Origin of the sequence: Spongiivirga citrea (assembly GCF_010671565.1) — a bacterium.
Classification (GTDB): Bacteria; Bacteroidota; Bacteroidia; order Flavobacteriales; family Flavobacteriaceae; genus Spongiivirga; species Spongiivirga citrea.
Genome location: NZ_JAABOQ010000005.1, coordinates 1 through 230,686, shown reverse-complemented (window position 1 = coordinate 230,686; position 230,686 = coordinate 1). Strand labels below are relative to the sequence as shown.

Genomic DNA, 230,686 nt, shown 5'->3' with positions numbered 1-230,686 from the left:
GAACCCGGTGATAAGCCAAATCCCACAGCTATTCCATCTCCCCCAGTAGATTTGTACCGTATTTTTATTTGAAAGACATTCTTTGCAGCTGCATCTAATGCATCGGCCTTTGTACTTTCATACATTTCTCGATATACATAACGAGATTGGTTCGGGTTATAAGTAGCCTCAACTTCATAATCCTCTAAAGGATTTGCCGTCCTCGATTCAGATAATTTATTAAATAAGGCCTCTCCAAATGGTTCTACTGATGGGAATATAATACTACCATTTCGAGTGTCGACAGTATAGCCATCTACAAAATCAAAAAAGCCATCTCCGCCATTTTGTGGATCATTATAAATGTTAAGTCTATCCAGTCCAAACAAATTAATCAAGATAGTTTCTTCCAGCTCGGCTTTTTCCTCGGTATTCGGAAAACTACCAGCGTTACCCTCACTTACTTCGATAAAGTTGATTGGCGAAGGATTGGAATATAAAATATTCAATCTAAAATCTTCTGGACTTAATTGAAAAGCGCCTGTTGAATAAATGTTTTTCATCATCAAGTCCCAAACAGGCTCATCAACACTTGTTAAACTACTTTTAAGCATTTTAACAACGAGGTTGTTGTTATTAATGACTTCTATATTTGAGTTTGGCAGTGTCCCAATTGTTGTCGCATCAACTCCGTCATTTGCGAACTCACCTACTTGAAAAACCTGACCACCAACAGTATATTGGTAAGCTACAGCCAATACCTCATCATTACTCAAACGTTGATTTAATGAGATATATCCCAATTGTGCGTTTAAGCGATATTCATTAGGTTGTAATTTTCTCGCATTTTCCAAAATGGCATAATCGAAGCCTTCATTCGCGTTTCTACCTCCAAAGCCCGACTGTACTGTAGCGATGTCTCTTATAGCTTCTGTTAAATCGGAATTTGCAGGATTTCCTATTTCAGATGGGTCAAATTTGTTGTTACTATTATCAGGAAAAGCGCCGGGTAAAACTCCTGCATTTAGGAAATTAGCCTGATTATCAATCCCAATTTTTGTAAGATCAGATTCAGCAATATCCTGTAATGCAATTAAGTTTCTTACATTTTGTGTTCGTTGTCCTCGGTTTGTTACCCATACTTCAATTCTGGTTACTTGAACCTGAGTATTCGGGTATGGATAGGTCTTTGCTGCTTCGTCATAGGTATCTCTAAAGTATTGAGATAAAAAGAAGTGACGATCTTCCTCATAATCTAACGCAAAAAGCTTAACATCTTCCAATGTTCCATTTCCCTGAGCGATAACCGTCTTGGTTTGTGAACGCTGTTCAGAAAAAACCGCTGTTACTGTGGTTTTACCAAATTGAAGCTCGGTCTTGACACCAAATAAGCTTTGGGCACCGGTAATAAGTGAGCTATTTAATGGCATTGCCACATTACCGACCTCAATCTTTCTAATAATGTCATCTTCCGTAGGTGTGTATTCTAATTTTATGAGATTTTGAAAATCGAAAGTAGTTTGGGTATTATAGTTAGCCGCAATTTGAAGTCGCTCTCCTACTTTACCGAGTAAACTCAATTCTATACGCTGTTGAAAGTCGAAGCTTAGATTTCGTCTATTTCGTGGTGATAATGATGGATTGTCATTTTTTTGAAATCGAATACCGAGATCCATCCCAACGGAACCCTGGGGCACAACGCTAATTACATCACCACCAAAAATGGATTGAAAGAGGTCCGATTTTACATAAAAATCGGGAAGTAAATTTTTCTGTGCATCCTCACTTCCTTCCTTCTTTCCTGATACGGCATCTAGTTTTTCTTTAAAGTATGCCTTCATACTTTCTTTTAAAATAAGATCTTGATATTGCTTTGGCGTTAATATTTTTGGATATGAAATATTAAAATCGCCCACACTCTCAGTATAAATATATCGATCGGTTTTAGGATCGTACTTATATTTTGAGATAATACTTTGCGGATTTTTTAGTAATAAAGTTCCTGCACTATAACCGACGGCAGTAGAGTCTTGTGCCTGTATTTTTACTGAAGAAACCACCAATACAAAAAAAGTAAAGATGGCAATTACGACATTTTTGGGAGCGTAAAATTTCAACTCAATCATAGATTTTTTAGCGCAAGTTTTATCAGCTGCTCAACATTTAAATCTGGTGTCCTTTTTAATAGCCCGTCAACTACTTTTTCAGACGCTCTTCTGGTAAAACCTAAAACTTCTAAAGCTGATAACGCTTCATCTTTAACAGTATTGCTTTGAACAAGGGAAACTTCATCAATATCGTACACTTTTAGTACTTTATCTTTTAAATCAAGAATAACGCGCTGAGCGGTTTTAGCACCGATTCCTTTTACGGATTGAATAGTCGGCACATCACCCGATGCAATTGCATCCCGAACTTGCGTCGGATCTAAGGAAGACAGCATCGTTCTCGCAGTACTCGCTCCGATACCCGAAACGGAGATTAACAGCCGAAAAATTTCGCGCTCTACCGAAGAGATAAATCCGAACAATGTATGACTATCTTCTTTAACTTGAAGATGCGTCAATAGCTTTATAGCCTCAGAATTTGGGAGGTTAGAATAAGTAAAAAGTGAGATATTAACTTCGTACCCAACGCCATTGCAATCGATCACAACATGCGTAGGGTTTTTTTCGACAAGTTTTCCTTGTAGTTGGGTGATCATTTAAATACCGGTTAGGCGGTAAATGTAATGAAATTATTGGACGTTGGGTGTTAATATTATCGAGCGCATTATCCTAAATATCTAGAAAGCTTTTTCGAGTTTCTTTCAATTCAAAATCTCCCATTATTTAGCCTGCTGTTTTTCTCTTTTTTCCTTCTCCTGTGCATCTACAACAGCAACAGCTGTCATATTAACCATCTCCTCGACGCTTGCTCCTAGCTGTAATATATGAACAGGTTTTCGCATACCCAGCATAATTGGTCCTACAGACTGCGTATTGTTCAATTCCTTCATCAATTTATAAGTAATATTGGCCGCATCTAAATTTGGAAAAATAAGGGTGTTTACTTTCTTGCCGTTTAACTTAGAAAATGGAAACTTACTATTACGCAGTTCAGGATCTAAAGCAAAGTCCGCTTGTAGTGCTCCGTCGACCGCAATATAATCGAATTCCTTATGCAAAATCTGAACAGCTTGCCTAACTTTTTCTGCCTTTTCGTTACTTGAAGAACCGAAATTAGAATATGACAACATTGCCATATTTGCTTCTACTCCAAACATTTTTACCATATGAGCTGTCATACGAGCAATTTTCACTAAATCACGACTAGTTGGATCTATATTAATCGAAGTATCGGATAAAAACATCGGGCCACGCTCTGTTAGCATGAGGTTACACGTCGCAATCCTATCGGTTCCAGGATACGTACCTATAAGCTCCAACATAGGTTTCAAGGTTGATGGGTAGCTTCTAGAATAACCGGTAATTAAGGCATCCGCATCACCTTCGTTAACCATCATTGCGGCAAAGTAGTTTCGCTCTCGCAGCTTCTTTTCCGCATCATAAATAGTTACTCCTCGACGCTTGCGTTCTTCGTAATAGGTTTGAGCATACTTATTTTTCTGACCGCAATATTCGTCACTTTTAGGATCAATTATTTCTAGGTCGGCCTCAAAATCAATTTCTTTTTTTAATTCTTCAATGACATCTTTTCGCCCTAATAAAATAGGAATTGCTACACCCTCTTCGTAAACGATTTGTGCAGCTTTCAATACATCAAGATGATCAGCCTCGGAGAAGACAACACGTTTAGGATTGCGTCTTGCTCGATCTAATAATAATCGCAAAATTTTATTGTCAGAACCTAAGCGTTCGTATAATTCATCTTCATAGGCTGTCCAATTCGTTATTTTTTCAGTCGCTACACCTGACTCAATTGCCGCTTTTGCAACTGCAGGGGGTATTTTTGTAATTAAACGAGGATCGAATGGTTTTGGGATGATATAATCTTTTCCAAATGTAAGCCGGGTTTCTCCGTAGGCAATATTTACTTGTTCTGGCACTGGATCTTTAGCAAGATCAGCTAAAGCTTTTACCGCAGCCATTTTCATGGCTTCATTAATCTTAGTAGCGCGAACATCTAATGCGCCTCTAAAAATAAAAGGGAATCCCAATACATTGTTAACCTGATTAGGATGATCGGAACGACCAGTAGCCATAATAATATCATCTCGTGTTTTACAAGCAAGGTCATATGGAATTTCCGGGTCTGGATTTGCCATTGCAAACACAATCGGATTTGGAGCCATACTCTTAAGCATATCCGGATTTACGATATTACCCATCGACAATCCGATAAAAACATCAGCATCAACAAATGCATCTTCTAATGTATTTATATCTCTTCCCGTAGCGAATTCTGCTTTTTGGGAAGTAAGATTTTCTCGGTCCTTGCGAATGACTCCTTTACTATCAGTCATTACTATATTTTCTGATTTTGCTCCAAATGCTTTATACAACCTAGTACATGAAACTGCAGCAGCACCAGCTCCACTGACCACGATTTTCACATCTCCCATTTTTTTGCCAGCGATCTCCGTTGCATTCAACAAAGCCGCAGCCGATATAATTGCCGTACCATGCTGGTCATCGTGCATTACCGGAATATCCAGTTCTTCCTTTAAACGTTGTTCAATTTCAAACGCTTCAGGAGCCTTAATATCTTCTAAATTGATCCCGCCAAAAGTGGGCGCAATATTCTTAACCGTTTCAATAAAAGCATCAACATTTTTTGCATCAACTTCAATATCAAAAACATCGATGTCAGCAAAAATTTTGAATAGTAGACCTTTCCCTTCCATTACAGGTTTTGAGGCTTCAGGGCCAATATCACCAAGGCCCAAAACAGCTGTTCCGTTAGAAATTACTGCGACCAAATTACCTTTATTCGTATAACGATATACATCCGATTTTCGCTTTTCAATCTCAAGGCATGGCTCTGCCACTCCAGGTGAATATGCCAAACTTAAATCACGCTGACTAGAGTAACTTTTTGTAGGAACAGTTTTTATTTTTCCCGGCTTAGGAAATTCGTGATAATCGAGTGCTTCTTGCTTTTTGGTCTTTTCGCTCATAGAAGAGTTACATTTAGTTAACTACTCTGCTTTTTGTTAAAATTAAAGGTACTATAATTACTATCGTCAAGGCCTATTCAATGCTTAATAATTCTGACAAAACATCAACATTTTCTGGAAGCCGACCAACGTTTTGAAGCTTTAAAGCAGCTAACTTTAAGGCGGTTTTTAGACAATGCTCAAGTGAATTTTCCTTCAAATAGGCGAAGAGAAATCCGGACCAAAATGCATCACCCGCTCCAGTCGCATCCATTATTTTTTCAATCTTGATAGCAGGCAAAGTGATTGTCCCTTCTTTTTTATGAGAAGCTTTTACTCCTTTACTACCTAAAGTAAGGCATATAACCTCGACACCTAAATCATGAAAAAATGAAAAGATCTCCTCATGGCTAAGTTGTTTTTTGAAAAGGCGCTCCATGTCGTCTTCACTAATCTTGATCAATGGATTTAAGCTGCAATATTGTTTTATACATTGAATGGCTTCAGCCCGTTCAGGCCATATTTTTTCCGAGTAATTAATGTCTATACTCAATTTAACACCGCAGCTATGCGCACGTTTTGCGGCCTCTAGAATAGTTTGCCGTGCCGGCTCCTTGCTCAATGCAAAACAAGTTGTGTGAAAGATTTTACTTTCCTGTAAAAGTGAGTCTGGTAGTTGCTCTTTTGATATCATTACGTCCGCCTGGCGGTACGGGATGAAGTCGGGAGTATCAGTCGTTCTAGAAACAAAAATAACGGTGGTTGGGATATCATTTAATGACTGGATATTTGACGTATCAATACCTGCCGTATTCAATTTATCTAATACATAATTACCAAAACCATCATCACCTATACTAGCAACTAGGGATGTGCTAACGCCTAGTCGAGCCATATTCATTGCAACATTGGTAGGCGACCCTCCTAAATAGCGATGGTAATCTTTTGTTTCTGAAAGGCTCGGTGCTGTTTGATGCCCGATATAATCAATAAGCGCCTCGCCAACGCACAGTATGTCGATTGATTTATTCATTAATCTTTATAAGGTTAGGATAGTAATTTTTTACCTTGAATCACCTGACTCAATATTATTGATCCTGCGGCGCTCCAAGAACATTTGGGCACTCCAGTTGGACTGCAAGTCTCTGTATTGAAGTTTTCATAAAACCCCCAATCTTCTTTTTCGTTTAGTTGATCAATATGTTTAAGAATTTGTTTTGCTTCATCCATCCGGTTATTAGCTACAAGACCAAGGCCGTAAAAACCATTTACCATTTGCCAAGTACCTGCGTTATGAAACTCATAAGGCTCGTTTCTAAATTCATACTTTCGATTATTCTCTAACATACTCCATTCGGGATCGCCTTCTTTAATTGGTGGCCAAAAAGCTGGAAGTAGTTTTAATGGCAGCGAATTGCGCAACTCTTCTGAATAGGTAATCAATTCATTTTCGAAACCTTCGGAATCGATATTCAAAAAAAGTGCCAATGCATTGGCAAATGCATCATATTGTTTTTGATAGCCGGACGGATTAAATGACGCCACCCAATAATTCTTTGCTCTCAAGCTTTTGAATGCTTTTGGATGATAAGGATCGTTTTTAATTTTATGCTTACGATAATTCTCAACAATTTTTTGTTGAATGCGATTGGCTTTTCTGCTTACCACTTCATTAGGAAACAAGCTGTCGAAACAACGTAACGCCCACAGGCGTAACAGTTGATCATATAAAATATAGCCTTCGGTAATATACTCATCAGCCCAATTTCCGGATCGCGGCACATACATTAGGTGGTTGTGATTAAACTCCCATGCTTCCATAAGTTTTAGCCCGCGATTAATGTGCTCTAAATGCGCTTTTGCAAAATCGATATCACCAGTAATGTGTGCATAATTACACATCCCAATTACAAACCAAGGAATCGTATCAACTCGGCCTGCCAATCCTCCAAAACTCAACAAAGTTTTAGGCTCGTCATAAAATACGTTTGATGGTATATTACCTAAATAATGCTGATGATCGGCTAGTGTTTGAAGGGTTGCTTTAAAAGCTGACACTAATTTTTCGTTGCCATCCAACAAAGCCGCAAGTCCGCAAATCACTCCATCGCGAGCCCAAATTCTGCGGTAATTACTAATGTCGTTTGCACTGGCAAGAAAACCTTTATCAGTAGATACGGTATGCAGTAATTGTATGGCACGCTGGTAGGAATTCATTAAAAATCAAGCTTGGTTAGCAATTTTTACTCAACTATATAAGTAAAGATAAGTCATAATTATATGCTGTTTTTATAAAATCAAAACAGTTTATCAGGATCTTTTAAACGATCTAATTCATCTCTTAATCCATTCGATAAAAGTGATAATCCGTATTGATAGGATGCATTCATCCAACCAAAACCGCTGGTTGTTATATACTCAAATTCGGTCCCAACGTTTCCATACTCCGCATACACTTTGTGTGTGCAGTTAACCACATCGTATTTTTCTGGAATGGTGCCATTATAATCCACCGCATTTCTAGTAATCATCCACAACCAACGATAAACTAATTCTTGTAATTCTTTTGTGTAACCATGCTGTTTTAGTCCTCGCCAAATCAGCATTTGGTGCGGAGCCCAGCCATTAGGATAATCCCATTGTCGCTGATGTTTTCCTGCCGCAATTGTCTCATCCATTTTTTTTGAAGTTCCTGCTACACCTCCTTTTTCTTTTAGGTTATTCATCAAACTACGAACCAGGACTGTGGCTTGCTGCCCATCACATAACCCAGCCCACAAGGGAAAATAATTGGATGCGGATTCGAATTGCGTTTGTCGCTTAGTTTTGAAATTATAATCGTAGAAAACACCATCATCTTCATTCCACAAGAGCTTAATCACTAAGAATTTTCTTCGATTTGCTTTTTCATTCCAATATGCCGAATTGTATTCGCCCAAACGATCATTGAAATAGGTTTTTATAAGATATTCGAAGTCCTTTTCGTATTTATATAGTAATGAGTTTAGGTCGACCGTATTAAGATCGGCACACACATTATCAAGGCGCCATGTAGTATCATGACCATTCTCGCGAACGCTACGGTCATGAACAAAATATTCATCAAGCTTTTCATTTACTAACTCTCGATTTGCATATTTTGATTCGAATTCTTTTAGCGAAAGACCATGCTTTTTAGCATATTCACTTAAAACCTCATCAAAATGACCAGCTTCTGTTTCAGGCGGAATTCCAATTCCCTCTGCTAGATATCGATTGAGTCCGTTATCACATAAACGCTTGCCATCCTCCATCCAGACGGTTTCATACTCCTTAATAGCAACCAACAACGTTTCTTTTAACCAATCTAATCCAACGGATTGATCAGCTTCATATACTTCACGTATGAATGAGCTTAAAAAAGGTGGCTGTGTTCGTGTTAAATAATAGGTGCGGTTGGCATTTAATATTTTACCGTAATGAGTTATTTGATAACAGAAATTATCGACCATGGCTTTTGCAAGATCGATGCGATTATCCAGTAATAGACCGACTCCTTCAAAATAAGAATCCCAGCCATACATTTCATTAAAGCGGCCACCAGGAACTACAAACGGAACTCCTTTCCCATTTTCTAATTTAAGTGAAAGAATTCCAGGTTTTGTATTGATTGATCGAACATATTCGGGTGTGATTGGACTTGGTAAAGTGACTACTTCTAACTGTTTATTTTCTAATTGAAGCTTGTTATAATATGTTATAGCGGCCTCATCAGTTGATGGAACGTATATACGTTGTGTTTGATCTTCTGACTTTTCATCACCAACGATCTTTGCGAGCCCATTTTTATCAATTTTTCTGGTCAGATCATCCCAAAAGTAATCTTTAATCATTCGTGAGATTCTTTGAGAAGGCGGCTCTTCGATATGAGATATTAAAATGTTAGCTTCTTCTTTCCCTTCCCGTTGTTGAATGACCAATTCTTGCATTAAATTAGAAAGAAAATAAGTTCCTTTTACATCATAGCTTTTCCCATTTTCATCTTGAATAGAAAATGACTTTGGCCCTTTATCCTCCTTAGTGATTTTTTTATCACCGTCTGTATCTTCTTGAGCGAGAAGTTTGGAAAGTGTTTCCTTTATGCTAAGCTTAAATCTCATTTTGCTATCGCTTCCGAATCTGAATTACTGGTCATCTTATTAATGACAAAAAAGATTATAAACATCAACCCAAATGGGATAATAGAAAGATAAAACACCTTATCTCCACCTAAAGAATCAAATAAATTTCCAATTAGTAATGAGCCTGCTGTTCCGCCAACCGCAGAAAAAAATGTAAGAATACCAGCAAGTGAGCTGTGGATTCCTTTATCAACACTACTTAAAACAGTCGAATTTATCAATGGATATAGTGGCGCTAAAAATAGCCCTATCAGTGGAAATAGATAGGATACTACGGGAAGGTCAGTAATCGACTTTATCTCTTTAGCTTCAATATTTTCTGCAAGTGGTAAAACCAACAATACTAGCACGATTGCCAAAACAGCTGAAATTGCCGAAATATAAATCCATTTTATTTTCTTAGAAAGAATACCGGCTATGAATCGGCCTAAAGCTATTGAAACCATTAAAAGAACAGCCATTTGCGATCCTAGCTTCGGAGATAGTTTAAGCGTATCTTTATTAAAAGTTGGCAACCATGTCATAATACCTTGTTCCGTCATTACATATAAGAAGGCAAATGCAGCAAATATCCATATAAGTGGCTTTTTGAAAAGGGCGAACATTTTAGAAAAATCATCCTTGACTCCATTAGATTTTTCTGGTTCAACATCAAATTTGGAAAACATAATGATAAAGAATGCAACAGCAATTAAACCCGCCATCAATAAATATCCATTAAGCCATGCATTCGGATCGTTGTCATCATAAAATAAAGGGAAAATAACATACATGAAAATGATTCCTATCATGAAGACAGTTTCAATCAAATTCATAAGAGAACTATGTTCTTTCTTCCCATCGGTTATATATCCAATTAGCGCATAAACAGCAACTTTAACTACGGCAAAGGATAATCCTACACATAAAAATAAGAGCTTTACCGCCAAAAATGAATTGCCAAAAAACATTCCGATACAACCAAAAAATACGACTGCTAAACTTATAAGCATTCCTTTTTTAAAACCAAGTCTTGGCAAAAAAGAACCAACAACAAACGCCATTATTGCAATGGAAATATCTTTGAATGGCTCCAAAATTGCTGCATCTGGTTTAGCAATGCCATAAACCTCTTGTGCTCGTTCCACCAAAATCCCAACACTATTTAATAAGGCTGCGAAAACAAAGTAGATTAGAAAAAGTGAGATCTTTATTCCTGAGTTTTTCATAGAAGACAGTTTTAAAACAAAAAAGCGAATTGCTACAACATTAAAGATATATCAATTCGCTTTTTGCTAAATATTTTAGTTTGCTACCAGAACCATCCGACTAATAATGCAGTCAGTATTAATAGTAAAATTGATAGTATTCGATAGTTCTTATACCAAGGCAAGGCCTTGAGTTCTTCAGACTCCTCTGTAAACAATTCTTTTCTGTATGTATAGTCCTGAATACTTTCTGGTGAAGGCGCTGGAGTAACCAAGCTTACAACAACATGCAACACAACACTTATAACAAATAAGATATTTGCCTTCATTAAGAAGTGCATTTCATTTAATTCTGGTGAAATTTCAAACACCATGGAAAGCACCATAAACAAGGCAACCGCCCCACCTACTAACAAGCTAATAAATGCTCCTGAAGAGGTTGCTCTTTTCCAGAACATACCAAGCAAAAATGCCGACACTACTGGTGGACATGTAAATGCAATTACTGCCTGCAAGTAACCCCATAGAGAATCACTTACCTTTTCAATAAAAGGCACCCATAAAGAAGCTAATACTACAAGAACTAAAGTAGCAATTTGACCCGCTCTTACCAGCTGCTTACTTGTCATTTCTGGTCGTAATTGTTTTACAAAATCCATTGTAATTAAAGTCGATGCTGAATTAAAGGTTGCCGATACCGATGACATCATCGCTGCCAGTAAACCAGCAACAACTAGGCCCAATACTCCTGTTGGTAATAATTGGAATAGTAAGACGGGATATGTTAAGTTTGGACAGTCTGATAAATTTTGGCACATCTCACCATTAGGAAGTGGATAATTTAATCCAGATATATCTAATGTATTGAACAATATTAATGCTAAAACCCCTGGTACGATCATAATGAAAATTACAGGTAATTTTAATAATCCAGCGAATAACGCACCCCACCGACCATGATTTAGGTCTTTTGCTCCTAACACACGTTGCACCATAAATTGGTTATTTGCCCAGAAATAAAAACCTAGTAAAGGAACGCCTGTTAGCAGTCCCCACCAAGGCATGAATTCATCATTTATAGGTCGCACTAGACTGAAAACCTCATCAGAATTTGCTGGAATGTATTTACCATTAGCAGCTCGATCTTTAAAATTGACATCGCCATTATCGAGCATTACATTCAATTTATCCATCATCGCTTCCCAGCCGCCTCCAAGCTCCTGAAATGCGAAATAGGTTAACAAACAAGATCCTATAATAAGCAGCACTGCCTGTATTACCTCTGTTTGAATTACTGAGTTTAATCCCCCAGGAATAGTATATGCAGCTGCGGCAATGGCAAGACCTATAATAATAACTGTAGAGCTTGTTTCAGGAAATAACAATTTCAAAACAATACTACCCACATATAAACTTGCTGCAGTATCTACCATTACATTACCAATGATGGTTACAAATGAGAAATAGTAACGTGATCTGCGGTCATAACGGCGCTCTAAAAACTCAGGCATAGTATATACCTTCGATTTTAAATAAAATGGTAAAAAGAAAATAGAAAAGAAAATGAGTACAACTACGGCAAACCACTCATAGTTAAATACGTTTACGTTGGTTTGAAATCCGTCAGAAGCCAGTCCGACCAGTGTTGAACTCGAAATATTTGCTGAGAACAATGCAATTCCCACAATGGGCCATGTCATGGTTCGACCGCCTAAAAAATAATCCTCAGAGCTGCCTCTTTTTGATTTTGAAATACCGTAAATAACGATACCGATTAGGTAAAATGCAATTACCACTAAATCGATCGTAGATAATCCTCCCATTTGCTAGTTTAGTTTTTGGTTACAGCCGATTATAAGGTAAAAACCTCATAAACAACTATTTAAAAAAATGACCTTGTTGGCTTTAAAAACGCATGCCAAATACATCATTTTTAAGAAAAATGTAAATAATTAGGTTTGAATTTGCCGAATATACATTTTTATGTCTTTAAATGTAATATCCTTTTTTAAATACTCGACATATTCAGAACGAAAACGTTTTGGGAAGTTGGATCTCCTTAATCACAACCCATCATATTTTTATGTGAAGTATTTGTTATTTCTATATAAATACCCGTATTTAGACCTCGGAATGGCACAAGTAACGTTAAAAGAAATAGCAGACATTTTAGGGATTTCGGTGACGACAGTTTCCAAAGCTTTAAAAGACTATAAAGATGTAAGCGAAGAAACCAAGAAAAAGGTTCGTGAGCTTGCAAAGGAACTTGATTACCAACCAAATGCCATGGCTTTGAGTTTGCGAAATCAAGAATCGCGAACTATCGGACTTATAATTCCAGAAATAGCACATCACTTTTTTGCCAATATTATCAATGGAATAATTTTAGAGGCTGAAAAGCATGGCTATTTAGTCATAATTCTTCAATCGAACGAATCTTTTGATCTCGAAACAAAACAAATCGACCTTTTACTAAACAAGAGGGTTGATGGTATTTTAATGTCATTGTCCAACGAGACCGATTCTCTTGATGCTATTAGAAAAATCATTAGCAACGGTACTCCATTGGTTCTTTTTGATAAGATCTCGAAAATGGTGAATTGCAGTAAGGTTATTATCGATGACCAAAAAGCAGCCTACGAAGCAACAGAGCACCTTATTAAATCTGGTTGCAAGAAAATAGCGCATTTTAGAGGACCTTTAAATCCACAAGGATCAATCGATCGATTTTTAGGGTACAAACGTGCCTTAGAAGACCATAAAATAACCTATGACCCTTCCTTGGTATATATATGTAATCGCATCTCATCACAGGAAGGTTTTGATTATGCACAACAAGTTCTAAAAGACCACCCTGATGTAGATGGTATTTTTTGTATTACCGATTTGGTGGCTGCAGGTGCTATGTCATACTTTAATAAAAATGGAATTTTTGTGCCTGATCAAATTTCAATAATAGGCTTTAGCAACTGGCCAATTTCATCATTACTAACTCCTTCGCTGTCTACAGTTGATCAGCCTGGCACACGAATGGGTAAAGAAGCACTTGGAATTTTAGTTGAAGAAATTAATGCTAAAAAGAAGAAAGAGCCTATTGAGTATCATTTGATTCAACTGCCTACCAAGCTAATTGCTCGGAATTCTTCGAAGAAAAGTTAGTTTAACTTCAAAAGATTTAAAGGTTATACCCCTCTAAATCTCTCCTCAAGAGGAGATTCCTATTTCAAGAACTTGATATTTCTGGTCAAACCATCAAACTTAGTTCGCTTTACAGCCGACTTTTTAAAGACTTTTCTAAAAACATCTTCAGTGATTTCTTCCCAATCCTTTTTAGACATAGACAACAATTCAGGATTAGGATTAAACAATGGTTCGTTATGTGATTTTGAAAATCGATTCCAGGGGCATACATCTTGGCATACATCACAACCAAACATCCAGTCATCAAATTGCCCTTTTACTGAGGTTGGAATCTCATTTTTTAATTCGATCGTGAAGTAGGAAATGCATTTACTTCCATCAACAACATACGGTTCTACAATCGCTTGAGTTGGGCATGCATCGATACATGCTGTGCAAGTACCGCAATGATCGGTTACTGCATGATCATATTCCAAATCTAAATCGATAATTAGCTCAGCAATAAAATAAAAAGAACCTACTTTTTGGGTAAGCACATTACTGTGTTTTCCCATCCAACCAAGTCCACTTTTAACTGCCCATGCTTTGTCAAGCACCGGAGCAGAATCAACAAAAGCGCGACCACTCACCTCACCTATTTCATCTTGAATAAATTCATAAAGTTGCCGCAATTTTGATTTAATGACATGATGATAATCCTGACCGTATGCATACTTACTTATTTTGTAAGCTTCTTCATTTTGTGTTTCCTCTGGATAATAATTCAATAGTAAAGACACAACACTTTTAGCATCATCGACCAGCTTGGTCGGGTCTAGTCGTTTATCGAAATGGTTTTCCATATAACTCATTTCGCCATGCATATTGTTATTGAGCCATTTTTCTAGTCGGGGCGCTTCTTCTTCTAAAAACCCAGCTTTGCTAATGCCGCATGACAAAAAACCGAGGCGTTTTGCTTCTTGTTTTATTAGGGCGGTATGTTTCGCTTTAATACTCAAATGTCACACTGAGCGCAGTCGAAGCGCTTTACTCGTTAGGCTTATAAATATGGTGGGTTGCATTCCTACATTCCGCCAAAATTTGTAGCATATCAAAATCTCCTTCTATTAATGCCCGTTTCTTAGCACGTGTCCAGCCTTTAATTTTCTTTTCAAAATATATTGCTTGCAATACATCACTGAACTCTTGATGAAAAACTAAAGATACAGGTCTTCTTGAAAATGTATAAGAATCTTTTTTATATCCAGCATTATGTTGTTTAAACCGCAATGACAAATTATTGGTAATTCCCGCATAAAAAGAGTTATCTGAGCATTTTAAGATGTAGACGTAAATTGATACATCGGTTTGTTTTAACGACTTCGACTGCGCTCAGTCTGACATTCCACTTAACTAAGCAAACAGTTGAATTTATAAAAAATCAAACTCTAATGTAACAAATTCTATTTTTGCTACACTAACACCCTGAACAAACTAAACTACATGATACAAGTTCAAAACTTAACAAAGTCCTTTACTAGTAAAATAAAGAAGGGTATGAAAACCGAAACCACTACTGTCAACGCAGTAAATGATGTTTCATTTGAATGCAAACCGGGTCGAATTTTCTCATTATTAGGTCCAAACGGTGCAGGAAAAACTACTACACTTCGAATGATCGCAGGGATTATCAATCCAACTTCTGGCACCGCGGTGGTCGATGGTGTCGATCTAGGAAAAAGTGGAGATGCTGTAAAAAGCCGCATCGGATTTTTAACAGGTTCGACAGGACTGTACGAACGATTAAATGCCGATGAAACCCTTGATTTTTTCGGAAAAGTCTACAAACTAGAAAGTGGCGCCGCTCAAGAGCGAAAGGAATATCTATTTGAAAAACTAGGTATTAATGAGTTTCGAAAAAAACGCATTGGCCAAATGAGTACTGGTATGAAGCAAAAAGTGTCTATTGCAAGAACATTGCTTCATGATCCTGAGGTCCTGATTTTTGATGAGCCTACTAGCGGGCTTGATGTAATTACCGCGGATAGTATTATCGACTTAATTCGGGAATCAAAACAAAACAATAAAACCGTGATATTTTCATCACATATTATGAGTGAGGTAGATTTACTTTGCGATGATCTTGCTATCATCGACAAAGGCTCCATTATTTTCAACGATTCGTTTGACACGTTCAAAAAAGAAATGAAGGCGGATACCTTAACACAAGAATTTATTAATCGCGTTAAAAACTCGTAATCATGAAAGAAATTATCTTAATAATCAAAAAAGAACTGACTGAGTTATTTCGTGATAAGAAAACGATTATAAATTCTATCATACTACCCGTACTAATTACTCCAATTTTAATAGTTGTAGTATCTAAAGTTATGGAGTTTGTCAATAAAAAGGACGCTGCCAAAACCATTAAGATTGGTTTAATGAATGCGCCAGCTGATTTTAATCAGCTAGTGGCAAATGATACATTAAACAAGGTGACTACGTTTACAGAAGCCGCTGATTTTAAAACATTGATTAATGATGGCACCGTGCAAACAGTATTAGTTTTTCCAGAAAACTGGAAAACCGATATGGACAGTTTGCGTACTGGTGAAATTCAAATTTATCGCAACGAAGCGAAGCGAAATGTGAACACTCGTGTTGGTAGAATAGTAACAAATTATACCGAAGGTATTAAGAATGCTAGAATTGCTTCACTACAAATACCAATGGAAAAACTAACACCTGTTAAAAGGAGTTATGTTGAAGTAGGCGAAAAGAAAGAAGCAATAGGAAAAGCAATTGGTGGCTTTATACCGTACATTTTTATTTTAGGAATGTGGGGAGGATGTTTACTTGCCGCTATCGATTTGGTGACTGGTGAGAAAGAAAGAAAAACAGTGGAAACCACCTTATCGTTGCCATTATCAAAATTCAATGTATTGATAGGTAAGGCAATTGTTGCGGCGATATTGGGCTTACTGCCAGCAGTTTTTAACATCATTGGTTTGGTAGTAGGTTTACAATTTATCGATTTACCCCCCGCTTTTGATAGTTTTATAAGCGAACTAGTCACATTTGAATCGCTTAGTTTAATTCTGTTACTACTAGTTCCTTTCTCGATATTTTTATCAGGATTGCTTATTGCTATTATTGCTGGTGCAACTACATTTAAAGAAGCACAAAGTAAAGCGACACCAGTTATCATGTTTATAATACTTCCTTTAGTAATGGCATTGTTACCAGGAATAGAATTGACATGGGCAACTGTTTTTGTTCCTGTTTTGAATATAGGTCTAGCAGTAAAAGAAATTACTGCTGGTACCATGGACATGCTGCAATATGTAGTTATCCTAATCTCATTATTATTATTCTCAGTAGGTGCGATATACTTAAGTTACCGTAAATTCTCAGATGAAAATGCTATTTTAAAATAGCGACTTACTATAGTTAAGACACAATTTTGTTAGTTGGTCACGAAAAGCGATGTACTTTTTAAAAAGTAGGTCGCTTTTCAATTTTATAAGTACCTTTCTAGTCCAAAAAATAAATCGCTCTATGAAAAACCTATGTCTATTTATATTGTCTTCAATTTTATTAATTGGCTGCTCAGAAAATAAGTCAGTTGATTACGCTTTATTTTCTGGTAATGTAACTGGCGATGGGGTAAAAGAAGTGGTCGTAAAAGGACCCCATTTTGAAAAGAGCATCCCTCTAAATAGTGACGGCACTTTTGCCGACACTTTAAAGATTGATTCCAAAGGATATTATGAATATTACATAGGACAAGAACGATCTGAAATATATTTTGACAAAGGGGATGACATTAGACTTACCATTGACCTTAACGAATTCGACGAATCAATAAAATACAGTGGTGAGGGATCGGAAAGAAATAATTTTTTAGCAGAAAAATATATGTTAAATGAAAGATCAAAGGGAGATGAAGCTTCTCTTTTTTCACTTCAACCTGAAGCTTATAAGTCGAAAATAGGAAAAATTAATGATGATATTCTTGCACTATTAAACACCAAAAAAGTAAGTCCTGATTTTAAAGCCTTAGAGAAAGAGAACATACGATTTTCAGGCCTTTCTTCATTGGTTGAGTATGGACCCGCCCACAACTATTTCACAAAGGGCGAGGGAGCAGCTATTCCTGAAAATTTTTTAGCAGATGTTAATGCCCTAGATCTTTACAATGATGATAATTATAGAAACTTTTCAAGTTATAGAAATATAGTCGCTCTTAGTTTATCTAATAAAATGGGCGAAATAGCCGAAACCAATGGCGGAAACTACAATGCCGCTTTCATGCAAGTAGCTAATGATATACCTAAAGGATATGTCAAAGATGAATATTTGAATCTTTTGGCATTTGCTATGCTAAGCCCTTCTTCTGAGTTAGACGAAATGTACAAGATGTTCATGGAGAATACTTCCAATCAAACCTATAAAGATGAATACAAGACAAAGTATGAAAAACTAACAGCATTGTCTTCAGGAAGGCCTTCACCAACTTTTGATTATGAAAACCATAAAGGTGGAAAAACAGCTTTAACCGATCTTAAAGGAAAATATGTTTATATCGATGTTTGGGCTACTTGGTGTGCCCCCTGCATAGCAGAAATTCCTTCATTAAAAAAATTAGAGGCTCAATATCACAACAAGAATATTGAGTTTGTCAGTATTTCTGTTGATCGCAAGAACGCTTATGACAAATGGAAACAAATGGTCATTGACAAAGATCTTGGTGGCATACAATTATATGCTGATAATGCTTTTCAATCTGAATTTATAACTGGGTATAGTATTGATGCAATTCCTCGTTTTATATTGATAGATCCGGAAGGTAAAATCGTTAATGCTGATGCGCCTAGACCATCGAGTCCATCATTGACTACTTTGTTTGACGAGTTAAAAATTTAAATACTTCAAAAATGACAAATATAAAAGGGTCATATTTTCAATATGACTCTTTTATATATTTTGATTTATTCAATTAAGCTACGCTAACAGTACTTTCCTGGTTTTCCTTAGCCCATTCAATAGCTCCTTCTAAACAATTAAAGGTTTTTAATCGGCTATTCACGAATAACTTTTCAAAAATCACTTTTTTAACTCCCTTTCTACGTGCATTTACTACTGCATACCCTTTTAAGCTAAAGCCGCTGTTATAAAACTTTAACCAATCGGCTGGTTTAATAGAATACGACTCAACACGATTAGAAATGTAAGTTAGATTCTTGCCATTGCATCCATATAAATCGCTCAATTCGGCAACGACCTGTTTTGCGTGCATATCCCAACTAAAAACAGTGTCCTCCTTTACTTCGCCTACGATAAACCCATCACATAGGTAAAAAGTACCAAAAGGATAATTTAGCACTTGTATAGCTTCTTTATAATATATAGTATCTCTAAAAAGTTGCATCTTTCCAATTTCGTGTATCAAGAAAACAATAAGAGTTCGATTTACCCTAACTGAATTAATCACTTATCGCCCAATTACTCAAAAAAGTGGATTAATCGCGTTTTTTAAATAGCAAAGTAGATTGTTCGGGCTTTAAAGTAATCATTGGTTTAATCTCAATGGATTGAAGTGATGTGCTTATTTCATATTTTTCGATTATAGCTTTTAGAACTAATACCATTTCGTAGATAGCAAAGCCATTACCAATACACAATCGCGGACCTGCGCCAAATGGGAAATAGTGACCACTATTATTCTTTTTGTTTTCTGGATGAAAACGATCAGGATTGAATTCTTCTGGCTCGTCCCAAAACTCTGGAGCACGATGTATTTCGTAAAATGAAATTAGAATTTCCGACTCTTTCCTGATCTTAAGGTCATTAAACTCATCGGCCTCAAAATTAATACGATCGGTAAAATACGCTGGTGGATACAATCGCATTGTCTCTTCTAAGCATTGCTTGATAAATGGCAATTGCTTTATTTTTTCCATGTGGTCGAGTCCAGATTCAAGCGCATTGATTTCAGCTAAAACCCGTTCTTGAATATCGGGATGTTTTGCCAGCAATAATAATGCAAAACTTAAAGCATTTGCAGTCGTTTCATGGCCTGCTGTAAACAATACTAAAATCTCATCTGTTAGCTGGTCGTTGCTCATATGGCCACCATCTTCGTACTCCGCTTTTATGAGCATATCTAAGAGGTCGTCATACTCAGTTTCCGAAGCTCTTCTAGTCTCGATCATTTGCTCTAAAATAGATCGTACTTCGTTGGTATTTTTATTGGCTCTTTTGAAGTCACCTTTTAGGTGAAACCACCACTTTTTAAAAGGTTGTCTAAGCTCCTTTACCAACATTTCTTGATTGGAGTCTGTAATACGCTTTATCGAGGCAATTTTACCATCTTTATCATAGTAACTAAACAATGACCTAGCGACAACATTAAATGCCAAATCACCCATTAAAGGCCATGCTTCTATTTCTTGCTCAACAGCAATGTTAGTTAGTTGTTCTTCAATGGTTTTATTAATAATATCGAGTAAGCCCTCTATCTTCTTTTTGTGAAAAGCTGGTTGAATCAACCGGCGTTGTCTAAGCCAATGTTCTTTATTGATTGTAAGCAGGCCTTTTCCCAAATACTTGGCAAGCTCCTCTGTTTGAAGACGAGATTTGCCATAATTACGATGGTTTTTCTGCAGCATATATTGCACAAAAGCAGCGTCTCTTGTAAAGATGACATCTCCTTTTCGAGGAAGGTCAACCATAAATGAATCGCCAAACTTTGCGAAATTTTCCCTATGAAATGGTAGTGGGTTACTTAGTATTTGATTGGTTTTGAGAACAACCTTGTAGAATGGGACTTTTGGGAGTTTTTTGTTATCCATTTATGTGGATTTGAACGGTGGGTTTCAGTCCTACAAAGATACGCACTAATAGAAGAAAACTGTTTGATTTTTGTTTCAATTGAAGGGTTCTCGATACAATCCCGATAGCTATCGGGATCACTCGAACTGACACATCGGCGAGATACTCTAAAACAACCCTCCTTGGGTGCCGCCTTTTATTCTACCCAGGTGTTTGTATGCGGCTTCGGTTACTTCTCGGCCTCTTGGTGTTCGAATAATAAACCCTTGTTGAATTAAGAATGGTTCATATACTTCTTCGATAGTTTCGCTGCTTTCAGAAACAGCAGTAGCTAAAGTCGTAATCCCGACGGGGCCGCCTTTAAATTTATCAATAAGGGTAGCTAATATTCTGTTATCCATTTCATCCAAGCCATGTGCATCGACATTAAGGGCTTCTAAGGCGAATTTTGCAATCTTGATATCAATATTACCATCGCCCTTTATTTGGGCAAAATCACGCACTCTACGCAGTAATGCGTTAGCAATACGCGGGGTACCTCTACTTCGTCCAGCAATTTCTATTGCCGCCTCCATACTAATCGGCACATCCAAAATGCCCGAACTACGTTGCACAATGGTCGTGAGTAATTCTGTATTATAGTACTGTAGTCTACTACTAATCCCAAAACGAGCACGCATGGGTGAGGTTAGTAAACCAGATCTAGTCGTGGCACCAACCAATGTAAATGGATTCAAATTAATCTGTACCGTTCGAGCATTGGGTCCCGTTTCGATCATGATATCGATCTTATAATCCTCCATTGCGGAATACAAGTACTCTTCCACAATAGGACTTAATCGATGTATTTCATCAATAAACAAAACATCACGTTCGCTTAAGTTGGTCAACAAACCAGCTAAATCTCCAGGCTTATCTAATACGGGACCAGAAGTAACTTTTACATCAACATCTAGCTCATTGGCTAGAATATGAGCCAAGGTTGTTTTCCCTAAACCTGGTGGGCCATGTAGTAAGGTATGGTCCAGTGCTTCGCCGCGTAAATTAGCTGCTTTTACAAATATTTGAAGGTTTTCTAATACGTTTTCCTGTCCTGCAAAATCATCAAAGGATAGGGGGCGCAATTTGCGCTCGACATCCATTTCTTCAGGAGAAAAATGTTCGCTTGTTGGATCTAAGTTTTCGTTCATCTTCTTTCACAAATATAAGGCAAAAGGCAATGGAAACCTCCTTGGTTAAACTCCCAAAGTAAAAGCAAAAAAGGTCTGCTGAAAATTCAACAGACCTCTTTCTATAATTAGGTTTTGGAATATGCTAATGTTGTAACTCTTCTTCTCCGTCTTTAAGCGGAATATTTTGAGGAACAAAATCTTGGTCATGCCCTGGCTTACTATAATCATACGCCCAACGATAAACATGAGGGATTGCTCCAGGCCAGTTCCCATGCATATGCTCTATTGGGGCCGTCCATTCTAAAGTATTCGATCTCCAAGGATTTTGTACAGTTCTCTTTCCGTAGAAAATACTGTGAACGAAATTGAATAAGAATACTAATTGGAAAAGACCACCAAAGATTGCGAACATGGTAATAATGACGTTCACATCCTGTAAATCATCAAACAATGGGAATGCTGTATTTTCGTAATAACGTCTTGGTAGACCAGCCATACCAATAAAGTGCATTGGGAAGAAAACCCCGTATGCAGCTATAGCTGTCGTCCAGAAATGCACATATCCCATATTCTTGTTCATCATACGACCGAACATTTTTGGAAACCAATGATACACACCAGCAAATAAACCATATAAAGCAGATATACCCATTACCAAATGGAAGTGAGCAACTACGAAATACGTATCGTGAACGTTAATATCTAATGCAGAATCTCCTAGAATAATACCTGTTAAACCACCTGTGATAAATGTTGATACCAATCCGATAGAAAACAACATACCAGGATTCATCTGTAAGTTACCTTTCCAGAGTGTCGTGATATAGTTAAATGCTTTAACTGCAGATGGAATTGCAATTAATAGGGTTGTAAATGTAAATACAGATCCTAAGAACGGATTCATACCTGAAATAAACATATGGTGACCCCATACAATCGTTGATAAGAATGCAATTGCCAATATAGATGCTACCATCGCGCGATATCCAAAAATAGGTTTACGTGAATTGGTAGAAATAATTTCTGATGTGATACCCAATGCTGGTAATAATACAATGTATACTTCTGGGTGTCCTAAGAACCAAAAAAGGTGCTCGAATAATACAGGTGAACCTCCTTGATAATGCAATACTTCACCTTTTAAGAATATATCTGAAAGGAAGAATGAAGTACCGAAGCTTCTATCCATGATCAACAACAATGCTGCTGATAATAATACTGGGAAGGAAACCACACCGATTATTGCAGTTACAAAGAATGCCCAAATAGTCAATGGCAGACGAGTCATTGACATTCCTTTAGTACGTAAGTTTAATACGGTAACAATGTAGTTAAGTGATCCTAGTAGTGATGATGCAATGAATATTGCCATTGATACCAACCATAGTGTCATACCTAATCCAGAACCTCCTTGCGCTTCTTCTAAAGCCGAGAGTGGCGGGTAGACCGTCCAACCTGCAGCAGCGGGTCCTTTAGCCACGAAGAATGAAGCAACCATAATCACCGATGACGTAAAGAATAACCAGTACGATATCATGTTTAAGAAACCAGAAGCCATATCACGTGCACCAATTTGCAACGGAATAAGCAGGTTACTAAACGTACCACTAAGCCCAGCAGTTAAAACAAAGAATACCATGATAGTACCATGTATGGTAACCAAAGCCAAATAGATATTAGGATCCATTATTCCATCCTCAGCCCATCGGCCCAAGAAAAACTCCATGATAGCACTTGGTTCTCCCGGATATGCTATTTGTAAACGCATTAATAGCGACATACCAATACCGATAATACCCATGATAATACCAGTAATAAGATATTGCTTAGCAATCATCTTATGGTCTTGACTAAAAATGTATTTAGTTATAAACGTTTCTTTGTGATGATGTCCGTGATCATCATGATCATGATCGTGCATATTGTTTGCGTGTTCTGACATAATCTTATAAGGTCTTTAAATTCTTTTTTCTTTCTTTTGCAATTATTGAATTACCTGTGCAAATGTTTGCTGTTCTGTCAGCCATTTGTTGAAATCCTCTTCCTCCTCTACAACTATTTTAAGTTGCATATTGTAATGAGACGTTCCACAAATTTTATTACATAATAACAAGTAATCAAAAGTATAAGGCTCTAGCTGCTCATCCGCTGCTAGTGTTTTATTTTTCTCACGTCTGATCTCGTTGATAACATCAACTTTTTTAGAGATCTTATCAGTTTCTCTCATCTCTTCTGTCGTTTTACTTGGTGTAAACGAAAACTGAGTGATCATGCCAGGAACACAGTTCATTTGCGCTCTAAAGTGAGGCATATAAGCTGAGTGCAATACATCCTGAGAACGCATTTTAAATAATACTTTTCTCCCCTTTGGCAAACGAAGCTCAGTAGTCGAAACCACATCATCCATTCCACTTGGGTCTGAATCGTCTATACCAGTTACGTTCTTTCCTTCATAGTCATTTAAGAAACGTACGTTGGCGTCTCCTAAGGTATTATCTGCACCAGCATAGCGCACTTTCCAGTTAAACTGCTGTGCATATAATTCAATTACAATAGGGTCACCATCTTCTGAATCAACATCCATGATCTCCGTCCAAGTGAATAATCCGTAAAGAATTAATCCAGCAAGTGTGATCACAGGAATAATCGTCCAAATAAACTCTAAACGATCATTGTCTGCATAGAATAAGGCTTTTTTACCTTTTTCTCCTCTGTATTTAAAAGCGAAATAATACAGTAATGCCTGTGTGATAATTTGAACCACAAATATCAAAGCCATTGAAATTTGCATCAATACATCGAGTCCAGTACCGTGTTCTGAAGCCGCATTACCAATTAATGGCATATGTCCATATTTAGCAAAACAAACTATGGTAATTACATAAATGAATACCAAAAAGCCAAACATTAAATAGCCATTAATCTTGTTATCCTTGTCGTTTGCAATCTGAGAGTTATCAGCGCCTACTTGAGATAATTCAAATATTTTAGTGATTTGCCATACGGCAATAAACACTAAAACCAATACCATAAAAATTAAGAAGTTACTCATCCTGTTTTCTCCTGTTTCTTTTCTCGATAATCGAGATTTAAATAGTCCGAGGTTTGCCTCGAAATCAAAATGTTTTTTCCAATTTACACCTTGAGGACTAACCCCAAGGTAATTTACTTTCTAATTAATAGTGAAAGTGTCTACTTTCTTCAATTAATGGGTTTCGTTTTGCTATAAGCGGATGTTTAGCTATTGAGCTAAAGACCACCAATATGAATATTCCTAAGAACAATAATACCGCACCGATCTCAGCTGCGCCAATAAACCAACGGTCACCTACGGTTGCTGGCATTACCATATTAAAAATATCAATATAATGTCCTGCTAATATTACTACACCTGCCATGATAACGAACCAGTTCATACGTTTGTAATCACTATTCATTAATATTAATAATGGGAAGATGAAGTTCATTGCTAACATACCAAAGAATGGTAATTTATAATCTTCAATTCTTGTAATGAAATAGGTTACTTCTTCTGGAATATTTGAATACCAAATCAACATGAATTGAGAGAACCATAAATAGGTCCAGAAAATACTAATACCAAACATGAACTTAGCAAGGTCGTGAATATGGCTATCGTTTACTTCCTGTAATAACCCTTTAGACTTTAAGTAGATTGTTACCAAAGCAATTACAGTAATTGCAGATACAAACATACTTGCAAACACATACCAACCGAATAATGTACTAAACCAGTGTGGATCGAATGACATAATCCAGTCCCAAGACATCATTGATTCTGTATAAATGAATACCACTAAAAATCCAGCTGATATTCTAAAGTTCTTTTTGAAGTATCTGTTATCTTCTGCTGTGTCTTGTGCTAATGAGAATTTACGCATGAAATATCTGAAGATATTCCAAGCTGCTATAAACACAACTGCACGAATAATAAATCCGGTTGAATTTAAGAAACCTGACTTACCCGCAATCAATTTATCATAATTATCACTTGCAGGATCAGTTAAGCCATCATGCATCCAATGGAAAATACCATTTACGTGAAAAACAGATAATAATAACAGTACTAGCATTATTAATGTACCAGGTAATAAATACCCAGTAATTCCTTCCATTACTCTAAATAATAATGGAGACCATCCCGCTTGCGCAGCACGTTGTATTGCATAAAATGCCAACGTACCTAAAGCAATCATCATAAAAAAGAATGCAGCTACATATAATGCAGACCAAGGTTTATTTGATAGTTGACTAAACACATGTTCAGCATGCTCATCAGGATCGCCATGTCCAGCTTCTTCACCATGTCCAGCAGTTTCTCCATGCTCTTGTGTCATATCATAGCTACCGCCACCTTCACCGTGGTTTGCATCTTCACCATGACCACCACCGTGATGCGATGCTTCTTCAGCAAGCATTGTTTTAACCTCGTCGACATCACTGGGAGCTGATGCAAATCCCCATCCCCATAACAACGCTCCGATAACAGAGGTTATGATGGCAAACATTTTAAGTCTATTAGAAAACGTATACATATTTACTGTCTCTCTTTAATCTTATTTGGTTAATTCAGCTCTAAGCGCTTGCACATGCATTGTTACTTGCCAACGCTCTGTTTGGTTCAATTGTGATGCGTATGATCCCATTGAGTTAATACCGTGTTCCATTACGTGGTAAATACTACCTTCAGTAATTTCTCTTGCAGCATAACTAGGCACACCTAATATTTTTTCGCGCTTCATCAAGATTCCTTGACCATCACCTTTTGTACCGTGACATACCGCACAATATATATTGTAAAGCTCTTTGCCAGTCTTCAAATTATCTTCTATTGCCAACGTATCAGCTGCCATAGGATTCAATAATTCAGCTTTCGCCAAAGCATAACCTTCGTTAGAGTTTGCGTACTCATAAGGCACATATCCTCTTTTAATTGATCCTTTTGCAGGAATCATAGCTTCTTGTCCACCTGGAAAAACATCGTACTCACCATAAGCTTCATAGCCTACTGGCTCATACATATTAGGCATATATTGGTAGTTTGGCTTTGCATTATCTTGGCAAGAAACCATTACTAATAGTGCACTTATAATTAATGATATATTAAATACTTTCTTCATAGTGTATTAATGATCTGAATCAACAATATTTACTTCAACTGCTCCTGTTGATTGCAATAATGCAACAACCTCTGCTTCATTACCATGTGTAGGCACTTCCATTAAAAAGTGATCATCTGTCGTGCGAACATCTGGATTTTCAGCTTTTTTAAATGGCCATAGTTTACTTCTCATATAAAAAGTAATAACCATTAAATGCGCTGCAAAAAATACAGTAAGCTCGAACATAATTGGTACGAAAGCTGGCATGTTTTCTATATAACTAAAGCTTGGCTTACCCCCGATATCTTGTGGCCAGTCTTCTATCATGATATAATTCATCATTACAATAGCCACTGTCAAACCAACACAACCATACATGAATGATGTAATAGCGATACGTGTCCCTTCTAATCCCATTGCCTTGTCTAGACCGTGCACTGGAAATGGGCAGTATATCTCTTCTATATGGTGCTTTTCAGCTTTTACCTTTTTAACGGCGTTCATAAGTACGTCGTCATCATTGTATAATGCTTGAACTACTTTATCACTCATAATTATCCGTTATTTTGATTTAATTGTTTTGCTTGACCAGCCCAATCGTCACGTTGTGCTCTTCCTGGGAATGATCCAGTAATTGAGTCTAACAAATCATATTCTTTCTCGGTCATTTTACTCACCTGAGCAAATGTAAAAATCCCGATTTGATTCAATGTTTTCTCCATTTGAGGGCCAATACCTTTTACCTTTTTAAGATCATCGGCTGTTTGTGTAGCAGCATCAAATGTCCCAAGGCTTTCTAAAAGACTATTGGTTTTTGCATCAGTATCTCCCGAATCTGCTTCTACTTCAGGTTCTGGTTCTTTCAATTCTGCAACTGGAGCTGCTACATGTGCACTACCCGCTGAAGTACGATCATCAGCACCAGTACCCACTAAGCTTTGTCCAGAATCACGAAGTGACTTGTATTTATCTCCTGACGATTTTAAAATCGTTTTCACCTCTGCTTGTGCAATTACTGGGAATGTTCTTGAGTACAATAAGAATAGTACAAAGAAGAAACCAATCGTTCCGATGAAAATACCGATATCTACAAATGTAGGTTGGAACATCGTCCAAGAAGATGGGAGGTAATCACGGTGCAATGAAGTCACGATAATTACGAAACGCTCAAACCACATCCCGATATTTACTACAATCGAAATTGCAAATGAGAACATGATACTTGTACGTAATTTCTTGAACCACATAAACTGCGGAGAGAATACGTTACAGGTCATCATTGCCCAATATGCCCACCAGTAAGGTCCGGTAGCTCTGTTTAAGAATGCATATTGCTCATATTCCACTCCTGAATACCAGGCTACGAATAACTCAGTAATATAAGCCACACCAACAATAGAACCCGTAATCATAATTACAATGTTCATTAATTCGATGTGTTGTACGGTGATATAATCTTCTAAGTGACATACCTTTCTCATTATAATAAGAAGGGTATTTACCATTGCGAAGCCTGAAAAGATAGCTCCCGCAACGAAGTACGGAGGGAAGATCGTTGTATGCCATCCTGGAATTACCGAGGTAGCAAAGTCAAACGATACAATAGTATGCACAGAAAGTACAAGTGGCGTCGCAAGACCTGCAAGTACCAATGATACTTCTTCAAAACGTTGCCAGTCTTTAGCACGACCTGACCAACCGAATGATAAAATGCTGTATACTCTTTTTTGGAACGGCTTAATCGCACGATCACGAATCATTGCAAAATCAGGTAATAAACCAGTCCACCAGAAAACCAATGATACCGATAAATACGTAGAGATCGCAAATACATCCCAAAGTAGTGGCGAATTAAAGTTTACCCAAAGCGAACCAAATTGGTTAGGAATTGGTAATACCCAATATGCTAACCATGGTCGACCCATGTGAATAATTGGAAATAAACCTGCTTGTACTACCGAGAAAATGGTCATTGCTTCCGCAGAACGGTTAATAGCCATACGCCATTTTTGACGGAATAATAATAGTACTGCTGAGATTAGTGTACCCGCGTGACCGATACCTACCCACCAAACGAAATTGGTAATATCCCAAGCCCAGTTAACGGTTGGGTTTAATCCCCAAACACCTATACCAGTAGAAATTGTGTAAACAATACACCCTATTCCCCAAGCAAATGCCAGAAAAGCGATTGAAAACACAATCCACCATTGACGGTTAGCACGGCCTTCAACAGGAGCAGCGATATCGACTGTTACGTCATGATATGACTTACCACCGGTTACTAATGGCCTTCTAATAGGAGCTTCGTAATGCGACGCCATATATAGTTAATTAGATTTTTTTAATCAGTTTGTTTGTTTATGCTTCTTTGTCTGTATTTCTCACTTTTACATGATAGAATACATTCGGTTCAGTACCAACACTTTCTAATAAGTGATACATACGATCACTCTTTTTTAGATGTGCTACTTCACTTTCTTTATCGTTGATGTCACCAAATACCAATGCATTACTACTACATGCAGCAGAACATGCTGTTTGGAATTCGCTGTCTTTGACCGTACGACCATCTCTCTTAGCATCTAGAATACTCTTTTGTGTCATTTGAATACACATTGAACATTTTTCCATTACTCCACGAGAACGAACTACTACATCTGGATTTAATACCATACGACCTAAGTCATCATTCATATGGTAATCGAACTCGTCATTACCATTGTACAAGAACCAGTTAAAACGACGTACTTTATACGGACAGTTGTTTGCACAGTAACGTGTACCTACACAACGGTTATATGCCATATGGTTTTGACCTTGACGACCGTGTGCTGTTGCAGCAACTGGGCAAACCGTTTCACACGGTGCGTGGTTACAGTGCTGACACATTACAGGCTGGAATGCTACTTGAGGATTCTCAGATGGATCTTCCATTGAAATCAAGACATCCTTCACACCATTGTCACCAAATAGTCCGCTAGCATTTTCCTTCTTCTGGTTATCACCATCAAAAGTTTCTTCAGATGAGTAGTAACGGTCAATACGCAACCAGTGCATATTACGACTCTTACGTACTTCTTCTTTACCTACAACTGGCACATTATTTTCAGCATGACATGCCACTACACATGCACCACAACCGGTACATGCATTTAAGTCGATAGATAGGTTGAAATGATGTCCTACTGAACGATCAAAAGAATCCCATAAATCAGCATCCGGAGATGTTACTGGAATTTCTTGGTGATCTTTAGACACCATTGGTATTTCATTGTATGCATGCTTATCGCCTGCACCAAATATATCTAATGTAGTTTCCCGGATAATGTCTCCACGACCCATTAATGTATTTTGCAATTGAATACATGCAAACTCATGCCATCCATTTGCTGGAGCAGACACCGATTTTGCCGTTTGAACATTGTCAAAATCGTTATACAAACTAAATGCGTTTACACCCGTTTGTAATTCATCTTTAACACCAGCTGTACGACCGTACCCTAATGCCAAACCAACAGTTCCTTTTGCCTGACCCGGTTGAATAATCACAGGTAATGTAAGCTCAGTATCTCCAACTTTTACAGTTGAATAATGCCCATTTAACGCTCCATTTGCAACATTTTCATTTTCGATTCCTAGTGCCGCTGCATCAGAAGCATTCATGGTAATGTAGTTATCCCATGCAGCACGTGTTATTGGATCAGGGAATTCTTGCAACCAAGGGTTGTTGGCTTGTTGCCCATCCCCCATTCCGGTTTTCGTATACAAAATAACCTGCGTTTCAGCAACATCTTTTGCATTACGCGCAAGACTACTTGCCATATTGTAAGCAGATGCTGATGTGCTTTCTTCTAACTCATCTGCAGCAGCTGCAACAACAACTTCTTCTTGTGCGATTGCTGGAGCCTGAAATACACCATCGTGTAAAGCTTGATTCCAAGATGAATCAACTAATACACTTTCAGTCCAGTTATCCTTTATATAATCGTAGTAATTCTTATTGCTAAGCATTAACTGCAATAAGCCTTCTTGAAATTGTCTTGTATCAAATAACGGACGAATCGTTGGTTGCGTTAAACTATAATGTCCTTTCTTAATCTGAACATCACCCCAAGATTCTAAGTAATGAGGAGCTGCCGCAACAAACTCACATGCATTTGCAGTCTCATCAGCTTTCATTGAATAGGTCATTCTGAAACCTACTTTAGAAAGTGCATCTTCAAAACCAAGTTTAGCCGGCATTGAGTATACAGGATTTACTCCCGCCATAATCACACCACCTACTTGTCCTGAGCGCATTTCAGCAACAAGACTTTCGACAGCTTTGTTAGATGATGAACGAACCATTTTAGGCGCATCAGTATCTATAGCAACGCTACCTAACATTTCGTTAATCTCTAACACCAATGCTTGTGCAGTAGCATCTTGAATACCACTAACAACAACCGTTTTATTTTTTCCTGCTTTTTTAGCTCTTGCCACCGCAGTTTTAATTGCACTTTCAGCCGCTGCAGGAAGCTCTCCAGAAATAGAAGGTCCACCAGCAAGTGCAGCATATAATTTAGCTAATACTCTTTTTTGTTGTACAGGATTTAATGGTACACGTTTATCGGCATTTGCGCCAGAAAGTGTCATGTTCGATTCAAACTGAACGTGGTAGGACATTTTACCTTTACCATGATCTGCATGAGGTACTCTACCTTTTGCATATCCTGCATCGAAACCACCACCTTGCCAGTCGCCAAGAATATCAGCACCAACAGAGATAATTACATCAGCTTTCGAAAAATCGTAATCAGCTAATGCACGAACTCCATATTTATTTTGAAAAGCATCTAAGGCAGCCGATTCAGAAACAGCATCGTACGATACATGCTCGACGTTACCAAAGCTCTCTTTAAATTCATTGATCAATTTTGTAGTAGAAGGACTAGCAAACGTTTGTGTGAATAACACTAGTTTTTTACCTGAAGCTTTAATCTCTACTAACTTTTTAGCAACTGCATTGTCAAAAGCATTCCAAGTTACTGCCTCACCACCTACGGTTGGCCCTTGTAAACGACCGCTATCATACAAGTCTAAAACCGATGCAATAACACGACCATTAGCACTTGCATTTGTTGCCGCTTTATCGTGATTTTTCACGAAAATTGGTCGACCCTCACGCGTTTTAACTAACACGCTTGCAAAATCAAATCCGTTTGCGATGGTAGTCGCATAGTGGTTTGCTACACCAGGAACAATTGTATCTGGCTGCACCACATAAGGGATCGATTTTATAACTGGACCTTCACATGCTGCAAGAGATGCTGCAGCAGTACTAAAACCAACATACTTTAAAAAGTCTCTACGAGATGTTGATGACGATTCTAAAACTTCTTTATCACCAAGAAATTCATCCGTAGGAATTTCTTCGATAAATTCATTTTGTTTTAAAGCCTCAACAAGGGTGCTGTTTGTATCCAGCTCCTCAACACTTTTCCAGTATTTTTTGTTTGATGCCATATTTGTTATTTACGATTTTAGATTTCTAGGCTTTTACACCTGTCTTGCTAAAATTTTTACTCTTTAATTAATATTCAATTTGATGTTTCACTAGTCACTTACCGCACTTTCTCGGGTTTTCCGCATTCGCGGAAAAGACATTAAGCTTCGCTTAGTAGTGACATTTACCGCATTCTAATCCCCCCATTTGAGCTGCAGTTAGTTTATCAACACCATATTTTTTAGATAATTCTTCGTGAATTTTTGTGTAATACTCATTGCCTTCAGTCTTCACATTCGTTTCGCGGTGACAATTAATACACCATCCCATTGTAAGCGGTGAGTGCTGCGCCATGATTTCCATTTCTTCAACTGGACCGTGACAAGTTTGGCATTCCACTCCAGCAACCTCTACGTGCTGTGAGTGATTAAAGTATACGAAATCAGGTAAATTATGAATACGAACCCAATCAACAGGCTCCGTCTCACCAGTGTAACGCTGGTTCTCAGAATCCCAACCTACAGCTGTATATAATTTTTCGATTTCTTTATTGTAGTCTATACCGTATTCGCTTTTACCCTCCGCCAATGTTTCTGCTGCCACTTCATAAATACTCTTGTGACAGTTCATACATACGTTAAGTGATGGAATACCCGAATGCTTACTAACACGTGCAGATGAGTGACAGTATTTACATTCTATTTCGTTTGCTCCTGCGTGAATTCTATGTGAATAATGAATAGGTTGCTTTGGAGCGTAACCTTGATCAATACCAACCTGCATCATCCAACCATAAGCGAAGTACGCACTACCCAACAATAAGAAGATAGCAGTCACTAAAACCAAAAATTGATTTTGCGCAAACGCTTTCCAAATCGGGGTTCTTTTTTCTTCTTCAACCACAACACCATTTGCAGCAGCAATTTTTCTTAGGGTCGAATTAACAAGCACTAGCATAATTACTAATACCGCAAGTACTAATCCTAAAATTCCTAGAATAATGTTGTTTGAAATTCCGCTATCTGCGGGTGCGGCAGCTACTGCAGTAGTATCTGCAACAACAGGTGCAGGCGGTGGCGCCATTGTATAGGCGATAATATTGTCAATATCTGTATTTGTCAATAATGGGAATGAGGTCATTACTGACTCATTGTACTCTGCGTAAATAGCAACTGCCTGCTCGTCACCAGACTTCACCATTGCCGAACTATTCTTAATCCAGCTGTACAACCACTCACGTTCATACTTGTCACCAACCCCAGCCAAGGCAGGACCAGTCATCTTTCTGTTTAACGCATGACATGCAGCACAATTTGCTTTGAAAAGTTTTTCACCTGCCACAGGATCACCGTCTTGGGCTTGTAAGGAAAATGATGAAAAAGCAACTAATAAAGAAAAAGCGAATCCGAAGAATCGCATACTAGCATTTTGGTAAGAAACCTTCTTCATAATGAAATAAGAATTTTGGGTTTTGTTTGGCACGATTTTTCCTAATATATTGATGCACACGCATTCAAATCTAGCCTCCGCAAATTCGACCACAAAAGTACGACATAGAGACGATTTGCGAAATGTTAGAAAAGCGTTAATAACTAATTTATAATTATTCTAAATAATAAATATCCGACTGTTTAAGTTATTATAATTTACTTTTGCACGTATATATGAGAAAAATGAGTTTGAATAGCACCTATAAACTAAAGCTTTCTTTAGCATTGTCGCTGATAATTAGCACGTTAAGTTTTGCTCAAGAAACAGCAGAAAGTGTAAAACAAAACACGGAAACCGCTTTTAATCAAAAAGGAACAGTAAACATTAATCAAGACGAAAAACTGGTTAAAGTTCTCGAACTTAAAAAGGAAATAAACCGTACTCAAGGCTCTGGAAACATATACCGAATCCAGATTTATAGTGGGTCTTTAAACGGAGCTCAAAACGCCATTAAGAGTTTTAGAAAAGACTTTCCGAATATCTCTCATATTTCAGATTGGGATTACCCAAATTACAAAGTATATGTTGGCAGTTTCCGAACATCGATACAAGCCGATAAAATGCTAATCGAGATACGAAAGAAATACCCAATTGCATTTAAGTTTAAGCCGAAGGGTTAGCTATTAGTCTGCAGTATTCAGTAGGCTGTAATAATTAAGTTCTTGCTTTAAAAAATAAAAAACACCCTTAACTAAATTTAGTTAAGGGTGTTTGCTTTTAATGGGTCGTCCTAAATGACCTAGACATTCCGCGCATAGGTACTCATCGTACAATTGTATTCGTCTACAAAAAAGTCGTCTAACTCGTCTGCTTTTAATGCAAGTGCTTTGATCTTATTCTTGATATCGGCTTTCGTATCATCATCTTTAAAAATGTCGGTCATATGAATGCGATAACTCACAAAAATGGTGTTCTTATACACTCCCAAATTAAATTCACCTTGATCACTACTGATCAAATATTTGTACAACTCCTCTAAGTTTTGCTTAGGTAAATTATTAATCGGTGAGGTGAGATATAGATAGTTTCTATCCATTACAAAAACACGAATTAATGAACTCCCTTGATGAAATTCCCAAAACTCATGGCCCGCTCTTGTCAATACTGGATTGACGTCTAATTCCGCTAATGAGTCTTCAATAAACTGCGAAAATTCAGTTAAGGCAAGAACATCGAACACATCCTTTTGCAAAGTAGCACCGCAATTGTCACAAAACTCCTTAACCTCATAGCTTAAATTTCCGCATGAAGGACATTGCAACGAAAATTTATCTTCTTCATTCTTTTTTACACTGTCTATCGCCTCTTTTACCGCCTTTGTTGGTATTGCAAAACCAACATTATCGGCATTATTAAACTTAGAAGAATTTATCCCAACCAACTTACCATCTTGAGTAACCAATGGCCCACCACTATTTCCAGGATTGATTGCCGCATCGGTCTGCACAAAATGCTTTCCGTTCATATGCTGTTCGGGATTCGAAACTATTCCTTCAGTAATTGTAAATGGCATTCCAAAAGGATATCCCAAAGCAAAAACCTTTTGTTGTCTTGAAGGTATTAGCGTATCGTCAATACTTATACCATGCTCAACTTCTAGCTTTTTTGCCAAACGCAGAATAGCTATATCCATATCTGGATTGGTTAATATTACTCGGCCTAGTATTCTATTTTTATCATCATCTTCAACTGCAACTTCCTGAAATCCTTCAACAACATGATGGTTGGTTAGTATTAAGTTTTCCTCTTTTAAATAAAATCCACTTCCCGTTCCACGAGCAGTTAAAATTTTGAAGGTTGCATCTTTTAATATTTCTAATGTTTGCATCTTTTTTCGTTTAAATTTTAACCAAATAGTTTAGAGAAAAATCCTTTTTTACCCGATGACCCTCTTACTGGTCTGTTTTCTAAAATAGCAGTCATCCCGTTGTACAATGTCGTAGCTGCGACATGCCAATCTTGTCCGCTTGCATTACCTAAAACAGCAACAACCTTATCGTTAATATCATCGGGTACATTGTTATAGTAATACATATCGTAAAAACCAACCAACAATGTAAGCACTGCACCTGTGTATTGCTTATCCTGAATTTCCTTAGCTGCACTTTCGTAAGGGCGCTTCCAATTTTGTTTTAAGGCATCATGTTCTAACCTTGATTTAATAGAAATAAAAGACTCTGCCTCATAAATATCTTCTAAGTATTCTTCTTTAGATTTTGCTTTCAACCTAGCTAAAAAGGATTTCCCACGCTGAATTCGGTCTTGCATATGATCTTTGCTATACAAATCACCAATCTGCTTTTCAAGGTCAGTACGCAACTTGCCATTTGGCATGATCAAATATTCAATTTTTTTAAAGGTGATATTTAGAATATCCCAATTGAAATATTCCATTCTGTTTTGATCGAAATACTGCATATACGATTCCGCTTCTTTGATAATATCATTATACTTAGTCCAAGCAGTATCTAAAGTTGCAGCATCATAATTTGTTATTTGAGGTTCATGAAGCGGACTTACATCAAATAAACTAATGAACTCATCATCAAAATTATCTGCATTATGGCAAATTTCCTGAAGCACATAATAAATTTTATAAGGCTCGCACAAATGCCAAGGACAGCTGTAATGAAAGTTGAGTTGCTCATCTTCTAACTTTATTTGTGCCAAATTTAAAGGCGCAAAATTCACCTCGGTCACCTTCCTAAATAATGGAACACGTTTATCTGTACCTACTTTTAAAAAGGGTGCTTTTACTTTGAAATGAGAGTCAGTAAATTCTACCTCAACGACCACACTACCATGTGGCACCTTAAAATAAGTTTCATTATCGTTTGCATATTTTTTTCGAATATCGAGGTTGACATAATCAAAGAGTTCTAAAATTGCCTCTTTGTACTTGTTTTCGTCATACCTGTCTTTCGCATCGTACCATTTAGATACGGTTACCTTAGTGTTTAAAGAAGACATTAAGGTTTTGTCAAAACTTAGAGCTTGCCTCATGCGTTGGTTTTTAGTTGCACCTTTGTGCTGTTTTGTTTGAAACTAAATAGAGATCTAAAAGAACATAAATTGATTAAGATTATCAAATTTATTCTTTGTTATCTATTGTTACACAAATGTATGACGCTCGTGGTAATGATCTCATCCCCAGAAACCGTGAAATGTGGGTAGCGGGATATGGGAATGATTGGCTGGTTAGAACCGCAAAATTTAGTTTGGGCTTTACACCCATCCCCAACCCTTCCCTCGAGGGAAGGGAGTTAGAAAATCTATATATAAGACAAAAAAGCCTTGGATTTCTCCAAGGCTTTCATTCTTATATTGAATAAACTATTATTTCAGTTTCTTCTTCACAGCTACTTCTTGGTAAGCTTCTACTACATCACCTTCTTTAATATCGTTGTAGCCTTTAATTTGAAGTCCACAATCGTATCCTTTTGAAACTTCTTTGACGTCATCTTTAAAACGCTTAAGCGATGTTAATTCACCTGTGTAAATAACTACACCTTCGCGAATTAAACGAATACTTGAATTTCTGAAGATCTTACCGTCAGTTACCATACAACCAGCGATTGTTCCGATTTTAGATATTTTGAAAGTCTCGCGGATTTCAGCATTACCTGTAATCTCCTCTTTCATCTCCGGTGACAACATACCTTCCATTGCATCTTTCAGGTCGTTAATTGCATCGTAGATAATCGAGTAATTTCTGATATCGATTTCTTCCTTATCAGCTAACTGTCTGGCATTACCCATTGGTCGTACGTTAAATCCGATTACGATGGCATCAGAAGCCGAAGCTAATAATACATCACTTTCAGTAATCGCACCAACCCCTTTATGGATAATATTTACCTGAATTTCTTCAGTTGATAGTTTCTGGAATGAATCGACTAAGGCTTCTACCGAACCATCCACATCACCTTTAAGGATAATGTTCAATTCTTTAAAGTCACCTAATGCAATACGACGTCCGATTTCGTCAAGTGTAATATGACGTTGCGTACGTACTGACTGCTCACGTTGTAATTGAGTACGCTTGGCCGCAATTTGCTTCGCCTCACGCTCATCCTCAAATACATTAAACTTATCACCAGCTTGCGGCGCACCATCTAAACCTAATATAGATACTGGTGTTGATGGTCCTGCTTCTTCCACTTCTTGACCACGTTCGTCATGCATTGCTTTTACCTTACCACTATGCTTACCAGCTAATACGTAATCACCTACGCGAAGTGTACCTGCCTGTACCATAATAGTAGCTACATAACCACGACCCTTATCAAGGAAAGCCTCGACAATTGTCCCGTTTGCTAGTCTATCTGGGTTTGCCTTTAGCTCTAATAATTCAGCTTCAAGCAATACTTTTTCTAATAATTCCTTAACTCCTAGACCTGTTTTTGCAGAAATATCATGAGATTGAATTTTACCACCCCAATCTTCCACCAACAGGTTCATACCTGCAAGTTTCTCCTTGATTTTCTCTGGATTTGCAGTCGGCTTATCAACCTTATTTATTGCAAATACAATAGGTACTGATGCTGCTTGTGCGTGACTAATCGCCTCTTTTGTTTGAGGCATGATATCATCATCCGCCGCAATTACAATAATTGCTAAATCGGTTACCTGTGCACCACGAGCACGCATTGCCGTAAAGGCTTCGTGACCCGGAGTATCTAAGAATGCTATTTTTTGCCCGCCTTCTAGCTGCACCCCATAAGCACCAATATGCTGTGTGATACCACCAGATTCACCGGCAATTACATTTTCTTCTCGAATATAATCTAGTAGCGATGTTTTACCATGATCTACGTGACCCATCACCGTAACGATTGGTGCACGTGCTACAAGATCTTCTTCTTTATCTTCTATAACCTGAACTTGCTCTTCAATATCGGCGGTTACAAACTCGACTTCATAACCGAATTCTTCAGCAACAATACTTAAAGTCTCAGCATCCAAACGTTGGTTTTGAGTTACCATCATTCCTAAGCTCATACAAGCCGAAATAATTTCGGTAATACCAACATCCATCATGGTTGCAACTTCACCTGCCGTAACAAACTCGGTTACTTTTAGGATTTTGCTTTCCGCTTCTTGTGCTGCAAGTTCATCAGCCGTTTTTTGACGGTGAATATCTCGTTTCTCACGACGGTATTTAGCACCCTTTCCTTTAGAGGATTTCCCTTGAAGCTTTTCAAGAGTTTCGCGTACTTGTTTTTGTACTTCTTCTTCTGTAGGCTCTACTTTTGCTACTGGAGCATTACGTCGACCTCCACCTTTTTGGTTTCGTCCTCCGGCGCCACCTCTATTATCAAAACGTCTTTGACCACCTCCTTGTTGGTTGTTACCACCACCAGGTGTTTCTTTGCTAATACGTTTTCTTTTCTTTTTGCGATCGGCTGTATCACTAGCTTTCGCTTCTTCTTTCTTCTTTTTCGGTTTTTCGAATTTAGAAAGGTCAATTTTCTTGCCGACCATTTTAGGACCGGAAAGCTTTTTATATTGTGTAGTAAGTGTTTCTTCTTTTGGCTCTTCAGCAGCCTCTTCGCTTTTCACTTCTTCTTCTGGAGCTTCTTTAGATACAGCAGGTTTCTCTTCCTTTTTAGCTACAGGCTCTTTCTTTGCAACTGGTTCTTTTTTAGGCGCTGCCTTAACCTCTTCTTTGGCTTTTGGCTTTGCTTTTTCTTCAACCTTCGGCTCTTCTTTTACAGGAGCTACTTCCTCCTCTTTTTTCTCACTGTCAAGATCGATTTTACCAACTGTCTTAGGGCCTTCTAAATTAGCTTTGGCTCTAACAACTTCTCTCTTTTCTCTAGCAATTCGTTTTTCCTCAAGCTCCTGCTCCATTTGAAGACGTAGTGCTTCCTTCTCTTTGCGCTTTTCTTCGCCAACTTCTTTGGATGCTACCTTCTTCTTTCTGTCAACCTGAAACTCATCTAAAAGCACCTCGTACACCTCACTAGAAATCTTTGCAGTCGGGCGCGCTTCAATCTCATGTCCTTTTGATTGAAGATGCTCTACCGCACGATCTAACGAAATGTTTAGTTCGCGGAGTACTTTGTTAAGTCTCATTACTTTGTTTTCAGCCATACTTTGTTTAAAAAATTTACGCTGTGAAAAAAGCTCTTGCCGTTTTCAAATTACAACAAAAATACAATTGCTGCGCTTTTAAGCTAATTATTGTTCAAATTCTTCTTTAAGAATTCGTCTTACCTCATTAATTGTCTCCTCTTCAAGGTCTGTACGCTTAACAAGATCATCAACATCTTGCTCTAACACACTCTTAGCAGTATCAAGTCCTGCCTTGCTAAATTCTTCGATTACCCAAGCATCGATTTCATCAGCAAATTCAGTTAATTCTACATCTTCTTCAACACCTTCACGGAAAACATCAATTTCATATCCTGTAAGCTGACCTGCAAGTCGGATATTGAATCCGCCTTTACCAATCGCTTTAGAAACCTCTTCTGGTTTTAAGAACACCTCTACGTGCTTGCGCTCATCATCAATTTTAAGTGATGTGATACGCGCAGGACTCAATGCCCTTGTGATAAATAACTGTGTATTATCAGTATAATTAATTACATCAATATTCTCATTTCCTAATTCACGAACAATTCCGTGAATACGAGATCCCTTCATACCAACACAAGCTCCAACTGGATCGATACGATCATCGTAAGAATCTACGGCTACCTTCGCTTTTTCACCAGGAACACGTACTACTTTCTTTACGTTGATTAAGCCGTCAAAGACTTCAGGAATTTCTTGTTCGAACAATTTTTCCAAGAATTCTGGTGCCGTACGCGACATGATAATGCTTGGCTTGTTTCCTTTAAGGTCTACATTCTCGATAATACCTCTTACGTTTTCTCCTTTTCTAAAGAAGTCAGAAGGTATTTGTTTGTCCTTAGGTAATATGATTTCGTTACCCTCATCATCTAATAAAATGACCGCACGGTGACGAATATGGTGTACCTCGGCAGTATAAATCTCACCAATAAGATCCTTAAACTGCTTATATATATTGGTATTATCATGCTCGTGAATTTTTGCGATCAAATTTTGACGTAATGCCAAAATAGAGCGACGACCTAAGTCGATAAGTTTCACTTCTTCCGATACATCTTCACCTATCTCAAAATCAGGTTCGATTTTTTGTGCTTCCGTTAATGTGATTTCTTCGTTCTCATCTTCCACCTCACCATCGGCTACCACAATACGGTTTCGCCATATCTCTAAATCACCTTTATCTGGGTTGATAATGATATCGAAATTTTCATCACTACCAAATCGCTTTTTAAGTGCATTTCTAAAAACCTCCTCTAAAATCGCCATTAGCGTTACACGATCTATGAGTTTATCGTCTTTAAACTCTGAAAATGATTCGATCAATGCAATATTTTCCATGTCAACGTTTAATTAAAATGTTATCATCACTTTTGCTTCAACAATATCTGTATACAGGATTTCCTGTTGTTTTTGAACGGTTACCTTGCCTTTACCAATTGGTTTAGGCTCTCTGGTTTTCCATTTAAGTTCTATTTTCTGGTCGTCGGCAGATACTAATTCACCTTCGACCTCATCGTCAGCCAACTTTACATTTAATTTTCGACCGACATTTTTTTTGTACTGCCTTGGTATTTTCAAGGGAGTCGTTGCACCTGCACTAGTTACTTCTAGTCCAAAATCAATTTCCTCTCTATCCAAGTTATGTTCTATGCCTCGACTTACATTCATACAATCTTGTAAGGTCACTCCACGATCACCATCTATAACGACAAATATCTTGTTATCACTACTAATTGTGCAGTCGATTAAAAACAACTTAGGCTGCTTATCTAGCGCATCTTGTAGTAATTGTCTGACCTCTTTCTCGAACATAATTTTATAAAAAGAGGGGACTTTAGGTCCCCTCGTATTCGTTTTTCTCTTACAGCGGTGCAAATATACAACTTTTTATGAGTAATATAAGCATGAAACCGGCAAATATTGACTGATATTAATCAAGGAAATATAATTTCTAAAAAAGACATACTGCATACCTGAAAACCACAGAAAATCTAAGCTCCTTCAAAATTCTTAATCAAACCTAAATCATCTTCATATTTCTTAAGACGTTTATCGTAATACCCATAAATCATTTTTGTGAAAATTATAAGCACTAGCAAAACAATTCCGAATATAATAAATGGCTGTGTCGTATTTTCTTGTAAATGAAAGACATCAAAACCGATAAGAAACTTTACGAACGCTAGTCCGGTGGCTACAAGCCAAATTACAACAATCGATAAATCGTAAATTCCTGTTCTAGCAGTATGCATTCTAAATTTGATTATTTCTTTTTGTAAATCTATTAGACTCAATTTCCCATAATCAACTTTTTTTAAGACGCGATGTTGAAAATACGAAAATACCATTGCTCCGGAAGCGACAAGTAGCATCAACATATACGGCAAAGAATCTGTTACTAAAAATATCATTATTAATGAAATAATTGCATACATGATAGCCATATTTTTACCTGCAATTGAAATTTTTAAAAGCTCATCAAAACCAGTTTTTGCCTTATTAAACTCTAGAGTTTTAATTTTCTCTTCGTTCAACTTCACTCTTTTCTCAAGGATTTCCATATCCTTTTTCCAAATACTCTTTATTTCATCTATATTCATAATACTATTGTTTTTGTTGTGAAAGTTGTTGCTTCCACTTGTTTTTAATTCGACTTATTTTCGTCGCTACATTGGTCTTTGTAATTCCCAAAACATCAGCTATAACTTCGTAATCCTTATCTTCTAAGTAAAGAAACATCAAGGCTTTGTCGAACTTATTAAGCTCATTTAATAATCGATAAAGTACGTCTTGCTGATAGCTTCTTTCGTTTACGTCTGAATTTGAAGTAAACTCAAGCAAATCGCCGTTTATTCTTGTTGTATTGCTTTTCTTTTTGAATGTCTTACGATGATTTGAAATAGCAACATTCATTGAAATTCTGTACAACCAAGTTGTCAATGCATAATTATCGTCATAGGTATCTAATGACTTCCAAATTTGAATTAGAATATCCTGCTCTAAATCCTTTCTATCATTATAATCGGCACAATACATCGTGATCACTTTATATAATATGCCTTTGTGCTTTTTAACAATATCAATAAATTCTTTCTGCTTATTCAACTCAACTTCTATTTTGGTTACACTCAATTATTCGCATCAATTTTAAAAAAATCACACTTTGATTAAAAAAAAATTAAAATAAGAAACAATTAGGTGTCGCACTATAAAGCTAACTGTAACATACCACACACGCTAGCTACCAATAAGTAGTATTAGTTAGCATATGATGATCGGCGGCTTTGGCATAGGTGTGACAACGAAATTACGAGACAATAAAAAATTGCTTCGTAAAAAACGTTTGTTCAAAAAAGAGCGGACTTTTCTTGGTATTCAACCCGCCTACAAAGACAATAAAAAGTTAATACCTAATCTTATTGTTGATGTTGCTGCCATTCGAAATGAACGGCTAAAGGTTAAAAGAAGTGATAGGCAAAAAATGACTCTTACTGTTCTTGCGATAACGCTTACCTGTGCAAGCGCCGTTTTCCTTATTCATTTTATGGCTTCACTAACGGTAAAACCATTACAACTAAATACTCCAGTTGATCAAAACAAATTGATTGTTCAAGACACATACATCCAATTTTTAACAACTGGAATAAACTTCAGGCAATCAAAAGACTACCATTTGGCTTCGTTGGAGTTTAAAAAAGCCTTGCTAATGAATAACCAATTAGTAGATGCACATTTAGAATTATTAAAGATGTATCTCGAACAATGCTCAACCAAAGGGATAAATTGTGATCTAGTCAAAGAGAAAAGGGAATTTGTTATACAAGAATATCCTGATATTGGATTTATAGACTACCATTAAAAGCTATCAAAAATCCGTTAGAAAAATATGTAACAAAATGTATTTTATCGACACTAGTAAGATGCATAAAATTCGTGCCTTATGAAAGAAATTACTGCTACTCAAAGAGGAATTTTCGCAGTTGGCATTCCTATTGCCTTACAATTGTCCTTAGTCATTCTTGTAAGATCCGCTTGGTTTACAAACCTTTCAAACGACTTGGCATTAGCTATTAGCATCGATTTTTTAATCACAATGCCCTTTATCTATTGGCTCCTAGTTCGAAAAACTAAGATTCCAACTACCACCGTTATACCCTTTTTTATAGCCAGTACAATTTTAGCTTCTTTCTTAATTCCCTTAGAACATCAATCATTCATAAATACAGTTAAAACTTGGGCAATTCCTGTTTTGGAAATAGGAGTGTTGTCTTATGTTGGAAGTCGCATCTACCTTACAAGAAAAAACTACAAAAAAAATATTCTTGACCAACCAGATATTGCAAACGCCATTCAAGACAGTTGTGAAGAGATTCTTCCAAAAAGCATCGCAAGCTTCTTAGCCAACGAAATCTCAGTTTTTTATTATGCATTTTTTAAATGGAAAAAACATACGCCAGTAAAAAACGAATTCACTTATCACAAAAAAAGTGGATCAATAACCGTGTTTGCCGCACTGCTATTTGTTGTTGCTATAGAAACAGTAGCACTGCATTTAATTTTAAATAAATGGAGCCCTTTAGCTGCATGGATTGCAACCGGAGTCAGTATCTATTCTGCCATCTTTCTTATCGGCATTATTAAGTCCATTCCTCGACGACTTATTAAGGTCAAAGAAAAGGAGTTGTTTATTCCTTATGGTATTTTTGGCTTTACTAGGATTGAATATAAAAACATTAAGAGCATTAATACAGGAAAGATTAGTGTTTTAAATAATGAAAAGTTGATTGGTGTTTCTCCGTTTTTGGAAAATGAGTCGCCGAATGTTAGTATTGAAACCGATAGACCTATTACGGTGAATGGATTGTATGGTATGAAAAAGAAGACTACTAAAGTTGTATTTACGGTAGACGAACTATCATGGTTTAACGCTCTTCTTCGGAAGAAAAATTCTTTGGAAGAATCCACAGAAAGTAGATAAGCAGTAAAAATCAACTAATTTGTTTGCCCAACTAAAACTTTGTTTTAAATTTGCACTCGCAATTCTCAAAAGGAATTTGAGGATGGCCCATGGTGTAACTGGCAACACGTCTGGTTTTGGTCCAGAAGAGTCTAGGTTCGAGCCCTAGTGGGCCAACAAAAACCCAACCTTAACAGGTTGGGTTTTTTAGTTTACAGTATTCAGTTGGCAGTCCACAGTTTTTGTTAGCCCACTAGCGTGGGTGCGAGGTGAGGAAAATGATTAAATTTTCTTAATCATTTTAACGAACCGAGCGCTCCCCATTATTCCCCATGACCTTAACAGGTTGGGTTTTTTAGTTTTCAGTATCCAGTTGGCAGTCCACAGTTTTTGTTAGCCCACTAGTGTGGGTGCGCAGTGAGACAAAATGATTAATTTTTTCTAATCATTTTGACGAACGAAGTGCTCCTCATATCTCTCCCAATCTAACGATCAGGATTTTTTAGTTTACAGTGTTCAGTTGGGAGTCCACAGCATTTTTATTACCCCAATTGTGTCGGTGCTTGGTGAGAGAAATTGATTATTTTCTTAATTATTTCGCAGAATAAAATGCACTCCCCTATTTCTCAAGCACTTTTTAGCCGGGTTTTTTCAGTTTTCAGTCCGTAATCATTGTTTTTATAGTTTCCATTTTCTCGTACTCACCTATAAATTAAGATCTAAGAAAAAAATTAAACTTTTTCAAAAAAAATGGTAGGGTCTTTTAGCCGATAGTTGTTTTATATATGTAAATCGATAATAACGAAACAACAGTTGAAAATGCCCCTTTCAACAAAACGTTTCAAAAAAATATAAATACCGATTTTAGTGATGTTTGATCGGTTATTGAACAATTTACATTAGGTTTTTGGTTGGGAAAAAAGGTCGTGTTTCTTAGGAGACACGGCCTTTTTCATTTCACTGAGCCTGTAATTGCAAAACCGAAGCGCATTGCAATGACTAGAGCGAAGTGATCCTGATCGAGGGACGAGCATCGGGATCTATCACGAACGGGAAACAACCAAAATCTTGAAAAACCTTTCCAATTTTTCGCAGTCGTTTCATTGTTAGACTCAGACATAATTACCCCTCACCCTAACCCTCCCCCCAAGGAGAGGGAATAAGTTTATTAATTAAATACTGTCATTTTCTTTGATTTTGATTCTTGCTCCTTCCATCCAATTTCTCATATCTCACATCTAAATACTCACATCTCTCATGTTAACATTTCACAAAAAAAGATTGTCAAGCCTTGGTTAATTATTAAATTCGCCCAAATGCTTCTAAAAACCTTTTGATGAGCGAGCAACAATATAAAAAGTGGAACATTATAATGGGCTGGATCGCTTTTGCGGTAGCCTTAATTACCTATATGTCAACCGTCGAGCCTACAGCCAGTTTCTGGGATGCGGGTGAATATATTTCAACAAGTGCTAAACTTCAGGTAGGCCACCCTCCAGGGGCACCGCTTTTTCAAATGATCGGCGCATTTTTTGCCTGGTTTGCTATGGAGCCTTCACAAGTGGCTTTAATGGTGAATCAAATGTCAGTTTTCGCAAGTGCTTTTACCATTCTTTTTATGTTTTGGACCATTACACAATTCGTGAAAAAATTCGTAATTAATGAAGGTGAATTAACCTCTGCCAAAGCTCAGGCTATTTTAGGTAGTGGACTTGTAGGAGCGCTCGCTTTTACATTTACTGATAGTTTTTGGTTTAATGCTGTGGAAACCGAAGTGTATGCAATGGCCAGTTTTATGATGGCATTGCTATTGTATTTAGGCCTCCGTTGGGAACAAGACATGCATACCCCAAGAGGAAATAAGTGGCTTATTTTAATCGCATTTTTAATTGGCTGTACTTTCGGAATCCAGTTTATGGGGATGCTCGCAATCCCATCTATCGGACTTATTTATTTCTTTAAAAACTATAAGCAATACGATCTAAAAATGTTCTTGATCGCCAATGCTGCAGTTGTTCTTGTTCTAGTCATTGTATACCGATTTATGTTAACCACTATCCTATCTATTTTTAGTGGCTTTGAAGTGTTTTTTGTCAACAGTATTGGTATGCCGTTTAATTCGGGAACCATTATTGCAGGACTCTTTTTCATCGTACTCTTTTATTTTGGACTAAAATATACTCGTGACAAAAAATGGGTACATCTTAACACAGCAGTGCTTTGCTTTTTGTTTATGTGTGTTGGTTTTTCATCTTGGTTAATGATTCCTATCCGTGCAAATGCGCAGGTAGTTATTAATGAGAATAACCCTGCTAGTGCGCGTGAATTATTGGCTTATTACAATCGTGAGCAGTACCCAAGTGTTGGTATTGTTTATGGGCCTATGTATACCGAGTTATATGCACTGGTTGATGAAGACAATCAGTATATTGACGATAAACCAAAATACGAACAAGACAAGAAACTAGGTAAGTATGTGGTAGTAAATGATTGGAAAGATGCTCGGCAAAATTATGATGATCGTCATAAAGGATTCTTACCGCGAATGTGGAGTTCCGAACATTCCACCAATTACATGGCGCATGCTGGAGTTCCAGAATTTCAATTAAAACCTGAATACCGTTTTGACACCAATGCCCGCAAGGCTGTTGATCAATTTTTTGCCGCCTATGATGCAGGTAAGGTTGATTACGACGAATACCACAACTTCCTGAGACAAATGGAACGTTATATCGATATTGAAAAACCTGGCTTTTTCCAGAACATGAAATTCATGTTTCAATATCAGTTAGGCTATATGTATTGGCGTTATTTTATGTGGAATTTCGCTGGAAGACAAAACGATATTCAAGGAAAATACGATATGCAAAATGGGAATTGGCTTAGCGGTATTCCTATAATTGATGAAAATATATCCAACGTTCAACCACAGGATAATTTACCAAGTGATGTACTAAATAATAAAGGTCGAAACACCTATTTTATGCTTCCGCTTTTATTAGGGGTTATTGGTTTGGTATTCCATTTCAAAAAATCAAAAACTGATTGGTGGGTGCTATTGGTCTTTTTCCTCTTTACGGGAATTGCAATTCAGATTTATACCAATATCAGACCCTATGAACCACGAGAAAGGGATTACTCTTTAGTCGGGTCCTTCTACATATTTGCCATATGGATTGGTATTGGAGTGTATGCCTTATTCGATCAATTAAAAAATATTGTTCCTCAAAAAATATTGGCTCCTTTGCTCACCGCCGCCTTATTAGGAATTCCTGCGCTTATGGCATCTCAAAATTGGGATGATCACGATCGTTCAGGTCGTTATACAGCACAATCAATGCCTAAATCGTATCTAGATTCTTTAGAAGAAGATGCCATTATATTTACGATAGGTGACAATGACACCTTTGCACTCTGGTACGCTCAAGAAATTGAGGGCTATCGTACCGATGTGCGTGTCATAAATACCAGTTTACTGTACACTGATTGGTATATCGATCAGATGAAAAGAGCTGCTTATGAGAGTAAGCCTATTCCATCTCAATTAACGCATGAGCAATACCGATATGGTAGTCGTGATCAAATATTACATCAGCCTTTGACTGAGGAAGCTTGGAGCATTCAACGTTTTATGGACTGGGTTCAAGATGACGACCCGCGTAAACAATACGGAGAGATTTTAAAGCTACAAGCAAACTCTGGAGAATACGATATCGATCTTGATGCTATTCCGTCGGCTCAAAAAAGCATGGTGTACTATCCTACAAGAAATATTTACATTCCTGTTGACAAAGAAGCCGCTTTAAGAAATGGTGCCGTTCAAGCTGAAGATGCAGACCAGATTGTCGATACCATTCGACTTAGATTGCCAGGATCGATCACTAAAAATCAGTTATTAATGCTCGACATAGTAGCAAATAATAATTGGGAACGTCCTATTTATTTTTCTGGCGGTAGTTTTGATGAAAAGGAATATATCTGGATGAAAGATTACTTACAGTTGGATGGAATGGCCTATAAACTGGTTCCGATTAGAACTCCAGTTGACAGCAATAATCCATTTGAAATGGGTCGCGTAAATTCTGATGTTATTTATAAGAATATCAAAAAATGGACCTGGGGTAATTCAGAGAGCGAGGATATTTACCACGATCCGGAAACCAGAAGAAATAGTATTACATATAGGAGTAATATGGCAAGGGCTATGGAGAAATTATTGGAAGAAGGCAAAACCCAAGAAGCCAAAGAAGTCATTGATCTGGCTATTGATAAAATGCCAGTGGAATATTTTGGTTATTATGTGTTTGTTGAGCCATTTGCTGATGGATACTACAAAGTAGGTGAGAAAGAAAAGGCACGGAATTTATTAACCAAAATCATCAAAAAATATCAAGAGAATTTGCTGTATTACAGTGGACTTGAAACCTCAGACCAAATAGCTTTTGGAGAAGATATATTCTCGGACATTGAATACTACCGCCGTCTCGTTTTGGTAATGGTGGAAAATGGTGATGACGAAGTTGCAGAAAGGGCCTTGTTAGAATTCCAGGAATTCGCTAAGTTGTTTTATCCTGATGAAGAAGCTCCACAAATTCCGCCAGTAAGTTCGCAAATGCCAGAAGATACTCCAGTAGAAATTAACGATTCTGTGATGGAGGATACTGCAAATTAGTTTTAATGTCAGTTCGAGTGTTTTAATTGAACATGAGTAAAATTAAAAAGTATCGAGAACAGGGATTTTTAAAAAAATAATCTTGCAACTTGAACACTCAATAAATGAAGTTCATCCCAGTCAAAACACCATATCTAGTGCAACGCTTGTTGCCCAACTACATATGGCACATGCCTCGGACTGAAAAAACAATCTATCTAACATTTGATGATGGTCCAATTCCCGAAGTCACGGAATGGGCTTTAGGTACTTTGGCGACATACAATGCCAAAGCAACTTTTTTTTGCATTGGCGACAATGTTCGTAAACATCCAAAGATTTTCAATAAGCTTTTAGAAGAAGGACATACCGCCGCGAATCATACCTTTCATCATATAAAAGGCTGGAAAACCAGTACTCCCGATTATCTAGAAAATATTGCTTTGGCTGAAGCTGAAATGGCCAAGCACTCCTTATACCTAAAACAGCCAACAAAACTATTCCGCCCACCTTATGGCGAGATCACCATCCCTAAAGGAAGAGCACTACTTAAAATGGGATATAAAATTATCATGTGGGAGTCTTTAGCTATCGATTGGAAACCAGAAATTCCAGTTGAAAAAAGCGCATCTTATATTATCAACAATACTCAAGAAGGTAGTATTGCTGTGTTTCATGATAGTCTAAAGGCAGAGCGAAACATGAAATATGCTCTTGAAAAAACCTTAGACCATTTTTCTGAATTAGGGTTTGAATTTAAGGCACTGGAATAAACTTTTAGACGCTTCAAATCTGATTTTACTATTTAGATTGACTTAAAAAAATAGTTGCGAATTGTAACAATATGCTAGTTAGCAAGTATATCTGTTATAAATCAGCACTATGAAACTTGAACACTTACTAATATCTTTTTTCTCATTTTTTGTGCTTACAGCTTGTCAGAAAAAGAACGATAGCACTATTCAGAATAATAACACTATAATTAATTCCATATCCGATTCACTATTGCTTGATAAAGAAATAAAAGCAGTCTCAATAGGGGTTATTAAAAACGGAAAAACGTATCAATTTCATAAAGGTCAACTGCTAACCGGAAAAGCGCCAGATGAGAACACGCTTTACGAAATTGCTTCTCTGACCAAAACATTTACTGGAACCTTGCTCGCACAGGCAATTTTAGATGAGAAATTAGATATTGATGATGATATTAGAGATTATCTACCTGATAGTTTTCCAAATCTAGCGTTTAATGAAGCACCGATTATGTTTCGACATCTAGTTACACATACAAGCGGTTTGCCAAGAATGTTTCCTGACAAAGGCTTATTTAAAAATCCGGATTGGGATAATCTTCCCGAAAAAATTAATAAGCTGCAAGAAGGTTTTAAAAAACACCAGTTTTTAGAGGAGCTAGGTAAAGTGGAGTTAGATACCATTCCAGGGCATAAATTCAATTATTCAAATGCTGGGGCAAATCTGCTTGGATACTGTTTAGAAAACGTTTTTGACAAATCTTACGAAGAGCTGTTGAGCCAATATATTCTTGACCCACTAGAAATGAACAAGACTAAGATTACAATTTCGGAAACAGATTCTAAACTACTAGCAATAGGATTAAACCATAAAGGATTCGAGATGCCACCTAGAGCTGAAAAAGAAATGAAAGCTGAAGGAGGAATAATCTCTAATGTTAGCGATATGCTAAAATACATGGAGCTTCAGCTAAATGAAGAAAATCCTCTAGTTAAGATCTCACATCAGGAGTTATTGAATGGAAAATATGGTGATTTTGAAAATGGTTTGTTCTGGCAAATCTTCAAAAATGGTGAAAACCCAAAAGTTGTCTTTCAAAACGGTGGTGCTTATGGTACATCTAGCTGGTTAACCCTTATTCCTGAGTCAAAAACAGGGGTACTCATAATAACCAATGTTTCCAGTCCCCAAATACATCAGAAACTTAGTATTGCGGTAGATAAGATAATTGAGCAATTAAAATGAAGTCTAAAACACTAATCAAGTAATGTTGTAAATTTAAGCTGCGTTTCGCATTAAAAACAGCATTCATGGCAAAGAATAAAACCGTAGAGACAGAAGTTAAAGTTGATGACTTTATTAATGAGTATGTTGATAATGAGCAAAAGAAGGCTGATAGTTTTCAACTAATTAAACTTATGACCAAATGGTCAGGCTTCGAACCTAGAATGTGGGGACCTACCATAATCGGTTTCGGTAGTTATCATTATAAATATGAAAGTGGTCATGAAGGTAATGCCCCCATTCTTGGTTTTTCGCCGCGAAAGTCTGCCTTTTCACTATATGTATATTCCGCAACTGAAGAGAGTAAAAGGCTATTAGATGACTTAGGAAAGTTTAAAATGGGCAAAGCATGTATCTATGTCAAAAAACTCGCAGATATTGATACTATTACTTTGGAAAAATTGTCGCAAGCTACGATTGCCTATCTTAACGAGCATCACGAATGTGCTTGTAGAAATTAGAAAATATCAATAATACATTGGGTAATCTTTCTTCTAAAAATCAACATATTAGATTCGGAGAACACAAAAGTAGGTTTGGAAAAATATACATTGTAATAATAACGCAACTTTGACTTATAATTTAAAATAACAAGATTATGAGTCAAAAAACAGCAATTGTAACAGGAGGAAGCAGAGGTTTAGGAAGAGAAATGGCGCTTAGCCTTGCTAAAGACGGTGTAGACGTTATTATTTCTTACCACAGCAACAAAGAAAAAGCGAATGAGCTTGTTCGAGAAATAGAACTACTTGGCCAAGATGTCATTGCATTCCCATTCGATGCAAACGATCACACAACCGGACAAGAATTTATTGAAAAAGCAGCTGCATATTTAGAAAAGAAAAACGGCAGCCCGAATTTTGATTTTCTAATTAATAATGCCGGCACCGGAGCATACAACTTGGTCGCAGATACTACCGAAGAACAATTTGATGAAATGATGAATGTACATCTTAAAAGTGTTTACTTTTTAACCCAAGCCGCACTACCCTTTTTAAATGATTCTGGAAGAATAATCAACATATCTAGCGGACTGGCTCGCTTTAGCCTGCCAGGCATGTCGGCTTATGCCATGATGAAAGGTGGTATAGAGGTGTTTACACGTTACTTGGCAAAGGAGCTCGGCGAAAGAAAAATAACCGCCAATGTAGTTGCTCCGGGAGCCATTGCAACGGACTTTGCCGGAGGAACAAATCGTGATAACGAAGAAAAAAGGGCCCTTATTGCCAATATCACCACATTAGGGCGTGTTGGCGAAATTGATGATATAGACGGGGTGGTTGCATTTTTATGTTCGGATAAAGCAGGTTGGATAAACGGGCAACGAATTGAGGTTTCAGGAGGAATGTTATTATAGTCAAGTCATTTTCGTATAACTTTATCATTATGAGAACACTCCAGCGTTTTAGCAAGATTAGTGATTACCATAAATTCGCCAACTTACAAGCACCTGAACATCCTTTAATTAGTTTGGTTGATTATACTCAAATTCAATATCCACAGGATGTAGAGCAGTTAAAATGGATTCAGGATTACTTTACCATCGGACTAAAACGCAATGTTGCCTATAAGTTTTTCTACGGTCAAAAAGAGTATGATTTTGACGAGGGCTTAATGACTTTTATTGCGCCCAATCAGGTAATGAGTTTAACCGACAATCCAAATATCAATCGTAAACCTAGAGGTTGGCTTTTATTAATTCATCCTGATTTTTTATGGAACAGCACATTGGCCAATCGGGTTAAGGAATATGAATTTTTTGATTATTCTGTAAATGAGGCCCTATTCCTTTCTGAGAAAGAAGAACATTTAATGCTCGACATTTTAAAAAACATTCAACGAGAATATCAAGCAAACATTGACAAGTTTAGTCAAAAAATTATCATTTCGCAGTTGGAATTATTGCTTAATTATGCTGAGCGCTTTTATGAGCGACAATTCATAACTCGAAAAATTGTTAATCACGAGATTCTTACGCAATTAGAACTCGTGTTATCTGATTATTTTAAAGAGGAAAGCCTAATCGAAAAAGGTCTTCCTACAGTCCAATTTGTCGCAGATAAATTGCACCTTTCTCCTAATTATTTAAGCGGTGTTCTTAAATCACTCACAGGACAAAGTACACAACAACATATTCACAATAAACTAATCGAAAAAGCTAAGCAACAATTATCTACAACTAGGCTTTCAGTAAGCGAAATAGCATACAATATGGGATTTGAGCGACCTGCTTCATTTACAAAACTCTTCAAAAACAAAACCGAAATGTCACCGCTTGCTTTTAGGAAATCGTTCAATTAAGCAAAAAATCGTACTTTGAATTCAAAGTGTCATGTATGCGCATCTTCAAAAGAGTCATTTTATTCCTATTACTCATCCTTCTAGTTTTTGTGGGTAACATACTATTCTCAACAGGCTATTTCAGAACAATTGAACCCAAATTTAATGGGCAAATCCTGAAAAGAATCCCAATTAAAGGAGCCGAAGATATCACCGTAAGTCAACTTGATAGCTTTGCGCTTATATCAGCTACTGACCGATCTATATACCCCCCAACTTCCGAGGAAAAAGGTGGACTATATTTATTAGATCTAAAAACTGATAATTATATTCCAATTCCCTTAACCGATACTTTTGGTAAGTCCTTTGCGCCTCACGGAATCTCATTTTTTAAAAAAGATAGCAGCTATCAGGTAATGGCTATTAGCCATACGGCTCAAGGACATTCTATTGAGCTTTTTAGATTAGATAGTACAACATTATCTCATATAAAAACCATCAAGCATCCTACTATGGTAAGTCCTAATGATGTCGTGATGGTTGATGAAAATCGTTTTTACTTCACCAATGATCATAAATACACCGAAGGTATAGGAAGGTTTTTTGAAGAATATGGTGGTAGAGCAATTTCAAATGTCATTTATTTTGACGGAAACGACTATCGTGAAGTTGCTGATGGTATTGCCTATGCAAATGGGATTAATTATGACCGAGACCGCAAACTGATGTATGTAGCATCGCCTAGAGGCTTTTTAGTCAAAGTGTATTCAAGACAAGAAGATGGTTCACTGAACTTTATCGAAGATATTGATTGTAATACTGGCGTCGATAATATCGAGCTTGATGAAAATGGTAATTTATGGATAGGTGCACACCCTAATTTACTTCGATTTGGAGCCTACGCCAAAGGCAAAAAAGAGACAGCTCCTTCAGAAATAATCAAGATCTCTTATCGCAACAAGGGTGACTATGAAGTTGAAAAAATATATGTAGAAGATGGCAGTGAAATGTCGGCTTCGACAGTAGCTGCACCTTTTGGAAATCTCATTTTTACAGGCAATGTAAAAGATGATAAATTCTTGATCTTAGAACGTAATACTAAAACAAACTAAACCAACAACTTTATGGAAATTGCAATTAAAATTTTAATCGGATTAATCGCCTTTATTCACTGTTACATTCTGTGGTTTGAAATGTTTGCTTGGGAAACTCGAGGTAGGAAAGTATTTCGAAATTTTCCAAAAGAATTATTCGGTCAAACAAAAACAATGGCTGCCAATCAAGGGCTTTATAATGGCTTTTTAGCCGCTGGATTAATCTGGACGTTTTTTATTGAGAATATTGAATGGAACAAGAATGTTTCTCTTTTCTTTCTAGGATGTGTTGCTATAGCCGGAATTTATGGCGCACTAACTGCAGATAAAAAGATCTTCTTTGTACAGGCCTTACCGGCAATAATTACGATTCTTTTAATACTCCTTAGTTAAATAAACCACTATTTTTAGTAGTTGTTTATTCATAAGGTTATGAGAAGTCAAGTTTTAGTTATTGTTTTATTGTTAATTACCTCATGTCATTCGCAATCAAAGAAAAACGATAAAAAGACACTTGTTGGAGGGCCTTGCCAAGGATGCGAAGCTGTTTTTGAGTATGGAGATAAAGTATTAACCGATACGGACACGCTTCCCAATTTTTCAACAACTTCTCCTAAGCTAAAACTAACTGGCTCCGTTTATGAAAACGATGGAAAAACACCTGCCAAAAATGTTATTCTATATATCTATCAAACGAATAGGGAGGGAATCTACCCTAAAAAAAGTAATTCAAAAGGATGGGCGCAACGACATGGATATCTAAGAGGTTGGGTAAAAACAAATAATACTGGTAAGTACACTTTTTTCACCTATAGGCCTGCTGCATATCCTAATCTTAATACTCCTGAGCATATACATTTAACAGTTAAGGAACCAGATAAAAATGAATATTATCTAGAGGATTTTTTGTTCGATGATGATCCGCTTTTAACTCAAAGTAAAAGAAAGAGTCTAAGAAATAGAGGTGGATCAGGTATAGTAAATCCGTCACTAAAAAATGGGATTCTAACCGTCAACAGGGATATTGTTTTGGGCAAGAATATTCCAAACTATTGAAGCTTTTAATTCACTAAATATACTCTTGTAAAAGTCCAATAAGCGTATTGGCGTCTTGCTCACCGCTTTGGCGCCATTTCATTTCGCCATTTTTGTAGATCATTAATGTTGGAAGACCTTTTACGCGAAGTGCCTCAGCTAATTCTTGGTTTTTTTCAACATCAATTTTAATGACTTTGGCTTTATCGCCCATTGCTGCGGCGACATCCAGAAGTACTGGATGCATAGAAGTTGAAGGCTCACTCCATTCTGTAAAGAAGTCCAGTAATACCGGAGTGGCAGCATCAATTAATTGACCAAATTTTGACATAGCGCTACAATTTAGATAACTACTACAAAACGTTTGTTTAACAAATATAGTGTTTATTCCTAATTATGCTGGTTTTGAGCCTTTTTTGAGCTCTATTACGGTGATCTCTGGCCATATTCCCACTCGACCTGGATAACCGATAAAACCAAATCCGCGATTTACATTAATGTATTGACCTACCTCCTTATAAATACCCGCCCAATGGGTGTATCGCCATTTTACTGGGCTCCATTTTACCCATCCTGGAATTTCAATACCAAATTGCATTCCGTGTGTGTGACCACTAAGGGTTAAGTGGTAATGATAATCATCATTAATCACCTTCTGTTCCCAATGCGATGGATCATGACTCATCAATATTTTAAAATCGTCTTTATCAATTGCCTCACTAGCTTTTTTAAGATCTCCTTTCTTCTTAAAACCACCAGCTCCCCAATTCTCAACTCCGACTAATGCAATACGCTGACCGTCGCGTTCAAGATATCGGCTTTCATTTAGCAAAAGATCAAAGCCCATTTCTTTTTGAATACCTTTAAGCTTTTCTAAATTTTGGGCTTTTTCTTCCAAATTAGGCCACTCGACATAATCGCCATAATCATGATTCCCTAAAACAGAAAACACCCCATCTTTTGCTGTTAGTTTTCCAAAAAGATCCTGCCAAGGCAACATTTCATCCGCAACGTTATTTACCATATCTCCAGTAAACAAAATAGTATCCGATTGTTGTTCATTAATCAAGTTGACCGCATAATCTATCTTATCTCTGTTGTCAAAACTGCCACTATGTATATCACTTATTTGTGTAAGCCTATATCCGTCAAAGGCTTCAGGCAGATCCTCGAAGTGCAAGGTGTACTTTAATACCTTATAGTTATATCGCCCCTTAAAAACACCATATAACAATGAACTAAAGGGTACGGCTGCTAAACCTAAAGCTATTTGGCTTATAAATTTTCGTCGTGATTGTATGCTTAAGGCCTGATCGCCATTTGATGATACTTTTTTAATCAATCCTCCTGCAAGACGTATAACATCTTCTAACAATAATACCACTGCAACAAACATTCCTGCCACAAAAAGAGCAACAAACAAACCATTCCAAAAACTTCTTAATGGGGTAAATGCAGTTTTATACATTCCTGTAGAAAACTGATAGAAAAAACTAATAATTAATGCTGCCCAAAGAGCGAGGTAACCTATCGAAATCCATCTATTCCCAGTTCCCGCTTTTAAAGCGTGATAGGTATAAAAAGTAATTGCAAATATGAAAGTGCCAAATACTAGTAAGCGCATTGAATAAAAATTTCAACAAAAATAAGACCTTCAAAAGGAGGTTCTTGACTTTTAAGGAAGTATTAACGAAATGCGGAACTCATTGAATGAGTTCCACATCAATTAGACGAATTAGTAACTCAATATCACTTTTAAACGTGAGGTAGTTTTTTCTAAGTAGTTGCGTCGCTACCCCGAGATACTGAATTAAAATGTTTTCAAACTGTCTTGACCTTAGGAGGAATTTATTACTATAAGGCTCAGAATTATCGTTGACCTCTAAATACGCTTTGCTTAACCCAATCTTATCAAGAACTGTTTTTAAAGAACCATTAGTATTGACAAAATTTACTGCCTTGTCGAATGCTTCATTTACTGCATACTCCTGCAGTTTAACCGTTTCTATTTTCCTATTCCATGACCGCAATATGGTCTTAATACTATCATTTTTTATATCCTCCAAATTACCAGATGTTACAAAATTGTTGAAAGCTCCGTTTTCATAATCAATTTCGATTGATCGTGTCAGCGGTAAAAATAATAGCTCGGATAGGTGAACTTCTGTAACCTGATCTAAAGGTTGGTCCGAATTTTTCAAGTTGACTAAATCCTTAATGTTTGTTACTATATTATGCAGCTCTTTATTTTCTTTATCTAGGATTATCAAATTATTCTCTAGCTCTTCCTTTATTAAGACAAGATGATTTCGTTGCAGTTTTAATTGATCTGCCTCTTCTTTTTTATTATTAACATACAATGCAATCAGAATACCAATGACCACTAAAATGATTTCTCCTATGGCATACACAATATATTTACCAAAATTGCTTTTGGTTAACTCTTGAAATCTAATTTTTCTAAAAATTTTCATACGGTGTATTATAATGCTTGATGAAAATAAGGATTTTTCCCCGTTGAAAACCAGTTGATCCCTCTACCACGTAAATAATAATGGCACCAAATTTGCAAAAGGCTATTAAAAATTATTCATCATGATAACATCAATCATATTTAGAACCGCATTGGCGGCAAACAGTTTAGCAATTATTGTGCACTTACTTACTAATTGGATAGATAACGTGAGTCTTTTTATGCTTTTGGCATTTCAAACAGTAATTGTATCGGGTTATTATATCAATAAAATCGTAACTCAGGTAATTGCAAGTATCGATAAAGAATTAAATGATGTCGATATCATCATTAGAAAGAAACAAGCACTTTCTTAAACTCATTTTCGCAATACCGCAAGTACAGATCGAATTCGTTCGATATCGGAAATGGCTACATGCTCGTTTCGCAAAAGTTGTGGGCTATTCATGGATAGCTTTTCAGGGTGTTGATCATCCTGAATAAGCATCCCGGAAAAGTGAATTTGATCAAATATGTTTTCCTTGAACATTGATGCATTACTCGCATTTATCCCACCACCTGGTATTATGTTAATCCTATTTCCAGCTATTTCTTTTAATTCGATGAGATTCTCAATTCCCAATTCAGCGGAAGTCTTCTTTCCTGAAGTTAAAACACTATCAACTCCTAAACCAATCAATTTCTCAAGTGCAGTTTTTTGGTCAGACACCCAATCAAAAGCGCGATGAAAAGTAATATGCACTGGTCTTGCCAAAGCTACTAGTTGTCTAATTCTTTCAACATCAATTGTAAAATCCTTGTTCAGCATTCCGATAACCACTCCAGCACAACCTATTTCCTTGCAAAACTGAATATCCTTTTTTATTATTTCAAACTCCCCATCGCTGTAGAAAAAATCCCCGCTTCGAGGCCGAATCAAAACATGAACAGGAATGGCAATATCCTGCAATACCTGCTCGATCAAACCATGAGAAGGCGTAATACCACCAACAGCTAATTCTGCACATAATTCAATACGGTTAGCTCCAGCTAATTCAGCATTAATTGCAGACTGATAATTAGATGTGCATATTTCAACAATCATTTTTGGTATCTTAGGTGAGTAATATGACTTCAAGATAATTAGTATAAATGAAACGCAGAAACTTTGTAAAAAACGCCGCTTTAGGCAGCACGGGAATTTTAGTAGGAACATCAACCTTGAGTTGCGCTGAAAAATCTGAAAAACAACAAGAAAAAACGGTTTCAAAAATCAGTCTTCCAGTTGTGGTTGCAACGTGGAATGTCCCAAATGCAACCGCAAAAGCATGGGAAGTATTACAAAGTGGAAAATCGGCCTTAGATGCGGTTGAGCACGGTGTTATGATCGAGGAAGCCGACCCAAACAATCAATCGGTTGGTTATGCGGGCTTACCTGATCGTGATGGTCATGTGACCCTAGATGCCTGTATCATGAATAAAGATGGTGATTATGGTGCTGTACTTTATATGCAAGACATCAAGCATCCCATAGCTGTTGCAAGAAAGGTGATGGAAGATACTCCCCATGTAATTTTAGCTGGCGAAGGCGCCAAACAATTCGCCTTAGAAAGCGGATTTAAAGCAGAAGATCTACTCACTGAAAAGTCTAAAAAAGATTGGGAAGCTTGGAAGGTAAAATCGGAATATAAACCCATTATTAATATCGAAAATCACGACACCATTGGCATGTTGGCTATTGACAGTAATGGCGATATTGCAGGTGCTTGTACCACGAGCGGACTGGCATATAAAATGGCTGGGCGCGTTGGTGATTCCCCCATAATAGGATCTGGATTATTTATCGATAATGAAATTGGCGGAGCCGTTGCAACCGGACTTGGCGAGGAAGTATTAAAAACAGTTGGCAGCTTTCTTATCGTTGAGTTAATGCGTCAAGGAAGAAGTCCGCAAGAGGCTTGCGTAGAAGCGATCGGTCGTATTGTAAATAAAAAAGCAAGCAACTACAAAGACTTTCAGGTTGGATATATTGCCATTAATAAGCAAGGTGAGGTCGGTTATTACTCTATACACAGCGGTTTTAGCATGACGCAGTTTCAAGATGGGAAAAATGAGAATTTAGCAGCAGATTATTTTAATAAAACCTAACCAAATAGTTTTTTATAACATAAAGTTTACATGACCTAAAGCAACCTTCTATCCTTACTGGTATCTAAAGCGAAACAAACAACATGCGAAAAGCCATATTTCTTTTACTATTAAGTCCGCTTTTAATGGCCACCCAATGCGAAGACGATGAATGTATTTTTGAAGAAACTTCAGTTGATATCATGACCTTATCCCCTTTGCAAGAAACCTATACCAAGGGTGATACCATTACAATGACTATTAACTTACCAGCTTCAAACAACTTTTTCGGGAGTTCAAGAAATTTATTTAACGAAACAGCTGATCCTACAGCATTAGTCGTTTTATTATCTGATAACATATTTTTAGAGAACTCTTTAAATTTTGTTAGTGGAAGTCAGGGTCGTTTCTCAAATTGGTTCGTATTACCGTATAATTCAGAAACTGAAGCTTACGAACTAGAGGTTGAAGTTACTTTAAATCGGACGGGGACCTATTCACATTTTAATGGTGGAGACATCGAAATTGGACGATCAAACTGCCCTGATTTTTCATTGGAGAGTAAATTTTTAAATGTAGAAGATCAATTTATTGAATTTACTGTGGTGGAGTAAAAAAGTTCTTAAATTTCCAAAACATTCACATTGCGAAATGTCAGTTCGAGTGTTTTTTATAATGAAGATGGAATCGAAATTATGAAAAATGTACCCGCCTGACGGACGGGCAGGTCGAGAACCCTGCTTGTCAATATACTTTGTTATTATACGATCTTACGACTTCTCGATACAATCCCGATTGCCATCGGAATCACTCGAAGTGACACTACATTATTTAAAAACCTTCACCAACTCCTGTCCTATTTTATCGACATGAAGCGAGCTAGAATTATCCAAAATCACGAGACAATTCTTGAGTTCAAAGTTTCTAATAATCATTGTTCGAGCGCCTAACCAAGAGCCATTGTGCCAAACTGCATTTGGAGTGACAGTCCAGCCAAAACCATAGTCAGAGGTTGAGCCAGTAGTCAGCGTTGGTGTTTTAAAAGCTTCATTCATTGTTTCTTGGGAAAGGATATCATTTTTATACCAAAACTGATTCCAAATCTCAAAATCATCAAGGCTACTAAACACTGCTCCATCTCCCGAAACACCATCAAGCACTTCTGGCGACAAAGCTTCCTTTGAACCTCTAAAATTCATAAAACTGGCGGTTTTGTTTTCAAAGGTTTTATCTTCGGACAATAAATTCCAAACACGCGTATTTTTCATTCCTAATGGCTCAAACAATTCGGTTTTCATAAAATTTTCAAACGATTGTCCACTTACTTTTTCAATAGTTGCCGAAAGCAACACATAACCCAAATTAGAATATTCATAAGTTGAGTTAGGTTCATTTTTAAAAGGTGGATTGTCTTTAGCCAATAACTTTACTACCTTTTCATTAGTTAATAAATCCCCTACCTCATCTGAATATTTTTCAGGATAGTTCATATAGGCATCTGGTATTCCTAAAGTATGATTTAACAGCATTCTTAAAGTCACTTTATCATAGGATAATTCAGGAAAAAACTTTGTTATTGTATCATCAAAATCGAGTGAATCCTTTTCTTTAAGGATCATAATTCCTGTAGCCGTGAACTGCTTTGAAACCGAAGCTAACCGAAATGCAGATGCTGTGCTTAAGGGAGTGGTTTCTGTATGGTCAGTAAACCCGTAGGCCTTTTTCAGCAATACACTATCATTCTTTATAAGCAGCACTCCTCCATTAAACTTATTGTCTGATTGCATTTTTGCCAACCAAGCATCAGCTTTTTCTACCTTACTTATTTGGTTGTCATCAGCTGCAATTGCAAGTTCATCAACCTTGAGTTCAGTGTTGTAAAACCATATTCCAAATGCCAGTATGGCCAAAACGCCTAAACCAATTAATCCTAGTAAAATCTTCCAAAAAAGTTTCATGTTGCTGATGTTTTAATCTGTTAGTTGTGAAATCAGAGAATGTGTTACAGTATTTTTAAAATCTAATTGGGTTGCCTACATTTACCATTCATAATTCAGCACGACATGTCCGACCAAAAACGCCTTTTTTTACTCGATGCCTATGCCCTAATTTTTCGTGGTTACTATGCTTTCATTAAGAATCCGCGTATTACCAGTACAGGTATGGATGTCTCGGCGATCATGGGATTCACCAACTCGCTTTTCGATGTAATAAGACGTGAAAAACCGGATCATTTGGCAGTGGCTTTTGACAAAGGGGGAAGCTCTGCGAGAACAGAGCAATTTCCTGAGTACAAAGCAAATCGTGATGAAACCCCTGAGGCAATAAAAATTGCAGTGCCTTATATTCAGAAAATCTTAAATGCGATGCATATTCCTATTATCGAACAAGAAGGAATTGAAGCAGATGATTTAATTGGAACGCTTTCTAAACAAGCGGAAAAAGAAGGCTATAAAGTATACATGGTTACGCCTGATAAGGATTATGCTCAATTGGTAAGTGAAAACATCTTTATGTATCGCCCAGCTAGGATGGGAAATGGCATTGAAATATGGGGAATTCCTGAAGTACAAGCCAGATTTGAAGTCGAGCGCCCTGAGCAAGTAATCGACTATTTGGGAATGATGGGAGATGCGGTAGATAATATTCCAGGACTACCAGGAGTTGGAGACAAAACAGCTAAGAAATTTATTAAGCTATATGGCGGTTTAGAAGGCCTGTTGGCAAACACACATGAGCTAAAAGGCAAGATGAAGGAAAAAGTTGAGGCTAATGCCGAACTAGGAAGACTTTCTCGTGAACTGGCAACAATTATATTAGATTGCCCAGTGACATTTGATGCATCTGATTATGAGCTTTCCGAACCGGACAAAAATAAGGTTCAAGAAATTTTCCAGACATTGGAATTCCGACGCTTGACAGATCAATTTATCAAGTTGTTTTCAGGTGAAGCAGAAATTAACGCAACTGCTGAAGTCGCAGCAGAAAAACCAAAAGCTAAAGTTTCAACAGCTGGCGCTGGTCAGTTTTCATTGTTTGATGAAGGATCAGGAAGTGCTACTATTCAAACAGAAGTTTCGAGTACAACAGGTCGTAAAACAATTGGTACCACACAACATTTATATCAACTGGTAAATCCAGGACTGGCAATGAATCTCTTTATGGAGAAGTTGATGAAGCAAACAAGCGTTTGTTTTGATACCGAGACTACCGGAATTAATCCGATTACGGCCGAGTTGGTGGGCATTGCATTCTCATGGGATGTCGGAAAAGGATATTACATTCCATTTCCTCCAGAAAAAGAAAAAGCGCAGGAGATAATAGAGCAGCTACGCCCATTCTTCGAAGCAGAGAATATTCAAAAAATTGGTCAGAACCTTAAGTACGATATAAAAGTATTAGCTAAATATAATGTAGGTGTAAAAGGTGGCATTTTCGACACAATGTTAGCGCATTATTTGATTAACCCAGATATGCGTCATAATATGGACGTGCTGGCAGAGACCTATTTGAATTATACGCCTGTTTCAATTACTGAACTCATTGGGAAAAAAGGAAAAAACCAATTATCAATGCGCGATGTTCCTGTTGAAAAACAAACGGAATACGCTGTTGAAGATGCCGATATCACACTGCAATTAAAAGAGCACTTTGAAAAAGAATTAACCGAAGCACATACCAAAACCCTATTCAATGATATTGAAGTCCCTCTCGTTTCGGTTTTAGCCGATATGGAGTTGGAAGGCATCAATCTTGATAAAGACTTTTTAAATGGATTATCTTCAGAGTTGGATAGTGACATAGCGAGTCTTGAAAAATCGATCTACGAAGAAGCCGGTGAGGAATTCAATATTGCATCACCAAAACAATTGGGCGTTATTCTTTTTGAGAAATTGAAACTAGTAGATAAACCGAAGAAGACCAAAACAGGCCAGTACTCAACCGCTGAAGATGTGCTTTCGTATTTAGCGAAAGACCATCAAATTATTCAAAATGTATTGGACTATCGAGGTCTTAGTAAACTAAAAAGCACCTACGTAGATGCATTACCAGAACAAGTTGAAGAAAGTACTGGTCGTGTTCACACCGACTATATGCAGACCGTAGCTGCAACTGGAAGGTTGAGTTCGAACAACCCGAATCTTCAAAATATTCCTATTCGCACCGAACGTGGTCGTCAGGTTAGAAAGGCCTTTGTTCCTCGCGATGAAGACCATGTACTATTAGCAGCAGATTATTCTCAAATTGAATTACGTATCATCGCCGCCCTCAGCAAAGAAGATACGATGATTAATGCTTTTAAAAATGGGGAAGACATTCATGCATCTACTGCTGCAAGAGTTTTTAATGTCGACATAAATAATGTTACTAGAGAACAACGTGGCAATGCCAAAACCGTCAACTTTGGTATCATTTACGGAGTATCCGCATTCGGATTAAGTAACCAAACTGATCTTTCAAGAACTGAGGCTAAAGAGCTTATTGAGACCTATTATAAAACCTATCCAAAGCTTCGCAATTTCATGAGTGATCAAGTCGATTTTGCTCGTGAAAATGGATATGTACAGACAATATCTGGTCGACGTCGTTATCTAAAAGATATCAATTCTGGGAATGCTGTTGTTCGCGGTGCTGCTGAACGAAATGCCGTAAATGCACCTATACAAGGTAGTGCAGCCGATGTGATCAAGATCGCCATGATCAATATTCATAAAAAGCTTAAAGAAGGTAATTACAAGACCAAAATGCTTTTACAAGTTCATGATGAATTGGTTTTTGATGTTTACAAACCCGAGTTAGAGGAAATGAAAACCTTAATCAAAACCGAGATGGAAAACGCCTATAAAATGGATGTTCCGTTAGACGTTGATCTTGGACTTGGTCAGAATTGGTTGGAGGCACATTAAGTTTCCAAATAACCTCATTACTATAGGTATTGCCTGAAAACCATGTTAATTATATCTAAAATATTAGTAATTCATCCTTTTTCGAACATTCTTATATATATTTTCTACATATTTGCCGCAACTAAATCTAAACCCCCTTACCTATGAAAAGGAATCTACTCCTTCTATTCATGTTATGCACCTTTGTTGGTGTAAAAGCTCAAGAAATTTCGGAAAGTGATAAAAGTGCGCTAATAGCATTTTATAATGCCACTAACGGTCCGAATTGGACAAATACATGGGATCTTACCGACTCACCAACAAACTGGTTTGGCGTTGTGACGGCGGTTTATTTTCCAGGTGGCGGTGGACCAGCTGAGCGTCATGTTGACGAAATAAATCTCCCCAACAATAACTTGGTTGGCACGCTTCCAATAGAATTGGGCAATCTTAAGGATTTAAACACCCTTGATCTTTCTAATAATTCAATTACAGGTGCAATCCCTGGCGCATTAGGAGGTGCTGAAGATTTAAACTATTTATATCTTCAGAATAACGATCTAAGTGGTGATATCCCCATAGCGCTTTTTACTTCACCCGACCCTCATTTTGTTGAAATCGACCTAAGTTTTAACCAACTAACAGGTAAACTTCCCGAAGAAATAGGCAGTTCAATTCCAAATGTTGGAAGTGTATTTGTATCTAATAATCTACTTACTGATTTACCCGATTACACAAATATTAGCTTGTTTAGAATTAACACTCTAGACATTAGCAATAACAATATTTATTTTTCAGTTTTTGAAAGAGTATCATCTGGCTTTGACAATATTGCTGAAGTATTAGAAGGTAATGTTTCCAATCTAACTTATCAAACCCAAAATAAAATTAATACTGTTGATACCGTAAGTATTCTTGAGGGTGAAAACACAACTTTCGCTATTACAGGATTAATAAGTACAAATAACACCTATCAATGGTTTAAAAATAATAGCCCAATATCCGGAGCTACCAACTCGACTTATCAAGTAACTGCAGCTGACCTAACAGATGAAGGAGTTTACTACTGTGAGATAAAAAATACTGAAGTACCTAACCTAACCTTAGTTAGAAATGATATTACTTTAAATGTTACTGTTCCAGTAACCGATAGAAATTCGTTGATTGCTATTTATAATGCTGCCGATGGTCCAAACTGGACTAATCCTTGGGATTTATCCGCAGATATTTCAACTTGGGAAGGTGTAACTGTTGATGCTGTTAGTGGCCGAGTTACTGAATTAGTGCTTAATCAAAGAAAACTAAATGGTACTTTAGCTGATGAAATAGGAAACCTGACCGAATTAGTAAAACTTAGTTTTTTTGGCGGTCTAGAAAGTAATCTTACCGGAAGCATCCCTACATCTATATGCAATTTAACGAAGCTTGAAGATATCAGCATTAGCCAAGTTGAGTTCTCTGGAGCTATTCCGAGTTGTCTTTTTACGATTACATCGCTTAATCGAATTTTCATCAGCGGGTCATCGACACCAATTTTAACCTTAGATCTACCAGATGACTTATCTGCATTAACAAATTTAAGGACACTGTATTTACAACGTGTTGACCTTTCATCAGAAGGTGCATTCCCATTAAACGCACTTCAACTTATTAACTTGGAGGAGTTAACACTTGACATTAACAGACTTACTGGAACTATCCCTCCGGAGATAGCTGGCCTTTCTAATTTGACAATATTATCAATCTCAGGAAACAATATAACTGGCAGTATTCCAGATGAAATAGCACTTCTTACTAATTTAACACAACTGAGATTAAGTAACTTAAACCTAACAGGTGTATTACCAAGTTCAATTGGGAATCTAACAAATCTTACCCAACTCACAGTTTTTGGAACCGATATTGAGGGAGAAATACCTGCTTCCTATTCCAATTTAACATCATTGCTATTCCTAACCCTAGCTAGGAACAACTTAAGTGGTCAAATTCCTGATTTCATAAGCACATTTACTAATCTCGTAAGACTTGAATTGAGGGAAAATAAGAATTTATCTGGTCCAGTACCAAATCTAACCGGTTTGGCAAACCTTACAGAATTCACATTTCAGGATAATCAATTTGTTTTTGATGATTTTGAAAATGAATTTAGTTCATATCAGACTTCAATTACCACTAGGTTTACCTACCAGCCCCAAGCAGACATTGATTTAGAACAAACATTAACTGTAACTGAAGAGGACCCAGTTACCTTTACGGTTGAAGCGACTCAAAGCCCTAACAACATATACCAGTGGCGTAAAGACGGTATTAATATAGTTGGAGCTACAAACAGAACATATACCATTAACAATGTGGCAATAACAGATGCCGGAATCTACGATTGCCTTGTGACAAATACAATTATTACCGATCTCTCTTTACTTAAAAGGCAGACTACTTTGGCTGTAACTCCTCTTGATGGAGACAATGATGGGGTAAATGATGATGTCGATTTATGTTTAAATACTCCAAATGGAGAAACAGTAAATGCCAATGGATGTTCACAAAGTCAATTGGATGATGATAATGATGGAGTATTTAATAATCTTGACCTATGTCCAAATACGCCAGATGGAGAAACTGTAAATACCGATGGCTGTTCACAAAGTCAATTAGATGATGATAATGATGGAGTGTTTAATAGTCTTGACCTATGTCCAAATACGCCAGATGGAGAAACTGTAAATACCGATGGCTGTTCACAAAGTCAATTAGATGATGATAATGATGGGGTGTTTAATAGTCTTGACCTATGCGCCAATACACCAGATGGGGAAACTGTAAATGCAGATGGATGCTCAGAAAGTCAATTAGATGATGATAATGATGGAGTGTTTAATAATCTTGACCTATGTGACAATACACCAGATGGAGAAGCTGTAAATGCAGATGGATGCTCAGAAAGTCAACTGGATGATGACAATGATGGTGTTACTAACAATCTTGACCTATGCGCTAATACGCCGAATGGAGAAACCGTAAATGCTAACGGATGCTCAGAAAGCCAACTGGATGATGACAATGATGGTGTTACTAACAATCTTGATGAATGCCCGAATACAACTCCCGGAAGCATTGTGAATGCAACTGGTTGTTCAGACGAAGCATTACTTAATTTAAGTCAGAACGATATTCGTGTCGTTGCAACTAGCACATCTTGCGTTGAAACTGCAAACGGCGAACTACAAGTTTTATTGGAAAAAGATTTTACTTATACCATTACGGTTTCTAGTGCAACTTTTAATCAAACTTTTGATAATGTAAACAGTACGGCTGATTTATTTATAGATAGTCTAGCCGCTGGAACATATATTGTTTGTATTAAGATTCCTGAATTCCCAAATTTCGAACAGTGTTTTAATGCCATTGTACTCACCCCAGAAGATCTTGTTACGGGTAAAGCAACAGTAGATACTAAAACTAAAAAGGCTATAATTCCAGTATCAGGAAGTGCATATTACGAAGTAACTGTCAACAATAAAACAACCGAGTTTAATTTTGATAACACTGGATTGAATAAAATAGCATTATCACTTCAAGATGGTAAAAATGACATTACGATTAAAACGGATAAAGTTTGTCAAGGTATTTATGAAGAATCAATATTGATTAATGATATGCGTTTCTATCCGAACCCTGTTACTGACTTTGTTTACCTAGTTGGCATGAACAATTTCGAAACTGCTAATATTATCGTAACCGATCTTACTGGTAATGTCGTTTTAACAACAACTAAAAATCAACTTACAGATAACCAACTGCCGATGCGAAATTTAGCTGTCGGTGTTTACATCATAAGCGTTCAAACAGAAACCCAAATCTTGAATACTAAAATCTACAAAAAATGAAACTATTAAATTTAATTATAGCAGCGGCACTCTTATTTACAACTTCATGCGGCGGCGGTGGAGATGACTCACCTCCTCCTCCAACACCTCCAGCGGAATTGGAACTAGGAGCTTTTTCATTAGTATTTCCAGAAAATAATGAAGTTTGCACTGAAGGTGAAGATGTAGGAACCGACATGATTACTATTGTTTTTCGATGGGGGTCATCAAGCAACGCAACATCTTACAAAATAGAGGTTACCCAAGATACAGGGCAAAAATTCGAGGCGACTACTACTAGCACTTCAGCCCCTTTAACAGTCCCTAAGGGAACACAATTTACTTGGAATGTTTCTGCTATTAGAGAAGATAAGACAAAAGCGGGTAATACCGACTTCAATTTTTATTCTGAAGGAATTACAGAAAGTAATCACACTCCGTTTCCTGCAAGTATTACTTTAGAAGATAATATGGACGGAACCATTAATATCGTATGGGTTGGATCTGATATTGATAATGATATTGAAAATTATGATATCATGCTAGGGACCACTCCAGAACCAAGTGCAATTCTTGAAAATACCACTTCAACTAGAATAGATAATCAAGCTATTAACTACGATACCATTTATTATCTAAATGTGGTAACGAAAGACCAACATGGTAATTCATCCAACAGCAAAAAGCAATTCAATTTTAAAAATTAGAACTGAATTAACGAAAAAGATCAGCTAAAAACGATCTTACATAAAACAAGCTGAGATTATTAATCTCAGCTTGTTTATTTTTGGTTTTACCTAAATATTCTATTTTTAAACCTATAAACTACTTTACCAAATATGGACCAACTACTAACCGCCGATGCATTCTTTACCCTATTCATGCTTATTTTGCTTCAAGCAGTTCTGGGTTTTGACAACCTACTTTACATCTCATTAGAATCTAAAAAAGCCGATCCTTCACGTCAGAGTTTTGTTCGTAAAATGGGAGTTGGTCTTGCAATTATACTTCGTATTGTATTGCTATTTGTGTTGATGTCGCTAATTCAATACTTTCAAAATCCTTTTGCAAGCTTGCATCAAGAAGGCTTGCTCGAGTTTGAATTTAATGTACATAGTATAATTGTACTCATTGGTGGTGTTTTTATTATATATACCGCAATAAAAGAGATATGGCATATGATGCTTATGCACGAACATGAAGTCGAAGACAAATCAAAAAAGCGATCAGAAACGATGATCATTGTTTGGATCGTTATTATGAACTTAGTCTTCTCTTTTGATTCTATTTTAAGCGCGATGGCGTTAACTAGCCATATGGATTACACACCTCAACTTATACTAATGAGTATCGCTATTATTGCAGGAGGTGTATTAATGATTGTTTTAGCAGATAAAGTCGCCAACTTTTTACAGAAAAATAGAATGTATGAGGTTCTCGGGCTTTTCATTTTATTTATCGTTGGAATCATGTTATTATCGGAAGGCGGTCATTTAGCGCACATAAAAATCTTCGGAAACCCAATTGAACCAATGAGCAAAACTACCTTCTACTTTGTGATTATTGTCTTGGTAATTGTTGATATTGTTCAAGGTAGATATCAAAAGAATTTACTCGCTCAAAAAGCAAAAGAAGAAGCTATCTTAGAAAAGATAGAAAGCGATAACTAAAAAATCTCATTTTATGAAAAGCCAAAGCAGAAGAAAGTTTATACAATCACTAACTTCTGGTGCTGCGGCTTCAGTTGCGCTACCTAGTTTAGCATTTGCTTCGATCAACGAAAATTTTGAGACCTCATTCAAGCAAGTATTTGATACAACCTATACCGATGAAGAGGCATTTTGGAAGGCAATCAAAAAGCAGTTTAAATTTGCAGATGGCTTGTATTATTTTAATAATGCCTCATTAGGATCTTCTTCAATTCCTATTCAGCAAGCGACCAACACATTTCGCGAAACCTTGGATGGTTTTCCGTCCAAGTATATGTGGGGTGGCTGGAATGATGAAAAAGAGATCACTCGCAAGCAGGTAGCCGACTTGTTTTCAGTTTCTGAAGAAGAAATTGCGCTCACACATAATACAACTGAAGGCATGAACCTCATCGCACGGAGTTTTGATTTAAAAGCTGGTGACGAAGTGATTCTTGCAGATCACGAGCATGCAAGTGGGACCATTCCTTGGGAGGTATGGCAAGAAACTAAAGGCATCAAACTTATACGTCCTACCCTTCCAAGTCTTCCTAAAAGCATTGATGAAGTTGTAGCGGTTTTTAAGAAGGCCATTAGCCCGCGAACCAAGGTTATCTCCATGTGTCATATTGTAAATACCAATGGAATGATTCTTCCAGTAAAAGAAGTTTCAAAACTCGCTCATAAAAACGGTATTTTGGTAGCCGTAGACGGAGCCCAATCTGCAGGTATGTTCACAATCGATCTTCATGATCTAGGCTGTGATTTTTATACGGCTAGCGCACACAAATGGTTATTTGCACCTAAAGGAATTGGTGTTTTTTATGCAAAACAAGAAAGTCAACACCATCTAAAGCCTTTAATGGTAGCTCGAGGATATACCGATACGAGTATTAGACGACTTGAAAATTATAATACTCGAAATTTACCTGAACTTCTTGGCTTAGGGGCTTCGGTCAAGTTCCATAATGAAATTGGAGCTAAGAAAATAACAGAACGTTCATTTGAATTGAAATCATACTTCAGAAGCAAGGTGGAAAATAATACAAAATTCAAATTAAAAACTCCAGAACTCGATTCGCTTTCTTCTGCGATTCAGGTAGTAGAAGTGGTAGGTAAAAATGTGCGAGATGTTAAAAGGCGACTATTTGATGAATTTGGAATCGATTGCCGGCCGATGTCTGGTTTTGGACTAAATGCTTTGAGACTTTCCTTTGCTATGTATATCACTAAAAAAGATATTGATTATCTGGTTAATGCGCTCGAAAAGGTTGCTGAGTAATTTTTTTGAAACTGGTGTAACAATTTTTCAATTACTGCATCAAAGGGTAAATTTTAAATCATGAAAAACATAAAACTTACCTTTTTTCTCATTCTATTTACTGCATTTATTTATCCTCAAAATCCAGCAATCCATTCGGATGTAATTGGCAAGGGTGAAGTAATTTTATTTCTTCCTGGGTTTACTACACCAGGTTCAGTTTGGAATGAGACAGTAGAAAATTTGTCTAAAGATTACGAATCACATTTAATTTCTTATGCAGGGTTTAACGGATTAGCTCCAATTGAAATGCCTTGGTATAGCGCGGTAAAAGACGCTATCATTGGCTACATTAATAAGAATGAATTATCGAAGATTACCTTGATAGGCCATAGCATGGGTGGCAATCTTGCCGTTGATATCGCTGGTGCGCTTCCAGACAACATAAAAGGAGTCGTTTTGGTAGACTCCCTGCCCTGCATGAGAGAATTGATGATGCCCGGAGTTCCTGCCGAAAACTTGCAATACGATAGTCCGTACAACAATAATATGTTGACAATGGAGGATGCACAGTTTAAGCAAACGGCCTCATTTATGGCGCAAAATATGACTAATAAAAAAGAAAAGGTCGACACCTTAGTAAACTGGATATTGAAAGCGGACAGAAAAACCTATGTATACGGATATACCGATTTATTGAAACTAGACTTAAGAGAGGATTTAAAAAAAATAAAAGTTAAAACACTTATTCTAGGTGCATCATTCCCAAATCCTGAAATGACTAAGTCAACTTTTGAAAAACAATATACTAATCTCAATGATAAAGAAATTGAGATCGCAAATGATAGTAAGCACTTTATTATGTTTGATCAACCAGAATGGTTTTACAAAAAGCTCAACACTTTTTTAATAAATGAGTAAGCAAGACGCTCAACTTTTTGAATCGATCTATAAAGATCATTATCCTATGGTATACCAAATGTGCTTGGGTTATATGAAAGGAGATAGTGCTCAAGCTGGTGATCTTACGCAAGAAATATTCATCATCATCTGGAATAAATTATCCTCGTTTGAAGGAAAATCAACGCTGAAAACATGGATTTACCGAATTACTGTAAATAGTTGTCTTCAATATTTAAGAAAACAGAAACGAAAAAGAAGCATTCAGTTTGAAAAGATAGAGGGTGTTTTGAAGAATGAACCTACCGAAGAGGTAGATACTAAAAATCAATCCTTGTATGCCGCAATAGGGAAGTTGAATGAAATAGACCGCTTATTGATAATGATGATTTTAGATGGTGAAACCTATGATGGGGTTGCCGAGGTCATAGGAATATCGGTAGTTAATGTGCGCGTAAAAATTCACCGTATCAAACAACGACTTAAAAAAATATTAGAAAATGAATAATGATTTTAACGACATACAGCAATTATGGAATGCTGAAAAGGATTCATTAAGTGCGAATGAAACGTCTCAAGAAGTCCTAAAAAAAATAACCGAGAAGAAGAATGATAGCACAAAATTTCATTATGGAAATGTCTTTGTACTATTGCTAACACTTATTGTCATATGCACTTTTTTTATATTCATTGCTCCTGTTCAAGAAACGCTTAGTAGAATTGGAGCTGGCCTCATGATAGGCGTTTTAGTAATTAGAATAGTTGTGGAAATATATAGTGTCAAACAATCCCATAAACTAGACCCAACACACAATACAGTGGGCAACCTTTCAGCCTCAGTTCAATATTTAAAATTAAGAAGAAGGATACATGGTGTTTTTACCATTAGCCTACTAGTAATATACACTATTGGATTATTTATGATATTTCCCGAATTTCTGCTCTATTTGAGCTGGGTTCCCATGGTCGTTTTTTATGGAATGTACTTGGTTAGTGGTATAATAATTATTCTGACACTCAAAAAGAAAATACGACAGGAACTGGTTGATATTGAAGAAACAATTGAATTAAGAAAAGCACTGACCACTACTGAATAGCAAGCTTAACGCAAGTGAGAACAATAGTATTACAAATATTTTGTTTAACTTTATTAAATAATTTTTAAACAAAATAAGATTTTTGGCACAACCCTATTGTCAAAATGGTGTCTTATTGCTAAATAACAAAATCATGCTATTACGATATTTCTTTCTACTTACTATACTATTACTGACTGCTTGCAATTCTGATGATAGCTATAACGACGACGAACGAAGAGAAGCAGAACCACAGCGCACCTTGATTCCGGACAGCGCTTTTGAAAGAAGTCTAATTGAATTAAGTCTTGATGATGTAGAGGACGGCTCTGTTTTAACGAGTAACATCGAAAATAAAAAACAAATTTTTATAGATGATAAAGGAATAACAGATCTTACAGGAATTCAAGATTTTAGAATGTTATACGATTTTAGAGTGAATGATAATAATATTACTGAACTTGACCTCACTAAAAACACCAATCTAAAATTTCTATCTATAGATAACAATGGTTTGAAAAAATTAAAAGTAACAGGCTTACCAATATTAGAAAAAGTCTTCGCCAAGAATAATGATTTAAATGAGATTGATATTACATCTAACACAAATTTACAGCTACTAGACATAGCCGATAATCAGGTGGAGCGCATTGACGTTTCTCAAAACCCTGAGCTGTTTACATTTGGGAGTACAAACAACCCTTTTACCTGTATTCAGGTTAGTGGTCAACAATTACAGAATATTCCACCGAATTGGAGCATTGCAGATAACAATTTACTATCTACAAGCTGTTACTAGTTATAATACGAACCTATAAGTAGCTTTCACCAAAAATGTGTTTTCTGGTTTCTGACCAAGAATTTGATTGTCTAGACTACTCAATAGTGTTTCAGTAGGGTCACCAGATCCAGTTACGCCCTGTGACCACACTAAGAATATTTCGCTGCCAGGAATATATTCCCATCGCATTACTAGATTCGATCGGAATTGCACGAATGAGAAGTCGGGATTTCCGATTTGATAATCTATCGTTCCATTGGTATTTTCATCTACATTATAAGTATTTGTGGCTGCATCAAATGAGATTTGATTATCATTATATAAACTAATTCTCTCATTTAAATCTTCTGCTGTGGAATTATTCACAAAGTTAAAATCAGAATATCGACCTCTTGAAATAAAAGGCTGTCCGTAATATTGTATGGACAAATTTGGATTGATACTATAGTTAATTCTAATAGTAGATGAAAAAGTTTTCTGTTTGATATTTCCTAATATATACCGCGGAGCACCATCAAAGGAAGTCTCGGTTACGTACTGTGTTCTATTTGGATTATTTTCAAGTGAATTATTGATAGAAATATTCAATGCGTCAAATGGCTGATATTGAAAACGCAACACATAACGCCTAAATGAAAAGTTATTTTGTCTTGCTGCTGAATATACATGACCAATAACCGTTCTAAATTTCTTGGTATTATCAGTTCCAGCAAAAGCAAACACAAAATTCTCATCCGAAAAACGCCATCTAGGACCACCTCTTAAAAAAGTATTAGTGAAAATTCTAGGTTTATGCCCTACACCTACTTCAGTAAACCAATTGTTAATCCAGTTTAAATTGGTTTGCATTTCCCATTGAATACGGTTATAATTCCCATCAAAGTCGTACGAGGAGGTTTGCTCTGCCCCTACGCTTATATTTCTAAATGATTCCGTCGGCTTTAATGTTTGCCAACGCACTTCGGCAAATTGATTAATTTGATCTGCTTGCCGTAAGAAGCCAATATCATTTAACTCCAATTCTGGTGAACGCCAGATAAGGCCAGCATTATAGCGCCAGTTTCCTCCACCTTGCTTACCTCCTTCAATTTTACCACCTGTACCTGTAAGCGATGTCCTTGTAGGATCGACCTCAACATGACTAGCATCCACGCGTTGAAACAAGTGTGTTAATTCACGCTGAGTGCGCTCTATGGCTTCTTCGCTTCCCGTAACATGACTTGCAATTACATTACCTTGAATGAAGTATTTTCGATCATTCCAGTTATGTTGAAAATCCAAACCGCCGGAATATGCTGCTTTTCTAAGAAAATCTAAACCTTCCAAATTTCTATTAGTCGCTGTAAAAATTCCCCCAATAAAACTATTACGTTCGTTAAAATCCTTTTGAGCTCGGGCGACCAAGTAATTCGTTAACGGCTCAACCAATTCTTCTCTTCTGTCACCATTGTTGTCGACCTCCGCAAACATTTTTCCTGTAACGCTTTCTAGTAAACCAATAGACCAGCCATTTTTGGTTTTCCCACTAAATTTCGCTGCGCCAAGAATTGTACTACTAATCGGTTGATCCACAAATTCTCCAGCCACAGTTTGCGCGCTACCTTGTGGACTTCGCCCGATACGGCGACTATAAAAAACGTTGTCCTGTCCGTTGGCGAATCGAAAATCGAAGATGTTCTTATTCTCAACAAAAAATGGTCGTTGTTCACGAAAAAATAATTGAAAACCATCTAAGGCTATAGCACCAGGGTCGGCATCTACTTGGCCAAAATCTGGATTTACGGTAAGATCTAAAGTGAGGTCATTGGTAATACCAATCTTGGCATCAAGCCCTGCGTTTAGTTTAAAGTTATCCCCATCCCTAAAAGGGTTTCCGGCTTCTTCTGGGAAAGTATCATATTGCAATAAAGTAAAAGGTTGAATCTCCAACTGCTTCTGTTGCTCAATATCTATTAAACCATGTAGTTCACCAAATTCGCTAATAAAACCAGGAGCGTCAACAGGAATTCGTTGCCATACGGACCGCTCTTGCTCTCTAAAAATTAATCGGCTAAGTTGAAAACCCCATATTTGTTCTTTTGATTTCCCGAACTTAAGCTGACTAAAAGGTATTTTCATTTCGGCAGTCCAACCTTCAGCATCAGTATTGGTCGCCACATACCAGATGGGGTTCCAGCTTTCATCCCAATTATCTCCGTTCTGTGAAACAAATTCATCACCTTTAACGCCAGCGGCAGTAATTGTGAACGAAAATGCGGTTCGCTTATCATGGTAACTGTCAAATATTACAGTAATTCGATCTCCACTAAAACCATCTCTTCTCGTTAATCTTTTTTCAATTTTATCAGGTTCAGCATCATAACATCGTATGCCAACATAGATGAATTTATCGTCATGTGTTAATTTAAATTTTGATTGATATAGCGGTGGCGTATTCTCGTCAGGGTTTTGCTCGACAAAATCAGTTCCCCATTCTACAGTATCCCAGCTTTGATCATCTAAAATACCGTCGATTTCTGGAGCGGTCTCAGGCGCTAGTTTGTTAGTTGTATATATTTTTTTGGGTACAACTGTTTGTTGGGGTTCTTCCTGAGCTGATAAAAAAGAAAAGAAAAATACGCTGACTATAGCGGCAATTGCCCTTTGTTTCATGTTCGGTTAGATTGACTGCTGGCGAATTTAACATCCTCATAACAAAACCAAATATGGTTTAGTAAAACCTTAACAACAAACATTAATTCTTAACAAAAATTGGGATTTTATAACACCAGTCGATAGGTCGCTTTTAACAGAAAAATATTCTTGGGCTTTGCTCCGAAAACATTGTCCTCTAAATTTCCAAAAAGCCCATCGGCAGGATCACCTGACTGTGAGATGTCTTGAGACCATACTAAGAATACTTCGGATCCTGGAATATATTCCCATCTAAAAACCAGGTTAGAACGCCATTGCACGAAGGAAAAATCAGGGTTATTAAAGCTGTAATCCGTAATGCCATCAATATTTTCATCAATATTGTAGGCCTCATTGTCAAAACTAATCTGATTAGTATCAAACTGATCAAAACGATCATCAAAACTGCTTGCTACGGGATTAGTTATAAATTTAAAATCGCTGTAACGTCCTCGAGAAATAAACGGTTGACCCCAATACTGCAATGTCATATTCGGATTAATATTATAGTTAAGTCTAATAGACATACTCAAGGTTCGTTGGTCGATGCTTCCATTTAAATAGCGTACTTCATCACCAAAATCCTGATTGGTGATCCATTGCAATTTATCATCATTTATGCGGTACGAAGGATTGACTGATATTGTAAGTGCATCTAGAGGCTGGTAGCGTACAAAAAATCCAACTCTAAAAAAGCTATTCGAACGGTCTGTTGCCATAGCACCACCATTACTAAAACCAAAGCGTACTTCTTTTCTCCCATCGGAATTGATATTATTCCAATAGTTCAGCCTAGGCGAATTTCGTAAACGTGGTCCACCTCGTAAAGCAAAATTATTATATGCCAATGCCGTATAAGTAACACCGGCATTTGTGAACCAGTTATTCTGCCAATTTTGCCATGAGTTGGCATTAAATTGAAGCAAATTATGGTTGCCTTGAAAATCCCAGGCGCTCCAATGATTGTAATTAAATTGAACACGTCTAAAACTTTTGGTCGGTTTTAAAATTCGGTATGCTCCCCATGCGTAGTGTCTAATGTCATCTGCACGACGCTGAAATCCAAGATCATTAACCTCTAACTCAGGAGAGCGCCACGTTGCACCAGATTCAAATACAAAATTACCATCACCTGCTTTTCCCATTTTAAAGTTACCCCCAGTTCCGGTAAGTGATGTCTTGGTTTCGTCAACAGAAACATGATCAGCATCTACACGTTGAAATAAATGCGTTATTGAACGCTGCGTTCTTGTAATTGCTTCTGCATTACCACGAACATGACTCCCTATTACATTTCCTTCCATATACCAAGCTTGATTTGCCCATTGATGTTTAAAATCTAAGCCCCCGGAATAGGCCTGTTGGTGCAAAAAGTCAACATTTGAAGAAAGTTGATCACGATTAGTGGCAGTTAGGATTCCACCCACATAACTATCACCATCATTAAAATCTTTTTGAAGTCGACCAACAAAATAGTTAGTAAGTGGCTCCACTATTTGTTCGCTAAGCTCACCGTTAGTGTCGATCTGAGCATATTCCTTTGAGGTGATGCTTTCAAGAATACCAAATGACCAACCATCTTTGGTCTTACCGCTAAACTTTGCAGCTCCTAAAATAGTAGTATTCTCTGGCACATCGACATAGGCGCCATCATCAGTTTCAGGAAAACCTTGTGGATTTCGACCAATACGTCTTGAGTAAAATAAGTTATCTGAACCAAATGTGTCTCCTGCTTGAGATTGAGAAAGGTTAAAGCTAAATATGTTCGCATTCTCAACAAAAAATGGACGCTGTTCTCTAAAAAATATCTGAAAACCATCCAGCGCAATTGCTGATGGGTCTGCTTCTACCTGACCAAAATCAGGGTTGATGGTAAAGTCAACCGTCATATCATTTGTAATTCCGATTTTTCCATCAAGACCAAAGGTGATTTTCGAATCTCGCCCGTCTAGAAAAGGGTTTCCTGCTACTCGCTCAAATGTTTCAGCAGATGCAACTGTGTAGGGTTGTATTTCTCGTTGTTTTTGAGGTTCTAATTTTTTAAGTCCGCGTAATTCACCAAAATTACTTACCCAACCTGCGGCATCTATCGGTACGCGCTGCCATATCGAGCGTTCTTCTTTTCTGAACAGTCTTCGCGTAAATTGTATTCCCCAAACCTGATCATCACCTTTGTCAAAACGTAGTTGACTTAATGGTATTCTATATTCAGCTGTCCAGCCTTCCTCATCTACATTAGTAGCCACATACCAGATCGGATTCCAGCTACTATCCCAGTTATTTCCGTTATTACTTATAAACTCATCGCCTTTAACTCCGGATACTGATGCCGTAAATGAAAATGCCGTACGCATATCGTGATAACTGTCAATATTAACCTCTACCCAATCGCCTGCAAAACCATCGCGTCTTGATAATCGCTTAACAATACTATCTGGCGCTTTATCATACGCGCGAACTCCGATATATAAATTTTTTGCATCGTACAGAATCTTGAACCTAGTCTGTTCACTTGGTGGGGTATTCTCATCTGGTTGATTTTCGATAAAATCACCTCCCCATTCAACAGCATTCCAACTTTCATCATCTAAAACACCATCAATAGTTGGAGCACTTTCTTGCGAAACAGCCTTGGTGGTATATATTTTTTTAGGCACCTCCTTATTCTCCGAGCTCGCTTCAGTTTCAGTTTCTTGTCCAAAAATAAAAGTAGTGGTTAGTGCTAGTAAAAGCACAAATGAAATTCGGATTTTCATAACTGGTTAGTTTGATTTTTGATTGATGATTTGATAGAGAGACCCCGATATTTTTGGACTGTTACACGAACACCCGATTATTTAACATGTTTTAACAGAAGTTTAGCGATATTTGAAGCTAGTAAAGTTGACATCTAGGAGGCACCAACCTAAATGGACTTTCCGTTTTTTTTCAATTTTAAAAATCACTTTCATTGAAGAATCAACCGAATATTTTATTGATCTATACCGGAGGCACCATCGGTATGATCAAAGATTTTGAATCTGGAGCATTACGCGCTTTCAATTTTGATAAACTGCTAGATCGCATTCCAGAATTATCTCATTTAGATTGTAATATTGAAACCATCTCGTTTGACGATCCGATCGATTCGTCAAATATGAATACTGAATACTGGGTTCAAATCGCAGAGATTATTGAATCTAACTATCAAGAATTTGATGGATTCGTTGTCTTACATGGCTCGGACACCATGTCATACTCAGCTTCTGCTTTAAGTTTTATGTTGGAAAATTTAGCTAAGCCAGTCATTTTTACTGGATCACAACTCCCCATAGGTGATTTACGAACTGACGCAAAGGAGAATTTAATTACAGCCATTCAAATTGCATCATTAAAAGAAAAAGGAAAACCGGTTATCAAGGAGGTTGGGCTTTATTTTGAGTATAAACTTTATCGAGCTAATCGCACCACCAAAATAAATGCCGAACATTTTGAGGCCTTCAACTCTCTAAATTATCCTCCGCTAGTTGAATCAGGTGTGCACTTGAATATATATAAGGAGTACTTATATAAACCTAACTTAAAAAAGAAACTGATTGTTCATAAAAATTTAAATACCAATATTGGTCTAATAAAACTATTCCCTGGAATAACAGCCGCTTTTATTGAAGCTATTTTGAATGCCGAAGGATTAGAAGCTGTTATTTTAGAAACCTATGGCGCTGGTAATGCTCCGACCGAACCTTGGATCACAAAACTGATAAAAAATGCCATAAAAAAAGGCATACACATTATCAATGTAACCCAGTGTTCTGGTGGTAGTGTGATTATGGGACAATATGAAACAAGTTCGCACCTAAAAAAGCTAGGTCTTGTTAGTGGTAAAGACATTACGAGTGAAGCTGCGGTTACAAAACTGATGTACTTACTCGGTAAAAAAATCGAACGTGGAGTTTTCAAGTCTATTTATGAAACTTCATTGCGAGGTGAAATGAGTTAAAATTAACGGGTTTTATTTTCCATACTCGACTATTTTTTGTTATTTGCCCGCCTGTTCGGTCAAAATGACTATTTAGAGAGGTGGCCGAGTGGTCGAAGGCGCACGCCTGGAAAGTGTGTATACACCAAAAGTGTATCGAGGGTTCGAATCCCTTCCTCTCTGCAATTAGTATCGTATTTGTACTAACAATTTTTTTATATCTTTAACCCGATTAACTAACAAAATTTAATTTCAAAGTAATGAAAAGAGTATTCTCTATCCTGGCTATCGCCGGAGCTTCAATGTCAGCAAATGCTGCTGTAGTTTTACAATCTGGTGCAGAAGCACCTGCACCAAAAGGTTTCCACCAAGTACTTAAAGAGTACTTTATCGCTGGGGGTCCAGAATTCATGGGTATTGTATTATTGTGTTTGATATTAGGTCTTGCTATATGTATTGAAAGAATCATATACCTTAATATGGCAACAACCAATTCTAAAAAATTAATCGCCAGTGTAGAAGATGCTTTAGCGTCAGGTGGTGTTGAAGCTGCAAAAGAAGTATGCCGTAACACAAAAGGTCCTGTTGCTTCTATTTTCTATCAAGGTCTTGATCGTGCTGACGATGGTGTAGATGCTGCAGAAAAAGCGGTAGTAGCCTATGGTGGCGTTCAAATGGGACAATTAGAGAAGAACGTTTCTTGGATTTCGTTATTCATCGCGATCGCACCAATGCTTGGGTTCATGGGAACGGTAATTGGTATGATTCTTGCATTTAGAAAGATTAGTGCAGCTGGTGGATTAGATGCATCACTTATTGCATCAGATATTCAGGTAGCATTACTAACAACAGTATTTGGTCTTATTGTGGCTATTATACTTCAAATATTTTACAACTACATCATCGCAAAGATTGATAGTATTGTAAATGATATGGAAGATGCCTCAATTTCTTTAATTGACATCTTGGCTAGTAACAAGAAGTAAGACTAAAAACTGATTCGATCATGCAAAAAATATTAAAAATAGCAGTTATCGCACTATGCGTTATAGGACTTATCCTATTCGTAGTGTTGTTAACTTCAGATGACCAAAGTGGCATCATCGATATTATGATGAACTTGGTTTACGTTCTACTTGCTATTACTGCATTAGTTGCTTTGGCTTTTACCATTGTAAACATTGCAGGTGACGGTAAGAAATTAGTAAAAACAGGAATATCAATTGGTGTATTTGCTGTAGTCGCATTAGTGTCGTATGGCATTGCTGACGGAAGCGATAACACCATATATACTGGAGAAATAAGCGAAGGCGGTTCGCAAGCAGTTGGAATGGGTTTATACTTATTCTACTTCTTAGCTGCAATTGCAGTTGCTTTAATGTTGTTCTTCGGAGTAAAAAAAGTATTTAAATAAAACACTATGGCGAAGAGAGATATACCTGAAGTAAGTGCCGGTTCTATGGCCGACATTGCCTTCTTATTATTGATCTTCTTTCTGGTAACTACAACGGTCGAAACTGACTCGGGTATTAACCGACAGTTACCACCTAATGAGCCACCAGAAGAAGATGTAGTGATTAAGCAGAAAAACATCTTTACTGTAGAGGTAAACCGAAACAACCAATTATTGGTAGAAGAGCAACTTATGGAGTTGAAAGACTTAACAGAAGCTGCATATAAATTCTTAGATAATGGTGGCGGTACTGGCGATGAAGCATGTACTTTTTGTCAAGGCGCAAAAGACTCTGAGTCTTCTGATAACCCAACGAAAGCGATTATTTCGCTACGTAACGACAGACAAACTGATTATAAAACGTATATCGCCGTGCAAAACGAGTTAGTTCGTGCATACAATCAGTTTAGAAATCGTGAGTTTAAAAGAAAATTCCCAGGTGAGCGAATGGACTTTATACAGGCAACAGATATGTATAATGACCCTAAAACTTCACAATCTCGTAAAGATGAGCTGAAAGAAAAGTTAACTGAAATCAAAGGAATGATTCCTCAGAAACTTTCAGAAGCAGAACCACGTAAAAGCTAATTAGATATGTCTAAGTTTAAAAAGAAAAAAAGTGGCGATTTACCAGCTGTATCTACGGCTTCGTTACCTGACATCGTATTTATGCTGTTATTCTTTTTCATGACTGTAACGGTTATGAAAGACGATACATTAAAAGTACAGAATGTATTGCCAACGGCTACTGAGGTTGCTAAACTTGATAAGAAAAACCGTATAATGTATATTTATGCTGGTAAGCCTAGTCAACGTTATCAAGCCAAGTATGGTTCTACAGCGAGAATACAATTAAATGATAAATTTTCTTCAGTAGAAGAAGTTCGTCCATTTATTCTAGCTGAAATCGCAAGTAAGCCACAAGAAATACAAAATGTATTGACTACTGCTCTTAAAGTAGATGGTGAAACTAATATGGGATTAATATCAGATATTAAGCAAGAGCTTAGAAAAGCAAATGCACTTAAAATTAATTACACCACACGTAAGGGTGATGTAATGCAGAATTTACAGTAATAGAAATTAAATTTTTGTTTAAAAAAGGTATTTGTTTCGCAACAAATACCTTTTTTAGTTTACATACGTTATCGGTTTATTAGTGTTTAGTTGAAGCTCATTAAATGAAAAAAATCCTATTCTATTTGGCAATATGCTGTTTTCTTCCCAAGCTTTTCGCACAGGAAGAGGAGGTGAAAAACGAGCCTTTTTTTGAAACAGATTCGCTTTATGTTGAAGACCAATTTTATATTGGCGCTACTTACAATATCATGTTCAATAGACCAGATAATGTAAGTCAACGTAATTTATCAAATGGAATTTATGCAGGCTTTATAAAAGATCTTCCAGTAAATAAAAACCGTAACAAAGCCATAGGAATAGGACTCGGCTACTCTGTTAACACCTATTTTGATGAGATTAAAATTACACGGCAAGGAGATGATGTCGTATATGAAGTTATAGATTCGGAGATAAGCATCTCTAAAAACAAAATCATAACACACATTGTAGAGCTTCCAATTGAATTTCGCTGGCGAACATCAACTCCAGATAAATATCAGTTTTGGCGTATCTATCCCGGTTTTAAATTGGGTTATGTATTTAGTGATATTTATAAATTTGAAAGTGGAGCAGAAAGGTTGCGTTTCTCAAATCCTGATCTAAACAAATTGCAATACGGTGTTACAATTAGTGTTGGGTACAACACTTGGAATCTTAACGCTTATTACGGCTTAAATCAGATGTTCGACAATGCTTCTTTAAGTGATGGCACTGCGATAAACACTCGAGATTTTAAACTAGGTCTTATGTTTTACATCCTTTAAGGAAACAGCTACATCCAATAGTTAACCACCAAAATCTGAGGTATTAACCCAAGTAACGAGCCTAAGATAAGCTCTAACCCGTTATGAGACTTTGTCGAAAGTCTAGATGTCGCTACAAGTCCACAACCAATAATGAGTACCGATATCATTAGCAGCAAGTTTTTCTGATAATGCACACTCAAAATCATCACAAACATGGTGACACTGCAAATACCCATCATATGAATACTAGCTTTTATTTTAAAAAAAATAAGCATTAAGCAAGCTAAAGTTGTAGATAAAGCTGCCACAAAAAACCAATATAACTCTATAGCAAAGGAATCAGGAAGTACAATTTTTAATATCAATAATAATAGGATTGTATTAGCATATAATGGTATTTTTCGTTCGGTTATATGCTCTAAAAAAACGGATGAAACCACTCCTAAATTCTTAAGTAAATAATACAAAATTAACGGAATACAAACGGTAAGAATTGCAATCTTAATTAAGATAGTTCCTTGCATTTCAATTGGACTATAACGAGGACTCACCCAATAATACAAACCACTACCTAAAATTGGCATAAACAGCGGATGCAATAAATACGCAACAATCTTTAGAAATGTTTTCATGCTTTGGGATTTATAAGGCAATTAGCTTAAATCTTCTTACGAAGACGCGCTACTGGCAAATCTAATTGCTCACGATACTTGGCGACAGTACGTCTAGCAATTGGGTAGCCTTTTTCTTTTAAGATCGTAGCCAATTTCTCGTCAGTTAAAGGCTTTTTCTTATCCTCTTCGCTAATAACTGTCTCCAAAATTTTCTTGATCTCTCTTGTCGAAACATCTTCTCCTTCGGTATTTTTCATTGACTCAGAGAAAAACTCTTTAATCAATTTTGTTCCATAAGGCGTATCGACATACTTACTATTGGCTACTCTAGATACGGTAGAAACATCCATATCGATCATATCGGCAATATCTTTTAAGATCATAGGCTTAAGTTTTCGCTCATCTCCACTTAAAAAATATGCCTGTTGATAATGCATAATCGCGTTCATGGTCACAAACAAGGTTTGCTGTCTTTGTCTAACCGCCTCTATAAACCATTTAGCCGCATCTAGCTTTTGTTTTATAAACATAACCGCATCTTTCTGCGACTTTGTTTTCTCTTTAGAATCTTTATAGCCCTTAAGCATATTGCTGTACTCGCGCGACACATGAAGCTCTGGTGCGTTTCTTCCATTTAGGGTCAACTCTAATACTCCTTCAACGATGCGAATAGCAAAATCAGGCACTACATGTTCGATCATTTTAGTATTGCCAGAATATGAGCTTCCCGGTTTAGGATTTAAACGCTCAATTTCGAGTATCGCGTCTTTTAGCTGCTCCTCATTAACATCAAACTTATGCAATAGCTTCTTATAATGTTTTTTAGTAAACTGCTCAAAGCTCTTTTCTAATATCCTAATAGCTAATACAATTGGTATTGTAGGCTCTTTACGTTTTAACTGTAGTAGCAAACACTCTTGCAAACTAGTCGCCCCTACTCCTGCTGGATCCAGCTGTTGAACAATATCAAAAACCTCAGCTATCTTTTCTTCAGTGGTGTATACATTTTGGGTGAATGCCAAGTCATCTAAAATATCGGTAATTTCTCTTCTTATGTATCCGCTCTCGTCAACACTTCCTATTAAAAATTCGGCAATGCTGCGTTCCTCTTCACCTAGACTAAATGTATTTAGTTGGGTTTTTAAATGCTGATTAAATGAGGTTCCCGAAGCATAGGGAACGCTCTTCTCATCATCATCGCCGCTATAATTATTTGCCTGTGTACGGTAATTAGGGACTTCATCATCACTTAAATACTCATCGATATTTATATCCTCCGCATTTATTTGATCATTATCATAGTCATCAAACTCTTGATCTTGACTAGCAACATCAGCGTCGTACTCATCGGCATTATCCTTACCACTATCCATAGCAGGGTTTTCTTCTAACTCCTGTTTTAGTCGTTGTTCAAATGCTTGGGTAGGAAGTTGTATAAGCTTCATCAACTGTATTTGCTGAGGCGATAGCTTTTGTGATAATTTAAAGTTTAACTGCTGTTTTAGCATCGAAAAATTTAAGATTAAGTGGTATACCCAATATAACTCAAAAATAAATAATTAGAGGGTAGTTTAACTAGTTAATCAGGTTAAAAAGTGTAAAATTGAAAAGTCACTGATAACAGGCTGCGAAAAAGTAATATACTTTATTATAGTCACTAACTTCTAGTCCACCCACTCTATGCAAAGCTTTAATTAGTTGGCATCTCAGTGGATACAAATTTTAATAGGATAGTGTTTTCATAATTGAATGTTAATAATAAATTCTAACACTATATCTCATGCCCAAGTAGCACGCTGATTAAAACAAAATCTTATATTTGTTTACCACCAAACCACCTATATGGGATTAGTAACAGCCAAGGAAGTTTCTACAGCCATTAAAGCCGATAAATATGGCTTTTTAGGTACTTTTTTTGGATGGATACTCATGAAAGTCCTTAAAATTTCCACACTTAACAAAGTATACAACAAGCATAAACACCTTAACGACTTACCTTTTTTAAATGGGATTTTAGACGAGTTTCAAATAAAGTTTGAAATACCAGAAGAAGATTTAAAACGACTACCCAAAAACGGAGCCTATATTACCGTTTCTAACCATCCTCTTGGCGGGATTGATGGAATATTGCTACTTAAATTAATACTAGAGCAACGTTCAGATTATAAGATAATTGCCAACTTTTTGCTTCATCGAATTGAGCCGTTGGCCCCTTATATTATGCCGGTAAATCCATTTGAAGATCATAAAGACGTTAAGTCTAGTATTGCAGGGTTCAAACAATCTATACAGCATTTACGGGATGGACATCCGTTAGGTGTTTTTCCAGCTGGAGAAGTATCAACTTATAAAGATGAAAAACTAATTGTAGATAAGCCATGGGAAATGGCGGCAATTAAACTTATTAAAAAAGCCGAAGTTCCTATTGTGCCCATCTATTTTCACGCTAAAAATAGTCGTCTTTTTTATCGACTATCTAAAATTAGCGATACGTTTCGGACAGCCAAATTACCGTCGGAGCTATTATCGCAAAAACGCAGAACTATTAATGTTCGTATTGGTAAGCCCATTAATATAAAAGACCAAGCGCAACATGAAAACCTAGAGGAGTATGGTGATTTTATAAGGAAGAAAACTTATATGCTTTCTAACACTTTTGAAAAGCAGAGCCTATTAAAGAAAGTGCAGCCTTCATTAAAAATACCAAAGCCTCCACAAGAAATCATTACGCCTGTTGCGAGTAATACGATTGAAGAAGAAATTAACGTATTACGTGAAAAAGAACGTCGATTGCTGCAGAGCAAGAATTATGAGGTGTACTTGGCCCCTGCTGATGAAATGCCCAGTATTTTACGGGAAATCGGCCGACTGCGGGAAATAACATTTAGAGAAATAGGTGAAGGAACCAACCAATCAATTGACCTAGATAAATTCGATAGGTATTATCACCATATGTTTTTATGGGATACCGACAAAAAACTAATAGCCGGGGCATATCGAATGGGGCTAGGCGCACAGATTTTTGAAAAATATGGAATTGATGGTTTTTATCTTCAAGATCTGTTTCGATTTGAACCTGAACTGTATCAAATGATGAGCAAAAGTATCGAGATGGGTCGTGCGTTCATTATTTCTTCATACCAACAAAAACCCATGCCTTTGTTCTTATTATGGAAAGGTATTGTGCATACTACACTTCGTTTCCCTGAACATAAATATTTGATTGGCGGAGTGAGTATTAGCAACCAGTTTTCAAACTTTAGCAAGTCGTTAATGATCGAGTTTATGAAATCGCATTATTACGACCCCTATGTAGCGCAATATGTTCACCCTAAAAAAGAGTTTAAGGTGAAATTAAAAGATGCCGACAAGGATTTTATTTTTGATGACACGGCAGCGGACCTTAACAAATTCGACAAGCTTATTGACGAAGTTGAACCTGGTAGTTTACGTCTACCAGTACTAATCAAAAAATACATCAAACAGAATGCAAAAGTGGTAGCATTTAATGTTGACCCTCTTTTTAATGATGCTGTTGACGGATTGATGTATATACGTATTGCTGATCTTCCAGAAAGTACGGTAAAACCAGTGATGGAGGAGTTTCAAGCAGAATTAGAGCGAAAATTTGCTGAGAACAACGACCGATGAAGCTTTTTTTAGGCTTATTTCTCTTTTTAAATATTGGCATTGTCAGCTGTCAAACATTAATTTCAGGAACTATTTTTGATGAAAAAACTAACGAGCCCTTAGAAGGTGTTTCTGTTTATTTTGATGGCACCACAATTGGCGTTGTTACTAATTCCAAAGGGTTCTTTGAGCTGGAACTTGATAGGAAAATTAAGTCTGCGCTCGTAATTAGTTACCTTGGGTATTTTGACATTGTTACGCCCAATCCTTATGATAAGGAAGGCTGGAAAATTTATTTAAGAGAAAAAGCATTTGCCTTACAAGGGGTTACTTTAAAAGCCGATCCTTTTACAAGAGAAGAAAAACTAGAGGCATTTAAGGCTCAGTTTCTAGGCACAAATAAAAATGGTCAATCATGCAAAATTTTAAATGAAGATTATATTCATGTAGCTTATGATGTAACTACTAATCAATTGTTAGCCTCATCGGAAGTACCAATTATCGTTAATAATAAGCTTCTTGGGTATGAAAATAGATTTAGTCTAAATGATTTTTACATAAAATTTCGCAGAAAGACGCTTTCCACATTCGCCATTAAAGAAACTTATTATGAAGGAACCTCTTTTTTTATCGATAAACAAAAGAACAATCAAAAGTATTTGAAAAATAGAAACGATGCTTATGAAGGTTCTATATTACATTTAATGCGCACAATTCGAATTGAGAACTATGAAAACGAAAAGTTTTATTTTTTTAGAGGTAAAGCTCAGCTCCAACCAAATTCTCATATAGAAGTAGTCAAAAGAGGGGATTATGCGAAGGTCATTTTTCCAGATTTTATACTATCTATCTGGTTTGAGGGTCGCAGATCAGAAATAATAAAAAAAGCTAATCATTTGATTATAGATAAAAATGGTAATTTTTCTCCACCAACCGCCGTCCGATTTAATGGTGATCTTGGAAGACAACGTGTTGGAAACATGTTGCCATTTGACTTTCTTCCTAAAGAATAATATTTTTCTTAAAACAAATAAAGACTGTTTTTTGATTGAAAAAAGTTAAAATGAATAAACATAGAATATTAATGAAGCTGGTTACCAGCTTTTTGTTTGCACTACAAACAACTTTGTTAGTAAGCCAAACGACTATTTCAGGAACCGTTTTTGACGAAAAAACTAACGAACCCTTAGAAGGTGTTTCTGTTTATTTTGATGGTTCTACTTTTGGAGTGGTCACTAATCCCAAAGGTTACTTTGAATTGCCGGTTGATGAAAAGATCAACTCCGCTTTGGTTATCAGTTTTTTGGGGTATTCTGATCTGGTCGTACCAAATCCATACGATAAAGGGAATTGGAAGATTTACTTAAAAGAAAAAGCTATAGTTCTTGAAGGTGTTACGCTAAAAGCAGATCCGTTTACACGTGCTGAAAAACTAAGAGCATTTAAAGCTCAATTTCTGGGTAATAGTGCAAACGGGCGCTCCTGCAAAATTATTAATGAAGATGCTATTTGGTTATCTTATGATGTGACGAGCAATAAGTTATTGGCATTTTCGGATGAGCCAATAATTATTCGTAATAAACTTTTAGGCTATGAAAACAGATTTAAGCTCATAGATTTTTTTGTTGAATACAATAGACAAACACTTTCTTCACTTTCCACTAAAGAAACCTATTATGCCGGCACTTCATTCTTCATTGATAAACAAAAAGACAAGCGTTTATACCGCAAAAGACGAAATGCAACCTATCAAGGATCTGTATTGCATTTAATGCGAACAATTCGCGATGAAGATTTTGATAATCAGAAATTTCGATTTTTTAAAGGTGGCTTTAAGATCAAACCTGAATCATATATCAATGTGATTAAACAAGAAAATAATACCAAGGTTATCCTCCCCGATTTTAAAATGCCTATCTTATTTAAAAATAGAAGATCAGATCTTACTAAACGCGGCGATTATTTAATAATTGACGGTTATGGCAATTTTTCGCCGCCAAACAACTTATACTTTAATGGTGATATGGGAATGCAACGTATAGGTGATATGCTGCCATTAGACTTCAAACCAGAAAAATAAGCAATCAGCTAAGTCAAATTCTCGCGCACAAAAGTCTTGCAGTACGATTTAATCTCATTACGGGTCGCTTCAAAAGCTGCGTGAATTTCATCTTCAGTGCCTTTCAGTTTTGATGGATCACTGAAGTTATAATGAAAACGCTCGGCACTACCTGGAATATATGGACAGTTTTCCTGTGCATGATCGCAAACTGTAATGATAAAATCAAAATTCACATCGGCGTACTCATCTACATGATTAGATGTGTGTGCAGAAATATCAATACTATCTTCTTGCATAATCGCTACAGCATGCGGATTCAATCCATGCGTCTCGATACCAGCGCTGTAAACGTTTGCTTTCGTTTTTGCTAAATAATTTAAATACCCATGTGCCATCTGGCTTCGGCACGAATTTCCGGTACATAGTACCAATACATTACTTTTCATTAATCTATTTAATTCCTATTATCTTACTTCTTCTTTCTAACAAACAGTTATCATGCCACTTTCCATTTCGGCTGGCTACTTTTTCACGAAATCCAATCATTCGGAATCCCATTTTTTGATGCAAAGCAATACTAACCTTATTTTCTGAAAAAATCCCTGCTTGCAATGTCCAAAAACCAGCTTTTTCACTTTCACTTATCAATCGATACAACAACCGCTGTCCGACTTTCAAACCGCGCCCACTTGCCGCAATATAAATACTAACCTCAGCGACTCCTTTATACGCTTTCCTTCTAGAAACAGGTGATAAAGCGGCCCAGCCGCATATCATATTTTCCTTTTCAGCGACTAATCTGCAACTAGAAATATGCGCGACATCCCATTGTTCCCAACTCGGAATTTCAGTCTCGAAAGTCGCAACTTCCGTATCTAGTCCTTCCTTATAAATCGCTGCTACTGCAGACCAATCATCTTTTGTAAGCGCCCTTATTTTCATTAGCAACAACCACTTCCTGGAGCACAAGCTTCTGCAGTCTCCGTATTGGGAACTCCGCAAGTATCTTTTGCCTTACAGTCGGTTTTTGTAACAGCTAAATTAAAAATTAGTTGTCGATCATTTATTGCGAAATCGTTAACAAATAAATGAGCAGTATGAAATAAGGCGTTGCCATATTCAAACTTCACTTCTGCGTCCTGATCCATCGACTTCATCTTATCTACCTTCGTCAATATAGAAAGTGCTTTGTAAACGGTTAAATATTCGGTCTTTCCAATTTCTGTTGGACTTTCCCAAAGTTGAATAACAGTCTCTTTCCAGAAATCAGTATTTGCACCGCAATCAACTGCATCTACAGTTATGTTTTTTACTTCTGTAACGTGATAATTGGCTCCGACCAACATGCCAGGACTATATTCAAACAACAACGATTTATCCGTATGTTGTTTTAAGATCGATAAGAATTCTGATGTTTTCATTTGTTCTTTTTTTATTGTTTTTCATAGGTCAAATGTAATTCGCCATTGATAATCTCGGTAGATATCAAGATTTGTTATCGCTCATTTCATAATTCGCTATTTAGACGTTTATACTACTATTATTTTTAATTGAAATAATTTTATTTAATAATGCTTTAAAATGAGATTCATTGGTGAAGACATTCATAATAGTTACTCTCAAGTAGAATACTCCCTTTAAATAGGTCGACACAATATAAAACTCGCCATCTTCTAATAATTGCCTTCTTATTTGTTGGTTGATATTTCCTATTTCCTCTGAGTCTAAATCACCTTTAACACGGAAGCATAAAATATTGGTTTCGGGCTGCATCGCTAGTTCAAATTCTTCATTCGATTCTATGATGTCAGCAAAGGTTTTACCTAAATCATATAATGTGGTGACATAGTCATCAAAAAACTGAGTGCCATATGCATTTATGATGCTAAAAAATCGGATACTCATCATGCTCTTGGTACACTCAAAAGTTCGTTTTGCCAGGTTATACCATTCTAAATCATCATTTTTATCCCATAAATAATGGGCTTTTTGACTAAAGGTGGTATAAGTATCATTAGATCGTTTAAACAGCAAGGCTGTTGTTATGCTAGAAGTTGCCATCATTTTATGACCGTCAATTGCCACTGAATCTGCTTGCTCAATCCCATTCAGTAAGTACTTGTATTTTGACGAAAACACGGCTGCGCCCCCATGAGCTCCATCCACATGAAACCAAATATTTTTTTGTTGGGCAAACTCAGCTAAGGCTTCTAAATCATCGTGAACTCCAGAAGATGTTGACGGTGCACTACCTACAACAGCGATTACCTCGTAGCCATTATTCTTAGCATTATTATATGCGGTCTCTAATTGACTAGTATTAATCTTGAAATTCTCATTCACTGGAACTTTGATAATTCCACCATCACCCAATCCCATAATTCTTGCCGCACGATCTATGCAATAATGCGCCTCTTCTGAAACTAATACGGCTAATTTATTGGTATGACCATCATTCCAAACATCATCTTTCGCAACCGATTTTCTTGCCGCTATTAAAGCAGTCAAATTGGCTAGCGTTCCGCCGGAAGTCAGGAAGCCATCCGCATTATCATTGTAACCAATTGCTTTGGTAAACTCGTTAACGACTAGCTTTTCGATAGCGGTCGCCGCAGCACCCATTTCATAAACCGCCATCCCATTATTTAACATGGCACTAAGCAAGGTTGCCAAACCAGAAACAGGTACTGTTGGCGAGATCTGATGCCCAATGTATTTCGGATTATGAGTGGCTATAGATCGATTTAAGATCGTTTCAAAAAGATTCTTTGTACTATGCTTTTCCTTGGCAAATTGTTCCCAAAATTCATATTCATCATTGGGAGTTGACCATTCAATAACTTTATCTGTCTTTTCACCAATATGTGAACTAAGATGATCAGATAAGAGTTGAATTAATTCATTCCCTTCTTGCTTAAAAAGTTCATCACTATATGCTCGTTTTAAAAGTGGTGTACTCATGTTGGTTATTTTAAAAGACCTTTAAAGAATTGATCCATCACTACAGAAAATTGATCAAAATTAGATTTGCTCAGACAATAACAAACACTTTTCCCTTTCACATTTCCTTGTATTAAACCAGCATCACGAATCACCTGCAAATGTTGAGATACCGTTGCTTGCGAAAGTCCGACCTCTTCTGTAATATCATTGCAAATACAGCCTTCTTGTTCACTTATATACTTTAAAATAGCAACACGAGCAGGGTGTGCTAGCACTTTGGCTACCTGCGCGACTTCTATAGTATCTATACTGTGAATATCGGTTTTTGTTGTTCCCATTTTTCAAGAAAGATAAATTTATCATCGTAATATTGCAATATTACGATGATGATTTGAAAACAAAAAGGCAAATCGTGTTAAAATTTGCCTTTTTAGTATATTAATTTGTGATTTTTAGAACCAAGGTTTTTTACCAGCTTGATATGTATTGTAGAATTCCTCATCAGATTTAGTGAGATACATAATTCCTTCAATTAAGCCAATAATTCCAGCCGCCATTGATATAAATACACCAATACCTAAGCAAGAAGTTGCAATACCAATTAAGTTGATTGCCAAAAGTATTATTCCTTCCTTGTTATATCCTAAAATGAATTTATGGACACCGAACGAACCCAATACGATAGCCAAGATACCTGCAAGAATTTTCTTGTTTTCCGATCCTGTAACACTATCCAGTCCTTCTTTAAACTCACTAGCAGTTTCCTTTGCTTCCGCTGCAAATTCTTTTGTCTCTTCTTTTACTTTATCGGCTGCTTTTTTTGCCCCTTCTTTGGCATCCCCGATCATATCATTAAGATCGTCACCAAGACTTTTATTGTCGTCTGACATGGTTGTTTAATTTTTAAATGGTTAACAGGCTTAAATTTAGTGAAAAAAACTCAGCTACAAGAAGGCTTTATCAATTGGCTCCCAGAGTTCTAATTTATTTCCTTCGGGATCTAAAATCCAACCAAATTTTCCATATTCATATTCTTCTATTTCACCAACGACTGTTACTCCCTCTTCTTTTAACACCTTCAACAATTCAACCAAGTTCTCCACCCGAAAATTCATCATGAATTGTTTTTTACTCGGATTAAAATATTGAGTATCCTCTTTAAATGGTGACCATTGGGTTGAACAGTCATTTCCTTCTTTATCTTTCCACCAGAAAGTACAGCCATATTGATCAACTGGTAATCCAAGTCGATCTTTATACCATTGTTTTATTTCATCTGGATTTTCAGTTTTAAAGAAGAACCCACCTAAGCCTGTTACTCGATTTTTCATTTTGTAGTTTTAAAAGATTATCAATTCTTTACATTCTTTTCGTATAAAGCTATCCAATCGTCGGCAGTCATTTTTGTACACAGTTCACCAATTAAATCGTAAGGGATATTCTTCATATTCTTAAACCGGATGCAGCTTTTTCCCATATCCAATTTTGTCTTTACATACTTCGGATATTCGCCTACAAACCAATCGTACAATTCCCTCTTTGCATAAATACCAGAATGATATAGTGCTACAAAGTTTTTTTGTGAAGCAAGATTGATAAACGGCAATGGAATTTTAGGATCACAATGATAACCATCTGGGTATTTAGAATGCGGCACAAAATAAGCCATCATGCCATAACCCATTCCTTCTTGAAACCCGCTAGGCAGATTATCTTGAATTACTTTTCTGATTTTTATGATAACTTCCTTTCGCTCATCAGGAAGTTCACCAATGTATTCTTCCGGTGTGGTTGCTTTTGATGTCATTATAACTGGTTTATGGTTGTTTACGCTGTAGCACTAGGGATGAAAGTAATGAAATTATGAAACCAATTACAAATACGGTAACGGCCATTAACAAAAAGCTCATTACTGGATTACTAAACAATTCTTTTTGAATTTCTGCTGTCGCAACGGCCGCTTCTAATTCTTCAGCGGGTACTGTTTCTTCTAATTTTTTAATATAATCCGTATAGTACTCAGTTGCGAAATCAGGATTTACAAGTTGTGTATATAGTGTATCTAGTACACCAAAAGCTAAGGCCGTAAGTAGCGATATTAGTAATCCGATTTTTAGAGCTTGTTTAAAGGTAACAACCCCATTGTTTTCTTTATCTCTAAAATGTTTTATTCCGAAAAACACAAAGGACAGTGAAATGATCATCGATGAATACCCGATAATCTCTTGCGCAGAATAGTCTAACCCACTACCTAAGGAAAGTGCTAAAACGAATAACACACAAATCGTGATGGCTCCAAACAGCCCAAATCTTAATACAGTTTTTTTCATTTTTATCAGTTTAAAGTTGAAGCAAATGTAGGCTGAGGCGCCGCTCAAATACTCATACTAAAGTACCAAAACGCTCATACTTTCGTATGAAACCGCTCTACGAAGGTAATATTTGAAGGGCTTTTGCTTTTTGAATGGCCTGTGTTCTTCTTTTTGCGTCTAGTTTAACAAGAATATTAGACACATGTGTTTTGATGGTGCTTTCTGATAGAAATAAATGTTCGGCGATCTCTTTGTTTGAGAACCCCTTATGTATTTGAATTAGCACTTCGTATTCACGTTTACTAAGTCCTATGGCATCAATTTGACTTTGGTCAATCTCATTATCAGATGGTTTCTCGGAATGCAGACTTTTCTTATTAAGGTACACTCCCAAAATGAAGAAAATAACAGCTATGACAGCAATTACTATTTCAATTTTACTCTCTCCAGCCATGTATGAATACTTACTTAACTGAAAAAGGCTAAGCAAAGCAACAATTAGCGCAGTGAAAATGAGAACAATTTTTTTCAACTTTCCGAATTAAAAAAGTTAGCGGCTACTTTAGCGACAATCGTTTGTGCTAATTTTTCCTTGCTTTCTACCGTCCAACCTGCAACATGTGGACTCAAGATAACATTATTCACATCCATTAGATATTGGAATGCATCTGGCAAATTTCCGCCATCAAACATATTTTCAAACGAGGACTTTTCGTATTCTAAAACATCCAATCCCGCGCCGAGTATTTTTCTTGATTTTAAAGCGGCAACCAAATCGGCTGTTACTACACTTTTTCCTCGCGCGGTATTAATAAACCAAAATGGTTTTTGAAATTCATTAATAAAATCGGTATTGATCATACCCATCGTTTCTGGGGTTTGCGGTGTGTGTAAGCTAACGACATCAACCTTCTTTTGGAATTCTAAAATTCCTACCTGCCTTGCATTGTCGTCTCCAACGCCACCAACAATATCGTAACATAGCACCTCACAATCGAACCCTATTAGTTTTTTTGAAAATGCCTTTCCCATATTACCATATCCAATAACCCCAATGGTTTTTCCTTCTATCTCTAGACCGCGGTTGCCTTCACGGTCCCATTTCCCATTGCAAATTTCATTATGGCCTTTATTCAGTTTATTAAATAGGGACAATAACATTCCAAGGGCATGCTCTCCTACCGCATTGCGGTTTCCTTCGGGGGCATTCAATAATTGGATGTTATTTTTCTTTGCAAAATCAACATCGATATTTTCTAAACCTGCCCCTACACGACCAATAAATTTTAAATGTGTTGCCTTTGATAAGAAGTTTTCGTCAATGACAAAGCGGCTTCTTATGATCAAGCCATCAAACTCATGGACGATTTTTTCAATTACGTCTTTTGAATCGGTATAGTTAAAATGATTTTCGCAGCCTAAGGCCTCCAATCCGCTTGCAAGCAGCTCGTGGTTGGTATCTAAATGCAGTACTTTCATACTCGCAATTTAGTATTTTTTAAAATTTAGCTTCTATTTAACAATTCGAATAGGAGTAAATGATTAATTTTGGAACGTTCATTTCAAATTAATGGCAAATACAATTCAATATAACAAAGAAGAAGTGCTTTCGAAGGCGACTGCGGTATTTCACAAAAAGGGATACAATGGCACTGGTATGCAAGATCTTGTAGATGCAACAGGATTGAATAGATCTAGTATTTACAATTCTTTCGGGTCGAAAATGGATTTGTATTTAGCGACGCTTGATGTTTATAAAAACACCCACGATGATCTACATAAAGCATGTACAGCAAAAGCAAAAAATGGGTACACAGCCATTCAAAACGTTTTCAAACTATTCGTAACCACAATTATTAAAGATTTGGATAACAAGGGCTGTATGATTGTTAATTGTAAGAGTGAATTGGGCTCATCATCGTATAAAGAGGTCATTAATTGGCTAATTAGATCGGACGAGAAAGGAATAGCATTTTTTGAAAGCCTCATTAAAAAAGGGCAAGAAGACGGCAGTATCAACAAGCTTCAGTCCACTAAAAAATACGCTCTGTACATTACAACCTGCTTGCAGGGATTGCGCATGACTGGCATTATGAATAAAAACAGGAAAGATCTAGAAGCTTTAGCTTCTACCTTTATACAAGCATTAAAATAAATTAAAAAAATTTGTTTCTATTTTGAAACAATCATTTCAATTTAAATCTTATGAAAAAATTAGAAAACAAAGTCGCAGTAATTACCGGTGCGAATAGTGGTATTGGACTAGCAACTGCAAAATCGTATTTAAAAGAAGGTGCTAAGGTGGTTTTAGCTGGTCGCCGCCAAGAAGCGTTAGAAGATGTTGCCAAGGAACTCGAAGGTGACTTTATTACGGTAAGAGCAGACGTTGCCAATATTGAAGACAACCAAAACCTTATCAAACAAGCGGTTGACAAATATGGAAAGATCGATATCTTATTCCTAAATGCCGGTATTGCACCCCCAACACCAACAACTGATGTTAGTGAAGAACATTACAACGAGCTTTTTAATATCAACGTTAAAGGACCTGTTTTTACCGTAAAAGAAGCCTTACCCCATATTAACGATGGAGGTTCCATTTTGTTCAATAATTCTATCGCCACCCAAAAAGGTTTTGATGGATTAGGAGTCTACTCTGCCACTAAGGGGGCGCTACGTGCTTATCAACGTGTTTTAACCTCAGAAGTAAAGTCAAGAAAAATTCGTGTAAATGCTGTAGCACCAGGTCCAATAGCAACCCCCCTCTACGGAAAAATGGGGCTGCCGGAAGAAACAGTAACAGAAATGGGAAATAATTTTGCTCAATTAGTACCACTTGGGCGTTTTGGCACATCAGAAGAGGTTGCTAAAGCAGCATTATTCTTAGCATCTGAAGATGCATCATACATTAATGGTGTAGAACTTGAAGTTGATGGTGGCTTGAGTCAGATATAATCTAATTCATAGTGCGCGATCGAGATCCAATTTTGGTCGCGTTTTTTTATTTAATTAGAAGTGCTGTAAACCGATTTAAACCACACTTTTTGCCATTCTCGTTTTAAGATCATGAATAGTACTTGTCGCGATATTTCAATCGTATCGGCCTCCTCTAGGTTTTTTACATCCTTCTCTGGTACATCGACAATGTAAAGCAGGTTCAGGTACTCAGCGAATTTTTCTTGAATAAGTCTATAAATAATCTCGTGTAGTTCGGTTATTAACTGGGCGGGTTCAATTGTTTTGGGGAAAGACACATCTACTGCCGCATAATTAAAGTCCTTATTAAGTTGAAGAATTAAATTAGCATACAGCTTTTTAGCGGTAACATCTTCTAATAATTCAATAGTATTTTTATATGAAGTGATCATGCGGCAAATTAACCTATTAAAAAGAAACCGAGGTTAATTATCTATTATATTACTCGGGTTTTACATCGACCCGATACTACTTAAAACGCGATTCTCCTTTTCGGCTTCTTTATCTTTTGTCTGACCAATAAACATTCCCAAAATCATCCCAGCGATCATTCCTCCTGTCATACTTAATGATATGCCAATTAAAGACATAAAACTAATCCCTAAACTCATACCTAATGCCATTCCGAGAGACATTCCTAAACCTGTATAATAATTTTTGCCTACCAGCGAAAACTCGGTCTTCAAAAACGATTTGAACGTATTGAGCTGCTTTAGAAAATGGATAGATTTTTTCTTCGTTACACTATCAAATTCAATTTTTGCAAGTTGATCTTGAATCTTATTTAATTCAGTTTCAGTAAACGTTCTTGCATCCAATTCAGAAAGGATATTAATAAAAGATTGGTATGTTCTAATTTCTGACTTAACCTCAGTATTTGATTTTAGTCTTTCAAAATTTGATTGTGCTTCTTGAATGGTCATGCAAACTTTTTAATGTATCTATTGATTAGAGTATAAAAAGTTGGATATGTTACAGCAGAGGTATTTTATTTTCAAAGTTTAACTTCTGAGCCTGTTTTAGCCGATTTATAAATAGCTTCCACTAAAACGATATCTTTCATCCCCTCTTCACCAGGCACTAAAACATTTGTATTGTTTAGTATTGAAAGTGAATCGTCATCCATTTGCTTTGCTTGTTGATTACCCTTAAAAGGAAGTAGTTTTTCATCAGTACAGGTATATCCTCTTACACCGCTATATGATTGAAAAGGTTTTAAGATGTAAAACCCATCTTTAGTGGTTACTGTTAGCTCATTCATACTTTTACCGAAGCTGGTCCAGCCTCGACCAATAGCTCCTGAAGGGAATTCGAATTTAAAGAAGGTCGTTTCATCTACTTCTGAGAATAATTCAGGTCGTTCGGTACTATGGGATGCAGACAGCACTTTAATTGGTTCTTCGCCTGTACTATATCGTATACCATTAATACTATAAACTCCCATGTCATACAAGGCACCTCCACCCATCTCTTTTTTTAATTTCCAGTGGTTTTCTCTTGGATCGTAATACCCCGCTCTTGCCGAAACAGTTTGTATATCTCCATACGGCTTCGTTTTGGCCCATTTCATTATTTTTTGGGTATTAGGCTCATGCTGCATTCGATACCCGATCGATAATTTGACCTTGTTTTTCTTACACGCATCTATAATTGCTTGGCATTCTATCGCAGTTCGAGCCATTGGCTTTTCGCACCAAACATGTTTACCTGAATTGGCCGCTTTTATCGCATATTTTGCATGCAAGCCTGTTGGTAACACGATATAAATAACATCAATATCGGGGTTATTGGTAATTTCGTGCATATTGTCATAGTTATACACATTCTTGTCTTTAATGCCATATTGCTTTTGCCATTTTGGTATTTTATGTGGGCTACCAGTTACAATTCCTGTCAACCTACAATGTTTTGTCAATTTCAGGGCAGGTGCAAGCACATCAGTACTATAATATCCTAAACCTACTAAAGCGACGCCTAAGGTCTCTTTTGGCTTTAAAGCATATATATTGCTAAAAGGAACGGTACTTGCGGCTAATGCAAAGCTTGTTTTCTTAATGAAGTTCCTTCTATTGGTTTTCATGATTCTATATTTTTGGATAGGATGTTTTAGTCATTTCATGCTGCACATCGCCAGTATGAGCAGTAGTCAATTTTTCAAATAGTAACAGCTGTACTTCCTCATCCGGTTTTGTGCTTGGATTGTGCTCTACTCCTTTTGGTACAACGATGAATTCTCCTTCATTAACCACTTCGGTCCGATCCCGAAACTGCATATATAGCGTACCTTTGACTACTTGAAATAGTTCGTCTTCGTTTTCATGTGCATGCCATACAAATTCTCCCTGAATTTTAGCTAGTAATACTTGCATATCATCAACAACAGCAACTTGATGTGGGTGCCATTGTTTGGTGAACTCGGCATGTTTTTTTTGAATGTTTATGGGTTTCATTAATTGATTTTAGTCAACCTAAAGTTACATCATAAAACAATTTGAATGTGTTAAGAAACTAAATTTGTGCATTATAGAGTTGTTACACGAAGTTGCTCAAAGAAGCACAAAGTGACACGAAGAGAAATGGCTAAATTAAAATTAGAGCTTGTTTCGCGGAGATTCGCAGAGGACCGCTGAGTTTCGCAGAGGGTTCTGAAAAAATAAAAAGGTATTTTCTTAAAATCCAAGCATCAGCTTAGCGATATAGAAGAATAGGAAAATCCCAAAAATATCGTTGCTCGTAGTGATAAATGGGCCCGTAGCAATGGCAGGGTCGATACCTCGTTTATCTAAGATTATAGGCACAAAAGTCCCAACCAATGCCGCAATAATAATTACACAAAGCATTGAAATAGCAATGGTGAATGTGAAACTAGCTGGATATTGCATGATATATCCGAAAATAATGACTAGGCCACCTAAAGCGATACCATTTATAAGACTTAGTCCAACTTCTTTTAATAAACGCTGCAACAAACTACCTTTTACAACATCATTCGCCAAACCTTGTACAATGATCGCACTTGATTGCACGCCTACATTACCGGCCATCGCAGCAATTAATGGTGTAAAGAAAAACAACTCTTTATAGGTGCTAAGTGCCTCTTCATATCCACCCATTATAAAGACACTTCCAAGTCCACCAAATAAGCCCAAAACAAGCCATGGTAGTCGTGCTTTAGTTAACTCAAAAATACTATCATCTGCCTCTACTTCTTGCGTAATACCTGCCGCTAATTGATAATCTTTTTCGGCTTCAATTTTTATCACATCAACAATATCATCGATAGTGATTCGACCTAATAAATGCTTTTCTTGATCTACAACAGGAATGGCTTCCAGATCATACTTCTGCATGACTTTAGCAACTTCCTCATCATCTTCATCGACATATACATAATCTACTTTGGGGATGTATATATCTTTGATTTTCCCTCTTGCAGGTGCTACCAATAAATCTTTAAGAGAAAGTCTTCCTTTTAAAATATTGTTATCATCGACCACATAAATAGAATGCACGCGAGTAACCTCAGCTGCTTGTTCGCGCATTTCTTTTACACATTGAGTAACAGTCCAATTTTCGTTGACCTTAACCAGCTCTTTTGCCATGAGTCCACCAGCCGTATCTTCATCATAGGCCAGTAACTCTTTAATTTCGGCAGCGTGTTCTTCATCTTCAATCTGGGCAATTACATTTTCCTGTCGTTCTTCAGGAAGCTCTGCGATCATATCGGCCGCATCATCGGTATCGAGTTCCTCAATCTCCTCGGCAATCTCTTTGGCGGATAAGTTTTTCAGAATTCGCTCTCGATCATCCTCATCTAACTCGATAAGTACATCAGACGTTTTTTCGCTATCCAGAAGTTTAATTACATAAGTCGCTTGTTCTAAAGAAAGTTCTTCAAGAATATCTGCAATATCGGCATGGTGATATTCATTAAAAAAGGCAAAAACTTGCTCGTCGTTAGCGGTTTCGATAACGGCATGTACCTCTTCTAAAAGCTCGTTGGTAATTTTAAACTGTATGTATTCTTTTTCTTCTTCTGACAATGGCACTAATTTAACGCTGCTTCGATTTGCGCAGTGAGCGAAATAAATTGCGCTACAGTAAGCTGCTCTGGTCGAAGTCCAAATATAGTGTCTTCTCTTAAATTATCAGGTAGATTGAATGTTTTTAAACTGTTACGAAGTGTTTTTCTGCGTTGTTGAAAAGCGGTCTTGACTACTCTAAAAAATAATTTTTCATCACAGTCTAGGGTAAAGTCCTTTTTTCTAATAAGTCTTAGTACACCTGATTGTACTTTTGGCGGTGGATCAAATACTTGAGGAGCTACGGTAAACAAATACTCTGCATCATAAAATGCCTGTACTAAAACTGATAAAATTCCGTAGGCTTTACTGCCTTCTTTTTCACAAATACGCTTTGCTACTTCCTTTTGAAACATCCCTGTAAATTCAGGAATCTGATCCCGATATTCCAACATCTTAAAAACAATCTGTGTTGAGATATTATATGGGAAATTACCAGTGACGGCAAATTGCTCTTCACCAAATAATTCATATAAATTTTGTTTCAGAAAGTCGGCTTCGAGCACCTTGAAATTTTCTGAATCACCGACTAACTTTGGATGTTGTAAAGGAAAAGTATGATTTAAATAAACCACAGAATCACTATCGAGATCCATAGCTATCAAATACACCTTTTTGTTTAGAATATACTTAGTGAGCACCCCCATTCCCGGGCCAATTTCAATGACGTTTTCATAACCGTTTAAGGTCAATGTATCAGCAATTTTTTGAGCGATATTTTCGTCCTTCAAAAAATGCTGTCCAAGGTGTTTCTTGGCACGTACGTCACCATTAGATTTTTTGGACTCTTTTTTGGGTTGGTCTTTATGTTTTTCTTGTTTGTATTTCAATACAGAATCTCTTAATTCTTGGAATGCTAAATCATTTTATCGGAGAGGTCTCGAATTCGCTCTATTGAACATGCCTGTTAAACTGGACCTTATCAATGTTCACTTACCACCTCTAACTCAGTCCTAAAAGCGACGAATTTTCCAGCGAAAAGCTTCACGCCATCTTCACGAAGTTTAGGTGCATTTTCTGAATAGTAAGATTCTAAGGTTGTTTTACTGTCAGTTGTATACTGAACGGAATAGGTAATGCCACCCATTTCTTCTTTGACCAATACCTTACACATTTTTGCTGCACTGAATTTTCCTGTAGCTAACATATCTGGAATGTGCGTGTTTTTCATCCAATGCAACCATTGGTCATGAACGGTTTCTTCTATGTTTATGGTGACGTTGTAGATGTACATGTTTTTTATCTGAGAGTTCAGAGTCTTGAGTTTAGAGTTATGAGTTACACTCTGCACTCATAACTCTGAACTCTACACTTAATTAATCGCATCCCCGCGAAGCTTGCGGTACTTTTTACGAGCTTCGACAAAGTAAATGCTGTCCTGGTGGTCAAAAATAATCTTTTCGTATAATTCTTTTGCGCTATCTGGCTCTAATAAAATGCCATTTTTTAACTCCGCTAAACCAAAAAAAGCATCATCGGCCAAAATACCATCACTGTAATTATCGATCATTAATTGATAATTAATTGCTGCTTTTTCATACTGATTAGTGGCTTCATACAAACGTGCTTGTTTTAAAAGTGCTTCATCTTCAATGGCCTCCCCCTTATGTTGAGTCAAAATATCAGTTAACAAGTTAATTGCTTCAGTATTTTTTTCTTGAAATGCCAATAAGCTGGCTCTGGCATATTTTTTAAGAGCTACTTGTGTTGAATCTTCCAGAGAGTTATCTGAAATAAGTAGGCTTAGCTCCATCGCATCATTAGCAATGAGCTGAGTAGTTGAAGATCTAAGAACTTTTAATTGTGTTTGCGCCCAGCCAAAATCGCCTTTATAATAACTAGTTTGCGCTACTTTAAAACGTGCTTGCTGCCCAACTACATTATTCTTTAAACTTTTTTGAACTTGAGAATAATAAATAAGTGCTTGATTAAATTGTTCTGAGAAGACCAATATATCCCCTAAAGCAATCTTGACTTCTCCTTTTTGAAAACTATTAATACGAAGTTTTAAGGTATTCTTTAAATCTTTAATTGCAGACTTGGGGTCATTCTTTCTAAATGCAACAAAGCGCGCATGATCTAATTGAAGTCCTATGGTGGTGTTTTTTCTTCCGTAAGTGTCGAAAAGCATATTAAACTTGCTCTCAACTTCATCCATTTTTTCCCGCGTCAAAGTGGCAACCTCTATTTGAAGTAAGCTACGCTCTGCATTGTAGTCGACGTCTGGGTTGGTATTCCTATCAATTACATAAGCCAAAATCTCTCTCGCACTATCGTAATCTTTTTCATCCTTTGCCAAATAAGCAAGGTCGATCAGCCTATTTAGACTTCCTTCCGTTCGTTGATAAATGGCTTTTTCCTGAGTAAATGCTTTGCTATATTGTTTTTGCTGAATAAACAACCAACTTAAAAAGTCATTCCATAATACATCGGGTTTTGTCTGTAGTTTTTTAAGGAGAATTTTTCGCAATAGGATGTTGTTTTCATTCGCAGGATCATCGGTTACAAATTGACTCAAACTACGTTCAATATTCGGCCTATAATTTTGGTTGGTAAGCATCATATCGAAAAAGCTGTTATACATATTTTCGATCTCACCAAGTTCGCCATACAAACGTCCTATTTGATAATGCACATTTAGATCAGGATTTAACCCTAACCCTTTTTGATAAGTCTTTAAAGCGTACCGAAGTTTTGATAATCGTTCAAAAGTAGTGCCCAGTCGATATACTAAATTGGGATTCTCATCAAGTTTTGATAGCGCATACTCATAATTTTCTGTTGCTTTTTCTTGATTGCCCAACAAATCATAATTATTCCCCAGAATAATATGCAGTTGATATTGCTTAGGCCGTTTTGCTATCTTTTCGTTTATTAAGGCTTCTGCTCCCAGATAATCTTCCAGCTGCTGATAACATTTGATCAGCTCCATAAACAAGTCAACTCGACCCGGATATTGTTTATATAAGTTTTGATATGACAGTTTAGCCTTTTCAAATTCACCTTTGTCAAAGTACTGTTTAGCGAGCACAGTATTTTGTGCATTCGCCAGAGCAAAAAAGCAAACAAGTAAAAGCGTTAAAAAAGATTTCATAGCAAATGGTAAACTTCCCTTCCAAAAAGGAGCTGCCAGTAAAGATACAAGATGTTACCTTAAATAAAAGTGAAAGTTTTTATTCAAAACAACGTACAAGGGTTTCAAAATCTTCTTTGGTATTATAAAGGTGAGGAGAAATACGAATAGCATTACCCCTAAATGAAACAATTATATTGTTCTCTGCCATTTTCTTCTTGATCATACTCATATTCATATGATCAGCAAGGTAAATACCGAATAGATGCTTAGTTCTAAAATCATCATCTTCAATAAAACAACCTAGATCTCTTAATTTTGAAATCGCATTTTTTGATATTTCATGGCAATACTCTTGAATGCTTTCTGGTTTCCATTCCAACAATTGTTCAATAGCTCGAGTAAGCATTGGTGTTAAAACAAAATTGCTCGATTCGCCTACAGAAAAACGCTCTGCTCCTGGTTTGTACTGATCTTGATAATCTACCAACTTGGCAAAATTCTCACTTTCATATCGGTTCATCCAGTTATGCTCTATCGGCGTGCCTTCAAAAAAACTTTCATTATAATAAGCAACGCCAAGTGAATAAGGTCCCATTAACCATTTATATCCGCCGCATATTAGTGCATCGGGTTGCAATTCATTTACATCAAATGGCAATGCGCCAACGCTTTGAGTGCCGTCGATGATTAACTTGGCGCCAACAAGATTTGTTTTTTCTCGAATTGCCTTTAAATCGAATAAAGTGCCATCGGCCCAATGTGCATGTGGCATGGCAACCACAGCTGTTTTATTAGAAATGGCATTTAAAATAAGTTCATTCCACTTTTTAGCCCTATTTGTTGTTCCCGAAGGATGTAAAACGATTTTGGTATGAGCATTATTTTTTTCAGCGACATGATTCCATGCATACACATTACTTGGAAACTGCTCATCGACCAACAAAATTTCATCTCCTTTTTGTAGCAGAACATTATTTGCCGCATTTGCAATACCATAGGATACTGATGGTATAATCGCAATATTAAGGGCCGATGTATTAATAAGCTCAGCAAAGCACTGTTTTAAAATGGCCCGTTGTTCAAAAAAATGCTTAGGAAGTATCGCTGCGGGGTCTCCCTTTTGTTTCAAGCTCGAAATTCCGATCTCTTCGACACTTTTTAGCTGCGGAGACATATATGCACCATTTAAATAAATGACGTCATCAGATATTGAAAAAAGCTGTTTTTGATTTGATAACATTACAGGATTTTTGGTATTTAAAAATAGCCTAATTTTTCGTTTCATTAGCTACCCTCTTTACTTATATTTGTGGCATTACTCGATAATCGAGATTTAGATATTCTGAGGCTTGCCTCGAAACCAAAATTATTTTACAATCAATACTTCGGGCTTACCTTGAGGTAGTTTATTAAAAAGCATTTATGTCATTTTCTGATTTATACGAAAGCGGATTTAAACAACGTAATCGCAGTCACTTTGCATCAATTGTTCATATTGCAATGAGCGATAATAAAATTAGTGAAGAGGAAAAAACCTTTCTTGATCGTTTAGCACGAAATCTTGATATTCAGGACGACGAATACTCCGATATTTTAAAGAATTACTTGAATCACCCAATTAATCCACCTCTTACTTATAACAGTCGCTTAGAGCGCCTGTATGATCTTGCGAGAATGGTGTATGCTGATGATATTTTAGGCGAGGGACAACACGAATTATTAGGTCGATTAAGTATCGGACTAGGTTTTACACCTGAGAACATTAAATATGTGGTTGACAAGGCATTGATCTTGGTAGATCGCCATGTAGATATTGATACTTTTATTGATGAAATGAAGCATATGAATCGATAGATCGATCCGGTTTACAGAACTAAGAACGCTCATTACATTAATGGGCGTTTTTTATTTAAGCAACCTTGCCATTTTCTCAAAAAGATCGTTGCTTTCAAATGGAATTGCCAAAAAGTCATTGATGCCAGCTTGCTTACAAGCTTTTCTATCATCAGCAGTTGCATATGCCGTTAGCGCAATAATTGGGAGTCTTCTTATAAAAATATCCTCCGATGCCCGTAGCTGTTTTGCAACTTCTAATCCGTTAACCTTGGGGATCTTAATATCTAGAATAACCAAATCATAATCAGTGGTAGAAATAAAATCGAGGGCTTCTTGACCATTCGTGGCAAGGTCTACAAAAAAGTTGCCTTGGCTAACTAAAAGTTTCATTAGCAACATCTGGTTAGATTCAGAATCTTCAACCATTAGAATCTGATACTTTTTATCGGGTTTAAAAAATACAGCCGATTCTTCCTTTTTCTTCGATTTATCTCCTCGACCGAGTTCTAATTCATAATTGAGGTTTAAACTAAAAGTGGTCCCATTTCCTAGTTCACTTTTAACACTAATCTTACCGCCTAAAAAGTCAACAATGTGTTTTGTAATAGAAAGTCCGAGTCCGGTGCCGCCATACAAAGGATTATTATGCACCTGAGTAAAGCTTTCAAAAATAGCCTCTAAATTCTCTTCTGCAATACCAATACCTGTATCAGTAACATTAAAGTTAAGATTTACCTTTTTCCCTCTTCTTGAGTTTTCAGAAATACGTAACGTAACGCTCCCTTCTGATGTGAACTTAAAAGCGTTACCTAATAAATTAATAAGAATTTGTTGCAATCGCGTTCGGTCGCCAATAATAGTTTCTGGCACATTAGGTGCAAGCTCAATATTAAAATCGATCTCTCCTTCTTCTGCTTTTGCTTTAAAGAACTTGGTCAAGTACTTCGCCACATCATCAAGCTTAAATTTCTTCTTTACGGTAGTAAGCTGACCAGCTTCTATTTTAGAAATATCTAAAAGATCTTCGATTAAACCATTTAAATGATTACTTGACTTTTTTACAATCCCAACCAAGCCCTGCTGCTCTGAATTTAAATGGGATTTTTCTAGCAAGGTTAAAAATCCTAAAATACTATTTAAAGGTGTCCGTATTTCATGGCTAACATTGGCTACAAATCGATTTTTAAACTCTTTTTCAGCTGCTAGTTGCTTGTTGCGAAGTTCTATTACTTCGGAATTAATGACCGACTCATTTCTAAGTTGGGCAACACGCTGAAATTCATTGTAATGATCTGTAAAATCCTGTAGTACAATTACCTGTTCATCTGTATTTTCGATTTTCTTGATTAAGATATCAAAAATTCCCGATTTTCCTTCCAGATCAAGATTTACACAAACCATGTTTTCCTCAGCTTGTAAATCGGCTAAAAACGGGGCTACACTCTCAAAAAAAGGGTGTATGTCAGTTATATTCTTCTTAGAAGAAACATTGATAAAAGTGTTGTCAGAATCTATAATGCTTCCATTTCCCGATACCTTAATATATTGAGCATTGCTCTTTACAAAATTATCAGAGGTTTGTGGCATGGAATTATTAGATTAATTGTTTACCAAGGCTTTCGAAAATGGTTTCAACATTATCTCCAGTCTTAGCACTGGCAAAGTATTTACAATCGATATTTTTCTTTGTTAAAATCTTCTTTAGTTCAGGCAAATCGATTAAATCCACCTTATTCCCGACCAAATGCATTGGGACATTAGGTAAAAGCCCTTTTAAGTATGTAAGATCTTCATTAATAGATTCGTAGGTCGAAGGCCGACTAGCATCAAAAACGTAGATATATCCTGCTGTACCCATGAGGTAGGAGTTGCGGGTTTTCTGTACTTTTTCATTCCCTTCAATATCCCAAATGATCATTGAAAGGTCTGTTCCATCTATTTGAACCGATTTCTTTAAAATATGTACTCCAATCGTCACCTTATAGTCATCACTAAAAGTGTTTTCTACAAAACGACGAATTAGTGATGATTTTCCTACACCAAAATGGCCTAGTAAAACGATCTTTTTAGATATACTCATTGGTAAAATATGCCTTTAATTTGTTTGAAAATTCTTGCTGGTTGGTTAGGTCGGTTTTGTTTATTTTATGTTGAGCAAAGTTAAGCAAAAGATCTTCTAATTTACCTTGAGTTTTGGTATCAAATATTCCTGACAATACAACGGCAATATAATATTGTGAAAAATTTTGAATATGAATGGTATAAAGATCATATTGAATTTGTTGCAATTCCTGTTCTCCAGATTGAAAAGCATCTTCCACAAAACTCTTAATTGCAGTAAGCATTCCAGCAATCATATCATGATCTATTGTGTTATCTTTGGTTAAACTGGCTTTAATAATACCAGATCCTTTTTCAATGACGAATAGCTGATGTAGTTTTGATGCGCCTTGTTCAATTAGCATTAACTCGGCTTCGCTCACTCCAGCACTTTTTGCTTTAAGGCGGCGTTTAATTCCCTTTATAGTAAAGCGACTGTTTATTTGCTCTGTAATATTCTCCTGTAACAGCTGCATTTCGTGTTGTACATAGCGCTTAATCATGCGTCCCATAATGGGAAACAGTGCTTCTACAACAGCATCTTGACTATTCGCAATTTCTTCTTTTAAAGCAGCAGTTATTGTAGGTCCCAGCGTTTTTGGTATATCTTCAACAAACTCTTCTAACTTATCATCAATGATCGGTTCTACCTTTGGTAATAGTTTATTTCGCTTATTAACGGTTTCTTCAAGCACCTCGAGTTTCTTGGTGATTGATTCCGCATATTTGCGTTCATCAGTCAGCAAGAGTTCTTTTAAGATCTCTAATTTATCAGATGCATTCATTTAAAAAGAAGATAGTACCGAGCGTTGTTATTTGCTCATGATCTTTTCGCCCATAGTCACTAGTAATTTACCTAGTACTTTGCGGTCTACTTTATCTTCACCAAGCTGGTCGGTTTTATCTTGCATACTATTTTCAAGCTCTGTAATTCTAATATTGACGTCTGTACTTAAGCTATCAATACTTTGCATAAGTTCTGTTCGCGTTTCCTCAATAAACTTATGAAGCTCTTCACGCTTTTTAGCAAGATCTTTTTTAAGGTGATCGAATTCGTGATTATATTCAGCAATATTCTCTCCAAAAATCAGGTTCTTTATCGCCTCTAATTTTTGAGTAGAATCGGGGCTGAGTTGCTCTTTGTCGTTGTTGTTATTTTTAGCCATTTATCGTAAATTGATAGTAGTCGATTACGTGATAAATGTAATAAATTAAAAATGATTGGATAATTTTAGGAGTGAAGCTCCATAAACTCTTCCGCTTTTTCGACCATCTTCTTACTTCCGCCGAAAAAAGGAACACGTTGATGCAGTTCTGTAGGATTCATATCCATTATACGACCGAAACCATTAGACGCCTTCCCGCCAGCCTGCTCAATGATAAATGCCATAGGATTGCATTCATACAACAATCTCAATTTACCATCAGCTAGCTTAGAACTTTTAGGATACATATAAATCCCGCCTTTTATCATATTCCGATGAATATCGGATACCAACGAACCAATATATCGCGAAGTATAAGGACGATCACCTCCTTCTTCCTGACAGTATTTAATGTATTTTTTTACTCCTAACGGAAAATGAGTGTAGTTTCCTTCGTTTACTGAATATATCCTTCCTGTTTCAGGAAATTTCATTTCAGGATGCGATAAATAGTACGAACCTGTCGCTGGATTTAAGGTAAAACCATTTACGCCATGACCCGTCGTATATACTAACATGGTACTAGTACCATATATAATGTAACCCGCAGCAACTTGTCGATTTCCCGGTTGTAAAAAGTCTTCTAATTGCACAGGAGTTCCTATCGGAGTAACTCTGCGATACACTGAGAAAATGGTTCCTACTGATACATTTACATCAATATTACTCGAGCCATCTAGCGGATCTATCAAGACCACATATTTATTTTGATGCTGCTCGTCTTGACTATTAATCGTAATAAAATCATCCTCTTCTTCAGAAGCAATACCGCAAACAATGTTACGGTTCTTCATTGCCTGAATAAACTTTTCGTTAGCATAAACGTCCAGTTTTTGTTGATCTTCACCTTGGATATTCGTATCGCCTGCCGCGCCAATAATGTCAACTAAGCCTGCCTTGTTAACCTCATAATTAACTACTTTTCCAGCAAGCCTTATCGAGTTGATCAAACGAGATAACTCGCCTGAAGAGTATTTAAAATTACTTTGGTTTTCAATAATAAATTCACCTAAAGTTTGATTCTTTTGGGTCATGCTGTGAGTGCTAGTTTTTATGGTCACAAATATCGATAAATTTGTGAAACTAAAACGTTTTCGTAAAAAGTTATATTTTTAAATTTATAACTAAGTGTTACATTTGCAACAATGAATTATTCTATTAGAAAAGCGACAGAAAGTGATATGCCACAAGTATTGGCATTGATACAAGAATTGGCCAATTTTGAAAAAGAATCTAACGCCGTTGAAATGACCGTAGAAGAGTTAGTTAAACAAGGATTTGGAGCTCAACCAGCTTTTCAATGTTTTGTTGCAGATTCCGATAGTGAGATATTAGGAATGGCTTTAGTTTATCCTAGATTTTCGACCTGGGTTGGGACTACTATTCACCTTGAAGATTTAATTGTAACTGAAAAGGCTCGTGGAACTGGTGTAGGTAGTGCATTATATAAACAAGTAATGTCATACGCGGCCGAACTTGGCGTTAAAAGAGTTGAATGGGCAGTATTAGATTGGAATGAACCCGCGATTAACTTTTATGAAAAAAGCGGCGCCATAGTAATGCGCGACTGGGATACCGTTCAGATGAGGGAACAAGAATTAAAAGACTTTTTGAGTAAATAAATGAAAATATTCAAATTTGGAGGTGCATCGGTTAAAGATGCAACCGGAGTACAAAATGTAGTTAAGGTTTTAGAAGAAGTAGGTTTTGATGACACTCTCATTGTTATTTCAGCAATGGGAAAAAGCACAAACGCTTTAGAAAAAGTAATTCACTGTTATTTCGAAAATAAGACTGAATTGAAATCCGCCATTCATGAATTAATCGATTTCCATAATCAGATTTTAACCGATCTTTTTCCTGATGGAAATGTCAACGTCCACAACAAAGTAAAAAGTCTTTTTGAAGAACTACAAGGGTTTTTAAGTTGGAATAAATCACCTAACTACAGTTTTGTATATGATCAGGTAGTATGCTATGGTGAATTGGTATCAACTACTATAGTAAGCGAATATCTAAATCATACTGGGGTCAAAAATACTTGGATCGACGTACGCGATGTCATAAAAACGGATACCAACTATCGCGATGCGGGAGTAGATTGGCAAGCAACACAACAGAAAATCGCAACAAACATTCAAAAAAACCAATTATATATTACTCAAGGGTTTCTAGGATCAGATCAAAATAATTTCACCACCACTTTGGGTCGTGAAGGATCGGATTATACTGCAGCGATTTTTGCGTACTGCCTAAACGCCGAAAGTGTAACTATTTGGAAAGATGTTCCCGGAGTTTTAAATGCGGATCCACGTCATTTTGAAAAAACTGAGTTACTCAACCAAATAAGTTATGAGGAAGCGATTGAATTGGCATTTTATGGAGCCTCTGTCATCCACCCAAAGACTTTACAACCTTTGCAGCGTAAGGAAATTCCTTTATATGTCAAGTCATTTTTAAATCCGGTAGATAATGGTACTGCAGTAACAAAAGGCCATCGTATTGAGCCGGAAGTACCTTGTTTTATCGTGAAGAAAAATCAAGTGCTGCTCTCACTTTCTACGCTAGATTTTTCATTTATGGTTGAAGAAAATATCAGTGAAGTATTCAAATTACTTGCGGAGCACAAAATGAAAGTAAGCGTAATTCAGAACTCAGCTATTAGCTTTTCTGTTTGTGTGACTAATAAATATGATCGGCTAGCAGAACTCCTGAGTATTTTAAAAGCCAAGTTCAAGGTTGAATGTAATGAGCATGTGTCTTTATATACGATTAGGCATTTTAATGAAAAGGCGATCGCGAATATTGAGAAAGATAAAGAGATCCTGTTAAAGCAAGTCAGTACAGAGACTGTTCAGATGGTGGTACGATAATATTCTCAACTTCATTTTATTCCCTATTTTTAGTGGCATATTCAATCCCACTAACTAAATGAAGTTCTTAAAAAAAGTACTGAAATTCCTTATTGTTCTTATTGTTATCCTTGCTATTGGTGTATGGTTATTTACAAATAGCCTAAAGCCCGATTACAGCGGAAATATCGACCTTAATAATCTAGAGGAAGCGGTTGAAGTCTATTATGATGACTTTGGAGTTCCACACATTTATGCTCAAAATGAACTCGATGCACTTAGATCCTTAGGTTATGTGCACGCTCAGGATAGGCTTTGGCAAATGGAGCTTATGCGCCGTATTGCGGCAGGCAGATTATCGGAGTTATTTGGTGAGAAAATGCTGAAAAATGATAAGTTCTTTTCAAGCTTAGGCATTGAAGAAGAAGCTGAAAAAACCATCAAGAACTTAGATAAAAATAGCGAGCCATATAAACTTGCTATGGCATATTTAGATGGTGTGAATCAGTTCATTGAAGAAGGCGCAACACCTATTGAATTCTACTTAATTGGTTTAGAAAAGGAAAAATACACCTTAAAGGACATGTATAATGTCATTGGATATATGGGTTTTAGTTTCGCTATCGCCCATAAAACCGAACCTGTTTTAACTGAAGTAAAAGAGAAGTTAGGCCCAGCCTATTTAGAAGAATTGGGAGTAACAATCGACAGTACCACTACCCTCATCAACAATGAAGAAAATACCATTTTTGAAAGCACCCTGGCCAGCGTAGTTAATGAAATTTATGACGAACTTCCTATCTCGCCTTTTATTGGCAGCAACAGTTGGGTGATTAGTCCTGATAAAACAAAAAACGGCAAGGTTATCTTTGCTAACGATCCTCATATTGCATATTCGCAACCAGCGGTTTGGTATCAATCGCATATTGTAACACCAAATTATGAGATGTATGGTTATAACTTGGCTTTAACCCCATTTCCGTTGCTAGGTCACAATCGCAATTACGCTTACGGACTTACCATGTTCGCCAATGACGATCTCGATTTTTATTTTGAAGAAAACAATCCGAAAAACGAACTTCAATACGCAACTCCAAACGGATTTGAGGATTATAAGATTCTTAAAAAAACAATTAACGTTAAAGATGGTGATCCTATTTCTTATGATCTAAGAATAAGCCGTCACGGACCAATCGTAAACGATGTTGTTGAACAGATAAATGATGATAGACCCATTGCGATGGATTGGGTATACACCAATTTTGAAAATAAAATGCTCGATGTGACTTATATGATGTCGCATTCTACTTCATTAACGCAGTTTCGAGAGGCGGCAAGTAACATTCACGCTCCTGGACTAAATATAATGTACGGTGATGCCGAAAATAATGTTGCCTGGTTTGCTTCAGGAAAATTGCATAAGTTTAAAAATGACGTCAATTCGAAACTAATACTCAACGGAAACAGTACCGATGATGAAAAAGAGTATTTAGATTTTGAACAAAATCCACAGGCTATTAATCCCTCTTGGAATTATGTTTATTCTGCCAATAATCAACCCGACTCCATAGCAGGAATACTATATCCCGGTTATTACCAACCCGAAGATCGAGCAAAGCGTATTGTCAATTTACTAGAAGCTAAAGATGATTTTACGAAAGAAGATGTGATGGAAATGATCAATGATGTCACTAGCTCGATGACACCACAAATGGTACAATGGGCTTTTCAAGATATTGATCTTAGTTCATTTTCTAAAAGTGAACAAGAGGCTATTACCATACTTAAAAATTGGAATGGAAACTATAATTTGGAGAGTGTAGCGCCAACTATCTACAATCGCTTTTTGTACGAGTTTTTAGAAAATACCTATTTAGACGAAATGGGCGATACATTCTATACTTTTTTAAATACCTCACAACAAAAAAAGACCACAGCCAATCAAATGGCAAGAACTGAATCTGTTTGGTGGGATGATATTTCAACAAAAAATAAGACCGAAACAAAAACCAATATCATTAGCAAATCTCTAAAAGAAGCTATTGCCTTTTTAGAAAATCAATTAGGAGAAGATTATAACTCCTGGACCTGGAATCGAGTGCATACCATCGAGCATCCTCACCCAATGGGCCAAGTAGAGACATTACGCAGCTATTTTAACGTTGGTCCTTTTGAAGTAAATGGCGGAAAAGAAGTGATTAACAATCTGGCCTTTAAGTTGGATAGCACAGGATTCTATAAAGTAAATAGCGGACCTTCAACACGCAGGGTTGTCGACTTTTCTGATATTGAAAACAGCATGAGTATATCCCCTACTGGTCAATCGGGCAATCCGTTTAGTGATTACTACAAAGATCAAGCGCAGCTATATGTCAACGGGGATTTTGTGCCAATGGATTTGAACAAAAATCGTATTCAACAGTCAAAAAATAAGTTGGTTTTGACATCTGAAAATTGAATTAAAAGTCGCAACATTTTTAAATAAAAATGCATCATATATTGGGCAATTATCTCAAATTCAGATCAATTTACTAAGGACATGAGACAAAAGAATAACTGCCCCCCATCATTGCAATCAAGTTTTCAACCCCCGCCATTCCTGTGCCAATTGGCCCCAAACCAGTGTACAAGATTTCCTTATAAACATTACAAGCTAGTTCGGCTATGGCTTTTCGTATTTTATCATCCATACCTGAAGCATCCATAATGACAATAGCTTCTGAAGCAAAGGCGTATAATCGTACTAAGGTAAGACTGTAGGCAGAAACAATACCTAATGCCAGCCCACCTCCAGCAGCCATTATACCTAAGTTCATAGCTCCCAAAAGACGTTGATATTCTTTGACCACATCATCAATCCGTTTGAGTTGCTGTGCCACACTTTGACCTCCTCCTCCAGTAAGGTCGGGTAACATTCCATACAACTCTCCGTAATAATGATCAATACTCCAAAAAGCTAATTTTTCTGCCGAAGCGTCAAAAAAGTTAAGCTTTCCCCCTCTAAAAATATATTCATAAAAGTATCTGTAATTTTCACCTAAAAAGTCGGCGTTGTAAATTCCTTTAGGTAGGTTTTCACTAAAGGCAAGTTCCAAGTTTTGTAACTGATTATGTGTGTTTTCGGGGAAAACTGAAGCTTCTAGTAATGCCAGCTGAGCTGTTTTCTGAGCATTCGCTAAAAACCAGCCAGTACCACTTTTAGTCAAAGTACGGTATTGCGACGTTCGCAGGTAATCAAAAGAAATACGACTGTTTTTGGTAAAAAGCGCTGGCGTAATTGTCAATACTCCTATACGCAAGCCTTTGACATAAGTAGCACTATTGGTATTGACCGATTGTTGGATGGACTGCATCATACTCAAAAAGACGGAAGGATAGTCAAATCCACCTTTTTTGATAGCCTCCAGAGCAGCTTTGGTATCATTTTTAAGATAAGGTTCCATCCAAGAACGGGTACTTAGCAATGATTGCAGGTATTCGGAAAATCGGATAGAATCCGTTGCTCCAGCATGCTCAAATGCCATGGTCATGCTACCCATCATCGCTTCGTGTACGGCATTAGCCATTGCCACTGTCGGTCGTCTACTATGAACAATGCGGTCGTAACCTGCAATTAGCTTTCGCTGTTCATATTGCCCACTAACCTTTATATATAAGCTTAACCCCACTAAGCGCTTACCTACGGCAGCATCAATAGTTTCGGGAAAAGTGTAGATAGTATTTGCCTGATGTATTGTTTTATTTAGCGAGATAGTTACCTGATGTTGCCCTTCCTCTTCAAAAGCATTGTACTGAAACACATAGGGAGTTAATTCCATCTCACCTAAAAAAGTATTCACTTTGGCAATAGTAGCTTCAGTATCACTAGCAGGAATTTCGGTAAAATCTAGGTTTTTGCGCAAATACTTATAAAAAGTATCCGATTCATAAACATTAAGATAAATAATAGGTGGTCCAGCATCATAAAATGATTTAAACTTCGGGTCATAGGTATCACCGTTATGGGCATCAGTGGCGTATAGTACCAAATCATTATCAGTTTGTGAAGCGCGCAAAGCCGAAGTATATACATTTGAACCGACTTTCCATGTATCGACCTTGGCATGAGGATAATCTTGCAGAATACTCTCCTTCGTCTTTTTTACAAACTCATCCATTCCAGCTCCACGATAAGCAGATGGCATACTGCCCGATGTGTCGTAAACGATCAACACTTTTGGTGCAATTAAATTACGACGAAGGATTCCTCGAACTACTTGACCATTATCTTCTATTTTAAAATTGCTTGCAGTGAGACCCTCTACGACATTACCCTCAGCATTTACCGGTCTTAATTCCAGTTCTACCTGAGGAAATACCTTGGGTTTTACGGTAGCTGTCATTTTGGTTACATTATCTACCAAACCTGGCTTATTGTCTTGCGAATTCAATTCGGCGAACATTGTCGCTTGTTCAAAAACTTTTTCTCCCGAAAGTGTAATAGGTTCACCCAAAAAGGAACGTTCTTCTAGATAAGCAGCATCTTTACTCATATCTTGTAGGGCGATACTAGGCGTAAATGTATTGATGCTACCAATCGTCTGGGTGGCCATTTCTTCAAAAGTAAGGTTGTTTAGAAAATTCACTTTTAATTGGTTGCCTGCCAATTCTGAGGCCTTGTAAGTGGCAGTCAATAAGGTATCTTCTTCCCTCATATTGAACGAATTAGTTGCCTTCAAGCTAATCGTTACATCCATGTCCGGCTCATCAATTTCAGGAAGATCATAGACTTTGCCATATACATTTGTGGGATGCATCATTCCATACGCTACACTAGGATCAAATAAATGCAAATACAGCTCCTGTCCATTTTGTTTTAAGGCTACAGCTGGAACATTCCTATTTCCAAAATGGAATCTGATAGTTGAGTCTTCTTTGCGCTGTTTCGGGCTGACTTTTTCAAGCAAGCTAGTAGCCAATTGCTTGGCTTGCTCCACTACATCCGGCGTTTCGTTTACCATTCCATTACCATCTGGAAATTGAAGTGCCTTTTTCCATTTTTTGTATTGCCTTTTTGGAACGGGAGGCTCGAAAAGAGTTTGTGTTTCGCGAAATAGGATGTTTTTTACTTCGTCTTCGGAAAGTTCGATATGTTCATATACTAATCGTGCCTCAAACCCAGCGGTGACTAACATATCCCGGAGAATATTGGCCTTCTCTCGAGGTGTTGCCATGCCAGTTCTTAGAGCGCCCGAGGTTCCGTATTGAAATCCGTTTTTAATAGCTCTAAAATACTGATCATCGGAAGGCAATAAAATTAGTTCGTCACGAACAAAATTGAACATTGCTTGAGGATCTTTTTCTTGTACGAGCCTATCGCGTTTAGCTTGAAAATTGTCTGGGCTATACGAAAGCGCATACAGCATTTCCTCCCAGGTTTTAAAAGGCTGTACTCCCGACCCTTCAGGTATTTTAAATTTTGAGTTAGCGTCACAAGCTTGTAACAAAGGAAGCATATAAGCCCCTGCTCCTGCGAGCACTAATTGTTGAAAGAATAGTCTACGTGAAAGTTGGTTTTTCATAGGGCTCCCCTTTTTTAAAATGTTTAGGAAGGTTTGTTTGACCTTTTCCTTTTAGTGCTAACATTCTCTCAAAGGTTAACATTTGCATAGCAAAATCTTTTTATAGTATTCTATGTTACATTCAGGTTTTAGAACACAAATAGTAAGATATTTTTAACTATGGATTCAGGCTTAAATCGTTATCTTTAGAAAAGTAGTTAACCATTTAAGCTTTAAAGTATGTGCAGAATTTCATGTGGTTTCAATCGAAAAATTTCAAGAATATCGCAGTCGTTATTTTTAGTTTTGATTGTGTCAAGCCTTTCGTTATCAGCTCAACATCAAAATAATCGTTCGTTTGAAAAAGTAGTTTCTGGAGTCATTACCAATGATTCGCAACCACTATCTGGGGTTATAATTACCGATACAGAAGGGAAAAAGCAGGTGACATCGGAGAAAAATGGAAGTTATAAAATTGAAACAACTGTTGGTTCCACCATACGTTATCGATATAAAGGGTTGCAAACTGTTGATGTGATCGTAGAAGATGTCACTAATGAACTTAATCTTAAAATGAGAGCATCGATTAATCGTTTGGATGAAGTAGTAGTAACTTCTAGTAATGTTAGGTCAAAAATAAAAGGGGTTGATATCAAACCAAAAGTTATTGAAAATACTTTCGGGTCTCTTAATCTTCGGGCAGCAGGATATCCTATTAGTGTTGTAGATGGACGTAATTTAAATGAAATATATGTAGGGCAAAATAATTTGAGTACGGCCTTGTTTGGTAAGTTTATACAATTTAGGAACCCTCAAGCTATTAATATTAGGCCAAACATTTTGTGGGATGTTGATGGAATGCTTTCTTTTAGAGAACCCACAAATATTAATTTTCAGGACATTGAATACGTTGCCCAAATTAGATCACTTGCGGGGCTAGTTCGTTATGGTACTTTTGGCAATGGGGGAGTCATTGTTGTTAGAACTAAAAAAGGCCTGCAATCAAATGCAATCAATTCAAAATTCTTTAATGACAAGTTTTATCAGGGAGATGCAAGACCAAAAGATGCGATATCTTCAACCTTAACTTATATAAATGCCATTAAAAAATGTAGTTCGGTTAAGTCTCTTAACGATTACCTTGATCAAGAAGGAGTCAGAGATAAAAGAGACCCATGGCTTTACCTATCTGCCGCGAATCATGCAAATAAGGTTTTAAAGGATATCAGCACGATGCTTAATTGTCTGGATAGAGCGGAGATGTTAGCAGATAAAAACCCCGAGGTTTTAAAGGCGATAGCATATCAGTATCAGCAAAAAAAAATGAATGCAAAGGCTATTCAGCTCTTTAATAATGTGGCCTATTTACGACCAAACTACGCACAATCGTATCGTGATTTGGCAAATGCGTATGCTGATCATCAGCAATATTTAATGGCGTGGCGCACCTATATGAGCTATTTATATCATGGAAATACCCTGGGTGATAACGGAATTGGTAAAATCATGTATCGTGAGATGCAAGCACTACGTTTTTTACATAATGATAAAATTAGGTCAAAAGAAAAATTTACAATGCCTAAAAATTTAGATAATATTTCTAACGATGTAAGATTTGTCTTTGAGTGGAGTTCTGGTGAAGCTGAATTTGACCTTGAATTTGTTTCTGATGACAACAGAAGCTATGCTTGGAAACACGACTTTTTAAGAAATAAGGAACGGATTGTTAATGAGAAGAAAATTGGCTATTCTAGCCAAGAATTTGTTATTGATAAATTGAATTTCGATGAAAACTGGCTGGTGAACCTTACGTATTACGGTAATAAAACGGACAAACCATGCCTGTTAAAAATGTCCGTTTTTCATAATTGGGGAACAACAGGTCAAAAAGAAAAGATTTACACTTATTTATTGGATAAACAAGATGTAAAAGTGAATCTTTTAGGATTTAAACAAATCTCTAAAGAAGGGCTTCCTCAGCAACTTGAGACGCTGGTTTCTTCGAAACATAATCCTTAGGCAAATACTTCAATAAACTTTTTCGAAATAAACCATAGTCTACAGTAATTGTATGTCGTGGTGTTTTGATTTGTTTATAGTGTGGATGTGTAACCTCGCGTTCACACAACTGCTTGATGTTTTTCGGGCGCTGCCATTTTCCCGTAAGTTCAAGCGCCATAATTTTACTTTGTAATTCCGATCCAGGCCAGATACAACCCAATGGCTGGAACATACCTACGAAATAAAGATTTTGATATTCTGGATGAAACATTTTTAAATACAAGGGCACATCACCTTCACTATAATCCAAAAAATCTTTATCAAAAAAAGGGTGCGTTAAAATAAATCCCGTACAAGCGATTACAGCATCGAATTCTTCACTGCTATCATCTTTAAAATAAACCGTCTTTCCATCAAAACGATCAACATCTACTTTAGGGTGTACTTTACCATGACGTAGTTTGTATAGCAGTTCGTCATTAACTGTAGGGTGGGTTTCTCCTATTTTAGTATCGGGTTCTTGTAAGCCATACAACTCATTTTTCCCTAGTAGAATTCGCATCATAATCCCATTTAAAACCTGTCGTATTCTAATGGGAATCCAATTCGATCTTTTTGCAAAAACATCCGAAGGTACCCCGAAGACAAATTTTGGTATAATGCGATAGCCTCTTCTCCAGGAAATAGATGTTTTCTTACTTACTCGACTAGTTTCAACAGCTACATCACAAGCGGAATTTCCACCACCAATAACCAGCACTTTTTTATCTTTAAAGGGCTCTGCTTTTTTAAATTGATGAGAATGCAAATATTCTCCAGTGAATTTTCCAGAATACTCAGGCCATCTCGGCAGCCAATGATGACCGTTGCAAACAACAAGATCTGTAAATGATTCTGTTTTGGGAACTCCATTTTTCTCGGTAGTCACTTCCCATTCTTGATTGCTTATTCTGTTGCAATGCACGACTAAAGTTTCAAACTCGATATACTGGTAAAGCGCAAAATGCTTTGCATATGCCTGAAAATATCTACGCAGCTCATCATGGGATGGATAGTCGGCTACTGTTTTATCAAAATCGTCAAAAGTAAAATCATCGTATTGTGATAAGGTTTTTGAACTTATTATATGTGTTGTTTCAAAAACACTACTGTGGCTTTCTTTTTCAGAAAATATCCAATTACCTCCCACTTGATTATTCCGATCATAACAAACAACTTCAATCCCTTCGTCGAGAAGGTTTTTAACTGCCGTAATGCCCGAAGGACCAGCGCCTATTACACAGACTCTTTTATGCATTATCAACTTTTATTAGGGGTAAATTTAGAGAGAATATCAGCAATATTGGTAACCAAAATATCTGCATTCTCTTTATTAAAATACAATGGGGGTTTTATTTTTATTACATTGTCATAGGGACCATCTGTACTTACTAAAATATGTCGATTCCTTAATTCGTTCTTTATGATAGAGGCCAGTTTTGTATTCGGTTTTTTCTTCTTGGTAATTAAATCGATTCCTAAGAATAATCCGCTACCTCGTACATCACCAATTTCTGGGACTTCTTTTTTAAGTGCTTTTAGTTTTCGCTTAAGATGATTTCCAACCTTTTTTGCATGCTGCTGCAGCTTTTCAGCTTCAATGACATCTAGCACAGCCTCTCCTATTGCACATGATACTGGATTCCCGCCAAAAGAGCTAAAAAACTCCATTCCGTTCTCAAAAGATTTTGCGATTTTGTTAGTCGTTACAACAGCCGCGAGCGGATGCCCATTACCAATGGGTTTTCCTAAGACAACAATATCTGGGACTACATCATGCATTTCAAATCCCCAAAAATGGTTTCCTAACCTCCCAAATCCGACTTGCACCTCATCGCTAATACAAAGTCCACCTTGCTTTCTTATTTCTAGATACATTTTTTTTAAATACCCTTTAGCCAAAGGTATTTGTCCGCCACAACCTACAATAGGCTCCGCAATAAAGGCTGCAATTTCTCCTTTGCTTTTTGATAGTAATTTTATAGCATCCTCTGCATATTTTTTTCCAGTTTTTTGAGTATTTCCGGTGTACTTTCCATTAAAAGTATCTGGCAACCTCACTTGAATAATATGATCTTTTTGTCCAGCCCCTCCCTTATTAGCATATTTATAATGACTAATATCAATTCCGTTTCTCGTATTCCCATGGTAGCCGTGCTCGATCACAGCAATTTTTCTTTTTTTGGTATGTACTAAAGCAAGTCGAGTAGCAAGGTCGGTTGCCGCACTGCCAGAATTTACAAAAAATATTTTGGTAAATACTTTGGGAAACTTACCGAGCAATTTTTCAGAATAGCTGTTTAATTGCGAATATAAATACCTAGTATTAGTATTTAATGTTGCCATCGTTTGCTGACCTGCTACCACTACTTTCGGGTGGCAATGACCTACAATCATAATATTATTGTAGGCATCGAGAAAAGTGTTTCCCTGAGCATCATACATATACTGCAAGGCAGACTGAGTCATTTCTATTGGCCTTTTATAACTCAACGAAAGTGCTTTACTCGTGTACTTCTTTCGCTCTTTAAGGCTATAGCTTGTACTCTTTTTTAAAACAGATGAAAATCCAGCTGCTTTTCTAAAAGTGTCTTTTGCCTTTAGAGGGTTAATAGCTATCCATTGATGCAATAATTGCCATGCAGGTTTTTCAGTTATTGTGATATAATCCGAATTAGGGTTTCCTTTTTTGTGAAAAGCGGAATTGCACAAACTCGTACATAAACGCGCTGCTACTAAATAATACAACACATTTAGCTCTTCTTCAAGAAGTGCAAATTGTTGATGAAATCCTCTTATGATCGGAATTGCGGACTTAAGAGGATTTTTTTTATCCAAAAGACCATAGGTAATGGCTATAGCAAGATCGTTAATGATTGGCGAATAACACATATCGCCAAAATCAATAATACCCGATACCTTGCCCTTTTTAGTGAGCACATTCCAGTTGTTTGCATCACTGTGAATAATACTTTTTCTAAGTGAATGTATTATGGGACTAACATGTAGTTCATGTTGCATAAAAAAATACTCCACCAAAGTTCGATCCTGAGCATTTTCAATATGCGGAATTAGTCGTTTATTAAGATAGAAATGCCGCAGATCCCACTCAGTAACTTTTGCGGCGATATCCGAATCCTTAAGCCCTAAAAGTTCCTTATTCATTATCCCTAGAAAAGCACCGAAAGATTCTAGCAATCTATCAGTATGTTTTACATCAGCTAAAAAAGCACCTTTAATAAAAGTGAGTAGTCGGTAAATATGTTTTGCGTCAATAACAACTAATTCACCAGCTGTTGATTTAATGGTCTTTGGGAATTCAAATGGATGGAGATTTTCTAGTACACGAAGTACTGCGCTCTCGGAATGAATTAGGTTTACATTTTCATCCGTTTTTGGATATTGCTTAAGAACATAGGTATCACTTCCTGAATCAACTTTATAATTAATACTTCCGTAACCTTCTAACCTTTTAAGTTTAGCTTCTCCTATCCCGTAATATCGGTAAAGTACCTCTTTGTATTTTTTCATGACATATTGCTAAAAAAATACTCGAACAAAAGGAGCATAGGGCTCAGCATAAATACTATCATTTTCGTCATATAACACATCATAACGAATACCTACAGTTACATTTCCTGTATTGTAACCAAGTCCTAAATACAATGCTGGGTACCAATAATTTTCATCGATAAAATCGGATTCAAAATTCCGATCCACATTTAAAATCTCAAACTCCGCAGAAGTTTGTATTTCTGGGATGGGGCTGTAAAAATTTAAAATACTCGCACCTAGCACTGTTGAACTAAAGTCATTTCTTGATTTCACATAGGAACCAGAAAGCCCTAAACCAGTAGCAAATTGGGGACTAAATTGATAAATAGCAGAAGGCGCTAGTGATCCGCTAAAAAAACCATCTCCAAAACTAAGTCCCACACCCCCACCAAAACGTACATTTTCCCAAAAATTGGACTGTGTTTTGTTAGCGCTTACTTGCGCAAACGACAAATGTGCAAAACAAAGGGACATTATTAAAGAAAATGCTATTTTTTGAAAATTATAAGTCCTTTTTTTCATTAGTCTTTAATTTAGTGCAACGCACAGCTAAAATACAAAAACGGGTATTCTATGTATTTCAAATATTGTATTTTTGTTGTTCACGTTTACGACGCATTTGCGAAACGAATAATACATGGATAAATATTCCTTTTTAAACGCCGCACACACTGCTTATTTTGCGGAATTATACGATCAATACTTAGTTAATCCCGATGCTGTTGAACCAAGTTGGAGAGCCTTTTTTCAGGGCTTTGATTTTGGCTCAGAAACAGCTTCAGAAAATGGCCTGGCTTTTTCATCCAACAGCGAAGAAACAGGTGTTTTATCTGAGTCAGTTCGAAAAGAGTTTCAGGTTGTACAGTTAATAGACGGTTACCGTTCTCGTGGACATCTATTTACTAAAACAAATCCGGTACGAGAACGTCGTAAATACGAACCCACATTAGAACTTTCTAATTTTGGGTTGAGCGATGCAGATCTAGACAAAGCCTTTTCTGCTGGTGAAATTTTAGGAATTGGAAAAAGTACTTTAAGAGAGATTGTAAAACATCTTGAAGATATTTATTGCGACGCAATCGGTGTAGAGTATATGTATATACGCAAACCTGAACGTGTTAAATGGATTCAGGATTGGTTGAATGTAAATGACAATCATCCCAAATTTTCTGCTGATCAGAAAAAACACATTCTAAAAAAATTAAACGAAGCTGTTTCTTTTGAGAGCTTTCTACATACCAAATATGTTGGACAGAAGCGTTTCTCATTAGAAGGAAACGAATCACTTATCCCAGCATTAGACGCTGTGGTGGAACGAGCAGCTGATCTTGGCGTGAAAGAGTTTGTAATGGGAATGGCACACCGCGGTCGTTTAAATACGCTGACAAATATCTTCGGAAAATCGCCTAAAAATATATTTAGTGAGTTTGATGGCAAAGATTATGAAGAAGCCATTTTTGATGGAGATGTAAAATACCATTTGGGCTGGACTTCTAAAAGGGAAACCGACTCGGGGAAACAAATCAATATGAACATTGCTCCTAACCCATCTCACCTTGAGACTGTAGGTGCTGTGGTTCAGGGTATTACCAGAGCAAAACAAGATAAGTATTACCAGGACGATTTTTCTAAAGTACTACCAATTGTTGTACATGGTGATGCCGCAATTGCCGGACAAGGTTTAGTGTACGAAGTTGTGCAAATGGCACAGCTTGATGGTTACAAAACCGGCGGAACCATTCATATTGTAGTAAACAATCAAATCGGATTTACCACTAATTACTTAGACGCCAGATCGAGTACCTATTGTACTGATGCGGCCAAAGTAACCCTATCTCCAGTATTACATGTAAATGCTGATGATGTTGAGGCCGTGGTACACGCATCGTTGTTTGCATTAGATTATAGAATGACCTTTGGGCGCGATGTTTTTATTGATCTATTGGGGTATAGAAAATACGGGCATAATGAAGGTGATGAACCTCGTTTTACACAACCAAAATTATATAAGGCGATTGCCAAACATTCCAATCCGCGTGATATATATGCTGATAAATTAAAAGTGGCTGGTATTGTTGAAGATGGACATGTAAAACAACTTGAAAAAGACTATAAAGCATCCCTTGAAGAAGATTTAGAGGATTCTCGTAAAATTGAAAAAACGGTCATTACACCGTTTATGCAAGATGAATGGGAAGGCTTTACACGTGTTGATGAAAAGGTTATGCATGATGTGGTTGACACTAGCTACCCCAAAGATAAACTAACTCAGATTGCCAAAGTAGTTACCAAACTTCCGGAAGACAAAAAATTCCTTCGTAAAATAGAACGATTGATCGGTGCTCGACAAAAAATGTTTTTTGAAAGCGACGCATTAGATTGGGCAATGGCAGAAACACTTGCATATGGCAGCTTGATTGAAGAAGGTTTTGATGTACGCATGTCTGGACAAGATGTAGAGCGAGGTACTTTTTCGCATCGTCATGCTGTTGTTAAGGTAGAAGATTCTGAGGAAGAAGTGTTGTTATTAAACAAGCTTGGCGAGCATCAAAATGGAAATTTTTACATATACAATTCACTATTATCAGAATATGGTGTTGTTGGTTTCGACTATGGCTATGCCATGGCAAGCCCAAAAAGCCTGACTATCTGGGAAGCACAATTTGGAGATTTCAGTAATGGAGCTCAAATTATGATCGATCAGTATATTTCATCTGCCGAAGATAAATGGAAGCTACAGAATGGTCTGGTAATGCTGCTACCTCATGGTTATGAAGGACAAGGAGCAGAACATTCTAGTGGCCGCATGGAACGTTATTTACAGATGTGTGCAAAGGACAACATGTTCATTGCGGACTGTACTACCCCTGCAAATATGTTTCATTTACTACGCCGACAAATGAAAGCGCATTACCGTAAACCTTTAATTGTTTTCACACCCAAAAGCTTATTACGTCACCCAAAAGTTGTTTCTAGTGTTGACGAATTTGCCAATGGACGTTTTCATGAATTAATTGATGATGAAACAGCAGATGCTAAAAAGGTAAAAACAGTTGTATTTGTGACTGGTAAATTTTACTACGATTTGTTGCAGCGCAAAGAAGAAGAGAAGCGGAATGATGTCGCATTGGTGCGAATAGAACAATTATTCCCATTGCCAGCAGATGAAATGCGCAAGACCATTAAAAAGTACAGCAAGGCCGATGATATTGTCTGGGCACAAGAAGAACCTAGAAATATGGGAGCATACTCACATATGTTAATGCATTTTGATGAAGCAAAACAATTTAGATTTGCCTCAAGAAGAGCTTACGGTGCACCAGCAGCGGGTAGTGCAACACGATCAGCAAGACGTCATAAGGAAGTTATTGATTACGTATTTGACAAAACAAAAAACAACCAGCGTTAAGAAGCCGATGAAAAAGGTAATTACCATCCTAATTTATTTGCTATTTGCAACAGGTTTTTCGCAAGAACGCGAAGACCATGCTTTAATGGCAAATAAGTTTATGTCATTATATAATGCTGATGATTACGAAGGTATTTTCAATACGTTTGATGATAATATGAAAAACGCATTACCAAAAGAAAAGGCAATTGCATTTTTCAAAGGGAATGTGAGTCCGCTAGGCAAACTAAAGTCGATGGAGTTTACGGGTATTGAACAAGGTACTCATTTATATAAATCAACTTTTGATCAAACTGTTTTTGATATTCTATTGTCAGTAAATGATAGTAATCAAATGAATGGGCTTTTGATTAAACCACACAAGCCTAAAAACTTACCCACTTTAGATCGCAATACCACTAAAATGATTCTTCCATTTAAGGAAAAGTGGTTTGTTTTTTGGGGAGGTACTACAGTAGAACAGAACTATCATATGGCACAGGAAGTACAACAATATGCCTATGATCTAATGATGGCCGAAAATGGAAGTTCGCATAAAGGAGATCCTAAAAAAAATGAGAGCTACTTTGTTTTCGGAAAAGACATAATTGCTCCATGCGATGGTAAAATTGTGAAAGTAGTAAAAGGTGTTCATGATAACATTCCAGGGGAAATGAACCCGAAAGATTTAACAGGAAACACGTTGGTTTTAGAAACTGACAAAAAAGAATATGTGTTGTTTGCCCATCTTAAGCAAAATTCGATTCTTGTAAAAGAAGGAGAAATGGTCAAACAAGGACAAACCATAGCGCAATGTGGCAATTCAGGCAATTCTACTGAAGCTCACTTGCATTTACAGCTTCAAAACGTGCCTGACTTTTTTCAAGCTACAGGAGCAAAATTATTTTTTGATGAGATTATGGTAAATGGTCAGATCAAAAAAGATTACATACCAGTTAAAGAAGATTTTATTCAGAATATAAAGAAATAAACAAATGATCCTAGAAATGAAAGTCCCTTCACCGGGAGAATCAATTACCGAAGTAGAAATCGCAGAATGGTTGGTTGCCGATGGAGATTATGTTGAAAAAGACCAAGCAATAGCAGAGGTCGATTCAGATAAAGCTACGCTTGAACTTCCTGCTGAGGCAAGCGGAACAATTACCTTAAAAGCCGAGGAAGGTGATGCCGTAGCGGTAGGACAAGTCGTTTGTTTAATTGACACTAGCGCTGCAAAGCCGGACGGTGATGCTGCACCGGCAAAAGAAGAAAAGAAAGCAGAAGCTCCAAAAAAGGAAGCACCTAAACCAGCTGCGACAAAAGATACCTATGCAACAGGAACTGCTTCACCAGCCGCTAAAAAAGTACTTGCTGAAAAAGGAATTGAAGCAAAAGATGTAAAAGGTACTGGACGTGATGGCCGTATTACTAAAGACGACGCTAAAAAAGCAATGCCTTCTATGGGTACTCCAGGTGCAGGTGCACGCAGTAGCGAACGTAAAAAATTATCAATGCTTCGTCGTAAAGTGGCTGAGCGCTTGGTTAGCGCAAAGAACGAAACTGCCATGCTTACTACCTTTAACGAGGTAGATATGAGTCCGATTTTTGCATTGAGAAAACAATATAAAGAGACTTTTAAAACTAAACATGGTGTAAGCCTTGGTTTTATGTCATTCTTTACCAAAGCTGTGACAAGAGCATTGCAATTATATCCTGATGTAAATAGTATGATTGACGGGGATTACCAGATCAAATACGATTTCTGTGATATTAGCGTAGCCGTTTCAGGACCAAAAGGATTAATGGTCCCTGTAATGCGTAATGCCGAAAATTTGAGTTTTAGAGGAGTAGAATCTGAAATCAAAAGATTAGCAATTCGTGCAAGAGATGGACAGATTACTGTTGACGAAATGACTGGTGGGACATTTACTATATCAAATGGTGGTGTATTTGGCTCAATGCTATCAACACCTATTATCAACCCGCCGCAATCAGGAATTTTAGGAATGCACAATATCGTAGAGCGACCAATTGCAAAAGATGGTCAGGTAGTAATAGCGCCTATTATGTTTGTAGCACTTAGTTATGACCACCGCATTATTGATGGGCGCGAATCAGTTGGATTCTTAGTTGCCGTTAAAGAAGCTTTAGAAAATCCAGTAGAATTATTGATGGATAATAATCCAGAGAAAGCATTGGAACTATAAGAAATTTCAATTTATAAAAACAAAAAACCTGGCCTTCAACTGCCAGGTTTTTTTGTGTAATAACCCCAAATCATCACACCTAAACAAATTATTAATTGCCCGTAGTTGTTTTATTATTGAGTGAGTAAAAACCAAATGTTATTCACTAATACAGCTGCCGACAATACGAGTATAGTTGCAGTTATGATCAATGTTCTTCTGGACTCTTCGGTTTGTACTCTCATGATTTCTAAGTTTTAGAAACCCTGATCCTCGCGAGGATGACCAGGGTTAGGTTAAACACTTTAGGCCCCCTTACCTGCCTAAATCATTTATACAAATATGCAATCATAGGAGCTTTTGCACAATACGTAGTACCACGTATTTTTCGAAATATTGAATTTTATTAATTGACTGTCAGACTATTATACAAATTTCAATCAACAAGTCTTTGGTCAAGTTTAGAGCATAAATAAAAGATGAACAATAGAAGACAATCTTGTATAAAGTCCTAATATGTTTAACTATTTATAAAAATGAAGCTTTATAGGTAAGTCACTTTAGATTAAAAACGTGCTATGTTCTTTTGCCCAGAGCAGTAAACTATTTGTCTTAGGTGTTAAGTCAAGTTTTGAAATGATATTACTACGATGTTTTTCTACCGTCCGCGCCGAGATAAAAAGTAACTCAGCAATCTCTTTGTTAGAATTATCTTCGGCAATAAGTTTAAGGATCTTTTTTTCGGAAGGTGTAAGCAGTTTGAGCTTCTCATCTGCCTGTTCATCGACATTTAGGCTTTGCGTAATATTTGGACTAAAATACGGCTTTCCTTCTATGACAGAATTTAGGCATACTTCGATTTCCTCAATGGCAAACTCTTTCAAAATATAACCGAAAATGTTGAGCTCTTTTGCCTGAAGATACAAGTCCTTTTCCCGGTGTAACGTTATCAATACTACTTTTGTTTCTATCTTATTCTTCTTGCAGGCTGCCGCGACTTCAATACCTGACATAATAGGCATTTGAATATCGAGTACCGCTATATCCGGTTTATCCTTTAAAATAGCATTATAGGCGGCGTTACCATCGGGATATTGCCCAACGATATTAAACCGTTTTTCTGATAAAAAATCATGCAAGCCTTTTAACAACAAAGGGTGGTCGTCAGCTATAATGATCGATGGTTTCATGCTGCAAGGGGTATGGTAAACGCTAAGGTAGTACCTTTATTTTTTTCTGAATCAATTTTCATACTACCATTTAACAATTTTGTACGCTCTTTTAAGGTTTTGAGACCTAGACTTTTAAAATCGTTATATCGCTCAGAAAAGTCAAAACCCTTCCCGTTGTCTTTTATAATGATTTGAACTTGCTTCGCTTCTTTAATAACTTCTACACGTGCAGCCTGAGCATTGGCATGCTTAATAATATTGTTTAAACTTTCTTGAACAATTCGAAAGATATTGACCTCTTGTTCTGATTCGAAAACATTTTGAATATTGTCAACTTCTGATGAAATAAAAATATCTGTACTTTCATCAAGTTGATTCACAACATTCTCAATAGCCTTTGTCAGGCCAAGTTCTTCTAACTGAAAAGGATGCAAAGCGCGAGATATGCTCCTTACTTCTTCAATGGCATCGTTGACAATACTTCCTGTTTCTTTATCATCATTTAAAATTACCTTGTTTTTAATAAGAAGTAAACTCTGCCCCAGACTATCGTGCAGATCTTTAGAGATTCGTTTTCGTTCTTCTTCTTGTGATTGCAACAATTGTTGACTAAACTCCTCTTGCTGTTGTTTCGTTTTTTTAAGATATGCTCTATTTCTTATTAAATAAACAATTAAAAATAGCAAACTAATACCAGCAATCGACAATACTAGGACGCGTTGTTTAGTACTGTTTTTTTGTTCTAAAAGCTCGACCTCCGATGTTTTTTTGATTAGTTCTTTTTCTTTACGCTCGGTTTCATACAGTGTTTGGTAAAATAGAAAGGTATTTGTTTTGTTCGCATTAAAAATGGAATCTCGCACAGTAGTACCGTCTTTATAATATGTATAGGCTGTGTTGTAATCTTTCTTCTCTTCGTACAATTCGCCTAATTGTCTTTTTGTTAAAGCGAGTACTTCTTTAGACTGCATTTTCTCTAATAACTCTTCACGCTTTTTGAAATAGCCTATTGCTTTATCAATATTACCAAAGCTTCGTTCAAAATATGCTTTTGCTGCAAAGTTGTGTTGACTTAAAGGAATTATGTTTTTGGTTTCTGGCTCTCGTTCTATCATACGATTAAGATGAATAGAAGCATTCTTTTTATCCTTCTTAGTTGAAAACCCCTTCACCAGATTTATACGGATATAATTGTCATACCAAATATCATCGTTTAATTTTTCGAGGTTGAAGGCTAGGGCCCGCTCTAAAACCTTTTGTTGCTCGTCTAACTTATTCTGTTTTCCTAAGTCTATCGCTTGATTAACTAAACTACCAACTGCAGTACCATAATCCTCAGCTTTAACCGCATTTTCAATGACTTCATTTTGAATTTTAGCAGCTTTTTCAGTAAATCCGTTTCTAGAATAAATAATACTGATGTTCTGTTGAATTCTAAAAAAGTAGGCAGTATCCTTTAACTGCTCGTAATATTGCCCCGCATTTTCGTAATCTTTGATAGCTTCAACATACTTACCTAAAATATCATTGCATTGACCTCTGTATAAATATGAATCCGCAACCTGTACTGAATCTTTACTAGATAGCTCCTGAATCGCTTTGGTATAAAGAGCTATCGCTTCTTCGTTATCAACATCTCTTGCATTCATTGCTTTGCGCAAATAGAATTTACCTATAACCGATGAATCTTTGGCTTTGCTTAAATGAGTCTCTAGTCGGTCGAAAAGCTTATCAGCTTCTTCTTTTTGATTTTGCTTATTACGAATTGTACCATACAAATGCGTACCGCGAGCGATCATACGATCATACAATTCTAATTTTTCGGTCAGATCTATAAACTGTTTAGAAAATGAAACATACTCATCGGTTTCATCTTCTTTTGTGAAATTGACCAAAGAATCTAGAGCCTCAAGCTTTTCTTGATCATTACTGGTAGTATTCAGTATTTTTTTATAATAATCAATATCAAATTTTTGCTGTGCGTTTAAGGTAAGGGAACATAAAACCAGCGTGATTATAGAAATTATTTTTTTCATAATCCGGTCTGTTAGTTAGGTGTGCAAAATACAAAATAAGGTATAAAAAAAACGCGACTGGTTAGGCCGCGTTCTTACACTATTCAAATAAGTTTTTACCCGAAAATGGTGTAAAGGTTAATTGCTACTCCTACAATCATAAGCGCAATGGCTACTATAGGATAGTAAATAAGATAATGATCTTGGTTGGTAATTTCGTTTAATTGTTTCATGCCCGCTTGTTTTAGATTAGATACTTAATTGCAAACCTGCATTTACCAATTACTAATCTCCATAACAAATTTATAATAAAGTACAGTTCTGGTCAACGGGGAAAACACCCTTTTTTAAGTCTACAACCTACGGTTGCAGTTGGCGGTTTTCAATTTTGATTGCCAAACAAAAAATCACATGTTTTTACAATTAAAAACTCGCACTAAAAACCTAGCTAAACAATTAGCTTTTGGGTGTTTGTAAAATAAAGATATAATCGTACATTTGCAGCCCGTAAATTGAACGTGGTTTCAGTACGGAAAATGGAATGTTTAATATGCTTGTAATAACAAGCAAAAAAATTATTAGTGTGAACACATTAAGTTACAAAACTGTTTCAGCTAATAAAGCAACTGTTAACAAAGAGTGGGTTGTGGTTGATGCTGAGGGGCAAACCCTTGGTCGTATGGCTTCTAAAGTAGCAAAACTACTTAGAGGAAAATACAAACCTAACTATACTCCGCATGTTGATTGTGGCGATAATGTTATCATTATCAATGCAGAAAAAATCAACTTAACAGGTAAAAAGTGGGAAGAAAAACAATACATCCGCCACACAGGTTATCCTGGTGGGCAACGTTCGTTAACAGCGAATGAGGTGTTTGCAAAAAATCCTGCTAGCTTAGTTGAAAAGTCTGTTAAAGGAATGCTACCTAAAAACAAATTAGGTGCTGCTTTATTCAGAAACCTGACGGTATTTGTTGGACCAGAACACAACAAAGAGGCTCAAAAGCCTAAAACGATTAATTTAAACGATTTAAAGTAATGCAAGTAATTCACAAAATCGGCCGTAGAAAAACGGCAGTTGCCCGTGTGTATGTTTCTGAAGGAAAAGGGAATATCACGGTTAACAATCGTGAGCTGAATGACTACTTTACCACAGCTACTTTACAGTACAAAGTACAACAGCCTTTTGCCTTGACCGGTAACGAAGGTAACTTTGACGTTAAAGTAAATGTGTACGGTGGTGGTATTACTGGTCAAGCTGAGGCTGTTCGTCTTGCTCTTTCTCGCGCAATGTGTGAAGTGAATGAGGAAAACAGAACCGAGCTTAAACCAGAAGGACTACTTACTCGTGACGCACGAATGGTAGAACGTAAGAAATTCGGTCAGAAGAAAGCGCGTAAGAAATTCCAGTTCTCTAAGCGTTAATTGTCTATTGGACTCATCTCCAATATTCGTTCATTTAATTTTTGAAATAAGTTGTCGTTAACTACCTATTAATCTTGTATTAAAGGGAGTAGTTTAGCATCTAAACCAAGTCGTAAAAACGAAAGGTTGCTAATTTGACGGAACGTAAACTATTACAAATGGCAAAACAAATAGAAGTAAAAAACTTACTTGAGGCAGGTGTACACTTTGGTCACCTGACCCGTAAATGGGATCCGAACATGGCACCATATATTTATATGGAGCGTAATGGGATTCACATTATCAATCTTTACAAAACTGCTGCTAAGATTGAAGAAGCTAATGAAGCTTTAAAAAAGATTGCAGCATCTGGTAGAAAAATCCTTTTCGTAGCTACCAAAAAACAAGCAAAAGACATCGTTGCTGAAAAAGCAGCAAATGTAAACATGCCTTACATTACTGAGAGATGGCCAGGTGGAATGCTAACTAACTTTGTAACGATCAGAAAAGCTGTTAAGAAAATGGCATCTATCGATCGTATGAAGAAAGATGGTACGTTCATGACCCTTTCTAAGAAAGAGCGTTTACAAGTAGATCGTCTTCGTGCTAAATTAGAAAAGAACTTAGGTTCTATTTCTGACATGACTCGTCTTCCAGGAGCGTTGTTCGTTGTAGATATTAAGCGTGAGCACATCGCAATTAAAGAAGCACAGAAATTAAACATTCCAATTTTTGCAATGGTCGATACCAATTCTGACCCACGCGAAGTAAATTATGTGATTCCTGCTAACGATGATGCATCTAAGTCTATTGAGAATATCTTAGGACATGTTACTGAAGCGGTTGCTGAAGGTTTGGCTGACAGAAAAGCTGATAAAGATGCTAAGAAGGAAGAGGTAGCTAAAAAAGAAGAAGCTCCAAAGGCAGAAGCTGTTGCTGAAGAAACTACTCCGGAAGTAGCGAAAGAGGCAAAAGCAGAAGCTGCTCCTAAGGCAGAAAAGGCTCCTAAAGCTGAAGCAAAAACAGAAAAGCCAGCAAAAAAGGCTCCTGCTAAAAAAGCGAAGGCTAAGAAAGAGGAAGAAGAAAAAGCCGCCGAATAATTTCATTTAAAAACAATATTTAGATAATGGCCGCTCTTTAATTTTAGCGGCCATTATTTACATAATTTAAATACTTACAGAAATGGTAAAAGTTACCGCCGCAGAGGTAAATAAATTAAGAAAAGCCACTGGTGCTGGTATGATGGATTGTAAAAAAGCCTTAGTTGAAGCTGAAGGTGATTTTGACAAAGCAATCGAAGTACTGCGCAAAAAAGGACAAAAAGTTGCTGCAAAGCGTGCTGACAGAGATTCTTCTGAAGGTGTTGCTGTAGCTAGAGTTAATGATGATAAAACACAGGCTGTCGTATTTTCATTAAACTGTGAAACTGATTTCGTTGCAAAAAATGACGATTTTGTCGCTTTAGCTGATCAACTTGCTGATATAGCAATGACTGTTGATTCTAAAGATGCATTTTTAGCAGCCGATTTTAACGGTATGACCGTTGCCGATAAGCTTACTGAGCAAACTGGTGTAATTGGTGAAAAAATCGAGATCGGTGGTTTCGAAAAGTTAAGTGCTGATTTTATCGGTTCATATGTTCATGGTAAAAAAATCGCTGCAGTTGTAGGTTTGTCTGACAAAGCTGACAAAGCTGAGCAGTTGACTAAAGAATTAGCAATGCAAGTAGCTTCTATGGGAGCCACTTCATTATCATACAAAGGGTTCGATCCTGCTTATGTAGCTGCTGAAACTGAAGCAAGAATTGCTGAAATCTCTAAGGAGAATGAAGAATTAGCTCGTTTAGGAAAGACATTGAAAAATGTACCACAATACATTTCAATGCTACAATTAACTCCTGAAGTTATGGCTAAAGCAGAGGCTGATGCAAAAGAGCAATTAAAAGCTGAAGGCAAGCCAGAGCAAATTTGGGATAGAATTCTTCCTGGTAAGATGGAGCGTTTTGTTTCTGACAATACGACTTTAGATCAAGAGCAGTGTCTTTTAGATCAAAAATTCATCATGGATGAGAAGAAGACGGTAGAAGATTACGTAAAAACTTTTGGTGACGTTACTGTTGTCGATTTTAAAAGAGTTTCTTTAGTGTAAGTTTCACTTATTCTTTATAAATAATAAACCTGGTAAGTATTTTTTTAAATAGCTACCAGGTTTTTTTGTGTGAACTCATCGCCTACGAAGTTTCAAAAAACTTGAAAATTCCGTTTTATACTTCGCCAGCATATTAGTTATATTTGCAAAACTTCTACAACAAAAAATGCAATACAAAAGAATTTTACTTAAGCTCTCAGGCGAAGCACTTATGGGGGATCGTCAGTATGGTATCGATCCCAAACGCCTTTCAGAATATGCACAAGAAATAAAACAGGCTGTTGACAAAGGCGTGCAAGTCGCTATTGTTATTGGTGGCGGAAACATCTTTAGAGGAGTCGCAGGAGCAAGTGCCGGTATGGACCGTGTTCAAGGTGATCATATGGGAATGCTCGCAACGGTAATTAATGCATTAGCATTGCAAAGCGCTTTAGATAATGCCGGAGTACAAACAAGAGTACAATCTGCCATTAAAATAAATGAAGTTGCCGAGCCTTTTATAAGAAGAAGAGCCCTACGCCATTTGGAAAAAGGAAGGGTTGTTATTTTTGGTGGAGGAACGGGGAATCCTTATTTCACTACCGATTCTGCTGCAGCCCTACGCGCAATAGAAATTGAGGCCGATGTAATCTTAAAAGGAACACGTGTCGATGGTATTTATACATCCGACCCTGAAAAGAATAAAGACGCAACCAAATTCGATGCTATTTCTTTTGAAGATGTGCTGAAAAAAGGCCTAAAAGTTATGGATACTACTGCATTTACCTTGAGTCAGGAAAACGAATTACCCATTATTGTTTTCGATATGAATAAGAAAGGAAACCTATTAAAAATCGTTTCTGGAGAAAATGTTGGAACCAAAGTAAACCTATAACCTCATTTGTGGCTTAATATTTGAAATGCTATTTTTACAATAAAGCAATTGTATTATGAACGATGAAATTCAATTTATATTAGATGCTACCAATGAGTCAATGGAAGCTGCTATAGCTCATTTGGTCAAGCAATTAGCTAATATTCGTGCTGGCAAAGCCAGTCCTTCTATGTTAGGCAGTGTGATGGTTGATTATTATGGTACGCAAACCCCACTAACTCAAGTGGCAAATGTTAATACCCTAGATGGTCGTACTATTACGGTTCAACCTTGGGAAAAATCGATGTTACAGGAAATTGAGCGTGGAATCATGATGGCAAACTTAGGTTTTAATCCCATGAATAATGGAGAAACTGTTATTATCAATGTTCCGCCATTAACAGAAGAGCGCCGTAGAGACCTTGCAAAACAGGCCAAAGCCGAAACGGAAGATGCAAAAGTAGGCGTGCGAAATGCCCGTAAAGACGCAAACAACGATATTAAAAAAATAGAAGACGCATCAGAAGATGTAAAGAAAAATGCTGAGATCGATGTGCAAAATTTAACTGATAAACATATTAAGCATATAGATGATATTTTTGATTCTAAGGAAAAAGAGATTATGACTGTATAGTTTAGTTTTTAGTAGACAGTAACAAGTTTAAAGCATCTACCTTATTCGGAAAGATGCTTTTTTATTTTATCCAGTTTGATAAGCTATTTTCTATTTTCCTTAAATCCAGAATCGCACTTCATACTTCCTAAATATTCAATTACCTTTGCCAGCAGTAAAAACAGCGAATGGCAACATTAAATACCTCAGGTTTTTGGCCAACCGTATCGAGGATCATTCTTAGAAATCGCATTTTAATTCTTGTTTTGCTCGTAGCAGCTACGGCTACGCTTGGAACACAATGGAAACATATGCGCTTTACCTATACCGAGGCCAATTTGCTGCCTGATGATCATGAGGTAAACGTTACTTACAACAAGTTTCTAGATATCTTTGGTGAAGAAGGAAATTTGATCGTGCTCGCGGTAAAAGATCCCGCACTTTTTACAGTTAGAAATTTCAATGCTTGGAACAAACTTAGCAAACGATTTAATGCGTTTCCTGAAGTTGAAGCCGTCATTTCGGTTGGTGATCTAAAAAAACTAGTCGCAGACAGAAAGAATGAAACCTTCGTACTTGAAGATCTCATTAAAACCAAACTCGAATCGGCAGATCAGGTTTCAAAAATTAAAAAAGAGCTTTTTGAAAACCTCCCTTTTTATGAAAGTCTTCTATATAATAAAGAAAGTGGCACATTGCGCACTGCGGTTTATATTGATAAGAGTATTGTCAATACATCCGTTAGAAAAAACTTTGTATTTAATGAGTTAATACCGCTAATTGAAAGTTTTGAAGAAGAAACTGGACTTGACGTTCGCGTAAGTGGTATGCCCTATGTTCGTACGCTTAATGCCCAAAATATTGTTGATGAAATAGGTCTATTTGTATTAGGGGCTCTATTGGTCACCTCATTTATTTTCTTCTTTTTCTTTCGATCATTTCGAGCCACTTTTATTAGTATGGTGGTTGTGATTGTTGGTGTAATGTGGGCTTTTGGTATTCTTGGACTGTTAAAATATGAGATTACTGTTCTTACCGCACTGATACCACCTTTGATTATAGTAATCGGAATTCCCAATTGTATTTTCTTCATTAATAAGTACCAACAGGAGGTTAAGAAACATGGCAATCAGGCAAAATCATTACAACGTGTAATATCTAAAATTGGGAACGCCACGCTAATGACCAATTTAACGACGGCTTCAGGGTTTGCTACATTCATTTTAACCAAAAGTCAGTTATTAAAGGAATTTGGTATCGTTGCATCTATTAATATCGTTGCCATATTCATTTTATCCTTATTGATCATTCCCATCATTTACAGCTTTATGTCATTGCCTAAAACCAAACATTTAAAGCATTTAAACAAACGATGGATAGGCAGGTTTGTAGGGTGGATGGAACATGTAGTTCGCAATCATAGAATTGAAATTTATGTTGTTTCACTAGTACTACTTATTATGAGTATTATTGGTATTTATCAGATAAAAATTTCAGGTAGTCTTATAGAAGATATGCCTAAACGAGCCGACTTTTTCGACGACATCCGCTTTTTTGAAGAAGAATTTGATGGCATTATGCCATTAGAAGTAATGATCGATACTAAGCGGAAAAATGGAGTCATGAAGCTCTCCACGCTAAAGCGTATGGATGAGTTAGAAAACTTGATTGATGAAACTCCTGAGTTATCCAAAACTATTTCTGTAACCAATTTGGTCAAGTATTCTAAACAGGCATATTATAACGGAAAACCCAAGTACTACCAATTACCATCTTCACAAGAGAATAGTTTCATTTTATCTTATGCGAAAAAGTCATCGGACAGCGCCAACTTACTTAATAGTTTTGTAGATAGTACAGGCCAAGTAGCCCGCATTACGACTTTTATGCAAGACATAGGTACCGAAAAGATGGAAGATATCGAGGAATCTTTATGGTCCAAAATAAATAAGGTATTTCCTGAAGAACGCTATGAAGTAAGTTTAACGGGGAAAGCACTCCTATTTTTAAAAGGAACTAAATACTTGATTAATAATCTTGTCATCTCATTATCATTAGCGATAATTCTGATTGCCCTATTTATGGCCTATATGTTTCGTTCCTTTAGAATGATCATTATTTCATTAATTCCTAACTTACTGCCACTACTTATTACAGCAGGAATGATGGGGTTTTTAGGAGTGCCGATAAAGCCTTCAACTATATTAGTATTTAGTATTGCATTTGGTATTTCTGTTGATGATACCATACATTTTCTGGCAAAATACAGACAAGAACTACAAGCCAATCGCTGGAAGGTCACAAAATCGGTATATGCCGCTTTAAAAGAAACCGGTGTTAGTATGTTCTATACTTCTATAGTGTTGTTTTTTGGCTTTTCCGTATTTATGATCTCTAGTTTTGGCGGTACTGTAGCTTTAGGAGGTTTGGTTTCTGCTACTTTATTATTTGCTATGCTATCAAACTTATTGCTGCTGCCTTGCTTATTATTATCACTTGAAAAAAGTATTGCAAATAAGAAAATTCTTAAAAAGCCTGCTATTCAAATTCTACCAAAAGAAGATAAAGAAGTTAAGGTTGATCAAGATTTGACCTAATTAAGAAAAGGATTTTCTGAATTCTTAGTGGTATAAATTAAACGGGATTATATCTGTAGCCTTCTTGGATTATTTGTCAAATCCAATCTTGAGAGCAGTCAAAAACACCTCATTTCAACTTAACGAAATGTCATAAAATAACAAGCCCGCTGACAATGTCAGCGGGCTTGAGTAAGTTCCCCCAAACCTACCCTAAAAGTTGTTTTTATTAAATAAATAATAAAAACGATAACTATTGATTAATAGTTGCAACAAATATAGCATATCACTTTAGCGAGATAAAGGGGGTTTTTCCCCTAAATGAAATGTTAATTTACTGTAAAATCGCTGAAAACAAGCTATTTACAACATATTTTGTGGCCTTTTACCTACGTATTACTGATTTCTGTAACAAAATAAAACCCTAGTAAAAAATTAATGTCATTACTAAGCAAAAATTTATATTTGCAACCTTAAAAGACAACGAACGTTAAGATGAAAAACACAAAGGTTAAAGCGCTTTTGGCAAGCACAGACTTTTTGAAAGAGATTCAAGTAAGCGGATGGGTACGATCGTTTAGAAGCAATCGATTTATTGCTTTAAATGACGGCTCTACAATTCACAATATACAATGTGTTGTAGATTTCGAAAATACACCAGAAGCACTATTGAAAAGAATCACTACTGGAGCTTCAGTAAAAATTAATGGTACGTTAGTCGAAAGTCAGGGTAAAGGACAAACCGTAGAAGTTCAAGTTACAAAGGTGACTATTTTAGGTGATGCCGACCCGGAGGAAGTAAAACGAACTATTTTACAACCAAAACGTCACACCTTAGAGTTTTTACGTGAACAAGCGCATTTACGTGCCCGCACCAATACTTTTGGTGCAATTATGCGAGTGCGATCTGCTTTGTCATTCGCTATACATCAGTATTTTCAACAAAACGGGTTTTACTACGTAAACACTCCCATTATTACCGGTAGTGATGCAGAAGGTGCTGGCGAGATGTTTCGTGTGTCGACTTTAGATGAAAAAAACATTCCGCTTACCGAAGATGGTCAAGTAGATTATAAACAAGACTTTTTTGGCAAAGAAACCAACCTTACAGTATCTGGCCAATTAGAAGCGGAGACCTATGCTATGGGCATGGGGCAAGTATATACTTTTGGTCCTACTTTTAGAGCTGAAAATTCAAACACATCTCGTCACTTAGCTGAATTCTGGATGATAGAACCAGAGGTCGCCTTTTGTGAGTTAGATGGTAACATGGATTTAGCTGAAGATTTCATCAAATCTGTTCTTAAATATGTGATGGAAACTTGTCCTGACGATATTGAGTTTTTAGAAAACAGATTGATTCAGGAAGATAAGTCAAAGCCACAGGCTGAACGCAGTACTATGACGCTTCGTGAGAAGCTAAATTTTGTTATTGACAATAACTTTAAGCGCGTAAGTTATACTGAGGCAATTGAAATTCTTAGAAACAGCAAACCCAATAAAAAGAAAAAGTTTAAATACCTTATCGAAGAGTGGGGTGCTGACTTACAAAGTGAGCACGAGCGCTATTTAGTAGAAAAACACTTTGAGTGTCCAGTTATTTTATTTGATTATCCTGCAAATATCAAAGCATTTTATATGCGAATGAATGAAGATGGAAAGACCGTACGAGCCATGGATGTTTTATTTCCAGGTATTGGCGAGATTGCTGGAGGTTCACAACGTGAAGAACGCCTTGAGGTGCTTCAAGAACGTATTAAAGAAATGGGAATTGAAGAAGAAGAATTATGGTGGTATCTAGACTTGCGTAAGTTCGGCACAGTACCGCATTCTGGTTTCGGACTAGGACTTGAACGTTTGGTATTATTTGCAACTGGAATGGGTAACATACGTGATGCAATACCTTTTCCTAGAACACCATTAAATGCGGAGTTTTAAATAAAGTATCTAATAAAAAATATAAGCGCCAATTGAAAAGATCAATTGGCGCTTTTTATTTGCTATTGTTTTTCGGTTTATTTCAAATACAAACAATCTTTGTCATAGTCGATAACGGCCCTACCCTTTTTAAGAATGTCAGCACCAATAATGCCGTCAACCGGTTCCGCTTTGTGTTGCGTTAATGCAGTATTTACATGAGACATATTAAAGAGCACCAACACAACTTTTTTCTTTTTCCAACTACCAATCTCTAATATATTTTTATATGAAACTTTGGTCAGCATATCAGTCGCTCCTGCTCCAGCCGCTCGCACTTCCGAATCTTCAGCATCCAAATCAAAATTTTCAATAGCATCTAAACCTACACAAGAACTTGATGCCCCGGTATCAACAATAAAAAAACCTTTTCTTCCATTAATTTTAGCATTCATTGCATAATGATTGGTCTTTATTTTGGTAAGCTTAATTCGAGTATATCCTTTATCTAAAAGAAATTTTCTAAGACTTTTTCTCATAATTTCCTCACCTTCCTAGTTAGTCTTGAATTGAAATATTTGCGATTTTGATTTATTACCCTGGCTATCGTTCGTGGTTATTTGCCAATAATATGTAGTGCTCGCACTTGTATTCACTATCTGTTCAGCAGTAGTAACATTCCCGACAGCTTGTACAGGTGGCGAAACTGTATCAAAAACAACATCATAACTTGCAATATCATTATCAACATCGGCCGCTTGCCAACGTAGCGTAATGGAACCACTAGGCACGGTCGCTCCCATTTCTGGGCTTGGTGTCGAAGCAGGAAACGGTGGATGACTAACAATTCCCGGTCCCGCATTGTAAAAACGCCATGTTGGGCTCTCAGCCGGATCAGTATTTACTACTCCATTTGAAGTAACTGACCAACTATAAGGTGTCCCGCGATTAATTGTTATGTCAACCTCATTAGTTGTTGATTGTTCTGTTGATGTCGTATTTGTATCCAAATTCGTAAGTGTCACCACATAGTCATTAGTGGCATTACTCATAGTCCATCTAAAGGTAACTGTACTTTGTGTTGCGCTTAAAATAGTACCTTCATTACATTCAGAATTTTCCTCCGGAAAAATAAGCGTTGCAGCCGTTGGATTTGGTGGCGGTCCATCGTCTTTTTTGCAACTTATTGTTATCAATGCTAAAACTAAAGTAGCGGCCAACATTCTTTTCATAAACTTCATTATCGCTTTATAATTTTAAAACTTTCTTTTTGATTATTCGTTGCAACTTGAATAATATATGTGCCCGTTTTTAAATTGGAAATATCGAGTTGTCCAATGCCATTGCTGACATTTATTGATCTACTAAACAACAGAGCTCCATGTACGGTATGCACATTAACAACTGCTTGCTGATCATTCCCACTTCCTGCGGTAATAAATGCAGTACCATTCGTTACTGGGTTGGGATATAATTGAATAGCCTGACTATTAAATATAATACTTTCAACTACTTCACCTTGGCAATCTATATCGGTGCTGACCTTAAGTAAATTAATTCCCTTTTTTAGCGGTAGGGAAACCTCAGCTTCTTGTGTAGTTATAATCTCATTATTAAGGTTAATTCTATAGGTAGTTGCACCAGACAAATTTAATACAAGGGTACTACTCTCCTCTTCAATTCGACTAGAAACACTTAACGGATCAGGCTCGGTTATCACGATATCAAAACACTGTTCAAACGATGGTTCGACAGCCAACGTAAAACAAACGGTATAATTTCCGGCTGCAAGATCATCAAACGTCGTAGTGCCTGAAAAATCCCGCGTTAATGAAGCCGCTCCTGTTAAGGCAGCTTGAAATGTAAATGCCGTATTAGCAGATGTAATCATCAAACTACCATTATTACTATTTCTGCAGGTTTCTGAAGTGATTTGAAGTGTAAAGTTATTTGGTGGTAATGAAAAAATCGGACATCCCTCAGCATCCACCATGCTTCCTGCTGGAGTATTGGGGCAAATATCAGATGAATCAGGAACTCCATCATTATCTTCATCAGGAGTTAAAACTCCTTCGCCACATATTGTTAGTGCAACACTATTTAAAGAACCACCATCTATATCAAACCCGTCGTTTATTGTTAGTGTCCAAACACCGATTGAACTTTCACCATTAAATACCGAAAATGGCGTTGCTGGACTTACTAAACCAGCAATAGCTGGAGGAGTGCTACTACAATTAATTACACTACCAGCGTCATCAAAAGTGGCATTAATATCATCAAAATCTTCTCCACTGCCTGGATTACAGCTTCTATCAAAAACAGTCGATATAGTACCTTCGGGGCTTCTTAAAAGTATTGTAAGATCAGAAGGAAAAGTGTGTGATACATTTAAAGCAATATTTAGATCACTAATTACCAAATCATCAATGACATTTATTTGATATGTAACCGTCTGCTCACCATTAGGAAGAATTTCTAAATTTAAATTTTGAGTAAAATTATCCGAGCAGTTTATTTGAGCGGTAGTGAATGAGCGCACAGATGCGTATGGTCCCTGACCACAATCGTTAATTGCCCGTACCCGCCAAAAATATTGTGTATTGGGTGCCAATGCTGTCGGTATGTACTGACTGTTGGTTGTAGTTGCTTGCTCAGTTATTGCAGTAAAGGCAGCATCAGTCGCAAATTCTATTTCGTATTGCTGTGCATTAGTATCTTCATCCCATTCAAATTGTTGGTTGCTCAACACATTGGTTGCTGCATCAGCAGGATTAGATAAGTTGATTGTTCCGAAAGTACTATTGTTGACATCAAAATCGACCGTGATAGTTTTGTTTACTGAGGCTGAACTTGCTGAAACATCAATGTCATAATTCCCAACAGCTAGCGAAGCAGTTCCAGAAACTGTCATTTGCACAGTATCACCATCATTTACTGCTGTTGTAGGGTTAAACGTAACCGTGCTTCCTGTTGGCGGGTTGACCGCACTAAAAGTAGTTACCTCATTAAATCCTAGAAACGTATTATAGGTTAATGCATAGACAACATCATCAGGCTGGCATACTGTTTTACTAGTCTCATCTGGAGTTAACACGAACTCAGAATCAACTATTTCGAATACAGAGCCATTGATTGTAAAGAAGACATTATCAACTGCTTGAATCATAATTCGACCTTGATTTGTAGCATTATTACCAGGAACAATAAGATCAAAACTTCCGTTGTTAGATACGTTGGCCGCTAAAGTTGTATCAAAAGTTTGTCCTCCATCTTTTGACAATAAAATATTTACATTTTGAACATTAATAGGTGCAACGTCGGTATTGGCAACATCCCAAGTAATTGTTACAGTTTCGCCTGCATTCCATGTAAACGGGCTATTCTGAGAAGTAATTTGAAACGGTCCTGAATCACCATCTACCGTTATTCCCATTAAATCAGAATCTGTTTGCCCACCACCAATAACATTATCTCTTACCGTGAAAGCAAATTCCATAGTTCGCCCTACAGAGGGTAATACTTCAAAAGTAGGTGTTAAATTACCCGCCAGAATATCATTTAATGAAGGGAAATATCGTGATGGTGAAGCAGAAGGCCTTCTTGATCTAAAAAGTGGTCCCCCGGTATTAGTCGCTTCTGGTGTAACCTGATTTATTGCCTCCGGATCGTTTTGTTCCCATGTATAGGTCAGCACATCAGTTGCATCAGCATCGGTTGCTGTGCCAGTTAAAACAAATGGGGTTGAAATAGGAATCACATAGTCATTACCCGCATTAGCTTGAGGAGCATTATTCGTCAATGCAATTGTTTCAGCACATGATTCTCCAACACCGGTTTGTACAAAGGCCGAAATGTCCCTAATGTTTACATAATTAAAATAATCATCGCTATTGCCCTGTATGTTTGAAGCTGTGGTGGTACATATGCCAGCATATCCCATTATGGTCGTTCCACTTCCGGGCTCTACTTCCGCATTTCCACCCCCGGAACGGGCGCAATTTGCTGTTGCATTCTGCACGTGTAAACCTCCAAACTGATGTCCTATTTCATGGGCTACGAAGTCGATATCGAAAGCATCACCCGTCGGATTCGCGCGACCTGTATATGCACTTCCCTTAATTCCAGTTCTACAAACTGAACCAATATCTCCGGCATCACCTCCACCAGAAGTATTAAAACTATGGCCTATATCGTAACTACCATCACCTATAATATTATCAAGTGTGGTTTGTGTTTCGGTATTAAAATTTCCAGTGTATGGGTCGGCATTAACATCACCAAAAAAAATCACCTGATCATTGTTCGCAACAAGCTCCATCGTTATACCTAATTCAAGCTCGTAAATGCCATTTACACGGGTCATTGTATTATTCATCTGAGCCAAAATATCAGCGACTTCGGTGCCTGTATTCGCAAAGAAATTTCCATACTCCGCACTACAAGACAGCGCAAGCCTATATTTTCTTAAAGTACTATCGTTCGTATTTTTCTGTGTTGTACTATTAAAATTGGGGATTTTACCTCCAAAAGCGGAATCATCTAAAATACATTGCAACTCATCCTTAGTAGAAGTGATATCCTCTCTGGCATACACCACATATTGTTTTGCAGATACATCAGGTTCGATATAAACCGTCGATTTATTGGTAGATCGAATCATAAATTGCGCTCCTCGATGATCTACACTAAATCTTGCTTTTGCTGAAGGGTCATCGATACCCGTTGCGGCATATGATTTTATTGTTGGATATTTTTCTGCTAAAGCGGGATGCATAATAGAAGCCTCGTAAACATAAAAACGCTCCAAATTGCCATCAGCATTAGGCAGTATCATAATGGCTCCTCCCTGCTTAGCATTAATTCGTTTAGGAGCTTTTGCCAAGTTTTTTTTAAAAGCATCCATATTTAAAGTAAATACTTTTTGCTTTTTTAAGATAAGATTTGTCTTTTGTGTTATCGAAGATTTATCTTTGACTGTAGTCTTTGTCCAGTATGATTTTTGCGCAAAAACAACTGTAGTAAAAAGGAAGATGAAAATCGATATAATTTGGCGTAAAAATCTCAATGTCATAAGCATTTTTTGTGGTAGGACGCTAAACAAAGCTACATTTTTTAAAACGTAACAACTGCTATAAGCGTATTTTTTTGTGAAAAAATTCGATTCAATTCAATCATATAATTCAAACACTAGTTCGGTTGTTACTATAGGTACTTTTGACGGCGTACATATCGGACACCGAAAAATCATCGATAATCTTACAGAACAAGCTGCGGCTACTGGACTAAATTCAGTAATACTTACATTTTTCCCTCATCCTCGCATGGTGTTACAAAAAGATGTATCGATCAAGTTACTAAATACCATCAAAGAGCGTACCGATATTTTATCAGAGACAGGCCTCGACCACCTTATAGTTCATCCTTTTACCAAAGATTTTTCTCGTCTCACGGCGATTGAGTTTGTAAGGGATGTATTGGTAAATCAACTAAAAACAAAAAAAATCATTATTGGCTACGATCATCGTTTTGGTAGAAATCGAACTGCTGATATTAATGACCTGATCGAATTTGGGAAAACGTTTGATTTTGAAGTAGAACAAATAAGTGCCGAAGCTTTGAATGATGTTGCAATTAGTTCGACTAAAATTAGAAATGCATTGCATAACGATGGCGATGTTGCCAAGGCAAATAGTTATTTGGGCTATGAGTATACAATTGAAGGAACCGTTATTGTAGGAAAAGGCTTAGGAAGAACTATTCAATTTCCGACTGCCAACATTGCAGTTAAAGAATCATACAAACTGATTCCTAAAGATGGTGTTTACTTAGTGAGCGCAACATTAAATAGTGAAAAAGTGTACGGTATGACCAACATTGGTCAAAATCCTACGGTGAGTGATGAAGACACCAAAAAAATCGAAACCTATTTTTTTGATTTTGATGCTGACCTTTATGGAAAAGAAATTGAATTGCACTTTCTAAAGCGCTTGCGTAACGAGGTGAAATTTGAATCGGTAGCGGCGCTCAAAGAACAGTTAACGAAAGATAAATTACAATCATTAGATCTTATCAAGGCATATCACAATGCTTAACAAATGGCTTTTTAAACAAGTAGATAACTCGGCACTGATCGTTTTCAGGATCATGTTCGGTTTATTGATTTTTTTAGAGTCTGTCGGAGCCATTTTTACTGGCTGGATTCGTAGAACACTCGTCGAGCCAGATTTCACTTTTACGTTTATTGGTTTTGAATGGTTACAACCTTTACCTGGAGATGGCATGTATTTTTATTATGCCATTATGGGCGTTTTTGGACTAATGGTCATGCTTGGCTATAAATACCGATTGGCGATTATTAGCTTCACGATAATGTGGACAGCCACCTATTTAATGCAAAAAACCAGTTATAACAATCACTATTATTTATTGATTCTTATTTGTGCAATCATGGCAGTGCTTCCAGCAAACCGATATCACTCCATCGATGCGAAGCAGAACCCAGAAATTAAATCGATAAGCATGCCTAATTGGTGCCGTTGGATTGTCATTATACAACTATGGATCGTATACACATTTGCATCTGTTGCTAAGTTTTATCCTGACTGGTTAGATCATACAGTGGCACAACGATTAATGCTTAGTCGAGCTAATTATCCTATTGTAGGAGAGCTATTGCAGCACGAATGGGCACATATATGTATTACTTATATGGGCATTGGTTTTGATATGCTCATTATCCCACTACTTCTTATAAAACACACGAGAAAATGGGCTTTTTTTGCGTCTATTTTCTTTCATTTATTTAATTCTATCGTATTTCAAATAGGCATTTTCCCATACCTATCATTGGCGTTTGCACTCTTCTTTTTTGAACCAAAAACTGTTCGAAATATCTTTTTAAAGAAGAAGGAATTATATCTAGGTAATGAGATAATCATCAAAAATTATAAGAACATATTGGTCAGTTTAGGGCTTATTTACTTCATTATTCAAATTGCATTACCCCTGCGCCATCATTTTATAAAAGATGATGTTCTGTGGACCGAAGAGGGCCACCGAATGAGCTGGCGAATGATGCTTCGATCGAAATCAGGATATATCAACTTTAGAGTAGTTGAAGAAGAAACAAAAAAGGTACATAACGTTAATTTAAGTGACTATGTGTCCACAAAACAAATGCGCACTGTAACCACAAAGCCGGATGTTATCTGGCAGTTCGCGCAGCGTTTGAAAAAGGAATACGCAGAAAAAGGAATTAAAATTGCGGTGTATGCCGATGGAAAAGTGAGTGTAAACAATCGACAATCAAAGCGTTTAGTTGACAACAAAGTCAACCTTGCCAATGCCAAATGGAACTATTTTGGTCATCAAGAATGGTTATTACCTTCTGATTTATATCCAGGAAAATAAGTAAGCAGTTTGCAGTCGCAGTCTGCAGTTTATTGATTTAAATAATCAATACTCCTCCCTTTAGTAAAGGGAGGTGGTTCCGATTTATCGGAGACGGAGGGATTCTCACCTAAGATAAATTTTAGTTTAAAAAGAATATTAGCATTCATCTCGAACTTGACATAAAAAACAACCTTCAAAAAAATACAACAATAGGTTTAACGCCGCTTGCCTTTTCCTTAAATTTGCAGGATTTTTAGATTGAACACCATGTTGCAAGTCCCATTTATAAGAGAAAATAAGGAAGCTATAATTACTGCTTTAAAGAAGCGTAATATCGATGCACAAGCCGACTTAAATGCCATTATTTCTATTGATGTAAAAAGAAGATCTACGCAAGCTGCACTAGACTTTTTGCGTTCAGAAATGAATGTAGCTTCTAAGAAAATTGGAGAGCTATTTAAATCGGGAAATGCAGCGGAAGCAAATGAGCTAAAAAATGGTGTTTCTGCTCAAAAGGCAGAGGAAAAATCACTAGCTGATGATCTAAACAGCTTTAATGAGCAGTTACAAGAGCTACTTTATAAAATACCCAATATACCAAACGATTTGGTTCCTGCTGGTTCTACCGAAGATGACAATGAAGAAGTTTTTAGTGAAGGAGAGGTACCAACATTATTTGATGGCGCACTACCACATTGGGAGCTTGCAAAAAAGTATGATATTATTGACTTTGAACTAGGCACTAAAATTACGGGTGCTGGTTTTCCTGTTTACAAAGGCAAAGGTGCGCGGTTACAACGTGCATTGATCAATTATTTTTTAGATAAGAATACAGCAGCTGGATATATCGAACATCAGGTACCGCATTTGGTCAATGAAGCTTCAGGATTTGGAACTGGACAACTGCCGGATAAAGAAGGACAAATGTATCATGTAGGTATCGATGATTTATATTTGATTCCTACTGCTGAAGTTCCGGTAACCAACTTTTTTAGAGATAATTTAGTCAACGAAAGTGAATTACCAATTTTGTGCACGGCATACACACCGTGTTTCCGTCGTGAAGCAGGATCATACGGTGCCCATGTTCGCGGACTAAATAGACTACACCAATTCGACAAAGTTGAAATCGTTCGTGTCGAGCATCCAAAAAACAGTTACGCTGCTTTAGATGGTATGGTTGACCACGTAAAAGAGATTTTACAAGAATTGAAATTGCCATATCGAATACTAAGACTTTGTGGTGGTGATCTAGGTTTTACCTCAGCATTGACTTACGATTTTGAAGTATTTTCAACCGCACAGGATCGCTGGTTAGAAATAAGCTCAGTATCAAACTTTGAAACCTTTCAGGCAAATCGTTTGAAACTGCGTTTTAAGGATAAAGAAGGCAAAAAACAACTAGCACATACATTAAACGGAAGCTCATTGGCATTACCAAGGGTTTTAGCTGGAATATTAGAAAATTATCAAACTCCAGAAGGAATCAAGATTCCTGAAGTACTAGTTCCGTATACTGGGTTTGACATGATAGATTAGTAAAACATCCTCACCCAACTTCTCCTTCAAAGGAGAGAAGTAAAGTCCCTTTTTGAAGAGGGAATTAGGGAGATGTCTTTATTATTTAAAGATTAATACGACAATCTAAGTGAGTATAACTCAAGTAGCGCAATCATTCTCAAAGTCTTTGCAACTGCAAAAACTAGGGAGTGCTATTGCCGTTTCCCAATCGACCACCTACGTAAAAGGACTCGTAGGCTCTTCTTTTTCATTTGCAATTTCTAATCTTTTTAAAGAAGCTGACGCACCCTTTTTGTTGGTTTTTAATGATAAAGAAGAAGCAGCATATCATCTAAATGATATTGAGCAGCTAGTCGGAGACAAAGACGTATTGTTTTATCCTGGCAGTTACCGTAGGCCATATCAGATTGAAGAGACTGATAATGCCAATATTCTTCTTCGTGCCGAGGTTTTAAACCGGATTAGCTCTAGGAGAAAACCAGCGATAATTATTACTTATCCCGATGCCTTATTTGAAAAGGTAGTGACTAAAAAGGAGTTGGAGAAAAATACCTTGAAGATCAATATTGGAAATGAGCTTTCTATTGATTTTGTCAACGAAGTGCTGTTTGAATATAAATTCAACCGAGTGGATTTTGTGACCGAACCCGGAGAGTTTTCGGTTAGAGGTGGAATTGTTGATGTTTTCTCATTCTCTCATGATGAGCCCTACCGAATTGAATTTTTCGGTGATGAAGTGGATAGCATCAGAACCTTCGATGTCGAAACACAGCTAAGTACTGATCAGGTTAAAAAGATTTCTATTATTCCCAATGTAGAGAATAAGTTTCTACAAGAAAACCGTGAGAGTTTTTTACGATATATATCAACCAAAACCAGAGTCTTTGTAAAAAACAAAGAGCTACTTCTAAGTAGAATTGACAAAAACTTTGAAAAGGCTGAAGAAGCATTTAAGACCATTTCAAAAGAAATAAAACATAGCAAACCCGAAGAATCTTTTTGTACGGGGAATTTAATAAATGAGCATTTAGATGATTTTACACTGGTGGAATTTGATAAAGCAAATCCTCAAGGAATTGGATCAGAAAATCAGGTGCTTTTCAATACAAAACCACAACCCTCTTTTAATAAACAATTCGATTTATTAATCGAAGATTTAAACAAGAATCATCAGGACGGATTTGCCAATTATATTTTCTGTTCAAGCGAACAACAGGCGCAACGCTTTCATGATATTTTTGATGATGTAGAACAAGATGTACATTACAAAACAATCGTTTTTTCATTGTACGCAGGTTTCATTGATCAGGATCAAAAAATTGTTTGTTATACCGATCATCAAATCTTTGAACGTTATCATAAATTCCATTTAAAAAATGGCTATGCCAAGAAACAAGCGATCACTTTAAAGGAATTAACCAATCTACAAATCGGTGATTATGTCACTCACATCGATCATGGAATTGGCAAGTTTGGCGGGCTTCAAAAAATAGATGTAGAAGGCAAAAAACAAGAAGCCATCAAACTCATTTATGGCGAACGTGATGTCTTGTATTTAAGCATCCATTCGTTACATAAAATCACCAAGTACAATGGTAAAGATGGCAAGCCGCCGAAGATCTATAAACTAGGTAGTAAGGCCTGGAAGACGCTTAAGCAAAAAACCAAAGCCCGTGTTAAGCACATTGCTTTTAATTTAATCAAATTATACGCCAAAAGAAGGCTTCAAAAAGGCTTTCAATACGATCCGGACAGCTATTTACAGCATGAGTTGGAGGCATCTTTTATCTACGAAGATACACCAGATCAAATCACTGCAACCGCCGATATTAAAGGAGATATGGAAAGTGAACGCCCAATGGACAGACTTGTCTGTGGAGACGTTGGTTTCGGAAAAACCGAGGTTGCCATACGTGCAGCCTTCAAGGCGGTCGATAATGGGAAGCAAGTAGCCGTTTTAGTGCCTACAACCATCCTCGCTTTCCAACATTTTAAGACATTTAGTAGCCGATTAAAAGAGATGCCAGTAACGGTAGATTATCTAAATCGTTTTAGAACAGCGAAAGAAAGACGTTTGGTTTTGGAAGGTCTAGAATCAGGGAAAATAGACATTGTTATTGGTACGCACCAACTCGTAAATAAGGCAATTAAATTTAAAGATTTAGGTCTACTTGTGGTTGACGAAGAACAGAAATTTGGCGTTGCTGTAAAAGACAAACTAAAGACCTTAAAAGAGAATGTTGATGTATTGACATTAACCGCTACTCCCATCCCAAGAACTTTACAATTTAGTTTGATGGCGGCGAGAGATCTTTCGGTAATTACCACTCCTCCACCCAACCGATATCCGATCGAAAGTAAGGTTATTCGATTTAGTGAAGAGACGATTCGTGATGCGGTGAGTTATGAAATTCAACGTGGTGGTCAGGTATTTTTTATTCATAACCGCATTGAAAATATCAAAGAAGTAGCTGGTATGATTCAACGCTTAGTTCCCGATGCAAAAGTGGGGGTTGGTCACGGTCAAATGGAAGGGAAAAAGCTGGAGCAATTAATGCTGGCTTTTATGAATGGTGAGTTCGATGTATTGGTATCCACCACCATTGTCGAAAGTGGACTCGATGTACCAAATGCCAATACCATTTTCATTAATAATGCGAATAATTTCGGCTTATCGGATTTACACCAAATGCGAGGTCGCGTTGGCCGAAGTAATAAAAAGGCATTCTGTTATTTTATCACTCCCCCATATAGTGCGATGACCGATGATGCTAGAAAACGAATTTCTGCTTTACAAATGCATACGGAGCTAGGTTCGGGTTTCAATATCGCGATGAAAGACCTCGAGATTCGTGGTGCTGGAGACATTTTAGGTGGTGAACAAAGTGGGTTTATTAATGAAATCGGATTTGAGACCTATCAAAAGATCCTGAATGAAGCCATCGAAGAACTTAAAGAAAATGAGTTTGCAGAGTTATATAAAGACGACGGAAAACCGAAAGTTTTCTTGAAAGACACGACGATTGATTCCGATTTTGAATTGCTCTTCCCTGATGATTATATCAATAATATCACAGAACGTCTAAAACTATACAACGAATTAGGCGCTGTAAAAGATGAAGCTGGTTTAATTGAATTTGAAAAAGAATTAATCGATCGATTTGGGGAATTACCACAACCCGCGGTTGATTTATTAAATAGCGTTCGTGTAAAATGGATTGCAACCAATGTTGGACTCGAAAAAATCATTATGAAACAGGACAAGTTGATCGGTTATTTCATCAACGACCAACAGTCCGCTTTCTATCAAAGTCCGATTTTTAGCAAGGTGTTGCAAACCGTTCAACAGAATCCTGACCTTTGTAAAATGAAAGAAAAGCAAACTAGAAATGGGCTTCGTTTGCTATTGACTTTTGAAAATATAAATTCAATAGAAAAGGCATTGAAGGCAATTTCTGTATTTGATGTTACGCTGAGACCAGAACCTAATCTTAATTAAACTGTAAGCTAACACGAATCGCTGCAAAAAGTATCTATATACAGTCAATCGCAATATATATACAAGTACCAAAAAAGGCTTACATATACTGCTTATTTGTGATTGTAAAGTAGTATTAAAATCGATAGGTTTGTATATATAATCATTGGCAGCAATATGAGAAAAATACTGGCTTTTAATATTTTATTTAGTTATTCCTTCTGTTTTGGTCAAATTCAATCTGTAGTTTTTGACAGCATTACAAAAGAAAAAATTCCTTACGTAAATATTTGGAGTGAGAATGAAAACATAGGGACTACAAGCAATAAAAATGGTGAGTTTCTAATTGATAGTCTAAACAGTGGATTCTTAATTCTATCTAGGCTAGGTTATAAAGAATTGAGAATTAACTTGATTGAATTGCCTACTAGTATTTTTTTAAGTCCTAAAGCTGTTGGATTAAAAGAATTACCCATTCTAGAAAAAAAAGAAACTGAACAAAGAATAATAGGAAATTTTGAGAACACTAATATTGAAACTTTTTATGCATCGACTGGCACTCCTGAGATAAAAGCACGTTTATTTGATTACGATTCTAGATTTGTAAACACCCCATATCTAAAAAAAATAATACTTCCAATTTACAGTCATTTACCAAATAGCGAATTTAATATTCGTTTATACTCAGTTGGTCAAAACGGAGAGCCTTGCGACCCGATATATGAAAAAAATGTTATTGGAGTAGCCAAAAAAGGAATTAACAATATGGAAATTGATTTAACTGACCTAAGTTTAACTTTTCCAAAAAGCGGTCTTTTTGTAGGCTTTGAATGGTTAATAGTTGATGAAAACCAATATAAGCTTTCATATCCCACCAATAGCTCAAAAACAAAAGCTAAATCTATAATCATTTACGAACCAAAAGTAGGGATATTATCAACTTCGGAAAATTCACATGCTTGGAATTACAAAAAAGGAAAATGGCGAAAAGAAGAAAAAATCTATGATAATAAAGGAGTACCATACTATGATGATTATGGAGTTTTGGCAATTGAACTAACACTTACTAATTGAACCATACTGTGAACAATAAAATGTATATAAAACATTGCCGATCGAATCAATAAAAATAGAACATTTTTATAGCTCGAAAACTCCATTTTTTAATTAAAATTTAGAATAAAATCAAGGATAACCTTTCATGTACTAGCCGATTGGGGTATAATTGCCTCCGTAAGTACTACTTCGCTGAAAGTCTCTAGTTTTTTCCAAAGAAACCGAATATACCCACTAAGGAAACTCAACCCATAGAAAAAGGGTGATAATCCCATAACATATAGGTGTAATTATGGTATTGTTGTTCATTATCTTTATACCACCAACCAAACTAGTTAACTCATGCAAAAGGGCTACATCGATTTGCATTGTCATCCTGCGCTAAAACCTTTCGGTAAAAGTTTTAGGAGAGACATTCCCGGTCAGAATACGACCGATATTTCTAAAACTCATTCTGTCTGGCACCAAACAGTAATGTCGCGCTTAAAAAGAATGACCAACCGTATTTTCACGCTGACAAAATTTACTCAAACTGATTTAACATCAGTTTACGAATCGGGTTCTCGAGCAATTATTGTCTCCCTATATCCCTTAGAAAAACCATTTGTAGCCAACAAAATAGGACGTGGACTTTTCTCCAGGCTATTAACCAATTTAGCAATGGGTGTCTCTCAAAAACGCATTAAACATGTACAGCGCCTAACCGATTATTTTCCTGATTTACAAGATGAATATGAATATTACAAGCAACTAGACAATCAATGGGTTACTTATAAAGGGGCTCAGTTAAAATATCAATTAATAACAAGCTTTGATCAAATTCAGCAAAGCCAAGCTAATACCCTCAATATTCTGTTTTCTGTAGAAGGTGGGCATGCTCTAGGCACTGGAATAAAAACGAGTAATGGCAACAACAAACGTGAAAAAATATTAAAACGTGTTGATTGGTTAAAGACCCTGACTCATAAGCAACTATTTATCACGCTAGCACATCATTTTTACAATGAATTATGTGGTCATGCTCAAAGCTTAGGCGGTATGCCAAAAATCATGACTGACCAATCTGAAGGTCTTAACAGCGGCTTCACAGCACTGGGTGAAGAGGTGATGCGTAAACTCCTAGATAAAACAAACGGGCATCGCATTCTTATTGACATTAAACATATGAGTATTGCTTCAAGACAACGATTTTATACCGTACTATCGGCTATCAATTCGATTAACAATGAGAATATACCAATTGTAGTGAGTCATGGTGCTGCAAATGGACTACTTTCTTTCGATGATTCTACCATTAATTTTCCCGAACGGGCGAAATACTTTATGCAAACTGATATTAATTTTTACGATGAAGAATTAATTATGATTGCCAATAGTAATGGGATATTTGGCATTCAATTGGACGAGCGTCGTGTAACTAACAAAAAAGGTTTGAAAAAATCTAAAAGCTTCTGGAGCAAACCAAAAAGAAAACAACGAAAGGCGTATTTAGTCTGGAGACAGATTGAGCATATTGCTGAAGTTCTGGATAACGCCAATTTACATTGCTGGGGCATTCAAGCAATTGGTTCCGACTTCGATGGTATTGTCGACCCTATTAATGAATATTGGACTGCGAATGATATTAATGAGTTGAAGAACCAATTAATTCCGCACGCACAATTATATCTGCAGGGAAAAACATTCAACAAAGCTGAAAACGCATTAGAAGCATCTGTGATTATTGATAAGGTTTTTACGCAAAATGCAATGAATTTTTTAGAGAAGAATTTTTAGCGATCGTTAACCACATATGTCTTAGAAAACTGATCGTGAAACGCGACATTTTCATCACTTATAAATGTAAGTAATAAGCTAATAAATCGAAGCAGCGTTCGCTTAATCAACTTCGGGCCACTAGGTTGATTGCCATTAATATCAACTACTCTCGACTTTGTAATCATTTTACCAATTGTTTTTCCGTTGTTCATTTCTGGAACAAAGTAATAAACAAAACGCACCAACATAAAAGCGATAAAGGGAAGCCATTCATTATAATCAATTAATTCGATTGCTTTGGCTGCTGAAAACCCTAAAGTAAATGAGATAAAGAAATCGATAATGAAGTTATTAATGCGGGTATTTTCACCTGCAAGGTCTAGGTTGTTTGGATAGGGTTTTTGAAAAAGCACCAGCTATATTTTTAATGTTAAAACAATACACTACATATAGTATATAAACAAGAAACCTTCCTATGTCCTAGGAAGGTTTTGTACTCGAGGTGGGAATCGAACCCACACTCCCGAAAGAACTGGATTTTGAATCCAGCGCGTCTACCAGTTCCGCCACTCGAGCAATTTTCCGTAAACGGACTGCAAAACTAAAAAATATATTCAAATCTCACTCAAAATAATACAGTTAAAACTTCTCACCTTGAAATAAATTTCTAAATTTGCACCCTGTTTTAACAAGGGTAGTATAAACAGCGACAGCACAACAACATAACACCATGCCAAATGACCAGCTAGAACCCAAGCTTTTTGCCTGTACTCAAAGTAAAGAGTTAGGCGAAAATATTGCAAAATGCTTCGGTTCTGAATTAGGAAACGTAATTACATCGACTTATAGTGATGGCGAATTTCAACCATCATTTGAAGAGTCGGTTAGAGGAACTAGAATTTTTATAATCGGTTCGACACATCCTAACGCTGATCATTTAATGGAAATGTTGTTAATGTTAGATGCCGCTAAGCGCGCATCAGCAAGACACATAACCGCTGTACTACCGTATTTTGGTTGGGCAAGACAGGATCGCAAGGACAAACCTCGTGTCCCTATCGCCGCCAAGTTAATAGCAAAAATGCTGGAAGCTGCAGGAGCTACTCGTATTATTACGATGGATTTGCATGCTGACCAGATACAAGGGTTCTTTGAAAAACCGGTTGATCATTTGTTTGCATCAACAATTTTTCTTCCTTATTTAAAGGAATTGAATTTAGACAATTTAACCATCGCCTCACCTGATATGGGTGGTTCGAAAAGAGCTTATGCCTATAGCAAGGCAATGGAGAGCGATGTGGTAATTTGTTATAAGCAACGTGCAAAGGCCAATGTAATTTCTCATATGGAATTAATTGGTAACGTAACCGGAAAAAATGTGGTATTGGTTGACGATATGGTCGACACCGCTGGAACATTAACTAAAGCTGCCGATTTGATGATGGAGCGCGGTGCTGTGAGTGTTCGAGCAATTTGTACACATGCCTTATTATCGGGCAATGCGTATGAACGTGTTGAGAAATCGCAGCTAAAAGAGTTGATTATAACAGACTCTATACCATTAAGACAAGAAAGCAGTAAAATAAAGGTACTTAGTTGTGCCAATTTATTTGCCGATGTAATGCACCGCGTGCATACTAATACATCAATAAGTTCAAAATTTTTAATGTAGGTCCTTATTCCTACTGCGAGAGCAAAAAAATAAGAACAAAATTAAATTTATATACAATGAAAGCGATTACAATCGTAGGATCAGAAAGAGAAAGCGTGGGCAAGGTAGCTACCAAAGCCTTACGTAATGCTGGAAAGGTTCCTTGCGTTATTTACGGAGGAGACAAACCAATTCATTTTTCAGCAGGAGAATTAGCATTTTCAAAATTGGTTTACACTCCAAACGCACACACTGTTGTGATTGATTTGGGTAACGGAACCTCTGTAAATGCAATTTTACAAGACATTCAGTTTCACCCAGTAACTGACCGTATTTTACATGTTGACTTCTATCAAACTTTTGATGATAAAGAAGTAACAATGAACATACCAGTTCGTACAGTAGGTACTTCTCGTGGTGTTCTTAATGGTGGTGTATTGCGTATTAACCGTCGTAAGTTAGCGGTACGCGCATATCCTAAAAACTTACCAGATTTTATTGAAGCTGATATTTCAAAGCTTAAAATCGGAAGTAAATTGTACATTACAGAATTGGCACATGATGATTATAAATTCTTGCATCCTGATAACGCAGTAGTTGCTCAGGTTAGACGTTCAAGAGTTTCTATTGATGATGAGGAAGAAGAGGAAGACGAAGCAGCTGAAGGAGCACCAGCAGCTGAAGGAGCAGCTCCGGCTGACGCACCTGCCGCTGAGTAAACTTTTCTAACAACTAACAATAAAAGCACTTCTAGTTTTCTAGAGGTGCTTTTTCAATTTTAGCAAATCACATCTACAAGCTTTTAAAAACTTTGCAGGTCAAGGCTCACTAAGTTATTTTTGCCCAAACCAAAATACCATGTTCGGATTTCTAAAACGCTTATTCCGTTCAACAACTTCTTCTATAATTGAAGAGACTGATACTATGAAGAAATTTTTAATCGTCGGCTTAGGAAACATTGGTGCTGATTATGATGGTACCCGTCATAATATCGGTTTTGAAGTACTTGATCATTTAGCAAAAGAAGAATCATTAACCTTTGAAAGTGTAAAACTAGGCTCAATTTCTCTTTATAAAATAAAAGGAAGGTCGCTGCTTTTATTAAAGCCGAGCACTTTTATGAATTTAAGTGGAAAGGCCGTCAGGTATTGGCTGGAAAAAGAGAAAATTCCAATTGAAAATCTGCTAGTGGTTACTGATGATCTTAACTTGCCATTTGGCAGCATCCGACTAAAAGCAAAAGGTAGTGATGGCGGTCATAACGGACTTAAAGACATACAAGCGCAATTAAACACCACTAAATATAGCCGGTTCCGATTTGGTATTGGTGCCGAATTTGGCAAAGGCCGCCAAGTAAATTATGTGTTAGGTAAGTGGAATGACGATGAGTCTTCTAAACTAAAAGAACGTCTTGATCAATCTATTGCGCTAATTAAGTCTTTCGTGCTATCGGGTGCCGCTCAAACGATGAGTAATTTTAATGGGAAATAAGTTTTTATGATCATTACCGACACCCATACTCACCTATACAGCGAAGCCTTCGACGATGACCGGAAGGAAATGATTCAACGTGCTCTTAAAGCTGGTATATCCCGTTTTTTTATTCCTGCAATCGATTCGACCTATAATGAATCGATGTTTCAATTAGAAAAAGATTTTCCTGAAAACGTATTTCTAATGATGGGGTTGCATCCTACGCATGTAAAAGAAAATTACTTAGATGAACTTGCGATTGTAGAAGACCTATTTTCAAAAAGATCATTTTATGCAGTTGGTGAAATCGGCATCGACCTATATTGGGACAAAACGACTTTAGCGATACAACAAGACGCTTTTAGAAGACAAATACAACTTGCCAAGCGACAAAAATTGCCAATTGTAATTCATTGTCGTGAAGCTTTCGATGAAATATTTGAGGTTTTAGAAGAAGAAAAAGCTGACGATTTATTCGGAATATTTCACTGCTTTACCGGCACCTTGGAACAGGCCAATCAGGCAATTTCTTACAATATGATGCTAGGTATTGGTGGTGTGGTCACTTTTAAAAATGGAAAAATAGATCAATTTTTAAATGAAATTCCTCTTGGACATATTGTTCTTGAGACCGACTCCCCATATTTATCACCTACTCCATTCCGAGGTAAGCGTAATGAAAGTAGTTACATTATTAATGTATTAGAAAAATTGGTGGATATTTATCAGAAGACACCTGAAGAAATTGCAGCAATAACGACACAAAATTCTAAAAAAGTTTTTGGGGTTTAACGCGAATTTTACTCGTATTCCCATTCTATTTTGTTCATTTGCAATACCAACTAATAAACCAATTTCTTTTGCAAAATTTCGATGCGATAAGGCCCTATCACGATCATGAAGTACAGGATGTACTGCAAAACAGCACGAAGCATCCTATGGTCAAGGCATTGCTTAATTTTACCTTTCCCAATAAAACGGAGAATGAGGTAGCCGATATCTTAAGCAACTGTCATTCTATTAAGGACTTTCAATCGCAAGTTATTTATCACTCTGTTCAAAATGTACTGGCGCGCAGTTGCGAACAGTTTACGACCAGTGGGTTTGACAAATTAGATCCTAATCAATCGTATTTATATATCTCAAATCACAGAGATATTATTTTAGACACCAGCCTACTAAATGTTGCCTTACTCGATCATAAATTAATTATGACAGCATCTGCAATAGGTAGTAATTTGGTAAAAAAGCCATTTTTAATGAGCCTTTCGCGTTTAAATAGAAATTTCATGATAATGCGTGATCTGGCTCCGCGAGAAATGCTTAAAAGCTCTCAATTAGTTTCTGATTATATCAAACATTTATTACTTGAAGAAAAACGTTCTGTTTGGATAGCACAGCGAGAAGGACGCACTAAAGATGGAAATGATCAAACACAACAGGGCGTTTTAAAAATGATTACTAAGGCCGCAAAAGGAGATCCTTTTGAGTACTTAAAAAAGGTAAAGATTGTTCCAGTATCCATTTCATATGAGTATGACCCTACTGATATTTTAAAGATTCCGGAGCTACTGGCAACTAAAAATCAAATTGAATACATAAAAACCAATAACGAAGATTTTAATTCAATTTTACAAGGAGCTGCGGGAAATAAAAAAAGAATTCATATTGCAGCTGGCGCACCTCTTTCAAAAGAATTGACGGACATTCAAGAATCAGATGAACCGTTGAACAAAAAACTGCTCAACTTAAAAAATTGTATCGATCACGCCATATACCGCAACTATAAATTATGGCCATCAAATTACATTGCCTACGATCTTTTGCATCAGACAGATATCTATGGCGATTTTTATGACGAAAAAGAAAAACGACAATTTGACCGAAGAGTTGAACGTCGTGTTAATCGTGACAACAAACAAGAATTAGAACAGTTTTTGGCCATGTATGCCAACCCTGTAATTAATGCTAAGAAACTTCAAGAGATCTCGACTTACAATTTATAAGCCTTTTAAGTTTTTAATAACACCAAACGCCTTATCGACTTGGCTTTCGCTAACCAAAATGGTAAACTCATAAGAGGTAGAAATCACTTCGTATATATTAACACCTTCCCAAGATAAGCGTTGGAAAATAAAATAATATATACCAGGAATACTCACATTTTCTTTAGGAAGTCGTACTGTGATTGACGAAAGATTTTCCTGTTTTTCGATTAACTGTTCGCCTTTAAAAATCTCCTCGACAAGATCAGACAAACTATTGCTTATTACAATATTAGACTCACCCACACCTCTAGAAGAGGTATAAAAAGCCGACTTATTGCTATAGATTTTTGAAATAAGCTGCGCTTGTTTGCTTAGCAGACTATCCGAAACCTTATATGTATAATCATTTAAGGACGATCTAACAGTAATTTCGCCTATATCCTTTAGGGTTTTTACAATACGATGCGTTGCCCGAAATTCTAACTCTCCGGATAATCTTTTTAATGCCATTACAATAGCACCATTGCGCACATCTTTGCCTAAAGTATGTTCTACTTCAGGTTTAATGTTTCTAGACAATGATGTTAAATTGATGATCCCTTGTGATAAAGCACTTAGTAGAAATGGCTTCGCCTTAATGTATTCTTCTACTACGGAAGAAATTGTTTTCATTGATTACTGTTTTATATGCCCGATTATAATTTTTAGGTAGTCTATGTCAAGATTGTTGCGAACCCCCGCCAAGTAATCTACTTAGTCAATAGGAATTACAAATTTAAATAAATCCAACAAATACTCCAAAATTCTAAACGAATTGTTTTATTTACAACAATTCGTTTTATTTTTAGAAGTGGTAAAAAGCATCTTCCAAATGCTCAATTCTGGTACCTAACTTGTTTTTTATGATGGCAATAATATCAAATTGTATTTCCAAATCAATTTTATTTTTGTTTAAGTAATCGTCCATTGCCTGCACCATGAGATTAATTTTCTTTTTCTTTACAGCATCTTGTGGGTCACCAAATTCCGCAGTCGATCTTGTCTTAACTTCTACAGCTATAATGAGATTATTTTTTCTCGCAACTATATCAACCTCAGCATTTTGAAACCGATAGTTGGTTTCTAAAATGTCGTAGCCCTTCTTCCTCAAATAAGCTATGGCTTCCTCTTCTCCTTTTTTACCTAATTCATTATGTTCTGCCATATATTATGCTATTAACATCTAAAATGCTTAAACAAACCGTATTTAAGAAGATTGCGATATGTTAAATTCTTTAATTTTTGTGAAATAAAATTCGCAAATTTTAGTTAACTATTTATATTTAAAGTGAATAACCTACTTTAAACTAACAAATGCGCACTTAAAGCATTTATTAACCAACAACTATGGAAGCATTTATGACGTGCAACACGGGCACACTCGCACCTTATGTTCCTACGCCAGCAAATCCCTGGGATGAAGAAAAAGTAAACCACGTTTTTAGACGACTTGCTTTTGGAGGATCTAAACAAGAGATTGAAGCCGCACTACTACTATCACCTGGGCAATTAATTGATCAAATTTTTGCAGATGCAAAAGCCTTACCCGCTACCGCACCACCGTTTTGGGCCAATTGGTCTCAAGCAGATTATCCGGTAACAATCGATCCAAACAGTCCTATTCCGGCAGATGAACAGCGAGATGATCAAATACGCGCACAATCAAATGATCAATTTCGTGATTGGCAGCTTCAAGGCGTTAAAGACTTAAAAGCAAATGGTTTTAGAGAAAGAATGGTCTTTTTCTGGAGTAATCATTTGGTTACAGAGCGTCAAGTGTATCGCGCGCCATCGTACTTATATCAATATTATAATTTATTACAAACGCTGTTCTTAGGGAATTTTAAGACCCTTGTGATGGAGATCGGTCTATCCAACGCCATGTTAGATTATTTAGATGGTCGCCAAAATTATAGAGGTAATCCCAATGAAAATTATGGTCGAGAGTTATACGAGCTATTTACGCTTGGAGAAGGTAATGGCTATACAGAAGATGATATTGTAGAAACCGCAAAGGCCTTATCTGGTTATGTGAATAGACCCGTAGATTGGGGACCCATTACGTTCGATCCTACAGAATACTTCGATGGCAATAAAACCATATTCGGTCAAACAGCCAATTTTGATTATCAAGGAGTACATGATAATCTTTTTACACAGCGAGCGCCGCTTATAGCTGAATTCATTTGCGAGAAAATGTACCGCTATTTTGTAAGCCCAACAGTTTCTGAAGATGTTGTAGCGGGCATGGCGCAAACAATGCTTGCAAACAATTTCGAATTAGAACCTGTTTTACTGCAGTTATTTAAAAGTGAACACTTTTTTAACGAGTTCGCTTTTGGTACCATTATTAAAAGTCCATACGATAAAGCGCTTATATATTTAAATGAAACTAGCTTAGAAGTAGATGACAGAATGCTTCGCCGCTTGGTTCAATTCACAGGTTTATTACAGCAGGAAATTTTTAATCCAGTTGATGTTGCTGGTTGGCAACGAAATAAGACATGGATTAACTCAAGTACACTAACCCTTCGTTGGCAAATGCTCGAAGTGTTAACTTTTGATGTGTATAATCGTGATCCTGAATCCTTACGTGAATACGGTAAATCGATCGCAGGATTAAATAACGACCCTGCACAAGTTACTAGACTTATTGTCGACACACTCTTGCCTAAAGGGCTTACGTTAGAATCTGAATATGATTTGGCCACTGACGTTTTTAAAAGCGAAGTTCCTGAGAACTACTTTGAAGCGGGCTTGTGGAATCTCGATTGGGAATCTGCCCCGTTGCAAATGACATTCTTATTAGTTCATATTGCCCGTTTACCTGAATACCAACTTAAATAAAAAGCTATGTGCAATCATCATAACACAGGACGTACTGCCCCAATAAGTCCTAAAAAACTAGACAAACACGCTTTAGAACATAAACAATGGAACCGCCGTTCATTCTTGCAAGCATTAGGCTTGGCAACTGGTGGCTCTTTCATGTTAGCTAACAGTCCTATAACTTATGCACAACCTTCTAGGTTGGCATCAGCTATTAACCAGGCTGAAGGAGATCGCGTAGTCATCATTATTCGTCTTAGCGGTGGTAATGACGGACTAAACACTATCGTGCCAATTTATGATTACGATACTTATGCTCAAAGACGACCTAATATTCGCATTTTACAAGAGCAAATGACCAACCTTTCTGATGACTTCGGAATTCCTAATTACCTTACCAATATGGAACGTATGTGGGGTGATGGAGCTATGAAAGTTGTACATGGAGTGGGATATGAAAATCAGAATTTATCGCATTTTACAGGCTCTGATAACTGGGCAAACACCAATCCAGGCGAAACCGATTATACTGGTTGGATGGGACGTTATTTTGAAGGAAAGTTTCCCGATTTTTTACTTGACCCACCACCAATGCCTGCTGCCATTCAAATAGGAAGCATTGGTAATTTAATTTTTGATGGTATTGAGACCAATTATGCATTTACGGTAGCAAATCCACAACGTTTGTTTGAAATTGCTTCTGGTGGCGAATTATTTAATACTGATCAAATTCCTGATTGTACGTATGGTGAGCAGCTTCAGTTTATGAAAGGTTCTGCTAACAACACCATTACCTACGCCGGAATTATACACGAAGCATACCAACGTTCTTTCGATACAGCAAATTATACTGATACCCGAATGGGAAATCAGCTTCGTATCGTATCTCGATTAATTAAAGGAAACCTTGGTACCAAGGTTTATATGATTAGCCTCGGTGGTTTCGATACGCATTCAGGTCAATTAGAAGCGCACCAGCGATTAATGCTTGATTTATCGGACAACTTAAAAACCTTCTACGATGATTTAGCTACGGTTGAAAAAGATCGTGATGTCCTAAGTATGACCATTTCAGAATTTGGTCGTCGTGTTGAAGAAAATGGATCAGCAGGTACCGATCATGGTTCTGCAAGTAATATGATGTTATTCGGTCCAGGGTTAGAGGACAATGGTTTTATAGGAAATCATCCTGACCTACAAGCGCTAGACCGTCGTGGAAATATGCAATATGATGTCGATTTTAGAGCAGTATATGGTACTGTTATGAAAGAATGGTTGTGTATTGAAGAAGATATTGTAGACGATGCCTTATACGGCGGATATGATAGTCTTGATCTTGGCTTCGGTTGTGTTTCTAGACTTGATACAGAAGAAGAAATTACAGAAAATACCGAAGACTTTACACACAACGCCATTTACGACGATAACGGACAAACTTCTATCTATATTAATGCTCCAACGGCAATGCATATGGATGTGAAATTGTACAATGTATTAGGTCAAGTAGTAACGACCCTTCGCAATGAAATGATGCCTGAAGGTGTATCGACCATTAATATCAGAGAAGAAGCTAAAATGCGACTTGCAACAGGTCAGTACATATACCGTATCGCAACGATTGATCGTAATTATAGCCGAACGGTATTAATGAGATAGAATTGAAATTTCAATATTTTGAAATCCCAAATCCCAAATCCTAAAAACTAAATATTGGAATTTGGGGTTTTTTGTATACCAACTATATATTTATTTTAATTAAAGGTCTCTATTATTCCTCCAATTAAAAGTAAAATTGCAGCGACTAGAATAATATAAGTCCAAAACCTGTTAGGTATATAAAAGAAGTGGTTGTTCATTTCTATTTTTTCTTTTTTGCCATTGGTTTTTATCAAATCATGACTTGTTAGATATATCCATAAAGAAGAAAATAGTAATCCAATTCCCAGTACTATTTGAAAATCATAATCATATGAGAAAACCCCACCAACATAGTTTTTAAGAAATCCATTTATAAGAATACACACAAACAACGGAACTATAATAAAAACAGGGATTAAAATCCCTTTATTGTTGTAAATGAGAATCATTGGTTAAGCTTTGGAATTTAACCAAAAAGGGTTACTTGGTCAACAACCAAGCTTCACGCGTTACATTTCTTTTAATTTCGCGAAGTGAAGCAAGTGCTTCATCTTTATCAGCAAAACCAGCAAAAGATACCTGATGCAATCCATAACGGTTCGTGCCAATTAGTTCAGCTTCGTAACCTTGTGCTATTAATTGATTAATCTTTTTGGTTGCATTGTTTTTTACACGAAAAGCTCCGGCAACAACGAAGTACTTTTTGATCTCTTTTTTAGCAATGTTGATGCTAATGGTCGGCAACTCCATAGGAGCAGTGTCAAAAAAAGTGGCAGTTTGAATACTATCCTCGACTATTTCCTGAGTTTGAGTTCCGACAACTTGTTGAAGGTCTCTATTTTTATCATTAATTTCTTTTACTCCAAAACCAAGTGCTACAAGAAATAAGCCGACCGCAGCGTATCGTAAGATTGGCGATTGAGAACGTCTTTCTGGAGTAATAATTAAAGGTGTTGAGTTTTCTAATGCTTCGGCTTCTTGTTTATATACTTCTCTATTAACGGCAGGCGATGTAAATGATGAAAGCCCGAATGAGGCAGTCAAATAATTTACAGTGTTTGCCGGCGTAAAAATGAGATTTCCTTCAGCATTTAAGTTCAATGCCCCAACTTTTTCAAGAACAACATCCTCGTTTTTATCCAATTCCTTCCACCAAAGTTTGATTTGCTCTTCAATGCGATCCATTGCGTTTTCAAAAGAAATCCCATTGCATTCTGCTATATACGAAGCCAACAAACCATCGTTCGTAACAAGTTGCGAATTAAAGGTTAATTGCTTTGATGGCGGAGAAAAACTATGATCAGCACTGTTGTGTTTTGCCGGTTGATAATTGGTAATAAATGCTCCAAACCCCGGAATGGTTACACATTGATAACGGTATAAAAGATCACTGATGGGTTTAGATAATGTCATATGAACAAATATTTAAAAAAAATAGGCTGTAACAAATAAGTGTGTCAACATTTTATTAACAAAAAAATCTACCCTATTTTGGTTTCCTGATTTTCAAAAAGATAGCGTGACTGAAAACGAGTTGTTATTCACATTACAATTGCAATGTATACCTGGTGTGGGTGATACAACGGCTAAAAAATTACTGCAACATTGTGGTAACGCTGAAGCTGTTTTTAAGGAAAAGGATCAGAATCTACTGAAAATTGAAGGCGTTGGCACTTTGCTATTGAAAAATTTAAATAGCACTGACAATAGAATAAAAGCTGATAAAGAATTACAATACATTCAGCAAAACAATATTCAATATTCCTATTTTACAGATCTTGATTATCCCGAGCGACTAAAGCACTGTCTAGATGGACCTATTCTGCTGTTTAGTAAAGGAAACATCAATATAGAAAATCAAAAAATCATAAGTGTTGTTGGCACTAGAAAGATTACTACCAAGGGGCTTGCTTTTTGCGAAAAACTAATAGAAGATCTCGCGCCATTTAATCCTATAATTGTATCTGGTTTTGCGTATGGCGTGGACATTACTGCTCATAAAGCTGCTATTAAAAATAAATTACAAACAATCGGCTGTCTTGCTCATGGTCTCAACCAAATATATCCTAAAGTGCACCATCGTTATGTAAATCAAGTGGAAGAAAACGGTGGGTTTTTTACAGATTTCTGGAGCAGTGCAAATCCCGAACGTGAAAATTTCTTGAAGAGAAATAGGTTGATTGCAGGACTTTCTGAAGCCACGATCGTAGTAGAATCAGCCGAAAAAGGAGGCAGTTTAGTTACAGCTGATATTGCCAATAGTTATAATCGCGATGTGTTTGCTGTACCTGGGCGACCTGCTGATGCCATGAGTGTGGGGTGCAACAACCTTATCAAACAACAAAAAGCACATTTAATGACTAGTGCTGCCGATCTTATTTATTTATTGAATTGGGAACTAGAAAAAAGTGCTAAGTCAAAACCAATTCAAAAACAATTGTTCGTCGAACTAGATGAAACCGAAAAACGGGTGTATCGATTTTTAAAAGAACAAGAAAAAGAGTTGCTAGATATCATAGCACTCAATTGCGAAATACCAACTTTTAAAGCCGCTAGCATTTTATTGAATATGGAGTTGAAGGGTATTGTGCGACCATTGCCAGGCAAGTTGTTTGAGCTTGTTTGAAATCAAAATTCTAAATTACAAGCACCAAATTCCTAAAGTCGAAAGTCGAATTACGACCCAAATGTCAGTTCGAGTTTTTTAATTGAACGATAGTGAAATTAAAAAGTATCGAGAACCTGTTATAGAAAAATTCTTTTCTAGCAAGTTTGCATTGTTATTTCACAGAGTTACACAAAGAACCACAAAGATGCGCAGAGAGATCCTGCCTTAATTAATAAAACGGTCTTAGAAAATAACAAATGGTAAATCACATCTGCGGTTTGACCACTAAACCTAGTATCCAACCACAGCTCTTACTCTACCCAAAACTTCATTTGCAACTTTTCGAGCTTTTTCGGCTCCATGTGCCAAGGCATCGTCAACTTCATTAAGGTTTTCCATATAATGGTTAAAACGAGTTCTTTCTTCACTAAACTTGGTAGTGATCAATTCATATAAAGCTTGTTTTGCATGACCATAACCATAGTTTCCGCCTTCATAATTAGCTTTCATTTTGGTGATTTCATCATCTGAAGCCATTAATTTATAGAGTGCAAATACATTACAAGATTTCCAATCTTTAGGCTCTTCAAGTGGAGTGCTGTCCGTTTGAATTCCCATTATTTGCTTTCGCAACTTCTTATCGGCAAGAAAAATATTAATCGTATTACCCTTACTCTTACTCATTTTAGCCCCATCGGTACCGGGCACATACATCGTATCTTCATTATGAGTCGCTTCTGGTAATACAAACACCTCTTTTTTCATCGCCGCATGAAAACGAGCTGCTACATCACGCGTCATTTCAAGATGTTGTTGTTGATCTTTTCCTACGGGAACAAACTCAGCATCATACAATAAAATATCAGCTGCCATAAGCATAGGATAGGTAAACAATCCAGCATTTACATCTTCTAAACGATCTGCTTTATCCTTAAAACTATGCGCCAAGGTTAAGCGTTGATAAGGAAAATAGCAGCTTAAATACCAGGATAATTCTGCTGTTTGCGGCACATCACTCTGGCGATAAAAAACAGTTTTATCAATATCCAATCCAAAAGCCAACCATGCCGCTGCAGTAGCATAAGTGTTCTGCCTTAGTGTTTCGCCATCTTTTATTTGGGTAAGAGAGTGCATATCTGCTATAAATAAAAACGACTCGTTTTTTTCATCGCTTGCCATTCTTATTGCAGGAATGATTGCCCCTAACAAATTCCCTAAATGTGGAGTTCCCGTACTTTGTACTCCTGTTAAAATTCTTGCCATTATTCCTTTATCTCAAGGCGACAAAGGTAAATTATTCATCTATATTTTCTCATTTTAATTGTTTGATATGATTTTGAGCTAAGCGCAGCACAATTTGTTTATTTTTGAATCCATGCGATATCTTAAATATCCTTTTTGGCTGTTATACCGAATATGGTTCTATATTTTGGTTACCGTTCCTATTATTATCTTATTTCCTTTTTTGATTATTTCGATTTTAAAGGAAAGCTGGTATCCATTTTTTTTCAGATTAGCGCGTATTTGGTCCAAGGTTATTTTATACGGAATGGGTTTTGTTCCTCTTATTAAAAGGGCGCAAAAGCTAAACTGGAAGGACAGCTATATGCTTATTGCCAATCATACTTCGATGACCGATATTATGTTGATGCTATTGGTGGCAAGGAGTCCTTTTGTGTTCGTGGGGAAGGCTGAACTGGCTAAAATTCCATTATTCGGGCTGTTTTATAAACGCACTTGTATTTTGGTAGATAGAAGTAGTTCTAGAAGCAGAAATGCCGCTGTACTAGCTGCCCAACGAAGATTAAAACAAGGTTTAAGCATCTGTATTTTTCCAGAAGGTGGTGTTCCTGAGGACGAAAATATTGTATTAGATTCATTTAAAAATGGGGCATTTCGTTTGGCAATCGATCATCAAATTCCAATCGTACCAATTTCATTTGCCGACAATAAAAAGCGTTTTTCATACACCTTTTTCAGTGGTGGGCCAGGTCAAATGCGTGTACAAGTACATCAGTTTTTAGATACGCATGATCTCGACAGATCTGCAGTCGATGAGCTTCGAGATGAGTCTTGGAAAATTATTTATGACCAATTAATGACTTTCAATCATCAACCGATTATCGACAAAGCTTAACTGATATTTCATTCCAAGAATAAATACTATCTTTACCTTTTATCAGATGAATTCCGTAATTGGGCTAGAAATGGGAAGTTGCTTTTTTCTTTTTCGAAGCCGTAAAATTCTTGCATAGCCATTGCTACGGAAGCTTTTTACAATGAAGAAAAAGGACAAATGAACGAGCATTTAGGCTAATTATGGGATTTATTTGATAAAGCTTGCTTGAAATTTTTTATAAACCATCTCCTGAAGTAGCAATATATTCAGGATCAATTATATATACATATGGGTTGTAACAGTTGTTCAACCGGAAAAGACGGCCAACCTAAAGGCTGTCGTAATAATGGCACCTGCGGCACCGATAGTTGCAATAAACTAACGGTTTTTGATTGGTTATCAAATATGACTTTACCGGCAGGTCAAGAACCTTTTAACTGCGTGGAGGTTCGCTTTAAAAACAGTCGAAAAGAATACTTTAAAAATACCGAGAATCTAACGCTAAGCATTGGGGATATAGTTGCTACCGAGGCTTCTCCTGGACATGATGTGGGCATGGTTACCTTAACCGGTGAACTTGTTCGTATTCAAATGAAAAAAAAGAAGGTCAAGGAAGATTCTGAACAGGTAAAAAAAGTATACCGTAAAGCATCACAAAAAGATATTGACATCTGGCAAAAATCCAGAGATCGAGAAGAAGATATTAAAGTGAGAAGCCGTGAGTTGGCAATTAGACTTGGACTTCAAATGAAAATTTCGGACATCGAATTTCAAGGCGATGGCTCTAAAGCCACTTTTTATTACACGGCGGAAGAACGTGTTGATTTTAGACAGCTTATTAAAGACATGGCAAAGTCATTTAGCATTCGTATTGAAATGCGACAAATTGGCTACCGTCAAGAAGCAGCTCGACTTGGAGGAATTGGTTCTTGTGGTCGAGAATTATGCTGTTCTACATGGCTCACCGATTTCAGATCGGTAAGCACCGCAGCAGCTCGTTATCAGCAATTATCATTAAATCCGCAAAAGTTAGCTGGACAGTGCGGAAAATTAAAGTGTTGCTTAAATTATGAATTAGACACATATCAAGACGCGCTAAAAGAATTCCCGAGAACCGACACAAAACTGTATACCGAAAAAGGAAAAGCCGTTTGCCAAAAAACCGACATTTTTAAAGGTGTAATGTGGTTTGCTTATGAAGGCGAATGGATGAATTGGCATAAAATTACTGCACAACAAGCCAATGAAATTATTGAGCTGAATAAGGCTAAAAAACCGGTTGCAAGTCTTGAGGAATACGCACTTGAGTTAGAAGAAGATACTAAAGTTGACTTCGAGAACGTTGTGGGACAAGATAGTTTAACTCGTTTTGACAAACCGAAACGCAGTAAGCGGAACAATCGGAATAAAAACAAACGTCGTAACAAAAACAACAAGAACCGAGCCCAAAAAAAATGAGTAAATACTGCTGTATAGCACTCCTCATAATTCTGTGTTTATCCTGTAATGATCAAGCCAGTTTTTCTGATTATCAATCAATAAATGGCGAATGGGATAAAAATGAACGAATAAACTTTACATTTCAACCAGAAGATACACTCTCAAAAAACCAGTTGTACCTTCACGTACGTAATAATAATGAATACGAATTTAGTAACTTGTACCTAATAGCTACTCTTAGCGCACCCGATGGTCTTGTTCAAACCGACACCTTGCAGTATGAAATGGCAAAAGCCGATGGTACTTGGTTGGGGACTGGTTTTACCGATGTAAAGGAGAATAAACTTTGGTATAAACAAGATTATGTTTTTAAAAACTCGGGAGAATACCTACTTGAAGTTGGTCATGCAATGCGAAAGAACGGGGAAGTACAGGGCATAGGAAAACTAAAGGGAATTACAGAAATAGGTTTTAGTATCGAAAAAGCACCAAATTAAAAGATCATGGCGAAGAAAACAGCAAAAAAATCCGATGGTTGGTTTAAAGGGAATTGGAAATACATCAAATGGTTTTGGATAACATTTGGAGTCGGTATTTTTACATTCTTAATGTTATTTGTACTTGCTTCTTGGGGTGCTTTTGGAGAAATGCCAACCTTTGAAGAACTTGAAAATCCAAAAACAAATCTTGCTACTGAAGTAATTTCGATAGATGGAAAAGTCATTGGTAAATATGCATATGAAAACAGAACACCGGTACTTTACAAGGATCTTCCCGAAAATCTGGTCAAAGCTTTAATTTCAACTGAGGATCAACGATATTATTCACATTCAGGTATTGACGCACGAGGTACACTTCGTGCAACTGCTTTTTTAGGAACTAGAGGTGGTGCAAGTACTATAACTCAGCAGTTATCAAAACTATTATTTACTGGCGAACGAAATAAAGGGTTTGCAGGTCGAGTCAAGCAAAAAATTAAGGAGTGGGTAATTTCTATCCGTCTCGAACGTCAATACACAAAGGAGGAGTTGATCGCAATGTACTTGAATAAAATGGATTTCTACTTTAATGCGGTTGGAATTCAATCAGCTTCCAATATCTATTTTCAAAAAGAACCAAAAGACCTATTACAAGAAGAATCGGCAGTTTTGGTTGCTATGTTAAAAAATCCGCGACAATATAATCCTGTAAGGGAAATATCGATGAAAAAGTCGCTTGGGCGTCGTAATCAAGTTTTTGTACAGATGTATGAAAACGGATATTTAACTGAAAAAGAAAAAGATTCTTTTCAAAAGATTCCAATGAAAACGAGTTTTTCACCTCAAAGTCATGATGAAGGTATGGCGACTTATTTTCGTCAATATTTAAGGGGTTTTGTTAGTAATTGGAGTAGAGATAACAAAAAACCAGATGGCTCATTTTACAATATCGATCGTGATGGTCTTAAAATCTACACTACCATCGATTCTAAAATGCAAGCCTATGCAGAGGAAGCGATGAAAGAGCACATGCCTCGTTTGCAAGCTGAGTTCTTCCATCAAAATACTCCAAAACGAAATCCGAAAGCTCCTTTTTACGATATAGAACAACCCGATATCAATCGGATAATGGAAGGTGCTATACAACGCTCTGAGCGCTGGAAAAAAATGAAAAAAGAAGGAATTGCTGAAAATGAAATCCGTGCTTCTTTTAAAAGAAAAACAGAAATGCGTGTCTTTTCCTGGAAAGGTGATATCGACACTGTAATGACTCCTTTAGATTCAATACGATATTATAAGCACTTTTTGCAAACAGGTGTCATGAGTATGCAGCCGCAAACTGGGCATGTAAAAGTTTGGGTTGGTGGTATCAACTTTAAGCATTTTAAGTATGACGCTGTAAAGCAACAAAAACGCCAGGTAGGTTCGACCTTTAAGCCATTTGTATATGCCACTGCGATCGATCAATTAAAATTATCACCTTGTCAAGAATATCCGAATGTACAAATCACTATTCCTGCCAACAAATATGGTAATCCTGAGCCTTGGACTCCCAAAAATGTAGGAGATAAATATGGCGATATGATGACGCTTACAAAAGGCTTAGCAACATCTACAAACACCATAACAGCAAAATTAATGGACATGGTTGGCCCAAGGCAAGTAGCAAATTTAGCGAGACGCTCAGGAATTAAAAGTGAAGTTCTTCCTGTTCCTTCAATAGCACTGGGAACACCAGATGTTAGCCTGTTTGAAATGGTAGGAGCCTATGGTATGTTTGCCAACGAAGGTATTTATGTAAAACCGGTTATGGTTACCAGAATTGAAGATAAATATGGTTCTGTTCTATATGAATTTACACCTGAAACAAGAGACGTATTGTCTCGAGAATCTGCTTACGCGACGGTCAGATTATTAGAAGGTGTAACAAAAGGAGGTTCAGGAGCTAGATTACGTCACTCATATAATAAAAATAGGGCTGATTACAAAGAGGTTGTTACTGGGTACCCATATCAGTTTGATAATCCTATTGCAGGAAAAACAGGGACGACTCAAAGCCATTCGGACGGGTGGTTTATGGGTATGGTTCCTAATTTAGTTACTGGGGTATGGGTTGGTGCCGAAGATCGAGCCGCACGTTTTGCAAGTATTAACTACGGACAAGGTGGCTCTATGGCATTACCAATATGGGCATTGTACATGAAAAAATGCTATGCTGATAAGGACCTTAATGTTTCTAAAGGTGAGTTTAAAAAGCCCGAGCGAATGAACATTAATCTAGATTGTACTAAAAAAGAAACTGATTCCATTCCTGTTCCTAAAGAAGTTAAAGAAGCCGAAGATTTATTTGGAAGACCATAATTTCTCAATCATACTAATGAAACTTTGAATTTAGGTATTTTATTATTTTGATCCTTCTTTGTAAGAAATAAAGACCTTCGTCACCCTGAATTTATTTCAGGGTCTCAGCAAAACACTCCAACTAGCTCGAGCAATGCGATGCTGAAACAAGTTCAGCATGACGAGCAATTAATAGTCTGGTCTAAAATCTTTATTCCACTTCTCCGTAGTTTTTAATAAAATCAACTTGCTTTTAGCCGCTTAAATCATTGGCTTTCGGCCTCATTTTTTGTATTTTTCAGCTACAAACAAATCAGATAATGATCAAGAAAACCGTAAGTGGTGTAGACGAGGCATTAAGAGGTGTTTCTAGCGGAATGACTATGATGTTAGGAGGCTTTGGACTCTGCGGAATCCCAGAAAATAGTATCGCAAAATTAGTAGCCTTAGGTGTAAAAGACCTTACTTGCATATCAAACAATGCGGGAGTTGATGATTTCGGACTAGGCTTACTACTTCAGCAAAAGCAAATTAAAAAAATGATCTCATCTTACGTAGGTGAAAACGATGAATTTGAACGCCAAATGCTTAGCGGTGAGTTGGATGTTGAACTAATACCACAAGGCACCTTGGCCGAACGTTGTAGAGCAGCACAAGGCGGTTTTCCTGCAATTTACACACCAGCAGGCTATGGCACAGAAGTGGCAGAAGGCAAAGAAACTCGGGAGTTTGATGGCAAGATGTATGTTTTAGAGCATGCTTTTAAAGCAGATTTTGCCTTTGTTAAAGCCTGGAAAGGTGATGAGGCCGGAAATCTCATTTTTAAGGGTACGGCACGTAATTTTAACCCTTGTATGTGCGGCGCTGCTAAAATAACAGTTGCTGAAGTCGAAGAACTTGTTCCTGCTGGGACATTAGACCCAAATCAGATTCATATTCCTGGAATATTTGTCCAGCGTATTTTTCAAGGACAGATATATGAAAAGAGAATTGAGCAACGAACCGTAAGACAAAGAAGTTAGTTATGTTGGATAAAAATGGAATTGCAAAACGCATTGCAAAAGAAGTAAAAGACGGTTACTATGTAAACTTAGGAATCGGAATACCAACATTAGTGGCTAATTTTGTGCGTGATGATATTGAAGTTGAATTTCAAAGCGAAAATGGCGTTTTAGGAATGGGACCTTTCCCATTTGAAGGAGAAGAAGATGCCGATATTATCAATGCCGGAAAACAAACAATAACTACTTTACCTGGAGCTTCTTTTTTTGACTCTGCAACTAGCTTTGGAATGATCCGAGGTCAACATGTTCATCTTACAATTCTCGGAGCTATGGAAGTCGCTGAAAATGGAGATATTGCGAACTGGAAAATTCCTGGAAAAATGGTAAAAGGTATGGGCGGGGCAATGGACTTAGTTGCATCCGCAGAAAATATTATTGTTGCCATGATGCATACTAATAAGCGTGGTGAATCAAAACTCCTAAAAAAATGTAGTTTACCCCTTACCGGAGTTGGATGTGTTAAGAAGGTAGTAAGCAATCTTGCGGTTTTAGAAGTAACTAAAAATGGTTTTAGACTATTAGAACGCGCACCTGGAGTATCAGTCGAAGAGATTAAAAAAGCAACAGAAGGAAATTTGATAGTTGAAGGAGATATTCCAGAGATGGCTATTGATTAGATATTCAGCCTTGTCAAAATCCAACATTGAGGATGTCAGGTTGAGTGTTTTCCGAGGCACGAAGGAAAATGTATCGAGACCCGGAGTTAGCACATTTAAATATTCATCTTCGGATGGTTCTCGATACATTTTTCTTCCTCATAGTTCAGCCGAAAAACACTCGAAGTGACATAGTTCTTTTGAATTAAAACTTTCTGCTTTTACACTTTTGGGCTAAAACAACCGCATCTGTCCATCTTTATGCTCCCTATGCAAATCGGTATTAAGTGCTGGCATTTTTCCATCTTTAAAATACTTCATTCTAGCCAGCTCCATCATACTATGTAATTGTTCAGCGATCCTTCCCTCTCCTGCTTTTCGCTTTCCAAATCGACTATCATTTAAAGTGCCTCCATGACATTCTTTAATTTGATTCAAGACCTTATCCGCCCGATCTGGCATCGTTTTTTGTATCCAGTCTGAGAAGATTTGCCCAATAGCTCCATTTAAATGCACAACCGTAAATGCAATCGATCTCGCACCATGATCCTTCGCAGCCTTAGCTAAATTTAATATCTCATGGCTATTAATTGATGGAATAATTGGAGCGATCATCACATTAACAGGAATCCCATTTTCCGATAAGGTTTTTACAGTTTGCAATCTTTTTTTGATAGTTGTTGTTCTTGGTTCTAAAATCCTTCTGGTTTCTTCTGAAAGTGATGTAATAGATACATTGACACCAATTAAATTATCTTTCTGCAACTCGCACAAAACATCAAGATCACGAAGTATTAACGCATTTTTGGTAATCATCCCAACAGGATGTTTATATTTTAAAAATACTTTAAGACAAGCTCTAGTTATTTTAAATTGCTGCTCTGCAGGCTGATAACAATCCGTATTTCCCGACATCACTATCGGATATGCTTTCCACTTTTTACGGCGTATTTTCTTTTCAAGTAGTTCTGGCGCATTCTTTTTGACAAGAATTCTTCTTTCAAAATCAAGTCCTGCACTATAACCCCAATATTCATGAGTATTTCTAGCATAACAATAAATACATCCATGCTCACAGCCTTGATAGGGGTTCATACTATACATCATTCCCACATCGGGACTTGTTACTTTATTAACGATCGTTTTTGGAAAAACTGGTAGATAACGTGAGTTGTTATTATCGACCTCCTCTTGATTGATTCGGCAATATTCTAAAAAATCATCACGGGTTTCGTACACATTTTCAAGAAATCTATTATGTACATTTTGTTGCGCACCTCGACCTTTGACCTTAGTGTCATTATTCATTTTAATAAAAACGGGGAATAGAGAAAATTAGCGGGGAATCTTCACCTCAAAAATAAGAAAATCGGATATTGAAAAATGTTAAATACACTTCTTTAGTTCTTAACAATTTTCGAAACTTTACTTTTTTAGCTAACTTCATCAAACTAATACCATCAACCAAAAATGAAAAGAAGAACTTTTATCAAAAATTCTGCAGCTGCAGGAGCGGCTTTCAGTATTATCCCTAGTTTTGTTTTAGGAAAAGGGCATGTTCCACCAAGCGACACTTTATACGTTGCAGGATTTGGAGCAGGCGGTCAAGGTCAAGGAGATCTTAGGCGTCTATATGAAACCAAAAAGGTAAAGTTCGTTTCATTTTGCGATGTTGATTTTGCCCGAGCAAAAGGAACCTTTGACGCACTGCCTGAAGTTGCAAAATACAAGGATTTTAGAAAGGTATATGATAAACATTTAAAAGATATTGATGCCATAGTAGTTGCTACACCAGATCATACGCATGCCACTATTGCTTTACCATTTATTCGGGAGAAAAAGCATGCTTATGTTGAAAAACCATTGACGCATAACATACGTGAAGCTCGAATGATGACTGAGGCGGCAAAAGCCAACGGTGTTGTAACTCAAATGGGAAATCAAGGAGCATCAAGTGATGGTAGTCGTCTTGCAAAAGAATGGATCGCTTCAGGAATTATAGGCAAAGTATATAAAGTAGATTGCTGGACCAATAGACCAGTATGGCCACAGGGTATTCCAACTCCTAAAGGGAAACATAAAATTCCTAAGACATTAGATTGGGATCTATGGTTAGGACCAGCTGCAAAAAGGGATTATAATCCAGCTTATTTGCCATTTAAATGGCGTGGCTGGTGGGATTTTGGAACAGGAGCATTAGGTGATATGGGATGTCATATTATGGAAACTCCATTTAGCGTTCTGGGTCTTGGCTACCCTACCGAAGCAGAGGCAAGTTGCACCACCAATTGGGTTGGAGATTTTCATGAAGCGGATTATGTAGCTTCTTGTCCATCGTCTTCAATTGTTAGATTGAAATTTGATCATGAGGAGCACGGAGAAATAGCATTAAACTGGTATGACGGTGGATTAATGCCCGACCTGCCGGACGAATTAAAGGATGGTGAGACTATAGGAAACTGGGATGGTGGATCCGTAATTTATGGTACTCGCGGTATTTTAGTGGCTGATACTTATTCTCAAAATTTAAGGCTTTTACCCTCTTCATTAAACAAAATTTTTAAAGCACCAGAACCAACCTTAGATCGTGTTGAAGGAGCTACTGGAGGACATCATGCCAATTTTGTAAATGCCTGTTTAACTGGAGGAAAAGCATCCTCAGATTTTTCTATTTCTGGACCACTTACAGAAGCTGTTCTAATGGGAAACTTGGCAATAAAAGCCTATCAATATAAAGTATTACAAGAAGGAAAAACACCGACACATTGGGCACCATATAATTATCCTGGTCGTAAAAAGATTATGTGGGATGGTATCAATATGAAAGTAACCAATTGGGATAAAGCCAACCAATGGGTAAATGGTGTTTATCGTAAAGGTTGGGAACTTACCTAAAATCCGTAAATCATTAATACGCTTATTTTCCTGGAAAATTGGCTTGGCGTTTTTCTAAGAATGCGGTCGTACCTTCCTTAAAATCCTCTGTACCAAAGCAAGCACCAAAGTTTTCAATTTCGGTTTCAAAGCCGTTTACACCATCTTTGTAGTTAGCATTTACTGCATTGATTGCTTTACCGATTGCGACACTGGAGTTTCGCATAATTTTGCCAGCTATTTTGTGGCATGTTGGAAGTAATTCTTCTTGAGTTGTAACATAATTTACTAATCCATATGAAAGCGCCTTTTCCGCGTTAATCATTCCTGCCGTCATTACCAATTCCATAGCTCGACCTTTCCCAATTAATTGTGGTAAACGCTGTGTACCACCGTATCCGGGAATAACACCTAAGGAAACTTCCGGAAGTCCCATTTTAGCATTGTCGCTAGCCAATCTAAAATGACAGGCCATTGCCAATTCCAGTCCACCACCAAGTGCAAAACCGTTGACCGCCGCGATTATGGGGGTTGACAAATTCTGAACAAAATCAAAAAGCAATTCCTGACCTTTGGCGGCTAATCTATCACCTTCATTCACTGAAAAGTGAGCGAATTCAGAAATATCGGCACCCGCAACAAAGGCCTTTTCTCCACTTCCAGTTAGAATAATCACCTTTACTTGGGAATCATTATTTGCGCTTTTAATTGCCTCATGAAGCTCTTCGATTGTGGCTTTATTTAAAGCATTTAACTTAGATGGTCTATTAATCGTTATGGTAGCAATACCATTTGAAATATCTATGAGAAGGTTTTGAAATGACATAATTGATTGTTTTGATTTTGTAAAAATACAGTTATTCGTATAGAATTAATCAGAAGAAAAAGCGATTTTGGTAAAGTAACAAATTCCAATAATTCAAATTCCAAATTCCAAAAAATCATATGTTGGAATTTGGGATTTAAGACATTGGGATTTCACAAAGTCATTCGACTAATCATAAGACCAATTTTTCCAACCTAATATCCTATTTTTGTGGCTTCATAAAACGTATTATGTCCGCATCAAAACAACGCTATACAATTACAGCCGCACTACCCTACACCAATGGCCCAATTCATATTGGTCATTTGGCAGGTGTATATGTGCCAGCTGATATTTATTCAAGATTTCTTCGCTTAACAAACAACGATGTATTGTTCGTTTGTGGTAGCGATGAACATGGCGTTGCAATACCGATGAAAGCCAAGAAAGAAGGTGTTTCTCCTCAAGAAGTAATTGACAAATACCATGGTATCATCAAACAGTCATTTAACGATTTCGGAATTGCATTTGATAATTATTCAAGGACTTCCGCTAAAGTACATCACGAAACCGCATCAGAATTTTTTAAGACGCTGTACGACAAAGGTGATTTTATCGAAGAAGTGACTGAACAGTTGTACGATGCCGAAGCAGATCAGTTTTTAGCGGATCGTTTTGTAACTGGAATCTGTCCTAACTGTGGAAATGAAGAAGCTTACGGTGACCAATGTGAAAATTGCGGTAGCTCACTAAATGCAACTGACTTAATCAATCCTAAATCTACCGTTTCAGGGGCAGAACCAACTTTAAAACAAACGAAGCATTGGTTTTTACCATTGGACCGCTACACTGATTTTTTAACGGAGTGGATTATAAAAGGGCACAAAAAAGATTGGAAAACCAACGTATACGGTCAATGCAAATCTTGGATCGATGACGGATTAAAACCCCGTGCCGTAACCCGCGATCTTGATTGGGGAATTCCCGTTCCTGTTAAGGGAGGAGAAGGCAAAGTATTGTACGTTTGGTTTGATGCTCCTATTGGCTATATCTCATCAACAAAAGAATGGGCTGCACGTGAAGGTAAAGATTGGGAGCCGTATTGGAAAGATAAAGACACCAAATTAGTCCACTTTATCGGTAAGGATAATATCGTTTTTCATTGTATTATTTTTCCATCAATGTTAAAGGCAGAAGGAAGCTATATTCTTCCTGAAAATGTACCCGCTAATGAGTTTTTGAATTTAGAAGGTAACAAACTTTCTACCTCAAAAAACTGGGCCGTTTGGTTGCATGAATATTTAGAAGAATTTCCAGACAAACAGGATGTACTTCGCTATACTTTAACAGCAAATGCCCCTGAAAATAAGGATAATGATTTCACTTGGAAGGATTTTCAAGCGAGAAACAATAATGAGCTAGTTGCCATTTTTGGTAATTTCATCAATAGAGTTACCGTACTTACTCATAAATATTATCAAGGTGAAGTACCAACACCTGCTGCTTTTAGTGAAATAGATGAGCAAACATTAGCTCAGCTAAAGGCATTTCCTAAAATCATCGCTAGCTCTATCGAAAAATACCGATTTAGAGAAGGGAGTCAAGAATTAATGAATCTTGCTAGATTAGGAAATAAATATCTGGCAGATGAAGAGCCTTGGAAAACCATTAAAACGGATGAAGAGCGAACCAAAACAGTAATGTTTGTTGCACTTCAAATTGCCGCGGGATTAGCTGTATTAAGTGAACCATTTTTACCGTTTACATCGGCTAAGCTTAAGGGTATTCTCAATGTCAGTTCGAGTGATTCGACGCAGGAGAATCGTATCGAGAACTCTTGGGACGATGTTTCATCAAAAGAAATCCTAATCCCATCAGGTCACAACATCAACAAAAGCGAACTACTATTCAGCAAAATAGAAGACAAAGAAATACAAGCACAATTAGATAAATTGGAAGCAACCAAAAAAGCAAACGAAGCAGAAAACAAAACTGCAGAGCCGCAAAAAGAGACCATCGCTTTTGATGATTTTACCAAACTTGATATGAGAGTAGGAACCATCATCGAAGCGGAAAAAATGGCAAAAGCTAAGAAGTTATTAGTTTTAAAAGTTGATACGGGTATTGATACACGCACTATCGTTTCGGGTATTGCCGAGAGCTTCAAACCTGAAGACATTGTTGGTAAACAAGTCACTGTTTTAGTCAACTTGGCACCAAGAGCACTTCGTGGTGTCGAGAGCGAAGGCATGATTTTAATGACTGAAAATGCTGAAGGTAGATTAGTATTTGTAAATCCTGATGAGGCTGGTGTACAGAATGGGGAAGGGATAAGTTAACAGTTGGCAGTTGGCAGTTGGCAGTTGGCAGTTGGCAGTTGGCAGTTGGCAGTTGGCAGTTGGCAAAACAACTTAAACTTTCACACAAATCATATAACAATCGAACTTCTTTCCTATAAACCTTAGTAAATGGGGGCACTATACTGCATACTGCCGACTGAACACTGAAGACTGAAATGACCTTAACCCAATACATAACTACCCACACTCAACTCCCTCAAAAAGGGATTGAAAACACTATTCAGCTGCTAAATGAGGACTGCACAATCCCATTTATTTCTCGATACCGTAAGGAAAGAACAGGAAATCTGGACGAAGTACAAATAGGGGAAATCGTCAAGTTTAAAACACAGTTCGAAGCCTTAGAAAAGCGAAAAAATGCCATTACCAAAGCGCTGGAAGAACAAGAAGTTTTGACGGCTGAACTGAAACAAAAAATTGATTCCTGTTCTGACCTTATCGCTTTAGAAGATTTGTATCTGCCGTACAAGAAAAAGCGAAAAACCAAAGCAGAGACTGCCATTAAAAATGGACTCGAGCCTTTGGCGAAGATCATCATGAGTCAAAGGAGCGATGCTATTGAACATATTGCTTCTAAGTATCTGAATGATACAGTCCAAAATGAAGATGAAGCCTTGGAAGGCGCTCGACATATTATTGCGGAATGGATTAACGAACGGACAGATATCCGAAACAACATCAGGTATCAGTTAGACAATTACGCCATCATCACTACCAAGGTAGTTTCCACTAAAAAAGATGATGAAAAAGCTCAGAAATTCCGAGATTATTTTAATTGGAGTGAGTCGCTAAAGCGATGTCCATCTCATCGATTGTTGGCTATCTTAAGAGCAGAGAGCGAAGGCTTTATTCGCGTTAAAATTGAGATTGATCACGATCGGGCACTTGCAAAAATCGATGATCGCATCATCCGATCGAACAATGAATGTGCCGATCAAATTGAATTGGCAATCAAAGATTCGTACAAGCGATTGCTTTTTCCGGCACTATCAAACGAGCGACTAAAAAAAGCCAAAGAGGAAGCTGACGATGATGCGATTAAGGTATTCTCTAAAAACCTAAAACAATTATTACTAGGTGCACCTTTAGGTGAAAAACGCATTTTGGCAATCGATCCCGGTTTTAGAACAGGTTGTAAAATAGTTTGTTTAAATGCGCAAGGTGAGTTAAAACATAACGAGACTATTTATCCGCATGCACCGCAAAACAAGGATAAGGAAGCTATTAAAAAAATAAGCTCACTAGCTGATGCACATAAGATTGAAGCCATCGCCATTGGAAATGGGACGGCATCTAGAGAAACCGAACGACTTGTAAAGCGGATTGCATTTAAAAATACTGTTGAAGTTTTTGTCGTAAGCGAAGCAGGTGCTTCTATTTATTCTGCTTCTAAGATCGCAAGAGATGAGTTTCCCAATTATGATGTTACGGTTCGAGGAGCGGTTTCTATCGGAAGGCGATTAGCAGATCCATTAGCGGAGTTGGTAAAAATCGATGCAAAGTCGATTGGTGTTGGGCAATATCAGCATGATGTAGATCAAACTAAGTTGAAAAATTCGCTTGACACAGTAGTAGAAAGTTGTGTGAATACAGTTGGTGTCAATATCAATACTGCAAGCGCTTCATTGCTTAGTTATGTGTCTGGAATCGGTTCAAAACTAGCCGAAAATATTGTTGATTACAGGAATGAAAATGGCGGTTTTGGTAGTAGAACCGACATAAAAAAAGTACCGCGTTTAGGTGGAAAAGCCTTTGAGCAAGGCGCTGCATTTTTGCGAATCAAACAGGCTAAAAATCCCCTTGATGATTCCGCTGTACATCCAGAAAGTTATAGTATTGTCAGGCAAATGGCGAAAGATGTCAATACTCCAATATCCGATCTTATTGGAAATAGTGCTGTTTTAAAAGAGATTGATTTAAACTCTTATTGCACTGAAAATGTCGGCCTACCGACGCTTCAAGACATTGTAAAAGAGCTAGAAAAACCTGGCTTAGACATTCGAGAAAAAGCAAAGATGTTCACCTTTGATCAAAATGTGCGGAGTATTACTGATTTGAGGGAAGGGCAATTATTACCTGGCATCGTCAACAACATTACCAACTTTGGTTGCTTTGTTGATATTGGTATTAAAGAAAGTGGCCTCATTCATATTTCTAATTTATCGGACTCCTTCGTAAAAGATGTGAATGAACATGTGCATCTGCATCAACAGCTTATTGTAAAGGTCTTGCAAGTTGATATTGCTAGAAAACGGATTCAGTTATCGCTGCATAAAAAGATCTAATTTTATAGAATTTATTTTATATTTAGGCCTATACTTTCTTATGAAAAACTACTTTTTTGTGTTGGCACTTTTTCTTTCCATTGGAATAAAAGCGCAGAAAGAACTTTTGAATTTTCCCGCAACACTTTCTGGATCAATAGACACTTATTCTTTAATCGATGACGCTAACGCAACCCATCTATTCTTCATGAATACTGGAGGAATACTACATAGTAAAATTGATTCCACATATACATCAAGTAAAAAGAAATTTTATTCATCAATGGACTTTTCAACAGAAGGAAAATCAATAGTTGGACATTCAACAAATAGTAATGGTGATGTAATCTTATATTTTGCCAATGATATTAGAAAAAGATATTACCTATTTATTCTTACCAAAAAAGGTGAATTCAGTGTAAAACCCATAAACTTAAAATTAAAAGGCGAATCTTTTGTTCAAGCATTTATGTTAAATGGAAAGCTGCGTGTTTTAGCGGCAATGAAAAAACAGTCTTTCCTGAAATTGTACAGTTTTAATGAGGAAAATTTAACTGATCAGTTGTTTGACTTTAGCTATACCGGTTTTATTACACAATCGAGAAGGTCAGTAAAGTTATCCGAGCTGCTAAGTACAAGAATATCCTATGATTTCAATGAAGATTTAACAGGATTCATTAATTATGGAACGCCTTATTCTCTAGAGACAACTAATGCTAGAAATAAATTGTATGTGCATGAAAACAATCTTATTATCGGCTTAGATCATCGACCACAAGTAACACGACTACTTTATTTAAATATAGAAACAGGTAAAACCTCAACAAAAAACATTACCACTGAAAAGACGGTATTTGGTGAGGAAAAACCAACTTCATTTAGATCAAACTCTTTTGTTCTAGACAAAAATTTATATCGCCTTGTGGTAAATAAGAACAAACTGCATTTTAATATTATCGATTTAGATACAGAGAAATCAATCAAATCAATTGACATTAATAAGGGTGATAAAATCAATTTTTCTAACTCGGCTATTACCCAAGATGGAACTATTTTTGGTGGGAATCGTACGTTAGAAACGACGAAACAATTCTTACGAAAAATTGCTTCTTCTCAATTAGGTGTATCGGCATACAAAAACAAAAATGCAATAGAAGTTACAATGGGTGGAATACAAAAGTTGAATTTTGGCGGTTCCGGTTTTGTTGCCAATAATTTTTTCGCATCTCCCACAAATATTTCCGGGTTTTTTAGTTCTTATTCCGTCACAAAGTCAATATTTATTAAAGCGTTATTTGATGATGAAGACTTTAAAGCTTTTCAGGATGCTAATTGGGAGAATTATTTTGATAGAATCACAGACTTTTCATCAAAAAGAAAAACCCACTATGAAACATTACATGAAAATAATGACGCATTAATATACGGCTACTACGAAAAGAAGAGCAAATCTTTTTCGTTAGTTGAATTCAAAATAGACTAATACAATCTAAAATACTCTTCAACATCATTTTCTATGAAACACTTTTTACTAGTCATACTGTGCATATTTTCATTTCATCAAATTACCTGTCAGGATAAGGTAACTGACACACCTATAAAATTATCAAATAGTGCGAAATCGTACGACTTTGTTGATAAAGATGGAAATATTCATTTTTTCTTCATTGACAGACCCAACATGCATCATCTTAAATATGATTCTGATCTCAACCTATTATTCCAAAGAAAATACGGGGCTGACATTGAAGGCAGGTTAGGTTTTATAACAAGTCAATTTGATATATACGGGTTTACAATTGATGATGATGAAAATATTAATCTGTATTTGACTAATTTGAAGAAAGCCAAATTCTTAAACTTCAAAATAAACAAGAAAGGAAATTTTATTTCTAAGCTCTTTAAATTGAAGTTTAAAAAAGAAGATTATGTAACTCAATTCAATTATGATAACCATTATTATTACATCACATCTTCTAAAAATTCATCTTTACTAAATATTTACGATTTTCATGGCGATAATTTTGTAAGAAAAGTGTTGAGCTTTGAAAAATATCCTTTTCTCAATGCTAAAGACAAAAGGGTTACACTTAATGATGTTTTAATTCCAGACCATGATAAAGAAGTCATAACTATCATTAAAAACGACCTTCCTAATTCAATTGAAACCGCATCAAATAAATTCAAAATATACCAAAATAAAAATAATATTGAGTTGACATTAGATCATAGAAACTCAGTAACCAGAATTTTGAAATTTAATTTGAATAACGAAAATGTTAGCATCGAAAACTTCGATCAACCTAGGTTTAAAATGGGAAATCCTATCTACTTAAAATCAAATTCTTTCATTCAGGACAATAGGTTATATCAAATAATTATTTCTGAAAAAAATATTGTTGTTACCATTACTGATAGGGAAAGTAAAAAACAATTAAAACAATTTGAAGCTTCTTTAAAGGATAATTTAGAATTTGCTAGTTCGCCAATTATTGTTGAAGGAGGCCGATTTGAAGATTATCGAGAACTCTCGAAAACCAAACAGTTTTTGAACAAAGTAGCTACTTCGTCTCCTGGAATTACTGCATACCAGAATGATAATCAACTTCAATTAAATATTGGTGTAGCAAAAACTATAGCTGGAGGGCTTCCTATGATAGGAATCCCCGGAATGTCAGTTGGAAACATTGGGTCTGTAAATTTCACCGTTACGGCCTATTCGGCATACACATCAACCAGATCTACCTATGTGAATTCTATACTCAACCCCGAAAACTTCAAGAAAATTGATGAAGAGTTGAAAACAAACATATTTGATTTAGTGTCTGATCATATGGAAGAATTGAAGCTTAAATTCAAGACAATTGTTGAACTAGATACAATGTTCGTTGTAGCAGGTTATGACAAGAAAAATAAGGCCTACTCATTAATTAAATTTGAAGAGCAATAGTTTAAATTCATTCTAAAAAATAATCAAGCCTCTTTGCCTAACTTTACATAATTAATACAAGAGTTATGTTATCAAAAAAATTAGAAAAAGCGCTAAATAATCAAATACGGATTGAAGCTGAGTCTTCACAGGTTTACTTATCAATGGCATGTTGGGCAGAAGTCCAAGGACTTGAAGGTGTTGCTGGTTTTATGTATGAGCACTCTGACGAAGAACGTATGCACATGCTTAAATTGGTAAAATATGTAAACGAACGCGGCGGGCATGCAACAGTTTCAGAATTAAGTGCGCCTAAAAAGGATTTTGGCACCTTTCAAAAAATGTTTCAAGAGTTATACGACCATGAAATATTTGTGTCAAATAGTATCAATGAGCTAGTTCATATTACATTGGAAGAGAAGGACTATGCCACGCACAACTTTTTACAGTGGTATGTAGCAGAACAGATTGAAGAAGAAGCCTTGGCAAGAACTGTTTTAGATAAAATCAACCTTATTGGTAATGATAAAGGTGGATTGTATTTATTTGATCGTGATGTGCAACTAATCAACGTTGAAAGTGCAGCTTCCGATACGGGAGAGGCTTAGTCACAGTATTTTAACACTTTAAGCTTATTTAGATTAATTTAAAATAGTTACATTTGCCGCGGAATTATTTTTCGGCATGGGTAAAAAGTCTAAAAAGAAAGCTGACATCAAGCAGATTAAGGTGCACAAAAAGTGTAAAACCAAATGCTGTAGTAAGTATAAAAAAGGTGAAAACAAACGTTGTAAGCGTTGCCCAATGTTCGATCTTTTGAAGAAGGCAGCTTAGTCTTTTGTTTTGTTTCCGTCTCCCTAAATCAACTCATTTTTACAAACCCCTTCTTAAATATCTGTTTTACAGCAGACTATCCGCACTTGTAAGACATTTATTACTGGGGTTGCTTACTTTTCTTATTTTAAAAGAGTTAAATAATCACTGCAAATCCAATAAGTTTTTCGGAAACCAGTTTGAGATATGCTCAGGTATTGTACCTGTCACTTTATTTCTCAAAAGGTTTAGATAATGGAAAAGAATATGGCACTTCTGAATCAAATCAGTAGTCTGTGTTATTGGTTTCAGACTAATACCGCATTGGTAAGTACACTAAAGTTAGATTCGGGTTCAGATAGTTATTATGTAAGTATCAAAAAGGGAGAAACGACGCTATATTCACATAAAATCGAATCATTTAGTAAAAAAGCGCAAACAATAATATCGTTTGAGTTAATTACCATTGTTAAAAACCTCATTAATATCAAGGAACATTACTCTATAAATTGATCGTTTATAACTGGTTTAATACTTAATAGCCCGAAAGTATTTGTCAATGTAATGCTGCTTACTTTTGGATTTGTATTGCATTACATATCTAGGATGCTCCAGAGGAATCACTTCTTTAAAAAATCTATGTTTCTTATTAAAGTCATTTAAAAACTTAAAGTTCTTTCCAGTTCCTAAACAGAAAACCTGATCACGATCTATTCCGAAATCGAGTTGTTTTTTAAGGGATTTTAGAATGAACGGAGTAACAATCTGACTGAGTTTCGCACTATCATAGTAATTGTAGTTTTTAATGCGTCCTTTATCATCCTCAATGACAAAACCAAGTGGGCATACTGAAGAAATATATACCTCATCATAAAACTTTTCAGGTCCGCCAAAAGCTTCGATCACTTCATAAATAAATACTGATGATGGCTCATGCAGTTGAATATCAGTTTGAATTTCACAAACATCACGAAGTCGCTTTGGGTCGGTAAACGGAATTCCTGTGGCACCTGCTCCTAACCTTCCTGGATTAATTCCTAAAATAAGTTTTCGCTGATTAACATCAGCATAATATTTCTGATAAAACTGCTCAACCAATTGCATCACCTTTTCGCCCTGAAATGGATTCAGAATCTTGATTCCCTTTGGGAGTTTCTTATTGAAATCAAGTTCTTTTAGGAAGCTTAATATTTGATCGGAGAAAGTCATATGCTAATACAAACCTACAAGCCCTCCTGCGCTTGATGCTTAGAAGGGTGTAGCTTGTGGTTTATAGTGCTATTTCTTAAATCCTGCTGGGCGTTTCCAACGAATTGGTGCTGCCGGTTCAGGTTTTAGCTGAAATTCTTCTTTTTTCAATAATCGCAATGCCTCTTGCACTCCTCTTTCTAATTGAGGATCTCTACCCTCCAATACCTGCTTTGGATCTTGGATTACTTCAATATCGGGCGCAACGCCATCTCCTTCTACAGCCCATTTTCCATCAGCGTCAAAAAATCCTCCACGCGGAGCTACCATACGGCCGCCGTCAATAAATGGCGGTGTATCCCAGGTTCCAACTAGTCCGCCCCAAGTTCGTGTACCAACTAAGGGTCCGATTTTCGCTTCTTTAAACATATAGGGTAATAAATCGCCCCCAGAACCTGCTCGTTCATTAATCAACATCACTTTCGGGCCCCAAATTCCCGCCATTGGTGTAGTCCATGGTCGGTTATCATTAGCTTTACTATTGAAGTAACCAAACAGCTTGCGATTCATTATATCGATCATATAATCGGCTGCAGAACCTCCACCATTGTTACGTTCATCAATAATCACCCCTTTTTTATCTTGTTGTGAGAAATAGTAACGGTTAAATGATGTGAATCCGCCTCCACCGGTATTAGGCACATAGACATAGGCTAGTTTTCCGCCTGATAACTCATCGACTTTTTTTCTATTTGCCTCTATCCAATCATAAGTTCTTCTAGCGCGCTCTGTACTCAAAGGAATAAGCATTATATCTCGAGCACTTTTTAAATCTGGAGAGCTATTCACCTTAATTTTAATGGTTCTTCCTGCTGTTTGCTCCAATAAACTATAAGGATTCGTTGGTGCTTTTAAATCAGTCCCATTAATGCTTAATATATAATCTCCTTCTTTTACATCATTACCCGGCATTGATAACGGCTTACTGATATCGGGATTCCAACTTTCGCCAGTGTAAATTTTTGAAATTTTGTAGTATCCGTTTTCTTCGATAAAATCACAACCCAATAGTCCAACTTGTACTCGATCAATGTCTGGCGCATCACCTCCAAAAACATACGAATGTCCTATGGCTACTTCTCCACTCATGATATCTACTACATAATTAAGATCGGTCCGGTGACGTACATGATCGATCCAAGGAGCATACCATTTGTACACCTCGTCCCAGGGGGCACCATGTACATTGTCGACATACAAAAAGTCTCGCATATAGCGCCATCCTTCCTTAAATATCTGGTGGTACTCGGCTTTCGGATCAATCTTGATCCGAACATCCATTTTTAATTTTCCTTTTCCTGGTTTTGGAGCACTTGCAGTACTTGTAATAACCCAAGAACCATTTTGCTGAAGCAGTGCACTTTTTCGGTCTGAAGATATAACTGCATTACTGATACCTGAAGCGTAGTCTTCCGCTTTCATTTTCTCGACATCATAGCTATACATTTTTAGAGTGAATTCATTTGGTATTGCCTCCCAAATAAATACTTTCTTTTCTGTACCCGCTGAAAGGCCAACATAATTTCTAGCATCCAATTTCAACGGGATTATTCGCTGCGCTATTCCGTCGCTATCGATGGTAATGTTTAAACTTGGCTCTTTCGCTTTTTCATCATCCTTCTTTTTACTTTTACTCTTTTTACTTGGCTTTGAATCAGCAACCTCTTTTTTCACATCTTCCTCATCACTTTTAGGAAGATTAGGTGCCTTATATTTTTTTGATAATACCACACAATACAAACTTCTATTGATGGCTGGATCATACGAACTCATATCTAGCCAACCTGAATTCAGTCCGTAGTCTGTACTTGCCAAAAAGTATAAATATTTTCCTTTTTCGTCCCACGCCGGACTAACAGCGTCCGCCATTCCATCGGTTAATTGGACGGTTTGTTTTGTTTTTGTATTATAAGCGAAAATGGCTTTAAAATGGCTGTCTAATTGTCTAGTATACGCAACCCACTGGCTATCGGGTGACCATACAGGATTCATGGTACGGTTAGGATGCGCGTAACGATCTGTCGCTACTTTTATTGACTTTCCTGTAGCTATTGTGGTAATCCAGATATTGTAATCTGTATCAGTGTATGCAATATGTTTTCCGTCAGGAGACCAGTCTGGTGTGAAATAAAATGTATTCGCAGGCAGTTTGATTTCCTTTTGCACGCTTCCTTGTTGATCAGCTACCACTAATTGATACTCTCCAGACTTGTCAGAAAACCAGGCTATCTGATTTCCCTTAGGTGACCAGATGGGATAACGATCGGCAACCCCAGAACTATTAGTTAAATTTCTCCAGGTACCATTCTCTTTTGGAATAGTAAAAATCTCGCCCCTATGTTCAAAAATGGCTCGTTTTCCTGATGGTGAAATATTAGGATTTGTTAAACTTCTAGCAGATACATTTTCCCATCTAGTGCGCGAAAAATTAAGATCTCCTTTTACATTAATGACCAATTGTTTTGAATCGCCAGAAGATGGATTCATTACATGCAAATATCCTCCTTGTTCATAAACAATTCTATCGCTACTTGAATCAAGATTTTTGACATCGAAGTCTTTATGAAATGTATGTTGTTTTTCTTCTTTTGTTTTGGGGTTGTAGGACCAAATATTACTCGCATAATCCCTTTCTGATAAATAATAAACCTCGTCATTTAACCAAACAGGATACAAATGACGTTCCTGATCTTTTTGTGGCGTACGCACTAGTTCCTTGGTTTTCATATCGACTATCCAAATTGGCATTGCCTGCCCGCCTCGATAATTTCGCCACTCAGCATCCCATGAAGTAATAGGTGTATAGGCAATGTGGGATCCGTTAGGAGAAATCTCGCCATAGGCAGCTCTAGGGATATCTAATGAAACCGGTAAGTCTCCTTGAGTAGAAACCTTATAAAATTTATTTGTCTGTGTTGGTCGAGCCTCTCTACCTGATCGGAATAACACCTCCCCTTCTGGAGTCCAACCCTGAACGAAATCACCACCCGGATGCCATGTCAGTCGTTTTGGAGTGCCCCCTTCAATAGGAATAATATAGACGTCGGAATTCCCGTCGTATTCTCCAGTAAAAGCAACCCATTTTCCATCTTTTGAAAATTGTGGTCCTTGTTCGTATCCATCATCGGTAGTTAACCGTACCGCATCACCTCCGGAAATTGGAACTTTCCAAAGATCATTGGCATAGACAAATACAATATGTGTTTTTGAAATTGTGGGTTGACGCAGTAACTGTGTGCCTTGCGCTGAAGATATAGCAAAAGACAAACACAGCAAACCAGTGATAAGCTGTTTCATTTTTGGTGGGTTAACACCATTTCTAACTCAAATTTACCCAATAAAAATGGGTCTTTTTCCTTAATTTTTCTAATGTATAAATCTGAGTAACAAATAGTGTGGTTAATAGCTTATGAAATTAATCAATATATTTCTTAAAGTCTTACCAAAAATTGGTTTCAAATAGACCGGGTGCTATTATTTAAAGGTAATTCGAAATTTTAAATCTGTTGATATCCTCTACCCGCTCTAAAACTTAACAAAATGCCATGAGTACTACCTAGTGGCGAATTACCAGTACCTTGCGTATAATTGTACATCGCCCTTATGTTTTTAAATAAATATAAGCCTGCTGCTATATTAAAGGAACTACTGGTGCGGAAGCCTACTCCTGCCTCAAAATTATTTTTGTACCGGATACTCAAATTGGTGTCTACTTGAAAAGGAGCTCCGCTTTCATATTTGAATAGCAAACTGGGTTTGATGATGAAGCTGGGATTGTATTTATTGGTCACAAAATGATAGCCAGTATACCCATAAATAGGTCTAGATAGATTTAAGTTATTTTGATTCGACAGTCGATCTCCCAAAACATTGGGTGCTGATACCCCCACAAAAAAGTTACCATGACCAAACAATACGCTTAAACCAGCTGTTGGTAAAGTGCTATTAATATTCTCTGCAAAGTTAGGATCGTTTTGAATGCCTAACTCCAAGAGATTCTCTTCATACTGCAATACCCCAGCTGTTACTCCAAAAGAAAGTACTGTTCTGTCATATAATTGCCAATAAGGGCGATTACTTTTAAAGTCAAAAAACAACTTATATGAATAGGCTATTGAAGCTTGTGTGGCATTGGTTACTCCAATTTGATCATTCATAATAATGGCTCCTAAGCCCATTTTACCTTCGCTAAGTGCTGTATTAAAGGTTAGATTAAAGTTCTTTGGCGCACCATCAAGTTGATTATTAAACCCTGAGTTACTCAGTACTGCTTCCGCTTCATCATGAGTTCCCGCATAGGCGGAATTTATAATAAATGGATTGTAATTATAATCAGTAAAACTAGGTGTCTGTTGTGCCTTGATCGTATGCAATCCCATTACAAATAAGATCGTGATATATAGCTGTAGCTTCTTCATTGTCTTATCGTTTTAGGACTACAAATCCAGTTTTTGTTTGTGTAGCACTGCCTTCATTTACAATAATATTGAAGAAATAGGTTCCTTCAGGAAGGTCTCCTGCACCTAAAGAAGTTGCTTTATTGGCAACACCTCTAAATACATTCCTTCCATTGTCATAATTATTTATCTGAAAAACCAAGTCATTCCATCGGTTATAAATCTCGACCGTATTATTTGGGTATTCTTCAATTCCATCAATATTCCAAAACTCATTAATTCCATCTCCGTCGGGCGATAATCCAAATTTTATATCAGGTAGAAAGTCCTCATTAACTTCTTCGGTTAATATCGTAGTAAATGAAACTTCAGCACATCCTGCAGCATTTCCAGTATCATTAAATGGAATAATTCTAACAAAATAAGTAATCCCTTCGGTTAGGTCGTTTGAAAAATTGTAGTTCGTAGTTGTTACTTCATCTGCATTAACAATATCACTACCTCCTGTACTTGTTCCTACAAAAACTTGATAACCAGTAGCAGTGGCAACTTCATCCCATTCTAAATTTGTTGTTATAGCAACATCTGTATCTTGATCCTCTGGTGATATTAATTGTGTACAATCTGGTACAGCAGGAACATTTATTACTGCTGTTGTGAACTGCTCCGTCGCACAACTAATGGCGTCTCCTACCGCGTTATATGGAGTAATCGTTACTTCATATATAGTATCCTCATCCAAATCAGATGCGAAATCATAAGTTGTACTTGTAGTTACATCTTCGTTATCTATAATTGTATTTGTAGTATTCGTATTTACAACTGTAATTCGGTATCCCGTTGCATTCGATACTGCTGACCATGCTAAATTGGTATCTAAAGCTACACCAGTAGCATTGGCAAGTGGGCTTGTTAAGTTCGTACAGACAGGTACCGTTGGCACATTTACTATTTCTGTTGTGAACTGTTCCGCTGTACAATTCATCGCATCACCAACAGCATTATATGGAGTAATCGTTACTGAATAAACAGTATCCTCATCCAAATCGAATGCAAAATTATAGCTAGTATTTGCATTTACGTCTTCGTTATCTACAATTGTAGTAGTTGTGTTGGTATTAGCAACTGTAACTCGGTATCCTGTTGCATCCGTTACCGGTGACCATGCTAAATTGGTATCTACAACTACATTAGTAGCATCGGCAAGTGGACTTGTTAAATTAGTACATCCAGGTACCGTTGGCACATTTACTATTTCTGTTGTGAACTGTTCCGTTGTACAATTCATCGCATCTCCTACTGCATTATAAGGAGTAATTGTTACTTCATAAATAGTATCCTCATCCAAATCAGATGCGAAATCATAAGTTGTACTTGTGGTTACATCTTCGTTATCTACAATTGTATTTGAAGTATTCGTATTTACAACTGTAATTCGGTATCCTGTTGCATCCATTACCGGTGACCATGCTAAATTGGTATCAACAGCTACATCAGTAGCATCGGCAAGTGGACTTGTTAAATTAGTACATCCAGGGACAGTTGGAATCGCTGCTGTCCTAAAGCTTTCTTCTATACAGGCAGTGGCATCTCCCTCCTCATTATATGGGATAATTGTAACATAATGTGTAGTATTCTCTCGAAGTACATCTCCAAAATTATAAAAAGTATCCAATCCAACATCAATATTGTTAGCGACTTCAATTCCATCTCTAGTAATTCCAACAATTACGAGGTATCCAGTGGCATCCGCTATAGGTGTCCAAGTTAAGTTTGTCGAAACATCAACGTCGGTTGCACCGTTTAATGGGCTTATTAAAGCAGTACAGGTAGGAGGTCGTGGTATAATTTGAGTAGTGAACTCTTCTGTACTACAACTTATAGCATCTCCTTCAGCATTATATGGTGTGATTATGACTTCATATGTCGTGTCTTCATCAAGATCATTAGAAAACTCAAAACTAAGATCATTATTAACGTCTATATTGTTTACTATGACACTACCATTGGATGTATCTGTTACATTTAATCTATAACCATCAGCATTAGATACTGGGTTCCATTCCAGGTCAGTATTAACAACAACATCATTAGCGTTATTAATTGGTGTAGTTAAGTTTGTACATTCAGGTAATTGGGGTGTTGCATTGGTTGTTATAATGAAACTTTCTTCAATACAGGGTCCGACTGCATCTCCTTCATCATTGAATGGAATTAAGGTTACATACACCGTTTCTCCTCCAGAAAAATCACTTGCAAATTCATAAAAAGTATCGTTTACAGTTACGTTATTAACTAGTGTGATATTACCAGGGTCAACGCGAACTGTTAAGCGATATCCTCTTGCAAAAAGAGCCGGATCCCAAGTTAAATTTGTGTTTACTGGAATATCAATAGCTCCATTAAGTGGCGAAGCTAGCTGGGTGCATTCTGGAATTGGACAATCTAAAATATCTCCTACTATATTCCATCCAAAATTGTCAATAATCGATTGTCGCTCTTCTAAAGCATCGCAATAAGGAAGGCCTAAAGCGCCAAGCGTAATTCCGCTTGTTAATGTTTGATCAGACCACGCAATTAAAGTGTTATCATAGTTTGTTCTTGTTAGAGCAGTGTTATCCAACATATTTGTCATATTAGAAACATTACTTACATCCCAGTCTCCTAAATATTGATCAAAAACAGAGGCATCAGTAAACATCGACTGCATTGTTACTAATCCTAAATCCCAACGATCTAGTGATTGATTAAAAGTAACAGCATTTCTAAACATACTACTCATATTTTCAACACCTCTAACACGCCAGCTATTAATTGTTTGATTAAATAATGATGCTCCATCAAACATTTCTTGCATTGTTAGTACGCCCCTAACGTTCCAAGAATCGATTTCGCCATTAAAAGAGGTAGCACCGCTAAACATTCTTTCCATAGTTCTAACCGATGCAACATTCCAACTATTCATAGTCTGGTTATAGGATGTGGCATTTTGAAACATTGCCAACATCGTAGTAACAAAGGAAACATCCCATGCATCTATAAGTTGATTAAAGCTAGAAGCACCACTGAACATTTCTTCCATAGTTAAAACCTCTCCAGTATCCCAATTTTGTAATGGATTGTCGAAAGTGGTAGCATTTTTGAACATTAAATCCATTCTGGTAACCGATGCAACATCCCAAGTATTCATCGGACTATTAAATGCGATTGCCTCTTCGAACATTGAATTCATAAGTGTTACGGAACTCACATCCCAACTTGAAATATCTTGATCAAAAACCTGCGCATTTTTAAACATAGAAGACATATTTGCTACTGCACTAACATCCCAGTTATCTAATGGTTGATTGAACAAAATTGCACCTTCAAACATCGAACTCATATTGACCACTGAATTAACATCCCAACTATTTAAAGGCTGATTAAAGGATATAGCATTATTAAACATTGAGTTCATATCGGTTACTCTAGATACACTCCAATTATCCATGGGTTGATTGTACATCGAAGCACTATCAAACATATTAGACATGTTAGTCACAAACGCAACATCCCAAGTGTTTAAATCCTGATCAAATGCAAATGCTCTCTGAAACATTCCGGACATCATGTTCACGGAAGAAACGTCCCAATTGGACAATGGTTGATTAAATACGGTCGCCTCATCAAACATATTTGCCATGTTTTGCACCGAGGAAACATTCCAGCTATTGAGTGGTTGGTTAAACGCATTTGCTCTAAAAAACATGTCAGCCATATTTAAGGCACTTGTAACAATCCAACTATCAATATTCTGATTAAATGCTCTTGCTTCTTGAAACATCCCTTGCATTGAGCTTACATTGCTTACATCCCAGTTATTTAGTGGTTGATCAAAATCAACACACTTTCGGAACATCGTAGTCATGTTGGTAACGTTGCTAACATTCCACGTATTAAGCGACTGGTTAAAAGCCATATCAATGTTGAATCCATCGAACATTCGCGCCATATCAGTAACACTACTAACATTCCAATTATCTAGCGGTTGATTAAAAAGTGGGGTGCCGAGAAACATATCTCTCATTGTGGTTACATTACTTACATTCCAATCATTTAAAGGCTGATTAAAGTCAGACATCCCAATAAACGTTCGGGACATATTGGTTACATTACTTACATCCCAATTATTAATATTACCATTGAAGTTCGAAGACTCAAACATTCTTGACATATCAGTAACTCCTGAGAGATCAGGAGTGTCAGTAGCAATATATCCAGTAAAACTCCTGCAAGAATAAAAAGATGACTGCATGGACTCCCAAGCAATAGTTCCCCATTGGTCAATCGTTAATAATTTAATATTATCTCTATTAGGGCTGCTATAATAATGCGTAGGATAAGTCCCAATAATTGATATCGTATAAATACCAGGAACTAGGTATGTATGGGTAATTTCTCCAGAAACATTATTGTTGTATTCGCCATCACCCCAGTCAATGGAAAAATTATATGTAAATCCATTATTGGTTTCAATACGCAATTGATTTGCCAAAGTGGAACTTGTACTTGTAATACTAGTATCAAATGTAAGCTTAAAGGCATCTGGACTATTATTCCAACTTTCGACGATGGTAAAACTTTCCTCTACACAACCAGTAGCTGGTCCCTCATCATTATAAGGAATCACCTGGACATATACGGTATCACCCGGAGTAAAATCATTGGTAAAATCAATGGCTACAACATCCCCTACATCATCATTATCTAAAATAACTTCTACAGTAGCTCCATTTTCCCTGCGTACACTTACTCGGTAGCCTGTAGCACTAGGTGCTGGAGCCCAACGTAGATTAAAATTTGAAGGAACACTAGTGTCCCCATCTCTTGGTGAAAGTATTTCCGTACATACTACAAAACTACAATTAATAGTATCTCCTGTAATATTCCAATTAGATGTATCAATAAGCTGCTGACGTCCATCTCGACCATCACAATATGTTAATCCATTTGCTCCTAAACTCACTCCATCCGAAACTGTCTGTGCTGCCCATCCAATAAGAGTATTGTCATAATTAGTTTCTGACAATGCAGAATTACTGAGCATATTGGACATATCCGTTACATTGCTAATATTCCAGTTGGCTAAGTTTTGATCAAAAACATCCGCATTTAAAAACATCTCAAGCATATTTTCTACTTGACCAACATTCCAACTATTTAAAGGTTGATTAAATGATGCTGTATTTATAAACATCCTTAACATGTTGGTTACGCTACTTACATCCCAACTATTTAATGGTTGATTAAATGCAGTAGCACCTTCAAACATGGAAGCCATTGATGTAACAGTAGATACGTTCCAGTTATCTAAAGATTGGTTAAAAGCAAGTGCATCTCTAAACATGTTGTTCATATCGGTCACATTTTGAACGTCCCAATTGTTTAAAGGCTGATTAAAAACACTAGCTCCTTGAAACATAGAATTCATTGCTGTGACCGAAGAAACATTCCAATTATCAATTGGTTGATCAAAGTTCGCCGCATCTCTAAACATAAAACTCATATCAGTCACATTACTGACATTCCATGTTGTTAATGGTTGATTAAAATCCATATCAAGAATAAAACCATCAAACATGCTTGACATGTTGGTCACATTACTTACATTCCAATTATTAAGTGGTTGATTGAATGTGGTAGCCCGATAAAACATACTAGACATATCAGTCACAGAAGAGACATCCCATCCATCTATAGATTGATTAAACAAACTGTTTCCAGCGAACATTGAAGACATATTCGTGACATTGCTTACATCCCAGCTAATTAAGGGAGAATTGTAAGGTGAAGACTCAAACATTCTTGACATATCTAAAACACTACTTACATTCCAGCCATCTACTGAAAAAACAAAGCTATTTGCTGACTGGAACATTCCCGACATATCGGTAACGTTTGCAGTATTCCAATTACTAATGTTTTGATTAAAACTTGAAGCTCTACGAAACATTCTTGCCATTGTAGTTACTGATGTTGTATTCCAACTATCTAAAGGCTCATTAAATAATCCAGCTCCGTTAAAAACGTCTGACATATCGGTCACGGAAATGGTATTCCAATTATCAAGAGGGCGGTTAAAAATATCTGCATCGAAAAAGATGCCAGAAATATCTGTAATGCTTCCAATATTCCAACTATTCACAATCCCATTAAAGGATGATGCATTCCGAAACATATTTTTCAAGCTAGTTACTCTTGACAAATCGGGATTATCTATAGCATCAAAATTTAAATTCTCACATCCAAAGAAGGCATTTTCCATACTCTCCCATTCGATATTACCCCACGACAAAATCTCAATGATTTTTTGTCTGTCTCCAGTATTATTGAAATAAATTGCCGGAAAATCTCCTGTAATTTCTACGGTGTAAATCCCAGCCGCTGTATACGCATGTGTTATATTTCCAGTGACGTTGACATCAGTACTTCCATCTCCCCAATCTATAGAAAAGTTATAAGTAAAAGCCGAATTGGTAGGTATAGTAATCTCATTCCCTGCTGAAGATCCCGGTTGAGAAGTATTCCAAACAGCAGAAAAACCCTGCCCATAGCTAGTTGAATAAAAAAGTAGCGCGCATAAGGCAAACGCCAAACGTAATAGGTTAGTTTTCATGTAGTTTGTTTTGGGAACAAAATCTGCATAAACATATTGATTAGCATATGATTATGCAAAACTTTTATTGTCCAATACAAAAATCACAGATAAAGTGTACAAATTAATCCCTGAAAACCGTGAAATAGAAATTGATAAAATGGAAAAACCCATCTATCAAAATGACAAATGGGTTCTCAAAAAAAATTTTATTTAAAATCTACTCCGCAGCCTTAAACTCCTTAATTGCCTGATTAGGTTCTATAATATTATATCCTTTCCAAAATTCAGGGTCGTAGGCTGGCAAGTACACAGCCGATATTTTATTATCTTCTTTAAAAGCTTCAAACCTACTTTTATCACTCGCATCAACATCAAAAACTACGATTTCATACTTGTTAGCTGCTGTTGTCGCCATATCAAGTTTTACATATAATTCATTTTGTTTACGACGTCCTTTTACATGTTTATTTTTTTCAATGATTTTGAGGGGGCGTCTTATTCCAAATCGAGAAGCATTCGTTTTTTCTAAGTATTTAAGATCGTATTTATTCAATTCATTTTTCTCAAAAAATAAGGTGCCAGTACTTTCATATTGCTTGAAAGAAATACCGAATAAACTGAAACTTTTAAGTGGCTTAACATTGACATAATCTAGGCGCACGATTGCGAAATCATCCGCATTTACATATATACGACCTTTATATTCTTCTTTTCGTTTAGGAACAAAATCTATAACATATACAGCAGCCTCCCCTAAATAGGTAAAATCAACATGAGTAAATTCGTATCGGTTTGATTTTCTGATGAAATTGCGGTTACTGTCTTCATTAAAGAATAACGATTCTAAAACTGCTGCCAGAGTGTTTTTACGCCATTTAGCAAAGTTCTTTTTTCGCTCCGCTTCTCGTTTTTTCTGTTTTTCAATCTCCTCTTTTGCGGCAGCTACCTGTGTTGAATCTTTCTCTTCCTCACCAACAAAATCTTCCATATCAACCTTTTGCCCAAATAAGCCAGACTTAATCTTGAAATACGAATTTGGCTTTACATTCTTTTTGATAATGTCGTTAAACTTATCCTCTAGAGCAGTCATTCCAATTTCGTTGGTTTTGTCATACAATTCAGAAGCTTTGATCATGTGAATCTTCTGATTTTCCTTAGAATAATCCCCATACAAATCGCATAATATTTCTGAATAATAATCGTATTTTTTAGGAAGTGTATTCAGGACGCTATCCAGAAATGGCTCATTTAATTCATCGATAGTCGACTTTTTAAACTCATAATCAGTCTTTACAAAATTCTGGTGGTTCGACTCTCGAAAAAAGATCTTCTTCTTAGTAAAGTTGAAATTGTAATTAGTTTGAATATTTTCTTCAACCTTTTCAATAACTTCTTCAGCTGATAGATTTTTATTAGTTACAATTACCGTATTCAACTCGATTGCCTTAGGATTTAACAGAATAACGTCCTCAGTAAATTCCTGCAATGGTTTACCCAACTGTTCATAGCCTATAAATGAAATAAACAATGAATCAGCCGGCTTAGTGTTTTTAGGTAATTGAAAAGTGAATTTTCCTTCAGCATTGGTAATAACGCCTTTCTTACTTGCCAAGAACACATTTACAAAAGGTAAAGCCTCGTTGGTTTTAGCATCAATTACTTTCGAGCTAATAACTTGCGATTGTAGTAGTATCGGAGCGGTTAAAAAGATAAAAATGAAAAGTTGTGTAATTTTTAGTTGCATAGTTTTAATTTATAAATGCGAATAAATACATATCACGGCAATCTTTGCGATGTATTTAGAATTCGTTAAGTATGTTTTATTAATTTTTTAACCTTACCACCATGAATGATGCCAATTTTTAAATAAGACGAACTAGTAGCAAAAAAGTAACGGCTATTACTTAAATAAAATTATTATTTAAGCCCCTTGATTTATGAATTGATTCGCTCAACGAATATTTTTAAAAAATGCCGTATTTTTATTCATGAATAGGCAACTACCCCTTAATGCTATTTCATTAGACATTCCAACCACAAACTAAATGAAGAATTTTTCTCATAAGGTATCGTTCTTATTGATTGCCGCATTGGTATACTACAGTTTCAAAAGTATTATGCCTAATGATTTCTCCAAAAGCGATGCTCCTCTCGAACAGTTTTCTACAGAACGAGCGCTCATTCAAATCTCACAAATCGCAGAAGAACCCCATTACGGCGGTACGAAAGCACACACCAAAGTGCGAGAATACATTATTACAGAGCTTGAAAAAATCGGTTTAAAAGCCGAAGTGCAAGAAGGATATTCCTTGACGCAGTGGAATAATATGACAAAGGTAAAAAATGTCATTGCTCGTATAAAGGGGACTGAAAATTCTAAAGCACTATTACTTTTATCGCATTATGATAGCAATCCCCATTCGGCCGTTGGAGCTAGTGATGCCGCTAGTGGGGTTGCCACAATTTTAGAGGGCATACGTGCATATTTAACCAATAACAAGCCAAAAAATGATATTATAATTGTCATTACTGATGGAGAAGAACTGGGTTTAAGTGGTGCCGATGTATTTGTAAATCAACATCCATGGGCAAAAGATGTTGGACTTGTTTTGAATTTTGAAGCACGCGGCAGTGGTGGTCCAAGTTTTATGTTTGCCGAAACCAATGGTGGAAATTCTAAGCTGATAAAAGGCTTTAAAAAAGCACATCCTGAGTATCCCGTTTCAAATTCATTATTATACAGCATTTATAAATTGCTCCCTAATGATACCGATCTTACAGTTTTCAAAAATGATGGTAATATCGACGGTTTTAATTTTGCCTTTATCGATGATCACTACGATTATCATACGGCCAATGACAACTACGCCAACTTAGATCGAAATACGTTAGAACATCAGGGTAGTTATATTATGCCCCTATTAAAGTACTTTGGAGGTGCAGACTTGAGTGATCTTAAATCTGAAAATGACCATGTGTTTTTCAACTTCCCGATTTTCAACATGATTTCTTATCCGTTTACACTGGTTTATCCTATGCTCTTGATCGGTTTAGTAGCATTTGGTTGGTTATTAGTGTATGGTGTTCGTCGTAAACGACTGCAAGTAAATGAAATATTTAAGGGCTTTATCCCTTTCTTAATCCTATTTCTATTTAGTGGTTTGATCGGATATTTTACATGGCCTTTGTTAAAAGTAATGTATCCTTCATACAAAGAAATTTTACATGGCTTTACCTATAACGGACATTGGTATATCGCCTTTATTGCGTTTTTAGTGCTTGGTATTGCGTTTTTAGTGTATCATAAATTTTCAAAACCAGAAATAACCGTTAGTCATTTGGTTGCGCCAATAAGTTTTTGGTTAATTATTAATATAGCTTTAGCTTTATATCTAAAAGGGGCTGCATTCTTTATAATCCCAGTTTACTTTGCTTTGTTTGCGTTATTTATTTGTATACGCCAGAAAAAACCAAGTCTTGTCGCTATGTGTTTAGTCTGTGCGCCAGCAATTATTATGTTCACACCTTTTATTGAAATGTTTCCTGTCGGACTCGGGCTTGAAATGCTGATTACAGGGAGTGCATTTACCGCTTTGTTATTCGGACTGACCTTACCCGTTCTGGGTTTTTATAATCGAAAGAAATTAGTGTCTTATATCATGTTTGCAGTTGCTTTAGCATGTTTTGTAACGGCTCACTTTAAATCAGGATTCGATGAGACCCGTCAAAAACCAAATAGTTTAATGTACGTATATGATGCGGATACCAATGCGGCTAACTGGCTTACTTATGATACTAAATTAGATAATTGGACACGTCCATTTATAGATGAAAATGCAGAGACCGCTCCTAGTACAGATATTATGTACAGCAAATATGGTACTGGTTTTACCTACAGTAAGAAAGCTGAAAACAAAGCACTACCAATTCCCATTATCGATATTTCAAAGGATACTATTATAGGTGAAAAGAGAATGGTTTCATTATGTGTCACTCCGCAACGGTATGTAAACAGATTTGAATTTTTTGCTGATAAACAGTTTAACTTTAACTCGTTTAATATTAATGGAGTTGATAAGAAATTATATGAAAGTGAAGAATTTGCTTTCGAAAGTCGTAGAAGCAGTCGATTGTTTGCATTTTTCATGAATGATCAAGAACCATTAAACCTAGAATTTAGTTTTCCAAAAGACGAAAAACCTAGTTTGCAATTTTATGAATCATCATTTGATTTACTGACTAACGAATTATTCGATGTTCCCGAACGAGCAAAAGACATGATTCCAAAACCATTTGTATTAAATGATGCCGTTGTGGTGAAAAAGGAATTGCGATTTTAAATGGCTTCCAAAGTTGCAATAATTGGCTGTGGTTGGTTGGGCTTTCCTTTAGCTAAAAATCTAGTCCAAAAAGGATTCGAAGTAAAAGGCAGTACTACTTCATCAGAGAAATTGGGAGAACTAAAAAGTGTCGGCATTCAACCCTATCGGGTTGCTATTTCCGAAGATAAAATAACAGGAGATATTGATGATATGCTGGCTGATTGCGAGCTTTTAATAATCAATATTCCACCCGGGTTACGCAAAAATCCTTCAGCTAACTTTGTAAAGAAAATTAAACTTCTAAAATCGCATATAGAAACATCTACTATCAAGAAAGTTTTATTTGTTAGTAGCACTTCAGTTTACGGGGACGCTACTGATGTTATTACTGAAAAATCCGTCATAAATCCTACATCAAAAAGTGGAAAACAACTTGTCAAAGCAGAAAAAACTCTAAAAAGCAGTAATTACTATCAAATAACTATTGTTCGCTTTTCTGGGCTTATTGGAGCGAATCGACATCCCATTAAATTTTTATCCGGAAAAACCGGCTTAGACAACGGAAATACTCCTGTTAATCTTGTTCATTTAAATGATTGTATTGATAGCATTTTATTCACCATCCAAAATGACCTTTGGGATGAAGAATTCAATATTTCATATCCTGATCACCCGCCTAAAGAGTCATATTATAATAGGATTGCTAAAGATCGAAAGCTCGCTTTACCTCTTTTCAATAAGAAAATCACAACAAAGAGTAATAAGGTGATTTCTTCAGAAAAAATTCAAACACTAGGTTTTAGGTTTAAAAGCCCCATTTAAAGCTTTAGCATCTCCTTAAGATTTAAAGTCATTTATTTTGTTAGCTTTGGGCGCAATTAAATTAACTATAGTATTATGAAGCAATTAATTTGTGTATTGGGCATGATAGCGGCATTTGGTATGACAGCTCAATCAAACAGTGAGCTTACAAAACATTATGAGGCGTATTATGCGCAAATGAAAAAACAAGGCGATGTACAAGGTGTTATTAATGCATTAACGCATTTAAACGTGTTAAAACCAGACCAAGGACGTACTGATACCTTGGCCTATTTATACGCCAACGGAAGAAACTACCTTCAAGCATTAAACACGCTGGGAATTGAAAAAAATGCAACCGATTCTGATTTAGCGGTTGAAGTAAAGGCAATTTCTTTAAAAGCAATGAATCAACTGCCTCGGGCAATTGAGCATTATGAAGAATTAAACAAACGCACTCCTAATGCCTATTTGGCTTATGAGCTTGCCGACTTGAAAATTCAAACGAATGATGCTGCTGGTGCTGCTACCCATATAACTTATGGTTTGGCGAATGCTAAAGACGATATGAAACGTGCTTTTTATGAAACACAACAACCGTATGAAGTAGGTTTAAAAGCAGCTTTCACCTATTTGCGTGGCTTAGTTGAGTTACGAAAGGATCAAAATAATTTAGACGGAGCAATGGTTTATATTAACCAAGCCTTAAATATGGATCCTAACTTTAATATGGCTCGTATTAGCCGTGATGCTTTAGAGAATAGAAAAAAGCAAGCCGCCGCTGCGGCAACTAAAAATTAAAGAATAGATTCAATAAAGAATAAAAAAAGGGAACCATATTGATTCCCTTTTTTGTTTGGTATAATAATAAGCGAAACGCTTAGTTAGTTTTAAATTGAAACATTTCTGATGTTGATGTATTACCTTGACCATCGGTTGTTACGACATTCCAAAAATAAACCGTCCCAGCCGAGGCTGTGACGTCTAATGATGTAGTTCCTGAATCAGTAGTTCCAGCACTAGCTAAACTTGCACTGTCCGTTCCAAAAAACACTTCATAACCGGTAATATCATTATCAATATCACTACCTGTCCAGCTTAAACCTACTGTTCCTGCCGCAATGGAAGAGCCCATTACAGGAGCTATTACTGATGCTGGAAATGGCGCATAATTTTCTACAGGTTCACCAGTATTATAAAAACGCGCTGTACTTGTAGCCGCTGTACTTGTTGTGCTAGATGACTTAGAGGTTATTTGCCATGAGAATGGGGCTCCTCGATTGATTGTTACTGTAACATTTGTTGCGGTGAGCCCATTTCTAGTAGTTACTACATTAGTATTCAAATTTGTAATAGTTACATCATAGGTATCAGTATTTTGACCAGCATTCCATTGAAAATTAACATCACTTGTATTTTCCGTAATGTTTGTTCCTTCATTGCATTCTGTGTTATCTAATGGAAACACAAAAGTAGCCGCAGTTGGCGCTGGCCCTTCTGGCGGTGGCGGTGGTGGTCCGTCATCACCTCCGCCTCCGCATGAAACTCCTACTAGTGCTGTTGCAGCAAGTGCTATAATTTTTATACTTGATATTTTCATCATTATCGTTTAATAATTTTGAAGTTCATTAATGATTCTTGTGTTTTAATATTGAGAATGTAAGCCCCATTAGTTAGATTTCCTGTATTAACCTCAATCTTATTATCAATAACTGGGAAGTCTTTTCTTAAAATACTTTGACCGGTTATAGAGGTTAATGAGATAAATACTTTATCCTGATTAAATGGCCCCATATTTACAAACAGGCGATCTCCAGTTAATGGATTTGGATAGATTAAAATCTTATTATTTAATACAATAGTTTCCTTAAAAACGCCTTGACAATCTTTATCAGTTCGTACTGTCAAAATATTTTCAGTATTCTTAAGGTCAAGTGTGATTTCCTCTTCAGTGGTTGTATAGACATCATCATTAATTTGAATGACATAACGCTCTCCTCCTCCTAAACTTAATCGTACTCGGTTAGTAGCACTTAAAATTTCCGTGCTTACAGCAAGTTGCTCTGGCTCACCAATAATAAGATCGAAACACAATTCATAATCTGCCTGACCATCAACCGTAATACAAGCGTTGTATTGGCCAGCTGTAAGATCAGCCGACTCATACATTTCAGTAAAAATTCCATTGGCAGTAAATCCGCCACCGCCAGTAATTTCAATATTATACGTTAAAGAAGTGTCTTCAGCAGTTATACGGATTCGTCCGTTGTCACTAGTGCGGCATGTTTCTCCAAATGTCTGCACGCTAAAGTTGTTCGCAGCTAATGTAAACACTGGGCATCCAGTTACATCAACAGCAGTTCCTGCTGGAGTATCAGGGCAAAGATCGTCAGCATTTGGTACACCGTCATTATCTGCATCGTCATCACATAGATCTCCAATCCCGTCTCCATCTTCATCAGCCTGATTAGCATTCGGGTTTAATGGGCAATTATCATCAACATCTAAAATACCATCACCATCATCATCAGTATCACATACATCCCCAATACCATCGCCATCTGTATCCAACTGATTTGCATTAGCATTTAACGGGCAATTATCATCAACATCTAAAACTCCATCATTATCGTCATCGTCATCATCTTGCTCTCCTAAGATCACAAAATCATCAATCATCACACCTTCTTCTGTCACACCAGGATCTGATTGGAATACAAAACGGAAAATAACGTTGCTTTCTCCTCTTAAATCAGTTTCTCCTGCTGTAGCGTTTGCTGTAAAATCGTATCGATAATTTGCTAAGGTAGTTTCAGTACCTGTCCATTGGGCTCCTGGACAATTTTGACAATCATCTGCAGTGCCTGAGGAGGCATTTGTTCTATCACTGTTATACCAATTTGGTTGACTAGCAGTTGTACCAAGTACTTGCCATGTCTTACCTTGATCAATCGTATACTCTACATAAGCAATATCAAAATCTTGTTCAAGATCAAATGCCATATTAAATGACATGACCGGTAGTGTAATGGTGCTAAAATCATAACATTTGGTTACCAAATAACTTTTTATATTATTTGGATGATCCCCAGTAAGTGCAGTCACATAAGCATTTGTTCCTGTTGCTGCTGCATTAAGAAATGTTTTAGCTGGTGCTCCGCGCTCCCAAAGTGAATTCGATGTATCACCTTCGTTATATGATAAAAGGGCATCATCAGCAGTTTCAAATGAATTTACTACTTGAGTTACACCAAAATCATTGACAAAAAACTCAGAAGAAAGATCATTGTTGCCATCAAAAGCGTCATTGGCAATTGTGCCATTAACATCAAGCACATATTTACCCGCTGTTAAGGATAGTACTGGAAGGTTTACTGTAGCCTCACTCCCAGGAGTAATTGTTTGCGTAACAGTAGTGTTTTGCACTGCGCCACCATTTACTGAATACGTAAAATCAATTGATGTGATATCATTTGCGCCATTATTAGCCACTACTATTTCAGGAATTACCTCACCGCAAATTACCTGGCTCGGTGCTGGGTTATTAACTGAAAGTAATCTAATATCATTATCCGGAATCTGAACTGGAATTGGTGATTGCCATATACCACGACCATAAGTTGCTACTGTAAGAACCTCATCATCAAGGTTAATTTCCATATCAGTTACCGCTACATTAGGTAATCCCGTAAAGTATTCTTCCCATTCAGTTAAGGTGTCATCCCATCTATATACTCCCAAACTAGTTCCAACATAAATAGGATTATTAGTATCCCTACCTTGATGAGCTATCGCGAATATTGGTTGATCAACAGGAAGGTCGAATGTAATGTCATCATAGGTATTTCCTCCATCAGTAGATTTGAACACCTTAGGAGCTCCATTATTAGGAGTACTTTCAAGTGAGATATTAGATAGGGTCACATACAAAGTATTAGAATCAGAATTGCTAACCACCATATCTGATATATCAGAATCAAATGTACCTACTACACTAAATGATGCTCCTGCATCAATACTCTTTCTAAGAAAACGACCATTTACAATATAAATGTTATTAGGATTATTTGGGTCTATAATTATCTCATCAATGTTAGTTCCTATGGTAGTAGAAACTCTTTCCCATGCATTTCCATTCAACCGGTAAACCGCATCAAAACCTGAATAAAGATTGCCCTCACTATCTATTTGTAATGGTGTAACCCAGTTGCCACTAATAGCTGAACCAGTTCCATCCTGAGGAGGACTAACTTGAGCTGATAAATTCAACCCGCCGTTTACAGTGATATTTAACGACCCGCCGTTTTGGGTCATACCATAAAGAATATTACTATTATTTGGGTCTATTGCATTGTCCATTCCGTCGCCGCCATGATAATTTCGCCATTGTCCAGCAGCACTTCGTGCATGACCCCCATTGTCTTGTAAACCCCCTATTATGATATTGGCATCCTGTTTAGCAACAGATAGTCGATAAAACTGACTAATTGCCATTCCTTCTGTCTTATCAGTAAAAGTCGATCCGTTATCTGTTGATACATAAAGTCCACCATCACTGCCGCAAAATAATATATTCCCAAAAAAACGAAGCATATGGATATCGGCATGCGTATATGAAGGGGTACTTTGAAACCACGAATTAAGAACATTAAAATTATCCCCTCCATTTGTTGATTTCCACACATTTAAACAGCCTACGTATACCTCGTCTTCATCTGTTGGTGAAATTGCCATCGCGAGATCAAACCAAGCCTGATTACTTTCATTAATGTTATCAGTTTCTGCAGTTTTTGTGAAGGTTACACCGCTATCGGTAGATTTATATAAACCTTGAAAAGGGAAACCATCCGTTGCCGCTGCACTCAGTACATAAATTACATTGGAATTAGCGGGAGTAACATCAATAACCAACCTTCGCGATGTTTCCGGTAACCCCTCAGTAATATTAGTCCAAGTAGCACCCCCATCGGTTGTTCTATAAAATTGACTTCTTGTTACTGCATATAAGGTATTGCTGTCTCCAGGCTTAAGTTTTAAGTCCAGAATATTTCCTGTTCTCACCCGTTCCCAAGTAACAGCTGCATCAACGGTTTTATAAACTCCCGAACTCGTAGCTAACCAGAGTATATTTGAATTGGTTGGATCGATATAAATCTCGTTCATGAGATTTGGCGTGTTGCTTGGGTTTAGCCCTGTTTGATTCCAAGTCGAACCACCATCTATAGATTTGAATACCCCGGCACTAACACTATCCCCTGCATCATCATCTCCAGTAGCAATATATATGATATTTGAATCGTTAGGATCAATTGCAATACCTGAAACTCCAATTTGTGGAAGAGCATCAGTTGTAGTGTTCCAAGTTGTACCAGCATCCGTAGATTTCCATAAACCTCCCGAAGGTGCGCCGGCGTACCACACATCAGCATTATTAGGATCAATGGCCATTACATTTACCCTACCTTGTCCTCTTAAACGACCGTTTTCGGCCACATGCTCAAATGGTCCTAAAGCCTGCCAATTTGCAGTTGGATTAAGTCTTAAGGTACTATTTTGTTTTGCTTCGAAGGCGTCCCATAATTGTTTTGCAGTTGGCAAATTACCATTTACGTCAGCATAATGACTCCAGTGATATTCCCATCGTTTAAATGGCTTATAACCGCTCCCTTTTTTTGTGTGGTCTTTATCATTCCAATATTCTTCAAAGGACTTAGAAATTTCAAATAAATTGTAACTAGTTTGGATCTTTTGTGAATCACCGCCAAACTTTGCGTCAGCTTTAACTGATTCCATCCAAGGAGCGTTTTCATTAAATTGGGCGCTCATTGCAAAACAAGAACACAACCCAATAACGAGTAAAAATCTCTTCATCAGTGTTAATTTAAATAAGATAAATGTGAAAAATCATTATACTTAGTGGTAGGTCGGTGCAATTTTTTTCAACTTTTCACAAGGAATACAAATATAGTAGAAATCATTAAAATTAGCTTTACTTTAACATATACTGTGAATTTGACGTAATTTCCATCACTTAATTACATAAAAGCTACATTTTTTTATTTTTAAGTCTGCTCTTTAATATACTATCATTTTTCTTTTTAGCTATAACTATATCTTTTACATTCTCATTAGGAATCGCGATAGAAAGAACATAATGTGCTATTTTCCACTCTTCATTTTCCTTTTTTAAAACTCCTGAACCTCTGCACAGTTCCATTTGCGTATCCAATAATTCATCAAACCAAGCAAAACCAGCTTCAACATTAACATAAATATTACGTTCAACAGCAGTAAAACTCCAAGCTTTTCCTTTGTCAAAATAGGGTTTACTAAAAGCGCGAAACTCTTTATTCTGCCAATTTTCAGTGGCATCGGTACCAAGAAATACCCCGTCCTTAGTCATCAGTCCAAAATAGTTTTCGAAGTCCGCATTTGAAGCAGCTTTGTGCCAATCTGTTAGCACTTTATCTATTTGCATTTTCTCATCTTCTTGAGAAAAGCCTAACAAACTAATTGCTAAAAAAATATTCAGAATTATGTGTTTCATAATAGTTATTCTTGAGGTTCTTTGCCCGGTTCTGGCTCAATGATTAATACATCGGTATCAATATCGCTTGCATAAAGTTCATTGATTTGTTCTTTCATCGCATTCATCTCCTCTGAAATCTGCTTAACAGTCGTTTCCAGGATATCAAAAGATTCATTGGTTTCTACTTCGTTTGCCAATTTTCTCACAAAGGTTTTCAATACAGTCAGTTTACTTTTAAACCTCGGAACGTTTAATTTTTCAGGAAAATCAGATTCTTCTAATTCTTTAAACGCTTCCTCTAACACCTCAAGTTCCGTTTTAAGGATTCGGTAATCGGCTTCTAAAATGTTGTTTAATTCCCGCTCAAGATTATTGAATGCCGTCCATTGGGATATCTCTTTTTTTGCCTGGCCAATAATTCCAATTTTTTTGTAACTAATTCCTTTTTTCTTTGGTTCTATTTTTACAATATTGGTATCGATCGACATTTCCTTTCCTTCGGAATCGGAGGACTTCTTCTCATCACAGCTAGAAATGATAATTGCTACTAAAACCAAAAAAAAAGAGACTGTTTTCATGCAATCAAAGATATGTTTTTAAATGTTGAAGAATTAAAAATTTTATATGCTTTAAATTAATTATTTCTTAAAAAGAATGTCGTTTATTTTATTTTTGTTGAAGTTTTATCAAATCAAATGACGAAATCACTCATAATTGGAGCTTGCGGACAAATAGGATCCGAATTGACCTTGGAACTTCGTAAACAGCGCGGAACTGAATCTGTTGTCGCAACAGACATACGAGAAGGTAGTAGTGCCCTAATGAATTCTGGTATTTTTGAAATACTAGATGTAATGGACAAAACTGCAGTGATAAACTGCGTTGAAAAACATGAAATCACAGAGGTCTATCTTATGGCCGCTATGCTATCCGCAACGGCAGAAAAATACCCGAAGAAAGCATGGGATCTTAATATGACTTCGCTGTCTCACATTTTAGATCTTGCACATGACGGGCTGATTAGCAAAATTTTCTGGCCTAGTAGTATTGCTGTTTTCGGACCAACTACTCCCAAAAAAAACACTCCTCAGGTTACCATTATGGAACCAACTTCTGTGTACGGTATAACGAAACTAGCTGGTGAGCGTTGGTGCGACTATTATTATCACAATCATAACATTGATGTAAGAAGTATTAGATATCCAGGATTAATTAGTTGGAAAACCGATCCAGGAGGAGGAACTACGGACTATGCAGTAGAGATTTATCATAAGGCTCTTACAAATGGGCATTATAATTGTTTTTTAAAAGAAGATACGGAGCTTCCTATGATGTATATGAATGATGCAATAAAGGCAACTATCGCTATTATGGAAGCCGATTTTAGCGATATTACAGTTTGGGCATCTTATAATCTAGGCGGTGTTAGCTTTAATCCTCAAGAAATAGCAGTGACCATACAAAAACACATTCCAGGTTTTTCAATTGATTACCAACCAGATTTTAGGCAAAAAATAGCCGATAGTTGGCCAAATAGTATTGATGATCAGGTTGCATTCGACGATTGGGGTTGGCAACACGAATTTGATCTTGATGCAATAACCAAGGACATGCTATTGAATTTAAAAATTAAAAAAGGGATTTCTTAGTTTTTCTGATATACTTTACTCGTAAGCATTGGTAAATTTTCATTAATCTGCTCAGTGAGTGTAGTTCCAGAAAGATTTAATTGCGAGGTATTTACACCTTCTCTTATTAATACAATGTTGCCTTGAAGCGCCCAGCTTCCCGCATTTTGAACTCCGTTGTCGCAACTAAACGCAAACTGGTCATTTGTAATCGACGTAATAACTGGATTTACTGTTTGTAAACTCCACTTAAAGTCCGCTGTAAAGGTCAAAGTCCCATCTAAACAACTTAATTCTTCTATTAAATTAACAGAAGAATCACCATCATTATCAACATCCTGCGCTGCACTTACATTAACCTGTGATAACTGCCAAGTTCCAATGACTTGATTCAACTCTTCTTGACTTGGGCCAGTATCCCCATTATCATCAGAACTACACGATATTATTAACAAGGTTAAACAAGCACCTAAGACTTTATTCAATTTCATAACTTTTTATTTTTTCTATGCACTAAAAGTAACGGAATAATTTAAAATCTATTCTTTAGCATCTTCCTTTTCTTCTGTAAAGCCAGTTTCTGAAATAATTTCAGTTTTAACTGTATTTGCATTTATATCTTCGGAAGTAAACCAAGCATCTCTAAGTTCTTTTTTAGAATATAATTCTAATTGATCTCCTCGATGAGGGGAATCTTTTTGAGAAGCATTACCATAACTTAATAACACTTTTGCCTTTGGAGTCTCACCAAACTCAATGACACCAACCCAGCTATCACCACCTCCTGCGAACATATTATTCTCATTACCTCCACCAGGCCAGGTTACACGGAATACCCCCATTGAACCATCGATACCATTGGCCGGAAGGTTTTTACCGTGTAAGTTAATTCTATAATAATCTCCCCATGGGACATCGAGTTTACCAAACTTGGTTTCAATTTCTGTTGCAGCAATTTCTAACAATTTCACTGCTCCTTCTGGATCAGCGAGGCCATCTGGCGTGGTATTCGGGTTTTTAAAATCCCAAGGGGTGCTATAATTTGATTTTTTCCAGCTATTGAACTTTCTAGCCCAATTGTAAAATAGTAACATTCCTTTACTATCAGCATCTGCTTCTCGATCCCAAGCCATTAATACTTCTTTTGCCTGTTTTGCTTTTTCTGAACTTGAAGCATCGACCGCTGCAAATAGGTCGTCTAAAATTCTATCCGCAAACTCTAGTCGGGTAGATAGTTTGTAATCAACAAGTTCATCAAAGGTTATCGATTCGTCTTCCAAAAGCATTCTAGCAGATCTTTGTGGTCTGAATGACATACTTATCGGTGCCATATATCCAGGATAATCATCAGGATTTAAGGCCTTAGGAATTGTGCTTGTCCATGGTGGGTCATTTGCATTTTGTAGCCAACCTGTAGTTGGGTTTTTAACCTTGGGCAAATCCGCATAAGCATGTGTTTCTGTCCAAATATCTGAAGACTTTCCGCCTGGAATAATACGATCCCAATAATCCCAATCACCTTCATTCCTTTTTGGAACTAGACCATTGAAGAGGTAAAAAATGTCCCCATGCTTATCCGCATACATCACATTCCAAAATGGGATTTGAGCCATTTTTAAAGCCGACTCAAACTCATCGAGATTACTACTATTTAGCATATTCCACCATTGCAAGGAGGCGTTTGGTGCTTTAGTTCCCACATAGCGAATAGCCAACACTTTGTCCTTGGATTGACTAACAACTGGACCATGCTCTGTTCTCATTATAGGAATTTGTTGCTCCTTAAAAGTACCGTCCTCTTGTTTGATCTTAATTGTTTTTTCCGATGCAATAAAATCCTTTCGTTCCCCATCTAAAATATAACCACCATCTTTTAAGTCAAGCTCGTAGGTATCTGTATTATCAATAGTATTATCAGTATGACTCCATCCTAAATTCTTATTAAATCCGATTGCAATTCCCGGAAAACCGACCAGATTAGCCCCGTACATACTTTTATCTCCAAGATTCAATTGAGACTCAAAAAAAGTAAACTCCCGCCACCAAGGTAGGTGTGGATTTTGTACTAACATCGCATTTCCTGAAGCCGATTTTTTAGGAGAAATAGCATAAGTGTTACTCCCCATGTCCGGCCATTGTTGCACTCTGCCCAAGTCATTCCCAGCAACAAACCGACTAAAAACAACATACATACTGTGTGTAGCTAGATCCCTGGTTGTAAGCGGTAGTATTTGCTTCAAATTAGCATCAACAGCAGTGGGATTTGCAGTCACATAATCATTCATCCCTTTTATAAAAGAATCAAAAATTGCAGTAAGTTTTGGGTCACGAGTACCTGACCATTCATCTGCTAACTCATTAAACCCAAGTGTATGAATAAGCATATCATCCTGTAGTTTTTGTGGTCCAAAATACTCAGCGCCTTTACCGCGAGAACTGCCATACATTTCAACAATTAAGTTGGCATGATTATGCATTTGCGCCCAGCCTTGAGCATAGAATAATTCGTCTACAGCATTCGCATAAATGTGAGGCACGCCCCAACTATCCCATTTTATATGAGTTTCTTTTTTTTCTTCTTCCTGTGAACAAGAAATTAGAACAAAAAAAGTGGAGCAAAGAAAAAATAATGTAGACTTTTTCATTGAAGTGGTTTTAATTGATGAATAGTACAACTTGTCTGAAAAGTTACAATTTTAAGGTGGTATGTGAAAATTACATTTTCGTTTAAGAGGAAACACCCATCCCAAGCCCTTCCCCCAAGGGAAGGGAGCTTATTCTTACTCAAAAACCCCAATAAGTATTAGAATTTCAGTTTTTCATGCTTGTCCCATAGTCCCCAATACGCGCCAACATCACCCTCATCTCCTGTTTTCCAGGATTCATCAAAAGAAGAGAAATAAAAGACTTCTATATCATCTTTTGCTGACCATAATTGTGTATTGACAAAGTATTTCATGGCATTTTCAGCTGAGGAATGCGAGCCCTCGAACGAACCTCCTTCGCTAGGCCATCCAGTCTCGGTGATAATGACTTTCTTGCCTTTTGCGGCATCGATTGCCTGACCATACATTTGCTGCATATGGTTTAAAGAATACTCTTGCGGACAGCCTTCCCAAAATGGATAGCAATTGGACAAAATTACATCCGACGCTTCTACAATTCTGGGATGATTTGTAAACTCATAATACGCATCGACATAACCAACAGGAATATCGGGCATTGCCTCTTTTACGCGATGCATATATCCAAGTAGTTGTTCCTCATCTAACTCATTTCGATACAGCACTTCGTTACCGACGGCTGCGATATCAACACATCCTTCGCGCGCAAGTTGGATTAATCCTTCAATCTCAACTTCATTTAATTCCATATCATCGCTTAACCACGCCCCAACCATTGTTTTAAGTCCGTTAGACTTTGCAATTCTTGGAACGTGTTCATTCCCTTCAGTACATGAAAACGAACGTACCCATTTGGTATAAGGTTTTATAATTTGAATTCTTCTTATTACTTGCGCTTCTGTAATAATATCACCAGGTTGTTGACCATCTTCATACATACTAAAGCAAAGACCATGCATGCCATTTTGCAATGTTTCTAGCCATAGTTGATTTAGTTCATCGCTTGTTACTTGACTAAAATCTAATCCATTATCTTGATTATAATTGGTTGCTATTTTTGAGATATAACCTTCTCTGTATGACATTTCCTGTTTTTTTAGTTAGCCTATAACTCTCCTCTACGTTCTACCAATTCCGCCTTAATTTCTCTCGCTCTTTCTTCATTTAGACTGTATTTCCACATCACCCAAACGGCTAATGCGGCTGTTAACGACGGGACTATTATGTCAGCAATCCTTAGATTGTTCATTGTTTCTATAGATTGTTCCGTCGCATTAGGATCAAAACCTACTATACTCAGAATCACACCGCCTAATACAAGTGCTATAGACTGGCCTATTTTAACCATTAACCAATAAATAGCACCAAAAGTACCTTCCTTTCTAGGCATACCATTTTCCAATTCATCCAGATCGCACACATCGGCGGTCATAGACATCATCAAAGTGAATAACCCTCCCATTCCGAAAGCGAATAATGGAATTGGTACGAATATGAGCCAAGGCACTTCGCTCCCCGGGTCAATGCTAAACCATGACATTCCAACACTATCGAGAAACGGATTTATAGCTTCAAAAAGAGAACCAATACCTGAATTAAGACTTTTACCGAATCCTGTTTGGCTAAATTGACTATTCAACTCTTTGTCAAAGCCCCACCATTTTAAGATATAACCAACGATCGATAGAATTGTTGAGATAATAAAGGCCTTTCTTTTACCCCATTTGTTGGCCATTCTAGAAATAATAGGAATAACTATAAATGCCGTTAACATCGCGTTTATAGTATTAAACCAAGCGGGCCATGTTCCAGCAATTTCATAACTACCGTTATACATGTAGAATACTATAATAAAAACGCCAAATGCCGCTACAAGTTGAAATCCATTAAAAACCAAAAAGGTAGCCCCACACAATTTCATGAAAGGTTTGTTTTTAGAAACTTGTTTAATCCCGGCAAGCAGTTCTTTCATATTGGCTGCAAGCGTTTTAAAATTAATTTCCTTTCGGTTGGCCATATTTGCCGAATCAATTCCCTTATTAAATATTGCAGGTAAGATTCCAAAAACTATACACATTGCTCCTACAATAAGAGCCATAGTTCGTACACCTTCTGTTTGCGTATTAAATGTATCTGTATCCGGAATGATAACATACAACCAAGGCACAATCATCCAAGCAATTTGCCCCATTGTATTTGAAAAAGCCATTAAGCGTGTACGTTCATTATAGTCTGATGTCATCTCATAACCAAGACCAACTAATGGTGTGGCAAACATAGTATTACCAATAAGGAACAATAATTGAATGACCATTACATGCCAAATAATATAGGATTGCGACGCATTATCATCGATTTGCCACATTAAAAAGAAAAGAATACCACTAATGATTGCCCCGATAAAAATATAAGGTCTTCTTCGCCCCCATTTAGATTTTGTATTATCCGAAATAAAACCCATTATAGGATCTGTGATTGAGTCAAAAATTCTTGGCAAACCACCTAAAAGTCCGGCCCAAAGTGGATCAACACCCCATGCCGTTAAAAGGAAAAATTGGATAAATACTCCAAGTGTTCCAGGCAAAATATTTAGGATAAAATGACCAGCTCCAAAGGCCGCTTTCTGACCTACAGGCACTTTATCTTTTGAGGCGGTTTTTAAATTTGACATATCTAAGGTTTTAGTTAGTGATTACAATAGTTTGAATGGCTTTTGGGCTTATCGAAACCGGTTTGTTTTTTTCTCCTAATGAAAGAGAAAATTGTTTTGTTTTATCTGTTTGATTTAAGATAACTACAGCAATAGACCCATCAAGGTTTTTAGCAGCGGTTACCATTAGCTCTTCATCATTGTTTTCAACTCCTATTACCTTCGCGTCAGGACGTATGTACTTGCTAAAGTGTGACAAGGTGTAGTATAAGGGTGTAAAGTAGACTTCATCATTTTCAGGATCGACAATTACCGGTGCTACACACCAATTTTTAAACCAATTCGGACCACCTTCTTTATCAAGTACCATGTTCCAATCGACCCAGCCATCAACCCAGTTATTTAAACAGCCAATAATATCTCTTGCATAGCGATACACAGGCGCATACTTTGGGTGTAAATGTTTATCCTTTTCTGGAGCCCATGTCCAACCCCAATCCGTAGCCTCTTTTTTCCAGTACCACTCATCATCTTGCCATACTGGAACTTGTGCGTCAACACATGCTTCAGATTGAATTAAATATTTATTAGGTGCTTTGTTATGTGCATATTGCAGTTCTTCAGGAAATACCTCGAAGGTACTTGCATACCAATGAATAGCCGTACCATCAAAATATTTAGAAGTTTCTTCATTTTTAAATTGTGAGTCTACCCATTCTTTTAAATGCTCTCTGTTTTGATCGTAACCTAAAATCTTAATACCCCCTTTTCCATCCGCTTCCAATTTTGGTCCTAAATGATTCTGAACAAAATTGGTCATTTCATCAGGTGTATAATGCATGCTTTCCCAATTGTTACCATTGCCTAAGGGTTCATTCTCTACTGTAAAACCCCAAATATCAATACCTTCCGATTTGTAAGCATCTACATACTTTGAGAAAAACAAAGCCCAAGTGTCGTAATACTCTGGCAGTAGTTTACCTCCAACCCAATTGTTATTATCTTTCATCCAGGGTGCCGCAGTCCATGGCGAACCAAAAATTTTAAACCCATCTGTCGAAGCAGCCATAGCATCTTTTATGAACGGAATCAAATCGTCTTTGTCTTCTTCAATTGAAAAGTGCTCTAAGTCTTTATCCCCTTCTACAGGCGTATAAGAATAGTTGCTTAAAGAAAAATCACAAGAGTTCATATGCGACCTTGTCAAAGAATAATGTGCGCCCTCTTCACTAAAATATGCGTCAATAATTTTTTTACGGTTTTCTTTGCTCAATTTATTTAGGAGATAGGCTGACGATTCTGTAAATGCACCACCAAAACCTGTAATCGTCTGAAGTTGCTCATCGGGGAGTAGTTTGATTGAAGAGGCGTCATCGCTTTCACTAAATTCTGTAATTGGTGTCAACTTATTTCCACTAGCTGAAGTTTCAACTACATCAATATTCAAATTTTGCTCTTTAGAACAACCCACGATCATAAAACAAACTACTATTAAATAATTCTTTTTGAACATACCCTTATCCTTTAAAAATCGACGACTAACGAATCTTTTACAGACGGCACCAACACTTCTTTAATAAGTGCATCTTTATCGCCATTATATGTTTTGGTAATCGGATTTCCATCCCGTGTTAAATCCTTAAAAAGACCCTTATCCACTAAAGGCCACATAGCATATTTTGCTTTACCTTCCACTGTAAATAAGCCAAAGTGATTTTCTGAACCTCCTTGATTTGCAGCGTCTTTCCATGGCTCATTGAAGGCCTCAAAATAGAAACATGAAATCTCATTTTCATTAGTCCAATCTCTTATCAAATGATAGAACAAACTTTCTTTATACTCGTCTGTGGCTTTTGATCCTTCATTTCCGTAATGACCGTTAGAAAAACTCGCCCAGCCAGTTTCACCAATATGAATAGGCTTATTGGCTCCAACACTAGTCATATAGTTCTTTACACTTTCGTACTGAGCTTTGGAGTAATCCAATGAACGCTGCATTGCTTTTTCGACCTTTTCTAAATCAGATAATTCATTTTCTTCTGGCAACACTCCCCAAAATTGCGGATTGTAATGCGTGTCATGCATCGGGTAGGTATGAATTGATATGAAATCGACAGCAGCAATTAGCTTATTTAAATCCTCTACATGATACTCAGCATCACCACCGCCCCATGATGCAAAATTATCGGAGCTTGTGATCCATAAATCGGCAGGAAGCTTATCTGATTTTTTTAAATCTTGAAGATGATTAACCCATTTTAGGATCACACCTGGCTGGACAAAATAACTAGTAGCCCATTTTACCATAGCCTCATTACCAACAGCGATAACTTTAACTATGTCAGGGTATAGATTGCTCAAGCGTACCGCTTCTTCTATTTCTACTCCATTTCGTTCGCTTTCCTGAAAGTGATCTGGTTCTAAATCTGTCCAAGCATTTTTGCAATCTATCCATGCACCCAACATCACATACATTTCGAAGCTAGAATCTTCTTTTTTTAGCTCACTTATTGCTTTTAGGACGTTTCCTGCATGCGGTAAATGAACTTTGTAAGTCCTAATGACTTTGACCCCCATAGCTGCCAAAATCTTCATATCATCTTTTAGTTCATCTAAGGTTGGCTCAATATCATGATCTACCTGTCTATAGCCTCCATAGGACATTGCCAAATAATCTGGGTTGCCTAGAATATCTTTTGCCGTTATGCTTTTTTCTCCTTTCGCCATTGCACTATCGTCTTTACTTGGGGTATTTTTTTTACATGAAAAAGTCATCATAACAATAAGAATACTCAGCGATATATTGATGTGTTTTTTCATGATTTTTTTATTTTTTAATTGATACTATGATACTGTCTATTAGGCCTGAACGTTCAAAAACTTGTTGGCTTATTTCGGTATTTAAACGTAGCCCTTCAAAGTCAATAAGCGATTGGTCATTATAGTGTACCGTAATATGTTCCTTTCCTGAAAGTTGATAGATAATTGGCACTTGGCAATAGGTAAAACAAAGTGTATTATCATGTAATACTATTTTTTTAGGAGCGCCATTGATATCGATATACTCAACTGTTTTTGATGTCTTTAAAAACTCTTCTGTTCGCAGTAAGCGCGGATTAAAGGTCAAACAGCCATTTTCTACAATAGCTCCAAGCTCGGCAAAGCGGCACAAAATATCTTCTTTAACCTGTCCAGTCATTCCAGGTTGTTGAGCACCTTTTCCTCCCGGAGTATGTGAGTAAGGATCCGTTGGAAATGCACCATATAATTCTGGCGATTTATGTACCCCAATTCCTTCGTTAATCTCGTAATAATGCTCTAGCAATCTTCCGATGATTTCTTCGCTTTCATTGTTATGAATCGCTTTCCAACATGTTTCTTGAACTGCCACCAATAACTTAGAAACCATATGCCAGTAAATAGATCCTAAGCCTTCGTAACCGTAAAAAGTACCCGACCTTCCTGTAAATGATTTGTGGTCGAATATTTCTTCAAAAATGTCGGACAATAGTTTGGTATCTCTTTTTACTAAATCGCCATATTTTTCAGCAGACAATTCAGATAAGGCCTTTTTTAGACTTTCGGCATTATTAAAAGAACCATTAAAATGATAGTCGCCATTAATATCTTTTTCAATGACATTATGGTCATCATCTTCAATTAGTTTTTGAACAAGTAATGATTCTTTTATCCTGTTTTCTGGAATATTATTCTTGTCTTCAAATCGGTTTAAAGTCTTGTTGGGATACAAAATGTAGCTATACTGATCTTCTCTGAACAAAGCACTAGCTTTGAGAGCATCTAATACTTCCAATGATGTTTTGCTAGAAATATATCCAGAACTTAATACTGCAACCTGTCCTTCTAACATTTCTGATAAATAAGAAATAGAAACTTCATTCTCACTATCAACTGTCATTAAGTTATACGCATGAAATAACTCATCTTTACGTTGGTTTGCGTCAATACTATGATCTAAATATCGCTTAGTAATTTCTATACATTGTAATACATCACCCTTATAAACGGCTCTTTTTTGTCCACTAAATCCTCCATCATAAATGGTATTTCTAAAAATACTTCCAGCGTTTCCTAATCCATCCATAACAGTTTTGCGGTCGGCATTTGAAACTTTACTAGAAAGAATACCAACATTGTCAGTTAACGTAGAACGAATTGAATTGAAGAACAACATTAATTCTTTAGAAACCTGAAAGTATTCTTCTCCAGAATTCTCGACAATGCCTTCAAAAAAGTTTAGAAACCTTCTTAAGTAATATAAGGTAACCATCGACACACCATTACCAACCAAGGCATTGTTAGCATCGTTCCATTCTGGACGCTGGGTATTCATCCAAATTCCTCCTTCTGGAATAAAGTTGGATATTTTTGATAACAACGTGGCCAGAATTTTTTCTAGTAGATTTACCTTGTAAATATCATTTCCGGCATCTTTTAGTAAAGCACCATCGGCACCAATAATTTCTCGTTCCTTTCGAATACTTCCATCTAACACATCATCAAAAACAATAGTGTCTTTTGGGTTTTTAAGTATGTCGTCGTAGCTTTTTATTTTGTAGGGAACATTCGCATAGACGAATAATTCTTCATTAAAATAATTGGATAATGTATTCGGGAAATGATTTTCTTCAAGTTCTAGCAACTTCAATAAATAAATGATCTGATGATCACCCCAATAACCAATGTAAGACCACGGGTCATCTGGTTCGATTACTTCCCAATCAAAACCATCTTTGGTAACACGATACGGATTATACCCATCAAAAGTAGTTGCGTTGACAAACTTTTGGATCATATTGTCTACAAACTGCGGATATGAATAGGCAAGGGCTTCCCAATTCTGGAAAATGTCTCGCCAATTCCCTTCATAATCCAAGACCTTTTTGCCATCGTCAGTTGTGGTGTTAATGGTAAATTGATTCCAAGGTCGACTAGGATCACCATGTCTTCTACTGAATTTTAAAGGCATATATTCAAATGCAAGCCTTTTAAAATCATTATTTGAATTGCTGTTTGCTAGCTCCTTTAAATGAGTTAGATCAAATTTTTCAGGAAGACTATTTAATACATCTTCCTGTTGCTTGTAAACTTGGTTATTTGCTTTTTGAATATATTGAATGAAATCTGATTTTTCTATTTGATAGTTGCTATCAAAAATGCCTCCGCGCATTATATTAAAGAGCGTATTCGAGAAATGTCTGTTATCTCGAAGCACATCAGCAGTGAACTGCATCGCATCGGAAGCGCTATTGAGTGCTAGTAGTTTTCTGGAACCTTCTTCAATATCATCTTGAACTATTTTAAGAAGGTTTTTTTCATTTCTAATCTCCTTCGAAATAGCCGCAATATCAGCAATAGACTGATTGACTTCAGCAACAATTATCCAATTTTTTTCTGAATTCGGATTAAGAACAAAATCTGCTTTAATCAAATATGCTCCCTTCTCTGCTCGAATGTCGGTTTCCTGAATAACGCTGCCTTTATTTTTAAAATCATCCACCTGAAGTGAAGAAATGAGATAGTCAGCATTTTCAATTCCCGTTGACCAAACTGATGTTGCTTTCAGCGCCTCACTCGGTTCAGCTTTATCTACTATGATAGCACTTAACGCATAAATACCAAGATTTATATCGCTTTGCAGCTCATTTTTCTTATAAGCATCGACAAGATTACTCCCCGAGTTTTGCAAATTAGGATCCACACCATAGGGCATTATATTCTGAATACCATCTAATAATGTAATATGAACTTCCTTATCAGAAGTGTTCACAATAGTTGATCTTTTTACAAATCCATAAGTGTTACTAGAATTCCAATGATAACGAAACGTAAGACCTAAATCTTCATTAATTTCTTCAAAGATGATCTTATTTCCATAGCTGTTCTTATAAAGGTTTCTATGTATTTTATAAATACCACTATACTCATCACTAAATGGTTCCCATAAAAAGGTTTTTCCATTTAAGTGAATATGAAAAACGGATTTGCCTCCAGTGATATCTGCAGATTCCGTGATCTTATCATCCGTATAATATGGAAATAAGGCATATTCTGAGCTTTTCCGTCCAGCTGACAATCCTCCATTACTAGAAATAAACATCCAGTGATTTGAATCACTTACAATGCTCATAAAAAATGGACGCATTGAATCGTAATTGGAGATCTTATAGTAAGATTCGTTTTCAAACTGAATAAGTTCTCCCGAAATTTCCTTTTTATCAGTAGAAACTTTTGAATTACCTATATAAATATCCTTAGTAGACATTGTTGTGCAACTATTTTTTGATCGTTAAGTACTTGTAAAAAAGGCTGGTGAAAAAATTACTTTGACACCAACCTTATTTTGTTTTAGGATGTGGGGTTATTTATTTTCGAATGATTTGATAATACTAGATTTCTGTTACAACAACATCATCAATAATCACCTCACCTGCACAAGTAGCGGCACCACCACATGTAGCTTGAATTAGCAACGATATACCTTCATCTACACCAGCATCTGTTGTAAATGTGCCTGTATAGGTCTCCCAAACGTCAACAGTACTAGCACTCGCGTTACCTAAATCGTGGGCAACAGCGCCACCTACAGAACGCTCTGAGAATGCTAACACTTGAAGTATTGAACCATCCACAAATGCTGAAGTAATTTTATACCTAAACGTAACTTGAATGTTCTGGTTACCTGCTACAGATGCTCCAAATCGTTCTTGTTTAAGATTCGGCACCTGCCCTGTACCAGTCGTTAATCTAGCCGAGTATGTACCTGTATTTGCATCAGTATCAATAATGGTAACAGAGCCACCACCTTGGTTAAGTTGCCAGCATGCACCATCGCCAGAATTGGCTTCAAAACCACCGTTTGATAATAACTCACCCATTGGAGGTGCAGGGCATGTGCTTCCTCCGCCTCCAGAACCGTCATTATAGAAATAAATATTATCAATATATACCGTTCCGATTACATCGGCTACATCTAATATCAATTGGCTAAAATCAGTAGGGGAAGCCGTTAATCCAGCTGCCTGTAAGTCCGAAATAGATACATCAACTGATGTCCATTGACCAGCAGGTAGCGTATTCCGTGTATCCCCTCGTGTATCAGCATTTGCTCCTGCAAAACCATCTCCACCAAAGTCGACAACTCCAGCGACAAAATCAAAACTTGTTGCTGTCCATACATCAATATGGAAGTTCGTCATGCTTGATAAATCTACTGCTGTAGCTATAGTCTCTACCCCAGCAAAATCTAAATCAGTATAAAGTTTTGTGTCATCGCCTGCAACCTGAACATCACTAACACCTCCACCAGCACTAAAACCAGCATAAAATGTATCAACGGTAATATCAGTATAAGCGTTACTAAATAGCGAAATCACATCGCCAGCATCTCTTGTTGGTGGTGCTGGTGCTGCTGTAGTTGGAGCTGTTCCTCCCCCTCCAGAACCGTCATTGTAGAAATAAATATTATCTACATAAATAGTTCCTATGACATCTACTACGTCTAATATTAATTGGCTAAAATCAGTAGGAGTAGCTGTCAAACCAGCCGATTGAAGGTCAGCAATACTTACATCTATCGATGTCCACTGACCTGCTTGCATTGTGTTACGCGTATCTCCTCTTGTATCATTGCCGCTTCCAAATCCGTCACCTGCGAAATCTACAACGCCTGCTATAACGTCAAAACCTGTCGCTGTCCACACGTCAATATGGAAGTTCGTCATGCTTGATAAATCCACCGCTGTTGTAATGGTTTCAATACCTGCAAAATCTAAATCAGTATATAATTTCACATCATCACCAGCAACCTGTACGTCAGTCAATCCCCCTCCAGCACTAAAACCAGCGTAAAAAGTATCGACTGTAATATCTGTATATGCGTTACTAAATAGCGAAATCACATCGCCAGCATCTCTTGTTGGTGGTGTTGGTGCTGCTGTAGTTGGAGCTGTTCCTCCCCCTCCAGAACCGTCATTGTAGAAATAAATATTATCTACATAAATAGTTCCTATGACATCTACTACGTCTAATATTAATTGGCTAAAATCAGTAGGAGTAGCTGTCAAACCAGCCGATTGAAGGTCAGCAATACTTACATCTATCGATGTCCACTGACCTGCTTGCATTGTGTTACGCGTATCTCCTCTTGTATCATTGCCGCTTCCAAATCCGTCACCTGCGAAATCTACAACGCCTGCTATAACGTCAAAACCTGTCGCTGTCCACACGTCAATATGGAAGTTCGTCATGCTTGATAAATCCACCGCTGTTGTAATGGTTTCAATACCTGCAAAATCTAAATCAGTATATAATTTCACATCATCACCAGCAACCTGTACGTCAGTCAATCCCCCTCCAGCACTAAAACCAGCGTAAAAAGTATCGACTGTAATATCTGTATATGCGTTACTAAATAGCGAAATCACATCGCCAGCATCTCTTGTTGG

The 230,686-nt window shown here is 36.8% G+C and carries 180 protein-coding genes, 3 tRNA genes and 1 pseudogene (1 of these 184 cut by a window edge); 87 read left to right on the top strand and 97 right to left on the bottom strand.

The genetic code is table 11. From position 1 onward, the window contains the following. From sov to GWK10_RS12930, 8 genes are all read right to left on the bottom strand, one after another. Positions 1-2,105, bottom strand: the 5' portion of a protein-coding gene (gene sov, locus GWK10_RS12965; RefSeq protein WP_164032808.1) for a T9SS outer membrane translocon Sov/SprA. 5,116 nt of this gene lie to the left of the window's left edge; the window shows 2,105 of its 7,221 coding nt (coding positions 1-2,105); the start codon lies at positions 2,103-2,105; the stop codon falls past the left edge of the window. Then, positions 2,102-2,683: a Holliday junction branch migration protein RuvA gene (gene ruvA, locus GWK10_RS12960; RefSeq protein WP_164032807.1), complete on the bottom strand. Its 582-nt coding sequence runs from the start codon at positions 2,681-2,683 to the stop codon at positions 2,102-2,104. The genes sov and ruvA overlap by 4 nt, the downstream gene beginning before the upstream one ends. Positions 2,684-2,806: 123 nt before the next feature. Beyond that, positions 2,807-5,098: an NADP-dependent malic enzyme gene (locus GWK10_RS12955; RefSeq protein WP_164032806.1), complete on the bottom strand. Its 2,292-nt coding sequence runs from the start codon at positions 5,096-5,098 to the stop codon at positions 2,807-2,809. 73 nt (positions 5,099-5,171) lie between these two features. After that, the gene (locus GWK10_RS12950) at positions 5,172-6,110 is read right to left on the bottom strand and encodes a carbohydrate kinase family protein (protein ID WP_164032805.1); all 939 of its coding nucleotides are present in this window, start codon (positions 6,108-6,110) and stop codon (positions 5,172-5,174) included. A 14-nt stretch (positions 6,111-6,124) separates the two neighbouring features. Further along, complete coding sequence (locus GWK10_RS12945) at positions 6,125-7,294, bottom strand: glycoside hydrolase 100 family protein (protein WP_164032804.1); 1,170 nt, start codon at positions 7,292-7,294, stop codon at positions 6,125-6,127. Between the two features lie 80 nt (positions 7,295-7,374). Further along, positions 7,375-9,216, bottom strand: a complete 1,842-nt coding sequence (locus GWK10_RS12940; RefSeq protein ID WP_164032803.1) for a trehalase family glycosidase — start codon at positions 9,214-9,216, stop codon at positions 7,375-7,377. Next, the gene (locus GWK10_RS12935) at positions 9,213-10,445 is read right to left on the bottom strand and encodes an MFS transporter (protein ID WP_164032802.1); all 1,233 of its coding nucleotides are present in this window, start codon (positions 10,443-10,445) and stop codon (positions 9,213-9,215) included. The genes GWK10_RS12940 and GWK10_RS12935 overlap by 4 nt, the downstream gene beginning before the upstream one ends. Before the next feature lie 83 nt (positions 10,446-10,528). Next, positions 10,529-12,247, bottom strand: coding sequence for a sodium:solute symporter (locus GWK10_RS12930; protein WP_164032801.1), 1,719 nt, complete (start codon positions 12,245-12,247; stop codon positions 10,529-10,531). A gap of 310 nt (positions 12,248-12,557) precedes the next feature. Between GWK10_RS12930 and GWK10_RS12925 the strand changes: the two genes are divergently transcribed. Next, positions 12,558-13,583 (top strand): LacI family DNA-binding transcriptional regulator, encoded by a 1,026-nt coding sequence (locus GWK10_RS12925; RefSeq protein ID WP_164032800.1) that lies wholly within the window; start codon positions 12,558-12,560, stop codon positions 13,581-13,583. A gap of 59 nt (positions 13,584-13,642) precedes the next feature. Here GWK10_RS12925 and queG read toward each other — a convergent pair whose 3' ends face one another. Together queG and GWK10_RS12915 are read right to left on the bottom strand one after the other, a co-directional pair. Next, positions 13,643-14,563: a tRNA epoxyqueuosine(34) reductase QueG gene (queG, locus tag GWK10_RS12920; protein WP_164032799.1), complete on the bottom strand. Its 921-nt coding sequence runs from the start codon at positions 14,561-14,563 to the stop codon at positions 13,643-13,645. A gap of 28 nt (positions 14,564-14,591) precedes the next feature. Continuing rightward, the gene (locus GWK10_RS12915; RefSeq protein WP_317164694.1) at positions 14,592-14,888 is read right to left on the bottom strand and encodes a GIY-YIG nuclease family protein; all 297 of its coding nucleotides are present in this window, start codon (positions 14,886-14,888) and stop codon (positions 14,592-14,594) included. 213 nt (positions 14,889-15,101) lie between these two features. Here GWK10_RS12915 and GWK10_RS12910 point away from each other — a divergent pair, with 213 nt between their 5' ends. The 3 genes from GWK10_RS12910 to GWK10_RS12900 all read left to right on the top strand — a co-directional run bounded on the left by GWK10_RS12910 (position 15,102) and on the right by GWK10_RS12900 (position 18,470). Continuing rightward, positions 15,102-15,803 carry an ABC transporter ATP-binding protein gene (locus GWK10_RS12910; RefSeq protein ID WP_239540758.1) on the top strand — a complete coding sequence of 234 codons (702 nt, stop codon included), beginning with the start codon at positions 15,102-15,104 and terminating at the stop codon, positions 15,801-15,803. 2 nt (positions 15,804-15,805) lie between these two features. Continuing rightward, a complete protein-coding gene (locus GWK10_RS12905; RefSeq protein WP_164032797.1) occupies positions 15,806-16,981 on the top strand; it encodes an ABC transporter permease in 1,176 nt (391 codons plus the stop codon). 121 nt (positions 16,982-17,102) lie between these two features. Beyond that, positions 17,103-18,470: a TlpA family protein disulfide reductase gene (locus GWK10_RS12900; protein WP_164032796.1), complete on the top strand. Its 1,368-nt coding sequence runs from the start codon at positions 17,103-17,105 to the stop codon at positions 18,468-18,470. A gap of 73 nt (positions 18,471-18,543) precedes the next feature. On the opposite strand, the gene GWK10_RS12895 is transcribed toward GWK10_RS12900, so the two are convergent. The 11 genes from GWK10_RS12895 to GWK10_RS12845 form a co-directional block, all read right to left on the bottom strand. Further along, on the bottom strand, positions 18,544-18,975 hold the full coding sequence (locus GWK10_RS12895; protein WP_164032795.1) for a hypothetical protein: 432 nt from the start codon (positions 18,973-18,975) through the stop codon (positions 18,544-18,546). Positions 18,976-19,066: 91 nt separating this feature from the next. After that, the gene (locus GWK10_RS12890) at positions 19,067-20,398 is read right to left on the bottom strand and encodes a cytochrome P450 (RefSeq protein WP_164032794.1); all 1,332 of its coding nucleotides are present in this window, start codon (positions 20,396-20,398) and stop codon (positions 19,067-19,069) included. 147 nt (positions 20,399-20,545) lie between these two features. Further along, on the bottom strand, positions 20,546-21,568 hold the full coding sequence (gene ruvB / locus GWK10_RS12885; protein ID WP_164032793.1) for a Holliday junction branch migration DNA helicase RuvB: 1,023 nt from the start codon (positions 21,566-21,568) through the stop codon (positions 20,546-20,548). A gap of 124 nt (positions 21,569-21,692) precedes the next feature. After that, the gene (locus tag GWK10_RS12880) at positions 21,693-23,492 is read right to left on the bottom strand and encodes a cytochrome c oxidase subunit I (protein ID WP_164032792.1); all 1,800 of its coding nucleotides are present in this window, start codon (positions 23,490-23,492) and stop codon (positions 21,693-21,695) included. A gap of 42 nt (positions 23,493-23,534) precedes the next feature. Then, positions 23,535-24,602, bottom strand: coding sequence for a cytochrome c oxidase subunit II (locus GWK10_RS12875; RefSeq protein WP_164032791.1), 1,068 nt, complete (start codon positions 24,600-24,602; stop codon positions 23,535-23,537). Positions 24,603-24,726: 124 nt separating this feature from the next. Continuing rightward, positions 24,727-26,106 carry a quinol:cytochrome C oxidoreductase gene (locus GWK10_RS12870; RefSeq protein WP_164032790.1) on the bottom strand — a complete coding sequence of 460 codons (1,380 nt, stop codon included), beginning with the start codon at positions 26,104-26,106 and terminating at the stop codon, positions 24,727-24,729. Positions 26,107-26,127: 21 nt separating this feature from the next. Then, positions 26,128-26,691, bottom strand: coding sequence for a c-type cytochrome (locus GWK10_RS12865; RefSeq protein ID WP_164032789.1), 564 nt, complete (start codon positions 26,689-26,691; stop codon positions 26,128-26,130). A 6-nt stretch (positions 26,692-26,697) separates the two neighbouring features. After that, entirely contained in the window at positions 26,698-27,225 is a 528-nt protein-coding gene (locus GWK10_RS12860; RefSeq protein ID WP_164032788.1) for a DUF3341 domain-containing protein, read from the bottom strand. Between the two features lie 2 nt (positions 27,226-27,227). Next, positions 27,228-28,997 carry an NrfD/PsrC family molybdoenzyme membrane anchor subunit gene (gene nrfD, locus GWK10_RS12855; protein ID WP_164032787.1) on the bottom strand — a complete coding sequence of 590 codons (1,770 nt, stop codon included), beginning with the start codon at positions 28,995-28,997 and terminating at the stop codon, positions 27,228-27,230. A gap of 37 nt (positions 28,998-29,034) precedes the next feature. After that, positions 29,035-32,181, bottom strand: a complete 3,147-nt coding sequence (locus GWK10_RS12850) for a TAT-variant-translocated molybdopterin oxidoreductase (RefSeq protein WP_164032786.1) — start codon at positions 32,179-32,181, stop codon at positions 29,035-29,037. Between the two features lie 151 nt (positions 32,182-32,332). Next, complete coding sequence (locus tag GWK10_RS12845; protein WP_164032785.1) at positions 32,333-33,610, bottom strand: c-type cytochrome; 1,278 nt, start codon at positions 33,608-33,610, stop codon at positions 32,333-32,335. 215 nt (positions 33,611-33,825) lie between these two features. On the opposite strand from GWK10_RS12845, the gene GWK10_RS12840 reads away from it, so the two are divergent. Further along, positions 33,826-34,272: an SPOR domain-containing protein gene (locus GWK10_RS12840; RefSeq protein ID WP_164032784.1), complete on the top strand. Its 447-nt coding sequence runs from the start codon at positions 33,826-33,828 to the stop codon at positions 34,270-34,272. Positions 34,273-34,391: 119 nt separating this feature from the next. On the opposite strand, the gene GWK10_RS12835 is transcribed toward GWK10_RS12840, so the two are convergent. From GWK10_RS12835 to GWK10_RS12805, 7 genes are all read right to left on the bottom strand, one after another. Next, the gene (locus tag GWK10_RS12835) at positions 34,392-35,480 is read right to left on the bottom strand and encodes a trypsin-like peptidase domain-containing protein (protein WP_164032783.1); all 1,089 of its coding nucleotides are present in this window, start codon (positions 35,478-35,480) and stop codon (positions 34,392-34,394) included. A gap of 17 nt (positions 35,481-35,497) precedes the next feature. After that, positions 35,498-36,655 (bottom strand): hypothetical protein, encoded by a 1,158-nt coding sequence (locus GWK10_RS12830; RefSeq protein ID WP_164032782.1) that lies wholly within the window; start codon positions 36,653-36,655, stop codon positions 35,498-35,500. A 333-nt stretch (positions 36,656-36,988) separates the two neighbouring features. Continuing rightward, complete coding sequence (infB, locus tag GWK10_RS12825) at positions 36,989-39,748, bottom strand: translation initiation factor IF-2 (RefSeq protein WP_164032781.1); 2,760 nt, start codon at positions 39,746-39,748, stop codon at positions 36,989-36,991. An 87-nt stretch (positions 39,749-39,835) separates the two neighbouring features. Further along, positions 39,836-41,068 (bottom strand): transcription termination factor NusA, encoded by a 1,233-nt coding sequence (gene nusA / locus GWK10_RS12820; protein WP_164032780.1) that lies wholly within the window; start codon positions 41,066-41,068, stop codon positions 39,836-39,838. A 12-nt stretch (positions 41,069-41,080) separates the two neighbouring features. Further along, the gene (gene rimP / locus GWK10_RS12815; protein ID WP_164032779.1) at positions 41,081-41,542 is read right to left on the bottom strand and encodes a ribosome assembly cofactor RimP; all 462 of its coding nucleotides are present in this window, start codon (positions 41,540-41,542) and stop codon (positions 41,081-41,083) included. 179 nt (positions 41,543-41,721) lie between these two features. Beyond that, positions 41,722-42,330 carry a hypothetical protein gene (locus GWK10_RS12810; RefSeq protein WP_164032778.1) on the bottom strand — a complete coding sequence of 203 codons (609 nt, stop codon included), beginning with the start codon at positions 42,328-42,330 and terminating at the stop codon, positions 41,722-41,724. A gap of 4 nt (positions 42,331-42,334) precedes the next feature. Further along, positions 42,335-42,862 (bottom strand): RNA polymerase sigma factor, encoded by a 528-nt coding sequence (locus tag GWK10_RS12805; protein WP_204263135.1) that lies wholly within the window; start codon positions 42,860-42,862, stop codon positions 42,335-42,337. Between the two features lie 193 nt (positions 42,863-43,055). Between GWK10_RS12805 and GWK10_RS12800 the strand changes: the two genes are divergently transcribed. From GWK10_RS12800 to GWK10_RS12745, 12 genes are all read left to right on the top strand, one after another. After that, positions 43,056-43,589 carry a hypothetical protein gene (locus GWK10_RS12800; protein ID WP_164032777.1) on the top strand — a complete coding sequence of 178 codons (534 nt, stop codon included), beginning with the start codon at positions 43,056-43,058 and terminating at the stop codon, positions 43,587-43,589. Between the two features lie 81 nt (positions 43,590-43,670). Then, the gene (locus GWK10_RS12795; RefSeq protein ID WP_164032776.1) at positions 43,671-44,708 is read left to right on the top strand and encodes a hypothetical protein; all 1,038 of its coding nucleotides are present in this window, start codon (positions 43,671-43,673) and stop codon (positions 44,706-44,708) included. 83 nt (positions 44,709-44,791) lie between these two features. Then, a tRNA-Gln gene (locus GWK10_RS12790) sits at positions 44,792-44,864 on the top strand. 1,159 nt (positions 44,865-46,023) lie between these two features. Continuing rightward, the gene (locus tag GWK10_RS12785; protein ID WP_164032775.1) at positions 46,024-49,359 is read left to right on the top strand and encodes a glycosyltransferase family 117 protein; all 3,336 of its coding nucleotides are present in this window, start codon (positions 46,024-46,026) and stop codon (positions 49,357-49,359) included. A 104-nt stretch (positions 49,360-49,463) separates the two neighbouring features. Then, positions 49,464-50,111, top strand: coding sequence for a polysaccharide deacetylase family protein (locus GWK10_RS12780; RefSeq protein WP_164032774.1), 648 nt, complete (start codon positions 49,464-49,466; stop codon positions 50,109-50,111). A gap of 109 nt (positions 50,112-50,220) precedes the next feature. Continuing rightward, positions 50,221-51,336, top strand: a complete 1,116-nt coding sequence (locus tag GWK10_RS12775) for a serine hydrolase domain-containing protein (protein ID WP_164032773.1) — start codon at positions 50,221-50,223, stop codon at positions 51,334-51,336. A gap of 65 nt (positions 51,337-51,401) precedes the next feature. Then, positions 51,402-51,836 carry a DUF1801 domain-containing protein gene (locus tag GWK10_RS12770; RefSeq protein WP_164032772.1) on the top strand — a complete coding sequence of 145 codons (435 nt, stop codon included), beginning with the start codon at positions 51,402-51,404 and terminating at the stop codon, positions 51,834-51,836. Between the two features lie 137 nt (positions 51,837-51,973). Beyond that, positions 51,974-52,732, top strand: a complete 759-nt coding sequence (locus GWK10_RS12765; protein WP_164032771.1) for an SDR family NAD(P)-dependent oxidoreductase — start codon at positions 51,974-51,976, stop codon at positions 52,730-52,732. 29 nt (positions 52,733-52,761) lie between these two features. Next, positions 52,762-53,676, top strand: a complete 915-nt coding sequence (locus GWK10_RS12760; protein WP_164032770.1) for a helix-turn-helix domain-containing protein — start codon at positions 52,762-52,764, stop codon at positions 53,674-53,676. A gap of 35 nt (positions 53,677-53,711) precedes the next feature. Continuing rightward, on the top strand, positions 53,712-54,767 hold the full coding sequence (locus GWK10_RS12755; RefSeq protein ID WP_164032769.1) for an SMP-30/gluconolactonase/LRE family protein: 1,056 nt from the start codon (positions 53,712-53,714) through the stop codon (positions 54,765-54,767). 12 nt (positions 54,768-54,779) lie between these two features. Further along, positions 54,780-55,142 (top strand): DUF1304 domain-containing protein, encoded by a 363-nt coding sequence (locus GWK10_RS12750; RefSeq protein ID WP_164032768.1) that lies wholly within the window; start codon positions 54,780-54,782, stop codon positions 55,140-55,142. Between the two features lie 39 nt (positions 55,143-55,181). Next, positions 55,182-55,805, top strand: a complete 624-nt coding sequence (locus GWK10_RS12745) for a dioxygenase family protein (protein WP_164032767.1) — start codon at positions 55,182-55,184, stop codon at positions 55,803-55,805. 13 nt (positions 55,806-55,818) lie between these two features. Here GWK10_RS12745 and GWK10_RS12740 read toward each other — a convergent pair whose 3' ends face one another. The 3 genes from GWK10_RS12740 to GWK10_RS12730 all read right to left on the bottom strand — a co-directional run bounded on the left by GWK10_RS12740 (position 55,819) and on the right by GWK10_RS12730 (position 58,258). Further along, on the bottom strand, positions 55,819-56,115 hold the full coding sequence (locus GWK10_RS12740; RefSeq protein ID WP_164032766.1) for a thioredoxin family protein: 297 nt from the start codon (positions 56,113-56,115) through the stop codon (positions 55,819-55,821). A gap of 63 nt (positions 56,116-56,178) precedes the next feature. Then, a complete protein-coding gene (locus GWK10_RS12735) occupies positions 56,179-57,408 on the bottom strand; it encodes a metallophosphoesterase (RefSeq protein WP_164032765.1) in 1,230 nt (409 codons plus the stop codon). A gap of 79 nt (positions 57,409-57,487) precedes the next feature. Further along, on the bottom strand, positions 57,488-58,258 hold the full coding sequence (locus GWK10_RS12730) for a DUF6090 family protein (protein ID WP_164032764.1): 771 nt from the start codon (positions 58,256-58,258) through the stop codon (positions 57,488-57,490). A 121-nt stretch (positions 58,259-58,379) separates the two neighbouring features. Between GWK10_RS12730 and GWK10_RS12725 the strand changes: the two genes are divergently transcribed. Continuing rightward, on the top strand, positions 58,380-58,613 hold the full coding sequence (locus GWK10_RS12725; protein ID WP_164032763.1) for a hypothetical protein: 234 nt from the start codon (positions 58,380-58,382) through the stop codon (positions 58,611-58,613). A 2-nt stretch (positions 58,614-58,615) separates the two neighbouring features. Here the strand turns inward: GWK10_RS12725 and GWK10_RS12720 are convergent, their stop codons facing one another. After that, positions 58,616-59,341: a copper homeostasis protein CutC gene (locus GWK10_RS12720; RefSeq protein ID WP_164032762.1), complete on the bottom strand. Its 726-nt coding sequence runs from the start codon at positions 59,339-59,341 to the stop codon at positions 58,616-58,618. A 47-nt stretch (positions 59,342-59,388) separates the two neighbouring features. Here GWK10_RS12720 and GWK10_RS12715 point away from each other — a divergent pair, with 47 nt between their 5' ends. Then, a complete protein-coding gene (locus GWK10_RS12715) occupies positions 59,389-60,384 on the top strand; it encodes an isoaspartyl peptidase/L-asparaginase family protein (protein WP_164032761.1) in 996 nt (331 codons plus the stop codon). Positions 60,385-60,467: 83 nt separating this feature from the next. Continuing rightward, positions 60,468-60,977, top strand: a complete 510-nt coding sequence (locus tag GWK10_RS12710) for a hypothetical protein (RefSeq protein WP_164032760.1) — start codon at positions 60,468-60,470, stop codon at positions 60,975-60,977. 213 nt (positions 60,978-61,190) lie between these two features. Here GWK10_RS12710 and GWK10_RS12705 read toward each other — a convergent pair whose 3' ends face one another. Continuing rightward, positions 61,191-62,321, bottom strand: a complete 1,131-nt coding sequence (locus GWK10_RS12705) for a serine hydrolase domain-containing protein (protein ID WP_164032759.1) — start codon at positions 62,319-62,321, stop codon at positions 61,191-61,193. 105 nt (positions 62,322-62,426) lie between these two features. Here GWK10_RS12705 and polA point away from each other — a divergent pair, with 105 nt between their 5' ends. The 9 genes from polA to GWK10_RS12660 all read left to right on the top strand — a co-directional run bounded on the left by polA (position 62,427) and on the right by GWK10_RS12660 (position 74,839). Next, positions 62,427-65,270 (top strand): DNA polymerase I, encoded by a 2,844-nt coding sequence (gene polA / locus GWK10_RS12700; RefSeq protein WP_164032758.1) that lies wholly within the window; start codon positions 62,427-62,429, stop codon positions 65,268-65,270. Positions 65,271-65,413: 143 nt separating this feature from the next. Further along, on the top strand, positions 65,414-69,136 hold the full coding sequence (locus GWK10_RS12695; RefSeq protein ID WP_164032757.1) for an immunoglobulin domain-containing protein: 3,723 nt from the start codon (positions 65,414-65,416) through the stop codon (positions 69,134-69,136). Continuing rightward, on the top strand, positions 69,133-69,822 hold the full coding sequence (locus GWK10_RS12690) for a hypothetical protein (RefSeq protein ID WP_164032756.1): 690 nt from the start codon (positions 69,133-69,135) through the stop codon (positions 69,820-69,822). Before GWK10_RS12695 ends, GWK10_RS12690 begins: the two co-directional genes overlap by 4 nt. 132 nt (positions 69,823-69,954) lie before the next feature. Then, positions 69,955-70,785, top strand: coding sequence for a TerC family protein (locus GWK10_RS12685; protein ID WP_164032755.1), 831 nt, complete (start codon positions 69,955-69,957; stop codon positions 70,783-70,785). A gap of 13 nt (positions 70,786-70,798) precedes the next feature. Further along, positions 70,799-72,085: an aminotransferase class V-fold PLP-dependent enzyme gene (locus tag GWK10_RS12680; protein WP_164032754.1), complete on the top strand. Its 1,287-nt coding sequence runs from the start codon at positions 70,799-70,801 to the stop codon at positions 72,083-72,085. Positions 72,086-72,145: 60 nt separating this feature from the next. Then, complete coding sequence (locus tag GWK10_RS12675; RefSeq protein ID WP_164032753.1) at positions 72,146-72,985, top strand: alpha/beta fold hydrolase; 840 nt, start codon at positions 72,146-72,148, stop codon at positions 72,983-72,985. Beyond that, on the top strand, positions 72,978-73,472 hold the full coding sequence (locus tag GWK10_RS12670; RefSeq protein WP_164032752.1) for an RNA polymerase sigma factor: 495 nt from the start codon (positions 72,978-72,980) through the stop codon (positions 73,470-73,472). Before GWK10_RS12675 ends, GWK10_RS12670 begins: the two co-directional genes overlap by 8 nt. Further along, positions 73,465-74,061: a hypothetical protein gene (locus tag GWK10_RS12665; RefSeq protein ID WP_164032751.1), complete on the top strand. Its 597-nt coding sequence runs from the start codon at positions 73,465-73,467 to the stop codon at positions 74,059-74,061. Before GWK10_RS12670 ends, GWK10_RS12665 begins: the two co-directional genes overlap by 8 nt. 133 nt (positions 74,062-74,194) lie before the next feature. Continuing rightward, positions 74,195-74,839: a leucine-rich repeat domain-containing protein gene (locus GWK10_RS12660; RefSeq protein ID WP_164032750.1), complete on the top strand. Its 645-nt coding sequence runs from the start codon at positions 74,195-74,197 to the stop codon at positions 74,837-74,839. Here the strand turns inward: GWK10_RS12660 and GWK10_RS12655 are convergent, their stop codons facing one another. Then, complete coding sequence (locus GWK10_RS12655) at positions 74,840-77,473, bottom strand: DUF5916 domain-containing protein (RefSeq protein ID WP_164032749.1); 2,634 nt, start codon at positions 77,471-77,473, stop codon at positions 74,840-74,842. A 107-nt stretch (positions 77,474-77,580) separates the two neighbouring features. Then, the gene (locus GWK10_RS12650; RefSeq protein WP_164032748.1) at positions 77,581-80,250 is read right to left on the bottom strand and encodes a DUF5916 domain-containing protein; all 2,670 of its coding nucleotides are present in this window, start codon (positions 80,248-80,250) and stop codon (positions 77,581-77,583) included. Positions 80,251-80,444: 194 nt separating this feature from the next. Between GWK10_RS12650 and GWK10_RS12645 the strand changes: the two genes are divergently transcribed. The 7 genes from GWK10_RS12645 to GWK10_RS12615 all read left to right on the top strand — a co-directional run bounded on the left by GWK10_RS12645 (position 80,445) and on the right by GWK10_RS12615 (position 84,788). After that, positions 80,445-81,473 carry an asparaginase gene (locus GWK10_RS12645; RefSeq protein ID WP_164032747.1) on the top strand — a complete coding sequence of 343 codons (1,029 nt, stop codon included), beginning with the start codon at positions 80,445-80,447 and terminating at the stop codon, positions 81,471-81,473. Positions 81,474-81,547: 74 nt separating this feature from the next. Further along, positions 81,548-81,635, top strand: a tRNA-Ser gene (locus GWK10_RS12640). 77 nt (positions 81,636-81,712) lie between these two features. Next, the gene (locus GWK10_RS12635; protein WP_164032746.1) at positions 81,713-82,438 is read left to right on the top strand and encodes a MotA/TolQ/ExbB proton channel family protein; all 726 of its coding nucleotides are present in this window, start codon (positions 81,713-81,715) and stop codon (positions 82,436-82,438) included. 20 nt (positions 82,439-82,458) lie between these two features. After that, the gene (locus tag GWK10_RS12630; RefSeq protein WP_164032745.1) at positions 82,459-82,866 is read left to right on the top strand and encodes a hypothetical protein; all 408 of its coding nucleotides are present in this window, start codon (positions 82,459-82,461) and stop codon (positions 82,864-82,866) included. Between the two features lie 6 nt (positions 82,867-82,872). After that, positions 82,873-83,493, top strand: a complete 621-nt coding sequence (locus GWK10_RS12625) for an ExbD/TolR family protein (protein WP_164032744.1) — start codon at positions 82,873-82,875, stop codon at positions 83,491-83,493. Positions 83,494-83,499: 6 nt separating this feature from the next. Beyond that, entirely contained in the window at positions 83,500-83,982 is a 483-nt protein-coding gene (locus GWK10_RS12620; RefSeq protein ID WP_164032743.1) for an ExbD/TolR family protein, read from the top strand. 104 nt (positions 83,983-84,086) lie between these two features. Continuing rightward, complete coding sequence (locus tag GWK10_RS12615; RefSeq protein WP_164032742.1) at positions 84,087-84,788, top strand: porin family protein; 702 nt, start codon at positions 84,087-84,089, stop codon at positions 84,786-84,788. An 8-nt stretch (positions 84,789-84,796) separates the two neighbouring features. Here the strand turns inward: GWK10_RS12615 and GWK10_RS12610 are convergent, their stop codons facing one another. After that, a complete protein-coding gene (locus GWK10_RS12610) occupies positions 84,797-85,402 on the bottom strand; it encodes a hypothetical protein (RefSeq protein ID WP_164032741.1) in 606 nt (201 codons plus the stop codon). 26 nt (positions 85,403-85,428) lie between these two features. Then, positions 85,429-86,892, bottom strand: a complete 1,464-nt coding sequence (gene rpoN, locus GWK10_RS12605; protein ID WP_164032740.1) for an RNA polymerase factor sigma-54 — start codon at positions 86,890-86,892, stop codon at positions 85,429-85,431. Positions 86,893-87,226: 334 nt separating this feature from the next. On the opposite strand from rpoN, the gene GWK10_RS12600 reads away from it, so the two are divergent. From GWK10_RS12600 to GWK10_RS12590, 3 genes are read left to right on the top strand one after another with little or no spacing between them, the layout of a single operon-like run. After that, entirely contained in the window at positions 87,227-89,035 is a 1,809-nt protein-coding gene (locus GWK10_RS12600; protein WP_164032739.1) for a GNAT family N-acyltransferase, read from the top strand. After that, entirely contained in the window at positions 89,032-90,027 is a 996-nt protein-coding gene (locus tag GWK10_RS12595) for a carboxypeptidase-like regulatory domain-containing protein (RefSeq protein WP_164032738.1), read from the top strand. The genes GWK10_RS12600 and GWK10_RS12595 overlap by 4 nt, the downstream gene beginning before the upstream one ends. Positions 90,028-90,077: 50 nt before the next feature. Beyond that, on the top strand, positions 90,078-91,094 hold the full coding sequence (locus GWK10_RS12590; protein ID WP_164032737.1) for a carboxypeptidase-like regulatory domain-containing protein: 1,017 nt from the start codon (positions 90,078-90,080) through the stop codon (positions 91,092-91,094). An 8-nt stretch (positions 91,095-91,102) separates the two neighbouring features. Here GWK10_RS12590 and GWK10_RS12585 read toward each other — a convergent pair whose 3' ends face one another. From GWK10_RS12585 to GWK10_RS12535, 11 genes are all read right to left on the bottom strand, one after another. Further along, positions 91,103-91,522 (bottom strand): arsenate reductase ArsC, encoded by a 420-nt coding sequence (locus tag GWK10_RS12585; protein WP_164032736.1) that lies wholly within the window; start codon positions 91,520-91,522, stop codon positions 91,103-91,105. A 4-nt stretch (positions 91,523-91,526) separates the two neighbouring features. Next, on the bottom strand, positions 91,527-92,018 hold the full coding sequence (locus GWK10_RS12580; protein ID WP_262886651.1) for a GNAT family N-acetyltransferase: 492 nt from the start codon (positions 92,016-92,018) through the stop codon (positions 91,527-91,529). Beyond that, positions 92,018-92,497 carry a DUF6428 family protein gene (locus GWK10_RS12575; protein ID WP_164032734.1) on the bottom strand — a complete coding sequence of 160 codons (480 nt, stop codon included), beginning with the start codon at positions 92,495-92,497 and terminating at the stop codon, positions 92,018-92,020. The genes GWK10_RS12580 and GWK10_RS12575 overlap by 1 nt, the downstream gene beginning before the upstream one ends. Positions 92,498-92,597: 100 nt before the next feature. Further along, positions 92,598-94,037, bottom strand: coding sequence for a pyridoxal phosphate-dependent decarboxylase family protein (locus GWK10_RS12570; protein WP_164032733.1), 1,440 nt, complete (start codon positions 94,035-94,037; stop codon positions 92,598-92,600). Positions 94,038-94,042: 5 nt separating this feature from the next. After that, positions 94,043-94,357: an ArsR/SmtB family transcription factor gene (locus tag GWK10_RS12565; RefSeq protein WP_164032732.1), complete on the bottom strand. Its 315-nt coding sequence runs from the start codon at positions 94,355-94,357 to the stop codon at positions 94,043-94,045. A gap of 114 nt (positions 94,358-94,471) precedes the next feature. Next, the gene (locus GWK10_RS12560) at positions 94,472-94,909 is read right to left on the bottom strand and encodes a TM2 domain-containing protein (protein WP_164032731.1); all 438 of its coding nucleotides are present in this window, start codon (positions 94,907-94,909) and stop codon (positions 94,472-94,474) included. A 54-nt stretch (positions 94,910-94,963) separates the two neighbouring features. Continuing rightward, positions 94,964-95,350, bottom strand: coding sequence for a VOC family protein (locus tag GWK10_RS12555; RefSeq protein ID WP_164032730.1), 387 nt, complete (start codon positions 95,348-95,350; stop codon positions 94,964-94,966). 20 nt (positions 95,351-95,370) lie between these two features. Continuing rightward, positions 95,371-95,826 carry a DUF1801 domain-containing protein gene (locus tag GWK10_RS12550; protein ID WP_164032729.1) on the bottom strand — a complete coding sequence of 152 codons (456 nt, stop codon included), beginning with the start codon at positions 95,824-95,826 and terminating at the stop codon, positions 95,371-95,373. 10 nt (positions 95,827-95,836) lie between these two features. Next, positions 95,837-96,349, bottom strand: a complete 513-nt coding sequence (locus GWK10_RS12545) for a DUF4199 domain-containing protein (protein WP_164032728.1) — start codon at positions 96,347-96,349, stop codon at positions 95,837-95,839. A 97-nt stretch (positions 96,350-96,446) separates the two neighbouring features. After that, positions 96,447-96,863, bottom strand: a complete 417-nt coding sequence (locus GWK10_RS18645; protein ID WP_317164687.1) for a response regulator transcription factor — start codon at positions 96,861-96,863, stop codon at positions 96,447-96,449. Further along, positions 96,860-97,810 carry a 2-hydroxyacid dehydrogenase gene (locus GWK10_RS12535; RefSeq protein WP_164032727.1) on the bottom strand — a complete coding sequence of 317 codons (951 nt, stop codon included), beginning with the start codon at positions 97,808-97,810 and terminating at the stop codon, positions 96,860-96,862. The genes GWK10_RS18645 and GWK10_RS12535 overlap by 4 nt, the downstream gene beginning before the upstream one ends. A 91-nt stretch (positions 97,811-97,901) precedes the next feature. On the opposite strand from GWK10_RS12535, the gene GWK10_RS12530 reads away from it, so the two are divergent. After that, entirely contained in the window at positions 97,902-98,486 is a 585-nt protein-coding gene (locus GWK10_RS12530; RefSeq protein ID WP_164032726.1) for a TetR/AcrR family transcriptional regulator, read from the top strand. A 50-nt stretch (positions 98,487-98,536) separates the two neighbouring features. Then, positions 98,537-99,286 (top strand): SDR family NAD(P)-dependent oxidoreductase, encoded by a 750-nt coding sequence (locus GWK10_RS12525; RefSeq protein ID WP_164032725.1) that lies wholly within the window; start codon positions 98,537-98,539, stop codon positions 99,284-99,286. A gap of 50 nt (positions 99,287-99,336) precedes the next feature. Here GWK10_RS12525 and GWK10_RS12520 read toward each other — a convergent pair whose 3' ends face one another. The 9 genes from GWK10_RS12520 to GWK10_RS12480 form a co-directional block, all read right to left on the bottom strand. Continuing rightward, positions 99,337-99,699, bottom strand: coding sequence for a hypothetical protein (locus GWK10_RS12520; RefSeq protein ID WP_164032724.1), 363 nt, complete (start codon positions 99,697-99,699; stop codon positions 99,337-99,339). 60 nt (positions 99,700-99,759) lie between these two features. Then, complete coding sequence (locus GWK10_RS12515) at positions 99,760-100,230, bottom strand: hypothetical protein (RefSeq protein ID WP_164032723.1); 471 nt, start codon at positions 100,228-100,230, stop codon at positions 99,760-99,762. A 71-nt stretch (positions 100,231-100,301) separates the two neighbouring features. Beyond that, on the bottom strand, positions 100,302-101,387 hold the full coding sequence (locus tag GWK10_RS12510) for a Gfo/Idh/MocA family protein (protein ID WP_164032722.1): 1,086 nt from the start codon (positions 101,385-101,387) through the stop codon (positions 100,302-100,304). Between the two features lie 4 nt (positions 101,388-101,391). Further along, on the bottom strand, positions 101,392-101,757 hold the full coding sequence (locus GWK10_RS12505; RefSeq protein WP_164032721.1) for a cupin domain-containing protein: 366 nt from the start codon (positions 101,755-101,757) through the stop codon (positions 101,392-101,394). Between the two features lie 219 nt (positions 101,758-101,976). Next, a complete protein-coding gene (gene mgtE / locus GWK10_RS12500; RefSeq protein ID WP_164033133.1) occupies positions 101,977-103,326 on the bottom strand; it encodes a magnesium transporter in 1,350 nt (449 codons plus the stop codon). A gap of 29 nt (positions 103,327-103,355) precedes the next feature. Continuing rightward, complete coding sequence (rsmA, locus tag GWK10_RS12495; RefSeq protein WP_164032720.1) at positions 103,356-104,219, bottom strand: 16S rRNA (adenine(1518)-N(6)/adenine(1519)-N(6))-dimethyltransferase RsmA; 864 nt, start codon at positions 104,217-104,219, stop codon at positions 103,356-103,358. 92 nt (positions 104,220-104,311) lie between these two features. Next, positions 104,312-104,623: a DUF4286 family protein gene (locus GWK10_RS12490; RefSeq protein ID WP_164032719.1), complete on the bottom strand. Its 312-nt coding sequence runs from the start codon at positions 104,621-104,623 to the stop codon at positions 104,312-104,314. A gap of 78 nt (positions 104,624-104,701) precedes the next feature. Next, positions 104,702-106,483, bottom strand: coding sequence for a tetratricopeptide repeat protein (locus GWK10_RS12485; RefSeq protein ID WP_164032718.1), 1,782 nt, complete (start codon positions 106,481-106,483; stop codon positions 104,702-104,704). A gap of 79 nt (positions 106,484-106,562) precedes the next feature. After that, positions 106,563-107,750: an aminotransferase class V-fold PLP-dependent enzyme gene (locus GWK10_RS12480; RefSeq protein ID WP_239540757.1), complete on the bottom strand. Its 1,188-nt coding sequence runs from the start codon at positions 107,748-107,750 to the stop codon at positions 106,563-106,565. 137 nt (positions 107,751-107,887) lie between these two features. Between GWK10_RS12480 and GWK10_RS12475 the strand changes: the two genes are divergently transcribed. Then, on the top strand, positions 107,888-108,319 hold the full coding sequence (locus GWK10_RS12475) for a tellurite resistance TerB family protein (protein ID WP_164032717.1): 432 nt from the start codon (positions 107,888-107,890) through the stop codon (positions 108,317-108,319). 51 nt (positions 108,320-108,370) lie between these two features. Here the strand turns inward: GWK10_RS12475 and GWK10_RS12470 are convergent, their stop codons facing one another. From GWK10_RS12470 to fbp, 5 genes are all read right to left on the bottom strand, one after another. Then, the gene (locus tag GWK10_RS12470) at positions 108,371-109,888 is read right to left on the bottom strand and encodes an ATP-binding protein (RefSeq protein ID WP_164032716.1); all 1,518 of its coding nucleotides are present in this window, start codon (positions 109,886-109,888) and stop codon (positions 108,371-108,373) included. Positions 109,889-109,895: 7 nt separating this feature from the next. Beyond that, the gene (locus GWK10_RS12465; protein WP_164032715.1) at positions 109,896-110,381 is read right to left on the bottom strand and encodes a Rab family GTPase; all 486 of its coding nucleotides are present in this window, start codon (positions 110,379-110,381) and stop codon (positions 109,896-109,898) included. Then, positions 110,368-111,186 carry a cell envelope biogenesis protein OmpA gene (locus GWK10_RS12460; protein ID WP_164032714.1) on the bottom strand — a complete coding sequence of 273 codons (819 nt, stop codon included), beginning with the start codon at positions 111,184-111,186 and terminating at the stop codon, positions 110,368-110,370. The genes GWK10_RS12465 and GWK10_RS12460 overlap by 14 nt, the downstream gene beginning before the upstream one ends. Positions 111,187-111,213: 27 nt before the next feature. Continuing rightward, on the bottom strand, positions 111,214-111,567 hold the full coding sequence (locus tag GWK10_RS12455) for a fructose 1,6-bisphosphatase (RefSeq protein ID WP_164032713.1): 354 nt from the start codon (positions 111,565-111,567) through the stop codon (positions 111,214-111,216). Between the two features lie 65 nt (positions 111,568-111,632). Beyond that, entirely contained in the window at positions 111,633-112,640 is a 1,008-nt protein-coding gene (fbp, locus tag GWK10_RS12450) for a class 1 fructose-bisphosphatase (RefSeq protein WP_164032712.1), read from the bottom strand. A 111-nt stretch (positions 112,641-112,751) separates the two neighbouring features. Here fbp and GWK10_RS12445 point away from each other — a divergent pair, with 111 nt between their 5' ends. Genes GWK10_RS12445 through GWK10_RS12435 form a run of 3 tightly spaced genes read left to right on the top strand, consistent with a single transcriptional unit; the run spans position 112,752 to position 116,916 of the window. Then, a complete protein-coding gene (locus tag GWK10_RS12445) occupies positions 112,752-113,228 on the top strand; it encodes a GNAT family N-acetyltransferase (RefSeq protein WP_164032711.1) in 477 nt (158 codons plus the stop codon). Next, a complete protein-coding gene (locus GWK10_RS12440; protein ID WP_164032710.1) occupies positions 113,229-114,479 on the top strand; it encodes an aspartate kinase in 1,251 nt (416 codons plus the stop codon). 58 nt (positions 114,480-114,537) lie between these two features. Continuing rightward, positions 114,538-116,916 carry a penicillin acylase family protein gene (locus GWK10_RS12435; protein WP_164032709.1) on the top strand — a complete coding sequence of 793 codons (2,379 nt, stop codon included), beginning with the start codon at positions 114,538-114,540 and terminating at the stop codon, positions 116,914-116,916. A 73-nt stretch (positions 116,917-116,989) separates the two neighbouring features. On the opposite strand, the gene GWK10_RS12430 is transcribed toward GWK10_RS12435, so the two are convergent. Continuing rightward, the gene (locus GWK10_RS12430) at positions 116,990-120,019 is read right to left on the bottom strand and encodes a hypothetical protein (protein ID WP_164032708.1); all 3,030 of its coding nucleotides are present in this window, start codon (positions 120,017-120,019) and stop codon (positions 116,990-116,992) included. A gap of 219 nt (positions 120,020-120,238) precedes the next feature. Here GWK10_RS12430 and GWK10_RS12425 point away from each other — a divergent pair, with 219 nt between their 5' ends. Beyond that, the gene (locus GWK10_RS12425; RefSeq protein WP_164032707.1) at positions 120,239-122,017 is read left to right on the top strand and encodes a carboxypeptidase-like regulatory domain-containing protein; all 1,779 of its coding nucleotides are present in this window, start codon (positions 120,239-120,241) and stop codon (positions 122,015-122,017) included. On the opposite strand, the gene GWK10_RS12420 is transcribed toward GWK10_RS12425, so the two are convergent. Genes GWK10_RS12420 through GWK10_RS12410 form a run of 3 tightly spaced genes read right to left on the bottom strand, consistent with a single transcriptional unit; the run spans position 121,959 to position 126,115 of the window. Beyond that, positions 121,959-123,296, bottom strand: coding sequence for a flavin-containing monooxygenase (locus GWK10_RS12420; RefSeq protein ID WP_204263133.1), 1,338 nt, complete (start codon positions 123,294-123,296; stop codon positions 121,959-121,961). The genes GWK10_RS12425 and GWK10_RS12420 overlap by 59 nt on opposite strands. A 2-nt stretch (positions 123,297-123,298) precedes the next feature. Next, positions 123,299-125,569, bottom strand: coding sequence for an aminotransferase class III-fold pyridoxal phosphate-dependent enzyme (locus tag GWK10_RS12415; protein ID WP_164032706.1), 2,271 nt, complete (start codon positions 125,567-125,569; stop codon positions 123,299-123,301). A 9-nt stretch (positions 125,570-125,578) separates the two neighbouring features. Next, positions 125,579-126,115, bottom strand: coding sequence for an alpha-ketoglutarate decarboxylase (locus GWK10_RS12410; protein WP_239540756.1), 537 nt, complete (start codon positions 126,113-126,115; stop codon positions 125,579-125,581). A gap of 115 nt (positions 126,116-126,230) precedes the next feature. On the opposite strand from GWK10_RS12410, the gene GWK10_RS12405 reads away from it, so the two are divergent. Genes GWK10_RS12405 through odhB form a run of 3 tightly spaced genes read left to right on the top strand, consistent with a single transcriptional unit; the run spans position 126,231 to position 131,188 of the window. Next, positions 126,231-129,002, top strand: a complete 2,772-nt coding sequence (locus tag GWK10_RS12405; protein WP_164032705.1) for a 2-oxoglutarate dehydrogenase E1 component — start codon at positions 126,231-126,233, stop codon at positions 129,000-129,002. 7 nt (positions 129,003-129,009) lie between these two features. Continuing rightward, positions 129,010-129,972 carry a peptidoglycan DD-metalloendopeptidase family protein gene (locus GWK10_RS12400; RefSeq protein WP_164032704.1) on the top strand — a complete coding sequence of 321 codons (963 nt, stop codon included), beginning with the start codon at positions 129,010-129,012 and terminating at the stop codon, positions 129,970-129,972. A 4-nt stretch (positions 129,973-129,976) separates the two neighbouring features. Then, a complete protein-coding gene (gene odhB, locus GWK10_RS12395; RefSeq protein WP_164032703.1) occupies positions 129,977-131,188 on the top strand; it encodes a 2-oxoglutarate dehydrogenase complex dihydrolipoyllysine-residue succinyltransferase in 1,212 nt (403 codons plus the stop codon). Positions 131,189-131,727: 539 nt separating this feature from the next. Here odhB and GWK10_RS12390 read toward each other — a convergent pair. Together GWK10_RS12390 and GWK10_RS12385 are read right to left on the bottom strand one after the other, a co-directional pair. Beyond that, entirely contained in the window at positions 131,728-132,357 is a 630-nt protein-coding gene (locus GWK10_RS12390) for a response regulator (RefSeq protein ID WP_164032702.1), read from the bottom strand. After that, a complete protein-coding gene (locus GWK10_RS12385) occupies positions 132,354-134,375 on the bottom strand; it encodes a tetratricopeptide repeat-containing sensor histidine kinase (RefSeq protein ID WP_164032701.1) in 2,022 nt (673 codons plus the stop codon). Before GWK10_RS12385 ends, GWK10_RS12390 begins: the two co-directional genes overlap by 4 nt. Before the next feature lie 562 nt (positions 134,376-134,937). Between GWK10_RS12385 and rplM the strand changes: the two genes are divergently transcribed. The 8 genes from rplM (at position 134,938) to asnS (ending at position 143,886) form a co-directional block, all read left to right on the top strand. Beyond that, complete coding sequence (rplM, locus tag GWK10_RS12380) at positions 134,938-135,393, top strand: 50S ribosomal protein L13 (protein ID WP_164033129.1); 456 nt, start codon at positions 134,938-134,940, stop codon at positions 135,391-135,393. After that, a complete protein-coding gene (gene rpsI, locus GWK10_RS12375; RefSeq protein WP_164032700.1) occupies positions 135,393-135,779 on the top strand; it encodes a 30S ribosomal protein S9 in 387 nt (128 codons plus the stop codon). The genes rplM and rpsI overlap by 1 nt, the downstream gene beginning before the upstream one ends. A gap of 158 nt (positions 135,780-135,937) precedes the next feature. Then, positions 135,938-136,858: a 30S ribosomal protein S2 gene (rpsB, locus tag GWK10_RS12370; protein ID WP_164032699.1), complete on the top strand. Its 921-nt coding sequence runs from the start codon at positions 135,938-135,940 to the stop codon at positions 136,856-136,858. A gap of 82 nt (positions 136,859-136,940) precedes the next feature. Beyond that, entirely contained in the window at positions 136,941-137,906 is a 966-nt protein-coding gene (gene tsf / locus GWK10_RS12365; RefSeq protein WP_164032698.1) for a translation elongation factor Ts, read from the top strand. A 166-nt stretch (positions 137,907-138,072) separates the two neighbouring features. Beyond that, positions 138,073-138,780: a UMP kinase gene (gene pyrH / locus GWK10_RS12360; protein ID WP_164032697.1), complete on the top strand. Its 708-nt coding sequence runs from the start codon at positions 138,073-138,075 to the stop codon at positions 138,778-138,780. 55 nt (positions 138,781-138,835) lie between these two features. Then, positions 138,836-139,393 (top strand): ribosome recycling factor, encoded by a 558-nt coding sequence (frr, locus tag GWK10_RS12355; protein ID WP_164032696.1) that lies wholly within the window; start codon positions 138,836-138,838, stop codon positions 139,391-139,393. A gap of 167 nt (positions 139,394-139,560) precedes the next feature. Continuing rightward, a complete protein-coding gene (locus GWK10_RS12350) occupies positions 139,561-141,969 on the top strand; it encodes an efflux RND transporter permease subunit (RefSeq protein WP_164032695.1) in 2,409 nt (802 codons plus the stop codon). A 474-nt stretch (positions 141,970-142,443) separates the two neighbouring features. After that, positions 142,444-143,886 (top strand): asparagine--tRNA ligase, encoded by a 1,443-nt coding sequence (gene asnS / locus GWK10_RS12345; protein WP_164032694.1) that lies wholly within the window; start codon positions 142,444-142,446, stop codon positions 143,884-143,886. A 77-nt stretch (positions 143,887-143,963) separates the two neighbouring features. Here the strand turns inward: asnS and GWK10_RS12340 are convergent, their stop codons facing one another. The 3 genes from GWK10_RS12340 to GWK10_RS12330 are packed head-to-tail and all read right to left on the bottom strand — an operon-like array spanning position 143,964 to position 148,771. Beyond that, a complete protein-coding gene (locus GWK10_RS12340; RefSeq protein ID WP_164032693.1) occupies positions 143,964-144,404 on the bottom strand; it encodes a retropepsin-like aspartic protease family protein in 441 nt (146 codons plus the stop codon). A 15-nt stretch (positions 144,405-144,419) separates the two neighbouring features. Next, positions 144,420-145,106 carry a hypothetical protein gene (locus GWK10_RS12335; protein ID WP_164032692.1) on the bottom strand — a complete coding sequence of 229 codons (687 nt, stop codon included), beginning with the start codon at positions 145,104-145,106 and terminating at the stop codon, positions 144,420-144,422. Continuing rightward, entirely contained in the window at positions 145,106-148,771 is a 3,666-nt protein-coding gene (locus tag GWK10_RS12330; protein ID WP_164032691.1) for a reprolysin-like metallopeptidase, read from the bottom strand. The genes GWK10_RS12335 and GWK10_RS12330 overlap by 1 nt, the downstream gene beginning before the upstream one ends. Positions 148,772-149,015: 244 nt before the next feature. On the opposite strand from GWK10_RS12330, the gene GWK10_RS12325 reads away from it, so the two are divergent. The 6 genes from GWK10_RS12325 (at position 149,016) to GWK10_RS12300 (ending at position 159,091) form a co-directional block, all read left to right on the top strand. Then, positions 149,016-149,960 carry a bifunctional riboflavin kinase/FAD synthetase gene (locus GWK10_RS12325; RefSeq protein WP_164032690.1) on the top strand — a complete coding sequence of 315 codons (945 nt, stop codon included), beginning with the start codon at positions 149,016-149,018 and terminating at the stop codon, positions 149,958-149,960. Next, positions 149,953-151,278 carry an HTTM domain-containing protein gene (locus GWK10_RS12320; RefSeq protein ID WP_164032689.1) on the top strand — a complete coding sequence of 442 codons (1,326 nt, stop codon included), beginning with the start codon at positions 149,953-149,955 and terminating at the stop codon, positions 151,276-151,278. The genes GWK10_RS12325 and GWK10_RS12320 overlap by 8 nt, the downstream gene beginning before the upstream one ends. A gap of 249 nt (positions 151,279-151,527) precedes the next feature. After that, positions 151,528-152,799: a serine--tRNA ligase gene (serS, locus tag GWK10_RS12315; RefSeq protein ID WP_164032688.1), complete on the top strand. Its 1,272-nt coding sequence runs from the start codon at positions 151,528-151,530 to the stop codon at positions 152,797-152,799. Positions 152,800-152,908: 109 nt separating this feature from the next. Then, positions 152,909-156,280, top strand: coding sequence for a transcription-repair coupling factor (gene mfd, locus GWK10_RS12310; RefSeq protein ID WP_164032687.1), 3,372 nt, complete (start codon positions 152,909-152,911; stop codon positions 156,278-156,280). Positions 156,281-156,436: 156 nt separating this feature from the next. Further along, positions 156,437-157,333 carry a carboxypeptidase-like regulatory domain-containing protein gene (locus tag GWK10_RS12305; RefSeq protein WP_164032686.1) on the top strand — a complete coding sequence of 299 codons (897 nt, stop codon included), beginning with the start codon at positions 156,437-156,439 and terminating at the stop codon, positions 157,331-157,333. A gap of 324 nt (positions 157,334-157,657) precedes the next feature. Further along, positions 157,658-159,091, top strand: a complete 1,434-nt coding sequence (locus GWK10_RS12300; RefSeq protein WP_164032685.1) for a membrane dipeptidase — start codon at positions 157,658-157,660, stop codon at positions 159,089-159,091. On the opposite strand, the gene GWK10_RS12295 is transcribed toward GWK10_RS12300, so the two are convergent. Together GWK10_RS12295 and GWK10_RS12290 are read right to left on the bottom strand one after the other, a co-directional pair. Continuing rightward, a complete protein-coding gene (locus tag GWK10_RS12295) occupies positions 159,088-159,486 on the bottom strand; it encodes an RDD family protein (RefSeq protein WP_164032684.1) in 399 nt (132 codons plus the stop codon). The genes GWK10_RS12300 and GWK10_RS12295 overlap by 4 nt on opposite strands. Positions 159,487-159,567: 81 nt before the next feature. Continuing rightward, positions 159,568-159,649 (bottom strand) — tRNA-Leu (locus tag GWK10_RS12290). Between the two features lie 154 nt (positions 159,650-159,803). Between GWK10_RS12290 and GWK10_RS12285 the strand changes: the two genes are divergently transcribed. From GWK10_RS12285 to GWK10_RS12265, 5 genes are all read left to right on the top strand, one after another. Beyond that, the gene (locus tag GWK10_RS12285; RefSeq protein WP_164032683.1) at positions 159,804-160,745 is read left to right on the top strand and encodes a ribose-phosphate pyrophosphokinase; all 942 of its coding nucleotides are present in this window, start codon (positions 159,804-159,806) and stop codon (positions 160,743-160,745) included. Positions 160,746-160,801: 56 nt separating this feature from the next. After that, positions 160,802-161,443, top strand: a complete 642-nt coding sequence (locus GWK10_RS12280; RefSeq protein WP_164032682.1) for a 50S ribosomal protein L25/general stress protein Ctc — start codon at positions 160,802-160,804, stop codon at positions 161,441-161,443. Positions 161,444-161,582: 139 nt separating this feature from the next. Then, a complete protein-coding gene (pth, locus tag GWK10_RS12275) occupies positions 161,583-162,215 on the top strand; it encodes an aminoacyl-tRNA hydrolase (RefSeq protein ID WP_164032681.1) in 633 nt (210 codons plus the stop codon). A 6-nt stretch (positions 162,216-162,221) separates the two neighbouring features. Beyond that, positions 162,222-162,989 (top strand): TatD family hydrolase, encoded by a 768-nt coding sequence (locus tag GWK10_RS12270; protein WP_164032680.1) that lies wholly within the window; start codon positions 162,222-162,224, stop codon positions 162,987-162,989. A gap of 68 nt (positions 162,990-163,057) precedes the next feature. Then, the gene (locus GWK10_RS12265) at positions 163,058-164,203 is read left to right on the top strand and encodes a 1-acyl-sn-glycerol-3-phosphate acyltransferase (RefSeq protein ID WP_164032679.1); all 1,146 of its coding nucleotides are present in this window, start codon (positions 163,058-163,060) and stop codon (positions 164,201-164,203) included. On the opposite strand, the gene GWK10_RS12260 is transcribed toward GWK10_RS12265, so the two are convergent. Beyond that, the gene (locus GWK10_RS12260) at positions 164,198-164,857 is read right to left on the bottom strand and encodes an aspartate kinase (protein ID WP_164032678.1); all 660 of its coding nucleotides are present in this window, start codon (positions 164,855-164,857) and stop codon (positions 164,198-164,200) included. The genes GWK10_RS12265 and GWK10_RS12260 overlap by 6 nt on opposite strands. 172 nt (positions 164,858-165,029) lie before the next feature. Further along, complete coding sequence (locus tag GWK10_RS12255; protein ID WP_164032677.1) at positions 165,030-165,389, bottom strand: YraN family protein; 360 nt, start codon at positions 165,387-165,389, stop codon at positions 165,030-165,032. Positions 165,390-165,571: 182 nt separating this feature from the next. On the opposite strand from GWK10_RS12255, the gene GWK10_RS12250 reads away from it, so the two are divergent. Both GWK10_RS12250 and GWK10_RS12245 read left to right on the top strand, forming a co-directional pair. After that, entirely contained in the window at positions 165,572-167,071 is a 1,500-nt protein-coding gene (locus GWK10_RS12250) for a DUF1800 domain-containing protein (protein WP_164032676.1), read from the top strand. A 6-nt stretch (positions 167,072-167,077) separates the two neighbouring features. Beyond that, entirely contained in the window at positions 167,078-168,709 is a 1,632-nt protein-coding gene (locus GWK10_RS12245) for a DUF1501 domain-containing protein (RefSeq protein ID WP_164032675.1), read from the top strand. 95 nt (positions 168,710-168,804) lie between these two features. Here the strand turns inward: GWK10_RS12245 and GWK10_RS12240 are convergent, their stop codons facing one another. After that, positions 168,805-169,140, bottom strand: coding sequence for a hypothetical protein (locus tag GWK10_RS12240; protein WP_164032674.1), 336 nt, complete (start codon positions 169,138-169,140; stop codon positions 168,805-168,807). Between the two features lie 31 nt (positions 169,141-169,171). Further along, positions 169,172-170,104 carry an HU domain-containing protein gene (locus GWK10_RS12235; RefSeq protein ID WP_164032673.1) on the bottom strand — a complete coding sequence of 311 codons (933 nt, stop codon included), beginning with the start codon at positions 170,102-170,104 and terminating at the stop codon, positions 169,172-169,174. A 106-nt stretch (positions 170,105-170,210) separates the two neighbouring features. On the opposite strand from GWK10_RS12235, the gene dprA reads away from it, so the two are divergent. Next, entirely contained in the window at positions 170,211-171,317 is a 1,107-nt protein-coding gene (gene dprA / locus GWK10_RS12230) for a DNA-processing protein DprA (protein WP_164032672.1), read from the top strand. 273 nt (positions 171,318-171,590) lie between these two features. On the opposite strand, the gene trpS is transcribed toward dprA, so the two are convergent. Then, a complete protein-coding gene (gene trpS / locus GWK10_RS12225) occupies positions 171,591-172,562 on the bottom strand; it encodes a tryptophan--tRNA ligase (protein WP_164032671.1) in 972 nt (323 codons plus the stop codon). A 112-nt stretch (positions 172,563-172,674) separates the two neighbouring features. Here trpS and GWK10_RS12220 point away from each other — a divergent pair, with 112 nt between their 5' ends. The 6 genes from GWK10_RS12220 to GWK10_RS12195 all read left to right on the top strand — a co-directional run bounded on the left by GWK10_RS12220 (position 172,675) and on the right by GWK10_RS12195 (position 179,358). Then, positions 172,675-173,436: a lysophospholipid acyltransferase family protein gene (locus GWK10_RS12220; RefSeq protein WP_164032670.1), complete on the top strand. Its 762-nt coding sequence runs from the start codon at positions 172,675-172,677 to the stop codon at positions 173,434-173,436. Between the two features lie 270 nt (positions 173,437-173,706). Beyond that, positions 173,707-174,876 carry a PSP1 domain-containing protein gene (locus GWK10_RS12215; RefSeq protein ID WP_164032669.1) on the top strand — a complete coding sequence of 390 codons (1,170 nt, stop codon included), beginning with the start codon at positions 173,707-173,709 and terminating at the stop codon, positions 174,874-174,876. Continuing rightward, the gene (locus GWK10_RS12210; RefSeq protein ID WP_164032668.1) at positions 174,873-175,355 is read left to right on the top strand and encodes a gliding motility lipoprotein GldH; all 483 of its coding nucleotides are present in this window, start codon (positions 174,873-174,875) and stop codon (positions 175,353-175,355) included. Before GWK10_RS12215 ends, GWK10_RS12210 begins: the two co-directional genes overlap by 4 nt. Positions 175,356-175,361: 6 nt before the next feature. Then, positions 175,362-177,698, top strand: a complete 2,337-nt coding sequence (locus GWK10_RS12205; protein WP_164032667.1) for a transglycosylase domain-containing protein — start codon at positions 175,362-175,364, stop codon at positions 177,696-177,698. Positions 177,699-177,997: 299 nt separating this feature from the next. Next, complete coding sequence (locus tag GWK10_RS12200) at positions 177,998-178,699, top strand: CoA transferase subunit A (protein WP_164032666.1); 702 nt, start codon at positions 177,998-178,000, stop codon at positions 178,697-178,699. Positions 178,700-178,701: 2 nt separating this feature from the next. Then, on the top strand, positions 178,702-179,358 hold the full coding sequence (locus GWK10_RS12195) for a 3-oxoacid CoA-transferase subunit B (RefSeq protein ID WP_164032665.1): 657 nt from the start codon (positions 178,702-178,704) through the stop codon (positions 179,356-179,358). 213 nt (positions 179,359-179,571) lie between these two features. Here GWK10_RS12195 and GWK10_RS12190 read toward each other — a convergent pair whose 3' ends face one another. Continuing rightward, entirely contained in the window at positions 179,572-180,645 is a 1,074-nt protein-coding gene (locus tag GWK10_RS12190; RefSeq protein ID WP_164032664.1) for a PA0069 family radical SAM protein, read from the bottom strand. Between the two features lie 162 nt (positions 180,646-180,807). Here GWK10_RS12190 and GWK10_RS12185 point away from each other — a divergent pair, with 162 nt between their 5' ends. Further along, positions 180,808-182,232: a Gfo/Idh/MocA family protein gene (locus GWK10_RS12185; protein WP_164032663.1), complete on the top strand. Its 1,425-nt coding sequence runs from the start codon at positions 180,808-180,810 to the stop codon at positions 182,230-182,232. Positions 182,233-182,254: 22 nt separating this feature from the next. On the opposite strand, the gene GWK10_RS12180 is transcribed toward GWK10_RS12185, so the two are convergent. Continuing rightward, the gene (locus GWK10_RS12180; RefSeq protein WP_164032662.1) at positions 182,255-183,037 is read right to left on the bottom strand and encodes an enoyl-CoA hydratase/isomerase family protein; all 783 of its coding nucleotides are present in this window, start codon (positions 183,035-183,037) and stop codon (positions 182,255-182,257) included. Positions 183,038-183,267: 230 nt separating this feature from the next. Between GWK10_RS12180 and metG the strand changes: the two genes are divergently transcribed. From metG to GWK10_RS12155, 5 genes are all read left to right on the top strand, one after another. Beyond that, on the top strand, positions 183,268-185,355 hold the full coding sequence (gene metG / locus GWK10_RS12175; RefSeq protein WP_164032661.1) for a methionine--tRNA ligase: 2,088 nt from the start codon (positions 183,268-183,270) through the stop codon (positions 185,353-185,355). Between the two features lie 176 nt (positions 185,356-185,531). Beyond that, positions 185,532-187,661, top strand: coding sequence for a Tex family protein (locus tag GWK10_RS12170; protein WP_164032660.1), 2,130 nt, complete (start codon positions 185,532-185,534; stop codon positions 187,659-187,661). A gap of 40 nt (positions 187,662-187,701) precedes the next feature. Continuing rightward, the gene (locus GWK10_RS12165; RefSeq protein WP_164032659.1) at positions 187,702-189,123 is read left to right on the top strand and encodes a hypothetical protein; all 1,422 of its coding nucleotides are present in this window, start codon (positions 187,702-187,704) and stop codon (positions 189,121-189,123) included. A 33-nt stretch (positions 189,124-189,156) separates the two neighbouring features. After that, positions 189,157-190,590: a hypothetical protein gene (locus GWK10_RS12160; RefSeq protein WP_164032658.1), complete on the top strand. Its 1,434-nt coding sequence runs from the start codon at positions 189,157-189,159 to the stop codon at positions 190,588-190,590. A 65-nt stretch (positions 190,591-190,655) separates the two neighbouring features. Continuing rightward, the gene (locus tag GWK10_RS12155; protein ID WP_164032657.1) at positions 190,656-191,177 is read left to right on the top strand and encodes a ferritin; all 522 of its coding nucleotides are present in this window, start codon (positions 190,656-190,658) and stop codon (positions 191,175-191,177) included. Positions 191,178-191,910: 733 nt separating this feature from the next. On the opposite strand, the gene GWK10_RS12145 is transcribed toward GWK10_RS12155, so the two are convergent. The 5 genes from GWK10_RS12145 to GWK10_RS12125 form a co-directional block, all read right to left on the bottom strand. After that, positions 191,911-192,591 (bottom strand): uracil-DNA glycosylase family protein, encoded by a 681-nt coding sequence (locus GWK10_RS12145; protein ID WP_164032655.1) that lies wholly within the window; start codon positions 192,589-192,591, stop codon positions 191,911-191,913. Positions 192,592-192,660: 69 nt separating this feature from the next. Continuing rightward, entirely contained in the window at positions 192,661-195,927 is a 3,267-nt protein-coding gene (locus GWK10_RS12140; protein WP_164032654.1) for a S41 family peptidase, read from the bottom strand. 200 nt (positions 195,928-196,127) lie between these two features. Further along, positions 196,128-197,048 (bottom strand): PorP/SprF family type IX secretion system membrane protein, encoded by a 921-nt coding sequence (locus GWK10_RS12135; RefSeq protein WP_164032653.1) that lies wholly within the window; start codon positions 197,046-197,048, stop codon positions 196,128-196,130. Between the two features lie 4 nt (positions 197,049-197,052). Next, positions 197,053-203,682, bottom strand: a complete 6,630-nt coding sequence (locus tag GWK10_RS12130; protein WP_164032652.1) for a BspA family leucine-rich repeat surface protein — start codon at positions 203,680-203,682, stop codon at positions 197,053-197,055. A 199-nt stretch (positions 203,683-203,881) separates the two neighbouring features. Next, positions 203,882-205,408 (bottom strand): carboxypeptidase-like regulatory domain-containing protein, encoded by a 1,527-nt coding sequence (locus GWK10_RS12125; protein WP_164032651.1) that lies wholly within the window; start codon positions 205,406-205,408, stop codon positions 203,882-203,884. Between the two features lie 301 nt (positions 205,409-205,709). On the opposite strand from GWK10_RS12125, the gene GWK10_RS12120 reads away from it, so the two are divergent. The 3 genes from GWK10_RS12120 (at position 205,710) to GWK10_RS12110 (ending at position 209,588) form a co-directional block, all read left to right on the top strand. Then, complete coding sequence (locus tag GWK10_RS12120; protein WP_164032650.1) at positions 205,710-208,004, top strand: M28 family peptidase; 2,295 nt, start codon at positions 205,710-205,712, stop codon at positions 208,002-208,004. Then, entirely contained in the window at positions 208,005-208,808 is an 804-nt protein-coding gene (locus GWK10_RS12115) for an NAD(P)-binding domain-containing protein (RefSeq protein WP_164032649.1), read from the top strand. 75 nt (positions 208,809-208,883) lie between these two features. Further along, entirely contained in the window at positions 208,884-209,588 is a 705-nt protein-coding gene (locus GWK10_RS12110) for a tetratricopeptide repeat protein (protein ID WP_164032648.1), read from the top strand. A gap of 79 nt (positions 209,589-209,667) precedes the next feature. On the opposite strand, the gene GWK10_RS12105 is transcribed toward GWK10_RS12110, so the two are convergent. The 4 genes from GWK10_RS12105 to GWK10_RS12090 form a co-directional block, all read right to left on the bottom strand. Then, positions 209,668-210,390 carry a hypothetical protein gene (locus tag GWK10_RS12105; protein ID WP_239540755.1) on the bottom strand — a complete coding sequence of 241 codons (723 nt, stop codon included), beginning with the start codon at positions 210,388-210,390 and terminating at the stop codon, positions 209,668-209,670. Next, positions 210,390-214,658: a thrombospondin type 3 repeat-containing protein gene (locus GWK10_RS12100; RefSeq protein ID WP_164032647.1), complete on the bottom strand. Its 4,269-nt coding sequence runs from the start codon at positions 214,656-214,658 to the stop codon at positions 210,390-210,392. The genes GWK10_RS12105 and GWK10_RS12100 overlap by 1 nt, the downstream gene beginning before the upstream one ends. A gap of 175 nt (positions 214,659-214,833) precedes the next feature. After that, the gene (locus GWK10_RS12095; RefSeq protein WP_164032646.1) at positions 214,834-215,334 is read right to left on the bottom strand and encodes a nuclear transport factor 2 family protein; all 501 of its coding nucleotides are present in this window, start codon (positions 215,332-215,334) and stop codon (positions 214,834-214,836) included. A 5-nt stretch (positions 215,335-215,339) separates the two neighbouring features. Then, positions 215,340-215,894 (bottom strand): hypothetical protein, encoded by a 555-nt coding sequence (locus GWK10_RS12090; RefSeq protein ID WP_164032645.1) that lies wholly within the window; start codon positions 215,892-215,894, stop codon positions 215,340-215,342. Between the two features lie 117 nt (positions 215,895-216,011). Between GWK10_RS12090 and GWK10_RS12085 the strand changes: the two genes are divergently transcribed. Then, on the top strand, positions 216,012-216,965 hold the full coding sequence (locus GWK10_RS12085; protein WP_164032644.1) for an NAD-dependent epimerase/dehydratase family protein: 954 nt from the start codon (positions 216,012-216,014) through the stop codon (positions 216,963-216,965). Here GWK10_RS12085 and GWK10_RS12080 read toward each other — a convergent pair. The 8 genes and pseudogenes from GWK10_RS12080 to GWK10_RS12045 form a co-directional block, all read right to left on the bottom strand. Continuing rightward, positions 216,962-217,435, bottom strand: coding sequence for a DUF5004 domain-containing protein (locus GWK10_RS12080; protein ID WP_164032643.1), 474 nt, complete (start codon positions 217,433-217,435; stop codon positions 216,962-216,964). The two genes, GWK10_RS12085 and GWK10_RS12080, sit on opposite strands and share 4 nt — an antisense overlap. A 48-nt stretch (positions 217,436-217,483) precedes the next feature. After that, positions 217,484-219,589 carry an acylase gene (locus tag GWK10_RS12075; RefSeq protein WP_164032642.1) on the bottom strand — a complete coding sequence of 702 codons (2,106 nt, stop codon included), beginning with the start codon at positions 219,587-219,589 and terminating at the stop codon, positions 217,484-217,486. A 158-nt stretch (positions 219,590-219,747) separates the two neighbouring features. Beyond that, on the bottom strand, positions 219,748-220,653 hold the full coding sequence (locus tag GWK10_RS12070) for a glycoside hydrolase family 17 protein (protein ID WP_164032641.1): 906 nt from the start codon (positions 220,651-220,653) through the stop codon (positions 219,748-219,750). Positions 220,654-220,673: 20 nt separating this feature from the next. After that, a complete protein-coding gene (locus GWK10_RS12065) occupies positions 220,674-222,239 on the bottom strand; it encodes an MFS transporter (RefSeq protein ID WP_164032640.1) in 1,566 nt (521 codons plus the stop codon). Between the two features lie 10 nt (positions 222,240-222,249). Next, positions 222,250-223,695: a glycoside hydrolase family 30 protein gene (locus tag GWK10_RS12060; protein WP_164033127.1), complete on the bottom strand. Its 1,446-nt coding sequence runs from the start codon at positions 223,693-223,695 to the stop codon at positions 222,250-222,252. A 47-nt stretch (positions 223,696-223,742) separates the two neighbouring features. Beyond that, positions 223,743-225,038, bottom strand: coding sequence for a glycosyl hydrolase family 17 protein (locus GWK10_RS12055; protein ID WP_164032639.1), 1,296 nt, complete (start codon positions 225,036-225,038; stop codon positions 223,743-223,745). 7 nt (positions 225,039-225,045) lie between these two features. Continuing rightward, positions 225,046-228,504 carry a hypothetical protein gene (locus GWK10_RS12050; RefSeq protein WP_164032638.1) on the bottom strand — a complete coding sequence of 1,153 codons (3,459 nt, stop codon included), beginning with the start codon at positions 228,502-228,504 and terminating at the stop codon, positions 225,046-225,048. A gap of 124 nt (positions 228,505-228,628) precedes the next feature. Then, positions 228,629-230,686 (bottom strand): annotated as a pseudogene (locus GWK10_RS12045) (hypothetical protein); the annotation flags it as partial.

Excerpts from the sequence above, each read along its gene's own strand:
- ruvA (WP_164032807.1), bottom strand. The coding sequence starts at position 2,683 with ATGATCACCCAACTACAAGGAAAACTTGTCGAAAAAAACCCTACGCAT.
- GWK10_RS12955 (WP_164032806.1), bottom strand. The coding sequence starts at position 5,098 with ATGAGCGAAAAGACCAAAAAGCAAGAAGCACTCGATTATCACGAATTT.
- GWK10_RS12950 (WP_164032805.1), bottom strand. The coding sequence starts at position 6,110 with ATGAATAAATCAATCGACATACTGTGCGTTGGCGAGGCGCTTATTGAT.
- GWK10_RS12945 (WP_164032804.1), bottom strand. The coding sequence starts at position 7,294 with ATGAATTCCTACCAGCGTGCCATACAATTACTGCATACCGTATCTACT.
- GWK10_RS12940 (WP_164032803.1), bottom strand. The coding sequence starts at position 9,216 with ATGAGATTTAAGCTTAGCATAAAGGAAACACTTTCCAAACTTCTCGCT.
- GWK10_RS12935 (WP_164032802.1), bottom strand. The coding sequence starts at position 10,445 with ATGAAAAACTCAGGAATAAAGATCTCACTTTTTCTAATCTACTTTGTT.
- GWK10_RS12930 (WP_164032801.1), bottom strand. The coding sequence starts at position 12,247 with ATGGGAGGATTATCTACGATCGATTTAGTGGTAATTGCATTTTACCTA.
- GWK10_RS12925 (WP_164032800.1), top strand. The coding sequence starts at position 12,558 with ATGGCACAAGTAACGTTAAAAGAAATAGCAGACATTTTAGGGATTTCG.
- GWK10_RS12910 (WP_239540758.1), top strand. The coding sequence starts at position 15,102 with ATGAAAACCGAAACCACTACTGTCAACGCAGTAAATGATGTTTCATTT.
- GWK10_RS12905 (WP_164032797.1), top strand. The coding sequence starts at position 15,806 with ATGAAAGAAATTATCTTAATAATCAAAAAAGAACTGACTGAGTTATTT.
- GWK10_RS12900 (WP_164032796.1), top strand. The coding sequence starts at position 17,103 with ATGAAAAACCTATGTCTATTTATATTGTCTTCAATTTTATTAATTGGC.
- GWK10_RS12895 (WP_164032795.1), bottom strand. The coding sequence starts at position 18,975 with ATGCAACTTTTTAGAGATACTATATATTATAAAGAAGCTATACAAGTG.
- GWK10_RS12890 (WP_164032794.1), bottom strand. The coding sequence starts at position 20,398 with ATGGATAACAAAAAACTCCCAAAAGTCCCATTCTACAAGGTTGTTCTC.
- ruvB (WP_164032793.1), bottom strand. The coding sequence starts at position 21,568 with ATGAACGAAAACTTAGATCCAACAAGCGAACATTTTTCTCCTGAAGAA.
- GWK10_RS12880 (WP_164032792.1), bottom strand. The coding sequence starts at position 23,492 with ATGTCAGAACACGCAAACAATATGCACGATCATGATCATGATGATCAC.
- GWK10_RS12875 (WP_164032791.1), bottom strand. The coding sequence starts at position 24,602 with ATGAGTAACTTCTTAATTTTTATGGTATTGGTTTTAGTGTTTATTGCC.
- GWK10_RS12870 (WP_164032790.1), bottom strand. The coding sequence starts at position 26,106 with ATGTATACGTTTTCTAATAGACTTAAAATGTTTGCCATCATAACCTCT.
- GWK10_RS12865 (WP_164032789.1), bottom strand. The coding sequence starts at position 26,691 with ATGAAGAAAGTATTTAATATATCATTAATTATAAGTGCACTATTAGTA.
- GWK10_RS12860 (WP_164032788.1), bottom strand. The coding sequence starts at position 27,225 with ATGAGTGATAAAGTAGTTCAAGCATTATACAATGATGACGACGTACTT.
- nrfD (WP_164032787.1), bottom strand. The coding sequence starts at position 28,997 with ATGGCGTCGCATTACGAAGCTCCTATTAGAAGGCCATTAGTAACCGGT.
- GWK10_RS12850 (WP_164032786.1), bottom strand. The coding sequence starts at position 32,181 with ATGGCATCAAACAAAAAATACTGGAAAAGTGTTGAGGAGCTGGATACA.
- GWK10_RS12845 (WP_164032785.1), bottom strand. The coding sequence starts at position 33,610 with ATGAAGAAGGTTTCTTACCAAAATGCTAGTATGCGATTCTTCGGATTC.
- GWK10_RS12840 (WP_164032784.1), top strand. The coding sequence starts at position 33,826 with ATGAGAAAAATGAGTTTGAATAGCACCTATAAACTAAAGCTTTCTTTA.
- GWK10_RS12835 (WP_164032783.1), bottom strand. The coding sequence starts at position 35,480 with ATGCAAACATTAGAAATATTAAAAGATGCAACCTTCAAAATTTTAACT.
- GWK10_RS12830 (WP_164032782.1), bottom strand. The coding sequence starts at position 36,655 with ATGAGGCAAGCTCTAAGTTTTGACAAAACCTTAATGTCTTCTTTAAAC.
- infB (WP_164032781.1), bottom strand. The coding sequence starts at position 39,748 with ATGGCTGAAAACAAAGTAATGAGACTTAACAAAGTACTCCGCGAACTA.
- nusA (WP_164032780.1), bottom strand. The coding sequence starts at position 41,068 with ATGGAAAATATTGCATTGATCGAATCATTTTCAGAGTTTAAAGACGAT.
- rimP (WP_164032779.1), bottom strand. The coding sequence starts at position 41,542 with ATGTTCGAGAAAGAGGTCAGACAATTACTACAAGATGCGCTAGATAAG.
- GWK10_RS12810 (WP_164032778.1), bottom strand. The coding sequence starts at position 42,330 with ATGAATATAGATGAAATAAAGAGTATTTGGAAAAAGGATATGGAAATC.
- GWK10_RS12795 (WP_164032776.1), top strand. The coding sequence starts at position 43,671 with ATGAAAGAAATTACTGCTACTCAAAGAGGAATTTTCGCAGTTGGCATT.
- GWK10_RS12785 (WP_164032775.1), top strand. The coding sequence starts at position 46,024 with ATGAGCGAGCAACAATATAAAAAGTGGAACATTATAATGGGCTGGATC.
- GWK10_RS12780 (WP_164032774.1), top strand. The coding sequence starts at position 49,464 with ATGAAGTTCATCCCAGTCAAAACACCATATCTAGTGCAACGCTTGTTG.
- GWK10_RS12775 (WP_164032773.1), top strand. The coding sequence starts at position 50,221 with ATGAAACTTGAACACTTACTAATATCTTTTTTCTCATTTTTTGTGCTT.
- GWK10_RS12770 (WP_164032772.1), top strand. The coding sequence starts at position 51,402 with ATGGCAAAGAATAAAACCGTAGAGACAGAAGTTAAAGTTGATGACTTT.
- GWK10_RS12765 (WP_164032771.1), top strand. The coding sequence starts at position 51,974 with ATGAGTCAAAAAACAGCAATTGTAACAGGAGGAAGCAGAGGTTTAGGA.
- GWK10_RS12760 (WP_164032770.1), top strand. The coding sequence starts at position 52,762 with ATGAGAACACTCCAGCGTTTTAGCAAGATTAGTGATTACCATAAATTC.
- GWK10_RS12755 (WP_164032769.1), top strand. The coding sequence starts at position 53,712 with ATGCGCATCTTCAAAAGAGTCATTTTATTCCTATTACTCATCCTTCTA.
- GWK10_RS12750 (WP_164032768.1), top strand. The coding sequence starts at position 54,780 with ATGGAAATTGCAATTAAAATTTTAATCGGATTAATCGCCTTTATTCAC.
- GWK10_RS12745 (WP_164032767.1), top strand. The coding sequence starts at position 55,182 with ATGAGAAGTCAAGTTTTAGTTATTGTTTTATTGTTAATTACCTCATGT.
- GWK10_RS12740 (WP_164032766.1), bottom strand. The coding sequence starts at position 56,115 with ATGTCAAAATTTGGTCAATTAATTGATGCTGCCACTCCGGTATTACTG.
- GWK10_RS12735 (WP_164032765.1), bottom strand. The coding sequence starts at position 57,408 with ATGCGCTTACTAGTATTTGGCACTTTCATATTTGCAATTACTTTTTAT.
- GWK10_RS12730 (WP_164032764.1), bottom strand. The coding sequence starts at position 58,258 with ATGAAAATTTTTAGAAAAATTAGATTTCAAGAGTTAACCAAAAGCAAT.
- GWK10_RS12725 (WP_164032763.1), top strand. The coding sequence starts at position 58,380 with ATGATAACATCAATCATATTTAGAACCGCATTGGCGGCAAACAGTTTA.
- GWK10_RS12720 (WP_164032762.1), bottom strand. The coding sequence starts at position 59,341 with ATGATTGTTGAAATATGCACATCTAATTATCAGTCTGCAATTAATGCT.
- GWK10_RS12715 (WP_164032761.1), top strand. The coding sequence starts at position 59,389 with ATGAAACGCAGAAACTTTGTAAAAAACGCCGCTTTAGGCAGCACGGGA.
- GWK10_RS12710 (WP_164032760.1), top strand. The coding sequence starts at position 60,468 with ATGCGAAAAGCCATATTTCTTTTACTATTAAGTCCGCTTTTAATGGCC.
- GWK10_RS12705 (WP_164032759.1), bottom strand. The coding sequence starts at position 62,321 with ATGAAACTTTTTTGGAAGATTTTACTAGGATTAATTGGTTTAGGCGTT.
- polA (WP_164032758.1), top strand. The coding sequence starts at position 62,427 with ATGTCCGACCAAAAACGCCTTTTTTTACTCGATGCCTATGCCCTAATT.
- GWK10_RS12695 (WP_164032757.1), top strand. The coding sequence starts at position 65,414 with ATGAAAAGGAATCTACTCCTTCTATTCATGTTATGCACCTTTGTTGGT.
- GWK10_RS12690 (WP_164032756.1), top strand. The coding sequence starts at position 69,133 with ATGAAACTATTAAATTTAATTATAGCAGCGGCACTCTTATTTACAACT.
- GWK10_RS12685 (WP_164032755.1), top strand. The coding sequence starts at position 69,955 with ATGGACCAACTACTAACCGCCGATGCATTCTTTACCCTATTCATGCTT.
- GWK10_RS12680 (WP_164032754.1), top strand. The coding sequence starts at position 70,799 with ATGAAAAGCCAAAGCAGAAGAAAGTTTATACAATCACTAACTTCTGGT.
- GWK10_RS12675 (WP_164032753.1), top strand. The coding sequence starts at position 72,146 with ATGAAAAACATAAAACTTACCTTTTTTCTCATTCTATTTACTGCATTT.
- GWK10_RS12670 (WP_164032752.1), top strand. The coding sequence starts at position 72,978 with ATGAGTAAGCAAGACGCTCAACTTTTTGAATCGATCTATAAAGATCAT.
- GWK10_RS12665 (WP_164032751.1), top strand. The coding sequence starts at position 73,465 with ATGAATAATGATTTTAACGACATACAGCAATTATGGAATGCTGAAAAG.
- GWK10_RS12660 (WP_164032750.1), top strand. The coding sequence starts at position 74,195 with ATGCTATTACGATATTTCTTTCTACTTACTATACTATTACTGACTGCT.
- GWK10_RS12655 (WP_164032749.1), bottom strand. The coding sequence starts at position 77,473 with ATGAAACAAAGGGCAATTGCCGCTATAGTCAGCGTATTTTTCTTTTCT.
- GWK10_RS12650 (WP_164032748.1), bottom strand. The coding sequence starts at position 80,250 with ATGAAAATCCGAATTTCATTTGTGCTTTTACTAGCACTAACCACTACT.
- GWK10_RS12635 (WP_164032746.1), top strand. The coding sequence starts at position 81,713 with ATGAAAAGAGTATTCTCTATCCTGGCTATCGCCGGAGCTTCAATGTCA.
- GWK10_RS12630 (WP_164032745.1), top strand. The coding sequence starts at position 82,459 with ATGCAAAAAATATTAAAAATAGCAGTTATCGCACTATGCGTTATAGGA.
- GWK10_RS12625 (WP_164032744.1), top strand. The coding sequence starts at position 82,873 with ATGGCGAAGAGAGATATACCTGAAGTAAGTGCCGGTTCTATGGCCGAC.
- GWK10_RS12620 (WP_164032743.1), top strand. The coding sequence starts at position 83,500 with ATGTCTAAGTTTAAAAAGAAAAAAAGTGGCGATTTACCAGCTGTATCT.
- GWK10_RS12615 (WP_164032742.1), top strand. The coding sequence starts at position 84,087 with ATGAAAAAAATCCTATTCTATTTGGCAATATGCTGTTTTCTTCCCAAG.
- GWK10_RS12610 (WP_164032741.1), bottom strand. The coding sequence starts at position 85,402 with ATGAAAACATTTCTAAAGATTGTTGCGTATTTATTGCATCCGCTGTTT.
- rpoN (WP_164032740.1), bottom strand. The coding sequence starts at position 86,892 with ATGCTAAAACAGCAGTTAAACTTTAAATTATCACAAAAGCTATCGCCT.
- GWK10_RS12600 (WP_164032739.1), top strand. The coding sequence starts at position 87,227 with ATGGGATTAGTAACAGCCAAGGAAGTTTCTACAGCCATTAAAGCCGAT.
- GWK10_RS12595 (WP_164032738.1), top strand. The coding sequence starts at position 89,032 with ATGAAGCTTTTTTTAGGCTTATTTCTCTTTTTAAATATTGGCATTGTC.
- GWK10_RS12590 (WP_164032737.1), top strand. The coding sequence starts at position 90,078 with ATGAATAAACATAGAATATTAATGAAGCTGGTTACCAGCTTTTTGTTT.
- GWK10_RS12585 (WP_164032736.1), bottom strand. The coding sequence starts at position 91,522 with ATGAAAAGTAATGTATTGGTACTATGTACCGGAAATTCGTGCCGAAGC.
- GWK10_RS12580 (WP_262886651.1), bottom strand. The coding sequence starts at position 92,018 with ATGAAAATAAGGGCGCTTACAAAAGATGATTGGTCTGCAGTAGCAGCG.
- GWK10_RS12575 (WP_164032734.1), bottom strand. The coding sequence starts at position 92,497 with ATGAAAACATCAGAATTCTTATCGATCTTAAAACAACATACGGATAAA.
- GWK10_RS12570 (WP_164032733.1), bottom strand. The coding sequence starts at position 94,037 with ATGAGTACACCACTTTTAAAACGAGCATATAGTGATGAACTTTTTAAG.
- GWK10_RS12565 (WP_164032732.1), bottom strand. The coding sequence starts at position 94,357 with ATGGGAACAACAAAAACCGATATTCACAGTATAGATACTATAGAAGTC.
- GWK10_RS12560 (WP_164032731.1), bottom strand. The coding sequence starts at position 94,909 with ATGTCAGACGACAATAAAAGTCTTGGTGACGATCTTAATGATATGATC.
- GWK10_RS12555 (WP_164032730.1), bottom strand. The coding sequence starts at position 95,350 with ATGAAAAATCGAGTAACAGGCTTAGGTGGGTTCTTCTTTAAAACTGAA.
- GWK10_RS12550 (WP_164032729.1), bottom strand. The coding sequence starts at position 95,826 with ATGACATCAAAAGCAACCACACCGGAAGAATACATTGGTGAACTTCCT.
- GWK10_RS12545 (WP_164032728.1), bottom strand. The coding sequence starts at position 96,349 with ATGAAAAAAACTGTATTAAGATTTGGGCTGTTTGGAGCCATCACGATT.
- GWK10_RS12535 (WP_164032727.1), bottom strand. The coding sequence starts at position 97,810 with ATGAAAGTACTGCATTTAGATACCAACCACGAGCTGCTTGCAAGCGGA.
- GWK10_RS12530 (WP_164032726.1), top strand. The coding sequence starts at position 97,902 with ATGGCAAATACAATTCAATATAACAAAGAAGAAGTGCTTTCGAAGGCG.
- GWK10_RS12525 (WP_164032725.1), top strand. The coding sequence starts at position 98,537 with ATGAAAAAATTAGAAAACAAAGTCGCAGTAATTACCGGTGCGAATAGT.
- GWK10_RS12520 (WP_164032724.1), bottom strand. The coding sequence starts at position 99,699 with ATGATCACTTCATATAAAAATACTATTGAATTATTAGAAGATGTTACC.
- GWK10_RS12515 (WP_164032723.1), bottom strand. The coding sequence starts at position 100,230 with ATGACCATTCAAGAAGCACAATCAAATTTTGAAAGACTAAAATCAAAT.
- GWK10_RS12510 (WP_164032722.1), bottom strand. The coding sequence starts at position 101,387 with ATGAAAACCAATAGAAGGAACTTCATTAAGAAAACAAGCTTTGCATTA.
- GWK10_RS12505 (WP_164032721.1), bottom strand. The coding sequence starts at position 101,757 with ATGAAACCCATAAACATTCAAAAAAAACATGCCGAGTTCACCAAACAA.
- GWK10_RS12490 (WP_164032719.1), bottom strand. The coding sequence starts at position 104,623 with ATGTACATCTACAACGTCACCATAAACATAGAAGAAACCGTTCATGAC.
- GWK10_RS12485 (WP_164032718.1), bottom strand. The coding sequence starts at position 106,483 with ATGAAATCTTTTTTAACGCTTTTACTTGTTTGCTTTTTTGCTCTGGCG.
- GWK10_RS12480 (WP_239540757.1), bottom strand. The coding sequence starts at position 107,750 with ATGAAACGAAAAATTAGGCTATTTTTAAATACCAAAAATCCTGTAATG.
- GWK10_RS12475 (WP_164032717.1), top strand. The coding sequence starts at position 107,888 with ATGTCATTTTCTGATTTATACGAAAGCGGATTTAAACAACGTAATCGC.
- GWK10_RS12470 (WP_164032716.1), bottom strand. The coding sequence starts at position 109,888 with ATGCCACAAACCTCTGATAATTTTGTAAAGAGCAATGCTCAATATATT.
- GWK10_RS12465 (WP_164032715.1), bottom strand. The coding sequence starts at position 110,381 with ATGAGTATATCTAAAAAGATCGTTTTACTAGGCCATTTTGGTGTAGGA.
- GWK10_RS12460 (WP_164032714.1), bottom strand. The coding sequence starts at position 111,186 with ATGAATGCATCTGATAAATTAGAGATCTTAAAAGAACTCTTGCTGACT.
- GWK10_RS12455 (WP_164032713.1), bottom strand. The coding sequence starts at position 111,567 with ATGGCTAAAAATAACAACAACGACAAAGAGCAACTCAGCCCCGATTCT.
- fbp (WP_164032712.1), bottom strand. The coding sequence starts at position 112,640 with ATGACCCAAAAGAATCAAACTTTAGGTGAATTTATTATTGAAAACCAA.
- GWK10_RS12445 (WP_164032711.1), top strand. The coding sequence starts at position 112,752 with ATGAATTATTCTATTAGAAAAGCGACAGAAAGTGATATGCCACAAGTA.
- GWK10_RS12440 (WP_164032710.1), top strand. The coding sequence starts at position 113,229 with ATGAAAATATTCAAATTTGGAGGTGCATCGGTTAAAGATGCAACCGGA.
- GWK10_RS12435 (WP_164032709.1), top strand. The coding sequence starts at position 114,538 with ATGAAGTTCTTAAAAAAAGTACTGAAATTCCTTATTGTTCTTATTGTT.
- GWK10_RS12430 (WP_164032708.1), bottom strand. The coding sequence starts at position 120,019 with ATGAAAAACCAACTTTCACGTAGACTATTCTTTCAACAATTAGTGCTC.
- GWK10_RS12425 (WP_164032707.1), top strand. The coding sequence starts at position 120,239 with ATGTGCAGAATTTCATGTGGTTTCAATCGAAAAATTTCAAGAATATCG.
- GWK10_RS12420 (WP_204263133.1), bottom strand. The coding sequence starts at position 123,296 with ATGCATAAAAGAGTCTGTGTAATAGGCGCTGGTCCTTCGGGCATTACG.
- GWK10_RS12415 (WP_164032706.1), bottom strand. The coding sequence starts at position 125,569 with ATGAAAAAATACAAAGAGGTACTTTACCGATATTACGGGATAGGAGAA.
- GWK10_RS12410 (WP_239540756.1), bottom strand. The coding sequence starts at position 126,115 with ATGAAAAAAAGGACTTATAATTTTCAAAAAATAGCATTTTCTTTAATA.
- GWK10_RS12405 (WP_164032705.1), top strand. The coding sequence starts at position 126,231 with ATGGATAAATATTCCTTTTTAAACGCCGCACACACTGCTTATTTTGCG.
- GWK10_RS12400 (WP_164032704.1), top strand. The coding sequence starts at position 129,010 with ATGAAAAAGGTAATTACCATCCTAATTTATTTGCTATTTGCAACAGGT.
- odhB (WP_164032703.1), top strand. The coding sequence starts at position 129,977 with ATGATCCTAGAAATGAAAGTCCCTTCACCGGGAGAATCAATTACCGAA.
- GWK10_RS12390 (WP_164032702.1), bottom strand. The coding sequence starts at position 132,357 with ATGAAACCATCGATCATTATAGCTGACGACCACCCTTTGTTGTTAAAA.
- GWK10_RS12385 (WP_164032701.1), bottom strand. The coding sequence starts at position 134,375 with ATGAAAAAAATAATTTCTATAATCACGCTGGTTTTATGTTCCCTTACC.
- rpsI (WP_164032700.1), top strand. The coding sequence starts at position 135,393 with ATGCAAGTAATTCACAAAATCGGCCGTAGAAAAACGGCAGTTGCCCGT.
- rpsB (WP_164032699.1), top strand. The coding sequence starts at position 135,938 with ATGGCAAAACAAATAGAAGTAAAAAACTTACTTGAGGCAGGTGTACAC.
- tsf (WP_164032698.1), top strand. The coding sequence starts at position 136,941 with ATGGTAAAAGTTACCGCCGCAGAGGTAAATAAATTAAGAAAAGCCACT.
- pyrH (WP_164032697.1), top strand. The coding sequence starts at position 138,073 with ATGCAATACAAAAGAATTTTACTTAAGCTCTCAGGCGAAGCACTTATG.
- frr (WP_164032696.1), top strand. The coding sequence starts at position 138,836 with ATGAACGATGAAATTCAATTTATATTAGATGCTACCAATGAGTCAATG.
- GWK10_RS12350 (WP_164032695.1), top strand. The coding sequence starts at position 139,561 with ATGGCAACATTAAATACCTCAGGTTTTTGGCCAACCGTATCGAGGATC.
- asnS (WP_164032694.1), top strand. The coding sequence starts at position 142,444 with ATGAAAAACACAAAGGTTAAAGCGCTTTTGGCAAGCACAGACTTTTTG.
- GWK10_RS12340 (WP_164032693.1), bottom strand. The coding sequence starts at position 144,404 with ATGAGAAAAAGTCTTAGAAAATTTCTTTTAGATAAAGGATATACTCGA.
- GWK10_RS12335 (WP_164032692.1), bottom strand. The coding sequence starts at position 145,106 with ATGAAGTTTATGAAAAGAATGTTGGCCGCTACTTTAGTTTTAGCATTG.
- GWK10_RS12330 (WP_164032691.1), bottom strand. The coding sequence starts at position 148,771 with ATGGATGCTTTTAAAAAAAACTTGGCAAAAGCTCCTAAACGAATTAAT.
- GWK10_RS12320 (WP_164032689.1), top strand. The coding sequence starts at position 149,953 with ATGCTTAACAAATGGCTTTTTAAACAAGTAGATAACTCGGCACTGATC.
- serS (WP_164032688.1), top strand. The coding sequence starts at position 151,528 with ATGTTGCAAGTCCCATTTATAAGAGAAAATAAGGAAGCTATAATTACT.
- GWK10_RS12305 (WP_164032686.1), top strand. The coding sequence starts at position 156,437 with ATGAGAAAAATACTGGCTTTTAATATTTTATTTAGTTATTCCTTCTGT.
- GWK10_RS12300 (WP_164032685.1), top strand. The coding sequence starts at position 157,658 with ATGCAAAAGGGCTACATCGATTTGCATTGTCATCCTGCGCTAAAACCT.
- GWK10_RS12285 (WP_164032683.1), top strand. The coding sequence starts at position 159,804 with ATGCCAAATGACCAGCTAGAACCCAAGCTTTTTGCCTGTACTCAAAGT.
- GWK10_RS12280 (WP_164032682.1), top strand. The coding sequence starts at position 160,802 with ATGAAAGCGATTACAATCGTAGGATCAGAAAGAGAAAGCGTGGGCAAG.
- pth (WP_164032681.1), top strand. The coding sequence starts at position 161,583 with ATGTTCGGATTTCTAAAACGCTTATTCCGTTCAACAACTTCTTCTATA.
- GWK10_RS12270 (WP_164032680.1), top strand. The coding sequence starts at position 162,222 with ATGATCATTACCGACACCCATACTCACCTATACAGCGAAGCCTTCGAC.
- GWK10_RS12260 (WP_164032678.1), bottom strand. The coding sequence starts at position 164,857 with ATGAAAACAATTTCTTCCGTAGTAGAAGAATACATTAAGGCGAAGCCA.
- GWK10_RS12255 (WP_164032677.1), bottom strand. The coding sequence starts at position 165,389 with ATGGCAGAACATAATGAATTAGGTAAAAAAGGAGAAGAGGAAGCCATA.
- GWK10_RS12250 (WP_164032676.1), top strand. The coding sequence starts at position 165,572 with ATGGAAGCATTTATGACGTGCAACACGGGCACACTCGCACCTTATGTT.
- GWK10_RS12245 (WP_164032675.1), top strand. The coding sequence starts at position 167,078 with ATGTGCAATCATCATAACACAGGACGTACTGCCCCAATAAGTCCTAAA.
- GWK10_RS12240 (WP_164032674.1), bottom strand. The coding sequence starts at position 169,140 with ATGATTCTCATTTACAACAATAAAGGGATTTTAATCCCTGTTTTTATT.
- GWK10_RS12235 (WP_164032673.1), bottom strand. The coding sequence starts at position 170,104 with ATGACATTATCTAAACCCATCAGTGATCTTTTATACCGTTATCAATGT.
- trpS (WP_164032671.1), bottom strand. The coding sequence starts at position 172,562 with ATGGCAAGAATTTTAACAGGAGTACAAAGTACGGGAACTCCACATTTA.
- GWK10_RS12220 (WP_164032670.1), top strand. The coding sequence starts at position 172,675 with ATGCGATATCTTAAATATCCTTTTTGGCTGTTATACCGAATATGGTTC.
- GWK10_RS12215 (WP_164032669.1), top strand. The coding sequence starts at position 173,707 with ATGGGTTGTAACAGTTGTTCAACCGGAAAAGACGGCCAACCTAAAGGC.
- GWK10_RS12210 (WP_164032668.1), top strand. The coding sequence starts at position 174,873 with ATGAGTAAATACTGCTGTATAGCACTCCTCATAATTCTGTGTTTATCC.
- GWK10_RS12205 (WP_164032667.1), top strand. The coding sequence starts at position 175,362 with ATGGCGAAGAAAACAGCAAAAAAATCCGATGGTTGGTTTAAAGGGAAT.
- GWK10_RS12200 (WP_164032666.1), top strand. The coding sequence starts at position 177,998 with ATGATCAAGAAAACCGTAAGTGGTGTAGACGAGGCATTAAGAGGTGTT.
- GWK10_RS12195 (WP_164032665.1), top strand. The coding sequence starts at position 178,702 with ATGTTGGATAAAAATGGAATTGCAAAACGCATTGCAAAAGAAGTAAAA.
- GWK10_RS12190 (WP_164032664.1), bottom strand. The coding sequence starts at position 180,645 with ATGAATAATGACACTAAGGTCAAAGGTCGAGGTGCGCAACAAAATGTA.
- GWK10_RS12185 (WP_164032663.1), top strand. The coding sequence starts at position 180,808 with ATGAAAAGAAGAACTTTTATCAAAAATTCTGCAGCTGCAGGAGCGGCT.
- GWK10_RS12180 (WP_164032662.1), bottom strand. The coding sequence starts at position 183,037 with ATGTCATTTCAAAACCTTCTCATAGATATTTCAAATGGTATTGCTACC.
- metG (WP_164032661.1), top strand. The coding sequence starts at position 183,268 with ATGTCCGCATCAAAACAACGCTATACAATTACAGCCGCACTACCCTAC.
- GWK10_RS12170 (WP_164032660.1), top strand. The coding sequence starts at position 185,532 with ATGACCTTAACCCAATACATAACTACCCACACTCAACTCCCTCAAAAA.
- GWK10_RS12165 (WP_164032659.1), top strand. The coding sequence starts at position 187,702 with ATGAAAAACTACTTTTTTGTGTTGGCACTTTTTCTTTCCATTGGAATA.
- GWK10_RS12160 (WP_164032658.1), top strand. The coding sequence starts at position 189,157 with ATGAAACACTTTTTACTAGTCATACTGTGCATATTTTCATTTCATCAA.
- GWK10_RS12155 (WP_164032657.1), top strand. The coding sequence starts at position 190,656 with ATGTTATCAAAAAAATTAGAAAAAGCGCTAAATAATCAAATACGGATT.
- GWK10_RS12145 (WP_164032655.1), bottom strand. The coding sequence starts at position 192,591 with ATGACTTTCTCCGATCAAATATTAAGCTTCCTAAAAGAACTTGATTTC.
- GWK10_RS12140 (WP_164032654.1), bottom strand. The coding sequence starts at position 195,927 with ATGAAACAGCTTATCACTGGTTTGCTGTGTTTGTCTTTTGCTATATCT.
- GWK10_RS12135 (WP_164032653.1), bottom strand. The coding sequence starts at position 197,048 with ATGAAGAAGCTACAGCTATATATCACGATCTTATTTGTAATGGGATTG.
- GWK10_RS12130 (WP_164032652.1), bottom strand. The coding sequence starts at position 203,682 with ATGAAAACTAACCTATTACGTTTGGCGTTTGCCTTATGCGCGCTACTT.
- GWK10_RS12125 (WP_164032651.1), bottom strand. The coding sequence starts at position 205,408 with ATGCAACTAAAAATTACACAACTTTTCATTTTTATCTTTTTAACCGCT.
- GWK10_RS12120 (WP_164032650.1), top strand. The coding sequence starts at position 205,710 with ATGAAGAATTTTTCTCATAAGGTATCGTTCTTATTGATTGCCGCATTG.
- GWK10_RS12115 (WP_164032649.1), top strand. The coding sequence starts at position 208,005 with ATGGCTTCCAAAGTTGCAATAATTGGCTGTGGTTGGTTGGGCTTTCCT.
- GWK10_RS12110 (WP_164032648.1), top strand. The coding sequence starts at position 208,884 with ATGAAGCAATTAATTTGTGTATTGGGCATGATAGCGGCATTTGGTATG.
- GWK10_RS12105 (WP_239540755.1), bottom strand. The coding sequence starts at position 210,390 with ATGATGAAAATATCAAGTATAAAAATTATAGCACTTGCTGCAACAGCA.
- GWK10_RS12100 (WP_164032647.1), bottom strand. The coding sequence starts at position 214,658 with ATGAAGAGATTTTTACTCGTTATTGGGTTGTGTTCTTGTTTTGCAATG.
- GWK10_RS12095 (WP_164032646.1), bottom strand. The coding sequence starts at position 215,334 with ATGAAACACATAATTCTGAATATTTTTTTAGCAATTAGTTTGTTAGGC.
- GWK10_RS12090 (WP_164032645.1), bottom strand. The coding sequence starts at position 215,894 with ATGAAAACAGTCTCTTTTTTTTTGGTTTTAGTAGCAATTATCATTTCT.
- GWK10_RS12085 (WP_164032644.1), top strand. The coding sequence starts at position 216,012 with ATGACGAAATCACTCATAATTGGAGCTTGCGGACAAATAGGATCCGAA.
- GWK10_RS12080 (WP_164032643.1), bottom strand. The coding sequence starts at position 217,435 with ATGAAATTGAATAAAGTCTTAGGTGCTTGTTTAACCTTGTTAATAATA.
- GWK10_RS12075 (WP_164032642.1), bottom strand. The coding sequence starts at position 219,589 with ATGAAAAAGTCTACATTATTTTTTCTTTGCTCCACTTTTTTTGTTCTA.
- GWK10_RS12070 (WP_164032641.1), bottom strand. The coding sequence starts at position 220,653 with ATGTCATACAGAGAAGGTTATATCTCAAAAATAGCAACCAATTATAAT.
- GWK10_RS12065 (WP_164032640.1), bottom strand. The coding sequence starts at position 222,239 with ATGTCAAATTTAAAAACCGCCTCAAAAGATAAAGTGCCTGTAGGTCAG.
- GWK10_RS12060 (WP_164033127.1), bottom strand. The coding sequence starts at position 223,695 with ATGATCGTGGGTTGTTCTAAAGAGCAAAATTTGAATATTGATGTAGTT.
- GWK10_RS12055 (WP_164032639.1), bottom strand. The coding sequence starts at position 225,038 with ATGAAAAAACACATCAATATATCGCTGAGTATTCTTATTGTTATGATG.
- GWK10_RS12050 (WP_164032638.1), bottom strand. The coding sequence starts at position 228,504 with ATGTCTACTAAGGATATTTATATAGGTAATTCAAAAGTTTCTACTGAT.